Annotated in this window: 210 protein-coding genes, 6 tRNA genes, 2 pseudogenes and 1 riboswitch; of the genes and pseudogenes, 144 read left to right on the top strand and 74 right to left on the bottom strand. The window is 42.0% G+C overall.

What is annotated here, in order from left to right; translation table 11 throughout:
• The 12 genes from I2F62_RS02350 to cysK all read left to right on the top strand — a co-directional run.
• Positions 1 to 416 (top strand): EF-Tu/IF-2/RF-3 family GTPase (locus I2F62_RS02350; RefSeq protein ID WP_324625416.1); only part of this gene is annotated, 416 nt, incomplete at its 5' end.
• A gap of 226 nt (positions 417 to 642) precedes the next feature.
• Complete coding sequence (secE, locus tag I2F62_RS02345; RefSeq protein WP_324625415.1) at positions 643 to 1,083, top strand: preprotein translocase subunit SecE; 441 nt, start codon at positions 643 to 645, stop codon at positions 1,081 to 1,083.
• 6 nt (positions 1,084 to 1,089) lie between these two features.
• A complete protein-coding gene (gene nusG / locus I2F62_RS02340; RefSeq protein ID WP_324625414.1) occupies positions 1,090 to 1,623 on the top strand; it encodes a transcription termination/antitermination protein NusG in 534 nt (177 codons plus the stop codon).
• A 112-nt stretch (positions 1,624 to 1,735) separates the two neighbouring features.
• The gene (gene rplK / locus I2F62_RS02335) at positions 1,736 to 2,164 is read left to right on the top strand and encodes a 50S ribosomal protein L11 (RefSeq protein ID WP_004637639.1); all 429 of its coding nucleotides are present in this window, start codon (positions 1,736 to 1,738) and stop codon (positions 2,162 to 2,164) included.
• Between the two features lie 3 nt (positions 2,165 to 2,167).
• The gene (rplA, locus tag I2F62_RS02330; protein WP_324625413.1) at positions 2,168 to 2,863 is read left to right on the top strand and encodes a 50S ribosomal protein L1; all 696 of its coding nucleotides are present in this window, start codon (positions 2,168 to 2,170) and stop codon (positions 2,861 to 2,863) included.
• Between the two features lie 260 nt (positions 2,864 to 3,123).
• Positions 3,124 to 3,630, top strand: a complete 507-nt coding sequence (gene rplJ / locus I2F62_RS02325; protein ID WP_324625412.1) for a 50S ribosomal protein L10 — start codon at positions 3,124 to 3,126, stop codon at positions 3,628 to 3,630.
• A gap of 48 nt (positions 3,631 to 3,678) precedes the next feature.
• A complete protein-coding gene (gene rplL / locus I2F62_RS02320) occupies positions 3,679 to 4,047 on the top strand; it encodes a 50S ribosomal protein L7/L12 (protein ID WP_324625411.1) in 369 nt (122 codons plus the stop codon).
• A 309-nt stretch (positions 4,048 to 4,356) separates the two neighbouring features.
• Positions 4,357 to 8,442 (top strand): DNA-directed RNA polymerase subunit beta, encoded by a 4,086-nt coding sequence (rpoB, locus tag I2F62_RS02315; RefSeq protein ID WP_324625410.1) that lies wholly within the window; start codon positions 4,357 to 4,359, stop codon positions 8,440 to 8,442.
• A 127-nt stretch (positions 8,443 to 8,569) separates the two neighbouring features.
• Positions 8,570 to 12,763 (top strand): DNA-directed RNA polymerase subunit beta', encoded by a 4,194-nt coding sequence (gene rpoC / locus I2F62_RS02310; protein ID WP_324625409.1) that lies wholly within the window; start codon positions 8,570 to 8,572, stop codon positions 12,761 to 12,763.
• A 231-nt stretch (positions 12,764 to 12,994) separates the two neighbouring features.
• Positions 12,995 to 13,339 (top strand): hypothetical protein, encoded by a 345-nt coding sequence (locus I2F62_RS02305; protein WP_324625408.1) that lies wholly within the window; start codon positions 12,995 to 12,997, stop codon positions 13,337 to 13,339.
• Positions 13,340 to 13,392: 53 nt separating this feature from the next.
• Positions 13,393 to 13,638 (top strand): DUF6500 family protein, encoded by a 246-nt coding sequence (locus I2F62_RS02300; RefSeq protein ID WP_324625407.1) that lies wholly within the window; start codon positions 13,393 to 13,395, stop codon positions 13,636 to 13,638.
• Positions 13,639 to 13,794: 156 nt separating this feature from the next.
• A complete protein-coding gene (cysK, locus tag I2F62_RS02295) occupies positions 13,795 to 14,796 on the top strand; it encodes a cysteine synthase A (protein WP_324625406.1) in 1,002 nt (333 codons plus the stop codon).
• Between the two features lie 62 nt (positions 14,797 to 14,858).
• Here cysK and I2F62_RS02290 read toward each other — a convergent pair whose 3' ends face one another.
• A complete protein-coding gene (locus I2F62_RS02290; RefSeq protein WP_324625405.1) occupies positions 14,859 to 15,743 on the bottom strand; it encodes a DMT family transporter in 885 nt (294 codons plus the stop codon).
• 112 nt (positions 15,744 to 15,855) lie between these two features.
• On the opposite strand from I2F62_RS02290, the gene I2F62_RS02285 reads away from it, so the two are divergent.
• Positions 15,856 to 17,259 (top strand): PLP-dependent aminotransferase family protein, encoded by a 1,404-nt coding sequence (locus I2F62_RS02285; protein WP_324625404.1) that lies wholly within the window; start codon positions 15,856 to 15,858, stop codon positions 17,257 to 17,259.
• Here the strand turns inward: I2F62_RS02285 and I2F62_RS02280 are convergent.
• Both I2F62_RS02280 and I2F62_RS02275 read right to left on the bottom strand, forming a co-directional pair.
• Positions 17,256 to 17,774, bottom strand: a complete 519-nt coding sequence (locus I2F62_RS02280; RefSeq protein ID WP_324625403.1) for a GNAT family N-acetyltransferase — start codon at positions 17,772 to 17,774, stop codon at positions 17,256 to 17,258. The two genes, I2F62_RS02285 and I2F62_RS02280, sit on opposite strands and share 4 nt — an antisense overlap.
• Before the next feature lie 112 nt (positions 17,775 to 17,886).
• Positions 17,887 to 19,245, bottom strand: coding sequence for an amino acid permease (locus I2F62_RS02275; protein WP_324625402.1), 1,359 nt, complete (start codon positions 19,243 to 19,245; stop codon positions 17,887 to 17,889).
• A gap of 229 nt (positions 19,246 to 19,474) precedes the next feature.
• Between I2F62_RS02275 and I2F62_RS02270 the strand changes: the two genes are divergently transcribed.
• The 3 genes from I2F62_RS02270 (at position 19,475) to I2F62_RS02260 (ending at position 21,434) form a co-directional block, all read left to right on the top strand.
• Positions 19,475 to 19,828 (top strand): YMGG-like glycine zipper-containing protein, encoded by a 354-nt coding sequence (locus tag I2F62_RS02270; protein WP_324625401.1) that lies wholly within the window; start codon positions 19,475 to 19,477, stop codon positions 19,826 to 19,828.
• A 237-nt stretch (positions 19,829 to 20,065) separates the two neighbouring features.
• Entirely contained in the window at positions 20,066 to 21,157 is a 1,092-nt protein-coding gene (locus I2F62_RS02265; protein ID WP_324625400.1) for a DNA/RNA non-specific endonuclease, read from the top strand.
• A 31-nt stretch (positions 21,158 to 21,188) separates the two neighbouring features.
• Positions 21,189 to 21,434, top strand: coding sequence for a hypothetical protein (locus I2F62_RS02260; RefSeq protein WP_324625399.1), 246 nt, complete (start codon positions 21,189 to 21,191; stop codon positions 21,432 to 21,434).
• Between the two features lie 46 nt (positions 21,435 to 21,480).
• Here I2F62_RS02260 and znuB read toward each other — a convergent pair whose 3' ends face one another.
• Genes znuB through I2F62_RS02245 form a run of 3 tightly spaced genes read right to left on the bottom strand, consistent with a single transcriptional unit; the run spans position 21,481 to position 23,537 of the window.
• On the bottom strand, positions 21,481 to 22,275 hold the full coding sequence (znuB, locus tag I2F62_RS02255; protein ID WP_324625398.1) for a zinc ABC transporter permease subunit ZnuB: 795 nt from the start codon (positions 22,273 to 22,275) through the stop codon (positions 21,481 to 21,483).
• Between the two features lie 3 nt (positions 22,276 to 22,278).
• Positions 22,279 to 23,067: a zinc ABC transporter ATP-binding protein ZnuC gene (znuC, locus tag I2F62_RS02250; protein WP_324625397.1), complete on the bottom strand. Its 789-nt coding sequence runs from the start codon at positions 23,065 to 23,067 to the stop codon at positions 22,279 to 22,281.
• Entirely contained in the window at positions 23,043 to 23,537 is a 495-nt protein-coding gene (locus I2F62_RS02245; protein ID WP_324625396.1) for a transcriptional repressor, read from the bottom strand. The genes znuC and I2F62_RS02245 overlap by 25 nt, the downstream gene beginning before the upstream one ends.
• A 117-nt stretch (positions 23,538 to 23,654) precedes the next feature.
• Between I2F62_RS02245 and I2F62_RS02240 the strand changes: the two genes are divergently transcribed.
• The 18 genes from I2F62_RS02240 to adhP all read left to right on the top strand — a co-directional run bounded on the left by I2F62_RS02240 (position 23,655) and on the right by adhP (position 40,112).
• A complete protein-coding gene (locus I2F62_RS02240) occupies positions 23,655 to 24,506 on the top strand; it encodes a metal ABC transporter solute-binding protein, Zn/Mn family (protein ID WP_324625395.1) in 852 nt (283 codons plus the stop codon).
• Positions 24,507 to 24,677: 171 nt separating this feature from the next.
• Positions 24,678 to 25,076 (top strand): ATP synthase subunit I, encoded by a 399-nt coding sequence (locus tag I2F62_RS02235; RefSeq protein ID WP_324625394.1) that lies wholly within the window; start codon positions 24,678 to 24,680, stop codon positions 25,074 to 25,076.
• A 103-nt stretch (positions 25,077 to 25,179) separates the two neighbouring features.
• Entirely contained in the window at positions 25,180 to 26,052 is an 873-nt protein-coding gene (gene atpB / locus I2F62_RS02230; protein WP_324625393.1) for a F0F1 ATP synthase subunit A, read from the top strand.
• A gap of 81 nt (positions 26,053 to 26,133) precedes the next feature.
• Positions 26,134 to 26,379, top strand: a complete 246-nt coding sequence (gene atpE / locus I2F62_RS02225; protein WP_004750052.1) for a F0F1 ATP synthase subunit C — start codon at positions 26,134 to 26,136, stop codon at positions 26,377 to 26,379.
• A gap of 38 nt (positions 26,380 to 26,417) precedes the next feature.
• A complete protein-coding gene (locus I2F62_RS02220; protein ID WP_324625392.1) occupies positions 26,418 to 26,888 on the top strand; it encodes a F0F1 ATP synthase subunit B in 471 nt (156 codons plus the stop codon).
• Between the two features lie 11 nt (positions 26,889 to 26,899).
• A complete protein-coding gene (locus tag I2F62_RS02215; protein ID WP_324625391.1) occupies positions 26,900 to 27,436 on the top strand; it encodes a F0F1 ATP synthase subunit delta in 537 nt (178 codons plus the stop codon).
• 46 nt (positions 27,437 to 27,482) lie between these two features.
• Positions 27,483 to 29,027: a F0F1 ATP synthase subunit alpha gene (gene atpA / locus I2F62_RS02210; RefSeq protein WP_324625390.1), complete on the top strand. Its 1,545-nt coding sequence runs from the start codon at positions 27,483 to 27,485 to the stop codon at positions 29,025 to 29,027.
• A gap of 88 nt (positions 29,028 to 29,115) precedes the next feature.
• Positions 29,116 to 29,985: a F0F1 ATP synthase subunit gamma gene (gene atpG, locus I2F62_RS02205; protein WP_324625389.1), complete on the top strand. Its 870-nt coding sequence runs from the start codon at positions 29,116 to 29,118 to the stop codon at positions 29,983 to 29,985.
• A gap of 26 nt (positions 29,986 to 30,011) precedes the next feature.
• Positions 30,012 to 31,406 (top strand): F0F1 ATP synthase subunit beta, encoded by a 1,395-nt coding sequence (gene atpD / locus I2F62_RS02200; RefSeq protein ID WP_324625388.1) that lies wholly within the window; start codon positions 30,012 to 30,014, stop codon positions 31,404 to 31,406.
• Between the two features lie 26 nt (positions 31,407 to 31,432).
• Positions 31,433 to 31,852: a F0F1 ATP synthase subunit epsilon gene (locus tag I2F62_RS02195; protein WP_324625387.1), complete on the top strand. Its 420-nt coding sequence runs from the start codon at positions 31,433 to 31,435 to the stop codon at positions 31,850 to 31,852.
• A 149-nt stretch (positions 31,853 to 32,001) separates the two neighbouring features.
• A complete protein-coding gene (locus tag I2F62_RS02190; protein WP_324625386.1) occupies positions 32,002 to 33,009 on the top strand; it encodes a 3-oxoacyl-[acyl-carrier-protein] synthase III C-terminal domain-containing protein in 1,008 nt (335 codons plus the stop codon).
• Positions 33,006 to 34,022 (top strand): NAD(P)-dependent oxidoreductase, encoded by a 1,017-nt coding sequence (locus tag I2F62_RS02185; protein ID WP_324625385.1) that lies wholly within the window; start codon positions 33,006 to 33,008, stop codon positions 34,020 to 34,022. Before I2F62_RS02190 ends, I2F62_RS02185 begins: the two co-directional genes overlap by 4 nt.
• Entirely contained in the window at positions 34,015 to 34,821 is an 807-nt protein-coding gene (locus I2F62_RS02180) for an MBL fold metallo-hydrolase (RefSeq protein WP_324625384.1), read from the top strand. The genes I2F62_RS02185 and I2F62_RS02180 overlap by 8 nt, the downstream gene beginning before the upstream one ends.
• Positions 34,818 to 36,110, top strand: coding sequence for a F390 synthetase-related protein (locus I2F62_RS02175; protein WP_324625383.1), 1,293 nt, complete (start codon positions 34,818 to 34,820; stop codon positions 36,108 to 36,110). The genes I2F62_RS02180 and I2F62_RS02175 overlap by 4 nt, the downstream gene beginning before the upstream one ends.
• Positions 36,103 to 36,729, top strand: coding sequence for a phosphatase PAP2 family protein (locus I2F62_RS02170; protein ID WP_324625382.1), 627 nt, complete (start codon positions 36,103 to 36,105; stop codon positions 36,727 to 36,729). Before I2F62_RS02175 ends, I2F62_RS02170 begins: the two co-directional genes overlap by 8 nt.
• A 2-nt stretch (positions 36,730 to 36,731) precedes the next feature.
• Positions 36,732 to 37,850 carry a sterol desaturase family protein gene (locus I2F62_RS02165; RefSeq protein WP_324625381.1) on the top strand — a complete coding sequence of 373 codons (1,119 nt, stop codon included), beginning with the start codon at positions 36,732 to 36,734 and terminating at the stop codon, positions 37,848 to 37,850.
• Positions 37,837 to 38,943 (top strand): acyl-CoA desaturase, encoded by a 1,107-nt coding sequence (locus I2F62_RS02160; RefSeq protein WP_324625380.1) that lies wholly within the window; start codon positions 37,837 to 37,839, stop codon positions 38,941 to 38,943. Before I2F62_RS02165 ends, I2F62_RS02160 begins: the two co-directional genes overlap by 14 nt.
• Before the next feature lie 137 nt (positions 38,944 to 39,080).
• Positions 39,081 to 40,112 (top strand): alcohol dehydrogenase AdhP, encoded by a 1,032-nt coding sequence (gene adhP / locus I2F62_RS02155; RefSeq protein WP_324625379.1) that lies wholly within the window; start codon positions 39,081 to 39,083, stop codon positions 40,110 to 40,112.
• A gap of 90 nt (positions 40,113 to 40,202) precedes the next feature.
• On the opposite strand, the gene I2F62_RS02150 is transcribed toward adhP, so the two are convergent.
• Together I2F62_RS02150 and I2F62_RS02145 are read right to left on the bottom strand one after the other, a co-directional pair.
• Entirely contained in the window at positions 40,203 to 40,748 is a 546-nt protein-coding gene (locus I2F62_RS02150; RefSeq protein WP_324625378.1) for a glutathione peroxidase, read from the bottom strand.
• Positions 40,749 to 40,835: 87 nt separating this feature from the next.
• A complete protein-coding gene (locus I2F62_RS02145; RefSeq protein ID WP_324625377.1) occupies positions 40,836 to 41,609 on the bottom strand; it encodes an AraC family transcriptional regulator in 774 nt (257 codons plus the stop codon).
• A 241-nt stretch (positions 41,610 to 41,850) separates the two neighbouring features.
• Here I2F62_RS02145 and I2F62_RS02140 point away from each other — a divergent pair, with 241 nt between their 5' ends.
• From I2F62_RS02140 to I2F62_RS02125, 4 genes are all read left to right on the top strand, one after another.
• Positions 41,851 to 42,768 carry a DMT family transporter gene (locus I2F62_RS02140; protein WP_324625376.1) on the top strand — a complete coding sequence of 306 codons (918 nt, stop codon included), beginning with the start codon at positions 41,851 to 41,853 and terminating at the stop codon, positions 42,766 to 42,768.
• Between the two features lie 35 nt (positions 42,769 to 42,803).
• Positions 42,804 to 43,388 (top strand): YqiA/YcfP family alpha/beta fold hydrolase, encoded by a 585-nt coding sequence (locus tag I2F62_RS02135; RefSeq protein ID WP_324625375.1) that lies wholly within the window; start codon positions 42,804 to 42,806, stop codon positions 43,386 to 43,388.
• A gap of 19 nt (positions 43,389 to 43,407) precedes the next feature.
• Complete coding sequence (gene parE, locus I2F62_RS02130; RefSeq protein ID WP_324625374.1) at positions 43,408 to 45,288, top strand: DNA topoisomerase IV subunit B; 1,881 nt, start codon at positions 43,408 to 43,410, stop codon at positions 45,286 to 45,288.
• Positions 45,289 to 45,422: 134 nt separating this feature from the next.
• Positions 45,423 to 46,763 carry a GGDEF domain-containing protein gene (locus I2F62_RS02125; protein ID WP_324625373.1) on the top strand — a complete coding sequence of 447 codons (1,341 nt, stop codon included), beginning with the start codon at positions 45,423 to 45,425 and terminating at the stop codon, positions 46,761 to 46,763.
• Between the two features lie 18 nt (positions 46,764 to 46,781).
• Here the strand turns inward: I2F62_RS02125 and I2F62_RS02120 are convergent, their stop codons facing one another.
• From I2F62_RS02120 to alc, 3 genes are all read right to left on the bottom strand, one after another.
• Entirely contained in the window at positions 46,782 to 47,516 is a 735-nt protein-coding gene (locus I2F62_RS02120) for a hypothetical protein (protein ID WP_324625372.1), read from the bottom strand.
• Positions 47,517 to 47,634: 118 nt separating this feature from the next.
• The gene (locus I2F62_RS02115) at positions 47,635 to 48,138 is read right to left on the bottom strand and encodes an ureidoglycolate lyase (RefSeq protein WP_324625371.1); all 504 of its coding nucleotides are present in this window, start codon (positions 48,136 to 48,138) and stop codon (positions 47,635 to 47,637) included.
• Positions 48,139 to 48,159: 21 nt separating this feature from the next.
• Positions 48,160 to 49,167, bottom strand: coding sequence for an allantoicase (gene alc / locus I2F62_RS02110; protein ID WP_324625370.1), 1,008 nt, complete (start codon positions 49,165 to 49,167; stop codon positions 48,160 to 48,162).
• Positions 49,168 to 49,340: 173 nt separating this feature from the next.
• On the opposite strand from alc, the gene hpxO reads away from it, so the two are divergent.
• Positions 49,341 to 50,498 carry an FAD-dependent urate hydroxylase HpxO gene (gene hpxO / locus I2F62_RS02105; RefSeq protein ID WP_324625369.1) on the top strand — a complete coding sequence of 386 codons (1,158 nt, stop codon included), beginning with the start codon at positions 49,341 to 49,343 and terminating at the stop codon, positions 50,496 to 50,498.
• Positions 50,499 to 50,551: 53 nt separating this feature from the next.
• On the opposite strand, the gene I2F62_RS02100 is transcribed toward hpxO, so the two are convergent.
• The 4 genes from I2F62_RS02100 to puuE form a co-directional block, all read right to left on the bottom strand.
• The gene (locus I2F62_RS02100; RefSeq protein WP_324625368.1) at positions 50,552 to 51,439 is read right to left on the bottom strand and encodes an outer envelope protein; all 888 of its coding nucleotides are present in this window, start codon (positions 51,437 to 51,439) and stop codon (positions 50,552 to 50,554) included.
• 358 nt (positions 51,440 to 51,797) lie between these two features.
• Positions 51,798 to 52,118, bottom strand: a complete 321-nt coding sequence (uraH, locus tag I2F62_RS02095; RefSeq protein ID WP_324625367.1) for a hydroxyisourate hydrolase — start codon at positions 52,116 to 52,118, stop codon at positions 51,798 to 51,800.
• Positions 52,115 to 52,618, bottom strand: coding sequence for a 2-oxo-4-hydroxy-4-carboxy-5-ureidoimidazoline decarboxylase (gene uraD, locus I2F62_RS02090; RefSeq protein WP_324625366.1), 504 nt, complete (start codon positions 52,616 to 52,618; stop codon positions 52,115 to 52,117). Before uraD ends, uraH begins: the two co-directional genes overlap by 4 nt.
• A 45-nt stretch (positions 52,619 to 52,663) precedes the next feature.
• Entirely contained in the window at positions 52,664 to 53,632 is a 969-nt protein-coding gene (gene puuE / locus I2F62_RS02085) for an allantoinase PuuE (protein ID WP_324625365.1), read from the bottom strand.
• A gap of 248 nt (positions 53,633 to 53,880) precedes the next feature.
• On the opposite strand from puuE, the gene I2F62_RS02080 reads away from it, so the two are divergent.
• The 5 genes from I2F62_RS02080 to I2F62_RS02060 all read left to right on the top strand — a co-directional run bounded on the left by I2F62_RS02080 (position 53,881) and on the right by I2F62_RS02060 (position 58,354).
• Positions 53,881 to 54,231, top strand: coding sequence for an HPF/RaiA family ribosome-associated protein (locus I2F62_RS02080; RefSeq protein ID WP_324625364.1), 351 nt, complete (start codon positions 53,881 to 53,883; stop codon positions 54,229 to 54,231).
• Between the two features lie 126 nt (positions 54,232 to 54,357).
• A complete protein-coding gene (locus tag I2F62_RS02075; RefSeq protein ID WP_324625363.1) occupies positions 54,358 to 54,903 on the top strand; it encodes an ankyrin repeat domain-containing protein in 546 nt (181 codons plus the stop codon).
• 23 nt (positions 54,904 to 54,926) lie between these two features.
• The gene (locus I2F62_RS02070) at positions 54,927 to 55,694 is read left to right on the top strand and encodes a transporter (RefSeq protein ID WP_324625362.1); all 768 of its coding nucleotides are present in this window, start codon (positions 54,927 to 54,929) and stop codon (positions 55,692 to 55,694) included.
• Positions 55,695 to 55,706: 12 nt separating this feature from the next.
• A complete protein-coding gene (dsbD, locus tag I2F62_RS02065; protein ID WP_324625361.1) occupies positions 55,707 to 57,548 on the top strand; it encodes a protein-disulfide reductase DsbD in 1,842 nt (613 codons plus the stop codon).
• A gap of 374 nt (positions 57,549 to 57,922) precedes the next feature.
• Positions 57,923 to 58,354 carry a DUF2147 domain-containing protein gene (locus I2F62_RS02060; protein WP_324625360.1) on the top strand — a complete coding sequence of 144 codons (432 nt, stop codon included), beginning with the start codon at positions 57,923 to 57,925 and terminating at the stop codon, positions 58,352 to 58,354.
• A 48-nt stretch (positions 58,355 to 58,402) separates the two neighbouring features.
• Here I2F62_RS02060 and I2F62_RS02055 read toward each other — a convergent pair whose 3' ends face one another.
• Together I2F62_RS02055 and I2F62_RS02050 are read right to left on the bottom strand one after the other, a co-directional pair.
• Positions 58,403 to 58,756 carry an arsenate reductase gene (locus I2F62_RS02055; RefSeq protein WP_324625359.1) on the bottom strand — a complete coding sequence of 118 codons (354 nt, stop codon included), beginning with the start codon at positions 58,754 to 58,756 and terminating at the stop codon, positions 58,403 to 58,405.
• Positions 58,757 to 59,163: 407 nt separating this feature from the next.
• Positions 59,164 to 59,985 carry an exodeoxyribonuclease III gene (locus tag I2F62_RS02050; RefSeq protein WP_324625358.1) on the bottom strand — a complete coding sequence of 274 codons (822 nt, stop codon included), beginning with the start codon at positions 59,983 to 59,985 and terminating at the stop codon, positions 59,164 to 59,166.
• A 39-nt stretch (positions 59,986 to 60,024) separates the two neighbouring features.
• Here I2F62_RS02050 and pyrE point away from each other — a divergent pair, with 39 nt between their 5' ends.
• Entirely contained in the window at positions 60,025 to 60,675 is a 651-nt protein-coding gene (gene pyrE, locus I2F62_RS02045; RefSeq protein WP_324625357.1) for an orotate phosphoribosyltransferase, read from the top strand.
• Between the two features lie 34 nt (positions 60,676 to 60,709).
• Here the strand turns inward: pyrE and I2F62_RS02040 are convergent, their stop codons facing one another.
• A complete protein-coding gene (locus I2F62_RS02040) occupies positions 60,710 to 60,922 on the bottom strand; it encodes a DUF1737 domain-containing protein (RefSeq protein ID WP_324625356.1) in 213 nt (70 codons plus the stop codon).
• Positions 60,923 to 61,070: 148 nt separating this feature from the next.
• On the opposite strand from I2F62_RS02040, the gene I2F62_RS02035 reads away from it, so the two are divergent.
• The 9 genes from I2F62_RS02035 to lpxC all read left to right on the top strand — a co-directional run bounded on the left by I2F62_RS02035 (position 61,071) and on the right by lpxC (position 71,272).
• The gene (locus tag I2F62_RS02035) at positions 61,071 to 61,886 is read left to right on the top strand and encodes a shikimate 5-dehydrogenase (protein WP_324625355.1); all 816 of its coding nucleotides are present in this window, start codon (positions 61,071 to 61,073) and stop codon (positions 61,884 to 61,886) included.
• Positions 61,887 to 61,950: 64 nt separating this feature from the next.
• Positions 61,951 to 62,889, top strand: a complete 939-nt coding sequence (gene gshB / locus I2F62_RS02030; RefSeq protein ID WP_324625354.1) for a glutathione synthase — start codon at positions 61,951 to 61,953, stop codon at positions 62,887 to 62,889.
• Positions 62,890 to 63,182: 293 nt separating this feature from the next.
• Positions 63,183 to 64,280, top strand: coding sequence for an undecaprenyldiphospho-muramoylpentapeptide beta-N-acetylglucosaminyltransferase (gene murG / locus I2F62_RS02025; protein WP_324625353.1), 1,098 nt, complete (start codon positions 63,183 to 63,185; stop codon positions 64,278 to 64,280).
• A 13-nt stretch (positions 64,281 to 64,293) separates the two neighbouring features.
• Complete coding sequence (gene murC / locus I2F62_RS02020) at positions 64,294 to 65,742, top strand: UDP-N-acetylmuramate--L-alanine ligase (RefSeq protein ID WP_324625352.1); 1,449 nt, start codon at positions 64,294 to 64,296, stop codon at positions 65,740 to 65,742.
• A gap of 54 nt (positions 65,743 to 65,796) precedes the next feature.
• Complete coding sequence (locus tag I2F62_RS02015) at positions 65,797 to 66,726, top strand: D-alanine--D-alanine ligase (protein ID WP_324625351.1); 930 nt, start codon at positions 65,797 to 65,799, stop codon at positions 66,724 to 66,726.
• Positions 66,727 to 66,729: 3 nt separating this feature from the next.
• A complete protein-coding gene (locus tag I2F62_RS02010; RefSeq protein WP_324625350.1) occupies positions 66,730 to 67,578 on the top strand; it encodes a cell division protein FtsQ/DivIB in 849 nt (282 codons plus the stop codon).
• Between the two features lie 65 nt (positions 67,579 to 67,643).
• On the top strand, positions 67,644 to 68,906 hold the full coding sequence (ftsA, locus tag I2F62_RS02005; RefSeq protein ID WP_324625349.1) for a cell division protein FtsA: 1,263 nt from the start codon (positions 67,644 to 67,646) through the stop codon (positions 68,904 to 68,906).
• 153 nt (positions 68,907 to 69,059) lie between these two features.
• A complete protein-coding gene (gene ftsZ / locus I2F62_RS02000; protein ID WP_324625348.1) occupies positions 69,060 to 70,247 on the top strand; it encodes a cell division protein FtsZ in 1,188 nt (395 codons plus the stop codon).
• A gap of 122 nt (positions 70,248 to 70,369) precedes the next feature.
• Complete coding sequence (gene lpxC, locus I2F62_RS01995) at positions 70,370 to 71,272, top strand: UDP-3-O-acyl-N-acetylglucosamine deacetylase (protein ID WP_324625347.1); 903 nt, start codon at positions 70,370 to 70,372, stop codon at positions 71,270 to 71,272.
• A gap of 96 nt (positions 71,273 to 71,368) precedes the next feature.
• Here lpxC and I2F62_RS01990 read toward each other — a convergent pair whose 3' ends face one another.
• Positions 71,369 to 71,809 carry a DUF721 domain-containing protein gene (locus tag I2F62_RS01990; RefSeq protein ID WP_324625346.1) on the bottom strand — a complete coding sequence of 147 codons (441 nt, stop codon included), beginning with the start codon at positions 71,807 to 71,809 and terminating at the stop codon, positions 71,369 to 71,371.
• A gap of 103 nt (positions 71,810 to 71,912) precedes the next feature.
• On the opposite strand from I2F62_RS01990, the gene I2F62_RS01985 reads away from it, so the two are divergent.
• From I2F62_RS01985 to recJ, 9 genes are all read left to right on the top strand, one after another.
• A complete protein-coding gene (locus I2F62_RS01985; RefSeq protein WP_324625345.1) occupies positions 71,913 to 72,578 on the top strand; it encodes a M23 family metallopeptidase in 666 nt (221 codons plus the stop codon).
• 227 nt (positions 72,579 to 72,805) lie between these two features.
• Entirely contained in the window at positions 72,806 to 75,523 is a 2,718-nt protein-coding gene (aceE, locus tag I2F62_RS01980; RefSeq protein ID WP_324625344.1) for a pyruvate dehydrogenase (acetyl-transferring), homodimeric type, read from the top strand.
• 2 nt (positions 75,524 to 75,525) lie between these two features.
• The gene (locus tag I2F62_RS01975) at positions 75,526 to 77,490 is read left to right on the top strand and encodes a 2-oxo acid dehydrogenase subunit E2 (RefSeq protein ID WP_324625343.1); all 1,965 of its coding nucleotides are present in this window, start codon (positions 75,526 to 75,528) and stop codon (positions 77,488 to 77,490) included.
• Between the two features lie 91 nt (positions 77,491 to 77,581).
• Positions 77,582 to 77,726: riboswitch (yybP-ykoY riboswitch) on the top strand.
• Positions 77,727 to 77,799: 73 nt separating this feature from the next.
• Positions 77,800 to 78,372, top strand: coding sequence for a TMEM165/GDT1 family protein (locus I2F62_RS01970; protein WP_324625342.1), 573 nt, complete (start codon positions 77,800 to 77,802; stop codon positions 78,370 to 78,372).
• Positions 78,373 to 78,539: 167 nt separating this feature from the next.
• Positions 78,540 to 79,334: an MBL fold metallo-hydrolase gene (locus I2F62_RS01965; protein WP_324625341.1), complete on the top strand. Its 795-nt coding sequence runs from the start codon at positions 78,540 to 78,542 to the stop codon at positions 79,332 to 79,334.
• A gap of 136 nt (positions 79,335 to 79,470) precedes the next feature.
• Positions 79,471 to 80,937 carry an IMP dehydrogenase gene (gene guaB, locus I2F62_RS01960; RefSeq protein WP_324625340.1) on the top strand — a complete coding sequence of 489 codons (1,467 nt, stop codon included), beginning with the start codon at positions 79,471 to 79,473 and terminating at the stop codon, positions 80,935 to 80,937.
• A 136-nt stretch (positions 80,938 to 81,073) separates the two neighbouring features.
• Positions 81,074 to 82,402: a phosphoglucosamine mutase gene (gene glmM / locus I2F62_RS01955; protein WP_324625339.1), complete on the top strand. Its 1,329-nt coding sequence runs from the start codon at positions 81,074 to 81,076 to the stop codon at positions 82,400 to 82,402.
• An 11-nt stretch (positions 82,403 to 82,413) separates the two neighbouring features.
• Positions 82,414 to 83,073 carry a pyridoxamine 5'-phosphate oxidase gene (gene pdxH / locus I2F62_RS01950; RefSeq protein WP_324625338.1) on the top strand — a complete coding sequence of 220 codons (660 nt, stop codon included), beginning with the start codon at positions 82,414 to 82,416 and terminating at the stop codon, positions 83,071 to 83,073.
• Complete coding sequence (gene recJ, locus I2F62_RS01945; RefSeq protein ID WP_324625337.1) at positions 83,074 to 84,777, top strand: single-stranded-DNA-specific exonuclease RecJ; 1,704 nt, start codon at positions 83,074 to 83,076, stop codon at positions 84,775 to 84,777. It begins immediately after the preceding gene.
• A 58-nt stretch (positions 84,778 to 84,835) separates the two neighbouring features.
• Here recJ and I2F62_RS01940 read toward each other — a convergent pair whose 3' ends face one another.
• Positions 84,836 to 85,606, bottom strand: coding sequence for a putative porin (locus tag I2F62_RS01940; protein WP_324625336.1), 771 nt, complete (start codon positions 85,604 to 85,606; stop codon positions 84,836 to 84,838).
• Between the two features lie 361 nt (positions 85,607 to 85,967).
• Here I2F62_RS01940 and prfB point away from each other — a divergent pair.
• The 3 genes from prfB to I2F62_RS01925 all read left to right on the top strand — a co-directional run bounded on the left by prfB (position 85,968) and on the right by I2F62_RS01925 (position 89,123).
• Positions 85,968 to 87,063, top strand: a protein-coding gene (prfB, locus tag I2F62_RS01935; protein ID WP_324625335.1) for a peptide chain release factor 2 whose coding sequence is annotated in 2 segments (ribosomal slippage) — positions 85,968 to 86,039 and positions 86,041 to 87,063 — 1,095 coding nt in all. Because the reading frame shifts where the segments join, the coding sequence is not laid out codon by codon here.
• A gap of 72 nt (positions 87,064 to 87,135) precedes the next feature.
• Positions 87,136 to 88,419: a 3-deoxy-D-manno-octulosonic acid transferase gene (locus tag I2F62_RS01930; protein WP_324625334.1), complete on the top strand. Its 1,284-nt coding sequence runs from the start codon at positions 87,136 to 87,138 to the stop codon at positions 88,417 to 88,419.
• The gene (locus I2F62_RS01925; protein ID WP_324625333.1) at positions 88,416 to 89,123 is read left to right on the top strand and encodes a 16S rRNA (uracil(1498)-N(3))-methyltransferase; all 708 of its coding nucleotides are present in this window, start codon (positions 88,416 to 88,418) and stop codon (positions 89,121 to 89,123) included. Before I2F62_RS01930 ends, I2F62_RS01925 begins: the two co-directional genes overlap by 4 nt.
• Here the strand turns inward: I2F62_RS01925 and I2F62_RS01920 are convergent.
• Together I2F62_RS01920 and I2F62_RS01915 are read right to left on the bottom strand one after the other, a co-directional pair.
• Positions 89,103 to 90,041, bottom strand: coding sequence for a mechanosensitive ion channel family protein (locus tag I2F62_RS01920; protein ID WP_420713700.1), 939 nt, complete (start codon positions 90,039 to 90,041; stop codon positions 89,103 to 89,105). The genes I2F62_RS01925 and I2F62_RS01920 overlap by 21 nt on opposite strands.
• Positions 90,042 to 90,165: 124 nt before the next feature.
• Positions 90,166 to 90,750, bottom strand: a complete 585-nt coding sequence (locus I2F62_RS01915; RefSeq protein ID WP_324625331.1) for a DUF805 domain-containing protein — start codon at positions 90,748 to 90,750, stop codon at positions 90,166 to 90,168.
• A gap of 418 nt (positions 90,751 to 91,168) precedes the next feature.
• On the opposite strand from I2F62_RS01915, the gene I2F62_RS01910 reads away from it, so the two are divergent.
• Positions 91,169 to 91,819, top strand: coding sequence for a response regulator transcription factor (locus I2F62_RS01910; protein ID WP_324625330.1), 651 nt, complete (start codon positions 91,169 to 91,171; stop codon positions 91,817 to 91,819).
• A 44-nt stretch (positions 91,820 to 91,863) separates the two neighbouring features.
• Here I2F62_RS01910 and I2F62_RS01905 read toward each other — a convergent pair whose 3' ends face one another.
• Positions 91,864 to 95,346, bottom strand: coding sequence for a PAS domain-containing hybrid sensor histidine kinase/response regulator (locus I2F62_RS01905; RefSeq protein ID WP_324625329.1), 3,483 nt, complete (start codon positions 95,344 to 95,346; stop codon positions 91,864 to 91,866).
• A gap of 183 nt (positions 95,347 to 95,529) precedes the next feature.
• On the opposite strand from I2F62_RS01905, the gene I2F62_RS01900 reads away from it, so the two are divergent.
• From I2F62_RS01900 to I2F62_RS01885, 4 genes are all read left to right on the top strand, one after another.
• Positions 95,530 to 95,862, top strand: coding sequence for a DUF485 domain-containing protein (locus tag I2F62_RS01900; RefSeq protein WP_324625328.1), 333 nt, complete (start codon positions 95,530 to 95,532; stop codon positions 95,860 to 95,862).
• Between the two features lies 1 nt (position 95,863).
• Positions 95,864 to 97,579, top strand: coding sequence for a cation acetate symporter (locus I2F62_RS01895; protein ID WP_324625327.1), 1,716 nt, complete (start codon positions 95,864 to 95,866; stop codon positions 97,577 to 97,579).
• A gap of 149 nt (positions 97,580 to 97,728) precedes the next feature.
• A complete protein-coding gene (guaA, locus tag I2F62_RS01890) occupies positions 97,729 to 99,297 on the top strand; it encodes a glutamine-hydrolyzing GMP synthase (protein WP_324625326.1) in 1,569 nt (522 codons plus the stop codon).
• Positions 99,298 to 99,612: 315 nt separating this feature from the next.
• Positions 99,613 to 100,236: a DUF2238 domain-containing protein gene (locus I2F62_RS01885; protein WP_324625325.1), complete on the top strand. Its 624-nt coding sequence runs from the start codon at positions 99,613 to 99,615 to the stop codon at positions 100,234 to 100,236.
• A 52-nt stretch (positions 100,237 to 100,288) separates the two neighbouring features.
• On the opposite strand, the gene I2F62_RS01880 is transcribed toward I2F62_RS01885, so the two are convergent.
• The 9 genes from I2F62_RS01880 to I2F62_RS01840 all read right to left on the bottom strand — a co-directional run bounded on the left by I2F62_RS01880 (position 100,289) and on the right by I2F62_RS01840 (position 109,882).
• Positions 100,289 to 100,720, bottom strand: coding sequence for a hypothetical protein (locus tag I2F62_RS01880; protein ID WP_324625324.1), 432 nt, complete (start codon positions 100,718 to 100,720; stop codon positions 100,289 to 100,291).
• Positions 100,721 to 101,093: 373 nt separating this feature from the next.
• Positions 101,094 to 101,489: a hypothetical protein gene (locus I2F62_RS01875; protein ID WP_324625323.1), complete on the bottom strand. Its 396-nt coding sequence runs from the start codon at positions 101,487 to 101,489 to the stop codon at positions 101,094 to 101,096.
• Positions 101,490 to 101,718: 229 nt separating this feature from the next.
• Positions 101,719 to 103,788 (bottom strand): glycine--tRNA ligase subunit beta, encoded by a 2,070-nt coding sequence (gene glyS / locus I2F62_RS01870; protein WP_324625322.1) that lies wholly within the window; start codon positions 103,786 to 103,788, stop codon positions 101,719 to 101,721.
• Positions 103,788 to 104,762: a glycine--tRNA ligase subunit alpha gene (gene glyQ / locus I2F62_RS01865; protein ID WP_324625321.1), complete on the bottom strand. Its 975-nt coding sequence runs from the start codon at positions 104,760 to 104,762 to the stop codon at positions 103,788 to 103,790. The genes glyS and glyQ overlap by 1 nt, the downstream gene beginning before the upstream one ends.
• A gap of 69 nt (positions 104,763 to 104,831) precedes the next feature.
• Complete coding sequence (locus tag I2F62_RS01860; RefSeq protein ID WP_324625320.1) at positions 104,832 to 105,311, bottom strand: hypothetical protein; 480 nt, start codon at positions 105,309 to 105,311, stop codon at positions 104,832 to 104,834.
• A gap of 327 nt (positions 105,312 to 105,638) precedes the next feature.
• Entirely contained in the window at positions 105,639 to 105,905 is a 267-nt protein-coding gene (locus tag I2F62_RS01855; RefSeq protein ID WP_324625319.1) for a PspC domain-containing protein, read from the bottom strand.
• 166 nt (positions 105,906 to 106,071) lie between these two features.
• Positions 106,072 to 106,147: transfer RNA gene (locus I2F62_RS01850), tRNA-Lys, on the bottom strand.
• An 84-nt stretch (positions 106,148 to 106,231) separates the two neighbouring features.
• Positions 106,232 to 106,307: transfer RNA gene (locus tag I2F62_RS01845), tRNA-Lys, on the bottom strand.
• Positions 106,308 to 106,528: 221 nt separating this feature from the next.
• The gene (locus I2F62_RS01840; protein ID WP_324625421.1) at positions 106,529 to 109,882 is read right to left on the bottom strand and encodes an Rne/Rng family ribonuclease; all 3,354 of its coding nucleotides are present in this window, start codon (positions 109,880 to 109,882) and stop codon (positions 106,529 to 106,531) included.
• Positions 109,883 to 110,588: 706 nt separating this feature from the next.
• Between I2F62_RS01840 and I2F62_RS01835 the strand changes: the two genes are divergently transcribed.
• Both I2F62_RS01835 and I2F62_RS01830 read left to right on the top strand, forming a co-directional pair.
• Positions 110,589 to 111,512, top strand: a complete 924-nt coding sequence (locus I2F62_RS01835; RefSeq protein ID WP_324625318.1) for an RluA family pseudouridine synthase — start codon at positions 110,589 to 110,591, stop codon at positions 111,510 to 111,512.
• Complete coding sequence (locus I2F62_RS01830) at positions 111,512 to 112,165, top strand: HAD-IA family hydrolase (RefSeq protein ID WP_324625317.1); 654 nt, start codon at positions 111,512 to 111,514, stop codon at positions 112,163 to 112,165. The genes I2F62_RS01835 and I2F62_RS01830 overlap by 1 nt, the downstream gene beginning before the upstream one ends.
• Positions 112,166 to 112,179: 14 nt before the next feature.
• Here the strand turns inward: I2F62_RS01830 and I2F62_RS01825 are convergent, their stop codons facing one another.
• A complete protein-coding gene (locus I2F62_RS01825) occupies positions 112,180 to 113,097 on the bottom strand; it encodes a LysR substrate-binding domain-containing protein (protein WP_324625316.1) in 918 nt (305 codons plus the stop codon).
• A gap of 267 nt (positions 113,098 to 113,364) precedes the next feature.
• Between I2F62_RS01825 and I2F62_RS01820 the strand changes: the two genes are divergently transcribed.
• Positions 113,365 to 114,420, top strand: a complete 1,056-nt coding sequence (locus tag I2F62_RS01820; protein WP_324625315.1) for an MBL fold metallo-hydrolase — start codon at positions 113,365 to 113,367, stop codon at positions 114,418 to 114,420.
• A gap of 52 nt (positions 114,421 to 114,472) precedes the next feature.
• On the opposite strand, the gene I2F62_RS01815 is transcribed toward I2F62_RS01820, so the two are convergent.
• On the bottom strand, positions 114,473 to 115,993 hold the full coding sequence (locus tag I2F62_RS01815; RefSeq protein WP_324625314.1) for a catalase: 1,521 nt from the start codon (positions 115,991 to 115,993) through the stop codon (positions 114,473 to 114,475).
• A gap of 361 nt (positions 115,994 to 116,354) precedes the next feature.
• Here I2F62_RS01815 and I2F62_RS01810 point away from each other — a divergent pair, with 361 nt between their 5' ends.
• A complete protein-coding gene (locus I2F62_RS01810) occupies positions 116,355 to 116,543 on the top strand; it encodes a DUF7230 family protein (protein WP_324625313.1) in 189 nt (62 codons plus the stop codon).
• Between the two features lie 13 nt (positions 116,544 to 116,556).
• Here I2F62_RS01810 and ptsP read toward each other — a convergent pair whose 3' ends face one another.
• Together ptsP and I2F62_RS01800 are read right to left on the bottom strand one after the other, a co-directional pair.
• A complete protein-coding gene (gene ptsP / locus I2F62_RS01805) occupies positions 116,557 to 118,851 on the bottom strand; it encodes a phosphoenolpyruvate--protein phosphotransferase (RefSeq protein WP_324625312.1) in 2,295 nt (764 codons plus the stop codon).
• A gap of 102 nt (positions 118,852 to 118,953) precedes the next feature.
• Positions 118,954 to 119,427 (bottom strand): RNA pyrophosphohydrolase, encoded by a 474-nt coding sequence (locus I2F62_RS01800; RefSeq protein ID WP_324625311.1) that lies wholly within the window; start codon positions 119,425 to 119,427, stop codon positions 118,954 to 118,956.
• A 185-nt stretch (positions 119,428 to 119,612) separates the two neighbouring features.
• Between I2F62_RS01800 and I2F62_RS01795 the strand changes: the two genes are divergently transcribed.
• Positions 119,613 to 120,263, top strand: coding sequence for an HAD family hydrolase (locus I2F62_RS01795; protein ID WP_324625310.1), 651 nt, complete (start codon positions 119,613 to 119,615; stop codon positions 120,261 to 120,263).
• A 17-nt stretch (positions 120,264 to 120,280) separates the two neighbouring features.
• Here the strand turns inward: I2F62_RS01795 and I2F62_RS01790 are convergent, their stop codons facing one another.
• A complete protein-coding gene (locus I2F62_RS01790; RefSeq protein WP_324625309.1) occupies positions 120,281 to 121,147 on the bottom strand; it encodes a LysR family transcriptional regulator in 867 nt (288 codons plus the stop codon).
• A 90-nt stretch (positions 121,148 to 121,237) separates the two neighbouring features.
• Entirely contained in the window at positions 121,238 to 121,480 is a 243-nt protein-coding gene (locus I2F62_RS01785; RefSeq protein WP_324625308.1) for a DUF2061 domain-containing protein, read from the bottom strand.
• Positions 121,481 to 121,787: 307 nt separating this feature from the next.
• Here I2F62_RS01785 and leuC point away from each other — a divergent pair, with 307 nt between their 5' ends.
• The 5 genes from leuC (at position 121,788) to leuB (ending at position 126,357) form a co-directional block, all read left to right on the top strand.
• A complete protein-coding gene (gene leuC / locus I2F62_RS01780; protein WP_324625307.1) occupies positions 121,788 to 123,221 on the top strand; it encodes a 3-isopropylmalate dehydratase large subunit in 1,434 nt (477 codons plus the stop codon).
• The gene (locus I2F62_RS01775; RefSeq protein WP_324625306.1) at positions 123,221 to 123,874 is read left to right on the top strand and encodes a glutathione S-transferase family protein; all 654 of its coding nucleotides are present in this window, start codon (positions 123,221 to 123,223) and stop codon (positions 123,872 to 123,874) included. The genes leuC and I2F62_RS01775 overlap by 1 nt, the downstream gene beginning before the upstream one ends.
• Positions 123,875 to 123,892: 18 nt before the next feature.
• Complete coding sequence (gene leuD, locus I2F62_RS01770) at positions 123,893 to 124,537, top strand: 3-isopropylmalate dehydratase small subunit (protein ID WP_324625305.1); 645 nt, start codon at positions 123,893 to 123,895, stop codon at positions 124,535 to 124,537.
• 112 nt (positions 124,538 to 124,649) lie between these two features.
• Positions 124,650 to 125,231, top strand: a complete 582-nt coding sequence (locus I2F62_RS01765; protein ID WP_324625304.1) for a hypothetical protein — start codon at positions 124,650 to 124,652, stop codon at positions 125,229 to 125,231.
• Between the two features lie 46 nt (positions 125,232 to 125,277).
• Positions 125,278 to 126,357 (top strand): 3-isopropylmalate dehydrogenase, encoded by a 1,080-nt coding sequence (gene leuB / locus I2F62_RS01760; RefSeq protein ID WP_324625303.1) that lies wholly within the window; start codon positions 125,278 to 125,280, stop codon positions 126,355 to 126,357.
• 71 nt (positions 126,358 to 126,428) lie between these two features.
• On the opposite strand, the gene I2F62_RS01755 is transcribed toward leuB, so the two are convergent.
• Positions 126,429 to 126,875, bottom strand: a complete 447-nt coding sequence (locus I2F62_RS01755) for a hypothetical protein (RefSeq protein ID WP_324625302.1) — start codon at positions 126,873 to 126,875, stop codon at positions 126,429 to 126,431.
• Between the two features lie 148 nt (positions 126,876 to 127,023).
• Positions 127,024 to 127,464 (bottom strand): Ivy family c-type lysozyme inhibitor, encoded by a 441-nt coding sequence (locus tag I2F62_RS01750; protein WP_324625301.1) that lies wholly within the window; start codon positions 127,462 to 127,464, stop codon positions 127,024 to 127,026.
• A gap of 249 nt (positions 127,465 to 127,713) precedes the next feature.
• Here I2F62_RS01750 and I2F62_RS01745 point away from each other — a divergent pair, with 249 nt between their 5' ends.
• On the top strand, positions 127,714 to 128,157 hold the full coding sequence (locus I2F62_RS01745) for a DUF4352 domain-containing protein (RefSeq protein WP_324625300.1): 444 nt from the start codon (positions 127,714 to 127,716) through the stop codon (positions 128,155 to 128,157).
• A gap of 229 nt (positions 128,158 to 128,386) precedes the next feature.
• Complete coding sequence (locus tag I2F62_RS01740; protein WP_324625299.1) at positions 128,387 to 128,764, top strand: lysozyme inhibitor LprI family protein; 378 nt, start codon at positions 128,387 to 128,389, stop codon at positions 128,762 to 128,764.
• A 54-nt stretch (positions 128,765 to 128,818) separates the two neighbouring features.
• Here the strand turns inward: I2F62_RS01740 and infA are convergent, their stop codons facing one another.
• Complete coding sequence (gene infA / locus I2F62_RS01735; RefSeq protein ID WP_004920223.1) at positions 128,819 to 129,040, bottom strand: translation initiation factor IF-1; 222 nt, start codon at positions 129,038 to 129,040, stop codon at positions 128,819 to 128,821.
• Positions 129,041 to 129,267: 227 nt separating this feature from the next.
• On the opposite strand from infA, the gene I2F62_RS01730 reads away from it, so the two are divergent.
• Positions 129,268 to 130,278, top strand: a complete 1,011-nt coding sequence (locus I2F62_RS01730; RefSeq protein ID WP_324625298.1) for an AraC family transcriptional regulator — start codon at positions 129,268 to 129,270, stop codon at positions 130,276 to 130,278.
• Positions 130,279 to 130,281: 3 nt separating this feature from the next.
• Here the strand turns inward: I2F62_RS01730 and truA are convergent, their stop codons facing one another.
• The 11 genes from truA to lpxL all read right to left on the bottom strand — a co-directional run bounded on the left by truA (position 130,282) and on the right by lpxL (position 142,233).
• Positions 130,282 to 131,085 (bottom strand): tRNA pseudouridine(38-40) synthase TruA, encoded by an 804-nt coding sequence (gene truA / locus I2F62_RS01725; RefSeq protein WP_324625297.1) that lies wholly within the window; start codon positions 131,083 to 131,085, stop codon positions 130,282 to 130,284.
• Positions 131,086 to 131,094: 9 nt separating this feature from the next.
• Positions 131,095 to 132,063, bottom strand: coding sequence for an asparaginase (locus I2F62_RS01720; RefSeq protein WP_324625296.1), 969 nt, complete (start codon positions 132,061 to 132,063; stop codon positions 131,095 to 131,097).
• A gap of 50 nt (positions 132,064 to 132,113) precedes the next feature.
• Positions 132,114 to 133,646, bottom strand: coding sequence for a hypothetical protein (locus I2F62_RS01715; protein WP_324625295.1), 1,533 nt, complete (start codon positions 133,644 to 133,646; stop codon positions 132,114 to 132,116).
• Between the two features lie 47 nt (positions 133,647 to 133,693).
• Positions 133,694 to 134,884, bottom strand: coding sequence for a hypothetical protein (locus tag I2F62_RS01710; RefSeq protein ID WP_324625294.1), 1,191 nt, complete (start codon positions 134,882 to 134,884; stop codon positions 133,694 to 133,696).
• A 182-nt stretch (positions 134,885 to 135,066) separates the two neighbouring features.
• Positions 135,067 to 136,185, bottom strand: coding sequence for an aspartate-semialdehyde dehydrogenase (gene asd, locus I2F62_RS01705; protein WP_324625293.1), 1,119 nt, complete (start codon positions 136,183 to 136,185; stop codon positions 135,067 to 135,069).
• A gap of 188 nt (positions 136,186 to 136,373) precedes the next feature.
• Positions 136,374 to 136,865, bottom strand: a complete 492-nt coding sequence (locus tag I2F62_RS01700; protein WP_324625292.1) for a flavin reductase — start codon at positions 136,863 to 136,865, stop codon at positions 136,374 to 136,376.
• A 102-nt stretch (positions 136,866 to 136,967) separates the two neighbouring features.
• A complete protein-coding gene (locus I2F62_RS01695; RefSeq protein ID WP_324625291.1) occupies positions 136,968 to 137,999 on the bottom strand; it encodes a methionine synthase in 1,032 nt (343 codons plus the stop codon).
• 28 nt (positions 138,000 to 138,027) lie between these two features.
• Positions 138,028 to 139,005 (bottom strand): DUF1852 domain-containing protein, encoded by a 978-nt coding sequence (locus I2F62_RS01690; RefSeq protein WP_324625290.1) that lies wholly within the window; start codon positions 139,003 to 139,005, stop codon positions 138,028 to 138,030.
• Between the two features lie 144 nt (positions 139,006 to 139,149).
• Positions 139,150 to 140,256 (bottom strand): glycosyltransferase family 4 protein, encoded by a 1,107-nt coding sequence (locus I2F62_RS01685; RefSeq protein ID WP_324625289.1) that lies wholly within the window; start codon positions 140,254 to 140,256, stop codon positions 139,150 to 139,152.
• A 94-nt stretch (positions 140,257 to 140,350) separates the two neighbouring features.
• On the bottom strand, positions 140,351 to 141,295 hold the full coding sequence (locus I2F62_RS01680; RefSeq protein ID WP_324625288.1) for a hypothetical protein: 945 nt from the start codon (positions 141,293 to 141,295) through the stop codon (positions 140,351 to 140,353).
• Between the two features lie 2 nt (positions 141,296 to 141,297).
• Complete coding sequence (lpxL, locus tag I2F62_RS01675; RefSeq protein WP_324625287.1) at positions 141,298 to 142,233, bottom strand: LpxL/LpxP family Kdo(2)-lipid IV(A) lauroyl/palmitoleoyl acyltransferase; 936 nt, start codon at positions 142,231 to 142,233, stop codon at positions 141,298 to 141,300.
• Between the two features lie 137 nt (positions 142,234 to 142,370).
• On the opposite strand from lpxL, the gene I2F62_RS01670 reads away from it, so the two are divergent.
• Positions 142,371 to 142,622, top strand: a complete 252-nt coding sequence (locus I2F62_RS01670) for a DUF1272 domain-containing protein (protein ID WP_324625286.1) — start codon at positions 142,371 to 142,373, stop codon at positions 142,620 to 142,622.
• Positions 142,623 to 142,713: 91 nt separating this feature from the next.
• Positions 142,714 to 143,103, top strand: a complete 390-nt coding sequence (locus tag I2F62_RS01665; protein WP_324625285.1) for a cytochrome b562 — start codon at positions 142,714 to 142,716, stop codon at positions 143,101 to 143,103.
• 66 nt (positions 143,104 to 143,169) lie between these two features.
• Here I2F62_RS01665 and I2F62_RS01660 read toward each other — a convergent pair whose 3' ends face one another.
• Entirely contained in the window at positions 143,170 to 145,080 is a 1,911-nt protein-coding gene (locus tag I2F62_RS01660) for an ATP-binding cassette domain-containing protein (RefSeq protein WP_324625284.1), read from the bottom strand.
• A 33-nt stretch (positions 145,081 to 145,113) separates the two neighbouring features.
• Here I2F62_RS01660 and I2F62_RS01655 point away from each other — a divergent pair, with 33 nt between their 5' ends.
• The 7 genes and pseudogenes from I2F62_RS01655 to I2F62_RS01625 all read left to right on the top strand — a co-directional run bounded on the left by I2F62_RS01655 (position 145,114) and on the right by I2F62_RS01625 (position 152,880).
• Complete coding sequence (locus I2F62_RS01655) at positions 145,114 to 145,359, top strand: SlyX family protein (protein WP_324625283.1); 246 nt, start codon at positions 145,114 to 145,116, stop codon at positions 145,357 to 145,359.
• A 14-nt stretch (positions 145,360 to 145,373) separates the two neighbouring features.
• Positions 145,374 to 146,345 (top strand): PIN domain-containing protein, encoded by a 972-nt coding sequence (locus I2F62_RS01650; protein WP_324625282.1) that lies wholly within the window; start codon positions 145,374 to 145,376, stop codon positions 146,343 to 146,345.
• Between the two features lie 87 nt (positions 146,346 to 146,432).
• Positions 146,433 to 146,882 carry an ammonium transporter gene (locus I2F62_RS01645; protein ID WP_324625281.1) on the top strand — a complete coding sequence of 150 codons (450 nt, stop codon included), beginning with the start codon at positions 146,433 to 146,435 and terminating at the stop codon, positions 146,880 to 146,882.
• A gap of 25 nt (positions 146,883 to 146,907) precedes the next feature.
• Positions 146,908 to 149,550: a type I DNA topoisomerase gene (gene topA, locus I2F62_RS01640; RefSeq protein ID WP_324625280.1), complete on the top strand. Its 2,643-nt coding sequence runs from the start codon at positions 146,908 to 146,910 to the stop codon at positions 149,548 to 149,550.
• A gap of 264 nt (positions 149,551 to 149,814) precedes the next feature.
• A pseudogene (locus I2F62_RS01635) lies at positions 149,815 to 150,456 on the top strand (NYN domain-containing protein); the annotation flags it as partial.
• A gap of 134 nt (positions 150,457 to 150,590) precedes the next feature.
• Positions 150,591 to 152,570 carry an ATP-dependent helicase gene (locus I2F62_RS01630; protein WP_324625278.1) on the top strand — a complete coding sequence of 660 codons (1,980 nt, stop codon included), beginning with the start codon at positions 150,591 to 150,593 and terminating at the stop codon, positions 152,568 to 152,570.
• A 58-nt stretch (positions 152,571 to 152,628) separates the two neighbouring features.
• On the top strand, positions 152,629 to 152,880 hold the full coding sequence (locus tag I2F62_RS01625) for an RNA-binding protein (protein WP_324625277.1): 252 nt from the start codon (positions 152,629 to 152,631) through the stop codon (positions 152,878 to 152,880).
• Between the two features lie 51 nt (positions 152,881 to 152,931).
• On the opposite strand, the gene I2F62_RS01620 is transcribed toward I2F62_RS01625, so the two are convergent.
• Complete coding sequence (locus tag I2F62_RS01620) at positions 152,932 to 153,276, bottom strand: EF-hand domain-containing protein (RefSeq protein ID WP_324625276.1); 345 nt, start codon at positions 153,274 to 153,276, stop codon at positions 152,932 to 152,934.
• Positions 153,277 to 153,360: 84 nt separating this feature from the next.
• Here I2F62_RS01620 and I2F62_RS01615 point away from each other — a divergent pair, with 84 nt between their 5' ends.
• Complete coding sequence (locus I2F62_RS01615) at positions 153,361 to 153,864, top strand: DUF6586 family protein (protein ID WP_324625275.1); 504 nt, start codon at positions 153,361 to 153,363, stop codon at positions 153,862 to 153,864.
• A gap of 100 nt (positions 153,865 to 153,964) precedes the next feature.
• Complete coding sequence (locus I2F62_RS01610; protein ID WP_324625274.1) at positions 153,965 to 154,243, top strand: hypothetical protein; 279 nt, start codon at positions 153,965 to 153,967, stop codon at positions 154,241 to 154,243.
• 52 nt (positions 154,244 to 154,295) lie between these two features.
• On the opposite strand, the gene I2F62_RS01605 is transcribed toward I2F62_RS01610, so the two are convergent.
• The 3 genes from I2F62_RS01605 to rpmB all read right to left on the bottom strand — a co-directional run bounded on the left by I2F62_RS01605 (position 154,296) and on the right by rpmB (position 156,551).
• On the bottom strand, positions 154,296 to 156,014 hold the full coding sequence (locus I2F62_RS01605) for a cation:proton antiporter (protein ID WP_324625273.1): 1,719 nt from the start codon (positions 156,012 to 156,014) through the stop codon (positions 154,296 to 154,298).
• 132 nt (positions 156,015 to 156,146) lie between these two features.
• Positions 156,147 to 156,302, bottom strand: coding sequence for a 50S ribosomal protein L33 (rpmG, locus tag I2F62_RS01600; protein WP_001205031.1), 156 nt, complete (start codon positions 156,300 to 156,302; stop codon positions 156,147 to 156,149).
• Between the two features lie 12 nt (positions 156,303 to 156,314).
• Complete coding sequence (rpmB, locus tag I2F62_RS01595) at positions 156,315 to 156,551, bottom strand: 50S ribosomal protein L28 (RefSeq protein ID WP_000048256.1); 237 nt, start codon at positions 156,549 to 156,551, stop codon at positions 156,315 to 156,317.
• A gap of 430 nt (positions 156,552 to 156,981) precedes the next feature.
• Between rpmB and I2F62_RS01590 the strand changes: the two genes are divergently transcribed.
• On the top strand, positions 156,982 to 157,665 hold the full coding sequence (locus tag I2F62_RS01590; RefSeq protein ID WP_324625272.1) for a TetR/AcrR family transcriptional regulator: 684 nt from the start codon (positions 156,982 to 156,984) through the stop codon (positions 157,663 to 157,665).
• An 88-nt stretch (positions 157,666 to 157,753) separates the two neighbouring features.
• Positions 157,754 to 158,617: a formyltetrahydrofolate deformylase gene (purU, locus tag I2F62_RS01585; RefSeq protein WP_324625271.1), complete on the top strand. Its 864-nt coding sequence runs from the start codon at positions 157,754 to 157,756 to the stop codon at positions 158,615 to 158,617.
• A 56-nt stretch (positions 158,618 to 158,673) separates the two neighbouring features.
• On the opposite strand, the gene yihA is transcribed toward purU, so the two are convergent.
• From yihA to I2F62_RS01570, 3 genes are all read right to left on the bottom strand, one after another.
• Positions 158,674 to 159,573: a ribosome biogenesis GTP-binding protein YihA/YsxC gene (gene yihA, locus I2F62_RS01580; protein WP_324625270.1), complete on the bottom strand. Its 900-nt coding sequence runs from the start codon at positions 159,571 to 159,573 to the stop codon at positions 158,674 to 158,676.
• Positions 159,574 to 159,803: 230 nt separating this feature from the next.
• A complete protein-coding gene (locus I2F62_RS01575; RefSeq protein WP_324625269.1) occupies positions 159,804 to 161,321 on the bottom strand; it encodes a helicase HerA-like domain-containing protein in 1,518 nt (505 codons plus the stop codon).
• A 19-nt stretch (positions 161,322 to 161,340) separates the two neighbouring features.
• Complete coding sequence (locus I2F62_RS01570) at positions 161,341 to 162,528, bottom strand: PLP-dependent transferase (protein WP_324625268.1); 1,188 nt, start codon at positions 162,526 to 162,528, stop codon at positions 161,341 to 161,343.
• Positions 162,529 to 162,683: 155 nt separating this feature from the next.
• Between I2F62_RS01570 and I2F62_RS01565 the strand changes: the two genes are divergently transcribed.
• The 31 genes and pseudogenes from I2F62_RS01565 to I2F62_RS01415 all read left to right on the top strand — a co-directional run bounded on the left by I2F62_RS01565 (position 162,684) and on the right by I2F62_RS01415 (position 178,112).
• Complete coding sequence (locus I2F62_RS01565) at positions 162,684 to 163,412, top strand: type 1 glutamine amidotransferase (protein WP_324625267.1); 729 nt, start codon at positions 162,684 to 162,686, stop codon at positions 163,410 to 163,412.
• 328 nt (positions 163,413 to 163,740) lie between these two features.
• Positions 163,741 to 164,052, top strand: a complete 312-nt coding sequence (gene rpsJ, locus I2F62_RS01560) for a 30S ribosomal protein S10 (protein WP_004725677.1) — start codon at positions 163,741 to 163,743, stop codon at positions 164,050 to 164,052.
• 60 nt (positions 164,053 to 164,112) lie between these two features.
• A complete protein-coding gene (gene rplC, locus I2F62_RS01555) occupies positions 164,113 to 164,751 on the top strand; it encodes a 50S ribosomal protein L3 (protein ID WP_324625266.1) in 639 nt (212 codons plus the stop codon).
• Positions 164,752 to 164,762: 11 nt separating this feature from the next.
• Positions 164,763 to 165,365: a 50S ribosomal protein L4 gene (rplD, locus tag I2F62_RS01550; protein WP_324625265.1), complete on the top strand. Its 603-nt coding sequence runs from the start codon at positions 164,763 to 164,765 to the stop codon at positions 165,363 to 165,365.
• A complete protein-coding gene (gene rplW / locus I2F62_RS01545; RefSeq protein ID WP_324625264.1) occupies positions 165,362 to 165,682 on the top strand; it encodes a 50S ribosomal protein L23 in 321 nt (106 codons plus the stop codon). Before rplD ends, rplW begins: the two co-directional genes overlap by 4 nt.
• An 11-nt stretch (positions 165,683 to 165,693) precedes the next feature.
• Entirely contained in the window at positions 165,694 to 166,518 is an 825-nt protein-coding gene (gene rplB, locus I2F62_RS01540; protein ID WP_324625263.1) for a 50S ribosomal protein L2, read from the top strand.
• Positions 166,519 to 166,530: 12 nt separating this feature from the next.
• A complete protein-coding gene (rpsS, locus tag I2F62_RS01535) occupies positions 166,531 to 166,806 on the top strand; it encodes a 30S ribosomal protein S19 (RefSeq protein WP_004673001.1) in 276 nt (91 codons plus the stop codon).
• Positions 166,807 to 166,817: 11 nt separating this feature from the next.
• Positions 166,818 to 167,147 carry a 50S ribosomal protein L22 gene (gene rplV, locus I2F62_RS01530; RefSeq protein ID WP_324625262.1) on the top strand — a complete coding sequence of 110 codons (330 nt, stop codon included), beginning with the start codon at positions 166,818 to 166,820 and terminating at the stop codon, positions 167,145 to 167,147.
• 1 nt (position 167,148) lies between these two features.
• Positions 167,149 to 167,965, top strand: a pseudogene (rpsC, locus tag I2F62_RS01525) (30S ribosomal protein S3).
• Positions 167,905 to 168,318 carry a 50S ribosomal protein L16 gene (gene rplP / locus I2F62_RS01520; protein WP_324625261.1) on the top strand — a complete coding sequence of 138 codons (414 nt, stop codon included), beginning with the start codon at positions 167,905 to 167,907 and terminating at the stop codon, positions 168,316 to 168,318. Before rpsC ends, rplP begins: the two are co-directional and overlap by 61 nt.
• Positions 168,318 to 168,515: a 50S ribosomal protein L29 gene (gene rpmC / locus I2F62_RS01515; protein ID WP_004754241.1), complete on the top strand. Its 198-nt coding sequence runs from the start codon at positions 168,318 to 168,320 to the stop codon at positions 168,513 to 168,515. The genes rplP and rpmC overlap by 1 nt, the downstream gene beginning before the upstream one ends.
• Positions 168,512 to 168,769: a 30S ribosomal protein S17 gene (gene rpsQ / locus I2F62_RS01510; RefSeq protein WP_324625260.1), complete on the top strand. Its 258-nt coding sequence runs from the start codon at positions 168,512 to 168,514 to the stop codon at positions 168,767 to 168,769. The genes rpmC and rpsQ overlap by 4 nt, the downstream gene beginning before the upstream one ends.
• A gap of 91 nt (positions 168,770 to 168,860) precedes the next feature.
• A complete protein-coding gene (rplN, locus tag I2F62_RS01505) occupies positions 168,861 to 169,229 on the top strand; it encodes a 50S ribosomal protein L14 (RefSeq protein ID WP_004924120.1) in 369 nt (122 codons plus the stop codon).
• 9 nt (positions 169,230 to 169,238) lie between these two features.
• Positions 169,239 to 169,556, top strand: a complete 318-nt coding sequence (gene rplX / locus I2F62_RS01500; RefSeq protein WP_324625259.1) for a 50S ribosomal protein L24 — start codon at positions 169,239 to 169,241, stop codon at positions 169,554 to 169,556.
• A gap of 16 nt (positions 169,557 to 169,572) precedes the next feature.
• Positions 169,573 to 170,109 (top strand): 50S ribosomal protein L5, encoded by a 537-nt coding sequence (rplE, locus tag I2F62_RS01495; protein WP_324625258.1) that lies wholly within the window; start codon positions 169,573 to 169,575, stop codon positions 170,107 to 170,109.
• A 9-nt stretch (positions 170,110 to 170,118) separates the two neighbouring features.
• Positions 170,119 to 170,424, top strand: a complete 306-nt coding sequence (gene rpsN, locus I2F62_RS01490) for a 30S ribosomal protein S14 (RefSeq protein WP_324625257.1) — start codon at positions 170,119 to 170,121, stop codon at positions 170,422 to 170,424.
• A 12-nt stretch (positions 170,425 to 170,436) separates the two neighbouring features.
• Entirely contained in the window at positions 170,437 to 170,832 is a 396-nt protein-coding gene (gene rpsH / locus I2F62_RS01485) for a 30S ribosomal protein S8 (RefSeq protein WP_324625256.1), read from the top strand.
• A 13-nt stretch (positions 170,833 to 170,845) separates the two neighbouring features.
• Complete coding sequence (gene rplF, locus I2F62_RS01480) at positions 170,846 to 171,379, top strand: 50S ribosomal protein L6 (RefSeq protein WP_324625255.1); 534 nt, start codon at positions 170,846 to 170,848, stop codon at positions 171,377 to 171,379.
• Positions 171,380 to 171,393: 14 nt separating this feature from the next.
• The gene (gene rplR / locus I2F62_RS01475) at positions 171,394 to 171,744 is read left to right on the top strand and encodes a 50S ribosomal protein L18 (protein WP_324625254.1); all 351 of its coding nucleotides are present in this window, start codon (positions 171,394 to 171,396) and stop codon (positions 171,742 to 171,744) included.
• Positions 171,745 to 171,746: 2 nt separating this feature from the next.
• A complete protein-coding gene (rpsE, locus tag I2F62_RS01470) occupies positions 171,747 to 172,244 on the top strand; it encodes a 30S ribosomal protein S5 (protein WP_004650472.1) in 498 nt (165 codons plus the stop codon).
• 6 nt (positions 172,245 to 172,250) lie between these two features.
• The gene (gene rpmD, locus I2F62_RS01465) at positions 172,251 to 172,427 is read left to right on the top strand and encodes a 50S ribosomal protein L30 (protein WP_000849088.1); all 177 of its coding nucleotides are present in this window, start codon (positions 172,251 to 172,253) and stop codon (positions 172,425 to 172,427) included.
• Positions 172,428 to 172,430: 3 nt separating this feature from the next.
• Positions 172,431 to 172,871 (top strand): 50S ribosomal protein L15, encoded by a 441-nt coding sequence (rplO, locus tag I2F62_RS01460; protein WP_324625253.1) that lies wholly within the window; start codon positions 172,431 to 172,433, stop codon positions 172,869 to 172,871.
• Between the two features lie 44 nt (positions 172,872 to 172,915).
• Positions 172,916 to 174,235, top strand: a complete 1,320-nt coding sequence (gene secY, locus I2F62_RS01455) for a preprotein translocase subunit SecY (protein WP_324625420.1) — start codon at positions 172,916 to 172,918, stop codon at positions 174,233 to 174,235.
• A gap of 20 nt (positions 174,236 to 174,255) precedes the next feature.
• Positions 174,256 to 174,372, top strand: coding sequence for a 50S ribosomal protein L36 (rpmJ, locus tag I2F62_RS01450; protein ID WP_000867907.1), 117 nt, complete (start codon positions 174,256 to 174,258; stop codon positions 174,370 to 174,372).
• Between the two features lie 109 nt (positions 174,373 to 174,481).
• Positions 174,482 to 174,838, top strand: a complete 357-nt coding sequence (rpsM, locus tag I2F62_RS01445) for a 30S ribosomal protein S13 (RefSeq protein ID WP_324625252.1) — start codon at positions 174,482 to 174,484, stop codon at positions 174,836 to 174,838.
• 20 nt (positions 174,839 to 174,858) lie between these two features.
• Positions 174,859 to 175,245: a 30S ribosomal protein S11 gene (gene rpsK, locus I2F62_RS01440; RefSeq protein ID WP_001040166.1), complete on the top strand. Its 387-nt coding sequence runs from the start codon at positions 174,859 to 174,861 to the stop codon at positions 175,243 to 175,245.
• Positions 175,246 to 175,257: 12 nt separating this feature from the next.
• Positions 175,258 to 175,881 (top strand): 30S ribosomal protein S4, encoded by a 624-nt coding sequence (rpsD, locus tag I2F62_RS01435; protein ID WP_324625251.1) that lies wholly within the window; start codon positions 175,258 to 175,260, stop codon positions 175,879 to 175,881.
• 18 nt (positions 175,882 to 175,899) lie between these two features.
• Entirely contained in the window at positions 175,900 to 176,907 is a 1,008-nt protein-coding gene (locus I2F62_RS01430; protein ID WP_324625250.1) for a DNA-directed RNA polymerase subunit alpha, read from the top strand.
• An 18-nt stretch (positions 176,908 to 176,925) separates the two neighbouring features.
• The gene (rplQ, locus tag I2F62_RS01425) at positions 176,926 to 177,303 is read left to right on the top strand and encodes a 50S ribosomal protein L17 (RefSeq protein ID WP_324625249.1); all 378 of its coding nucleotides are present in this window, start codon (positions 176,926 to 176,928) and stop codon (positions 177,301 to 177,303) included.
• Positions 177,304 to 177,442: 139 nt separating this feature from the next.
• Positions 177,443 to 177,718 carry a succinate dehydrogenase assembly factor 2 gene (locus I2F62_RS01420; RefSeq protein WP_324625248.1) on the top strand — a complete coding sequence of 92 codons (276 nt, stop codon included), beginning with the start codon at positions 177,443 to 177,445 and terminating at the stop codon, positions 177,716 to 177,718.
• Positions 177,693 to 178,112, top strand: a complete 420-nt coding sequence (locus I2F62_RS01415; RefSeq protein ID WP_324625247.1) for a hypothetical protein — start codon at positions 177,693 to 177,695, stop codon at positions 178,110 to 178,112. Before I2F62_RS01420 ends, I2F62_RS01415 begins: the two co-directional genes overlap by 26 nt.
• Before the next feature lie 8 nt (positions 178,113 to 178,120).
• Here I2F62_RS01415 and I2F62_RS01410 read toward each other — a convergent pair whose 3' ends face one another.
• From I2F62_RS01410 to rnr, 4 genes are all read right to left on the bottom strand, one after another.
• Positions 178,121 to 178,549 (bottom strand): hypothetical protein, encoded by a 429-nt coding sequence (locus I2F62_RS01410; protein ID WP_324625246.1) that lies wholly within the window; start codon positions 178,547 to 178,549, stop codon positions 178,121 to 178,123.
• 21 nt (positions 178,550 to 178,570) lie between these two features.
• On the bottom strand, positions 178,571 to 178,774 hold the full coding sequence (locus I2F62_RS01405) for a YheV family putative zinc ribbon protein (RefSeq protein WP_324625245.1): 204 nt from the start codon (positions 178,772 to 178,774) through the stop codon (positions 178,571 to 178,573).
• A gap of 47 nt (positions 178,775 to 178,821) precedes the next feature.
• Positions 178,822 to 180,849 (bottom strand): M3 family metallopeptidase, encoded by a 2,028-nt coding sequence (locus I2F62_RS01400; protein WP_324625244.1) that lies wholly within the window; start codon positions 180,847 to 180,849, stop codon positions 178,822 to 178,824.
• 159 nt (positions 180,850 to 181,008) lie between these two features.
• The gene (gene rnr, locus I2F62_RS01395) at positions 181,009 to 183,423 is read right to left on the bottom strand and encodes a ribonuclease R (RefSeq protein WP_324625243.1); all 2,415 of its coding nucleotides are present in this window, start codon (positions 183,421 to 183,423) and stop codon (positions 181,009 to 181,011) included.
• Between the two features lie 270 nt (positions 183,424 to 183,693).
• Between rnr and I2F62_RS01390 the strand changes: the two genes are divergently transcribed.
• The 6 genes from I2F62_RS01390 (at position 183,694) to I2F62_RS01365 (ending at position 185,668) form a co-directional block, all read left to right on the top strand.
• Positions 183,694 to 183,783 (top strand) — tRNA-Ser (locus I2F62_RS01390).
• 12 nt (positions 183,784 to 183,795) lie between these two features.
• A tRNA-Arg gene (locus I2F62_RS01385) sits at positions 183,796 to 183,872 on the top strand.
• Between the two features lie 50 nt (positions 183,873 to 183,922).
• Positions 183,923 to 183,999: transfer RNA gene (locus tag I2F62_RS01380), tRNA-Arg, on the top strand.
• 251 nt (positions 184,000 to 184,250) lie between these two features.
• Positions 184,251 to 184,327: transfer RNA gene (locus tag I2F62_RS01375), tRNA-Arg, on the top strand.
• Positions 184,328 to 184,498: 171 nt separating this feature from the next.
• Positions 184,499 to 184,996, top strand: a complete 498-nt coding sequence (locus tag I2F62_RS01370; protein WP_324625242.1) for a YcxB family protein — start codon at positions 184,499 to 184,501, stop codon at positions 184,994 to 184,996.
• A 27-nt stretch (positions 184,997 to 185,023) separates the two neighbouring features.
• Complete coding sequence (locus I2F62_RS01365) at positions 185,024 to 185,668, top strand: fumarylacetoacetate hydrolase family protein (RefSeq protein ID WP_324625241.1); 645 nt, start codon at positions 185,024 to 185,026, stop codon at positions 185,666 to 185,668.
• Between the two features lie 67 nt (positions 185,669 to 185,735).
• Here I2F62_RS01365 and I2F62_RS01360 read toward each other — a convergent pair whose 3' ends face one another.
• Complete coding sequence (locus I2F62_RS01360; RefSeq protein WP_324625240.1) at positions 185,736 to 187,001, bottom strand: YihY family inner membrane protein; 1,266 nt, start codon at positions 186,999 to 187,001, stop codon at positions 185,736 to 185,738.
• A 109-nt stretch (positions 187,002 to 187,110) separates the two neighbouring features.
• Here I2F62_RS01360 and wrbA point away from each other — a divergent pair, with 109 nt between their 5' ends.
• A complete protein-coding gene (gene wrbA / locus I2F62_RS01355; RefSeq protein WP_324625239.1) occupies positions 187,111 to 187,704 on the top strand; it encodes an NAD(P)H:quinone oxidoreductase in 594 nt (197 codons plus the stop codon).
• Between the two features lie 40 nt (positions 187,705 to 187,744).
• Positions 187,745 to 187,975: a hypothetical protein gene (locus I2F62_RS01350; protein WP_324625238.1), complete on the top strand. Its 231-nt coding sequence runs from the start codon at positions 187,745 to 187,747 to the stop codon at positions 187,973 to 187,975.
• A gap of 85 nt (positions 187,976 to 188,060) precedes the next feature.
• Here I2F62_RS01350 and I2F62_RS01345 read toward each other — a convergent pair whose 3' ends face one another.
• The 3 genes from I2F62_RS01345 to I2F62_RS01335 form a co-directional block, all read right to left on the bottom strand.
• Entirely contained in the window at positions 188,061 to 188,639 is a 579-nt protein-coding gene (locus I2F62_RS01345) for a xanthine phosphoribosyltransferase (protein ID WP_324625237.1), read from the bottom strand.
• Positions 188,640 to 188,736: 97 nt separating this feature from the next.
• Complete coding sequence (locus tag I2F62_RS01340; RefSeq protein WP_420713699.1) at positions 188,737 to 189,432, bottom strand: DUF3108 domain-containing protein; 696 nt, start codon at positions 189,430 to 189,432, stop codon at positions 188,737 to 188,739.
• Positions 189,433 to 189,529: 97 nt separating this feature from the next.
• On the bottom strand, positions 189,530 to 190,198 hold the full coding sequence (locus I2F62_RS01335) for a hypothetical protein (protein ID WP_324625235.1): 669 nt from the start codon (positions 190,196 to 190,198) through the stop codon (positions 189,530 to 189,532).
• 257 nt (positions 190,199 to 190,455) lie between these two features.
• On the opposite strand from I2F62_RS01335, the gene I2F62_RS01330 reads away from it, so the two are divergent.
• Complete coding sequence (locus tag I2F62_RS01330) at positions 190,456 to 191,274, top strand: TonB family protein (protein ID WP_324625419.1); 819 nt, start codon at positions 190,456 to 190,458, stop codon at positions 191,272 to 191,274.
• Between the two features lie 70 nt (positions 191,275 to 191,344).
• On the opposite strand, the gene I2F62_RS01325 is transcribed toward I2F62_RS01330, so the two are convergent.
• The 4 genes from I2F62_RS01325 to miaB are packed head-to-tail and all read right to left on the bottom strand — an operon-like array spanning position 191,345 to position 194,725.
• The gene (locus tag I2F62_RS01325; protein WP_324625234.1) at positions 191,345 to 191,647 is read right to left on the bottom strand and encodes an antibiotic biosynthesis monooxygenase; all 303 of its coding nucleotides are present in this window, start codon (positions 191,645 to 191,647) and stop codon (positions 191,345 to 191,347) included.
• A gap of 16 nt (positions 191,648 to 191,663) precedes the next feature.
• Positions 191,664 to 192,143 (bottom strand): rRNA maturation RNase YbeY, encoded by a 480-nt coding sequence (gene ybeY, locus I2F62_RS01320; protein WP_324625233.1) that lies wholly within the window; start codon positions 192,141 to 192,143, stop codon positions 191,664 to 191,666.
• A 17-nt stretch (positions 192,144 to 192,160) separates the two neighbouring features.
• A complete protein-coding gene (locus tag I2F62_RS01315) occupies positions 192,161 to 193,234 on the bottom strand; it encodes a PhoH family protein (protein ID WP_324625232.1) in 1,074 nt (357 codons plus the stop codon).
• 39 nt (positions 193,235 to 193,273) lie between these two features.
• Positions 193,274 to 194,725 (bottom strand): tRNA (N6-isopentenyl adenosine(37)-C2)-methylthiotransferase MiaB, encoded by a 1,452-nt coding sequence (miaB, locus tag I2F62_RS01310; protein WP_324625231.1) that lies wholly within the window; start codon positions 194,723 to 194,725, stop codon positions 193,274 to 193,276.
• 283 nt (positions 194,726 to 195,008) lie between these two features.
• Between miaB and I2F62_RS01305 the strand changes: the two genes are divergently transcribed.
• The 4 genes from I2F62_RS01305 (at position 195,009) to I2F62_RS01290 (ending at position 199,225) form a co-directional block, all read left to right on the top strand.
• Complete coding sequence (locus I2F62_RS01305; protein ID WP_324625418.1) at positions 195,009 to 196,925, top strand: lytic transglycosylase domain-containing protein; 1,917 nt, start codon at positions 195,009 to 195,011, stop codon at positions 196,923 to 196,925.
• A 37-nt stretch (positions 196,926 to 196,962) separates the two neighbouring features.
• Positions 196,963 to 197,622, top strand: a complete 660-nt coding sequence (locus I2F62_RS01300) for a ribonuclease I (RefSeq protein WP_420713694.1) — start codon at positions 196,963 to 196,965, stop codon at positions 197,620 to 197,622.
• 209 nt (positions 197,623 to 197,831) lie between these two features.
• Entirely contained in the window at positions 197,832 to 198,818 is a 987-nt protein-coding gene (locus I2F62_RS01295; protein WP_324625230.1) for a malate dehydrogenase, read from the top strand.
• Between the two features lie 176 nt (positions 198,819 to 198,994).
• Positions 198,995 to 199,225, top strand: a complete 231-nt coding sequence (locus I2F62_RS01290) for a DUF2789 domain-containing protein (protein WP_324625229.1) — start codon at positions 198,995 to 198,997, stop codon at positions 199,223 to 199,225.
• 39 nt (positions 199,226 to 199,264) lie between these two features.
• Here the strand turns inward: I2F62_RS01290 and I2F62_RS01285 are convergent, their stop codons facing one another.
• Both I2F62_RS01285 and I2F62_RS01280 read right to left on the bottom strand, forming a co-directional pair.
• Positions 199,265 to 199,792 (bottom strand): hypothetical protein, encoded by a 528-nt coding sequence (locus tag I2F62_RS01285; RefSeq protein WP_324625228.1) that lies wholly within the window; start codon positions 199,790 to 199,792, stop codon positions 199,265 to 199,267.
• 82 nt (positions 199,793 to 199,874) lie between these two features.
• Positions 199,875 to 200,480 (bottom strand): 2OG-Fe(II) oxygenase, encoded by a 606-nt coding sequence (locus tag I2F62_RS01280; RefSeq protein ID WP_324625227.1) that lies wholly within the window; start codon positions 200,478 to 200,480, stop codon positions 199,875 to 199,877.
• 126 nt (positions 200,481 to 200,606) lie between these two features.
• Between I2F62_RS01280 and I2F62_RS01275 the strand changes: the two genes are divergently transcribed.
• Genes I2F62_RS01275 through I2F62_RS01265 form a run of 3 tightly spaced genes read left to right on the top strand, consistent with a single transcriptional unit; the run spans position 200,607 to position 203,397 of the window.
• Entirely contained in the window at positions 200,607 to 201,464 is an 858-nt protein-coding gene (locus I2F62_RS01275; RefSeq protein ID WP_324625226.1) for a 23S rRNA (adenine(2030)-N(6))-methyltransferase RlmJ, read from the top strand.
• Between the two features lie 34 nt (positions 201,465 to 201,498).
• Positions 201,499 to 202,314, top strand: coding sequence for a CDP-diacylglycerol--serine O-phosphatidyltransferase (pssA, locus tag I2F62_RS01270; protein ID WP_324625225.1), 816 nt, complete (start codon positions 201,499 to 201,501; stop codon positions 202,312 to 202,314).
• Between the two features lie 21 nt (positions 202,315 to 202,335).
• Entirely contained in the window at positions 202,336 to 203,397 is a 1,062-nt protein-coding gene (locus I2F62_RS01265; RefSeq protein ID WP_324625224.1) for a hypothetical protein, read from the top strand.
• Positions 203,398 to 203,616 lie beyond the last annotated feature (219 nt).

Raw genomic sequence — 203,616 nt, 5'->3', positions numbered from 1 at the left:
CTGGCGTTGAAATGTTCCGTAAATTGCTTGACGAAGGTCGTGCAGGCGAGAACTGTGGTGTTCTTCTTCGTGGTACTAAGCGTGAAGACGTACAACGTGGTCAAGTACTTGCTAAACCAGGTACAATCAAGCCGCACACTAAATTCGACGCAGAAGTATACGTACTTTCTAAAGACGAAGGTGGTCGTCATACTCCGTTTCTTAACGGTTACCGTCCACAATTCTATTTCCGTACAACTGACGTAACTGGTGCAATCCAGTTGAAAGAAGGCGTTGAAATGGTAATGCCAGGTGACAACGTTGAAATGTCAGTAGAACTCATTCACCCAATCGCAATGGACCCAGGTCTACGTTTTGCGATCCGTGAAGGTGGTCGTACTGTAGGTGCTGGTGTTGTTGCGAAAGTAACTGCATAATTCTGGTACTAAATTGTGTAAACCGAGAACTTAGGTTCTCGGTTTGTTTTATGTTGTGGTCAGTACTTTAACTGTAGGGTTTTGATCTTTTATTTCTAAAAAGTTAGAAATTCTCTTTTTTTACTTCATTTTTCAAAAATTGAAACTTGATGCTGGCTAAATTGTCTTATAAGATGCTGGCTAAATTGTCTTATAATAAGTCGCAAATTCTACGACGAGTAAACCCATGTCGAATGATCAATCGCGTGACGCATTGAATAATGCGCCAATTCCGCAAAGAAATACCACCTCTGAAGTTGTCCGTTCTGGTTCTCTGCTAGATGTGGTTCTTTGGATTATTGCTCTTATTTTGCTAATTTCGGCAACGTTGGTAAATCAGTACTTACCTGCTTATTGGGCGCCAGCCAATGGTGTTTGGGTGCGGGTCGGGGTAATTTCTGCTTGTATCATTGTCGCTTTAGGTTTATTATACGCCACCCACCAAGGCAAAGGATTTATTCGTTTGCTGAAGGATGCGCGCGTAGAATTACGTCGAGTAACTTGGCCAACCAAGCAAGAAACGGTAACAACTTCTTGGCAAGTGGTGCTAGTTGTGTTTATCGCTTCTATTGTGTTGTGGTGTTGTGACTACGCTTTGGGCTGGTTAGTGAAGTTGTTTATCGGGTAAGAAGCTATGAAACGTTGGTATATTATTCACGCCTATTCGGGTTATGAAAAGCAAGTGATGCGTTCACTGAATGATCGAATCCAGCGTAGTGCTGTTGCCGATAGCTTTGGCGAAGTCCTTGTTCCGACTGAAGAAGTCGTAGAAATGAAGGATGGTAAAAAGCGTAAATCAGAACGTAAATTCTTTCCAGGCTATGTGTTAGTCGAAATGGATATGAATGAAGATACTTGGCACATTGTTAAAGAATGTCCAAAAGTTCTTGGTTTTATTGGCGGTACACCTGAAAAACCTGCGCCAATTACGCAAAAAGAAGCAGATGCGATTCTTGCTCGTGTGCGTAATACTGGTGAAGCACCTCGTCCTAAGACGATGTTTGAACCAGGTGAAGAATTATTGGTTATTGACGGTCCATTCACAGACTTTAAAGGTGTGGTGGAAGAAGTTCAATACGAGAAGTCACGTTTAACGTTGACAATTAACGTATTTAATCGTCCAACGCAGGTTGAACTCGAATTTCGCCAAGTCGAAAAAACGATTTAATCTGTTTTGGATGAAAAACGCCCGATTTATCGGGCATTGTTATTACAGTGTATTTTGCACTGTGAATGAAAATTGGGGAGCCTAACGGCGTTTGTACCCAGAGGTAATTGAAATGGCTAAGAAGATTGACGGCTATATCAAGCTGCAAGTTCCAGCTGGTAAAGCGAATCCATCTCCACCAATTGGTCCTGCTTTAGGTCAACGTGGTGTAAACATCATGGCATTCTGTAAAGAATTCAATGCTGCTACACAAAAACTTGAAGTTGGTTTGCCAATTCCTGTCGTGATCACTGTGTACAACGATAAGTCGTTCACTTTCATCATGAAAACTCCACCTGCATCTATTCTTCTTAAGAAAGCTGCTGGTATTCAAAAGGGCTCATCTGTACCAAACAAAACTAAAGTTGGTAAGTTGACTCGTGCTCAATTAGAAGAAATTGCGACTACTAAAGAGCCAGATTTAACTGGTGCTGATTTAGACGCACGTGTTCGTACCATCGCTGGTTCTGCACGTTCTATGGGCTTGGAAGTGGAGCTATAAGACATGGCAAAGTTAACTAAACGTCAAAAAGCCATTGCTGCTGCTGTAGAAGCGCACAAAGTTTATACTTTGGAAGAAGCAGTACAAGTTTTAACTAGCCTTCCTGCTGCTAAATTCAAAGAATCTTTGGATGTTGCGGTAAACCTAGGTGTTGATCCACGTAAATCGGACCAAGTGGTTCGTGGTGCGACAACTTTACCTGCAGGTACTGGTAAAACTGTACGTGTTGCTGTATTCGCTCAAGGCGCTGCTGCTGAAGCTGCTAAAGCTGAAGGCGCAGACATCGTTGGTTTTGACGATCTTGCTGAAAGCATCCAAGCGGGTAACTTAGACTTTGACGTTGTAATTGCTGCTCCAGATGCAATGCGCGTTGTAGGTAAGTTAGGTACGATTCTTGGTCCACGTGGTTTAATGCCAAACCCTAAAGTGGGTACAGTAACTCCAGACGTAGCTGGTGCTGTACGTAACGCGAAAGCGGGTCAAGCACGTTACCGTGTAGACAAAGCGGGTATCATCCACGCTGCAATTGGTCAAGTCGGCTTTACTGCTGAAGCGATCCGTTCAAACCTTGAGACTTTAGTTGCTGACTTGAAACGTTTAAAGCCTGCAACGTCTAAAGGTGTTTATATCAAAAAAATCACGCTTAGCTCAACTATGGGTCCTGGCTTGACTGTTGATGTAAACAACGTATCTAACTAATCTTTTAGTTAAACGAATTTTTAAAGGTCTGCAAATCTCTTTTTGCTAAAAGTAAAAAGTGTTTGCAGGCGGACTTTGAATTGGTAAATGTAAATTTGCCAGCGTCAAAGACCTCAGGTGATGAATGCTTGCGTTTATCTTAATGTTACCTGAGTAGACGCGGTGGTGTGATTTGTTCCTCCTCCGCGTGTAAGTCGAAAGGCTTACGAATTGGGAGTGTGCCTGTTTAGGTACATAAATCACCGTTAGGAGGTTTTACAATGGCTCTTCTTATCGAAGGCAAAAAACAGATTGTTGCTGAAGTAAGCGAAGTTGCTTCTAAAGCATTTTCTGTTGTTGTGGCTAACTATCAAGGTTCAAGCGTTGAGCAATTAACACAATTACGTGTTGAAGCTCGTAAGCTTGGTGTAACTACGCGTATCGTACGTAACACTTTGGCTAAGCGCTCATTAGAAGGTACTCAGTTTGATATCTTAAATGACAACCTTGTTGGCCCAACCATTCTCGGTTTCTCAACTTCTGAAGACGACATGGGTGCAGCTGCACGCTTGTTTGAAGAATTTGCAAAAACTAACAAAGCATTTGAATTAAAAGCTGCTGCATTTGACGGCAAAGTTTATCAAGGTGCTGAAATTAGCGTTATTGCGAATCTTCCAAACCAAGAAAAAGCGCTTACTATGCTTGCCTCTGTTCTTCAAGCTCCTGTTTCGAAATTGGGTCGCCTTATTACAGCGCTCAAAGAGAAAAACGAGTCAGAAGCTGCATAAGCTCACACATACACACACATCATTCAATACCCATTTGGAGTTACTCTCATGGCTTTAACTAACGAAGAAATCTTAAACGCAGTTGCTGAAAAAACTGTTCTTGAACTTGTTGAATTAATTTCTGCTTTCGAAGAAAAATTCAATGTATCTGCTGCTGCTGTAGCTGTAGCTGCTGCTCCTGGCGCTGCTGCTGCTGCTGAAGAACAATCTGAATTCAACGTTGAGTTGACTTCTTTCGGTGCTAACAAAGTAGCTGTTATTAAAGCAGTTCGTGAAGCAACTGGCCTTGGTCTTAAAGAAGCGAAAGATCTTGTAGAAGGCGCTCCTGCTGTTCTTAAAGAAGCTGTTTCTAAAGAAGAAGGCGAAGAACTTAAGAAGAAACTTGAAGAAGCTGGTGCTACAGTTACTCTTAAGTAATTTCTTTGCGGAGTTGATTTTTGCAAATTGACTCCGAAAAATGGCTGATGGCTCTTGGGTCATCAGCCTTTTTGCGTTACAATAGTCGGCTCGATTTTTATTCAAATTGAGTAAAAATGATGCTTTTAAGTAAAATAACGTAAGTATTCAAACGCTTAGCAATGTTTTTGTGCCTAAAAAAGACATTGCTAAGCGTTTTTACCACTCTCATTTGCAGATTTGTAAGTAGTGGTGGCCATATCGGCCTGCTAATTTCATCTAAACCCGAACTGCAGGCGGGTTTAGTTTTGTACTTTCCGAGGACTCCAGATGGCATACTCATATACCGAAAAAAAACGGATCCGTAAGAATTTTGGTAATTTGCCCAAAGTGATGGACGTTCCGTACTTACTGTCGATTCAAGTCGATTCGTACCGGACGTTTTTACAAGATGGTAAAATTCCCAAAAATCGTGAGGATCTCGGTCTCCAAGCCGCATTTCGTTCAGTTTTTCCAATCGAAAGTTATTCTGGAAATGCTGCCTTAGAATTTGTTGAGTATAGCCTTGGTAAACCTGAGTTTGATGTACGTGAATGTATTCTTCGCGGCTCAACTTATGCGGCACCAATGCGCGTTAAGATTCGTTTGATCATTAAAGATCGTGAAACGAAATCGATTAAAGATGTTCGTGAACAAGAAGTCTACATGGGCGAAATCCCATTAATGACAGATAACGGTACTTTTGTTATCAATGGTACTGAGCGTGTCATCGTATCTCAATTACACCGTTCACCTGGTGTGTTCTTTGATAGTGACAAAGGCAAAACCCACGCCAATAAAACCTTATATTCTGCGCGTATTATTCCTTACCGTGGTTCATGGTTAGACTTCGAATTCGATGCCAAAGATTTGGTCTATGTCCGTATTGACCGTCGTCGTAAATTATTAGCGACTGTTATTTTACGTGCTTTAAATTACACAGATTCACAAATTCTAGACATGTTCTATGAAAAAGTACCCGTGTATTTAGACATGGGTAGCTATCAAATTGAATTGGTTCCAGATCGTCTGCGCGGTGAAATGGCACAATTTGATATTACCGACAACAGCGGTAAAGTGATTGTAGAACAAGGTAAACGTATTAACGCGCGTCACGTGCGTCAAATGGAAGCTGCTGGCTTAACTAAGCTTTCAGTTCCAGATGAATACTTGTACGAGCGCATTGTTGCTGAAGACATCATTTTACGTAATGGTGATGTGATTGCAGCAAACACCTTGCTTAGCCATGAAGTGATGGTGAAGCTTGTTGAAGGTGGTGTTAAACAATTTAATATGCTGTTCACTAACGACATCGACCGTGGTTCATTTGTTGCAGACAGCTTACGTGCTGACTTAACCCGTGACCGTGACGAAGCTTTGGTTGAAATTTACAAAGTAATGCGTCCAGGCGAGCCACCAACGAAAGAAGCTGCTGAGAACTTGTTCAACAACTTGTTCTTCTCTTCAGAACGTTATGACTTGTCACCTGTAGGTCGTATGAAGTTCAACCGTCGTTTGGGTCGTCCTTACGAAGTCGGTACAGATCAAAAATCACGTGAAGTTGAAGGTATCTTGTCAAATGACGATATCATCGATGTATTGCGTACTTTGATTGAAATCCGTAACGGTAAAGGCGAAGTCGACGATATCGACCACTTGGGTAACCGTCGTGTACGTTCTGTTGGTGAAATGACAGAAAACCAATTCCGTGTTGGTTTAGTACGTGTTGAACGTGCCGTGAAAGAGCGTTTGGGTCAAGCTGAAACAGACAACCTTTCTCCACAAGATTTAATTAATGCCAAACCTGTTGCAGCGGCAATCAAAGAATTCTTTGGTTCAAGCCAATTGTCACAGTTCATGGACCAAAACAACCCATTGTCTGAAATTACACACAAACGTCGTGTATCAGCACTTGGGCCAGGTGGTTTAACGCGTGAACGTGCAGGCTTTGAGGTACGTGACGTACACCATACACACTATGGTCGTGTTTGTCCGATTGAAACCCCTGAAGGTCCAAACATTGGTTTGATCAACTCGCTTTCTGTATACGCTAAAGCGAACGATTTTGGTTTCTTAGAAACACCATATCGTAAAGTGGTTGATGGCCGTGTAACTGAAGAAACAGAATACTTATCTGCAATTGAAGAAGTGGGCACTGTGATTGCACAAGCCGACTCAGCAGTAGATGCCGATGACAACTTGATTGATGAAATGGTTACCGTTCGTCACCAAGGTGAAACTATTCGTATGCCGCCTGAAAAAGTCACGCATATGGACGTTTCTGCACAGCAGGTTGTATCTGTTGCAGCATCACTGATTCCATTCCTTGAACACGATGACGCCAACCGTGCATTGATGGGTTCAAACATGCAACGTCAGGCTGTGCCGACTTTACTTGCGGACAAACCGCTTGTAGGTACAGGTATGGAAGCAAACGTTGCGCGTGACTCTGGTGTATGTGTGATTGCAGGCCGTGGTGGTGTGATTGAATTTGTAGATGCATCACGTGTGGTTATTCGTGTGAATGAAGATGAAATGATCGCGGGTGAAGCGGGCGTTGATATCTATAACTTGATCAAATACACACGTTCAAACCAAAACACTTGTATCAACCAAAAAGTTCTTGTGAACTTGGGTGATAAAGTTGGTCGTGGTGATGTGTTGGCTGATGGTCCATCTACCGATGGCGGTGAGTTGGCATTGGGTCAAAACATGCGTGTTGCGTTCATGACATGGAACGGCTTCAACTACGAAGACTCGATCTTACTTTCTGAACGTGTCCTTCAAGAAGACCGTTTAACCTCAATTCACATTCAAGAATTGTCGTGTGTTGCGCGTGATACCAAGTTAGGTGCAGAAGAAATTACTGCCGATATTCCTAACGTAGGTGAAGCTGCATTATCTAAGCTTGACGAATCAGGTATCGTGTATATCGGTGCTGAAGTGACTGCGGGCGATATCCTTGTTGGTAAAGTTACGCCTAAAGGTGAAACGCAATTAACCCCTGAAGAAAAATTGCTTCGCGCAATCTTCGGTGAAAAAGCGGCTGACGTAAAAGATTCATCTTTACGTGTTCCGTCTGGCACTAAAGGTACAGTCATTGACGTTCAAGTGTTTACACGTGACGGCTTAGAAAAAGACGAACGTGCGCAAGCAATTGAAAAAGCTCAGTTAGATGCGTACCGCAAAGACTTAAAAGAAGAATATAAAATCTTCGAAGAAGCTGCGCGTGAACGTGTGATCCGTTTGTTGAATGGCCAAGAATCAAATGGTGGCGGTACAACGAAACGCGGCGACAAACTGACTGATGCGGTATTGTCTGGTCTAGAATTGGTTGATTTGTTAGACATCCAACCAACTGACGAAGCAATTGCTGAGCGTTTATCTCAAATTCAAGTGTTCTTAAAAGAAAAGGGCATTGAAATTGATGAGAAATTTGCTGAGAAAAAACGCAAACTTTCTACGGGTGATGAATTAACCACTGGCGTATTGAAAGTTGTTAAGGTTTACTTGGCTGTTAAACGTCGCATCCAACCGGGTGATAAAATGGCGGGTCGTCACGGGAACAAGGGTGTTGTATCAAACATTCTGCCTGTAGAAGACATGCCACACGATGCAAGCGGTGTTCCGGTTGATATCGTATTGAACCCGCTAGGCGTACCATCGCGTATGAACGTGGGTCAGATTCTTGAGACGCATTTAGGTTTAGCGGCAAAAGGTCTGGGCGAGCAAATCGACAAGATGATGCAGCAGCAACGCACTATGGCGGAGCTACGCAGCTTCTTAGACAAGATTTACAACAAAGTGGGTGGCGAGCAAGAAGAGCTTGATACCTTAACTGATGCTGAAATCTTGAAGCTTTCTGGTAACTTACGTAAAGGTGTTCCTTTAGCAACTCCGGTATTTGACGGTGCTGAAGAAGGTCAAATTAAAGAGTTACTTGATCTTGCTGGTTATTCTAAGACCGGTCAAATGGACTTATACGACGGACGTACAGGCGAGAAATTCGACCGTCCGGTAACTGTAGGTTACATGTATATGCTCAAATTGAACCACTTAGTTGACGACAAGATGCATGCGCGTTCGACAGGTTCTTACTCGTTAGTGACGCAACAGCCGTTGGGTGGTAAAGCACAATTCGGTGGTCAGCGTTTCGGTGAGATGGAAGTCTGGGCACTTGAAGCTTATGGTGCTGCGTATACCTTGCAAGAAATGTTAACTGTGAAATCGGATGACGTTGAAGGCCGTACCCGTATCTATAAGAACATTGTAGATGGTAACCATTATATGGAACCAGGTATGCCTGAATCGTTCAACGTATTGACCAAAGAGATCCGTTCTTTAGGTATCAACATTGAACTGAAAAATGGTGACTAAGTAACCATTAACGCCCTCACCACTGCTGGTTTATACTTTAAGCGGTTGTGAGGGAATTTTCAGTTAAAAAACAATATTTGTGACCCAGTCGTAGCACTGAAATTGCTTCGGCACACGGAGAAAAAAATTGAAAGACTTGCTCGATATCATGCGCAAAAAGACGGACTCAGAAGGTCATGCTCCTGTAGAGTTTGATCGCATCCGTATTGGTCTTGCGTCACCAGAAATGATTAAGTCATGGTCTCATGGTGAAGTTAAAAAGCCTGAAACTATTAACTATCGTACGTTCAAACCAGAACGTGATGGTTTATTCTGTGCCAAAATCTTTGGACCAGTCAAAGATTACGAATGCTTGTGTGGTAAATACAAGCGTATGAAATACAAAGGCGTCATTTGTGAAAAATGTGGCGTTGAAGTAACCACGGCTAAAGTTCGTCGTGACCGCATGGGTCATATTGAACTTGCGTCACCTGTTGCACACATTTGGTTCTTAAAATCATTACCAAGCCGTATCGGTTTGTTATTGGATATGACTTTACGTGATATCGAACGCGTATTGTATTTTGAATCATACGTTGTAACTGACCCAGGTATGACACCGTTTGAGAAGTATCAACTTCTTAACGATGAAGAATACTTCAATGCACTTGAAGAACACGGTGATGAATTCACTGCGAAAATGGGTGCAGAAGCGGTTCAAGACTTGTTAAAAGATATCGATCTTGAAAACGAAATTTCTCGCTTACGTGAAGAAATTCCACAGACATCTTCTGAAACTAAATTGAAGAAAATGTCGAAACGCTTGAAATTAATGGAAGCGTTTAAAGAATCGAACAACAAGCCAGAATGGATGGTGATGAATGTACTTCCTGTACTTCCACCAGATTTACGTCCGTTGGTACCACTTGAAGGTGGTCGTTTTGCAACGTCTGACTTGAACGATCTTTACCGTCGTGTGATCAACCGTAACAACCGTTTAAAACGTCTTTTAGACTTGGCTGCACCAGACATTATCGTACGTAACGAAAAACGTATGTTACAAGAGTCTGTAGATGCCTTGTTAGACAACGGTCGTCGTGGTCGCGCAATTACTGGTTCGAACAAACGTCCGCTTAAATCTTTGGCAGATATGATCAAAGGTAAGCAAGGTCGTTTCCGTCAAAACTTATTGGGTAAACGTGTTGACTATTCTGGCCGTTCTGTAATTACCGTTGGTCCATCTTTACGTTTGCACCAATGTGGTTTACCGAAAAAAATGGCACTTGAATTGTTCAAGCCGTTTATTTTTGCAAAATTACAAGCCTCTGGCCAAGCAACCACCATTAAAGCTGCGAAGAAAATGGTTGAGCGCGAAACGCCAGAAGTTTGGGACGTTTTAGCATCGGTGATTCGTCAGCATCCTGTGATGTTGAACCGTGCGCCAACCCTTCACCGTTTGGGTCTGCAAGCGTTTGAACCGATTCTTATTGAAGGTAAGGCAATCCGTCTTCACCCGCTCGTTTGTGCTGCGTTTAACGCCGACTTCGACGGTGACCAAATGGCGGTACACGTACCATTAACACTCGAAGCTCAGCTTGAAGCACGTGCGTTAATGATGTCGACCAACAACATCTTGTCACCTGCCAATGGTGAGCCAATCATCGTTCCTTCTCAGGACGTTGTATTGGGTCTTTACTACATCACGCGTGATGCGGTAAATGCCAAAGGTGAAGGCATGGTGTTTGCAGATACACACGAAGTGAACCGTGCGCTCGCAACCGGTCAGGTGAACATTCACGCGCGCGTAAAAGCACGTGTACACCAAACTGTGATTGATGAAGATGGTCGTCGTGAAAAGCAAACCATTATTGTGGATACCACACCGGGTCGTTGCTTACTTTGGGAAATCGTTCCTGAAGGCTTAAGCTTCGAGATGATTAACCTTGAGATGACCAAAAAGAACATCTCGAAATTAATCAACACCTGCTACCGTAAATTAGGTCTGAAAGACACTGTTATCTTCGCTGACCAATTGATGTACCTCGGCTTCCGCCAAGCAACACGTTCAGGTGTTTCTGTTGGTATGGAAGACATGGTTATTCCACCGCAAAAACAAGCGATTATTGACAAAGCAGAAGCAGAAGTCCGTGAAATCGAACAACAGTTCGAACAAGGTTTCGTAACTGCCGGCGAACGCTATAACAAAGTGGTCGATATTTGGGCACGTACCAACGACCAAGTTGCCAAAGCGATGATGGATAACTTGTCTTTCACCAATGTTAAAAACAAACAAGGTGAAGACGAGAAGCAAAAATCGTTCAACAGTATCTACATGATGTCTGACTCGGGTGCCCGTGGTAGTGCGGCACAGATTCGTCAGCTTGCAGGTATGCGTGGCTTGATGGCAAAACCAGATGGCTCGATTATTGAAACACCGATTAAAGCTAACTTCCGTGAAGGCTTAACGGTACTTCAGTACTTTATTTCAACGCACGGTGCGCGTAAAGGTTTGGCCGATACAGCACTTAAAACTGCGAACTCGGGTTACTTGACGCGTCGTTTGGTTGACGTTGCACAAGACTTAGTCATCACAGAGCCAGATTGTGGTACTGCTGGTGGTCTGGTGATGACACCATTCATTCAAGGTGGTGACGTGATCGAGCCATTACGTGACCGCGTATTGGGTCGTGTAACGGCAGAAGACGTGCGCCGCGCATCTGACGATGAAGTGGTATTACCACGCGGTACGTTAATTGACGAGAAAATCGCAGCGCAGCTTGAAGAAGCGGGTGTCGATGAAGTTAAAGTACGTTCTGTCATTGCGTGTGAATCTACATTTGGCGTATGTGCGAAATGTTACGGTCGTGACCTTGCACGTGGTCACTTGGTGAATCCAGGTGAATCTGTAGGTGTAATGGCTGCACAGTCAATTGGTGAACCGGGTACACAGTTAACCATGCGTACGTTCCACGTGGGTGGTGCTGCAAGCCGAACTTCTGCTGCAAACAGCGTTCAAGTGCGTAACAAAGGTACTGTACGTTTCCACAACGTGAAAACTGTACAACACGCTAAAGGTCACTTGGTATCTGTTTCACGTTCAGGTGAAATTGGTATTGCCGATGACTTAGGTCGTGAGCGCGAGCGTTATAAACTGCCTTACGGTGCGTCAATCTTACTTAAAGATGGCGAAGCTGTAGAAGCGGGCGGTATTGTGGCGACTTGGGATCCGCATACACATCCACTTGTGACCGAAGTTGCAGGTAAAGCACGTTTCAGCCAGATTGTTGATGGCGCGACTGCAACCTCGAAAACTGACGATGCAACCGGTATGACGACTGTTGAAATCTTGCCTGTAACAGCACGTCCTGTTTCTGGTAAAGATATGCGTCCTGCAATTGTGTTAGACACAGCAGACGGCACAGAACAGTTCTACTTCTTGCCACAAAACACCATTGTGACTGTCCGTGATGGCGAAACCATTGGTGTGGGTGACGTCATTGGTCGTGTACCACAAGAAACTTCACGTACTCGTGACATTACCGGTGGTCTACCGCGTGTAGCTGACTTATTCGAAGCACGTAAGCCGAAAGAACATGCCATCCTTGCTGAAATTTCAGGTGTGGTTAGCTTCGGTAAAGAGACCAAAGGTAAGAACCGTTTAGTGATTACACCAGACGATGGTTCTGAGATCTACGAAGAATTGATTCCAAAATGGCGTCAAATCAACGTGTTCGAAGGTGAGCATGTGAACCGTGGTGAAACCATTTCTGATGGTCCACAAAACCCACATGACATCTTACGTTTGAAAGGTGAAGTTGCGTTAACTAACTACATCGTAAATGAAGTACAAGACGTTTACCGCTTACAAGGCGTAAAAATCAACGACAAGCACATTGAAGTGATCGTACGTCAAATGTTGCGTAAAGTTGATATTACCGATGGCGGTGATACAAGCTTCATTAAAGGCGAACAAGTCGATTACATCCGTGTTGTGGGTGAAAACCAAGCAGTTGCTGCGCAAAACAAATTCCCTGCGAAATTTGAGCGTCAATTGATGGGTATTACCAAAGCATCGCTTTCAACTGACTCGTTCATCTCTGCTGCATCGTTCCAAGAAACAACGCGTGTGTTAACTGAAGCGGCTGTAACAGGTAAAGAAGATGATTTACGTGGCTTGAAAGAGAACGTGGTTGTAGGTCGTTTGATTCCTGCGGGTACTGGTTTGGCGTATCATTTAGAGCGTCGTCGCCAAGAAGCAGAAGCGGCTGAATTTGAACTACATAACGACTTTAGTGATGTAGATCAAGCATTTAGCCAAGCATTAAACGAAGAACAGTTCTAAGTTTAACTGTTTGAATAAAAAAGACGCCTGAGGGCGTCTTTTTTTGGTTGGATTGGTTTTGATTATCGTTTTTGTGGTGATGGTATTTGACTCGTTACGAATCATATATGTTAAATGTGGCTGACATGATAATTTTTGTAAGGTGTATGATGTTAATCTTAGGAAAATTAAATTCTAATTCCTTTATAGGCTCTTAACCCAATGTTCAAATGTATTATTCCGATCCTTTTAATGATTAGTCCAATTAGCTATGCTGGCTATAATATCTATATAACAAAAAAAGAATTTTACCTGAATGATGGTAAATGTATTACTAAGGAAGAATGGAATACATATTTAAAATCTGATCCAACAATAAAAGTAGATATTCAAAATTCAGAAGATGACTTTCTTGTATCTCTTGGTGGGCAGGAGTTTTCTTTATGGTATGACTATAATGCTTGTGACTTACTCACCAAAAATCCTACACCTGAAGCGATTAAAAAAATGATTGATATCTCAAAAAAATTAAAAGCTACTGTACAAGGTGAAGAATCAGAAATTTATTTAACGCCTAATGACATTATTAAACGATAAATTTTGATCAGTTTAAAAACATGATATTTATATAAAATTTAGCGAGACATACTGTGCGGCCAGAACTAAGAGAAAGGTTTATTCATGGATGCAATGAAAAAATTGATAAAAAAGGCGCTAATGTCGGCTTATCTTTTTATGCTTTTTTTAAAAATAAGAATGATGATCCAGAGCTTCTTATGGAAGCGGCGACTTGGTGGATTATGACGCAGAAATTGGATCATTTTGAAAAAGCGATTAAAGTTAAAGCGTTAATTCTGGCTGAGTCAGAATCGTCATTGAGAATCATCGATGTTTAAGCTTTAAAAATTATTTTAGGTTCAATGGGGTTTAGCACAGAACTGAAAATACTTATCATCAATATTCATAACAAACGACCATTTTTATTTGAGATTGTGAATTAAAAAGGTTTATGATTTTATCCATATTAAACGAATTAAATTTAAGGATAACTCATGACCACCGATGCACAATTTCCAACCCCTGACAATTTAGGCATTGCGGTATATGCCAATAATGCTGAAGCGATTGGTAACACACCGTTAGTTCGAATTAATCGAATTATTCAAGGCGGTGCAACAGTTTTGGCAAAAATTGAAAGCCGAAATCCTGCATTTTCAGTGAAATGCCGTGTGGGTGCCGCGTTAATTAGCGACGCGGAAAAACGTGGTACGTTAAAAGCAGGCATGCATATTGTCGAGCCAACCAGTGGCAATACAGGCATTGCTTTGGCATTTGTGGCTGCGGCAAAGGGTTATCCAATTACCTTAACCATGCCTGCCAGTATGAGTTTAGAACGCCGAAAAGTGCTAAAAGCATTGGGTGCAAATTTGGTTTTAACTGAACCTGCAAAAGGCATGAAAGGCGCGGTAGACGAAGCGGTACGCTTGGCCACCGAGCAACCTGAACTGTATTTTTTACCACAGCAGTTTGAAAATCCAGCCAATCCACAAATTCATCAAGACACCACAGGCCCTGAAATTTGGCAAGCTACCGGTGGTAATGTCGATATTTTAGTGGCAGGGGTCGGCACTGGCGGAACCATTACCGGAATTTCGCGCTATTTTGAACAAACTAAAAACAAGCCGTTATATTCAGTGGCGGTAGAACCTGCCGAATCGCCAATTATTACCCAAACCAAACACGGTGAAGCCATTACGCCTGCACCGCATAAAATTCAAGGTATTGGTGCAAACTTTATTCCTAAAAACCTCGATTTAACCTTGGTTGATGAAGTGATTCCGGTCACAAGTGAGGATGCTGTGGCATGGGCGCGAAAAGCTGCAACCCAAGAAGGAATTTTGGTGGGGATTTCATGTGGTGCTGCATTGGCCGCCGCTGCAGAATTGGCTGAACGTCCTGAAAATGCAGGAAAAACCATTGTGGTGATCTTACCCGATGGTGGTGAACGCTATTTATCTTCAGTGTTATTTGATGGTCTGTTTGACGACGTTTAATGGCAATATGTTGTGATGATGAGGATATGTCAACTTTTCATATCCTCTTTTTTTTATGGGGTTTATTTGGATAAAACCGGTGCATTAATGGCTTTGCGGGCATAGGACACACATAAAATAACCAAACTTGCAGAAATAATCATACTTAAGCTAATCTGTTCATGCAATAAAACGGCACACAACACTAAGCCTAAAAACGGTTGAATCAGTTGTAATTGCCCTACACCAATAACGCCACCAGTGGCCAAACCGTGATACCAAAATACAAAGCCAATGAGCATACTAAATAGCGAAACGTATAAGAAACCCAATAAGGCTGAAACTGAAATATGACTGAGGTTCTGGGGAAAATAAGAATAGCTCAGCACCAAAGTGAGCGGTAATGCCAACACCAACGCCCAGCAAATCACTTGCCAGCCACCCAATTCACGCGATAATTTTCCACCGGCTGCATAGCCTAATCCACACAGTAAAATGGCAGCCAGCATCCATAATTGCCCTGCAAGTGTATGTGACGGACCGCTTTGTGTGAACGCGAAAATCATAACAATCGTGCTGCCGAGCATGGCAAAAATCCAAAATTGCAAAGGTGGGCGTTGTTCGCCATGTAGCAGGGCAAAAAAAGCTGTGGCTAAAGGTAAAATTGCCACAAAGACCACCGAGTAAGATGCGGTGATGGTTTGTAAAGCAATCGATGTACACAAGGGAAAGCCGATCACCACGCCTAAAGTCACCATAAATAACGCTTTAAATTGGCTAAAATTCGGTTTGGGTTGTTTGAGTAAACTGAGCGCGATCAGGGCAATTGTTCCGGCAATCGCGGCGCGTCCAAACGCTAAGAATTCAGGTGAAAATCCCATAATTGCTAAGCGGGTTGCGGGCAGTGAACCTGAAAAGATCATCACGCCAATGAAACCACTAATCCATCCATTGAGTTTGTATTGCATTGTTGTTCTCCAGCCAGTTATGCTGTCTTTTATAAGATGAATCGTGTTGCCTGACGAGATACACTACAATACAATTTGAAGTTACTGTACTGGTTCAATTTATTCTATTGTTATGGAAAATAAAGCGAAAAAAAGCAAAATTGAGCAGCTCATGCTTTGGGTTGAACAGCAAATTGAACAACGCATTTGGATTTCGGGTTCGAGATTACCTTCGGTGCGAAGCCTTGCACAGCAACAGCACGTTTCGGTTTCAACGGTGGTTGAGGCCTACGCGCGTTTAGTTGCACAAGATGTTTTAGAGGCTCGGCAGGGCGCAGGTTTTTTTGTCAAGTCTGCATTGCAGCCGTATTTATTGAGTCCATATCAGCCACAGTTCGATCGCACAGTCGATCCTTTGTGGATTTCAAGACAATCGCTCGATGCATCGGACGATGTATTAAAACCTGGTTGTGGCTGGCTACCCAGTGCATGGATGCCTGAAGAATTAGTCAGAAAAGCCATCCGCACAGTCAGTCGTGGCGATGCCAATGCGTTATTAAATTACGCAACTGCGCTGGGTTTACCAGAATTACGGCAAATGATTGCTCGGCGTTTAGATAGTGTTGGCGTGATTGCACATCCCGATCAAGTGTTATTGGTTGAAAGTGGAACGCATGCGATAGATTTGATTTGTCGGCTGTATTTAAAATCAGGCGATACCGTTTTAATCGATGATCCTTGCTATTTTAATTTTCAAGCCTTATTGAATGTGCATGGCGTGAAAACCGTTGCGGTGCCATTTACCCCAACAGGGCCAGATTTACAGGCATTTGAACAGGCATTGCAGCATCAACCGCGTTTATATATCACCAATTCCGGACTGCATAATCCAACTGGAGCGAGTTTATCACTACAAACTGCGTATCAAATTTTGAAATGGGCCGAACAGTGTCAATTTTTAATTATTGAAGATGAAATTTTTGCCGATTTAGAATATTCCCCGGCACCACGCTATGCTGCATTGGGCGGTTTTGCACAGATTTTGCAAATTGGTAGTTTTTCAAAAACCATTTCTGCTGCCATTCGTTGTGGCTATATTGTGGCAGACCCTGCATGGATAGAACCTTTGCTTGACTTAAAAGTGGCCACCACTTTAAACCATGACCATTTTAATGCCGCGGTAATTTATCAAGTTTTACAAGGCAGTCAGTACAATAAATACTTAGAGTGGCTGAAGAAAAGTTTGGCTCAAGCCATGACGTATAGCGTACAACAACTGGCGTTGTTAGACATTCATCCATGGATGGTTCCTAAAGCCGGAATGCTAATTTGGTGTAAGCTGCCGCAAGGGGTGAATTCCGAACAGCTGTTACAATACTGTTTAGCGCATGGCGTCATTCTAGCGCCGGGGCATGCTTTTAGTCGCTCTGAACATGCCGAGCAGTTTTTACGTTTTAATGTTGCACAATCGTTAAATGCCAAAGTGTTTCAGGTATTGGCAGATGGTCTGGCCTTAAGCTCGAATCAATCGCTTTAAAGTAAAAGTTGATAAAATTCTGCATCTAACCAGCGGTTAAATTTTCTGGCAATTTGTGGCATAGAGCCGACATGTTGAAAACCTAATTTTTGATGTAAAACAATACTGGCAGTGTTTTTTGCATCAATCACCCCAATCAGAGCATGAAAATTTTGCTGGCGAGCAGCTTGGATGAGTTGAGTCAATAACCGTTTGCCTAAACCTAAACCTTGGTGCTGCGCTTGAATATAAATTGAATGCTCAACTGTGGAGTGAGAAAGCGGCTGCGGGCGAAAATGTCCAAAGCTTGCAAAACCGGCTAGCTCACCATTTGGTGCAACCACACCCATTACAGGGAAATTGAGCTGTTGTTTACTTTGAAACCAAGCTTCAACCATGGCAAGTTGCCGTGGTTCTGACTCATACAGCGCCGTGCTATGTAAAATCTCGTGGTTCCAAATCGCTAAAATTTCTTCAGCATGTTGCTCAAACTTACAATCCACCCATTGGTAAGATTCTGGAAGGGATAAAGACATTGCGGCTTACTCTCGTCATGCTTATGTAGATTGTAGCGAGCTTAAATGCCTGCGCCAATAAAAAAGCCTTGTTGTTGAACAAGGCTTTAGTTTAAATTTCTTATTTGAATGCCTATTTTGGGCGCACCCAAACATAATAGGCAATGGCTAATAACCCTAACCAAATTGCACCAACGTATAGTGCTGGGCGTGAATCGGGGAAATAACCAATCATGGCAATAATGAACAGCATAAATGCTGTGGCTAAAATTGGCGCAATTGGCCATGCAATAACGGGGAAATCCAGCTTTTTAATTTCTTCACGGCTCAATTTTTTGCGCATGCCCATTTGCGATAATAAAATCATCAGCCACACATACACGGTTGCAAAGGTTGCAATTGAGGCAATAATTTCAAAGACATTATCTGGAATCAGATAGTTCAGCACCACACCAATCAGCAGTACCAACGTCATGACCACCACAGGCATAAGTGGTGCGCCATTTTTAGATGTTTTACAAAACACTTTTGGTGCATGTCCTTTCAGTGCCATGCCATACATCATTCGACCTGCGCCAAACACATCACTGTTAATGGCTGAAATGGCCGCGGTAATGACCACAACATTTAAAATGGTTGCTGCCGATTTAATGCCAAGCCCTTCAAAAATTTGTACAAATGGACTGCCCGACGTACCAATTTGGTTCCATGGGAAAATTGCCATTAATACAAAAATAGTCAGCACGTAAAACAAAATAATTCGAATTGGAACGGCATTAATGGCACGCGGAATGGCTTGTTTAGGGTTTTCAGTTTCGCCTGCGGTCACGCCAATAATTTCTATGCCACCAAAGGCAAACACCACCACCGAGAAACAGGCAATGAATCCGCTAATGCCATTTGGCATAAAACCGCCATGTTGCCACAGGTTAGCAAGCCCCGGGCTAAAGTCAGAATTTGGCATGTGTAAGCCATACAGCATAATGCCGAAACCACCTAAAATCATGGCAACAATAGCGGTAACTTTCACAATTGAGAGCCAAAACTCAACTTCACCATAGACTTTTACATGAATGAGGTTAATGGCACCTAAAAATAAAATCACCGAGAGAATCCAAATCCAGCGTGGAGTATCTGGAAACCAAAAGCCCATATAAATGCCAAATGCAGTGACATCGGCCAGCGCCACAATGACCATTTCAAAGACGTAAGTCCAACCAGTGGTAAAACCTGCCAAAGGACTAATATATTCAGATGCATAACGGCTAAAGGAGTCCGAAACCGGATTATGCACCGCCATTTCGCCCAGCGCGCGCATCACCACATAGATTGCAACACCTGCAAGCATATAGGCGAGTAAGACCGAAGGTCCTGCTTGTTTAATGGCAGACGCAGAGCCTAAAAATAACCCTGTACCAATGGCCGAGCCGAGTGCAAGGAAACGGATATGGCGCGTACTCAGCCCACGCTTTAAAGTAGATGTCTCTGACATTATTGACTCCAATTCATGGGCGCATATTGTATAGAAGCTCGGGCACGAGTTCACACAAAATTTAATCATTCTTCGGTTTAAGCCCTTAAATTGTGCGATTGCGCGTGAAAAACAGGCAATTGATGCAACAACTGTGCTGCTTTTTGGCACACAAGATAACAAAATCTATATGTTTAGATCAAAAACTAGCCATAAAATAAAGAGTGAAAAGCATAGAAAGGAAATCACAATGAAAAAAATCGTTCTTGTTGCGGTCATGTCTGCCAGTTGCAGTTTCTTGTTTACGGGTTGTGAGAACATGTCGCCCCAAAATCAGCGTATTGGTACTGCGGCCTTAGGTGGTGCAGTAGGTGGTGGTGTTGGCAATCATGTGGGCGGTAGATTAGGCGCGGGTGTCGGTGCTGCGGCAGGTGCAGGTGTTGCAAGCAATGCTAAAAATAGCAGTTCAAAGACCACAACCAGTAGCGCAATTGGTGCAGGCATTGGTGCGGTAATTGGTAAGTCGGTGTTGGGTGGCGATAGCGGTGCTGCCATTGGTGGTGCGATTGGTGGTGGTGCAGGTGCGGCCATTCAGGAAAAATAATGTAGCGTATTCATTAAGCCAGTAGTATGTTCTATTGGCTTAATGCTTGAGGCTGATCTTAATTAAAAAGTGATCCAATGAATGTTGCATCTTCCTGCTTATTCAGATAAATCACTCCTTCCGTATAAGGATTAGGCATCTGTTTTTATAAAAATATACTTTCTAAAACGGGCTTGTTAAGCTCCGATATGGTGCATCAACGGTGATGTATGCATGATAAAGGACGCGAAACGTAACATGTCTGTGAAAAAACAACGCCTAGTTTCTCTTCGAAATACCGTATTAGGTGTGTTCGTATTGGGTGCAACATCGCCTGTATTTGCCAAATTACCTAGTTTATCTGCTGTATTTGAGCACAATAGTTCTCGATGTCTTGGGCAGTTTTATCAAGAGACTCCGCCGTTTCTCACCAAAGACAGTTTAACTAAAAAGAGTTATCCGCTGTGTTTTAATGGCTTTAATGTGATGTATTCGGGTGTTTCAAAAACACCGTTATGGAGTGCAGAGCATTTAACGCCAGAGCGCTTTAGCCAACGTATTAAGCGTGAAGACAGTTTCCACGAAGAAACCCAAATTCCTGCCGAATATCGTGCCCGTTTAGCCGATTACCGTGCGTCAGGTTACGACCGTGGACACATGTCACCGAATGCCGATATGTCGGATACGGCATCGCAATCGGACAGTTTTTCTTTAGCCAATATGGTGCCGCAAGCCCCAAAAAATAATCAGGAAGTGTGGCGTAAGCTTGAAGAAGCCACGCGCACCATGGTGAAAAAGAATAAACAAGACGTGTATGTGGTGACAGGGCCAATTTTTTCCGGACAGCGCTTAAAAACCATTGGTAACGGTGTGCTTGTACCGAGTGCGGTATTTAAGGCGGTGTATTATCCCAAAACTGGGGTTATTGGTGCCTATTATGCGCCGAATAACAATTCACAACAGGTGTATGTGGTGAGCGTTTGTGAAATTGAAGATTTAACCGGAATTAATGTTTTTCCGAGCTTAAACGAACAAACCAAACGTAAAACTTACCATTTGCCGTTGGTAATGACCGACGTAAAAGCCAATGCCAAAGTGGCTTACCTGAATTGGGATGCGAAAAGTCAATGTGCGGTGGATGTGGCCGATGAATCCTTGCAAGCCTTACAAAAGCAGTTTCAACCCCACTCGGCCGATAGTGCAGCGTCAGCCACGGGCAAAGAATCCGCGTCGACTTCACAAATTGAAACCAAGATCAATGAAATATCAGGCAATTGGCTACATAACCTCATAAAGCAATTGATTGAGGCGATATTAGAGTTTATTTTAAAATTATTGAAAGGCGCTTAATAACAATTTAAATCAGAGCAAGGAAAATAAGATGTTTAAACCGTTTGAAGATGATCAATCCTCATCTGCCATTTATGACCTCACATTAGAAAACCAACTCGACTGTGTCAATCTGTACGGCAATTTGCAAATTAGTAAGGATCAGAAGGGATTAGAAACCGCAAAAGCTTTGCAAGCATGGGTCAATGCAGTGGTTGATGCCTTAGAGCAAGATAAAAATTTGCCTGAAAAAGTGGCGCTGAAGCAAGAAAAAGAAGTAGAAAATCCATTTTTATAACCACAAAAGCAGGCGGTTGGTTGCAACAGGCCTGCTTTTAATGGGTTTAACTTCTGAGTTTTTGCACAAAGAATATACTTGCAAACAGCATCGACATGGTTAAGACGATGCTTAAACCACTGGCAATATTGAGTAATGCGCTTGACCATAAGCCAATCGCTAAACCAATTTGCCCTAAAACAAACGCATAAATAACCATTTGTTTTGGCGAGTGCGCCAGCAAACGCGCACTGAGTGCAGGAATAACCAATAACGCGCCCATCAGCAGTGAGCCGACTGCACGTAAAGCCAGTACGGTAAATAAAGCCAACAAAAGCATAAAGATTAGGCGCTGTAATTGAGCATTCACGCCTTCACTGCTGGCCATGTCAGGTTCAATGGCAATACGAATTTGTGCCGACCAAGAACACCAAAGCAGTCCAACAGAAATAAAAATAATGATGGCAAATACAGGTAATTCACTCCAACTAATGGTCAGTAAATCACCGAATAAATAACTCATCAGTTCCGGGCGTAATGCAGGCAAATGCTGAATCAGTAATAAGCCTGAGCAAAGTAAGGTTGCAGAGCATAAGGCCAATAGCGCATCGTTCGGTAAGCGACGGTCATGTAATACCCATAACAAGCAGACCAAAAGCAGAGCTAAAAAACCCACGCCTAGCCACATGGGTAAATGTAGTAATGCCGCGACTGCAACGCCAAGCAACGTCCCGTGCGACATGGTATCGGCAAAAAAAGACATTCTACGCCATAACATTAAACAGCCTAAAGGCGCAGTTAATATAATCAAGCAAGCGCCCATCACCCATGCGGGGAGTAATAGTTCTAACCATTCCATCATGGGTTATGCATCCGGTTCGGGGTGTATGTGAGGATGGGGGATATGTTCACAAGGCTCGACATGGTCGCCATGGCCACAGTGATTATGATGATGTTGATACAGCACCCGCTGTTGACCAAAAATGGCTTGATATTCGGGATGCTGCTGAATATTTTCAGGTAAGCCACTACAGCAAATATGCTTATTCAGACACACCACGCGTTGTGTGCCTTGCATCACCCATTGTAAGTCGTGCGAAACCATCACAATGGCACAGCCGTAGCGTTCTGGAAGGCTGCGTACATATTCATAAAGCTCGGCTTCAGACTGAATATCTAAGCCTTGCATCGGTTCATCTAACACTAAAATTTGTGGTTTACGCAGTAGGGCACGCGCCAGTAAAACCCGTTGTCTTTCGCCACCAGAAAGCTGCTGAACTTTAGATTGTTGTAATTTTAAAATGCCGGTTTCTTGCAAAATTTGTTGTTTGTAGGCGGCATCGGTGTGTTCAAGCGCCAATAAATCTTGCACACGTAATGGCAGACTGTGCGAAGGGTTAAACTTTTGTGGCACGTAGGCAAATTTTAAATCGGGGCTTTTAATAATTTTCCCAGAATTGGGTTTTAATATGCCCAAAAGGACTTTAATGAGGGTAGATTTTCCTGCGCCATTGGGGCCAATAATGGTCACAATTTCATTCGGTAGCAGTTCGAAGTCAACCTGCTTTAAAATTTCACGTGCATCAATGCGAACATTGATTTGTTGCAGCGCAATCAGCGGTGCTGGAGTTAGTGGGGTTGGCACTGCTGACAAATTCCTGAAATTTCAATCATGGTTTGATGAATACTAAACTGATCAGATGAAGAAAGCTGATGTAGTTGGGCCAACAGTCCTTCAGCAGACGCCTCTTTTACCGCTTTACATTCGGTACAAATTAAAAATGCTGCCTGATGCCCTTCACGCGGATGGCAACATGGAATAAAAGCATTAATCGAGCTTAAACGATGAATAAAGCCTTTTTCGAGTAAAAAGTCGAGGCTGCGGTAAACCGTTGGCGGTGCAGCAGGTTTGTCTGAGGTATTTTTAATTTGCGCTAAAATGTCGTAAGCACCGATTGGCCCAACGGCATTTAAAATTAAGGTTAAGACTTCTTTACGCAAAGGGGTTAAGCGCGCACCAGTTGCTGTGCACAACGCTTCAGCCTCTAAAATACGGGCATTTACATCGCCATGATCATGCACTTCATGAAGCGCATTGACATGAGAATGTGAACATGAACTCATGATTTATACCTACTGCATATCGGAAAAAGTCAATTTAGTGAATTAAAATAACACTATTTCGACTGTTATAGTGTAACATTGTCTGCTTGGTATTGATAGAGATAAGCAGGAATGGGTATGTGGGCACGTTTTTGGGTGGTTTTAAGCTTATTGTTGTGTTCAGGTTCATTGTGGGCACAGCAACCACAAGGTTTTGTGGTCTCGATTCATCCTCTTTTTTTAATTGCCAAAGAAATTACAAAAGGCATTGAAGAGCCTATTTTATTGCTGCCCAACCAGTCCGGTCACGATGTGCAATTAACACCCGCCAATCGTAAAGCGGTTCAAGATGCCGAATTGGTAATGTGGTTAGGTAAAGCCCACGAAGCTCCGTTAGATAAACTGCTCAGTCAAAACCCCAAAGCCATTTCTTTATTGAATATGAATATTTTGGCGACCTTGCCGTTACGTGATGTGCGTGGCAATGCCATTGCAAACAGCGTAGATACCCATGTTTGGTTAGATCCAAACAATGCCATTCGCATCGGTTTTTTCATAGCAGCACTGCGTTCAAAGCAGCATCCTGAGAATAAAGCACAATATTGGGCCAATGCACAAAACTTTGCTAAACAGATGCTACAAAACACGCAAAAATTTGGACGTAACAAAAAAGCGATGGAGTATTGGTCGTATCATGATGCGTATCAATACATTGAACGCCCATTGAACTTAAAAATTGCTGGTGCCTTAAGTGAAGATCCACATTTAGCACCTACACTTGCACAAATTAAATACTTAAATGACACCCGTCCGTATCCAAGCATGTGTTTGTTGGCAGAAGGGCAGGCGGCCAGCAGTCAATATAAAAAATTGCAGCCTTTTCGGTTTGCAACGGTGGATGAAAGCTTGAGTAGTGAAACCAATTTTATTACTGCATGGGACGATTTAGCGCGTACAATCCAAAATTGTACGTTAAACATACAAAAATAAGCAGAGCAATAAAAGCTTAACATTAAATTAAAAAGCCATGATTTTTTGTGAAAATCATGGTACTTCAGTCGGGAAATGATTGCATGTTTAGGGGGCTGACCCTATAATGCCTCCGATTAAAAACGATCATCAACTAAACTTGTCAAGCATTGTTGCTGTGAGTAGAGAATAATGAGCTTTAAAAGTCGTTTGATTGACCGACGATTGGCGAAAGCTTTGGTCTTCTTACAAGCATTTATGATTCCTGTTTCCGCCTTGATCGCATGGGCTGTGAAAGATCTCACTGCTGCCAAAAGCGCTGCACTTGGTGCGCTGCTGTGTTGGCTTGCAAGCAGTTATTTTTCTTGGCAATCCTTCCGGGTTGCTGGCGCGCGCGCATCGAAACAAGTGCTGGCGAACATGTATCGTGGCATGATGGGAAAATTTGCAATTTTGATCGTTGGACTTGTTTTGATTTTAAGCAATGTCAAACCGTTATCTCCGGTCGCATTGTTTTGTGGTTTTATTCTCGTTCAAACCATGACGTGGGTTGCGCCTTTTTGGGTGTCACGTCTACAAAAACGAGTGTAGACACATCAAAAGTTGAAAATTTTTTTGAGTGAGACGAGATATCAGGCAGCATGCGATATTCGTCCTGCTCTTTTTAGTAATTGACATTGACCAGGTGTGATTTATGGCTGTTGAACATGCCCTTACTTCGACCGAGTATATCAAGCATCACTTGACCAACCTGACCTATGGCAAAATGCCAGACGGTACTTGGAAATTGGCTGAGAATGCGAAAGAAGCTCACGAAATGGGTTTTTCTGCAATTCACTTGGATTCAATGGGTTGGTCAATAGCTCTTGGTCTCATTTTTTGTTTGACTTTTTGGTGTGTTGCTAAAGCTGCAAATGCTGGCGTACCAACCAAATTTCAAGCAGCAATTGAAATGATTATCGAGTTTGTTGACTCAAGTGTTCGCGATACATTTCATGGCAAATCTCGTTTAATTGCCCCACTTTCATTAACGATTTTCATGTGGATTTTCCTCATGAACTTAATGGATTTGATCCCTGTTGACTTTATCCCGTATTTAGCTCAACACATCGGTGCAAGCGTATTTGGTATGGATCCTCACCACGTATACTTCAAAATTGTTCCATCTACAGATCCAAACATCACACTCGGGATGTCTTTATCTGTGTTTGTTTTAATTTTGTTCTACAGCATCCGCGAAAAGGGTGTTGGTGGTTTTGTAGGCGAATTGGCATTAAACCCATTTAACCCAAGTAACCCCGTTGCAAAAGCGTTGCTTATTCCAGTCAACCTTATTTTGGAATTAGTAACTTTCCTTGCACGTCCAATTTCATTGGCACTCCGTTTATTCGGTAACATGTATGCAGGTGAGTTAATCTTCATCTTAATCGCGTTATTACCGTTTTGGATCCAATGGGCGTTGTCTGTGCCTTGGGCGATCTTCCACATTCTAGTTATTACGTTACAAGCCTTCATTTTTATGATGCTGACTATCGTATACTTGAGCATGGCAAGCGAAAAACATTAATGGTAACGCCTAACTATCATAAGATGGTTAGGTATAAAATTTTATTTAATTGGTATAAACCTAACCTCTGAGGAATTTTTCATGTCTATCGTTCCAGGTTTAGTTGCAATTGCTGCTGCTATTTTAATCGCTTTCGGTGCTTTGGGTACTGCGATTGGTTTTGGTCTTTTAGGTGGTCGCTTTTTAGAAGCTGTTGCTCGTCAACCAGAACTTGCTCCACAACTTCAAACACGTATGTTCTTAATTGCAGGTCTTCTTGATGCTGTACCTATGATCGGTGTTGGTATTGGCTTGTTCTTCATCTTCGCTAATCCGTTTGTAGGTTAATCAGCTTAATTCCTAAATTAAACTATTGAGGAATAGCAATGAATATCAACCTCACATTGATTGGCCAAGCGATTGCGTTTGCGATTTTTGTCGCATTCTGTATGAAGTTTGTATGGCCACCACTAATCAATGCGATTAGTGAGCGTCAGCGTAAAATCGCTGATGGCTTAAATGCTGCTGAAAAAGCGAAAGCTGACCTTGCTGATGCGCAAGCACAAGTTAAGCAAGAGTTAAATGCAGCAAAAGCACAAGCAGCTCAATTGATCGAACAAGCGAACCGTCGTGCAGCGCAGTTGATTGAAGAAGCGCGTACTCAAGCATCTGCTGAAGGTGAGCGTATTCGTCAACAAGCGAAAGAAGCGGTTGATCAAGAAATCAACAATGCTCGCGAAGAATTACGTCAACACGTGGCTGCTTTGGCAGTAGATGGCGCAGAGAAAATTCTGAACCAAACTGTTGATGCTGAAGCTCACAATGCCATGCTGACTCAGCTGGCAGCTAAACTTTAAGAGAGGCGAATATGGCTGAACTCTTGACGTTGGCACGCCCGTACGCAAAAGCAGCATTTGCTTATGCAACTGAGCAAAATGCAGCTGACACTTGGTCAACTGCGTTACAACTGCTTAGTGCTGCGGTGCAAGATGAAGCATTCTCCGCTTATTTGAGTCGCCCTGAACTTACTCCTTCAGAGCAAGTTGAACTTTTTGCTAAAATTTTAGGCGAAAATCAAACGCAAGCCGTGTCAAACTTTTTGACGATGTTGGCTGAAAATAGTCGTTTGACTTTGTTGCCTGAAATTGCAGTGGAATTTGAACAGCTTAAATCACAGAATAACAACACGGTTGATGTCGTAATTGAATCGGCATTTCCATTAACTTCTGTTCAAGAACAGTTACTTGCACATGCGTTAGAAAAACGATTCAACGCTGCAGTGAATGTTTCTGTTGAAGTGAATGCTGCGCTTATCGCAGGGGTGGTTATTCGTGCAGGCGATCAAGTAATCGATGATTCTGCGCTGAACAAGCTTGAAAAAATGCGGACTCGTCTTCTTGCATAATGCATTAAAAGAAGACTGAACTTTAAAAAGATTGAGGAATAGCGCAATGCAACAACTGAATCCATCCGAGATCAGTGCGCTCATTAAACAGCGTATCGGCGATCTGGACACCAGCGCGACCGCTAAAAACGAAGGTACCATCGTCATGGTATCTGACGGTATCGTGCGCATTCACGGTCTTGCTGATGCAATGTACGGTGAAATGATCGAATTTGACGGCGGCTTATTTGGTATGGCACTGAACCTAGAACAGGATTCAGTGGGTGCCGTTGTTTTAGGTAACTACCTAAGCCTACAAGAAGGCCAAAAAGCGCGTTGCACAGGTCGTGTATTAGAAGTTCCGGTTGGTCCAGAACTTCTTGGCCGTGTCGTAGACGCTTTGGGTAACCCAATTGATGGTAAAGGCCCAATTGATGCAAAATTAACTGATGCTGTTGAAAAAGTAGCACCAGGTGTAATTTGGCGTCAGTCGGTCGACGAACCTGTTCAAACTGGTTATAAATCAGTTGATACCATGATCCCTGTCGGTCGTGGTCAGCGTGAGTTGATCATTGGTGACCGTCAAACTGGTAAAACAGCAATGGCGATCGATGCGATCATCGCTCAGAAAAACTCAGGCATTAAATGTGTCTACGTTGCAATTGGTCAAAAACAATCGACCATCGCAAACGTTGTACGTAAGCTTGAAGAAACTGGTGCTATGGCGTATACCACTGTTGTCGCAGCTGCGGCGGCTGATCCTGCTGCAATGCAGTATTTAGCTCCGTACGCTGGTTGTACAATGGGTGAATACTTCCGTGACCGCGGTGAAGATGCATTAATTATTTATGATGATTTGTCTAAGCAAGCCGTTGCTTACCGTCAAATTTCATTGCTTCTTCGTCGTCCACCAGGTCGTGAAGCGTACCCAGGTGACGTATTCTATCTTCACTCACGTTTGCTTGAGCGTGCTTCGCGCGTTTCTGCTGACTACGTTGAGAAATTCACGAACGGTGAAGTTAAAGGTCAAACTGGTTCTTTAACTGCATTACCGATCATTGAAACTCAAGCGGGTGACGTATCTGCATTCGTACCAACCAACGTAATTTCGATTACAGACGGACAGATTTTCCTTGAAACCTCATTGTTCAACGCGGGTATTCGTCCTGCTGTGAACGCGGGTATCTCGGTATCGCGTGTTGGTGGTTCGGCTCAGACTAAAATCATCAAAAAATTGTCAGGTGGTATCCGTACTGCGTTGGCTCAATACCGTGAATTGGCAGCGTTTGCTCAGTTTGCTTCTGACCTTGACGAAGCAACACGTAAGCAACTTGAACATGGTCAACGTGTAACTGAATTAATGAAGCAAAAACAATATGCTCCATATTCAATTGCAGACCAAGCTGTTTCAATTTATGCATCTAACGAAGGCTACATGGCTGACGTTGAAGTGAAGAAAATCGTAGACTTTGATGCTGCGTTAATTGCTTACTTCCGTTCAGAACATGCTGCGTTAATGCAAAAAATCGATGAAACTGGTAACTACGACAAAGACATCGAAGCTGCATTCAAAGCAGGTATTGAAAGCTTTAAAGCGACTCAAACTTACTAAGATTCAACGATGTTGAATCTAGTTATGGTTTGGTTCACGGATCAACCTTCGGAAGCTCGAAAGGGCTTTCGAATACTAGGTTAAGCGTATGGCAAATTTAAAAGAAATTCGCGCCAAAGTCGCTAGTATCAAGAGCACGCAAAAGATTACTCGCGCGATGCAAATGGTAGCAGCGTCTAAGATGCGTCGTGCGCAAGAGCGCATGGCTCTAGGCCGTCCGTATGCCGAAAATATGCACCGTGTAATTGCTCATTTGGTACAAGCGAATCCTGAATATAAACACCGTTATATGGTTGAACGCCCTGTCAAACGCGTTGGCTATATTATTGTGTCTTCAGATCGTGGCCTTGCTGGTGGTTTGAACATTAACTTGTTCAAGAAAGTGGTGAAACACGTTCAACAGCAACAAGAGCAGTCAATTGAAGTTCAATTTGCTTTGATTGGTCAAAAAGCGGTTTCGTTTTTTAAAAACTACGGCGGTAAAGTGCTGGGTGCAACCACCAATTTGGGTGACGCGCCAAGCCTTGAACAGTTAACTGGTTCTGTACAGGTGATGTTAGATGCGTTTGATAAAGGCGAATTAGATCGTATTTATCTCGTATCGAACGGCTTTGTCAATGCCATGACTCAAAACCAAAAAATCGAACAATTGGTTCCATTAGCTGCGGCTGATGACGCAGACGATCTTAACCGCCAATACGGTTGGGATTACTTGTATGAACCAGAAGCTGAAGAGCTTTTAAATGGTTTATTGGTTCGTTATATCGAGTCTATGGTATATCAAGGTGTGATTGAAAACATCGCTTGTGAACAATCTGCACGTATGGTGGCAATGAAAGCTGCAACCGACAACGCAGGTGACTTGATCAAGAGCCTACAACTTATTTATAACAAGCTGCGTCAAGCCGCGATTACTCAGGAAATTTCTGAGATCGTTGGTGGTGCCGCTGCCGTTTAACATTATTTTGAATTGAGGAGACAGCAATGAGTAGCGGTCGTATCATTCAGATCATCGGCGCGGTTATCGACGTCGAGTTTGAACGTAACAGCGTTCCTAAGATCTATGACGCTCTCCACGTTGATGGCACTGAAACTACTTTAGAAGTTCAGCAACAACTTGGTGATGGCGTAGTTCGTACTATTGCGATGGGTTCAACCGAAGGCCTTAAACGTGGTCTTAACGTAACTAGCACGAATGCACCAATCTCTGTACCAGTAGGTACAGCGACTTTGGGTCGTATCATGGACGTTTTGGGTCGCCCAATTGATGAAGCGGGTCCAGTTGCAACTGAAGCGCGTTTGCCGATTCACCGTCAAGCACCTTCTTATGCTGAACAAGCTGCGTCTACTGACCTTTTAGAAACTGGTATTAAAGTCATTGACTTACTTTGCCCGTTTGCAAAAGGTGGTAAAGTTGGTTTATTCGGTGGTGCCGGTGTTGGTAAAACCGTAAACATGATGGAATTGATCAACAACATCGCGAAAGCTCACTCAGGTTTATCTGTGTTTGCTGGTGTTGGTGAGCGTACTCGTGAAGGTAATGACTTCTATCACGAAATGAAAGATTCTAACGTTCTAGACAAAGTAGCAATGGTCTACGGTCAGATGAACGAGCCACCAGGTAACCGTTTACGCGTTGCGTTAACTGGTTTGACCATGGCTGAATATTTCCGTGACGAGAAAGACGAAAACGGTAAAGGCCGTGACGTATTGTTGTTCGTTGACAACATTTACCGTTACACATTGGCGGGTACTGAAGTATCTGCATTGTTAGGTCGTATGCCATCTGCAGTAGGTTATCAGCCTACACTTGCAGAGGAAATGGGTGTTCTTCAAGAGCGTATTACGTCAACTAAATCTGGTTCGATCACTTCGATCCAAGCGGTTTACGTACCTGCCGATGACTTAACAGATCCATCGCCTGCAACCACGTTTGCTCACTTAGATGCAACTGTTGTATTGAGCCGTGATATCGCATCGAGTGGTATTTATCCAGCGATCGATCCACTTGACTCAACTTCACGTCAGTTAGATCCATTAGTGGTTGGTGCTGAGCATTACGAAATTGCGCGTTCAGTTCAAAACGTTCTTCAACGTTATAAAGAATTGAAAGACATTATCGCAATTTTGGGTATGGACGAACTTGCAGAAGAAGATAAGTTGACTGTTTACCGTGCGCGTAAAATCCAACGTTTCTTCTCTCAACCGTTCCACGTAGCTGAAGTGTTTACAGGTGCGCCTGGTAAACTTGTACCGCTTAAAGAAACAATTCGTGGCTTTAAAGGTCTTTTAGCTGGTGAATTCGACCACATTCCAGAACAAGCGTTCTATATGGTTGGTGGTATTGACGAAGTTATTGCTAAAGCTGAGAAACTTTAATTAGTTACCTAATTTAGGAGATTCTCATGTCTACAATGCAATGTGATGTTGTCAGTGTAAAAGAGTCTTTGTACTCTGGCGCTGTAACAATGCTAATCGCAAAAGGTGCAGGTGGTGAACTGGGTATTATGCCGGGTCATGCGCCACTTGTAACTTTACTCAAGCCGGGCGCAATTCGCGTTCTGCTTGCAGACGGTACAGAAGAGTTAATCTATGTATCTGGTGGTGTTCTAGAAGTTCAACCGCATGTTGTGACCGTTCTTGCAGATACTGCAGTTCGTGCTGACAACTTAGATGAAGCTGCAATTATTGAAGCACGTAAAAATGCTGAAAACTTGCTTGCGAATCAAAAAAGCGATTTGGATGCTGCTGCTGCTTTGGCTGCACTTGCAGAAACTGCTGCTCAGTTGGAAACCATCCGCAAAATCAAGAACCGCGCACAATAAGTGTAGGTTTAAGATTGAAAAAGCCACTCGAAAGAGTGGCTTTTTTTATGTGCATTATTTGGGTTTATTGCACAAAGACGTGCGATAGTATATATATTGGCCGTATATCGTCGAAATGATAGATTTTGAGGTTCTGATTGAATACAGACATGGATAGATTAAAAGATTTCAGCCCTTTCATTCCAATGAAAATTATTGCAACGGGAAGTGCATTACCAAAAAATAAACTCACCGCTACTGAATTAGATCAAAAATTAAATAAGCCAGAGGGTTATTCTTTTCAGCGTTCAGGCATCGAATATCGTTATCATGCCGATTTGCACTTAAGCCAAGCCGATCTTGCGGTTCAAGCCCTGAATGATGCCTTAACCCGAAATAATATTTCACCGGAATCGATTGATTTACTCATTTGTGCATCTGCCATTCCCATTCAAGCTTTGCCTTATAGCGCAGCACATATTATTCATGCTAGCTCATTACCGAAACATACCGCAGGCATGGACATTAATGTTAGTTGCGTCAGTTTCTTAACCGCTTTACATACCGCTGCGTGTTTGGTCAATATGAACAGTTATCGGCGCGTGGCGATTGTATCTGCCGAATTGGCATCACGCGGTTTAGACTGGAATGACGAAGAATCTTCGATGATTTTTGGCGATGGTGCAGCTTGTGCCATTATTGAAAAGGGCAATGGCAAAAGCGGGATTTTGTCTTATGCGCTCGAAACCCATCCTGAAGGACTTGAGTTATGCCAAATTCGCGCAGGCGGAACGCGGCGTAATTTAAGATCAGGCATGAACGACAGCGACTTCTTATTTCAGATGCAAAGCAAACCATTATTTAAATTAGCAGCTTCGTTAATAGAGCCTTTTTTTGCCAAACTAATGACCTCGGCAGGGCTAAGCTTAGCGCAAATTAAAACCGTGATTCCGCATCAAGCCAGTCATTTGTCGTTAGAACATATGCGCAGACGATTGATGATTCCTGAAGAAGCCTTTATTAATATTTATCGTTATCGTGGCAATCAAATAGCGGCTTCAATTCCTTCTGCGTTGCATGAAGTGGTCATTAGTCAGCAATTGAAGCCTGAGCAACCTTGTATGTTGATTGGTACTGCCGCAGGTTTAACCTTTGCCGGCATGGTTATTTTGCCATGAAATTTTTAGTGACTGGCGCAACCAGTGGTTTAGGCCGCAATGCCGTAGAATGGTTACTCAGCCAAGGCTATGTTGTGCATGTAACTGGTCGGAATGAAACGATTGGTCAGCAACTTGTTGCTTTAGGTGCTACCTTTACCGCTTTAGATTTAACCGTTGCGTCAGACGATGATTATCAAAAATTATTAACCGATTGCGATATCGTTTGGCATTGTGCGGCATTATCTTCTCCGTGGGGGGGTTTTCAACAATTTCATCACATCAACACAGTGGTCACCACAAAACTTGCCTTTTGGGCGGCACAGTTGGGTACAAAACGTTTTATTCATGTTTCTACACCATCGATTTATTTTGACTTTCAGCATCATCACGACATTCCAGAAAGCTTTTTGGCGCAGCCTTTTGCCAATGACTATGCCAAAACCAAATATGCCGCAGAATGTGCTATTCAAAAGTTAGTTCCAAACTTTCCTGCCACTACGTTTATTATTTTGCGTCCCAGAGGGATTTTTGGCCCACACGATAACGTGATTATTCCACGCATTTTGGCGCAAATTCGCAGTAAAAAAGGCAAATTACATTTGCCGCGTGGCGGGCAAGCCGTATGTGATTTGACCTTTGTTTTAAATGTGGTGCATGCGTTATTTTTGGCATCGACCCAAAACAATTTAGCGTCAGGCGAAAGTTTTAATATTACCAATCAACAACCGATACAATTGGCAAGCATCTTAAACCGACTGCTAAAACAGCAATTAAAACTGAGTTATCAAATTCAATCTGTGCCATATTTAGTTTTAGATCGTATCGCAGCAATGCAAGAATTGATTGCAAAATTTACCCACAAAGAACCGCAATTGACGCGTTATAGCATCGGTGCTTTGCATTTTGATATGACGCTCAGCCAAGACGCTGCTATTCATCGCTTAGGATATCGGCCCATCTATCATTTAGATGAAGCGATTCAAATCACTGCGGCATGGTTTCAACAACAGGATGCATTCTTCAATGGCTAAATTAACCACCTTTGAAGTCGGTTATTGTACCCATCCGTTGTGTATGGTGCAGCAAGGCGCGGGGCTGGGTGTGTGTAAATTTCCAGCTCAAGCATGGTTAATTGAAGTTCATGATATGAAATGGCTATGGGATACCGGCTATGCCGAGCATTTCCATGCAGCCACGCGGTCGGGATTGTTTCAGTTGTATCGAAAAATGACGCCGGTAACTTTTAATGCTTACGAGTCTATGCAGCAGCAATTAAGCCTAATCGGCATTGAAAGTGATGCAATCAATCATGTGATTATTTCGCACTTTCATGCCGACCATATTGCAGGGCTAGCAGATTTCCCCAACAGCCAGTTTATTTGTTCAAAGCAAGCTTGGAGTAAAACCAAGAAATTACGTGGAATCAAAGCATTAAAGCGTGCTTTTATTCCGACGTTAATTCCAAATAATTTTGAGCAGCGTGTAGAGTTTATCGAAAGCTTTGAATGTTGCACTTTGCCTGAAGCTTTATTGCCGTTTACACACGGCTATGTGCTGCCTAATAGCGAGCAACAGGTTTTCTTGGTTGATTTGCCCGGGCATGCGGCAGGGCATATCGGCGCATTTGTGCAAACCGAACAAGGCTGGGTGTTGTTGGCAAGTGATGCGGCATGGACCAAAGAAAATTACCAAAACCTTAAAAAACCATCGCACCTTGCGTATGTAATTATGGATGATGCCAAAGCCTATAATGAAACTTTAAATAAATTGCATCAATTGTCTAAAAATGGCCAAGTGAAGATTTATTTAAGCCACGAGGGCAGCCAATGAAACGCTTAAAAACCCTTTGGTATTATTGGACCAGCACCAAACGAAAATTTAAAAGCCGTGACGCGTTAGAGCAGTTTCAACAGCAACAGTTTTCCACATTTAAAACTCAAGTTTTACGCCAAAGTCCTTATTTTCGTCAATTTCTGCATTTACCGCTGGCCGAATGGCCACATATGGATAAGCCATTAATGATGCAGCATTTTGATGCAATGAATACGGCGGGACTTAAAAAAGACCGCTTATTTCGCTGTGCTTTAGACAGCGAACGCTCAAAAGATTTTAGCCCTAAGGTGGGAAAGTATAGTGTCGGATTGTCATCGGGTACATCGGGACAACGCGGATTATTTGTGGTCAGCCCTGAAGAACAACAATTGTGGGCGGGCAGTATTTTGGCAAAGTTACTTCCAAACGGACTGTTTGCCAAAGAGCGCATAGCACTATTTTTACGTGCCGATAATCATCTTTATCAAAGTGTGAATAGTTATTGGCTGAGCTTAAATTTTTTTGGTTTATTTGAAAATTTCCAACAACAATTGGCCAAACTGAGTGCCTATCAGCCCACTATCATTGTGGCACCCGCGCAAGTGCTAACGGCAATGGCTAAAGAAAAATTAGCCGGAAGATTAAATATTTCACCTAAAAAAGTCATTTCAGCAGCTGAAGTTTTAGATGCGCAAGACCGTGCAATATTAGCGCAAGCGTTTGATCAGATTGGTGAGGTTTATCAAGCTACAGAAGGTTTTTTGGCAGCAACGTGTGCGCATGGAACTTTGCACTTAAATGAAGAAAGTTTGATTGTTGAAGCCGAATGGCTGGATGAGCATCGGTTTATCCCCATCATTACCGATTTTAGTCGCAAAACTCAGCCGATTGTCCGTTATCGTTTAGACGATATTTTGCTTCGAGATCCGACCCCTTGTTTGTGTGGCAGTCACAGTATGGCGATTGCTGCAATTGAAGGCCGTCAGGATGATCAAATTCTGCTTAAAGATGCATCGGGCAAAGAAATGACAATTTTTGCAGATTATTGCAGTCGAATTATTGCCCAAACCTTGCCTTTAGACAGCGATTATAGGCTGATTCAAAAAGAACAAAATGTATTTGAACTGATTGCCTGTTGTGAGCAAGTGGCGTTAATGGCGTGTACCGAAAACTTAAGCCAATATTTTAAAACCCAAGGTGCGAATATTGAAAATTTAAGTTGGCAAACCACAAGCGTCTCAGACATTCCAAACGACTTTACCCTAAAAAGACGCAGAATTATTCGACAACGGTGGACCTGTGAATAAGCTGAGTTATCGCCTAATTCATCTGTTGATTGGATGGGGCACGGTTGGGCTCATTTATCAGTTTAATTCGCTGTTACAGGCCAAAGCCACGCTATTGCATCCGTCTAAAATAGATCAACTGATTCCATTTACGCCCTATGCCATTTGGCCGTATTTGTCTTTTTTTATCATTATTCCAGTGTCTTTTTTATCTGCACCATTGCATCGGGTGCGTTGGATGACCGTCTGTTTTATGCTAACCAGTCTGATAGCAGGCAGCATCTATTTGTTTTTTCCAACCAGTATGCTCAGCGCTGCACCGATTGGAAGCTCAATTCACGCGCAATTGCTGGGTGCGCTGATGTCTGTCGATACCGAAAATAATTGCTTACCTTCCTTACATGTAGCATTAACCTTAATTGTTGTTCTTGGATATATTAATCAGAAACAAAAACTTAAATCGATATTAATGGCGTTGTGGGGCAGTGTGATTTGCCTTTCTGTACTTTTTTTAAAAAGACATTTATTCTTAGATTTAGTTTCAGGCGCATGTCTAGCCATTGTGGTTGGGGCCGGTGTTTACTATGGCTTAAAGCGCATGAACAATGCAGCGACATTGAATCGCCACGGAGGGAGATGAGTATGCAGCTTGCAGCCCCATTGATGATTTTGCTCGTTCTGATTCTTTTAGAAGCGTATATTTTACAGCGCGTTAAAAAACAACAGGTAAATTGGCAAGATATCATTTTTAACCTGAACTCTGGGCATATTGTGCTGTGGCTGTTTCGTGGCCTCGAAATCATCTGCTTTAACTTCGTTTACACCCACTTTAGTTTGGATTTATTTCAAAACCTGCCTGTTGTCATCACATGGATTTTTGCGATTTTTGCATGGGATTTGGGCTTTTATTGGCTGCACCGATTACATCATAAAATACCGTTATTTTGGGCGGTACATGTGGTTCATCACCAAGGCGAACACTTTAATTTATCCTTGGCGATGCGTAATTCGTGGTATTCATCGCTGACTTCCATTCCGTTTTTTATGTTTATGGCCATTTTAGGTGTGCCGACCTATATGTTTGTGGTGGTGTCGATGTTGCATTATTCGGTGCAATTTTTTAACCATAATGCCGTTACGCCAAAACTGGGCTTTTTAGAAAAAATCTTGGTGACGCCTGCACATCATCGTATTCATCATGTCAAAGATAAGTTTTATTCGAACCATAATTTTGGGGGCACCTTCATTTTTTGGGATAAACTTTTTGGTAGTTTTCAAGCGGCATTGCCCCAAAAGCCATTTTGTTATGGTTCCTATGGTATAGCCTCAAGCAATCCTTTTCTTGCCAACAATATTCCATTTTTTCAATTGTTTAAGCTTCCATTTCGCACACCAAAATTGAATGAAAAATATCGCCTATCTGATTTACATTTTAGTACAGGTGGCTTTTTATTATTCACATTAACCATTTGTTATATCTATACTTATGGTTATGGCTATAACAATGTCAGCCTGCAGCAATATGTGTTTTTTAGTTATTTGCTGCTTGGAACCATTGCCTTGGGCGCAATTGCAGAAGGGCGCATTTGGGGTATCTACAGTTGGTTTCTTTTAACGTGTTCAGCGGTATTTATTTTTCTTGGCATGTGGTCGTGGTCGCAGTGGTATTGGCAGCTCTTTTTGTGTTTAGCTGCAGCACATGGGCTGATGACGTTGACCAAATGGCTGATATTATCGAAGAAAATTCATGAAATCGTCTAACACCTTAGCGCCTTTACGCTACTTAACTGAACAAGATGCCGCGTTTCATAAGGCGTTAATGCAACAGGCACGATGTTATTTAGAAGGCAAAAAAGACCATCGATATGCCAATCAACGCATATTTATTAAAAATGCACTCGTACTGACGTTGTGTGTGCTGTGCTATGTGTTGAGTTTAAATCAGCACAGTATTTGGTTATTTGCCCTTTTTTACTTTGGCTTTATGTGTGCAGCAATGTTTTTAAATATTAATGTGTTACACGATGCAAGCCATAATGCCTTTTTTAAATCACGCCGATTAAACTGGTTGGCGTGTCGGTTGGTGACTTTGCCGCTGGGCATTGATGCCGATTATTGGCGTGTGCGTCATGTCGATTATCACCACCTTTACCCAAACATTGAACACTACGATTTAGACTCAGAAGAAAATGGCGTCATTCGGCAAATGCCTTTTCAAAAATGGTATCCGCATATGCGCTATCAGTATTATTACTGGCCTGTGGTGGCCGCGTTATCGCTACCTTATATTGCATGGATTTTTGACTGGTCGGATCGTTTAGATAAAACCCCACTGGCAGAAAGAAAAATTTTAGTCAATTTAAAAGGTTGGCTGATCTTTTTATCGAGCAAAGTTTTACATTTTGTGGTGGTTTTAATTATTCCAATGCTTTTTTTAACGCAAAACATTTCATTGGGCGCTATTTTTGCGGTTTATTTTGTCTCACAAATGGTCGCATCCTTAGGCGTGGTGTTCTTATTGCTCGGTACACATTGGGCGGAAACTGAATTTTACCAAGCACCAGTCGATGGCAAAATGCCACAGGGCTGGTATGCACATAACTTTGCCACTGCCTGTGATTGGCAGCCGTCTATTTCAGCCATGAATGGCTTATTTGGTGGTCTCAATTTGCATTTGACCCATCATCTTTTCCCGAACTGGAATCATCGGCATTATGCGGACTTGGCCAAAATTGTGGCAAGGCTTGCCGAAGAACACGGCTATCACTATCGCTGTATTGGTTATAAAGAACTGTTAAAAGAGCAAAAGACGTTCCTGACGCGAATGGGGCAACAACCTAAAATTCTTGATTGATAGCCTTCTTAGATTGCTATGTCATTGAAATTTATATACCTACCAAATTCCAACCTGCTGTGCCGTATGTTAGTTAAACAGAAGGACGCTTAGGAAAAGCGATCCCTCATGATACAAAACAACAAGGAGCATAGAAGATGGGAAGTACAATGAAAGCGGCTGTGGTCACCGCATTTAATCAGCCTTTAGAAATTAAACAAGTTGAAATTCCCAAAGTCACCCCGGGAAAAGTGTTGGTTAAAATGTTGGCGACCGGCGTTTGCCATACCGACTTACATGCCATGCATGGCGATTGGCCAATTAAACCAACGGTTCCATTCATTCCAGGCCATGAAGGTGTGGGCGAGGTCGTTGAAATTGGTGCAGGCATTACCCATTTAAAAGTCGGCGATAAAGTCGGTGTGCCATGGCTATATTCAGCATGTGGTCATTGCGACCATTGCTATGCCGGCTGGGAAACCTTATGTAAAGAACAACAAAACTCTGGCTATTCGGTGAATGGCAGTTTTGCTGAATATTGCCTTGCCGATGGTGAATATGTCGGTGTGATTCCTGAAGGTGTTGACCTACTTGAAATTGCACCTATTTTATGCGCCGGCGTAACTGTGTACAAAGGTCTGAAAATGACCGAAGCCAAAACTGGCGATTGGGTTGCAATTTCGGGCATTGGTGGTTTAGGGCATGTTGCGATTCAATATGCGAAAACCATGGGCTTTAATGTTGTCGCAATTGATGTAGACGATTCAAAAACCGATTTGGCATTAAAACTAGGTGCAGATGTTGCCATTAATGCGCTGAAAAGCAATGTGAAAGAAGAAGTCTTAAACGCCACTGGCGATGGTTGCCATGGGGTATTGGTCACAGCGGTATCCCCAAAAGCCTTTGAACAAGCGGTGTCGATTGTGCGCCGTGGCGGCACCATGGTGTTAAATGGTTTGCCACCAGGTAAATTTGACTTGTCAATTTTTGATATGGTGCTCGATGGCATTACCGTTCGTGGTTCAATTGTGGGAACGCGGTTAGATTTAAAAGAAGCCTTAGATATTGCAGCACGAGGTAAAGTGACTGCACATATTAGTGTTGAACCACTTGAAAATATTAATGATATTTTTGAGCGTATGGAACACGGTAAAATTGATGGGCGTATCGTTATTGATTTACGTCTTTAGTGAATATGTAAAAAAGAGGGTGATTTCACCCTCTTTTTTTATTCGCAAAAAAAATGACGAATATCCATTGGTATTGTTAATTTGTTCAAATTATTTGGCTAATTCAGCTTCTATGGCCGCTAAAATTTCAGGATGATCTGCCGTCATGTCTGGCGCAAAACGCGCAACCACTTCACCTTGTTTATTCACCAAAAATTTCTCAAAATTCCATAATACTTCAGGTGGTTCATTTGGGGTTAAACCGTAATCGACCAAGTCTTTCCACCATGGCCCTTCACCAATACGGGTAGGTTGTGCGGTAATTAACGCTTGATACAACGGATGCTTATCTTCACCTGCCACCGAAATCTTAGCAAACAGTGGGAAGCTGACATTGTAGGTCAATGAACAAAATTGTTGGATTTCATCATTGCTGCCTGGCTCTTGTGCCAAAAAGTTATTGGCAGGGAAGCCCAAAATTTCTAAACCTTGTGCTTTTTTTACCTGATACAGTTTTTCTAAACCTTCATATTGTGGCGTTAAGCCACATTTAGAAGCGACATTCACAATAAGAAGCACTTTGCCTTGATATTGGTCTAAGTCTACTGTTTGACCAGAAATGCTATCGACCGGAATGTGGTAAACCGAGTTACTCATGCTGATGCCTAAAAAAATAAAAAGATGATTTTAGTTGTAGAAAGATTTAGCCAAAAATACAAGCGAATTTTGTAAAAGTTAAAAAAATCAGGCAGATTGGCGCAGTTTTTGTGGCGTTTGCCCCGTATAGCGTTTAAAAAACTCAATAAAGCTAGAACTGTGCTGATATCCGAGTTGATAGGCAATCCGTTTAATAGAATGGCCGTGTTGTAATTGCGCCAGTGCTTCAATTATTTTGGCACGATTGCGCCATTCAGAAATCGGCAGTTGTAATTCTTGTTGGCTTAAACGCAGTACTTGACGTTCACTCAAGCTAAAGTCCGATAAAATTTGTGAAATGGAATGCTTGAATCTGTCCGCTCGGCCCAATTGCTGCAAAATCAGTTGTAATTCTGGATGTGTGGTTTGCGGCAAATAATGATCGTAACTTGCCGCAGTTTTTAACTGGTCGAACACTACGTGAAGCAGGTGCGCATAAGCGCTTTGGTTTTGTGTCCGCTGTAGCAGTGCTTCTTTAATCAAATGTTGAAAAAACACAGAAATATTCAATGTTCTGGGCTGAGCATGCAATTGTTGACTTAATTCGGGATGCAGTCGAATACAAATAAAATGTGTATCGTGTTGGTCGACGGCAATGCCGCTATGTTCGGTGCGCGGCGGCAGCCAAAGCCCATAGTTGGGCGGCGCATAAAACTGTTTTTCGCCGACTTGCAATTGCAGCATGCCATCTAGGCTAAAGTTAAAATCTCCCCATAAGCAGGCATGTGCGGCAATAGATTCATCGTGCTGAAAGACGAATTCATAAATTTCTATGCGCTCTGCAATTGAATGCACGGTGTTAGGAAGATCGGTGTGCGGCATATTTGCATCCATGGTGTGCCAAAGAACATTGTATAAAATTTTTGGGTAGAATGAATTGAGTATAAGCGGCAAAGCCAGCCAAGATAAACTGCTGACACCGAACACCAAAGTGTGGGATATTGTGAAATTACAACAACAGTGGCGTAAGCGCCATATAAATGTCTGAAAATCGATATTTAAATTAAATAAGACATTTTGCACAATATCATTTATATATTTTCAAAGAGTTTGAGAGTTTCGCATGCCGCAATTTACTAGACCGAAAGGATGGGCAATTCTATTGCCGTTATTGGCTGTTTTTATCTGGTCGTTGAATATTGCGGTAACACGCTACGTGTCCGATTATATTGCGCCTGTTAGCATTAGTTTTTATCGTTGGTTGGTGGCTTTTTTAGTTTTAACGCCTTTTATGCTGCCACGGGTGTGGGTGCAACGTGCACAAATTTATCCGCATTTAAAGCAGCTTGCAGTGCTTTCTGCCTTTGGGATGGTGCTTTATCAGGGCTTGGCTTATACTGCCGCGCATCATACCAGCGCAACCAATATGGGCATTATTAACGCCTTTATTCCGGTCTTTACGATTTTTGTTTCAATGCTGATTTTAAAAGATATTCCCAATAAATTTGCCATTGTGGGCAGTCTTTTGTCGTTAATCGGTTTGTTGTATGTGATGGGGCAAGGCAATGGCTTGGCGGCCTTGCAACAATTAGGACAACACTGGGGCGACCTGATGATGCTGGTTGCGGTATTTTTCTATGCGTTTTATGGTGTATTTTTAAAAAAATGGCAGTTGAGTTTACCGCTTTTAATTAGCGTTTATATTCAAATTGGCTTCGCGCTGATTTATCATTTACCCTTTATTGCCTATACCGGTTTAGATGCATGGAATGCCCAAAATGTCTGGAGCATTTTATATGCAGGCTTTTTCCCATCTTTAATTGCCCCTTTATTGTGGATGATGGCGGTACAACAACTTGGGCCGAATCGAACCAGTATTTTTATGAACTTAATGCCGATTTTTACCGCCATTATTGCTGCATTTTGGTTGGGCGAGAAATGGACGGTTTATCACAGTGTCGGTGGATGTATTATTTTAATTGGGGTGTTGTTGGCCCAGAAAAAAACGCCCGTTAAAGCAGTGGCAATGACGCAATCTTAATTGTGTGTGAACTGGCAGTATGAAGGATATTGAATATGAATATTGTCTATTTACATGGTTTTCAAAGCAATTCAGCTTCGATTAAAGGTCGGCAACTACAGCGTTATTGTCAGGAGCACCATGCTGATTACCACGTGCATCTGCCGGATTTAAATGCGCCGCCTTTAGAGGTGATGCAAAAAATTGACGACTATATGCAACAGCACTCAGAAGTGGTGTTGGTGGGTAGCAGTTTAGGTGGCTTTTATGCCACTTGTGCAGCCTTAAAACATGGTTGTCGCGCGGTGTTAATCAATCCAGTGGTTGAACCGTGGACGGTGTTTGCAGAGCGCTTTGCCGAGGTCGATTTACCCTATCAAGTCCATGAAAATTGGTGCTTAGACGCACAACATTTGCTCGATCTAAAACAATTACATCACCCAACTGCACATTGCTTAGACAAATTTTTAGTGTTATTACAACAAGGCGATGAAGTTTTGGATTATCGTGATGCACAGCGCTATTATAGTCAGGGACATCCGTGTGCTTTGGTCATCACCGAAACACACGGACAGCATGCAATGACCAACTTTGCTGAAAAAATTCCGATGTTGCTGACCTTTTTGTCACAACACGTTTAACCTAAGGAACATAGATCACGTGTCACAATATACGGCCCAATCGCTCGAAGTATTATCTGGTTTAGACCCTGTTCGTCGTCGTCCGGGAATGTACACCGACACTTCACGTCCGAACCATCTTGCACAAGAAGTTATCGATAACGCCGTGGATGAAGCATTGGCAGGGCATGCCAATAAAATTTGTGTCACGGTACATAGCGACGGTTCATTGTCGGTGCAAGACAATGGGCGTGGTATGCCTGTAGATATTCATCCTGAATATGGTCAAAGCGGGATTGAAATTATTTTAACCAAATTACATGCCGGCGGAAAATTCAGTACCGACAACTACCAATTTTCTGGCGGTTTGCATGGGGTGGGTATTTCGGTGGTGAATGCGCTTTCTACCCGTGTAGAGGTGGAAGTTCAACGCCAGGGCAATGTCTATAAAATGGCTTTTGAACATGGCGATGCCGTGTCTGCGCTAGAAGTTATTGAGGGCAAAGTTGCCAAACGCGCCACAGGCACCTTGGTTCATTTTTGGCCCGATGCCAAATATTTTGATAGTCCTAAATTTGCTTTAAAAGCACTCAAACATAATTTAAAAGCCAAAGCTGTTTTAGCTGCGGGTTTGCATATCAGTTATGTCGATGAAATTAATAAAGAAAAAATAGATTGGCAATTTGAAAACGGGCTGGTCGACTACTTAATGGATGAGTTGGAAGATCGAGAAATTCTGCCGAGTCCGGCTTTTGTTAGTACTGGAGAAGCTGAACGTGCCAGTTGTGAATTTGCCATTTGTTGGAATGTGGAAGCGGGCGAGCAAATCCAAGAAAGCTATGTTAACTTAATTCCAACAGCGCAAGGTGGAACGCATGTGAACGGACTCCGTTCTGGTATCACAGAAGCCTTACGTGAGTTTTGTGAACTGCGTAACTTGTTGCCGCGTAATTTAAAGCTCTCGGCTGAAGATGTTTGGGATGGCGTAAATTATATTTTGTCACTGAAATTTCAAGAGCCACAATTTTCAGGTCAAACCAAAGAACGTCTTTCTAGCCGTGAAGCATCAAGTATCGTGCTGAATATCGCTAAAGACGCTTTTACTTTGTGGCTCAATCAAAATACGGAAACCGCACTACTTTTGGCTGAAATGGCAATTAACAAAGCAGGGCGACGTTTAAAAGCGGCTAAAAAAGTAGAGCGTAAAAAAATTGTTTCGGGCCCGGCTTTGCCCGGGAAACTGGCCGATTGTGTCGGTTTAACGCGCGAAGAGTCAGAATTATTTATTGTCGAAGGGGACTCTGCCGGCGGCAGTGCCAAACAAGCCCGAGATAAAAACTTTCAAGCGATTATGCCGATTCGTGGGAAAATTTTGAATACATGGGAAGTCTCTTCCGATGAAGTACTGGCTTCAGAAGAAGTACATAACATTGCAATCGCGATTGGGGTCGATCCCGGAAGTGATGATTTATCTGAACTGCGTTATGGCAAAATTTGTATTTTAGCCGATGCCGACTCGGACGGTTTGCATATTGCAACGTTGCTATGTGCTTTATTTGTGAAGCATTTTCCAAATTTGGTCGAAGCCGGTCATTTATTTGTGGCAATGCCGCCACTGTTTCGAATTGATGCGGGCAAGGAAGTGCATTACGCCTTGGATGATGCCGAGCTAGAAGGTATTTTGGCGAAGCTTAAAACCAAAAATCCACAAATTACCCGCTTTAAAGGCTTAGGCGAAATGAATGCAAGCCAATTAAGAGAAACCACCATGGACCCAGATACACGGCGCCTTGTGCAATTGGACCTCGATGATATGCATTTAACCGCAGGTTTACTCGATAAACTGTTGGCAAAAAAACGCTCGGCAGATCGTAAGCACTGGTTAGAGCAAAAAGGCAATTTGGCAGATTTAGCCATCTAATTTTATGGACCACAACAACATAAAAAGGGTGCTATTTTCATAGCACCTTTTGTATGATGTAGAAGACGATTCTTTTTCGTATAGCTAAAAAAAATGACACAAAAAAAGCGCAGTTATCCCAATAAGGATAAAACATGAGAAAGATCATATTACTTTGGTTGAGTCTGTTTATCTTAGCCGCGCTGACGCTTGCCATTACTGCCCAGTTTATGATTAGTCCGATTTGGGTCGTGAATGTGGTTGCCGCGTATTATTGCATTCGCTATCGTAAACAATTACATAATTTTTTTATTATGGGGCTATTTAGTGCCTCTGCAATTTTTGTCGCGTCTTTGCTGTTTGACCATTATCAAGAATTGCCACAAAAATTACTGCTTTCGCTTCTTTCTGGCTTACAAGTCAGTCTATTTGTGTGGGTTTATTATCTGCTGATTCAACGATTAGATCATCACTATTTTAAGTATCGTCAAACCATTTTGCTGACCGTGCCAAATCTTGTCAGTAGCTTTATTGCGGCGTGGTTATTTGTTTTAATCCCCAAACAAGGTGAAAGCTACTTAGAATTTCTGGATTATTTTTTAGAGCAAGCATCAACGGGTTTAGCGGTGATTTGTTTGTTGGTCGGTCATCGAGAAATGAAACGACTGGAATTTCGAGACTATCTTGTGCTGACACTTGCGCTAGTGGTTCAATATTTTATTTCAATTTCACATATTTTTTATAACTGTTTTATTATTCCGATTGTTCTGCTGTATTTCGCCATTCGTTATTCGGTGATTCGTTTCTCGTATATTGTTGGTTTAGTAAGCTTAATTTGTGCCACCTCTGTGTCTATTCCGCTTGCGGGCCAATTTTGGCAGGCAGATGAAATCCATTTTTTATCGCGCTTAAGTGTTTATCGAACCGGTATTGCGATGAGTATTATTTTATATGTGCTCATGTGCGAAATTCGGAATTTGAACAAACGCTTGTATTTGTATGTGGCTCGTATTTCATTTCAGGATGAATTAACTGGATTAAAAAATCGGCGTTTTATGCGCGAAAAAATCCTTCAGCCCAATCATCTGCAACAAGGTTTATTATTACTGATTGATATTGATGATTTTAAAAAAATTAATGATCAATATGGGCATCAGATTGGCGATATTATTTTAAATAAATTCGCGCGGTTACTCGAACAAATCATGCCAGAGCATGCGCAAGTTTTTCGTTGGGGTGGTGAAGAATTTTTGGTCATGGTCGATTCTGTGTCAAATTCAGAACAAGCGAATGCCTTGTGCCAGCACTTAATTGAACATACCAAAAATGTAATTTTTAATTGCGATGGCATCTATATTCAAAGTTCACTTAGTGCAGGTGTGGTGCAATTTGAACAGTATTCGGAGGATAATTATCATCAGATTATTGATCGTGCCGATCAATTATTGTACCAAGCCAAAGCACAAGGTAAACAATGCTATGTACTGGCATGGTAATAGGCCGCGTGGCCGATCTTAATTTTCAACTTGATAATAGTTTCCGCTGGCATTGACATTGTGTCCAAAGCTACAGCCAGAGGTGCTTGCATTTTGCGTCACTTCAATTTTTCGACCGTATTGATCTTGACTGAATTTTAGGTCAATTTTGCAATCGTCATGAGCATAATGCGCTTGTTTTGCCCCATGCGGCATGCTGGTGGTAAACGAGCCCATATTCGGGCCATTAATCAAACCCAAAATACCAAAGTAATAACCATCGAAGCTGATTTTATAGTGTTGGGTTGTTTTTGAAATGTTTATAGTATTCCATTGTCCAAACCCAGCAGGGGTGACATAACGACCTTCGAGTTGCTTATTGGTTTTGGGTAAGTGTAGCTGCTTTAAATTATATTGACTGATTTTTGAGTTTGGCGTGAGTAAAAACCACGCTCTGGCCCATAACGGTTTGCCTAATTTGGCATAACTCAAACCGACGTTATTGTTGGCAATCGCGACATCGCGATCACTCAAATGTGCCATATGACTTTGATCTGCATTGAATTGACAAAAGGCGGTCCATGCCGCTTGATATTCAAAATGCGGAATGGCTTTGTGGTATTGTTTTTGCGCGTAGTATTGTTGTCCACGTTGCGCATGATTTGTCACTTTAGCGCAGCCTTGTTGCAATTCTTGTGTAGCACTGAATTCGGCAAAAGCCAGTGGTGAGATGAATAGACTGCTGCTTAAAAGAGCCAAAATAGAATATTTCATTGTTGTGATTGAACCATCGCTGTGGTGGTTTTTATTATAAAATGCATGCTGCATATAAAAAACAACTGCTCTGTAAATGGCTACAAAGCAGTTGCTGAATTTTTATCATCCGTCTGGTTTAGGGTTCAATCCTCACCGATTCAGGAAACGGATAAACATCACAATTTGCCCCTGAACCCAAACGGTCGATTACCGCAAAATCGCTTGGCGACTCAAGGGTCAGCAAGGGATGATGCCATGTTCCCGCCCGATAATTCACCCCTTGCGCCCCATTACTCATAAAAGCATGTACCTGATGCAGATCGGGCTGCTGTTCGTTGGCGCTTAGGGCAACCACAATCAGAAATTTTTGCCCCTGCATCGGAATGAAAGCTTGAGAACCTTTTGGATGTCGTTCTAGCATAGAAATGTCTAACGGCAGCTGTGTAGTTTTAATATTGCGAAAAATACTAATTCCAACCTGTGCTTCACCTTGAGCCTCGGTTTCAACCAAGGCGTGGTAGCGCTCGGTGTGGGCATCATTAATATGAAAAAAAGCATTGCCTTCGCAGCCAATCACCTCACCAAAAGGTGCAAAGGCTTCGGCGGTTAAAGGCTGGATTTTCACAATAATGGTCGACATAACGAGATCCTTCAAGGCTGATTACAGGGCTTTACCCCACAGACGTACCCGACTAATACCACCATCTGGAATCATATTAATGCGAATATGGCTAATTTTTTTATGACTGAGAATTTCATTCACAAAGCTATGAATATTGTCCATTTGCATGTCTTGCGCATTTAACAAAAATGGCCAGAACATACTTTGTGGAATGAGCTGTGCATCGGTTGCATCTTCAATATAAATGGCTTGAATAGACACTTGTGCGGGGAAATTCCCTTTAAAATGTGCAGTATCAATCTCAAGTTTTTCAATTTTTCCTGCTTGTCCCAAAGCCAAAATACACCAGTCAAATCCCGGTGCACGGCGGCGTTTGGTTTCCCATCCATCACCCATGTTAACCCCACGACCGGGATTAATTAAGTTTTGTGGATGTCCGTAATGCGCATCACTAAAAGCAATTACACGGCCACCATTTTTAAGCGCCACCAAATCGAGTGTTTGGTCATTTTGTTGTTGTGCAATAGACACTTGACCATAAACGCGAAAACGCGCCACGCCACCATCTGGAAAAATATTCAGACGAACATGGCTAAAGACTTGTTCAGAGATCGCGCTATTAAAAATATGGTGCTGACTTGAACCAAGTACATGGTTGTCTAACAGGGTTTGCCAATCGGCATTTTCCAGCTTGCCATCGGGGGCGTAGCAGGCTTCAATGGCAGCAGATGCGGGGTAATTACCAGTAAAAAAGGTGGTATCGACATCAAAGCTATGAATTTTACCTGCCACACCAAGTTTGATAATGCACCAGTCATAACCTGCATGGCGTTTGCGGCGAGTTTCCCAACCGTCCATCCATTTGCCATGATCGTCAAATTCACCTTCAATAAAAATAGGTGCTTCAAATTGCAGCATCCGTTTGGCTTCGGCAAAAAATTGATCTGAACATTCAATAATTTCAGCGCCAATACGCGCATCAGCTAAATTGGTTAAAGTACTTAAATGTGATGGGAGTTCAAACGGTGGAGCAAGTAATGTAGCCATGGTCAATCCTATTTTTCTTACAATTTCTTTCAATGAAAAGCCTATCATGTATAGCATGATTTATGCCAAAAAAGGTGCATAATGCGGTGTAGCCGATCATCGTAATTGTGCAAAAATGGCATGTTTTTGGCATGGATATGGATAAATATTTTACAAAAAGAGAGGGTCTTGAGATGGAAATAGTCATTATTGGTGCAGGAATGGGTGGACTGACGACTGGCATTGCACTAAAAAAGTTCGGACACAAAGTTTCCATCTATGAGCAAACCACTGAAATTCGACCTGTCGGTGCTGCAATTTCATTGTGGTCAAATGGGGTGAAATGTCTTAATTATCTTGGTTTGTCGGCGCAAATTGCACGTTTAGGTGGGCACATGGATGCCATGGCCTACATTGATGGTTTAACCGGTGAAACCATGACTCAATTTGGTTTACAGCCATTAATTCAAGAAGTTGGACAGCGACCGTATCCGGTTTCTCGTTCTGAATTACAAAATATGCTGATGGATGAATTTGGCCATCAAGATATCCATTTGGGAAAAAAAATGGTGTCTTTACAAGAACAAGATGGCATCGTTCAAGTCGAATTTGCCGATGGCACACAGATTGAAACTGAGCTACTTATTGGTGCAGATGGAACGCACTCTATTAGCCGTGCCTATGTTTTAGGTGAGCAAGTGCAGCGCCGTTATGCTGGTTATGTGAATTGGAATGGTTTGGTCGAAATTAGTGATGCCTTAGCACCTGCCGACCAATGGACAACCTATGTTGGTGAAGGCAAGCGGGCATCGTTAATGCCTGTGGCGGGAAATAGATTTTATTTCTTTTTAGACGTGCCGTTAGAAGTGGGTCTTGAAAATGATAAAAGCAGCTATAAAACGCAGTTAAAACAATATTTCTCAGGCTGGTGCCCACAAGTACAAAACCTGATTGATCAACTCGATCCTGCCACGACCAATCGTGTTGAAATTCATGATATTGAACCTTTTTTACAGTTCTATAAAGGACGTGTGGTGTTGGTCGGGGATGCTGCACACAGCACCACACCGGACATTGGCCAAGGCGGTTGCCAAGCCATGGAAGATGCACTGTATTTGGCGCGTGCCTTACAAATTAATACCTTGGGTGTGGAAGATGCTTTGCAGCGTTATCAAGACAAACGCAATGAACGAACCAAAGAAATGGTTTTACGTGCGCGTAAACGCTGCGATGTTACCCATATGAAAGATGAAGCAGTCACAACCGCTTGGTATGACGACCTTCGTAAAGAAGAAGGCCCACATATTATGAAGGGGATTATTAGTAATATTGTTGGTAACGTTTTGGACTAATGTTTGAAACGCCTGAAGCTGTGTAAAGGGTTACACAGCTTCAGTTGTTATGCTTAGAAATGGAAATCTACACGAACCATTGGTGTGTTTGCAGTAGCGCCTTTATTTCCTTCGGTTGGGTTACCAAATTTGTTGTGCCAATATTGGTACTCTGCACCTACACGTAGGGTTTTATCATTTTTACCCCAAATCATCGGGCTTAAGTCGTACATCAACATGGCATCAATGTTGGTTTCAGGTGATGTTTTGCCACCATATTCATTTTTACCCTTTGAATCAATCCAAAGTGCAAAACCTTCAAATGAAAGTGGGGTGCTGGCAATAGGAATACCCCATGATAATTGTACTGCTGCATGTGGGTCGTAGTTGTAACGGCTATCTAAACCTTTGGGTTTATTGCTTTCAAAGAAGGCCAAAGCGCTTAAGCTTAAGAAACCCGGCACATTAAAGTTAATGGTAGGTCCAACCACCCACATGCGTTTTTTAGAGCCGTAAGAGTCATTTTTGGTATTGGCATCAAAACCTGCGGTGAGTGCATAGCCACGAATACCCGGTGAAGATAAATCGGTTTTAAATACTTTACCGATATCGATATTATTTCGATACACCACATACACTTCTTTGGTGCCTTTTTCATTGGCTTTATTGGTTATGCCGCCATAAACTTCATCGTCAGATTGTAAAAAATCAACGTTTAAGAAGTTGGTGCCGTAGCTATAACCACTGCTGTGGGTAAATGAATAGATTTTTTTGTTAATATCCATTTTCGAACCATCGGCATTATTTTTATATGGTTCTGAGAAATCACTACCGTAACGTAATCCCAATGCGTTATCGCTCCACGTTAAAGCAGAGGCAGACTGAGTAAGCATCAACGCAGATAAACCTAAGCAGCTGAGTGCAACTTTTTTGTATTGAAATAAATGACTCTTTAAAGACATAGCGCATTGCTCCTAAAAAATGAATGACACACAGGTCGAATGCATCACATCAAATACAATGTTGGAATAAAGTGTTATTTGATGCATATCTGTATACTTTGTGTATCTTTAATTGCAAGCAAAAACTACGCCAGTTGTTTAATTTAGGAACGATTAGCATCGCCAATCCGTTAAAAAGAGTTGTTATGCTTTTCAAAATAAGGTGATTTTAACTGTTTAAAATGAATATGTATTTGTTTTTATTCAAATAATTTTAAATTGCTGCAAGCGTTGCAATGTATACTTTTTTATTAAGGATGATTAGGTCATAAAAAAGGTCTGTATTTGTCGTTACAGACCTACATTTAAGTAACGCCGATTAACTTCCGCGATACGTTGAATATGCATAAGGACTAATTAATAACGGAATATGATAGTGCTCGTTGGCATTGGCGATAAAAAAGCAAATACACACTTTTGGAAAAAAAGTTGAAACATTTTGTGCTGCAAAATAAGGCGCAACGGCAAATTCAAGTTGATATTCACCAGCAACGAGCGTTTCTAAGCCAAAATCTTTCAGTCGTCCGTCCTGATCTGTCACGCCTTGTCCAATCAATTGATGCGCTGCATCATACAATTGAATTGTTACGCCACTGGCCGGTTTACCTAAATTGGTATCTAAAATATGGGTGCTAATCATGCTTGAATTTCCTGATCTAAACGTAACATGGCAATTTGTGCGAGTTGTTGTTTAACAATGACTTTTTCGGTTTCAATATCGTTACTTAACCGTTGGTGAAGCTGTTCTAAAATATCTTCACTGCTCAAACCTGCGGCTTTAATTAAGAAAATAAAGCCAAATTTGGCTTCATAATCTAAATTGCCTTGTTGTAAGGCATTTAAACTGACCGCGTCTTGTGCAATTCCGGCTTGTTCTCGCTCCGACAAGGCTTGTTCTTGTGCCGACAAAACCTGTTTGGCTTTTTTTTCGCCAATTCGTGGATGCGTGTCCAAAGAGGTTTTTACTTCTGCCCAAGACCACGTAGTGGTTTGTTGCTGTGCACGTTGAATTAAGGTGTGTTTACTTTCGTAGGGACGATGTTCCGCCAAGTGAAGCACCCAAGAAGGAATATTGACACAATGTTTAAGTACAGTTTTGGCATCATCCAGAGGAAGAAGGTTAAATTCAGTAACTTGCATGTTTGACTTCCTTATACATGATTTAAAATATTCATTAAACGCATTTTATGGTGTCGGCAAATGATGCTGATACCAGTGCGCTGCAATATCATTGCGCCGACAAATCCAAACCTTCTCATGCGATTGAATGTAGTCTAAAAAGCGCTGCAATGCGCGAAAGCGACCCGGTTTACCCAAAATACGGCAGTGCATGCCAATCGAGAGCATTTTAGGTGCAGTTTCACCTTCGGCATACAACACATCAAAAGCATCTTTAAGATATTGATAAAATTGCTCGCCATGATTAAATCCGCCCGGTGAACTAAATTTCATATCATTCGATTCAAGCGTGTAGGGAATAATTAAATGTGGGCGAGTTTGTCCGGCGTTATTGGTTAAACTGGTCCAAAAAGGCAAATCGTCACCATAATTGTCGCAGTCGTATTTAATTTGTGGAAACTCCGCCAACAGTTGACGGGTATTCGGGCTGTCACGACCGGTATACCAACCAATCGGTGTTTGTCCAAATAAGCTTTCGAGCACAGATAAGGCTTGATCCATATATTGCCGTTCGGTTGCAATATCCATATCTTGATAGTGAATCCAACGTTGTCCGTGTGAAACAATATCGTAATTGGCCGTTTTAATCGCTTCAACAATGTAAGGATTACGAATTAATGCCATTCCCACGCCAAAAATGGTCATGGGTAAGTTACGCTTTTGAAATTCCTGATGAATCCGCCAGAAGCCTGCGCGTGATCCATATTCATACATCGAATCCATCGACATATGCTTGGCAGGGAAACTGGCCGCACCAATAATGTCAGAAAGGAACTGTTCAGAACCGACATCGCCATGTTCAATGTGATTTTCGCCACCTTCTTCATAATTCAATACGAACTGCACCGCAATTCGAGCTTGATTCGGCCATTTCGCATGCGGTGGCTGTCCGTGATAGCCAATTAAATCACGCGAATAGGGCGCAGATTGAATCGCATCAATCAACGATTGACCACGCAAATAAGAACTTGTCACAGTTGGTTTCCTTTTGATCGTTTTTTGCAAATTGTACTTGCATATTTTTGAGTATAGCCTGATATTGAAAATATAAGGACAAGAAAACATATGCAAGAATGGTGACAAATCTTTTATTGATGTTGTCTAAAATAACGACAGAAAATAAAAGTGTGCAACATGTCCCAGCCTATGTTTAACGGTGCTATACCAGGATGGTTGTGTATTTTTGCATCATGCAAATAGATGAAAAAAGTAGAGGATGATTTATGAACATTGAAATCCGTACAGATAAAAATATTCAAAATAGTGAGCGTTTAATTAGTTACATCAGCACTGAACTAAGCAACGAATTTCAACGTCTGAGTGAAAAAATCACCCACATTTCGGTGCATCTAAGTGATGAGAACGGCGCTAAAAAAGCAGATGATGATTTACGTTGTTTAATTGAAGCACGTCCTGCGGGATTAAAAACCGTTGTGGTGAGTCATCGTGCTGGAAATATCGATGCTGCGGTTCATGGCGCAATCGATCGTTTGAAACGCGGTTTAGAGCATGTGTTTGAGAAAAAAGACCATGCGCGTGGTAAACCACTCGAATTTGTTGAAGATGAGGCTTAAGCCTTGTGATTTTTTTAAAAAAGCTCCAGATGGAGCTTTTTTTGTTTATCCAAGATAAAATATTGTTAAACTGCTTTATATGCAGCATGACTGCGCCCTATTCTAATTGATTATTGAGAACCAGCTATGCTAACAACACAACAACTAGAGCTTATTCAAGCCATTGAGCAATTAGACCTTGCCAGCGTCAAAGCCTTATTGGCCGAAGGTCTTGATCCTAATTTTTTAGAGCCTGAAAAAGGTCCACCCATTTCAATTATTTGCGATGTTTTGTTTCAGTGGTGGCAGCCAATTTACGATGGCTATGAAGCAGGTCAGCCCATTCCTGAAGCTGAAAAACAACAAAGCTTGCTGGTGTATTTAGATATTATCGACGCATTAATTGCAGCCAATGCCAATGTGCATTTGTGGGACAGTGAAGAGTTTTTCGGTCCACTTTGGGATGCAGCGAGCGCCGCTTGCGTGCCTGCGGTACAACGATTACTTGCGCAAAATGTTAATCCCAATACATTGGATGATGAAGGCATGACCGTTTTGTCGTCAATCAGTCAATTGATGTATGAATGCGATTTTGATGAAATCGACTGGGATGAAACGTGGCCTGAAGAGAAGCAAACGTTGCAGTTGCTGCGTGAACATGGTGCTAAAATGACCAAAGAACTCGATCTTTAACACGACATTGGATTGGATAATCTATGAAAATATGGCAAACCACTGCATTCGGACTAGCACTTGCGTATAGCATGCCAAGTTTTGCAACAGAATTTTCTTTTGATCGTCCAGGCACTGGTTTTGGAACAGGCATTACACCTGTTGGCCATGTGGCTTGGGAACAAAGCTTACCAACGGTAAGTTACAATAAAGCATCTACCGACAATGGTTTTGAAAAAACCACTACAATTCAAGGTGATATGCTGTTTCGTACCGGCTTAGCTAAAGATTTAGAATTGCAAGTGGGTTGGGATGGCCCAGCATGGACACAAATTAAAAATCCAACCCAAAAAGTGGAAGATCACGGCTTAGGTGATGTTTCGGTTGCGGTAAAAAAAGCAGTAGATTTACAAGATGACCAAATGAGCATGGCGCTCTTGGCAAAAGCCACGTTTGCAACGGGCAATCAGAATTTCACCGCCGATCATAATATTTACACTGTGGGTTCAACTGTTGATTATCAACAAAATGATCTCATCTCAACCAGTATTAGCATGTTCTATGAAGTGCAACATGGCGATTGGTCGGTAACGGCTGTGCCAACCATCAACTATAAACTTTCGGATAAATGGTCTGGATATTCTGAATTTGTTTATCGCAAAAAAGAAAGCCAATCCGATCAAACCTCTTTGGCAACTGGTCTTATCTATGCATTGAATGCACGGACACAACTTGATGCGAGTGTTGGCGTGGGCTTGGCCGGCGATACGCCAGATTATTTTGGTGGTTTGGGTGTTGCGTTCTTATTTTAATTTTAGGTCTTCATGTTAAATCCAACCGTTTCAAAGCAAGCAATATTGTGGCGTGTGCTGCAATATTGCTTTTATTTCTTCTGTGGCGTGTGCAGTGTTGTGGCACATGCGCAAAATAATACCTTCTTAACCGCCGATCAGGCATTTGTATTTTCTGCCGAGTCTCAAACCACACAGCAAGCTGAATTGTCGTGGAAGATTCAACCGCATTTTTATTTGTATCAGCAGAAAATTACCGTCACGCCACAAGGGCAGGCTGCACTGCGCATTAAATATCCGGCAGCGGTGACGCAGCATGATGATAATTTTGGCAAAACCTCGGTTTATTTCGATCAGGTCAACATTAAGATTCCGACTCGTCCGAATCAAAGTTATTTGGTGACATGGCAAGGCTGCGAACAAGGACGGATTTGTTATCCACCGCAAAGCACCACGCTTCGCACCGATGCCAGTGGTTTGGTGTCTTCACAAGATCAAGCCATTGCGGCCAAGCCAAGCTTATTAAGCTTGTCTGAGCAGAATCAAGCTCAATCCACGGCTGCCGATGCAACATCGCCCGAAGCGGCCTCAAACTCGAAAACACCTAAAAATACAGAGGGCTTGGCTGCTCAAGACCAAACTTGGCAGTTGCGACTCAATCAGCACTCATTTGCTTATAGCTTATTGCTGTTTTTAGGTTTGGGCTGTTTATTGGCATTTACACCATGTTCACTGCCGATGCTGCCGATTATCAGTAGTTTGCTGATTCGCGAACATCGTGGCGTTAAAGCATGGCTGATTGCATTGGTATTTGTCTGTAGCATGGCTTTGGTGTATGCGGCATTGGGCATGATGGCGGCATCGATTGGTTTAGGTTTTCAGCGCTGGTTACAGCAGCCCATCATTTTGGCGGCGTTTAGTGGGCTATTTACTCTTTTTGCGTTGAATTTATTTGGTGTTTTTGAACTCAAAATGCCACATCAAATCACCCATCATTTGGGGCGTTGGCAAAATAAGCAACAAGGTGGCTCATTGCTGGGTGCCATGTTAATGGGCATGATTTCCGCCTTATTGGTTGGACCATGTATGACTGCACCTTTGGCCGGTGCATTATTGTTTATTGCCCAAACACAGCAACAATGGCAAGGTGCGATTTTACTGTTTGTGCTTGGTTTTGGGATGGGCGTTCCTTTATTGCTAATCAGTTTGATTGGTACCCGCGTATTACCTAAAGCTGGCCAGTGGATGCATTATATTAAAGTGTTGTTTGCTTTTATTATGCTGGCTTTGGCGATTTATTTCGTACGTGCTTTATTACCGTCAATGCTGTTTCATGGCTTGCAAGCGTTGTTGTTAGGTGCTTTCACCTTATATTTAATTTACGCGATATTTAAGCACCCGCGCGGTTTAAAAATATTGTATGCCGCATTATTGGTTGGTGTGGTGCCATTACTGTCTTATCAGCAATATCAAAGCTTAAATCAGCAAACTTCTGCTTTGAAAAACAGCAGCTTAATTTGGCATCGTGCTACTACAGCCGCTGCATTTAAACAACTTTTGGCGCAGGCTCCGAAAAATCAAGCCATTGTGGTTGATGTTTATGCAGATTGGTGTACCGCCTGCCAACCGATTGAACATCGCATTTTGACACAGCCGCAAGTGCAACAAGCATTACAGCCATTTTACTTAATTAAACTGGATTTAAGCGACTACGATGCTTCGCATCAAGCCCTGTTAAAAGAATGGGATATTTTAGGCCCACCGACCTATTTGTTTTTAAATCCGCAGCATCAAGAAGAGCGCCAATTGCGTTTAACTGGCGCATTTGAACAGCAAGCCTTAATTCAGCAGGCCAAATTATTGTTGCAGCGTTAATTCAATTTTTTGCAAGGATAAATCCCAAAATAAAAAAGGCATGATGCGAAGTCATTATGCCTTTTTTAATGCATGAACGTTTACACTGCCTACACGTTGTATTAACAGTGTAAATATGTGCTGAAGTCGTAAAATGAACGCAATCGCCATTGTACTTCTGCGTTAACTATTTAAAAATAATCACGATTATAATGACATTGATCGACTCAGGCTTCGATATTGTGTTTTGGATGAGAGCGAAATTTTAAATTTAAGCTTGAAAATCGTTGCTAAATATCACTAGCTTACACTAGACGGTCACACAGCAAAATTGCAAATTTAGTTGGTCTTTTGAATACTACAGATTCAAGGATAAATTAAATTAGGGAAAATAGATGAAAAAGTTATTGTTAAGTTTAGGATTATTCGGTGCCGTTGTTTGTGCGCATGCTGCCGACCCATTGAATGGGACAGTGTGGAAAACTATTGATGATGAAACCAAGCAGCCTAAAGCTTTGGTGCAATTTACCGAACAAAAGAATGGCACTTTAACAGCGTCTATTCAGCAAGTCTTTACCCCCGGTGAAGAAAATTTGTGCACCAAGTGCGAAGGACCATATAAGAACAAACCACTCAAAGGAGTGACCATTATTCGTGGTTTAAAAAATACCGGTGGTACGCAGTATGACGGCGGTACTATTTTAGACCCTAAAAACGGCAAAACCTATAGCTTAAAAGGTGAGTTGGCAGGGAATCAGTTGAAACTGCGAGGTTATATTGGTATTGCGGCTTTAGGTCGTAACCAAACGTGGATTCGCGCCAAGTAAATAAAAGATTGATAAAAAGCCCAGTCATTGTACTGGGCTTTTTTATGGTTAACTTTGTTTTAATGCAAGATAGGTCGCTTCATCGAAACCGGCAATATAGCCGGTTGCTGTGGCTAAAATTGGGCGTTTGATGAGGCTGCTATGTGCCATTAAGGTTTCAATTAATTGTTCTTGATTGGCTAAAGCATAACTTTGTTCAGCCTCAGTTAATTTGCGCCATGTGGTGCCTTTTTTATTCAAGACGGTGTCTGCGCCTAAAGCCTCAAGCCAAGTCTTGAGCGTGTCAGCATCAATGCCTTGTTTTTTATAATCGTGGAATTCATAAGCCAGCCCATTGGCAGTTAATGCATCAAAGGCTTTTTTCATAGAATTACAGTTTTTAATGCCGTAAATTTTGAACATGGTAAATATCGTGAAGAAGAATAGATAAACTTAGCCTAACCAAAAATAATCAAAAGCTCTAGTCTGTATGTATGGATCATTTTTATTTTGAGTACCAGAGCAGTTAACGATTTTACAAAATTGGCTTAGCTCAGACTCTAAAAACAATACATCTAAAAAAGAGAAAACCCGCATTTAATCATCCTGATCATGCGGGTCTCACATATAACGTCCAATGTCACATCCTTGAAATAAACACTCGAAAGCATTTATTTAATTTCATCCTACGGCGTCCTATCCCTTTGTCATCCTGACATGTCCTTGTGCCGTGCGGCTATAATGCAATAATTCATTTTTAGAAAAAAGCTACATAAACGACAATAGATGTAAGCTATTTCTGCTATTTAAGAGAACAAGTGTTCTGCTTTTTAGCCAATTTTATAGTCAATAATAACGGGGGCATGGTCGCTAAACCATTCATCTTTATAGACCCAAGCATTGACTGTACGTGTTTTCCAGTCTGGTGAACAGGCTTGATAGTCAATCCGCCATCCGACATTTTTGGCACGTGCTTGTCCGCGATTCGACCACCATGAATAGAGCTCGGCTTCCTTTCTCACTTCACGGAAGGTATCCACGTAGCCCAGTTCATCATAAATGTGATCGAGCCACGCACGTTCATGCGGTAAAACACCCGATGACTTTTGATTACCCGACCAATTTTTAATATCAATGCGTTTATGCACAATATTGTAGTCGCCACAAACGATGATCGATTTATTTTCATCACGCCATTGTTTTAAAATTTTGGCGTATTCTGCTAAAAATACATCTTTACGGGCTTGGGCTTCATCGCCTGACGAACCCGAAGGTAAATATAACGAGCAAATATAGGCGGATTGATCCAGCCCTAAATCAAATTCTGCCGCAATGAAACGGCCTTGCGAATCGGCCAGTTCAAAACCTAAACCATCTTGTACCGATTTAAACGGCAAGCGGCTATAAATGGCGGTACCTGCATAACCTGCACGTTCGGCTGGGAATAAATGCGTATACCAACCTTCGGGCTTAAATTTATCGGTCCACTGCGCATGGGTAATTCGACTTTCTTGCATACAAATCACGTCAGCTTCAGATTGTTCCATCCACTCTAGTAACCCTTTGGTGACCGATGCACGTAAACCATTTACGTTAATTGATACCACGCGTAGAATTTTTACATCACTTGGATAGTGATCCTTTGCTATCATAGTTACGTTTGACCTCAATTTGATGAATTTGGAGCACCTATGACAACGCCGTCGTCTTTTAACCCGCAAGCTTTTATCGAACTCGCGTTATCACGCGGTGTGCTGAAATTTGGTGAGTTTACCTTAAAATCAGGCCGTGTCAGCCCGTATTTTTTTAATGCTGGGTTGTTAAATGATGGTGAAGCCTTGTCTTTGTTGGCCAATGGCTATGCAGATAAATTAACCCAATGCCAAAATGTAGACGTGATTTTTGGGCCAGCTTATAAAGGTATTCCGTTTGTTGCCGCCACCGCAGTTGCTTTATCGCAAGTGCATGGTCAAAGTGTGCCATGGGGATTTAACCGTAAAGAAGCCAAAGACCATGGTGAAGGTGGTATGTTGGTAGGTGCATCGGTTGCAGGTAAAAAAGTCTGGATTATTGATGATGTAATTACCGCAGGTACGGCCATTCGTGAAGTAGTGACGATTTTAAAAAATGCGGGTGCAAGCATTGCAGGGGTTTTGGTCGCGCTAGATCGTCAAGAGCGAGGTCAAGGTGAACTGTCTGCCATTCAAGAAGTACAAAAAGAATTAGAAATTCCTGTGCATGCTTTAATTAGCATGAAAGACCTGATGAATTATTTAGAGTCTAAGGGCGAGACTCAAGCCTTGGCAAAAATGGAAGATTATCGCGTCAAATACGGCATCTAACATGTTAAAACATCCTATCTTCGGATAGGTTTTTTTATGCGTGTTGTTTGAGTGTTTGCACCATATCTGTGTTGGGTTGATGTTTATCTTTGACTTCTTTCACAATCGCTTGACCAACAATCATCTGTGTGCCATTAAAACTCATGGTGGGTGAACCGTATAGTTCCCAGCCACGGTTGAGTGCTTGGCTGACACGTGCACAAAATTGCGCATCGTCTGGGCCAGTTAAATAGCGGTACAGTTTCATGTGGCAATATCATTCAAACAGATGTTTTTAATGTAGCGCAAAAGCATCTGTTTGACTATTGTGAGATCGTGGCGATTTAAAGTCGATTTATGCCTATAATAATGCCGTTTTAAACAGCGATAACCATATAAAAAAGTAGGAACCTTCAATGCGACTAAATAAAGATACGACACTATGCATGTCATTAGCAGCCAAACCTAGTAATTTTGGTACACGCTTTCATAACTATCTTTATGACGCATTAAATTTAAATTATGTCTACAAAGCCTTTGCGCCAACCGATTTAGCTCAAGCGATTGCTGGTGTGCGTGGTTTGCCAGTGCGTGGTTGCGCCATCTCTATGCCGTATAAAGAAGATGTGATGGCGTTGGTAGATGAAATGGATGCATCAGCAACGGCCATTCAGTCGGTTAATACCATTGTGAATACCAATGGAGTGCTCAAAGCCTACAATACCGATTACATTGCCATTGTAAAAATTATTGAAAAATATAACATTTCACCCGATACCAAATTTGCCTTAAAGGGCAGTGGGGGTATGGCCAAAGCTGTGGCATTTGCTTTAAAAAACAAAGGCTTTAAAAACGGGATTATTGTGGCAAAAAATGAAAATGCAGGCCAAGCATTAGCCCAAAGCAGTGGTTATGTATGGCAAAAAGAACTGCAAGATGACACTGTTGAATTGCTGATTAACGCAACGCCCGTGGGCATGGCAGGAACCGCATTTGAACAAGATTTGGCTTTTTCAGCGCAAGACATTCATGCGGCAAAAATCATTTTTGATGTAGTCGCATTGCCTGAAAATACTCCGATGATTCAATTGGCAAATCTGCAAGGCAAAGTCACCATTCAAGGTTCAGAAGTTTTTGCCTTACAAGCCTTAGAACAATTTTCGTTATATACCGGCGTTTATCCAGATCAAGCGGTTTTTCAGGCAGCGGCAGAATTTTCGCGTGCTGGCTAAATTTGCTGAATTCACGGCTTAATCTTCGCTATACTTTGATCATTCAAAAATGAGAGCAAAAATCATGCGCGTACTTGTCGTCATGGACCCAATTGAAAATGTAAATTTAAAAAAGGATTCCACCATGGCCATGCTGTGGGCAGCAAGTCGTCGTGGGCATGAATTGGGCTATGCATTACAGCAAGATTTATACATTGACCAAGGTAGAGCCTTTGGTTTAATTTCGCCGCTTAAAGTCTTTGAAGATTACAGCCATTATTACGAGTTAGGCGACAAGCAAAAACAGTCACTTGCCGACTATGATGTAGTTTTAATGCGTAAAGACCCACCGTTCGATATGAATTTCGTGTATACCACGTATGTATTGGAACAAGCCGAACGTGAAGGTGCTTGGATTATAAACAAACCACAGTCTTTGCGTGACTGTAATGAAAAACTATTTGCGACCCAATTTCCAGAGTTACAAGTGCCAACTTTGGTGACGTCGCAGCAAAGTTTGATTCGCGAATTTGTGCAAACCCATGCCGATGTAATTGTAAAACCGTTGGATGGCATGGGTGGAACAGGTATTTTTCGCATTACGCAAGGTGGCTTAAATATTGGCTCGACCCTAGAAATGCTGACCGAAATGGGCACTCGCCCAATTATGGCGCAGCGCTACATTCCTGAAATTATCGATGGGGATAAACGCATTTTAATGGTCAATGGCGAACCGATTCCCTATTGTTTGGCGCGTATTCCGCAAAATGGCGAAGTGCGTGGCAACTTGGCTGCTGGCGGTTTGGGTGAAGCGCGTCCACTGACTGAAAATGATCAAAAAATTGCCGCAAAAGTCGGGCCATTCTTGCGTGAAAAAGGCTTAATTTTTGTCGGTTTGGATGTAATCGGTGATTATGTGACTGAAATTAATGTGACAAGTCCAACCTGTATTCGTGAAATTGATAGCCAATTTGGAACCTCAATTGCCGATACGTTATTTGACGTGTTGGAGCAGGGGCGCTAGTTTAATTGGCGTTAAAATAAGCGCATTAAGAATGCGCTTATGCTATGAATACCATGAAGCGCACGATTGAAGACCGCTTGGTCAAAAATAGACATCTGATGTTGTGGTTATTCAGTCTAAATAAGCTACAGAAGATCATTTGTTTGTCGTTGATTATTATCAAAATTATTGCTGAAATTAATTTAATCAATCAATATTTGTTGAAAAGACGTGAAAAGCATTCACGCCTGTGTGACTTTATGATTAAAATAACCTTAGAAATGTACGAAACATAACGCATTGAAGTATAGATAGTGACAAATTCTCAAGCAGCAAACACAAAACATATTTTACTGATGGCAGCAGGCACAGGTGGACATGTCTTTCCTGCGTTAGCCGTTGCACGATTATTACAACAACAAGGGCACCGTGTGTCATGGTTAGCCACGCCAAATGGTATGGAAAATCGTCTGCTGAAAGATCAAAATATCCCAATGTATCACATTGATATTCAGGGTGTGCGTGGTAATGGTGCTGTGCGTAAATTACTTGCACCGTTTAAAATTTTAAAAGCCACTCTAAGCGCAATGGCGTATATGAAAAAAGAAAAGGTCGATGTGGTGGCAGGTTTTGGGGGGTATGTTGCAGGTCCCGGTGGCTTGGCTGCGCGTGCATTGGGTATTCCGGTGCTGATTCATGAACAAAATGCGGTGGCTGGCTTTACCAACTTACAATTGGCACGTATTGCCAAAAAAATCTGTCAGGCGTTCCCAAATACATTCCCTGCCAGTGACAAAGTGGTCACCACAGGAAATCCTGTTCGCCAAGAAATTAGTGAGATTTTAAGTCCTGCATGGCGTTATGAGCAGCGTGAAATCGCGCAAGCGCCATTACAAATTTTAATTGTCGGTGGTTCTTTAGGTGCGCAGGCATTAAATCAAAATTTACCTGCGGCATTAAAAGCCTTAAATGTGCCGCTTAATATTGTGCATCAATGTGGGCAGCAACAGTTAAGCCAAACACAAGATGCCTATGCAGATGCACCAAGTACCCTGCAAGCTGAAGTGGTGCCATTTATTGAAAATATGGCAGCGGCTTATAGTAATGCCGATTTAATTATTTGCCGAGCAGGCGCATTAACGGTGACTGAAGTTGCAACTGCGGGCGTGGCTGCGGTCTTTATTCCGTTGCCTTCAGCTGTAGATGATCATCAAACAGCCAATGCAGGCTTTTTAGCAAAAGTGGGTGCTGCCAAAATTTGCCCACAAAAAACTATGACGGCTGAGTCTTTACATGCGCTATTCATGCCATTAATGAATCGTCAGCTTTTGTCCGAAATGGCCGTAAAAGCGCGTCAGCATGCCCAAACACAAGCCGCACAAGATGTGGTTCATTTAATTCAAGCATTATAAGTTAGAGTATTGTATGTCACCAACAACCCCTGCCGACCAAGCAAAGAAACTGATTAAAATTCCTGAAATGCGCCGTATTAAACACATCTATTTTGTGGGAATTGGCGGTGCGGGTATGTGTGGTATTGCAGAAGTGCTTAAAAATCAGGGCTACAAGGTTTCCGGTTCAGATATTAAAGCCTCGAAAACAACCCTGCATTTAGAAGAAAAAGGCATTAAGGTTTATATCGGACATAGCGCAGATAACTTAAAAGAAGTTGATGTGTTGGTGGTTTCAACCGCTATTGATCCAGAAAATCCAGAAGTCAAATTTGCTTTAGAGCAGCGCATTCCCGTGGTACGCCGTGCTGAAATGCTCGGTGAATTAATGCGCTATCGTCATGGTATTGCCGTGGCAGGAACGCATGGTAAAACCACAACCACCAGTTTACTGACCACTATGTTGGCCGAAGAAAACCTAGATCCAACCTATGTGATTGGTGGTTTGTTGAATCGTACTGGTGTAAATGCCGCATTGGGTGCGAGCCGCTATATTGTGGCGGAAGCCGATGAGTCGGATGCATCATTTTTATATTTACAACCCATGGCGGCAATTATTACCAATGTTGATGCCGACCACATGGACACCTACGAAGGCAGTTTTGATAAATTAAAAGATACTTTTGTTGATTTTATTCATAACTTGCCATTCTATGGTTTGGCTGTGGTGTGTGGCGATGATGCCAATGTGCGTGAAATTATGCCGCGATTTGGTCGTCCAACATTAACTTACGGTTTTAATGAAGATAACGATATCCGTGCGATTGATGTCGATCAAGATGGTATGCGTTCGCATTTTACCGTGCTGCGTAAAGGCAAAGAACCTTTATCGTTAACCATCAATCAGCCGGGCTTACATAATATCTTGAATGCTTTGGCTGCTATTGGTATTGCAACAGATGAAGGTGTTTCTGATGCTGCCATTGCGCGTGCTTTAGAAGGTTTTAGCGGTGTGGGTCGTCGTTTCCAAGTACAGGGTGAGTTTGCACTAGGCGAAGGTAACATTAAATTAGTCGATGATTACGGGCATCATCCAAAAGAAGTGGAAGCCACTATTAAAGCGGCGCGTCAAAGCCATCCCGATCGTCGTTTGGTGATGTTGTTCCAACCACATCGTTATAGTCGCACGCGCGACTGTTTTGACGACTTTATTGAAGTGTTATCTCAGGTTGATCAACTGTTATTACTTGAAGTATATGCCGCTGGTGAAAAACCAATTGTTGGCGCAGATAGTCGTTCGTTGGCACGTAGTTTGCGTTTGCGTGGTCAGGTTGAACCAATTTTGATTGATCCTGTTGAAGGTAATCTTGAAAATGTGATGCAACAAGTGTTACAACCGAATGACCTCTTATTGACGCAAGGCGCAGGCAATGTGGGTGCAATTTCAGTTGAATTGGCGCAAAAACAGCTATTCTTGAAATAATGGTTTAAGTTGTCATGCTTCAAAAGTTATTAGCTTAATTTAAGGATAAAAAACGTGTCAGATGCAGCAAAATTCGGCAAAGTCGCAGTGTTGTTTGGTGGGAAATCTGCGGAACGGGAAGTTTCGTTAGAAAGTGGTCAAGCGGTGCTTGATGCTTTATTGCGCTCAGGGGTTGATGCACATGGGTTCGATCCTCAGCAACAGCCTGTGACCGAACTGGTTGGATTCGACCGTGCTTTTATCGTGTTGCATGGGCGAGGCGGTGAAGATGGTCAGATTCAGGGCGTTTTAGAATGGCTGAATATTCCTTATACCGGTACTGGTGTTCAAGGCTCTGCAATTGGTATGGACAAAGTCAAAACCAAGCAAATTTGGCAAGGTTCTGAATTACCCACTGCGCCCTATCGTATTGTCAGTGCTGAAACAGACCTGAATGCCGTGATTGCAGAATTGGGCTTGCCTTTAATTATTAAGCCAGTGCACGAAGGTTCAAGCGTTGGCATGAGCAAGGTTGAAAAAGCTGAAGATTTTGCCGCAGCCTTAGCCAAAGCCACCCAACACGATGCGGTAGTTATGGCTGAAAAATGGATTACGGGACGAGAATTTACTATCTCCATGTTAAATAATCAGCCTTTACCGGTCATTCGCTTGCAACCGCCTGCCGATGTGGCATTTTATGATTATGAAGCCAAATATCAACGCAATGACGTTGAATATGGCATTCCATGTGGTTTAAGTGAAGATGACGAAAAACAATTACAGCAATTGACCTTGCGTGCATTCCAAGCAGTGGGTGCAAGCGGTTGGGGGCGAATTGATGCGATGCAAGATCAACAAGGTAAATTCTGGTTGCTTGAAGTCAATACCGTGCCAGGCATGACCAGTCATTCATTGGTTCCTAAGGCGGCTAAAGCGGTAGGTTATGACTTTGACGCACTGTGTCTGGCTATTCTTGAACAAACATTAACGGATACGGCTCGCTAATTTATGGCGCAACTACCTGCTTCAATGCGTCGCAAACGTGCGGCTGTCACCTCAATTCATGAAAAGCCACCGACCCGTTCAGAAAAGCTGCTGAACCTCGGTGGATGGTTGCTTTTGATTGTTGCAACCTTGGTCTTTATTGCCGGCATTTTGGGTTTATACAAAGTGATTACCGATGCGCGTGTGGCCGATCTTGAAGTGGTCGGTACAGATTCGCCAATACAGACCCAACAAGTCATGGCTCAAGTGAAGCCTGTGATGCAAAATAACTACTTCACCTCAGACCTAGAGCAAATCCGAGATCGCGCCTTGCAGGTGTCTTGGGTTGAACGTGTGGTGGTTTCGCGGGCGTGGCCAAATGCCATTCGCGTGCGGGTGATTCCGCGCCATGGCATTGCACGTTGGGGAACCGGACGTTTGCTTAGCGACAGCGGCGAAGTATTTAGTGAAGCTGTCATTCAGCCACATACCGATTTACCGTTGATGCATGGACCAATTAGTCAAGCACAATTGATGATGCGTCGATATAATGAAATTAACCAATTGTTCCAACCGTTTAATTTGCATTTAACCGAATTGTATTTAACTGAGCGAATGACATGGTTCATGCAATTCGATTCAGGTTTACGAATTATAGTGGATCAAGACCAAACCATGAGTAAACTACAACGATTAAGCCAATTGGCCGGCAGCGATTTAAAACCGGTGTGGTCGCAAATTGTTACGGTCGACTTACGTTATCGAAATGGATTGGCAATTCAGTGGAAAGGTGCTGCACCTGTGTCACATGGTCAATTTGTATTAACAAACAATGAGCCTGCGGTTACTGGGAAAACTCCTGCAACCCCATAAGCATGGCTAAAAAATAAACCGGCGCTAAGCCATAACTTAACTTAATGATGAAATGGTAGTGGATAATGAGTGAAGCGGCTCCCTCGGTTGTAGCAATAGACATTGGGACGCATAAAGTTTCTGTCTTAATTGCTAAAGTGCATGCGTCTGATAATATTCAGGTTGTGGGTATGGCAACCGCCCGAAATCGGGGAATGAGTAAAGGTAAAATCGTTAACCTAGACAAAGTCATTTCTGCAATTAAAAATGCGGTGTCAGAAGCAGAAAATATGGCGGAATGTCGCGTGCATTCGGCATGGGTGTCTATTCCTAGTACCGACCTGAAAAGCTTTTATGCCGTTGGTCGAACCCCAATTGCCAATGCGGAGCAAGTCATTAGCACCAGTGAAGTGGTGCGCGCTTTAGAATTAGCCAAGGCGAGCCATATTTCACCCGACCATTATTTAATCAGTGCTGTTCCGTTAGGATTTGAGCTCGACAATAATCAGCAATGGGTTACCAATCCGATTAATATGGCGGCTCAAAGCATGACCGGACATTATCAGTTGATGATGTTACCGATTAGCACCATGCAAAATCTAGATCGGGCGATGAAAGGCGCGAACATTGGTGTCGAGCGCATGGTGGTTTCTAACCTTGCCACTGCTGAAGCCAGTTTATTGCAAGATGAAAAAGATTATGGCGTTTGCTTGGTTGATATTGGCGCGGGCACAACCAATATTGCGGTGTATTTAGATGGCCGTTTAGCACTGACCAAAACCTATGCCATTGGTGGCGAGCATGTAACACGCGATATTGCTGCGGTTTTACAAACCACCACCGATGAAGCAGAACGAATTAAAATTTTGCATGGTTGTGTCGATTTAGACGTAGTCAAGCCTGACCATATGATTAATGTGCAGGGGATTGAAGGCCCACAAACCATTAGTCGCATTGAATTAAGCGAAATTATTATTGCGCGCTACGAAGAAATCTTTAGAAGCATTTTTACAGATTTAGAGCAAACAGGCGCGATTGATGGTTTATATCATGGCGTGGTTTTAACCGGTGATGTTTGCCAAATTGAAGGCATGATTAGCTTTGCACGCCGTATGTTGGGTGTGTCGGCGCATCTGGGCAATTCACCTTTACAAGTCACCGCAGAAGATACACAGTTGGCTGCATTGCGCCGCGCTCAATATGCAACTGCGGCCGGTTTGCTCATGTATAGCCAAGCCGAAACACCAGACGCAATTGATGCAACCGATGTGAGTCATGATACTAATTTTGTGTCACGTTTAAAAAATGGTTGGGATTTATTAAATAACAAACTGAAGTCAATTTTCTAGTTTGTTTAAATAGTGAATAATGTTGGAATGTTGTAAGCAAAAAGCACTATACTTGACAAATAGAGCAGATGCACAGCATGCTAAAATAAATAGACGTTGTAGGCAGTAACGGGCTCAAATGGCTGCCAATAAGCATTAGGAACACGACAGGTCATGGCCTCATTTGAATTTTTAGACGAAGAACAAACCGATGGTAACGGCCAAGCCCGTTTCACAGTATTTGGTGTTGGTGGTGGCGGTGGTAATGCTGTTCAACACATGGTTCAATCCGATATTAAAGGTGTAAAATTTGTTTGTGCAAATACAGACAGACAAGCACTCGATCGTATGAACGCACCTTTTAAAATCCAACTTGGCGAGCAAAGTACCCGTGGTTTAGGTGCAGGTGCAAACCCAGAGGTTGGGCAAATTGCTGCAGAAGAAAGCCGTGAACAAATTCGTCAGCACTTAGAAGGTGCAGACATGGTGTTTGTTACTGCCGGTATGGGGGGGGGTACAGGTACGGGCGCAGCCCCTGTTGTTGCAGAAGTTGCCAAAGAAATGGGGCTTCTTACGGTAGGTGTAGTGACCACGCCATTTAGTTTTGAAGGTCGTCGCCGTCAAAAATCTGCAGAAAAAGGCATTGAAGCACTCGAACAATTTGTAGACTCGCTGATTATTATTCCAAATGAGCGTTTACTTAATGTTTATGGCGATATTTCTATGCAAGACGCTTATAAAAAAGCCGATGATGTCTTGCTGAATGCTGTTCGTAGTATTTTTGACTTGGTTGTGCGCCCAGGACACATCAATCTCGACTTTGCCGATTTAAAAACCGCCATGAGCACACGTGGTTATGCCATGATGGGCGAAGGGAAAAGTTCAGGTCCAGAGCGTGCAGAAGAAGCGGCGCGTTTAGCCATTCGTAGCCCATTACTCGATAACGTAAACATCATTAATGCCAAAGGTGTGTTGATTAACATTACTGGTGGCAACGATGTAACCTTACGCGAAACCCAAATTATTACTGACGTTGTGAATCAAATTGTAGATTTAGACGAAGGTGAAGTGTTCTTTGGTACTGTTTTCGACCCAGATGCACGTGATGAAATTCGTGTGACCGTTATTGCAACAGGCTTAACCCGCAATGCCAATGCACAAGATGCACGACGCAAAGCAGCGGCCAGTCATCAGCAAGCAGCGGTTGCCAATTCGCATGCTACACAAACGGTTGCCGATGACGACATTCCAGCAATTCAGCGTCAAAATCAACCAGATACCGTGGCAGCCGCTGCGGCAAGTACAGGTCGACCAAGCCCAATGAGTATTCAGGATTACTTGAAAAAACAACAAAGTAAGTAACTATTGAAAAAAACAATTGGCTTTATAGAGAAAGGCAGGTGTAATTAACCTGCCTTTTTCTTTTTTATCAATGATTAAATGTGATAATCTTGAGCGGTTTGTAAAGGTAGAAGACAGTCCAGATGTTGAAGCAACGTACATTAAAGCGTGTTGTTAAAGCCAGCGGTATTGGCTTGCACAGCGGGCAAAAAGTCATGATTAATTTTGTGCCCCATACGGTTGATTCAGGGATTGTTTTTCGTCGTATCGATATGCAGCCACCTGTCGACCTTCCTGCAGATGCTATGCTGATTCAAGAAGCCTTTATGTGTTCAAATCTTGTGCAAGATGAGATTAAAGTGGGCACCATTGAGCATGTGATGAGTGCCATTGCAGCGTTAGGGATTGATAACCTGATTGTTGAAGTTTCAGCATCTGAAGTGCCTATTATGGATGGTAGTGCAGGTCCATTTATTTATCTATTAATGCAAGGCGGCTTGGTTGAACAAGACGCACCGAAAAAATTCATAAAAATTCTCAAACCAGTTGAAGCGACCATTGCTGATAAACGCGCAGCCTTTACCCCACACGATGGATTTCAGTTGAACTTTACCATCGATTTTGACCATCCAGCCTTTGCCAAAGAATACCAGTCTGCCACCATTGATTTTTCAACCGAAATTTTTGTCTATGAAGTGAGCGATGCACGAACGTTTGGTTTTATGAAAGACCTTGATTTTCTCAAAGCCAATAATTTGGCGTTAGGCGCCAGTCTTGAAAATGCGATTGGGGTGGATGATACCGGTGTGGTGAATGAAGAAGGCTTACGTTATGACGATGAGTTTGTGCGACATAAAATTTTAGATGCTGTGGGTGACTTATATCTACTGGGGCATCAAATTATTGCCAAATTCGATGCCTACAAGTCAGGGCATGCGTTGAACAATCAATTGCTACATTCTGTCAAAAATGATCCAACGAGCTATGAAATTGTAACATTTGATGACATGAATCAATGCCCAATTTCTTATGTGAGTGTGAGCTAAACTACTTAATTTTAACAAAACTTTAATCAAATGGTCACGAAAACACTATTTTAAGTTGATGGTTTATCCTGAAATTATTGGCTAAATAGAACATTGTTACTTAGTAACGCTTGCCAAACGACGCATAGCTTGGCTAAGCTTAGGATCGTTTATAAACTCAGCGGCTCCTTGTAACATTTGTTGTGTTTCAATTGGTAATGCTTTAGGTTCCTGTTTTATTGAAACTTCAGGCTGTTTTTCAACACGAAGACTGACTCGAATTTTTTGTAATTCATTGAATTCTGGTAATAATTTAAGCTGAGCAACATAGTGCTGTTGTAGGTATCCAAGTTGACTAATCATGGCTTGATTTGTACCTGTAACAATTAAAAGCCCATGTTGATAATATGCCACCTGCCAGTTTTCGGGCTGAGGTAGAACATTTTGAATGCGTTGGGTGAGTTTTTGCCAATAGCCAACTTGGTGAACAAGTTGATTGAATTGACCTGTTCGCGCCTGTTTCTGCTTCGATTGAAAAATGTTGGTGGGTTCAGACATAACGTATTCCTATCTTGCTTATTTCATCTTAGAGCTGAATATCAAGTGACACAAGTATCAGCGCTGGATTTGTTGATTTTGCCGTATTTTTGAGAGGTTTTTTATGCGACGTATTTTATTTGCGTTATCTTTGTTAGTTGCTACACCCGTGGTTTTTGCAGATTTAATTGAAACACAGCCTGCATCTTCACCCGATCAATTAGAAAAGTTAAGTCGAACACTTTCAACTGGTTCATACAATACTGCTGAAGAAAGTAATTCATCTGCAACGCAACTTAACGTGAAATTACGTCAAAACAGCTCAAAAAGTGTCAGCTTCGATAACAGCTCAGTTAAAAAATATATGGCATCGTCAAGCTCTACCGGTTCAAGTAACTGGATGAAAGCCAATCCTTTGCCAGACATGGTACGTGTTTCTTCAGAATTTGGTATGCGTAGCCTATTAGGCACAACGCGCCCACATGAAGGCATCGATTTATCTGCACCGACAGGCACCTCTATTTATGCCGCTGGCGCAGGTGTAGTGACACGCGCAGGCTGGGTAAATGGTTACGGTCAATTTGTTGAAGTGAATCATGGTAATGGGTTTATTACTCGTTATGGGCATGCGTCTCGTGTGTTAGTTGGCGTTGGTGATCATGTCACTGCAGGCGAAGAAATTGCAAAAGTGGGTTGTACTGGCCGTTGCACAGGCCCGCATTTACATTTTGAAGTGGTGAAAGATGGTACGCGTAAGAATCCAAGTACCTATCTCGCCATGTTGCCTTAATTCTTATTTTTTGAGTCTTACGGGTCGTTCCTAAAAAACCTCATTCATGAATGATCCGTCTAAAATCGCCTTATTGGGCGATTTTTTATTTATTGCGCTTAAAAAATAAGCATCATTTTTTTTGGAAATGTAAATATGTAGTTATATTTAAAAGTAGCCATAACGTCTTGATCGCAAAATATGGTAAAACTATTAGGTTGTTCATAATGATTAAGGAAAGGTGGAACATGGCGTATTATGGTGATTCTGACGCACAAGAAACCCTAGAATGGGAAGATGCTTTTGATTCAGTTTTACAGCATATGGGAACGGAACGTGCGGCATTCTTATTAGAAAAACTTTATCAACGCGCTATTGCAAAACATGTGCCTATTCAGCGTCTAAATACGCCATATCTCAATACGATTTCGATACAAGAAGAACCAGCAATGCCTGGTGATCAGGATATGGAGCGCCGTATTCGTGCTCTGATTCGTTGGAATGCATTGGCGATGGTGCTTCGCGCGAATAAAACTGGGGATGATTTAGGGGGGCACTTAGCAAGTTTCGCATCAAGTGCGACCTTGTACGATGTGGGCTTTAACCACTTTTTCCGCGGCGCAAATGACCATTTTGGGGGGGATATGCTTTATATCCAAGGTCATTGTGCGCCAGGGATTTATGCACGTTCATTTTTAGAAGGCCGTTTAACTGAAGGGCAGTTGAGCAATTTCCGTCGCGAAGTGGGCGGTAACGGTTTGCCAAGTTATCCGCATCCTTACTTAATGCCTGACTATTGGCAGTTCCCAACGGTATCGATGGGTCTTGGTCCAATTATGTCGATTTACCAAGCACACATCCAAAAGTATTTGATGAACCGCGGTTTAATCAAAGAAGAAGACCGTAAAGTCTGGGCATTCTTAGGCGATGGTGAAATGGATGAGCCAGAAAGCTTAGGTGCTATTTCACTGGCGGGTCGTGAAAAATTAGACAACCTGGTGTGGGTGGTCAACTGTAACTTACAGCGTCTAGATGGTCCGGTACGTGGTAACGGTAAAATTATTCAAGAGCTTGAGTCAATTTTCCGTGGCGCAGGCTGGCGTGTCATTAAAGTGGTTTGGGGACGTCATTGGGATCCATTATTGGCTCAAGACACTTCAGGTGCGTTAAAAGCGCGTATGGAAGAAGCGGTCGATGGTGATTACCAACGCTACCAAGTTAAGGGTGGTGGTTATACTCGTGAGCACTTCTTTGGTCAGTATCCTGAATCTGAAGAATTGGTGAAAGGTTTAAGCGATGAAGACATCGAAGCCTTGAATCGTGGTGGTCACGACCCATACAAAGTTTATGCTGCCTACGCTGCTGCAACCCAAAGTAATGGTCAACCAACTGTTATTTTAGCCAAAACGGTAAAAGGTTATGGCTTGTCTGATGAAATTGAAGCGGTAAATAAAACTCATCAAATCAAGAAGATGCATGTTGAATCGTTAAAATATTTCCGTAATCGTTTTAACTTGCCATTTACCGATGAGCAATTAGAAGAATTACCGTTTTATCGTCCAAGCGAAAACTCGCCAGAAATGAAATATTTGAAAGGTCGTCGCGAGTCGTTAGGTGGCTATTTACCTGCCCGTCGTAAAGACAGCGTAGCGCTTGAAATTCCTGAACTTTCAGTATTTGATGCGGTATTAAAAGGCAGTGGCGGTAAAGAGCAATCGACCACCATGGTATCGGTGCGTTTAATTTCTGCGTTGTTAAAAGAAAAAGCCATTAAAGACCGCGTAGTGCCAATCGTTCCAGATGAAGCACGTACCTTTGGTCTAGAAGGCATGTTCCGTCAGTTGGGTATTTATGCCGCACACGGTCAAAAATATACCCCTGAAGACCAAGAACAGCTGATGAACTATCGTGAAGCCAAAGATGGTCACATGCTACAAGAAGGGATTAACGAAGCCGGTGCGATGAGCGCATGGGCAGCGTTGGCAACCAGTTATTCAACCAATAACTTGCCAATGATTCCAATGTACATGTACTACTCAATGTTTGGTTTCCAACGTATTGGTGATATTGCATGGGCTGCAGGCGATGCACAAGCACAAGGTTTCTTGTTTGGTGCAACTGCAGGACGTACCACACTGAACGGTGAAGGCTTACAGCACCAAGACGGTCACTCACACATTTTAGCGGGCACCATTCCAAACTGCGTATCGTATGATCCATGTTTTGGTTATGAACTTGCGGTGATTATGCATGACGGCTTAAAACGCATGTATGTGAACCAAGAGCGCGTATTCTATTACTTAACTGTAATGAACGAAAACTACGAACAACCGGCCATGCCACAAGGTGTTGAAGAAGGCATCAAACGTGGTATGTATTTGTTCGAAGAAGACGAAAAAGCAACGGTTCAGTTGATGGGTTCAGGCGTAATTTTACGTGAAGTCATCAAAGCGGCGAAAATCTTACGTGAAGAATACCAAATCCATTCAAATGTATGGTCAGTGACCAGCTTTAACGAGTTGGCACGTGATGGTATGGCGTGTGAAGAATATAACCGCTTGCATCCATTGGCAGAAGAAACTAAAGAAGCGTGGGTTTCACAATTGCTTCGTGGTACAGACGGTATTGTGGTTTCGGCAACGGATCATATGCGTGCTTATAGCGAGCAAGTGCGTGCCTATTTGCCAGACAATCGCCCATTTGTGGCTTTGGGTACAGACGGTTTTGGTCGTTCAGATACGCGCGCCAACCTACGTAGCTACTTTGGTGTAGATGCTGCACACATTGTTGTTGCAACATTGAAGAAATTAGCGGATGAAGGCGAAGTGGATGCACGTTTAGTTAAAGATGCGATTTCAACCTTCGAAATTGATACCGATCGTCCAGTGGCTTGGGCACCGCAAACACATCCTGAAGTTCAAGCTGTTGCGGCATACCAAGAAGCACAATCAGGTGAGGAGAAGTAATCATGCAAATCACAACTCCTGACATTGGTGTTGATAAAGCGACCGTTGCTGAAATTTTAGTGAAAGTGGGCGATACCATTGCTGAAAATGACAGCCTTGTATTGCTTGAGTCGGACAAAGCCTCTGTTGAAGTGCCAAGCACTTCTGCAGGGGTGGTGAAAGCCATTTTGGTTAAAGAAGGCGACAGCGTTGCAGAAGGGACTGTGCTGATTGAGCTTGAATCTCAAGCTGCTGCGGAGCCTGAAAAAGTTGCACCTGCGGCAACGCCAACACCTGCTGCACAAGAGGAAAAAGAAGCAGCGCCAGTTGCGGCTCCTGCTGCGCCAAGCACATCGCAAGTGGTTGAGGTTCAAGTACCTGACATTGGTGTTGAAAAAGCCTTGGTGGCTGAGCTTTTGGTCAGCGTTGGCGACGTGATTGCTGAAAATGACAGTTTAGTCTTGTTAGAATCAGATAAAGCTTCTGTTGAAGTACCAAGCACGGTTGCAGGGACAATTGAGTCGATTGCAGTGAGCGCAGGCGATAGCGTGAAAGAAGGCGTGCTGCTCATGACGGTGAAAACCACAGCATCTGCTGCGGCTGCACCTCAAGCACAAGCTGCTGAAACTAAAGTTGAGAGCAAAGCTGAGCCAGTGGCTGCACCTGTTGCCAGTGCACCAGCACAACCAGCAGGCGATGTTGAAATCAGCATTCCAGACTTGGGTGTAGATAAAGCCACAGTTGCCGAAGTGTTAATTCAAGTGGGTGATACGGTTGACGTTGACCAAAGCATTGTTGTGGTTGAATCAGACAAAGCAACCGTTGAAGTCCCAAGTACGGTGGCTGGTGTGGTCAAAGCCATTCACTTACAAGCAGGTCAGCAAGTATCACAAGGTTTGGCACTCGCAACCATTGAAGTGAAAGGTCAAGCACCAGTTGCATCAGCACCTGCTGCGCCTCAAGCGGCCAAGGCAGAACCTGCCGCAAAAGCGCCTGTTGCAGAAAAAACAGCCGCTCCTGTTTCTGCGGCTGCACATCCAGCAGAGAAATTAAGCAAAGAGCAGCAAGCTGCCAATGCTAAAGTGTATGCTGGCCCTGCGGTACGTAAATTGGCGCGTGAACTCGGTGTGGTATTGGCTCAGGTGAGCACTTCTGGTGAGCACCATGGCCGTATCATGAAAGAAGATGTATTTGCTTATGTGAAACAGCGCTTAACTGCACCTGTTGAATCACCAAAAGCTGCTGCAGCAGCGGTTGCTTCAGGCTTGCCAAAATTGCCAGACTTCAGCGCCTTTGGTGGTGTAGAAGAAAAAGCCTTAACACGTTTACAGCAAGTGTCGATTCCACAATTGTCGTTGAATAACTTTATTCCACAAGTAACCCAATTTGACTTGGCGGATATTACCGAGCTTGAAGCATGGCGTAATGAGCTTAAAGGCAACTTTAAGAAAGACGGCATCAGCCTGACCATTATGGCATTCATCATCAAAGCGGTTGCGCATTTGTTGAAAGAAGAGCGTGAATTCGCAGGCCATTTAGCAGATGATGGTAAATCGGTGCTTTTACGCAATGAAATTCATATGGGCATTGCGGTTGCAACCCCAGATGGTTTAACGGTTCCTGTACTGCGTAATCCTGACCAAAAAACCATTAAGCAAATTGCGGTGGAATTGGGTGTGTTGGGTCAAAAAGCACGTGATAAGAAATTGTCTCCGAAAGATTTGCAAGGCGCAAACTTCACTATTTCAAGCTTAGGCGCGATTGGTGGAACGGCATTTACCCCATTGGTAAACTGGCCACAAGTGGCAATTTTAGGTATTTCACCAGCGACTATGCAGCCAGTTTGGAATGGTAAAGATTTTGATCCACGCTTAATGTTGCCGTTGTCATTGTCTTACGATCATCGGGTGATTAATGGTGCAGATGCGGCACGTTTTACCAATAAATTAACCAAATTGTTGCAAGACATTCGTAGCTTATTGTTGTAATACATCTTTTTTGAATTGAATTAAAAACCTCGCTTCGGCGGGGTTTTTTTATGCAAAATGAATTGAAAACTTTGCTGAATCTTATATAATTCATGTTACTTCATTGGGGAGTAGCCGCTATTTACTCTGGTAAATAGATGATGATCAACATACTTGTTCCACCGAACATGGTCATCATAGCAAAGAACCAAGTGTGCTTAATTTTAAAGCAATCTTTTGTTGGCAAGACCTTTGATTTATCGCTCTGCAGATTTTGGCTAGCAGGAGAGATAAGTCATGGGCAAATTTTGCTAGCCAGAGAAAACACATATGATGGTCTTTCTTTTTTCTCTTGTAACTGTTCTGGTTTCAGAGATTGGCGATAAAACCCAGCTTCTTGCATTGTTACTTGCCGCACGTTTTCGTAAACCCATTCCTATTTTAATTGCTATTTTGGCTGCCACCACGCTGAATCATGGTGTTTCTGCGGTGCTTGGACAATGGTTGACGACTGTTGTGAATCCAACCGTGATGATTTGGATTTTGGCGCTGGGCTTTATTGCTATGGCAATTTGGATGCTCATTCCAGATTCTATTGATGAAGAAGATGATGCAATTGCCAAATGGCAGCGTTTTGGTGTGTTTGGTGCAACTTTCATTTTATTCTTCTTGGCGGAAATTGGCGATAAAACCCAAATTGCAACAGTGGCATTAGCGGCACGGTTTGACAGCGTATTTTGGGTGATGCTAGGCACCACAGCCGGTATGATGTTAGCCGATGGCCCAGCGGTATTTATTGGCAATAAACTGGCAGATAAACTTCCAATTGCCTTAATCCATAAAGTGGGTGCTTTTATTTTTCTTGCCGTAGGTGTTGCAACCTTGGCGCAACATTATTGGTAACAGCCAATCAATCATTTATTAAGATAATTTAAGCACTGAAAAAGAGATCACCTATTGTGGTCTCTTTTTGATTTTAAAGAAAAAAAGCGCAAACTGATTGTATCTTGCACTAATCCCATATATTTTATAAGGAATAATAAATATTTCTTTTTTTGGGGTTGGGGAAGATGTTCGAACGCACCACATCGCAAGTGCTATACGATAATGGCACACATAAATGTATTCGTTTTAGTAGTTTGGTGGTGGGCGAGGGGATTCAAGCCAATCAATTTTTAATTATCGACCATGAGCGAGCAGCCATATTAGATCCGGGCGGTGACTTAACCTATGTGCCGTTAACCATGGAACTGAATAAATATACCAAACTGAAAAATTTAGATTATGTGATGGCATCGCATCAAGATCCCGACATTATTACTTCTATGCCGCGTTGGTTGGTCTATACCGATGCCAAAATTGTCGCCTCCAAATTATGGGCGCGTTTTTTACCGCATTTAAGTTCGTCTTTTATGAGTGAGCGTATGAAAGGCAACTGGGAAGATCGTTTAATTGAACTGTCTGACCAAGGGCAGCGTTTGCGTTTGGGCTTAAATGATGTGTTGGCAATTCCTGCCCATTTTTTACATTCGGTTGGAAGCTTCCAATTTTATGATCCGGTTGCGAAAATTTTGTTTTCAGGCGATATGGGCGCATCGATTGTTGAACATGCCGATGCCGCAATTGTTGATTTTAATGCGCATATTCCCAAAATGAAGGGCTTCCATCAGCGTTATATGTGTAGCAATAAAATTATTCGTTTGTGGGTGAATATGGTGCGCGAGCTCGATATTGAAATGATTGTCCCGCAACATGGCGCAGCATTTATCGGTAAAACACAGGTCAATCAATTTTTAGATTGGATTGAACAGTTAGCTTGTGGAATCGATTTAATGAATGAAAATATCTTTAGCATTCCGCGTTAAACATGGTTAAAAAAGTCGAACATGAAAACCTATAAAAACAAAAAAATTGCTTTTTACAGATTTTCATTTCGAGGAACATGCAATTTTATCAAAAATTTGTTTATAATAGCCCACGGAATTTACCAATGAGCTTGTTATGTTGACCATCGTTCAAGAAGCGTTAACCTTCGATGATGTCTTATTAGTCCCTGCCTATTCTACTGTTCTGCCAAAAGATGTTTCTCTTCGCTCGCGCCTAACGCGCGGCATCCAGTTAAATATTCCGCTTGTTTCTGCTGCAATGGATACGGTGACTGAGTCACGTATGGCAATTGCGATGGCGCAAAACGGCGGTATCGGTATCTTGCATAAAAATATGGACATTGCTGCACAAGCAGCAGAAGTTCGCCGAGTGAAAAAATTTGAAGCAGGTATGGTCAAAGACCCAATTACGGTCACGCCAAATACCACTGTACGTGAGTTAATTGCGATTACGCAAGCCAACAACATCAGCGGTGTACCTGTCGTTCAAGATGGTAAAGTGGTCGGTATTGTTACAGGTCGTGACACCCGCTTTGAAACCAACCTTGAGCAGCCTGTTAGTAACATTATGACGCCGCAAGAACGTCTGGTTACAGTAAAAGAAGGCGAATCAAAAGAAAATATTCAAGCATTGTTGCAAAAGCATCGCATTGAAAAAGTTTTGGTTGTTGATGACAACAACGTGCTTAAAGGCTTAATTACGGTGACAGATTTCCGTAAAGCCGAGTCGTTCCCAAATAGCTGTAAAGACGATTTAGGTCGTTTACGTGTTGGTGCTGCGGTTGGTACTGGTGCAGAAACGCCTGCGCGTGTTGAAGCGTTGGTTGAAGCAGGTGCAGACGTAATTGTGGTTGATACTGCACATGGCCACTCTGCAGGTGTAATTGAACGCGTACGTTGGGTGAAGCAAAACTTCCCACAAGTACAAGTGATTGGCGGTAATATTGCCACAGGTGATGCTGCATTGGCATTGCTTGACGCTGGCGCAGATGCTGTAAAAGTCGGTATTGGCCCAGGTTCAATTTGTACCACCCGTATTGTTGCAGGGATTGGCGTTCCGCAAATTTCAGCGATTGATAACGTTGCCAATGCACTTAAAGAGCAAATTCCATTAATTGCCGATGGCGGTATTCGCTTCTCGGGCGATTTAGCGAAAGCATTAGCGGCTGGTGCAAGCACCATTATGGTTGGTTCTTTAATGGCAGGTACTGAAGAAGCACCGGGTGAAGTTGAATTCTTCCAAGGTCGTTACTACAAGTCGTACCGTGGTATGGGCTCTTTGGGTGCGATGGCGGGTTCATCAGGTTCTGCTGACCGTTATTTCCAAGATGCCAAAGCAGGTGCAGAGAAATTAGTACCAGAAGGTATTGAAGGTCGCGTACCTTACAAAGGCCCAATGAGCGCAATTGTACACCAAATGATGGGCGGTTTACGTTCATCGATGGGTTACACAGGTTCTGCAACCGTTGAAGATTTACGTCAAAATGCAAAATTTGTGAAAATCACATCGGCAGGCATGAAAGAATCGCATGTGCATGATGTAACCATTACCAAAGAAGCACCGAACTATCGTGTTGGTTAATTGCGTTTTTTCGTAAAAATTCAGTTTAAAAAAGCCGTCATTTCATGACGGCTTTTTTGTTTTGGTGTAAAGTATTTCAAATTGTGAATAATAAAAGGTTTGCGCAAATACAAACCTTAACGCTAGTGAGAAACGCATGAGTTATTTTGGTACAGATGGTATCCGTGGGAAATTTGGAGCGCTTCCAATTACACCAGAATTTGCATTAAAGTTAGGTTTTGCAGCAGGAAAAGTACTTAAAAAACAAAATCCTGAACACAAACCTGTGGTGGTTTTAGGTAAAGATACCCGTCTGTCAGGCTATATTTTAGAAGCTGCCTTGCAAGCCGGCTTAAATGCAGCAGGTGTATATGTGCATTTACTTGGACCACTGCCAACGCCCGCCATCGCCCATTTAACCCGTGCTTTACATGCCAATGCAGGTATTGTCATTTCGGCATCGCATAATCCATATTTCGATAACGGCATTAAATTTTTCTCAGATGAAGGTAAAAAACTGCCGGACGAATTGCAAGAAGCGATTAATCAGGAGCTTGAAAAAGAGATTCTCATTGATGATCCTGCGCAATTGGGTAAAAGTGTGCGCGTGAAAGATGCCAATGGTCGTTACATCGAATTTTGTAAATCAACATTCCCATATCACTGTAATTTGCGCCGTTTAAGAATTGTGGTCGATTGTGCCAATGGCGCAGCCTACAACGTTGGCCCTGCGGTATTCCGTGAATTGGGTGCGCGTGTAACCACCATTTATAACGAACCGAATGGCTTAAATATTAATGAAAATTGTGGTTCAACTCACCCTGAACAATTGCAAAAAGCCGTGCTTGAGCACAATGCAGACGTCGGGATTGCCTTTGATGGTGATGCTGACCGTGTGGTGATGGTTGATAAAAATGGTCAATTAATCGATGGCGACCATATTTTGTATATCTTGGCGACACAAGTCAAACAAAAGCCCGCAGGTATTGTGGGTACCGTGATGAGCAATATGGCACTTGAACTGGCTTTAGAAAAAGCCCAAGTACCATTTGTACGCGCAAAAGTTGGCGATCGTTATGTGTTACAAGCCTTAGAAGACAACAACTGGGCCATTGGTGGCGAACCTTCAGGGCATATTTTAACTCTAGATAAAAGCACGACAGGCGATGCGATTATTGCTGCATTGCAAGTGTTAACCGTTATGGTTGAGCAAGACAAAGCCCTGCACGAATTGGTTGCAGGTTTTGAATTATTCCCACAAGTTTTGGTGAACGTACGTTTAGACAAAATGATCGACCCATTTGCCGTGCCTGCGTTGGTGGAATTATTTGATCAAGCTGAAGCGCAACTAAAAGGGCGAGGTCGTTTACTGATTCGTAAATCGGGGACTGAACCTGTCATTCGTGTGATGGTTGAAGGCGACCAACAGCAAGAAGTGACCGATTTAGCCAACAGTTTAGCCGATGCCATTCGTCAACATGCGTAGGGACAACCTCGATGGAAGATTTGATTAAAGACTTAAGCGAATTACGCTTAAGTTATGAAAAAGGTGAATTGCTTGAAAGCCAAGTCAGCCTAAATCCACATCAGCAGTTTTTACAATGGTTTAACCATGCACTTGAAGCCCAAGTGCATGAACCGTATGCTATGTCGGTTGCAACCTGTAATGCACAAGGTCGCCCACATGTTCGCACGTTGTTGCTGCGCGGTGCAACCGAAAATGGTTATGACTTTTATACCAATTACGACAGCCAAAAAGGGCAAGATTTAGCACAGAATCCTTATGTCGAATTGTTATTTTATTGGCATGATCTAGAGCGTCAAATTCGCATTGGTGGTAAAGTCCAGCAAATTGCCGAGTCTGAATCGACAGCGTATTACCACAAGCGCCCACACGACAGCCAAATTGCAGCGCATATTAGTACACCACAAAGTGGCGTGATTGAAAGCCGTGAACACTTGGTGAAACGTTTTAGCCAATTACAAACGCAAGTGGGCACTACAGGCAGTCTTGAAAAACCAAGTTTTTGGGGCGGCTATCGCGTTGTGCCTGATCACTATGAGTTTTGGCAAGGTCGTCCGAATCGTTTACACGATCGTTTGCAATATCAGCAGCAAGCCGACGGACAATGGTTATTACAGCGTTTAATGCCTTAAATGAAAAATATCCAAATACAAACTCGCCCATTACTGACACGCCCTGAAAATTTTCAGGGCATGTTGCCTTTTATGGCCGATATTTTTGCGCGTCGAGGCGTTGAGTCAGTACAAGATTTAACGCTGAAATTGCAGCATTTGTTGCCACCTAATTTAAAAGGTTTAGAGCAAGCCGTTGAGCTGATCAATCAAAGCATCGATCAGCAGCATAAGATAGTGATTGTCGGTGATTACGATGCCGATGGTGCAACCAGTACCGCACTGATGATTTTAGCTCTGCGAGATATGGGTGCAGATGTAGATTATATCGTCCCCGATCGTTTTAAATATGGTTATGGTTTAACCCCCGCTATTGCCGATTTAGTGCAACAGACTTTTCAGCCACATTTACTCATTACCGTAGATAACGGTATTTCAAGCCATGCAGGGGTGGCGCAGGCGCAGCAATATGGCATGCAGGTGATTGTCACCGATCATCATCTCACCACCAAAGCGGCACCGAATGCCGAAGCGATTGTGAATCCGAATCAATTGGGTTGCGACTTTGAAAGTAAAGCTTTGGCGGGGGTTGGGGTCGCTTTTTATATGTTGGCACGCTTGTCATCCTTGCGCCGTCAGCAAGGCAAAAGCAGCAGTCAACTGACGCAATATTTAGACCTTGTTGCGCTCGGTACTTATGCCGATGTGGCGGCACTGGATTATAACAACCGTATTTTGGTCGATGCTGGCTTAAAACGCATTCAGCAACAACAGGCACGTAAAGGCATTTTGGCGTTGCTTGAAGTGGCTGGACGAGAGGCATCTGGCTTAAAAGCGCAAGATCTAGGTTTTGTCCTTGGGCCGCGTTTAAATGCAGCGGGGCGCATGGAAAGCATGCAAATTGGCATTGAATGCTTGCTTGCTGAAGATTACAGCACTGCGCATCAAATTGCCCAGCAACTACATACATTAAATTTGGAACGGCGCCAAGTTGAAGCTGAAATGAAACAAGAGGCGTTGCAAGCTTTGGCGCAGCTTGAACTTGATCAGCAATCTATGCCCGAAGCATTGGTGTTGTTTGAACCACATTGGCATCAAGGTGTGATTGGTATTGTTGCGGGGCGGTTAAAAGAGCAATTTCATCGGCCAAGTATTGTGTTTGCACCCGATGAAGATGGCATTCATATCAAAGGTTCAGCCCGTTCAATTGATGGAATTCATATTCGAGATGCAATTGAATATGTTGCACAGCAATCGCCACATTTAGTCCGTTATTTTGGTGGGCATGCAGCAGCAGCAGGTCTAACCATCGAAAAACAACATTTTGAAGAATTTAAGCAGCAGTTTATTCGCTATATTCAGCAGATGGACCGTGATTTGTTTCAAATGACCTTATGGACCGATGGTGAATTACCCGCAGAGGCTTTTCAATTAACAACGGTCGATTTAATTGAGCAAGCAGGGCCGTGGGGGCAAAAATTTCCTGCACCGGTGTTTGAGGGATGGTTTGACATTCAAGAGCATCGTTGGCTAAAAGAAAAACATTTAAAGTTGAATTTGGTGTTAGACAATGGGCAACGAGTAGAAGCCTTGGCTTTTAATGCACAAGAGCAATTTGAGTTTAATGCAAGCTGTGAAAAAGTGCGTTTGGTATATGAATTAGAGCGGAATACTTTTAACGGGGCGAGTCGATTACAATTGCGTGTGCTGCATTTAACGCAATAAATTTAAAGCAATAAAAACACGCCCTTGGGCGTGTTTTTCGCATTAAAACCAATTTACATTAGAAGCGGTAGTTTGCACCAATGCTATAGGTGTTGTAGTTGTCACCAAAACCAATACGACCATCAACACTTACGTTGTTGTTGAAGTATTTGTCTGCACGAATACCCCATTCTTTTTGGTCAATTGACTTGTCTTTATAATAGTCTGCACCAAAACTTAAGGTTTTATCAATAAAGTAGTCGCCGCCAACAGAGTATTGTTTGTTATTGTCGTTACCAAACACACCGCGAGCTTCTAAGTTAATGTCATGCTGACCAACTTGAGTGACGTATTTAGCACGTAAAGTAGGATCTACACCATCTCCACCATTTTTGGTGTCATAGCCTTGAGCACCTACAGCAACCAATAAACCCGGTGCAGGTAAATAACCCACTTCAGCGCTGTAAAGCGTTGTTTTTACTTTTGGATTATGGTCATATTGATATTCGTTACGACCGACATCTGCACCGACATAAAAGTCAGAATTTGGGATGTAATAACCTACACCACCGCTATATTGAGTAAGAGTTGTGCCATCATTGTCGGCATATTTCACGTTGGCATGAACGTCACTTGCACGATCTAAAAATGCCGCTTCTTTGAGTGGCGAATTACGGGTTTGCACCGGATTAAAATAATAAGTGCCATTTAGTCCGTATTGACTTGCGCCACTGCCGTGATCTGGATCGATATAGTTGTAAGAGCCACCGACTTCAGCTTGGTAAGCATTCGCTACACCTGTAAGACCTAAACCTGTGAAAAGTACAGTTGCAATAAGTGTTTTTTTCATGGACTTTCCCTCCGAAAGCATTCATTTTTTGTTACAACTTTTAGTCTAGAGCAAAAAAAACATGGGTCAATATTGGCTACGTAACCAAATTGTAGTTATGTAATATCGTGTAATTTTCATACATTATAATATTGATATTTATATGATTAATTAAATGTTGTGTTTTATTAATTCTGTGAATAAAGAATGAAGAACATCAAAAATAGACTGTTTTTGTGGCTCATCTAGAAATTTTTTGTTGCATTGTTGGGTGTGAAATTGGGTTTTTTACCAATATGTCTTCGCTCTCATCAGGGCATATCTCCGCTTTTCACTCTATGTTAAAATAGTCAAAATTTTATTTTGCAGAGAGATAATTCACGTGGAAATTAATCCTTATCTAAACCAATTAAAAGATTTGACTGATCGTAGCCAAACACTACGGGGGTATCTTTGACTACGATCTGAAAAAAGAACGTTTAGAAGAAGTATTACGTGAATTAGAAGATCCTGCAATTTGGAGCGACCAAAGTCGTGCCCAAGCCATGGCGAAAGAAAAAGGCGAGTTAGAAAATACCATTGGCGTGTTAGAGCGCTTGGCCGAACAATTAGAAGATGCTAAAGCCATGCTCGATTTAGCGGTAGAAGCCGATGATGAAAGCTTGCTTGAAGATGTGCAAGGCGAATTAAATGCAGCGGAAGAAGATTTAGCTAAACTTGAGTTCCGTCGGATGTTTAGTAATCCGATGGATCCAAACCCATGTTATGTGGAAATTCAAGCCGGTTCGGGCGGGACAGAAGCACAAGACTGGGCGTCAATGTTATTGCGCATGTATTTACGTTGGATTGAACGTCATGGCTTTAAAGCTGAGTTGATGGAAGAGTCGGACGGTGATGTGGCAGGGATTAAATCGGCCACGATTCGTGTAGAAGGTGAATATGCTTATGGTTGGTTGCGTACCGAATCTGGCGTACACCGTTTAGTGCGTAAATCGCCATTTGACAGTGGTAACCGCCGTCATACTTCATTTAGCGCAGTGTTTGTATCCCCTGAAATTGATGACAATATCGAAATTGAAATTAATCCTTCAGATGTCCGTACTGATACTTATCGTGCATCGGGTGCGGGTGGTCAGCATATTAACAAAACTGACTCTGCGGTACGTTTAACCCATGCGCCAACAGGGATTGTGGTGGCGTGTCAAAACCAACGTTCGCAACATGCGAACCGTGACCATGCATGGAAACAGTTACGTGCAAAATTGTATGAATTGGAAATGAGTAAGCGTAATGAAGCGGCTCAAGCCTTAGAGGATTCTAAATCGGACATCGGCTGGGGCAGTCAAATTCGCTCGTATGTATTGGATGATTCACGTATTAAAGACTTACGTACCAGTGTTGAAAGCTCAAACACAGGCGCGGTACTTGATGGCGATTTAGATAAATTTATTGAAGCAAGCTTGAAGAAAGGGCTTTAATTTTTTCATCAGCAAAACGCCAATCTATTTTAATATAGATTGGCGGTTTGTTATTGGATGTGAGGTTTTGTATTGGTAACCCCATTTTGGTATAACGTGGCATTGGCGGTTTTAAAACCGTTATACCGCTTACGGATAAAAAAGCTTGCTGTCAATTTAGAACAGTATCAACAAGAATGTTTAGAACGCTTTGGTCCATTTCAATCTCCTAAAAATACACATGCCATTTGGTTCCATGCTGTGTCGGTGGGAGAAACCAATGCAGCACAACCCCTCATTCAACATTACTTAAATCAAAATATTCCTGTTTTAGTGACCAACACCACTAAAACAGGGCAAGCGCATGTGAAATCATTGTTTTTAAAAGCGCCGTATTTGGACTTGTTTCAGGCGGTCTATTTGCCTGTCGACCAAAAACCATTATTAAAACAATTTTTTGCGTTGTATCAACCGCGAGTTTTAGCCTTGGTTGAAACGGAAATATGGCCGAATTTAATTGCCGAAGCGAATGCAGAAGGTATTCCGTGTTTGCTGTTAAATGCACGATTGTCGGAAAAATCGGCCAAGGGCTATGCCAAAGTTCCAAGTTTAACTCGTCCTATGTTGCAGCAATTGACGTGGATGTTGGCGCAAGATATTCCAACGCAGCAGCGTTACCACAGCTTAGGTTTAAATCTTGAAAAAAGTCAGGTGGTGGGCAATATTAAATTTGATATTCAAGCCCCAACGCATTTTGTTGAACAGGCAAAAATTTTAAAAACACAATGGGCTTTAGTTCATCGTCAGATCATCACCATTGCCAGCACGCATGCACCCGAAGAACAGCAATTATTAGCCCAACTAAAAACCGAATTACAAGCCAATCCCAATTTATTGTGTATTGTGGTGCCACGACATCCCGAGCGTTTTCAGTCGGTTTTTGAAACCTGTACTGCTTTGGGATTAACCACACAGCGCAGGAGTTTAGGCGAAGACATTTTGCCGCAAACCCAAGTTTATTTGGCCGATACCATGGGCGAACTTTGGTTATGGTATGCACTGAGCCAAGCCTGTTTTGTGGGAGGGTCTTTAAATGAACCAGGTGGCGGACACAATATTTTAGAGCCACTGGCGTTAAATGTACCGACCGTAATTGGCCCGCGCTACTTTAATTTCCAAAGTATTGTCGATGAATTTGTGCAGCAACAGGCGCTATTGGTGGGGCAAACTGCCGAAGCGGTGGCGGAGTTACTGTTAAAATGTTTGCATGATGCCGCCTTTGCACAGCAACAAACCCAAGCCGCTGCGCAAGTGTTACTTAAGAATCAAGGTTCTTTACAGCAACATATTGCACTGATTGATCGGTACTTAGCATGAATATTGTCCTATTAAATGTAGAAGAAACTCAAAATCATGAATGGTCAATTACATCGCCGCGGCAGCTACAACATTTGCATCAACACCTGAACCTTCAAGTAGGTGATACCTTAAAAGTGGGCATTCGCCAAGGTGTACGTTATTTAACTGAAGTGATGCAGGTGAGTACGACACAGATTACAGTGCGCCCCATTCAGTCAGAAAGCGTTCCTGAAAAATTGCCGATTCGTTTGGTGGTGGCTTTACCGCGCCCGAAAGTGCTGCGCCGTTTAGTCATGGACAGCGTGACTTTAGGCGTGAGCAGCTTACATTTAATTCATAGTTATCGGGTTGATAAAAGCTATTGGCAAAGTCCATTTTTGCAGCAATTAAATAGCTATATTGACTTAGGTTTGGAACAAGCGGGCGATTGTATTGCGCCCGAAGTGAGCTTGCATCAACGTTTTAAACCATTTGTGGAAGATATTTTGCCGCAGTGGATTTCGCCTGAGCGGCCTGCTTTCGTGGCGCATCCTTATGCAGAACAAAAAATGCCACAGGCAATTCAACAGCCCTGTACCTTAATTATTGGCCCAGAAGGTGGATTTATTCCTTATGAGGTCGATTTAATGCAAAAAAATGGCTGCCAAGCACGCAGTCTGGGCAGCCGAATTTTACGTACAGAAACGGCAATTTCTTATATTTTAGGTCGCTTGAGCGTCTAAAGCGGGATGTTGCACTTTAATTTCTTGTACTGGATACGGGATATTAATTTGATTTTCATCAAACGATTGAATCACTTGTTCTTGAAGTTCACTGGTCGATGCGGCAATGGTGGTTTCAGTGGTATCAATCCACCAACGAACACGCAAATTCACCGATGAATCGGCCAAGCGGTCAACATTTACCGAAAAAGACGGTTGGCTTAGCACAGTACGGTTCTGATCGAGTAAATTTAAAATCAGTGTTTTGGCTTTTTGCACGTCATCGTCATAGCCAATGCCCACAATAAATTCACAGCGGCGACGTTGGTAGGCAGTGTTTACCGTAATGGCACTGGTATAAACCGTAGCGTTGGGAATCACAATACGGCGGCCATCGTACGAGCGTAAAAAGGTGGCGCGAATTTGAATGTCTTCAACCGTCCCTTCCATGCTATTACAAATAATATCATCGCCAATACGGAACGGTTCGCCAAGCAAAATTAAAATGCCCGAAAGTAAATTTTGGAAAATATCTTTAAACGCAAAACCAATGGCAACCGAACCAATCCCTAAGGCACTCATTAATTGCCCCGGCGTAAAGCCCGGAATCGCAATGACCAATGCAATTAAGAAACCGAAAAATAAAATGGCGGATGAGCCGACCCGATTAAGTACTAAAACCAAGTTTTGGCGGGTATAGGATCTGTTTTCTAAGGTTTTACGCACAAAAAATTTAAATAATTTTGTCAGTAACCAAAACAGGATGAAAACGATAATCGCGATACAAATATACGGAAAACGTTCCCAAAAACTATCTACGATTTTATCGATGGCACGGTAAGCATCTTGATATTTTGCGGTATGGGTAATCACCGATTCTGTGGTTTTTTTACTTGCTTCTTGAATTAATTGTGATGTGTCGTGTGCGACATGCTGAATCGTTGAAGCCGGATTTTCTGCCACAATAAAAATTCCCAAAATCAAAGTGGGCTATTTTGCCCTAAAGCCGAGTAGAGTTTAAGAGTAAAAATATAAAATTCATTTAAAATAGCCGGTATTTTTGTTAAAAGTAGCTGCTGGTTTTTTGCATCAGTGCTTTCGGCGCATCGAGTTCGCCCGACCCAACAAAATAAGAAATGGTGCTGCTAATTGAAACCAGACTGAGTAAACCCAAAACAATCATAAACCATGCGAAGACGGTTTCCCATTTGGCTGTTGCACGCGGCGCGCCATAATGATTAAAGCGTTCTGATCCGCGGGCGACCAATAAATAAAAGCCAAAAAAGAAATTTAAAATAGGCACAAAAAACAGTAAATACAACCATCCATTGTGATTCAAATCGTGCAGGCGGCGTACGGTAAATACCCAATTTAAATAAATAAAAAACAAGACAATAAACAAGCTTATACCGCCAAAGAACAGATCGGGTTGGTCGAGTTGCTGTGAGTTGACGTTTAAGGTGTCTATATTGAGGATGCCCATAAAAACCGACAAGGCCAAAAATGCGCCCATAAAAAGAAATTGTCCAAATCCAACCCATGCAATGTAGCTCATGCGGCTAAAGCGACCCCGTGCAGACAAGGCATAATCTTTGTGGCTGGGTTTGGAGGTTTTATTAAAAAAGGCTTCAGATTTTTTTGTTGTCATGGATAAAATCCATTTGAATCAAAAATAAAGATGAATTTAACCATAGCATGATTTTATGAGGGTAGGAGAAAAAATGTACGCCTTATCTTCGTTTTAACTGAGTAATATGATTGATCTTTAATCGTCAATATACGGTTTTATTCTGAACAATTTATTTTTTTATGGATTGAAAATGGCATTTTTAACGCTGAATTTCAGCGAATTTGCAGAGAATTGGTAAAAATAACGCTTTTATCTTCAGTCAAAAGCTTGCACACTATTCTTAGAGATCAACACTTTGCTATGATGATCGAAGGGTAAAGCGTACACAAGCATTGCCATCTGCCCAAAGGGTAGGTTTTTTGTAGTTGTACATTTATAAAGAATTATCGTAGCGTAGAGACTACTGTTCGACTGCGCTCAATTATAGCTATCGCTTATGAATATATTAATCGTTGATGACCATCCGTTGTTTCGTCATGCCTTAATTCAGGCTGTGCGCTATAGTCTGCCTCAGGCTCAAATTCATGAAACGGCAGCGGTGAATGAATTTTATGAACGCCTTGAAACAGGAACTGAGCCAGATTTGGTGTTGTTGGACTTAAATCTGCCGGGCGCATCAGGTTTTTCTGCATTGGTGCATGTACGCGCGCAATATCCAAGCATTCCGATTATTGTGGTGTCTGCACATGAAGAAGTGAGCATTATTCAACGTGCCATTGCCCACGGTGCGATGGGATATATTCCAAAATCTGCACACCCAAGCCATATTGGTGAAGCGATTAAACAGGTTTTAGAAGGCGATTTATGGTTACCTCCAAATCTGCCAACCAATATTAGCTTTGACCCGCGTGCAGCCGATGAGACTGCACTGGCAGAACGGATTCAATCTTTAACCCCACAGCAATTTAGAGTATTGATGATGGTGGCTGAAGGTTTGTTGAATAAACAAATTGCTTATGAGCTTGATGTTTCAGAAGCCACCATTAAAGCGCATGTGACGGCCATTTTTAGAAAGTTGGGCGTGCAAAATCGCACGCAGGCGGTCTTGGCAATTAGCGCGTTAAATATTGATGAAAAGAAAATTTAATCATGACATAAAAAACCTCAGCCAAGACTGAGGTTTTTTTATCTTTAAATTTTTAATCCCGACAGCCACGCGCGCATGGACGCCGGTTTCAGCGGTTTTCTTAATAACATAATATTTAACTCTTTAAGTTTTTGCGGTAACTCTGGGTCGGAATCTGCTGTAATTAAGGCCACAGGAATCTGATCTGAACGATATTGCTGAATAAAGTCCAAACCGCGTTGCTCTTGGTTTAAATGTTGGTCAATCATCCAAATTTGAATATTTTCTTGCTCTAACAGAACTTTTGCTTCGGCAGGTTCTCGTGCTTTAAAGACAGTATGTCCCCATTTTTTAAGTAAAGTTTCCATGCCATCTAAAATCGTTTCATCGTTGTCTAAGCATAAAATATGGTAGCTTTTGTGTTGTAGGGGCTGAATTGGGGTTAAGCTGGCCGAAATTTTAGGTGCATCGACAATCGGCACTTCAATCATAAAACATGAACCACGGCCAATTTCTGAATCCACATGCACGGGGTAATCTAATAAACTGGTCATGCGGTGCACAATGGCTAAACCAAGCCCCAAACCTTGCTCGCCCCATGGCGAGGTATGTCCGCAGCGTTCAAATTCTTGGAACAATTTAACCCGTTGTTCTTCGGCAATGCCAGGACCGGTATCCCATACGCCAATACGGATATGTTTCGGTTTTGAAGCATGCCGCAACACGCCAACCACAATTCGTCCTTTGGCGGTATAACGTAAGGCGTTACTGACAAAATTTTGGATGATGCGGCGAATCCATTGTGGATCGGTATCAATCCAAAAAGTTGCATCATGCACATGCAGTTGAATCTGACGTTGTGCCGCAATCGATTTAAATTGAAGTTTTAAATCGCTGAGTAAATCATGTAATGGATAGGCTTGGCGCTTTGGTTGAATGCTGCCGCCTTCTAAGCGCGCAATATCTAACAAGGCCGATAACATACTTTCAGCGCCATGCAATGCACGGTCGAGCTGTTGTAAGGTTTGGCGATCTTCATCGGATTGAATGCTTTGTTCCAGTGCGGTGCTAAATAAACGCGCGGCATGCATGGGCTGTAACAGGTCGTGACTGGCCGCGGCAATAAAACGGCTTTTCGACATATTGGCGGTATCGGCTTGTTCGCGAGCAAGTTGTTGTTCGGTCAGGGCATTGGCCAATTGGTGTGTTCGATCGCTGACGCGGGCTTCAAGTACCGCTTCGTTTTCGCGGAATGCGGTAATATCGGCAAAGGTTGTTACAAAGCCACCACCTTCAATCGGATTTCCGCGCATTTGAATGACTCGGCCATCCTTACGAATCCGTTCAAATTCATGCGCACTGCCGACTTTCATCCAATGCAGGCGTTTACGTACATGTTCTTCAATTGAACCAGGGCCGCATTCACCGCGTTCGGCATTGTAACGAATCAGATCGGAAATTGGGCAGCCGACATAAACCAAATCTTTTGGATAATCAAACAGTTTTAAATATTGATTGTTCCATGCAACCAAGCACATATTGGCATCGACCACACTGACGCCTTGGGTCATATGGTCAATCATGGTCATCAGTAAATTTTGGTTAAAGCGTTGCCACTGCGAGGCTTGGTCTAAAATATTCGCCACCTGTGCAACGGCTAAACCATTATTGGCCAGTGCGGTGGTGAGTAAAGTCCGTGCCGAGGCGGCGCCAATGGTGCTTGCTAAATATTGTTCGGTGAATCGCCACCACATGCCATTGGCTACGCTATTTGGATTTAAAATTAAATGGTTTTGTTCGCAAAAAACTTTAAACGCATGTGTGGTTGGGGTTTCACCTGTAATGCGTTTCGCCAGCGCCATTAAATCTTCCACTTTTAAACGTGGGCTGTCTGGATGAAAATAACCCAGTTCATGATTGGAATTTGGCGAAGGTAGCGGCTTGGTTTCGTAATAAAAAAAACTTTCGGCTTGAATTTGTTCGGCCACACTTGGGCGATAAATTTTCGACACCCAAATATATAAAATGATATTTAAGCCTAAAGACCACAACACGCCATGCGAAAGCGGGGCCAGCGATTCAAAGCCAAACAGTGCTTCGGGTCTTAAAATGGAAAATCCAAATAAACCATCGTGTAAAATATGTTGGCGAAGTCCTGCATATTCACTAGGTAAACTGCGTAATAACGTCGGGAACAGTAGGGTATATGCCCACATAAAAAAGCCAACCAATAGGCCAGAATAAACCCCTTGTTGACTGCCACCGCGCCAATATAAGCCACCAATTAATGCCGGTGAAAACTGTGCCACTGCACTAAATGCCAATAAGCCAAAGACAGAGAGTTGATTAATGTCGTTAAAATAGTGAAAAAATAAAAAACCCATAAACATGACCGCTAAAATACTGATACGGCGGGTGAGTTTGAGCAAAGAAGGTAAACGACGATCGTGGCGGGAAATTAAATTAAAGCGCCAAATGGCCGGCATAATTAAGTCGTTGCTGAGCATAATTGATAACGCAACTGACGATACCAAAAGCATGCCTGTCGAGGCAGAAAAACCGCCTAAAAAGGCCAAAATGGTTAGCCATTCATGCCCATAACTCATCGGCAGGGTAAGAACAGCAACATCTGGAATGGTGAGCAAATCGGGGCTGGCATGTAATGCCCAACTGGCAATCGGTAAAATGGTTAGCGTGGTTAAAATTAGATACACTGAGAACCAGCGCCGTGCCCCTCGAATATGCTTTTCTTCACGCAGTTCCACCACGGCCACATGAAATTGTCGTGGTAAACAAATAATGGCAAGTCCGGCCAGTAGCGTTTGCACCCAAAACGTTTCTGGTACGCCAAATTGTTGTATATTATGAAATTGTTGTTGAATATCTTGGCTGATTTGATGCAAATTTTGCGGATGGTTGCTCATAAAAAAGATTGCAACACACAACAGCGCAAATAATTTAACAAAGGATTCAATCGCCACAGCCAACATTAAACCGCCATGTTGTTCGGTATTGGCCATTTGCCGCGTCCCAAACACCATAGAGAGCATTGCCAACACGCCTGTGAGTACCAAAACTGCGTTGGTGGTTAAGTGAATAGCGCTGTCTTTAGGAATAATCACTGACGTACTTAGCGCAACCGCACGAAGTTGTAAGGCTAAATAAGGAATGATCGCAATCACCGCCAGTACCGTCACTAACGATGCCAAAGCGCCACTTTTACCATAACGCGCTGCAATAAAATCGGCGATGGATGAAATGGAATGATGCTGACGAATGCGGCCAATACGTCGCCAAATATCGTAACCAAACCAAATGAACAGCAATGGGCCCAAATAAATCGGTAAAAAGATAATACCTTGTCGAACCGCTGCGCCCGTTGCGCCATAAAATGTCCAAGAAGAACAATAGACCCCGAGCGTTAGACTAAAGAGTAGCATTCGTCCACGCGTGCCAAGACGGCTTGCATATTTCTCGCCAAAAAATGCACACCCAAATAAGGTTATAATATATAGGGTTAAAACCCCAAGAATCAGCCAGTTATTCATAATCTCAGCATATCTATTTGTCCTGATTATCATACTCTATTCAGGGACAAGAAGAGAATTGCTCAAAATTGTAGCGACCAAAGTCTAACTGACTAAATTATTAAAAAATTGCTACCTTTAGGATGTAAAAAAATAAATTAAAACATCTGTGACCATGGTTGGTCATTCTTCTGGAGTAAAATTATGGATGACGTACAAGTAGATCGTATTCTACAAAATCCAAAATTTAAATTAATGGTAAGTAAAAAAAGTACATTAAGTTGGACGCTTACCCTCATCATGTTGTTTGCCTATGTTGGTTTCATGCTATTGGTTGGCTACAACAAAGAATTTTTAATGACGACGATCAGTGATAGTGTGGTCACCGTGGGTATTCCACTGGGCTTGAGTATTATTGTGTTGTCATTTGTGTTGTGTGGAGTGTATTCGTATTTTGCAAACCATAAGCTGGATCCATTGACTCATGAGGCAATGAAAGAAGTAGAAGCGATTGCGAATGAAAAAGGACCTCACTAATATGAAATGGACATCATTAAAAGCACCAGCACTGATCGCTGCCAGTGCATTGTTTTCAAGTGTTGCAATGGCGGGTCCTGATTTGGGCGAAGCACAGCAACAAGCCACCAATTGGCATGCCATTATTATGTTTGTGATTTTTGTGGCATTTACTTTGGTGATTACCAAATGGGCGGCAAAACAAACTCAAAGTACCAAAGACTTTTACACCGCTGGCGGTGGTATTAGTGGCTTTCAAAATGGTTTAGCCATTGCGGGTGACTTTATGTCGGCTGCATCATTTCTGGGCATTTCAGCCATGGTGTTTAGCTCGGGCTTCGACGGCTTACTGTATTCGCTGGGTTTTATGGTCGGTTGGCCGATCGTTTTATTCTTGGTTGCGGAACGCTTGCGTAATTTGGGTAAATATAATTTATCTGACGTGGTGTCATTCCGTTTAGAAGAAAAACCAGTACGTACGCTTGCAGCAGTTAGCTCTTTGGTTGTCGTTGCATTCTATCTGATTGCTCAGATGGTCGGTGCAGGTCAGCTCATCAAATTATTATTCGGTTTGAACTACAATATCGCAGTTATTATTGTGGGCTTACTGATGATGGCATATGTCATTTTTGGTGGCATGTTGGCAACCACTTGGGTACAAATTATTAAGGCAGTGATGCTGTTGAGTGGTGCAAGTTTTATGGCCTTTATGGTGATGAAAGGTGTAGGCTTTAGTTTCACTCATATGTTTGAACAATCGATTGATGTCTTTGCCAAAGTCCATGACATTGGTTGGTCAGATGCAGCAAAAATCATGGGGCCAGGTAAATTAACCGCAAATCCAATTGATGCATTGTCTTTAGGCTTAGCGCTAATGTTTGGTACTGCAGGTCTTCCACACATTTTAATGCGTTTCTTTACGGTTAAAGATGCCAAAGAAGCACGTAAATCTGTTGTTGTTGCAACAGGCTTTATTGGTTACTTCTACTTATTAACCTTTATTATTGGTTTTGGTGCGATTCTTTATGTGTCGAACAATCCACAGTTCCTCGATGTTGCAAAAATGGCAGTCACTGGAAAGCTTGAGCTTGTCGGTGGTAACAACATGGCGGCAGTACATCTAAGTGATGCACTGGGTGGCGACTTGTTCATGGGCTTTATCTCAGCCGTTGCGTTCGCCACAATTTTGGCGGTGGTTGCAGGTTTAACACTATCTGGCGCATCAGCAATTTCACATGACTTATATGCCAACGTATTCAAAAAAGGTCAAACAACGCCTGAATCTGAATTACGTATGTCTAAAATCGCGACTTTGGGTCTTGCAATCTTTGCCATGATTTTAGGGATTTTGTTCGAAAAACAAAACGTTGCCTTTATGGTTGGATTGGCATTCTCTGTGGCAGCATGTGCGAACTTCCCAGTATTGGTTCTTTCAATGTTCTGGAAAGGCTTAACCACACGTGGCGCTGTGGTTGGTGGTGTTGTGGGTCTATCGCTTGCGGTGATTTTGATTGTTCTATCTAAAGCGGTTTGGGTGGATACACTTAAAATCTCAGATACGCCAATCAATCCATTTAATGGTCCAGCAATTTTTGCAATGCCATTATCTTTCCTATGCTGTTGGTTCTTCTCAGTGACAGATAAATCTGCGCGTGCCGAGTCCGAGCGTAAAGCATTTAATGCACAATATGTTCGTTCGATGACAGGGATCGGAAGCTCTGGTGCATCTGACCATTAATAAAATAATGCAGCAAATAAAAAAGCCCCAAATGGGGCTTTTTTATATTGAAAAGACGGTATAAAGAATAGTCAAACGAGGTCATATGATTTATACAGAAAAAATGATAAAATAACGCGCCTATCTTCTTTAGCTTTTAGTTGTTTCTCATGACTACCAATACTCAAATTACTGAAGACCGTATCCTTATTCTGGATTTTGGTTCGCAATACAGCCAACTGATTGCACGTCGTGTGCGTGAAGCAGGCGTATATTCTGAAATGTATGCATTTGACATGTCTTCCGAGGCCATTCGTGCATTTAATCCAAAAGGAATTATCCTTTCAGGCGGCCCTGAAAGTGTACATGAGGAAGGTAGTCCACGCGCGCCCCAAATCGTTTTTGAATTGGGTGTTCCTGTATTGGGCATTTGTTATGGTTTACAAACCATGTCACAGCAGCTTGGTGGGAAAGTAGAAGCAGGCACTGTACATGAATTTGGCTATGCCGAAGTAAACATTCAAGTGCGTGACCAATTAATTGGTAACCTTGAAGATAGTAAAGACCAATTAAAAGTATGGATGAGTCATGGTGATAAAGTCACCACCATTCCAGAAGGTTTCCAAATTACCGCCAGCACACCAAGTTGCCCAGTTGCGATGGTGTCGGACGAAGCTCGCCGTTTCTATGGTATTCAATTCCACCCAGAAGTTACCCACACTGCCAAAGGTGCGGAGTTACTTTCAAACTTTGTTCACCAAATTTGTGGATGTGGTGGTCTTTGGACTCCAGAACACATCATCGACTTACGTGTAGAACAGCTTCGTGCCCAAATTGGCGATGAAAAAGTTTTATTGGGTTTATCAGGTGGTGTCGATTCATCTGTTGTGGCGGCATTGTTGCATAAAGCCATTGGCGACCAATTGACTTGCGTATTTGTCGATAACGGCTTACTTCGTTTAAACGAAGGCGAACAAGTCATGCAAATGTTTGCTGAAAACATGGGTATTCGCGTGATTCGTGCCGATGCAGAAGAGCGTTTCTTAACTGCGCTTGCGGGTGAAGTTGATCCAGAGAAAAAACGTAAAATCATTGGCCGTGAATTCATCGAAGTATTTGCAGAAGAAGCACGTAAATTAGATGGTGTGAAATTCTTAGCACAAGGCACCATTTATCCAGACGTAATTGAATCTGCTGCGAGCAAACAAGGCAAAGCCCATGTGATTAAATCGCACCACAACGTGGGTGGTTTACCAGAAGATTTAGCCTTTGATTTGGTTGAACCTTTACGTGACTTATTTAAAGATGAAGTGCGTAAACTCGGTACAACACTTGGCTTGCCACACAGCATGATTTACCGTCATCCATTCCCAGGTCCAGGTTTGGGCGTGCGTATTTTGGGTGAAGTGAAAAAAGAATACGCCGATATTCTACGCCTTGCCGATGATATTTTCATGCAAGAACTTCGTGCCAGCGGTTGGTATGACAAAACTGCACAAGCCTTTGCTGTATTCCAACCTGTAAAATCTGTGGGTGTGGTGGGTGATGGTCGCCGTTATGCATGGGTGATTGCACTTCGTGCGGTTGAAACGGTTGACTTTATGACCGCGCGTTTTGCACATTTGCCATACGATTTAGTGGATAAAATCTCAACCCGTATTATGAATGAAATTAAAGACGTTTCTCGTGTGGTGTATGACGTGTCATCAAAACCACCTGCAACAATTGAATGGGAATAAGCCCTTTAATCATGCTTTAATTTAAAAAATAGTCCTCAAGGAGGGCTATTTTTTTGCCAATATAAAAGCGAGTTGGTACAGTAATAAAAGAATAGACTGCGTAAAAATTGATAAGATTAAATGCTTTATTTTTAGATGATTTTTATGCCTAAAATAAATCTTAAGTTTCTTCACTTTACTCAACCGAAGTAATGATGAAAAATGATTTTTTATATTTATGATGCAGTTGAGTATGATTTTATTTGGTTTTGCCATTGACGCTTTTGAATAATTTAAACAAATTGATTTAACTTAAATTTTGCAGAGGAGAGTGAGATGAATAAAAATAAATGGATCACTATATTTATACTATTGTTATTAATCGGTATTGCATCCATTAATCCACTCGAGATGCAGTCTTATTTGCTGCATCAGCTTGGTACGGTTGTCATGTTGATCGGCTTATTTTATGTGAATGCTAAAACCAAAATTAGTACGCTTGCTTTTAATCTGTATTGTGGGTTCTTAGCTGTACATATTGTCGCCGCACACTATTTGTATTCTTATGTGCCGTATCAACTTTGGACTGAGACTTTATTTAAGGTCAATATTGATGAAGTTTTTGGTTGGCAACGCAATATGTTTGATCGCTTAGTGCATTTTTCTTATGGTTTCTTACTTTTTCCATTTTTTTATCAGGTCTTTGAAGCTTGGTTAAAGCCACTAGAGCACTATAAAAAAACGATTTTGGTGTGCATGATGTGGGTGATGGCAAGCAGTATGTTATATGAATTGCTGGAATGGTGGATTGCAATTGGTATGTCTGCCGAAGAAGCCGAGAAATATAATGGACAACAAGGTGATATGTGGGATGCGCATAAGGATATGTTGTTAGCCGTTATTGGTAGTATTGTGGCTTGGCTGGTTTTTCCTCAGAAGATGCTAAAAGCGAAAGGGTAACAATGCATAAATTTAGCTAAAGTCTGCCGAAAATTGGCATTAAAAAAGAAGATTAACGTGCAAGACATTGTGCCAATTGTGTTGGGAAAAAACCACGAACGCGTTGAAAATCCTTTTGGGTCGCTGCTAGATGAATATCTAATCTTTGGCTCGATTTTGGGTATTCTGAGAATTTTCCTTGATTGAGTGAGAGCATAGTTAAACCGCCATCGGTATAGCCTGTTATTTTTTCAGTTGCAGTATATAGCGTGAATTGATCAAAACTCCATGTGAGAATAGCTTTTCCTGTTTCACCATACTGTATAATTTTGATTGTACAGATATTATTCTCTCTAGTGAGTTTGGCACTACTGCCTTCAGGTGCGTCATAGCCTACAGGGTTATCAAATGATGCTAATTGATTTGAATTGTTTTGAGCAGCAACAACCTGTGTGTTCTGTAATGCTGTAAAAATAAAAATGATGATAGAAATATAGGATTTCATTTTTAATCTGCTTAAATGCATTGTTTAGAATTAATTATCTATAATTTAATCGATTCAAGAAGCTGAAGAAATCATGAAAAATGATTTTTTAAATTTATGGTTGGGCTGATGGTGAATTTATGTGTTTTTAGATACTGACCACTTTGGATGATTTGAATGCGCTGCTGTGAAGAGTAGGGTAAATTTTGTTTATCATTTTACAGATTGGGTTGGAAAAAGAGATCAAATTGGATTAAAAAAAGCCGATATGTTTCTAAGTCGGCTTTTTTCTTGGGTTTATGGGTTATTTAAAATTTATAAGATATTGATTTTATTTAATTAGTTTGGATTTATTTCGCATAGCGACCATTATGTTAAATTGATAAAATACTTTCTACTTAGAGCGAAATACTTTAGCTCTTTTTTTATAAATAAAAACACCAAATTCTAGAAGTAGGAAATAAGCTAAGTTCCTTAAGAAAATTGTTAGAAAGCTAGCTTGACTCCAAATACAATCTGTTATCAAAAAGCATAGGATTAAAAAGATATGTAGAAATAACGCCTTTGATTTTTTTTCTGCTTGATAGGCACTTAAGGTATTGTAATATCCTATTAATATTAATCCTAACATCCCGATAACGGTAGCTATACCTATTTGTATATATTCATTAAAATTTAGGTTTTGATCTAAAATAAAATTAACAACTCCAGCTAAAAGACAAAGAAATATAAAAGATATAACAGTGTTCTTTATATAAAATTCAGGGATAAAATATTTGGTGATTTGCATTTCATGTATCTAATTAAGAATTATTTACAATAATATATCAGAAGATTGAAAATTTAAGAATTTCTAAAATCAACATAATACGCATTATGCGAAACGCACGGGTTAGAACCCATTTAAATAACTTGTATTCTGGTAAATTTAGAAAAAAATAGGAAATAAATTCTTGCCATGAGTTCAAAAAAAACCCACTATTTTGATAGTGGGTTTTTTAAATTAGTGGTTTAAATACTTAACCCTGCAACACGCTCACATCAGCAACGGCAATAAACAACCCACGCAACTGCGCCAATAAACGTAAACGATTGGCTTTCAATTCTGCATCATCCGCCATAACCATAACACCTTCAAAGAAGGCATCAATTGGCGCACGTAATGCGGCAAGTTTAGACAGCGCAGCCGTATAATCTTTGGCTGCTAATAACGGTTCTACCACAGGAGTCACTGCAGACAATTCAGCAAATAATGCTTTTTCAGCATCTTCAACCAAATTCGCTTCAACCACAGCACCTTCTGGCAATGTTTCTTTTGCCAAGATATTGGCAACACGCTTGTTGGCTGCTGCCAAGGCTGCTGCTTCTGGTAATGTGCGGAAGTGATTGACTGCATTCACACGTTTGTCAAAATCAAGTGGCGATTTGGGTGCAAGTGCTTGCACCGCTTGTAACACATCCACTGCAACGCCTTGATCTTCATACTTGGCGCGGTAACGACCTTCCAAGAATGCCACAGCATCGGCGCGGGTTTTGTCGTGATCTTTGACGATGTCACCATAACCTTGAAGTGCAAGATTCACCACGTCTTCAATGGTCACATCGAGTTCATTTTCAATGATTAAACGTAAAATACCAATGGCAGAACGGCGCAGTGCAAACGGGTCTTTTGAACCTGTAGGTGCTTGTCCAATTCCAAAAATACCGACTAAGGTATCTAAACGGTCAGCAAGGGCAAGCGTTGTACCGGTTTTGGTTTTTGGTAAAACATCACCAGCAAATTTAGGTAAGTATTGTTCACCTAAGGCGTCGCTGACTTCAGCATTTTCACCTTCAAGACGCGCATAGTAAGTACCTGCAATGCCTTGAAGTTCTGGGAATTCACCGACCAATTCAGAAGTTAAATCGCATTTTGCCAGTAAGGCAGCTTTTTCAGCATCGGCAGGGTTTGCACCAGTGATTGAAGACAACGCAATCGCAAGTTTGGCAATACGCTGTGATTTATCCCAAAGTGTACCCAATTGTGCTTGGAAAACCATATTGGCAAGCTTGTCTTTACGAGAAGCCAGTGGTTGTTTCTGATCTTGCAAGAAGAAGAATTCAGCATCCGACAAACGTGGACGCACCACTTTTTCGTTGCCTTCAATAATCTGTGCCGGATCTTTCGATTCAATATTCGATACGGTAATAAAATACGGCTGTAATTTATTCTCGCTATTGATCAAGCAGAAATACTTTTGATTGTCTTGCATGGTGGTAATCAATGCTTCTTGAGGAACCGCCAAATAGCGTTCTTCAAAGCTCGCACGTAGCGCAACCGGCCATTCCACCAATGCCGTCACTTCATCACGTAAGTCGCTTGGCACAATCGCAATGGCATTGACTTCATCTGCCAAGGTTTTCACTTGTTGATCGATGATGGCTTGACGTTCTTCAAAATTCGCCACCACTTTGGCATTGCGTAACGCATCTAAATACTGGTCAGGATGGTTAATTTGAATCGCTTCAGGGGCATGGAAACGGTGACCATAGCTCAAGTTCGATGCTTGATGATCTTGAATCGTTGCATTCACCACTTGATCATCTTTCAGCAACAGCACCCATTTTACAGGACGTACAAATTCGGTACGGCTGGCTGCAGAACGCATACGTTTGGCAATCGGTAAATTGTCTAAAGCTGTTTGTAAAATCTGTGGCAATAAAGCATCAAGGCTTTGACCTTGTACATCTTTTAAGTAGCAAACTTTTTCAACTTTACCGGCTTGAAAGGTCGATACTTGATCAGATGTAATGCCTTGACCACGCATAAAGCCTTCAAGCGCTTTGGTTGGTTTGCCTTCGGCATCGTAAGCAGCTTGCACAGCAGGGCCATCAAAACGTTTTTGTGTGTCGGCTTGTGCGCCATCTACATTTACAATTTTAAGGGCTAAACGGCGTGGTGCAGCATAGGCTTCGATGGAGGCAAAGTTTAAACCAGCATCTTTTAAACCTTTTACTGTTTCTGCGTGTAACGCATCACGCAACGTTTTTAAGCTTTTAGGCGGAAGTTCTTCACAGCCCAATTCAAATAATACGGTATGTTGGGTCATTAGTTTTTCTCCGCTTTTGCATCGCTTTCAACTTGTGCTTTGAGCTGTGCCAAAACTTCATCACGTAACGCAGGTTCAGCCATTGGGAAACCGAGTTCCGCACGCGCTTGTACATAGCTTTGTGCAATCGCACGCGCAAGGGTACGCACCCGTAAAATATAACGCTGACGTTCTGTGACTGAAATTGCACCACGTGCATCCAACAAGTTAAAACTATGTGAAGCTTTCACGACTTGCTCATACGCAGGAAGTGGTAATTTCGCTTCAATTAAGCGGCTTGCTTCAGCTTCATAAAAGTCGAACAATTCAAATAATTTTTCGACATTGGCATATTCAAAGTTATAAGTTGATTGTTCCACTTCGTTTTGATGGAACACATCGCCATAGGTCACGGTACCGAATTGACCTTTAGTCCAAACCAAATCATAGACCGAATCGACCCCTTGCAAATACATCGCAAGACGTTCTAAACCGTAGGTGATTTCACCGGTGACAGGGTAGCACTCAACACCACCGACTTGTTGGAAGTAGGTAAACTGAGTTACTTCCATACCATTTAACCAGACTTCCCAACCTAAGCCCCATGCGCCCAGTGTTGGTGATTCCCAGTTGTCTTCTACAAAACGAATATCGTGGGTTAAGGTATCAATACCAATCGCTTTTAACGAGTCCAAATACAACTGTTGGATGTTGTCTGGGTTTGGTTTGAGTACCACTTGGAACTGATAATAGTGCTGTAAACGGTTTGGGTTTTCACCATAACGACCATCTTTAGGACGGCGTGAGGGTTGCACATAGGCGGCATTCCATGTTTCAGGGCCAAGTGCGCGCAGGAAAGTTGCAGTGTGGAATGTACCTGCACCCATTTCCATATCGTAAGGTTGTAAAATAACACAACCTTGCTCAGCCCAGTAGTTTTGTAAGGCAAGAATTAAGCCTTGAAAAGTATCAATATGAGAGATGGCGCGACTCATGGTGCATCCATAATTTATGCGAAAAAATTGCTCATAAGTATAAGGATTTTGGCGAGGTGTGGCAAAGGCTTAATCAGGCAAAATAGGGGTTTTATGAATTTGCCGCTTGCCCATGAATTTAAGCAATCCCCAATAACAAAAACCAGTGAATAGCGGTAATGAATAATATTCATTGTGAATGATCAGATTTTTAAAATCCATCCAACTATAAGAGTAGATAAACGTGAGTTGAATGATCATCATAACGATAAAACCCATCACGAGTGAAGTAAGTAAAATAACCCATAAATTCAGATAATTATTTTGTTGTAATTTTACTGAAATTGGATAAGCAAGTGGAATTACGAGTAGGCAATAAGCTCCCCAAACGATCAGCATCAAAAATACAATACTGGGGATTTGCGCCCAAGTGACACTATGTTTACTTTGATTTAAACCAACAAAAAGAGTAAATAAAATTAATAGTAATGGAATGGGTGCTAGAAAAAGGCTTTTTAAAATATCTTTTTTAGCGTATGGAGTCGTGATTTTTTTATTCTGAATCATCATGATACGGTCGCAAAGGCTTTGGAAAAAAATTGTTCAGCAAGCATGCAAAAATGCTGGGGATTACATCGGTTCGCCCAGGTATGAGTTTTGTCCAAGGTCTGCATATCAAGATCAAGTGCTACAATTACATGACTATGTGAATTAAATCAGAATAAAGCATTTATCCATTAAACAGACTGAGAATGACTAAAATTTAAAAGCTTAAAATAAAGATAAGACTGATGTAAGTAAAGCACAAGCTTTTAAGATCAATCATCAAGCTACGATTGTTTATTAGATAAATGACAACCGTAGCGAAGTAAAAGACTGTATTCCATCATCTAGAGATTAGCGTCTGATACGATCTTTTGGATGGACTGTTCGAATTGGTTGATCATAGCCTTGCTGATATTGGATTTGTTCAGTTTTTTTGGGGATCAATAGCCACAAGACGAGATAAACTAAAATACCTGGGAAGGCTGCGCTGACACAGGACACAACCACAAAAATAATGCGAAGTAGGGTGACGTTCCAACCAAAACGTTCAGCAATACCGCCCATTACACCGGCGATCATGTTGTGTCGGTTAGAACGATATAAACCAGCTTGAGCCATGTAACGTCTCCAAAACAGGAAGTGAATTTCAGTATTTTATAGAATTTAATTTGGGGGAAATTAAATAGATTTAAAGTGATTCACGCCAATTAAATGTTAAATGATGTAATGCTTATAGAAATTTTAGTTATAAAAAAACCCTCTTCAAAAGAGGGTTTTTAATATATGGTGGGTCGTCCGCGATTCGAACGCGGGACCAACGGATTAAAAGTCCGCTGCTCTACCAGCTGAGCTAACGACCCTGAATCAGGAAGGGTAAAACCGTGTTTTACTTTATTTAAGATTATTAGGTAATCTTAATTTCCTTAGCAGGTCAAAACAATAAATGGTGGGTCGTCCGCGATTCGAACGCGGGACCAACGGATTAAAAGTCCGCTGCTCTACCAGCTGAGCTAACGACCCATATCGTCTTGATGGTGCGTATTGTAGCAAGATCTTCAGTAATGACAAGTAAAAAATTAAAAACTATGTATTAACTGTATATAAAAACTGCAAAAACTGGTTTTTGGTGCATAAATTGCTCGGAATTGAACGCTGGTGATTGCTTGGTGGCTCCAAAATTCGATATGAATAAAAAACCGCTTTAGCTTCTAGCTAAAGCGGTTTTGGTAAAACAGGCTAAATTATTCAGCCGGCGTTACCGCCTTTTTAGGTGGGCGGCCACGTGGGCGACGTGGACGAGCAGGTTTATCTGCTGCATCTTTGTCTTTTTCGGTTTTTGCATCAGCATCTAACGTTTCATCAGCAATGGCGTCATCACTTGTTACTGCTGTGTTTTCGCTCTGCTCTGCAACAGCTTCAGTTGTTGCCTCAATATTGAGGTCAGCTTGCACTGCTGCTGGGGTTGCATCTGCATTTACCACGTCAGAGTTTGCTTCAGTGACAACCGCAGTGTCTGCAACCGCTACATTCTCGGATTCGCTATGTGTCGCTTCATCTTTTAAATGTTGTGCTTTGGCTTGTTCGTGCGCTTGTTCAGCGGCAAGTTTAGCCAAACGGCGGCGTTCACGTGGGTCATTTGCAACACGCACTTGTGGTTCTTGTGGCGGTGTTAATGCCAATACAGGTGCAGGTTCAGACTCTTGCGTGACTTTGGTGGGTACAACCGCATCGCGCGTTACTGGTGCTTTTTCTGCTTCTGAAGCATGTTTTGCTGTTTGCGCAATTTCAGACGCATATTGCGTGGTGAATTTTGCCAAAGCACGATTGAAGGTTGGAATTAATCCAAATTGTTCAATTAAAACCGAACAATCTTCTCCATAAACATGACGAATCAAACTGCCAACAGTATATGACGCCAAGCTTGGAATTTGACTTGGACGGACTTGTACCGGTGCCACAGCCTGTTGAGCTGCGTGTTTTTGACGACGACGTGAACGTGGATCGTTTGCGGCACGTTTTGGCGCAGATTTTTCCTGAACAGTTTCAGGTGCACTCACCTCAACGGCTACTTCAGTTGCAGCTACAGGGGTAGCTTCAGCTTCAACAGTAGGCGTTGCAAGCACTTCAGTTTTAGCAGTTGTGCGTTCCGTACGATGTTTCCCTGCACGCGTTGGCGTAATAGCCACGATTTCACGTGTGGCTTGGTCTGCATTTACAATTAATGCCGTTGCCATTTCGCTATGGTTCGGTGCATCCACCAATTCCACTTTTACCGCGGGTGTGGTTGTGGTTTTCTCTACAACTGGCGCTTCTACAGCAGCCTGTGGCGCAGGAGTTGGTGCTTCTGTCGGTTGTTGAAGAACACTTGCATCACGCTGGCGATTTGGACGTTGCGGACGTTGTTGATTACGATCGCGACGTTGCACGGGCGCAGCAGATTCTTGCTGAGCAGAATGGTGCTGTGTTTGCTCTGCATGCTGTGGTTCTTGCTGACGCTTTTGTTGGCGTTTCAGCTCACGCATTTCATGGCGTGACAACTGCACCACTTCTTCGTGTACCTGATGGTTTTGTTCAGGTTGCTGTTGCGAATCACGATTTTCTTTGTGGTGTTGCTTGTTGCTACGCTTTTTATTTTGACGATGGTTTTTATCGTCACGTTCTTCACGCTTTTCTTGCTTCACTGCCACTGAAGATGGCGACAAGTAAGCATTATTGTTGTTGTGTTGCGCTGGTGCAGCTTCAACCATCTGTGGTTGGGTTGCCGGAATAGCAGCAGGTACTTGACCAAACTGACCACGACTAACTGCACCATTGTTCACCATTTGTTCAATTGCGGCAGCAGCATTGTTTGCGCTACGTGATTGGTCAATGGTGTGTGCTTGTTTTTGAACAAATAAGTTCTCAAGCCATGCACATGGGCTGTTTGAAGCTACTGGTTTTGCCGCTGGCGCAGGCGCTGCTGTGGTTTGTGTTGCAACCACTTTTTCGGCAACAGGCGCAGCTTTTTTCTGACGATTCACAGGAATCGCTGGGGTTTCTTGATCTTCAAGATGCCATTCAGAAGATTCATAACCCAATTCTTTTTCGCTTGAACGTGTTGCTTCAGTACGTTCATAACTACTTGGCGCGAAGCCTTCAGGGTTATATTGAATTTCGTAATGTGGTGTTTCTAAATGAGGATGTGGCAACACTGTCACACGCACATTCGAAGTTTGCTCAAGATAAACTAAGCTGTGGCGTTTTTCGTTCAGTAAGAAGGCTGCAATTTCAACAGGTACTTCAATTTGCACTTCACCATGACGCTCACGTAAAGCAATTTCTTCAACTTTACGCATAATCGATAAAGACAACGAACGCACATCACGAACCATGCCTGTGCCATGACAACGTGGGCAAACATAGCCAGTTGCTTCTTCTAAAGAAGGGCGTAAGCGTTGGCGACTCATTTCCATTAAGCCAAAACGCGACAACTGACCAAATTGAATCCGCGCACGGTCACTTTGAGTTGCTTCACGTAGTTTGGCTTCAACCATTCGCTGATTGCGTTCTTTGGTCATATCGATGAAGTCGATCACCACCAAACCACCGATATCGCGTAAACGAAGTTGGCGAGCAATTTCTTCAGCTGCTTCAAGGTTGGTATTTAATGCAGTTTCTTCAACATCGTGACCACGAGTCGATTTGGCCGAGTTAATATCAATTGAAACTAAAGCTTCAGTTTGGTCAATCACAATTGAACCACCCGAAGGCAATTTCACTTCACGTTCATAAGCCGTCTGGATTTGGCTTTCAATCCCAAAATGTGCAAACAATGGTTCATTTAAGGTGTAGGTTTTGAGCTTGTCGAGTTGATTTGGCATAACCGCTTTAACAAAGTTATAGGCTTCATTAAAGGCTTGTTCGCTATCAATTAAAATTTCAGCGACATCGTCACGTAAATAATCACGAATGGCGCGGGTAACTACACCAGCTTCTTGATGCACTAACATTGGCGATGGGCCAGTGCTTGCGCTGTTTTGGATTTGTGCCCAAAGGTCAAGCAAATGTTGTAAGTCAAGTTGTAGCTCTTCTTGGCTACGTCCAATGCCTGCGGTACGAACAATCACGCTCATGCCACGCGGAATATTTAACGACGCCAACATTTCTTTGAGTTCTTCACGCACTGAACCCGAAATTTGACGACTAATCCCGCCACCTTTAGGGTTGTTTGGCATAAGCACCAAATAACGACCAGCCAGTGAAATATACGTTGAAAGGGCAGCACCTTTATTGCCACGCTCTTCTTTTTCAACTTGCACAAGAAGTTCTGTGCCTTCGCTGATTAAGTCGCGAATATTGGTGGTTTCGCGTGTGTCGGCATTAAAATAGCTACGTGCAATTTCACGCATCGATAAAAAGCCTTGACGCTGTGCGCCATATTCAACAAAAACGGCTTCTAAAGAGGGTTCAACGCGGGTGACATGACCTTTATAAATATTTGATTTTTTTTGTTCGCGGGTACGGTTCTCAAGGTCAAAGTCGTAAAGGCGTTGACCTGTGATAAGTGCAACACGAACTTCTTCAGCATGTGTTGCATTAATCAGCATACGTTTCATGGGTGTAATACCTAATCGTTGAAGCACAACGACAAGTCCATTATTGCGCTGCAAATCTCAAGTAAGACAAAACAATGCTATATGCATCTTTGCATATATTATTTAGGTTCCAACGTAAACGTTGGTTTTTGGATACTTGATTCAATTTACAACAGCGCTTTAAATCCTTACCAGACAAACGTCACCTGAGGGGCTACGGCGAGAACAGTGTATTGGGGATGTGTTTTGTGCAGCAGTTTTTAACAGCGTTCGAAACGGAATGTTCATCATCTCGAGTTCTGAGCGCTACAGCTCCAATACATCTTGTGCTTCTGCCTGAAAATGTCGTCAGGAAAGACTTGTTCGATGTGTTTCAGTTTACATTTAATAAGCCAGCCTAAACTGGCAACATCTTTTTGGGGTAAGCTGTTTTGCAGCTAAAAGTACAAATTTACGCAACAGCTTACAAATTTGCCGATATAATAAGCCTTCGGCGTCGGCATATTCTTTTGGGACCTTTCCGAGCTTAGTGTGAAGAATCATCATTTGTACCATTCATGATTTTGAATTGGCTGATAATTTGCGCACTCACGGCGGTATCCGTGCGCTGACTATATCAAACCTTGTGGCATCTGCCTATGGGCTAAATAGAAGATTATTGTGAAAAAATAGGGTTAAATGGTTAAATTTCGCCCAAATCATTCAAATTTAAGGTTGAACAAGTTGTATGAATAGCAACCAACAGTGGCAAAATGTGACATGGTTCGATGTCGATGAGCATCAAGCAGAGCAACGAATCGACAATTTTTTATTTAGTCGTTTAAAAGGCGTACCGAAAAGCCGTATTTATCGTCTGATTCGTGAAGGGCAAGTGCGGGTCAATAAAAAAAGAATTAAAGCAGAAACGCGCTTAAATATTGGCGATCAAATTCGTGTTGCTCCAATTCGTTACGAGCAAAAAGATGACAGCGCTGTGCCCGTGAGTGACACAGTGGCAAAAAGTCTGTTAAGCCGTGTGGTGTATGAAGATGAAGGGTTATTGGTGATTAATAAGCCCTCTGGCATTGCCGTGCATGGCGGTAGCGGCGTGGCGTATGGCTTAATTGAAGCTTTGCGTGCGGCAACGGGGAAAAAATATTTAGAACTGATTCATCGCATTGACCGTGATACGTCAGGTTTGGTGATGATTAGTAAAAAACGCAGTACGCTTAAACATCTGCAAGATTTGCTGCGTGAACATAAAATTCGTAAAACCTATGCGGCCATTGTTAAAGGCCAAGTCAGTTTAGACAAACAATTGATTGATGCACCGTTACATCGTTATGAATTGTCGAATGGTGAACGTCGCGTACGTGTCTCCAAAGAAGGCAAGCCTAGCCAAACCGAATGGAAAGTGGTGAAACGCTTTAAAACGGCCACTTTGGTGCATGCTTCGCCTTTGTCTGGGCGCACGCATCAAATTCGTGTGCATGGGTTGAGTATTGGTCATCCTTTAATTGGCGATGACAAATATGGACATACCACGGTTTATCATGGCCCTGAAGCGCGTCGTTTGTGTTTACATGCCATGCGTTTAGAGATACCTGATTATCCAACCATTGAAGCGGCATTGCCTGAAGATATGCAACAGTTGATTGCTGAGTTGAGTTAATGAATCACACACAAACACAATTGTTGATTTTTGATTGGGATGGCACTTTATTTAATTCGGTTGGGCAAATTGTGAAAAGTCTACTTTTTGCAGCAGAACAAGCGCAGCAGCCATTAACTGAAGATGCGGCCAAAAGCATTATTGGTTTAGGGTTGCCAGAAGTAATGCAAACTTTATTTCCACAAGTGCCCGAATTGCATTCTGTTATTTTAGATGCGTACGCCAGCCATTATGTGGAAAATTCGCAGCACGACCAATGGTTTGAAGGCGTGGCCGATATGCTACACGATTTAAAACAGCAAGGTTTTAAATTGGCAGTGGCTACCGGAAAAAGTCGCCGTGGTTTAGACCGCGTTTTGGCCAAAACTGGCAGTCAGAATTTATTTGATATTACTCGTGCTGCAAGTGAAACCAAATCGAAGCCACATCCCTTAATGTTGCAGGAAATTTTAGCGCACACGCAGGTATCTGTGCACAATGCAATGATGATTGGTGATACCAGCTACGACTTAGAAATGGCGCAGAACATTGCCATGCCACGAATAGGCGTCAGCTATGGCGTGCATTCAATTGCCACCTTACAGCAATATCAGCCGCAAATGATTGCCGATAATGTTGAGGGCTTGCATCGCTATTTAAGCCAAGCGCTTTAAATCGAAAAAATGGGCTAAAACAGCCCATTTTTTTGGTTATTTAGTTTTAAATTAAGTTGCTGCGCCACCACAGACAAAAACTTTTCAACCGCAATATTGTTGTTTTGCTGACGATAACTCACATATAAATGCAACGTTGGCAAATCACAATTGAGCTGACGTACGCTCATTTGATCAAGCTCGATAAACGGATCAAGATATTGCGGAAGAATGGTGTAACCTGCGCCATTTTTAATGTCGCTAATGGCTTCCACTAAGTTGTCATATTTTTTATTGATTTTGGGATGCAGATTATTGCGCTCTAAAAATTGCAAAATGGTTTGATTCAGGACTGCATGCGCCGGAATATTCACCATAATTAAGGTTTGTTGTTGCAGCTCTTCTAGCGGAATGCGTTGTAAATTCGCCAGCGGATGATGTTTCGGGAGAATCACTTCAAGCGAATCTTGCAAGACCACTTGGCTAATCAATTCATCATCATTTAAGTTTTCACGCGAAAAAATGACATCGAAATCACCGCGTTTTAACGCGCGACTTTGGTCTTGATCGTGCAGTTGCTCAAGCTCCACATGAATGTCGGGCGTTTGAATGCGCAGTTTCGGCATCACTTTAGGAAAAACATAAACTTCGGTGGTGGCAATAAAGCCAATCTTCAAATTTTGTTGTTTTCTAAAATGCACTTGGCGCGCCAACTGCACGGCTTTTTCTGCTTGCATTAAGGTTAAGCGCGCGTGTTCTAAAAAAACAGCACCTTCTTCGGTCAGTTCAACTTTACGTTTGGTTCGGTTGAGTAATCTTACCCCAATTTCTTCTTCTAAGTCTTTGATTTGTTGACTAAGTGAAGGTTGGGCGGTGTATAGTTTGAGTGCTGCACGACTAAAGTTAAGTTCTTCAGCAACAGTTATAAAATATCGAAGATGGCGCAGTTCCATTCAACCAATCCAACAAAAACGTAATATTCATAGAGTGCTCAGTATAATCTAAACTTTATATGCACGGCGTGCAAAAACATAGATAAACTTGTAAAGACACACAATTAAAAAAAATTACGTAATCTAAGATGCTTTTCTTATGGTTTTTCGTCATATTGGCACAACGATATTATGTTTAAATCACAACATGCATGCGTTATGGTCAAAGTAGATGGCATTATTTTGGCTTTAAAAATCTTAAGATTCCACTGAAGATATTATTGGTATATGGATCAGAACAAAACCACATTACATTATGAGCTGCCAACAAAAAATTGTTGGATGCATGTTCTTCATCAACCCAAAGGCAGTTTTGTATTTTCCCCACAATTTAGTGATGGAAAGTTTCATAATGCAGCATCAAATAAACCACAAGGTTTCACATGGAACCTATTTAAGTGGATGATGGCTCGTAAAAGTTCGACTTGGCAAGTCGACCGCCAGCAAGAATTTGAACGATTTCAAAATTTTGCCCACGAAATTCCGCAAAATCGCCCGAACGCAGATTTAAACGATTGGCGCGTGTGGTTTGTCGGACATGCCACCACACTCATTCAAATTGGCCCATATAATTTTTTAACCGACCCCGTTTGGGCCGAGTATGCAGGGCCAAAGCAGGGCGTTGGACCTAGACGTGCTTGCCCCGCAGGCATTGCCTTAGAGCAGTTACCACATATTCATGCGGTCTTGCTCAGCCATAACCATTACGACCATATGGATATTACCACGTTAACTTGGCTACACAAAAAATTTGCGATGCCGATTTATACCGGGTTAGGCAATAAAACCTACTTGCCGAAAACATGGAACGTGGTGGAATTAGATTGGTGGCAAGCCGCACATTTGCATGGCTTTGAAATTGTTTATACGCCAGCGCAACATGGTTCTGGACGCGGTTTAAGAGATCAAAATATGGCGCTTTGGGGAAGTTTTTGCTTGAAGCTAGGGTCGCAATATGGTTTTTTTGCGGGTGATACGGCCTATGCCAATCATTTTAAAGAAATTCATGCGCGATTCGGTGCACCACGCTTTGCACTGTTACCGATTGGTGCTTATGAACCTAGAAATTTAATGCAATATGTGCATATGAATCCACAAGAGGCATTTAAAGCCCATATGGATTTACATGCACAGCGCTCGATTGCCATTCATTATCGGACCTTTCAATTAACCGATGAAAGTCGCGATGCACCTGAGCAGGCCTTAGAAGACAGCATGAAAAATTCATCGAAATTAATGAATCCATTTTATTGTATTCATGAAGGGCGCCGTTTAAGCGTTTAAAGCTGATGTAAAAAAAGCCACAATATTGTGGCTTCTTTAGTTTAAAGCGAGATTAGAGCAAACTTGGTAAACCCAATGCAGGGTCTTTGGCTCGTGCGGCTTGAGCATCTGCTACGCTCATGCCTAGTGCTTGAGCGACACCTTCACCATAAGCCGGATCACACGCATAACAGTTGCGAATATGGCGATATTTAATGAAATCAAGAGCATCGCCCATGGCGGCGGCAGTATTGTTAAATAATGCTTCTTGTTGTGCGCTTGTCATAAGCTGGAATAAAGCCCGCGGTTGGCTAAAATAGTCGGCATCATCTTCACGATAATCCCAAAAGTCGGCATCGCCAGTAATTTTAAGTGGCGGTTCACGATACTCCGGTTGTTCTTGCCATTGATGAAAGCTGTTGGGCTCGTAATGTGGCAAAGCACCATAGTTACCATCTAAACGTCCTTGACCATCGCGGCGGTTACTATGCACAGGGCAACGCGGTGCATTAACTGGAATTTGCGTGTGATTCACGCCTACACGGTAGCGTGCCGCATCGGCATAATTGACCAAACGTGCTTGCAGCATGCGGTCTGGTGAGTAACTAATCCCAGGTACTAGATTGCTTGGTGCGAAGGTGGCTTGTTCGACATCTTGAAAGTAGTTCTCTGGATTACGATTCAGCTCAAACTCACCCACATCAATTAATGGATAATCTGCATGTGGCCAGACTTTGGTTAAATCAAAGGGATGATATGGCACTTTTTCAGCATCTGTTTCAGGCATAATTTGAACCTGTAACGTCCATTTTGGATAGTCTTTACGTTCAATGGCATCAAACAAATCGGTTTGTGAGCTTTCACGATCTTTGGCCACAATCGCCTCTGCTTCTGCATCGGTTAGGTTTTTAATGCCTTGTTGGGTGCGGAAGTGGAATTTGACCCAGAAACGTTCGTTGTTGGCATTGATAAAGCTATAGGTGTGGCTACCAAAACCATGCATATGACGATAACCATCGGGTATACCACGGTCAGACATAACAATGGTGACTTGGTGTAAGGCTTCAGGTAAGAGCGTCCAAAAATCCCAGTTGTTGGTGGCGCTGCGTGTATTGGTTTTAGGGTCGCGTTTCACCGCTTTGTTTAAATCTGGAAATTTGCGCGGGTCACGCAAGAAAAAAACAGGGGTGTTATTCCCGACTAAATCCCAGTTGCCTTCTTCGGTGTAAAATTTTAAGGCAAAACCACGAATATCTCGTTCTGCATCCGCCGCACCACGTTCGCCTGCAACGGTTGAGAATCGTGCAAAAAGTTCAGTCTTTTTGCCAATTTCACTAAAAATTTTAGCGCGGGTAAAGGCTGTAATATCATGTGTTACGGTAAATGTGCCAAAAGCACCAGAGCCTTTGGCATGCATACGGCGTTCTGGAATGACTTCGCGTACAAAATTGGCAAGTTTTTCATTCAGCCATAGGTCTTGTGCGAGGAGTGGACCACGTGCACCTGCCGTCATACTGTTCTGGTTGTCCACGACGGGTGCACCAGCATCAGTTGTTAGGTGGGTGAAGGGACACTTTTTCGGTTCTTGTGTCATTTTTGTCTCCATTGTTTTTTGTCTTATGGATATGCGTAAACGATGGAAATTTACGTTATCTATAAGACACTAATCGCAATTTAATACACAAGATAGTACTCATTTGTAAAAACTGAAAAGGCTGCTATTGACCAATTTTTGAGGTTTAAAAGTACTGCGATGTGACCAAATTACACGCTGAATATCATACAAATTGAATCGTCGAATAAAGCTTAGGAAAGAATATTAAATATGTAAAATAGATTAATTTTCTTATTTTAATTTGTTTTTGCGATTATTGGGCTTGAAAGTTTTGATAAACAGCGTACAATTTATGCACCGCTAGATCATTTGGGTCAATTATTTTTTATAGGTAAATTACATGGCCAAAACCAAGCAAAGCAAAGAATTGGTGCTACATAATTTTGTAGCTAAACATATGCATGAATTCCAACGCAGTCATGTGTTTGAAGATCGGAAAAAAGCCGATAAACGCGGCAAAATGAAGCACAAAAAAGAGCGATATTCTTTAGAAGATCGCTCTTTTTTTATGGCACTGGTGTGCGCCTAAGTTGTTACAGTCGTTAAGCGGTTACAATACGATTGCTTTTAACCATATCGCCTAAACCGTGCGTTTTAAAATAATATTCGAGCCAGCTTTTTACCAGTAATGGATTATTTAAGTGCAGTACATGGTCTAGCAGTTCGAGCGCATCGCTCATTGGGGTTAAGCAAATTGCTTTACGCACACGTAAAATATTGCTTGAACTCATCGATAAGGTATTGAATCCCATCGCCATCAGTAAAACAGCAGACAGCGGATCACCAGCCATTTCACCACAAATACTGACCGGTCGTTCGTTACGGTGGCAGTCGTAAACTAGCTTTTGTAATGAGCGCAGTACCGATGGATGAAAATGTGAATAAACACTGGAAACCCGTGGGTTATTTCGGTCAACCGCCAGTAAATATTGAATTAAATCGTTGGAACCGACCGAGAAAAAATCGACCAAAGGCGCAAATTCATCAATTTGCAGCAGCACGCTCGGAACTTCAACCATAATCCCAATTTTGGGTTTATTAATTTTGACTTGTTCTTCTTCCTGTACGGCAACCCAATCGCGTTCCAGCAAATATAAAACTTCTTCAACTTCGCTGACGCTTGTGACCATTGGCAACAAAATATGCAAGTTATTTAAGCCAATGCTGGCTTTTAGCATGGCGCGAATTTGCGAAGAAAAAATTTCGGGATGGTCAAGAGTAAACCGTAAACCACGCCACCCCAGCGCAGAATTTTCTTCTTCAATACTAAAATATGGCAAGTCTTTGTCTGCACCAATATCTAAGGTACGCATGGTGACAGGCTTATTGGCAAAGTGACTCAGTTGTTGGCGGTAAATGGCGCGTTGTTCTTCTTCACCCGGAAAGCGGTCACGCAACATAAAAGGAATTTCACTGCGATACAGCCCAACACCTTTTGCGCCACGCTGTACGCCACGCACCACGTCAATCATTAGCCCAGTATTCACAAACAATTTGACGATAATACCATCGGGGGTAATGGCATCTTTGGTTTCGTATTGTTTTAAATCTTTGGCGATTTGCTCTTCTTCTTTTTGAATTTCTTTATAGCGCTGACGCAATCGGCGTGGTGGATGAATAAATACCCGACCTTGGTAGGCATCGACAATCATCTCGACATCGTCAAGGCTGGTAATCGGTAATTCAGTTACGCCAACCACGGTTGGAATGCCCAGCGCACGCGCTACAATCACCATGTGTGAATTGGCAGCGCCTTCGGTGGTCACAATGGCTGCAATTTTATCGACAGGCAGTTCAACCAAGGCGGCGGTGCTAATTTCTTCACCAATTAAAATACTCTCTGAACTGAGTTCTCGGTGTCCCGAGTCGGCTTCTTGTAAAGACGCTAAAATTCGGCGACCGAGGTCTTTTAAATCTGACACCCGCTCACGTAAATAATCATCTTCCATTTGGGCAAATAAGGCGATGTGTTTGTCGAGTACACGGCGAACCGCACCTTGCGCCCAATGACCTTCACGAATAATTTCTTTAATTTCCGCAGGTAACGCATTTTCATCGAGCATGCGTAAAAAGACGCTAAACAGTGCGCGTTCTTCCGACATCAATGCATCTTGCATTTTGTCATCGAGCGATTGAATTTCTTCGCGAACGTTTGAAATGGCATGATCGAGCAGTTCAAGCTCTTCGCTGATATCTTCTGCATCGCGGTCGGGAACGGCGGCTAAATCTGCCGGAGGATACAGCACCACGGCACGACCCAGCGCGATGCCACCTGAACCGGCCACACCTTGATAGGTTTTGTAGTTAGACAAGCTGTTCGGCTTACGAAAAACTTCGATATTGCCCACCGCATGCGCGTGAGCAATGACACCTGACAACTGTGCGCACAAAGTCACTAAAAACGATTCGGCAGCCTCACTGAAATCTTGCGGTTCTTGATTTTGAACCACCAACACGCCCATCACTTTGCGTCTGTACATCACAGGCACGCCAAGAAATGAGTTGTAGACTTCTTCACCAGTTTCGGGGAAATAGGCATAACGTTCGTGTTGCGCTGCGTTGTCTAAGTTGACAATTTCTTCGCGTTGGCCGACCAAACCGACCAGACCTTCGCCTAAATGTAAAGAAACCGTGCCGACTGCTTCAGCATTTAAGCCTTTGGTGGCCATTAAAATATAGCGTTGATTACGTTCGTCGAGTAAATAAATCGAACATACATCGACATCCATCGCCTCAGAAACCTGATTGACCATGATGTCTAAAGACTCATGCAAACTCGCAGACGCATTGATTTCTTGTACAATCCGTCTGAGGGTGTCTAACTGCATGTTCGACATAAATGCATACTCCCAAGCATTTTATTTACATTTTTGAACTTCACTTATAGCAGTACCCGCTACGAAAATCATTCACTAAAACTGTCTTTTTGCAGAAAGTTTCTACGCGGGTAAATAAGGGCACAATTCACGCATGGCTCTGCGATAAACATCTCTTTTAAAATTAACCACTTGACCCAGTGGATACCAATAGCTTACCCATTGCCATTGGTCAAACTCGGGCGGATCAGATAAATCCAGTCGAATGTGCTGCGGTGACGCCATTAACTGGAGTAAAAACCATTTTTGCTTTTGGCCAATACATACCGGCTCACTTCCAGAGCGGATGTATCGGTTTGGCAAACGATAACGCAACCAACCTGTGGTTTGCGCAACAATTTGGACATGTTCAGGCGATAGACCGATCTCTTCTTTGAGTTCTCGGAACAGCGCCTGTTCTGGTGTTTCACCGTATTGGATGCCTCCTTGCGGAAACTGCCAAGCATTGTGACCAATGCGTTTTGCCCATAAAACCTGTCCATTATCGTTTGCCAAAATGATCCCGACATTGGGTCGGAAACCTTCAGAATCGATCATTTGGCTACCTAAAATTGTTGATCTTTGTGTCTTTGATTTTGGGGACTTATAAATTTTGTTCGTCCAACACAAAAAAAGAGCGAAGAATATTGTTAAAAATTGCTATGATCTTAACGAATTTCTTGCCATTAGCGGGAACAGATTTACATTTTTTTTCTTTATTTTCAGTTTGAACGAGAATTTTCATGAAATTGGCTTTATTTGATCTAGATCACACCCTGTTAAATACCGATTCAGACCATTCTTGGGGTGAATTTTTAGTCAATGAAGGTTTGGTCGATGCTGTGCGTCATCGCCAAATGAACGATCAGTTTTATGAAGATTACAAAGCCGGACAATTGAACCCAATTGCATATAACGAATTTGTATTTGAATTTCTGACCCAAAATTCAATCGAGCGCTTGAAGGCGTTGCACGATGTATTTATGCAAAAGGTGATTCGCCCACAAATGCGCCCTGAAGGATTTAAGGCGATACAACATCATAAAGCGTTGGGGCATCAATTGGTGGGGATTACCGCAACTAGCGATTTTATCACCGTACCCATTTTTAAAGCTTTTGGTATTGATGATGTGATTGCCACCAATGCTGAAATGAAAGATGGCATCTACACAGGAAAAGTGGCGGGCGTGCCGTGTTATCAAAATGGAAAATTGTTGCGTTTAAATGAATGGTTGGCAGGGCGCGAGGTTAGTGAATCTTGGGCGTATTCCGACTCCATTAACGATCGCTTTTTATTGGAATATGCGGATCATGCCATTGCGGTCAACCCCGATGAGCGCTTAGCCGACTTAGCCCAACAACAAGGCTGGGCAATTCAAGATTGGTCAATTTAAACGATTTTTCACTGCCCTCAAGCCGATGGCATCATTAAATCAATTAATGCCTGCATGGCACGCGATTGTGTTCGTGCAGGATGCCACACCATACCCAGTTCACGTTCAAGTTGTAAGTCTAAATCTAAAATACTTAAATCTTGATTGACCAAGGTTTTAGGCAATACCGACCAGCCCAATCCAATCGATACCAACATCCGAATCGATTCTAAAGGATTATTGCTCATGCTGACTTTGGGTTTTAAACCCTGTTTTTCAAATTCGGCCAAGGTAATTTGACTGGTATAAGTTTTTGCTGAAGGCAATAAACTCGGATACTGCATTAAATCCCCCAATTCTAGTTGTGGTTTTTGCGCTAAGGGATGAAAGGGCGCAACCACAAAAACCAAAGGATCATTCCAAATTTTTTGGTATTCCAAGCGCTCATCGCCAATAGGTGGGAGTGTTAAGAATGCAAATTCTAAGTCGCCAGCCAACACTTGTTCATGCGCTTGTTCTGAGTCGACAAAATGCACATCTAAGGTAACTTTAGGATATTCTTGTACATATTGCTTTAAATATTGCGGTAAGTAGTGCAAGCCTAAATGGTGACTGGTGCCAATTTTTAATCGTCCCTGTACCTTTTCTTGTTGATGGCTGAGCGTGTGATGCATATCGCTCAACTCGTTCATCCACGTTTTAATTTTTGGCAATAGCATGTGCGCGGTGTGCGTGGGTTGGATGCCTCGACCTGCCGCTTCAAATAAAGTCGCCCCAAAATATTCTTCTAGGCTGTGAATACGCTTGGTCACAGCGGGCTGAGTAATAAACAGTTGATCTGCTGCCAAAGAAATAGAACCGGTTTCCATTACTTTTATAAATGCTTCGAACGCAGCAAGATTCATATTTAAAATCCTAAATTAACCAAGAATATCAGTGAAGATTAGAGCCTTCAGCAAGCTGTATTGTAGTCGCCAAAAGAAATAAGCTGCAAATTATTCGTGTTTAATTAAACTGGCGTTATGTTTTTTATCCTTTGCCATCCAAATTTTTTCGTGAATAAAAAATGCGAATGCTTGTACTGTGGGTTCGAGTAAACTTAACGTGACTGCCATCCAAAAATTGCCTGTCACAAAGTAGGCGACCAGCATGGCCACGCTAATATGCATAAAATAATAGCTTAAAGTTTTTTTGAAAATTCGTTGATTGCGCTGTATAAAATGTCGCATATGAACCATCGCGCGATCCTGAGATGAAATTAAATAAAATGATAACCATTATCATTTAATCTGTAAAAATGTTTTTATCGATGAGGATGATTTGCTTGTTGTATAAATGATGGATTGCTCAACAATTGAATCGCATTTGCCGCGGCATCGCGTGTTAAAATAATGCCAATAGGCATAGGAATGAATACTATTAAGTATTCCTATAAGTTTTTTAATTCATAAAAATGATAAATTAGTTTTATATTTTAAGCGCGTTATAATCTTTTTAACGAATTCAATACCCAGTCCAATGGCAAGCACGACGGAGAGCGACGACATGGCAGGCAAAACCCAAAATGCAAAAACGTTGTATGACAAATTGTGGGATGATCACTTAGTAAAACAACGCGATGACGGCTCAAGCTTAATTTATATCGACCGTCATTTATTACATGAAGTGACCAGTCCTCAAGCATTTGAAGGATTGCAACTTGCCAATCGTCAACCTTGGCGTTTAAGTGCCAATATTGCAACGCCAGATCACAACGTTCCAACTTCAAAAAAAGAACGTGAACAAGGGATTTCAGGCATTGAAGATGACACATCCCGTATTCAAGTCCAAACCTTAGATGACAACTGCAAAACATTTAACGTGATGCAGTTCGATATTAATGACGTCCGCCAAGGGATTGCGCATGTGGTTGGCCCAGAACAAGGTTTAACTTTGCCGGGCATGACCGTGGTTTGTGGCGATTCACACACTGCAACTCATGGTGCGTTTGGTTGCTTGGCGCATGGCATTGGTACCTCTGAAGTTGAGCATGTATTGGCAACCCAATGCTTAGTGCAAAAGAAAATGAAAAACATGTTGGTACGTGTGGATGGCACATTGGGCAAAGGCGTTACTTCTAAAGATGTGGTGTTAGCCATTATTGGAAAAATCGGCACAGCCGGCGGCACAGGACATGCCATTGAATTTGGCGGTCAAGTCTTCCGAGATATGTCGATTGAAGGCCGTATGACAGTATGTAATATGGCGATTGAAGCGGGTGCACGTGTCGGCTTGGTGGCTGTAGATGATAAAACCATTGAGTATGTTAATGGTCGTCCGTATGCGCCAACCGGTGCAGATTGGGATGCCGCAGTTGAATATTGGAATACTTTGCATTCAGATGAAGATGCGCATTTCGATACCGTGGTTGTATTAAATGGCGCAGAGATTGAACCGCAAGTGTCTTGGGGAACTTCACCTGAAATGGTGATTCCGGTATCGCAAGCCGTACCAACTTTAGAACAAGCCAAAGATGAAGTACAGCGCAATGACTGGACCCGTGCTTATCAATACATGGGTTTAAATGCTGGACAAGCCTTGGCAGAGATTCAAATTGATCGTGTGTTTATTGGTTCATGTACCAATTCGCGCATTGAAGATATTCGTGCTGCAGCCGAAGTGATTAAAGGGCGTAAAGTTGCGACCACGGTTAAGCAAGCCATGATTGTTCCGGGTTCAGGCTTAGTAAAACAACAAGCGGAAGCGGAAGGCTTAGATCAAATTTTTGTTGCGGCAGGGTTTGAGTGGCGTGAGCCGGGTTGTTCAATGTGTTTAGCAATGAACGCTGACAAGTTACAGCCGGGTGAGCATTGTGCTTCAACCTCAAACCGTAACTTTGAAGGTCGTCAGGGTAATGGTGGGCGCACGCATTTGGTCAGCCCAGCCATGGCAGCAGCTGCGGCAATTGCCGGTCATTTTGTTGATGTGAGACATTTCTAATGACAGCAACATTGTATTTAGGGACGAAAAACTATTCTTCATGGTCTTTACGTCCGTGGCTTGCAGCTAAAAAAGCACAGATTGCATTTCAAGAAGTCGTAATTGATTTTGATCAGCCCAATACAAAGCAGCATATTTTAGCTGTATCTCCATCGGGTAAAGTTCCAGTATGGGTTCATGATGATTTGAAAATTTGGGATTCATTGGCAATTTGTGAGTATTTGGCCGAGTTAGCACCGCAGCTTTGGCCTGAAGATCAAGCGACACGTGCGATTGCACGCTCAGTTGTTGCTGAAATGCACAGTGGTTTTGTTGCTATGCGCAATGAAATGGGCATGAATGTACGTGCGAAACAACGCACCATTGCCTTAAGTGATGCAGCTCAACAAGATTTAGCACGTATTGAGCAAATTTGGACTGAATTACGTGGTCAATATCAAGCCAACGGTGAATGGTTGTTCGGGAAATTTAGTATTGCCGATGCGATGTTTGCACCCGTTGTGATTCGTTTACGTGCCTATGCCGTGAATATTTCGCCCATCATGCAGTCCTATGTCAATACATTTTATCATGATCCAGATTTTCAACAATGGATTAAAGATGCTGAACAAGATACGTTAGTTGTGCCGCGTTTAGAGTGCGGTCAGGCTTAAGCACAAAAGGTTTTTATTATGAAAAAATATACAGTTGAACAAGGCATTGTGGCACCTTTAGACCGTGCCAATGTCGACACCGATTTAATTATTCCAAAACAGTTTTTAAAGTCGATTAAACGTACTGGCTTTGGTGATAATTTATTTGATGAATTACGTTATTTAGATGAAGGTTATTTAGGGCAAGACATTAGCAAACGTCCTAAAAATCCAGATTTTGTATTGAACCAACCGCGTTATCAAGGTTCGAGCATTTTATTGGCTCGCAGTAACTTTGGTTGTGGTTCAAGTCGTGAACATGCGCCTTGGGCATTGAATGAATACGGTTTTCGTACGGTGATTGCACCAAGTTATGCCGATATTTTCTTTAATAACTCATTTAAAAACGGCATGTTGCCTGTAATTTTAACTGAAGCTGAAGTCGATCAGTTATTCAAAGAATGCGTGGCAACGGAAGGTTATCAATTGACTGTGGATTTAGCTGCACAAGAAGTGCGTACCCCCACAGGCAGTGTTTTTAAATTTGAAGTTGATCCATTTCGTAAACATTGCTTGTTAAATGGTTTAGATGATATTGGTTTAACCTTGCAAGATGCTGATTTAATTCGTGAATATGAAGCAAAAACACAGTTGAGTCGTCCGTGGGTGTTTAAGTCACTTTAAGCCATTGTACGAATATGCGATTGCACATAGCGTGATCGCTTAACAATTGCTAACATGCTAGATTATTCATGATGAATTTAATCTGCAATGGGGCATAAGTTTGACTGTTCATATGCGAAATAAAATCGGTCGAAATGTTGTGTTGGCCATGTGCGCGGGCTTATTAAGCGCATGCCAACACACACACCAAGCAGTAGATACGATTGCGATTAAATATATTGCGCCGCCACAACAGCAGGCCAGTGTAAAAATTTATTGTAGCGGCACTGACGATTGTGAGTTTGAGCGCTTTGATCAAATCCCCATTGTTGATGAGGTTACGCATTTAGTCAGCCATGAAGCCATTAAAAAAGGCTATGTGCGCTTAAATGGCAAAACCACAGGTTATGCCAATGCACTGTATTTGACTGTGCCCGATCAGCAACATGAAGTGGTGATTCGTTTTTATCCAATCACCAAAGCGCGCGCAGAAGAAATTAGTGTCATTCATAATTTCAGAGCGAATCATAGCTATACATTCAAAATGTATCGCAACCGAACCAAAACCAGTTCGGGCAGCTTATTAAATGTGTCTGCGCCAGATCCTTTGTGCGTGGTGTTGCTTGAAAATGAACGTCCAGTACGCCATTTTTGTAAACCTTATAATGTATTAACTGGACTCGGTGAATTTGTAGAAGTCCACAACGCGTTGTAGTTTCGCTGTATAGGTCTGACGATCTAGAATTATCATGGAAAAAAATATGTCAAAGCAAATCTTAATTTTGGCGGGTGATGGAATTGGCCCAGAAATTATTGCAGCCGCAGAAACCGTCTTGGCTGCGGTGAATCAACAGTATCAGCTTGAACTCACATGGGAACATGGTTTATTGGGCGGTGCGGCAATTGATGCACATGGTGCGCCTTATCCTGAAGTGACTTCAAAGCAAGCCAAGCAAGCCGATGCTATTTTATTGGGCGCAGTGGGCGGGCCAAAATGGGATACGATTGAACGTTCAATTCGCCCTGAACGTGGTTTATTAAAAATTCGCAGTGAGTTGAATTTGTTTGCGAACTTGCGCCCAGCAATTTTATACCCACAATTGGCAGATGCGTCTAGTTTAAAACCAGAAGTGGTTGCAGGCTTAGATATTTTAATTGTACGTGAACTGACTGGTGGGATTTACTTTGGCCAACCGCGCGGTATTCGTGAATTGGAAAATGGCGAAAAACAAGGCTTTAACACCGACGTTTATAGCGAATCTGAAATTAAACGCATTGCTAAAGTTGCGTTTGAACTTGCAGGTTTACGTGGTGGAAAAGTTTGTTCTGTCGATAAAGCCAATGTGCTTGAAGTGACTGAACTTTGGAAGCAAACCGTAACTGATTTAAAAGCTGCTGAATATCCAGATATTCAATTGTCACATATGTATGTAGACAACGCTGCAATGCAATTGGTTCGTGCGCCAAAACAGTTTGACGTAATTGTCACAGGCAATTTATTTGGCGATATCTTGTCGGATGAGGCTGCCATGTTGACTGGTTCAATTGGTATGTTGCCATCTGCTTCGCTAGATGAAAATGGCAAAGGCATGTACGAGCCGTGTCATGGTTCAGCACCTGACATTGCAGGTCAAAATGTGGCAAATCCATTGGCGACCATTTTATCGGTGGCGATGATGCTGCGTTATACCTTCCGTGAAGAAGCGGCGGCCAAAGCCATTGAAGATGCAGTGGGTCGTGTCTTAGATCAAGGTTTACGTACCGCAGATATTATGTCGAATGGTATGACCAAAGTGGGCACAGCAGAAATGGGCGCTGCTGTGGTTGCAGCCTTAGCTTAACCTATTGTCCAAACCCTGAATAAAAAAACGTGGCTGAGTCCACGTTTTTTTTATTGCTGTCAGTGAGGTGCTTATGGGCAAAGTTGTGTTTGAAACTTCGTGGTGTTTTTTCCTCGCACACAGCGCCAAGAATCTTCTTTATTGATTTCTTTCCACGCGCCATGCTGAAGTTCGAAATGGTAGGTTGAGCGTTCAGCTGCAACGGAATCATCTCCTGTAAATTCTTGATCAACAAACACGGTTGCTTGGGTTATAGGGGATTCTGACCGATTAAATTCTTGTCGAATCTTAAAGGTAGGAATATCTTCAAAATTTTTGATTTTTCTTAATACTTGATGGATTGGGTAATCTACAGCATCAGTGGGACTGGATGTAGGGGCTGCATTTTCTGTGGATAGTGGAGCATCTTTTACCGCATGATCTGCGCTTTGGTGAGTTTGCGTTGAAACACATCCCATTAAGGCGATTGACGTGGATACGGTGAATAAAGCCGTTGTTATGAGTTTTTTAGTCAACATATAATAAGTGCTCATTAAATTTTTTTAATATCATATCGTTATTCTAAGAACAGATAGGTCATTGACGTGTGTCGCACAATTTAGATGTGCGACATGTTCAAAGCCTTACCTGTTCTGTTGATACTCTTGTTTGAATCAGACGCTAGAATCAAAAATTAAATTTTTGTGGATAATTGTCCAAAGCTCCAGTTAAAGCCGAGAGTAAAATGGTTTTTTCTTCAATCGAGATATCGGGTTGGTTACTCATCCACTTCAACTGTTGTGTTGAATTTTTCTCGTTAAAACGTGAGTAAACAGAAGTCATTGCTTTGCTTTGTGGCGCGTAAATGGTTGCAATTTGTTCACTGCTACAATCGTGTGGTTTGCATGAGCCAAAGACCAAATAATTTTTTCCTGCAATTTTTACAGTTTTTGTTGCTGATGTTGTGCCATCGGTTTTTGTCCAAGCGGGTAGGTTTTTATGGTTCGAAATTTTCTTGAATTGTGCTTGTGCAACTTTGTCTGAATTAAGCGTCTTTAAGGCTTCGGCTTGTGCAACTGTTGTCATTAAAGCAGAAGCCACTAACGTGAAGAGTATTGTTTTTTTCATAAAAAAATCCTGAATCTAAAGTGTTACTATAAATTTTTTCACAAAATATAGAGATCAAATCGCGTTAAGTTATGTATGTTTTCTATTAAAAATCTTCATATTTTGGCAGGCTTGTATTTAATATTTCATGCTTAAACAGTGTTTTATAGAAAAACTAGATATTTAAATTTAAGATACTCTTTCAATAATTAACAATAAAAATGAATAAATAGCGTAATACTCAAATACATATTTACTCAGAGTAGCATTATGAAAAAATTAGTATTAGTTTCATCTTTAATCAGTGTTCTGCTTCTTGTTGGATGCGGTACCAAAAATAAAGTCGAAGATGCCACAGAAAAAACAGAGCATACACAAGCAACTGAAAAAACGGCACAGATAAAAACGGCAGAAGCACTGAGTGTCACCAACAATATTCGCAAAGGCGCTGTGAAGATTACCGCATTGAATACCAGTCTAAGTCAGAAGGAAAAATATTATTATCAAGTGACGGTTGAAAATACCGGCACATCACCAATCAATATTCAATCTGAACAAATTAAACTGGTGGATTCATTTGGGAAAGAACATGCTGTGGGTTTAGTGGATAGAGAGTTAATCTCGCCAATTTTTCCACAGAAATCCGTAACGGGTCTTGTTGCGTTTGACAGTGTGAAGGTGGGTACGCCTAAATTTATAAAGTTTGATGATTAAGCTGAGTCAATGCTGGACAGTGAAAATACATGTCTATGAGCATCGATAATCGCCTTGAAATGAACAGATATCATTATTCAGACGATGTGCTAGATGGCTGTTGAGTCATGAGCTGAGCTTAAGTAATTGCCCAATAAGAAAGGGAATAAAGAACGTGGTTGAGGCTACGTTTTTTTAATTGAAGTATGCTATAAAGAATCGTCAAAACAATGAAAAAGAGGGAATGTTGATGCTAAAAAAAGCAGTATTGTTATGTAGCGGTTTGGTTTTATCGGGCGTCGCGTTTGCCGATAATTGTGATACTACACGCAATAGCTATGATGCAGTGCACTGTGCCAATAAAGTCTATGTGAATGCTGATAATGAATTAAATCAAAATTATCAATTGTTACGCAGTAAACTTAATGCGCAACAAAAAACCATTCTAAAACGTTCGCAAGTGGCTTGGATTAAAGAACGAGATAAAAGTTGTTCTGGTGATTCAAACGTAGGGACTGTGATTTATACCAATTGCCAGTTGGAACAAACCCGAGAACGTAATTCTTGGATTCGTGAGCGATTACGTGAATGTAAAACCATCGGATGCAAAACATCAGCACTAAATTGATGTATTAATAGCCATTAAAAAAGCCACATTTTGTGGCTTTTTTGCTTCTAATACTTAACGTGCACGGTAAGTAATACGACCTTTGCTTAAGTCGTAAGGGGTCATTTCAACCTTAACGTTATCGCCCGTTAAAATACGGATATAGTGTTTACGCATTTTTCCTGAAATATGCGCAATCACTTCGTGTCCATTTTCTAAACGTACACGAAACATAGTATTAGGAAGCGTTTCGGTGACAACGCCTTCGAACTCGATAAGTTCCTCTTTATTGGCCATAGCCTACCTAAATGAATAAAAATGAGAAGGTGCAAATTATATACAAAAGCCTGAAAAAAACAAGTCAGCAACTGGGTTTGTCGATCTCTAAACGTCATAAAGTAAACGCTCAGTTTAAATTTTTATCATAAAAATTACCGAATGCACGTTGTCAGTTTGGTCAATCATGGTTAATCTAAAAATCGACTTATAATTGAAAATTAAGAATATAGAAGGATGAATGATTTGTGGGTCAGCTAACCGATGCTTCAGTTGTTTTACGTTTGGGCTATCAAGCGATGCGCCGTGCGGGATTATCGCCTGAAAAAATTCTGACCAAAGCCGGTGTGGCCATTAATCAATTAGAGAATAATCAAAGAACCCCTTTAAGTGCTCAATATGCCTTTTGGGTGGCAGCAGAAGAGGTCAGCCAAGACCCAGACATCGGTTTGCATTTAGGTGAAAATTTACCGTTGTATCGCGGACAAGTGATTGAGCATTTATTTTTAAGCAGTGAAAATTTTGGCGCGGGCTTAAAGCGAGCGCTCGCTTATCAACGCTTAATTAGTGATGCTTTTCATGCCAAATTGGTGGTTGAAGATGGGCGCTGTTATTTAAGTAATGGTGTGCAATTGCAGCCCAATCCTGTGGTTAATCGACATTTTTCTGAGTGTGCGATTTCTGGAATTTTACGTTTTTTTAAATTTTTAACTGAAGGCGCATTTCAGCCCATTTTTATTGATTTCGATTTTAGTGAAGGTGCATCGCCCGATGAATACTTTCGGGTCTATGAATGTCCGGTCAGTTTAGGGCAAAAAGAAACCCGATTATATTTCGATTCCGATATTTTGAATCAGCCTTTATGGCAGGCCGATCCCGACTTATTACAACTGCATGAGCAACTGGCACTAGAAAAACTACAAGAATTAGAGCGATACGATTTAATTGGCGATGTGCGCCGCGCCATTGGTGCAACCTTAGAGCAGGGTGAAACCACGCTTGAAACCGTTGCAGCGCAGCTTAATTTAACCCCAAGACGCTTACGTTCTCAACTGAGTGAAACGCAAACCAGTTTTCAGCATATTTTGTCGGACTACCGTTGCCGCTTGGCAAAAAAATTGTTATCTAATACCCACGAAAGCATTGAGCGAGTGGTGTATTTGACCGGATTTGCCGAGCCAAGTACCTTCTATCGGGCGTTCAAGCGTTGGACCAATGAAACGCCCGTAGAATATCGAAAACGTAAGCAATCGCGTTAATCACTAGATTGGCCAGTTGAGCCATTCTGGGCCCAGTGTGGTTTGAGGCAGCTTGTTTTGTAACGCTTCTGGATAATACGCCTGAATAAAATACAAACCATCGGCTGGTGCCGTGATGCCCGCAGCTTTACGATCTTGTGCGGCAAAAATCTGGTCAATGTGGTCTACTTCATATTGTCCTTGGCCGATTTCCAATAAACAGCCCACAATATTGCGCACCATATGATGCAAGAAACCATCGGCTTGAATATCTAAAATTAAAAAGGCGCCATGTTGGGTGAGGCGACAATGTTTAACATGACGCACCGGCTGATTGGACTGGCACGCAGCAGCACGGAAACTTTCAAAGTTATGCGTGCCTTCAAACTTTTGTGCCGCTTGAGTCATCTTGGCAATATCCAGTGGATAATAGGCATGGGTGACTTGTTTATATAACAACGCAGGGCGCATTGGTGCATGATAAATCACATAACGGTAGCGCCGTGCAATGGCTTTAAAACGCGCATGAAAATCGGCCTCGACCGGTTGAATCCATTTTATGGCAATATCTTTGGGCAGTTGGCTATTGGCGCCCATCAGCCAACCGCGTTCAGGGCGAATGGCATGGGTGTCAAAATGTGCCACCATATTGGTTGCATGTACGCCAGCATCGGTCCGACCAGCACCATGTACAATAATCGGTTCATCTGCAATTTTACTGAGCACGGTTTCAAGCGTTTCTTGGATGCTACGAACCCCTGCTTGTTGGGTTTGCCAGCCTTTAAAACGGGTACCACAAAACTCAATTCCGATCGCATATCGTTGCATAAAGAATCCTTAAACTGCCGAATCGTGCCAATGACTGAACCATTGTTCAGCATGGTCATATTTTAAATAAAGTTGCAGTGCCTTCGCATACAGGTCGGCATGACCTAGCGTGTCGGTAATCACAATTTGCGCATCATTCACCCACGAGCTGACCGCATAACGTTGATCAATTCCACCAAACGACACTTGTGTGCTTAATACAGGAAGGCAGTTTTTTGCCAGTAATTGTTTAATTAAAGCCACAATTTCAGGATTGGTAACTAAATTACCCGTGCCAAACCCTTGCAAGACTAAAAAATGCGGTGGCTGTTGTAATAAATGTTCTAAATTCTGTTGTAGCAAATTGAGTGCAATCGGTTGCATCATCAGGCTAACAATATTAAATGTTTTGGCTTTTTCAATTTGCAGCGTATCAATTGGTGTTGCCGTTGCATGGTTTTGAATAGTTTCGGTAGAAGCAATGCCTTGAAAAGCATTGAGATGGGTTGTGTGGGCTTTTAATGCACTGCGACCATGCAATAATTGCTGATGAAAGGCCAAATAAACGCCTGCAGGCACTTGGCTGACTTGCTTAAGGGCAAAATCTAAATTGTTTTTGGCATCGGTTTCAGTCCGGACAGCGGTCGCTTCAACATTAAGTAGCGGAAATTGACTGCCGGTTAAAATCAGCTTACAGCTTTCACCCAAAAAACGCGCCAACACTGCACTGGCATAGCTTAGCGTGTCTGTGCCGTGAATAACGACAAAATGCTCAAATTTAGGCTGTAATTGTTGAATAAATTGTACCAATGCCAACCAATCTGCTGCGGTATAGGCACTACTGTCTTTAATGACAGGCGCTGCAAAACATTGTGTTTGGATATCTGCCGGCAAAGAAGCCTGTAAGCGTGGCAAAAAGGTTTGATCGGGCATCGGGCTTAATGGTTCGCCCACGCAGCCAAACGTCCCGCCCATATAAATTAAAGCAATCGTTTTCATAGATAAAAAAAGCAGCCACAACTGGACTGCTTATGGTAGAACGAAGTGTATTAAGAAGCTATTTGATTTAGTAATTTTTTTGCTTGCTCGGTTTGTGTGGCATCGAATGTAGTTTGAGCCGCACTTAATAATTCAGATGCGGCAGCATTCGCACCGAGTTTGATATATTGCTCAGCTAACAGAAGATCAAGCTCAGTTTCCTGCATCTGCGCTAACTCTGGGAATTGCTGCAAAATAGGATCATCATGCTCAATTGGCTGTTGTTGAACTAAGTCAATAATTGGCTCAGGTGTAACCGCTACCTGTTTCGCATCGAAGGTGAAATCTAAGATATTACTATTTGCAACTTCAGATTCAACCTTAACTTCTTCAACGGGTGTTGTGGTCGGGCTAAAATCAAAACTAAAGCTTTGCGTATTTTCAGCCGTTGTAATTTCAGTTTTATCTATTTCAACGCTTGTTGCCGGAACTGCTTCAAAATCGAATTTGAAATCTAGCGCAGGTGATTCGCTTGGGCTTTCTAAAGCGGTTATTTGCGTTTCTGTTGTTGCAGGTTCTAGCTTGAGTGCAGAAAAAGAGTGGTCCAACAGTGTACTGGTTTGCAGCTGTTCAGTTTTGGTTTCTGTGCTGACGTGCTCAAGTTGAATGGATTGATCAAAATCTAAGTTTAAATCAAGATTGTTACCAATGTCTGCTTTGGGTGTGGTTGATGACGCGCCTTTGCTTTCAATACTTGTTGGTTCAAGGCTGAAGCTAAACTCTAAGGGTTTGACATCCGTTTCAACGCTTGGTACAGCTTCGATAACAGGGGACTGTTGATTAAAACTTGATAAATCTAAATCGAATTCAAGCGCTGTCGAGGCTTGCGTTGAGGTTGTCGCGTTGTCAACTTCATCGGAACGTACAGAATTTAACTCAGCGTGTGTTGAAAGGGAATCTTCTTCAACGACATGCGCTGAATCTATGCTGCTAACTGAACTAGCTGAGAGCTGATCAAAACTATTTTCTGTCGCAATTGATGCTGATTCATTTTGCGCGGTACTTTTCTCAAACGGAGCTTGAGTGTTGGGTAACTCCATTGGCGTATATTGAATAGCATCGCGCTTATCTTTTTCTTTTTGTAATGCATTTTCAATATATTGAACGATATCCAATAACTGTAATGCGCGTAGATGTGAGCGTAATTGATCTAGCGCAAAGGTATCTTGCTGTTCAATATGTATATCTGCTAAAAAGAGATACAGATCATGTTGTTTTGGATTCTGATTCAGTTCCTGATTAATTAACGCTTCAGCAGTGCCAAAATTTTTCTGCGCAATCAATCCTTCAATACGCGTTTTAAATTCAGGATTGATTGCAATCGGCTGAATCGGTGTTTCTTCAACCGTATTGTCTTGCGTATCTTGCGTTTCAGATACTGTGGTCGCAAGCGGCGCAGTTTTTCCTTTTACGCGTTTTGCTTTGTTTTTCCCCGGTAAAGTTTGTGTTTTTTTTGCTGTACTATTTTGTTGATTAGACTCACGTTTTTTCAACACGATAGCGACAACAAGTAAAAGCACAAACGGAATAATGTATATCAACATTTTGTTATCCTTACAGCGAGAACAAGCGGTTTAAGCATCGTATCTCTTTAATGATGTTGTTGCTTGTTTGCTGCTTGTCGTTGTTTTAGCTGTTGCTGTAACTGCGCCAAGCGTGCATTTAATAAATCGAGTTTATGGTTTTTTTGCTGTAAAGCAAAGTCCAGTTGAGTGACTTGTTTTTGAATTGCGAGCGTATTTTGTCGAACCAGCATCAGTTGTTCTTTATTGGTATTATTTTTTAAATTCTGGCCATTTTTTGGGTTTGCATGATTGGTCACATTATCTTGATTGTCTGTGATAATACTCATCTGGTCGTTGTCTAAACGATATCTCGTAGCCGCCAAATTTTGACGTGGTGCAGATTTAGCTGAACGCACCGCTGAGCTCATATTTAAGTTTAAAGTCGCGCCTTGTTTCAGGCGATTGATATTGCCTCTTACAAAAGCTTGTTCATTTTGGGCTTTTAATTGTTTCAGCACCATGTGAATCGGTTGATGCGTATTGGCAGCAATTTGTGCCGCAATATTCCATAACGTATCTTGAGATTTGACTGTGTAGTGCCGCACTGTATTTTTGTTCGGAACGGGCGCACTGTTCTTTTTCGCTGCTTGCTTTTGTGGTTTTGGCTTGACCGCAGATGGCGTAGCACGCGGTGAACTTTTAGCCGCTGTGCTGTTGGGCTTAGATAGTGTTGTTGTCTGGGGCTGATTTTTTGACGCAGGCGCCGAAGGAGGTTCTGTTGCCTTAACCGTTTGTTGGGCTGCTGTATTATTAGTTGCAGGCAATAATGCTGTTTGATTGCTTGGCGTTGCTGAAGTATACGCTGTGCTGGTTGGTAAATTAAGTTGAATATCTTTTTCGGTGACCACTTGTGGCAGTAATGCTTTTTCGGCGCTATTGGTCGCTAGATTGGGTGTGCTAGTTGAATTAGACAAGGAATCTTTGATTTGTTTAATATAGGTGCCATCACCATCTTGCACTTTAACCGCAAGACTAATTTGCTTGCTGTTGATTGGGCGATTTGACGTCACTACAATTACGCCATTGCTAGGACCAGTTTGACGCACAAAAAAATTCAAATTGTTCTCAGAGGCATTTAACTCATCTAAATGATCTAGATCATCATTCGATGCAAAGCTTGCTTGAACAGGCTGACTACCTGTTGCATTGGTGTAGGGGATTTCTGCATAGAGCAGCTGACCTTGAGTGGATTGAATATTTACACGATCAAAACTCAAAGCATATCCTAGCTGAGAAACTAAGCTGCATAAAATAAGAGAAGAGAGTTTATTATATTTGACCATTGTATCTACTAGAAATGCTCTGCTGACGGCGTATTATAATGTAGTTATATGTAAATGAATTGTAAAATTTGAAAAATTAAAAGCCGATCTTTTTAGATCGGCTTTTCACTACACGTTTATGCGTTTTTGTATTCAATCAGAATGCGTAACATACGACGTAAAGGCTCTGCAGCACCCCAAAGTAACTGATCACCTACAGTGAAAGCACCGAGGTATTCTTTACCCATATTCAGTTTACGTAAACGACCAACCGGTACAGTTAGTGTTCCTGTAACTGCTACTGGCGTTAAATCGGTCATCGACGCTTCACGGGTATTTGGCACCACTTTTGCCCATTGGCTTGATGCGGCAATCATGCTTTCAATTTCGTCTAAAGGCACATCTTTTTTCAGCTTAAGCGTAATGGCTTGTGAGTGACAGCGCATGGCACCAATGCGCACGCAATGTCCATCAATAGGAACAATTTGTTGATTGCCTAAAATTTTATTGGTTTCAACTTGGCCTTTCCATTCTTCTTTCGATTGACCGCTTTCGAGCTGTTTGTCGATATATGGAATTAAAGAACCCGCCAATGGCACACCAAAGTTGGCTGAAGGGAAGCTTTCACCACGTTGTAATTCAGCAATTTGACGGTCGATATCCAAAATAGCAGATTTTGGATCGTCCAATAAGGTTTTGGTATTGTTATACAAATAACCCATACCAGTAATCAATTCACGCATATTTTGCGCGCCTGCACCTGAAGCCGCTTGATAGGTCATTGAGGTTGCCCATTCCACCAAATTATTTTGGAACAGTGAACCTAAGCCCATGAGCATTAATGATACGGTACAGTTACCACCAACAAAGGTTTTAGTCCCGTTGACTAAACCTTCTTTAATGACGTTTAAGTTCACAGGGTCAAGCACAATAATCGCTTCATCGTCCATACGTAAGGTCGATGCGGCATCAATCCAGTAACCATTCCAGTTTTCAGCTTTTAGCTTTGGAAAAACTTCGGAGGTGTAGTCACCGCCTTGGCAGGTAATAATGACATCCATTTGCTTCAGACTGTTAATGTCTGTTGCATCCATAAGTGCTGGGGCAGTTTTTCCACCAAATGCAGGCGCTTCACCACCTGCGTTACTGGTAGAGAAATAGAATGGCTCAAAGTGAGCAAAATCATTCTCTTCAACCATACGTTGCATGAGGACGGAACCGACCATCCCACGCCAACCGACCAGACCTACTTTCATGTCATTGTGCCTCGGTGTTGTGATAAAAAATAAAAGGGTTTTGAGTGTATCAAAAGTAGACTGAACTGCAAGCGCTACATAAGTCAAACCACTAAATAATTGAGTGAAATATCTTGTTTGGCATACATGAGAAAGTGATAAAGTTGGCTTGGTTCAATCTAGAAAATAAAAATAATGAACTTGGCCGATTAAGCAAATTCTGGCTGACCGACTTGATGATAGGCTCGATTAAAATAAACCAGACCTTGATCGTTTTGGCTGTGTTGAATTGCGACAATCCGACAAATAAAAATAGAGTGCGTACCCACCGTTTGTACTTGCTCAATTTGACAATCAAAACTGACCAACGCATCGTCTAGAATGGGTGCACCAGTTTTTAATGTCGTCCACGTCCCATGTTCAAACCGTTCTTCTGATTCAAGTTTCGATGAAAATATTTTTGAAATATGCGCTTGCTGTGCATTTAACACATTCACGCTTAAAATTTTATTTTCTATGAAGTGGATATGCGAACGTGCAGATTGATTCATACAGACCAATAAGGTGGGTGGAGTGTCCGTGACACTGCATACAGAGGAGGCGGTGAATCCATGATGACCAGATTCATTGGTCGTTGTAATCACATTGACTGCACCTGTGAGCAAAGACATTGCATTTCTAAAGTCTGTTACATCAACCATTGCGGTGTCCTACTTAAATCTACACATATTACTTTTGTTGGCATCATCAAGTTGGGCTTGTTTGTTCAAGCCCAACTAAATTTTGTCATTTCATTGAAGGAATTATTTTCCTAATAGTTCGTTACGAACAATGGCTGCACCTGCGCTGAGCGCATTTAATTTGCCTCGTGCAACGTCACGGCCTAAAGGCGCCATACCGCAGTTTGTTGAAGGATAAAGTTTATCTGCATCTACAAATTGCAGTGCTTTACGTAGCGTATTGGCAACTTCTTCAGGCGTTTCAATGTTGTTGGTGGCAACATCAATTGCCCCAACCATGACTTTTTTACCACGGATCAGTTCAATTAAATCCATTGGAACGCGTGAGTTTTGGCATTCAAGCGATACGATATCAATATTTGATTGTTGTAGCTTAGGGAATGCTTCTTCGTATTGGCGCCATTCTGAACCGAGGGTTTTTTTCCAATCGGTGTTGGCTTTAATGCCATAACCATAGCAAATATGTACCGCAGTTTCGCACTTAAGTCCTTCAATGGCACGTTCTAAAGTGGCCACGCCCCAATCATTCACTTCGTCAAAGAAAACGTTAAATGCAGGTTCATCAAACTGAATGATGTCTACACCGGCGGCTTCTAATTCACGTGCTTCTTGGTTCAAAATTTTAGCAAATTCCCACGCTAATTTTTCACGGCTTTTATAGTGTGCATCGTATAGCGTGTCGATCATGGTCATTGGGCCAGGCAATGCCCATTTAATCGGTTGATCGGTGAGTGAACGTAAAAATTTAGCATCTTCAACAAATACCGGTTTTTGACGCGATACTGCACCAACTACAGTCGGCACGCTGGCATCGTAACGATCACGAATTCGAACGGTTTCTCGTTGTTCAAAATCAACGCCATTTAAATGCTCAATGAACGTCGTCACAAAATGTTGGCGGGTTTGTTCGCCATCGCTAACAATATCGATGCCGGCTTGTTGTTGTTCGTGCAAAGACAAACGCAGCGCATCTTTTTTACCATCAATCAATTCTTGATCTTGTAATTTCCAAGGCGACCAAAGTTTTTCTGGTTCTGCAAGCCAAGATGGTTTTGGTAGGCTGCCAGCAGTTGATGTAGGTAACAAAAGTTTCATGTTGGTTTTCTCGTTTCTGTTGAATCAATTAAAAAGTGTAATTGGCAGCCCACTGCTCAAGAATGTCTTTATACGGTTTAATAAACTGTTCTTCAGTAAATTTACCTTGTTTAATCGCCAATTGACTACGCTCTTCTCGATCATAAACAATACGAGTCAATGAATAATCTTGGTAGTTCAAGCTTGGTTGATAGATTTCACCAGCCACTGAATTTGCATTGTAAATTTCAGGACGATAAATCTTTTGGAAGCTTTCCATGGTGCTAATCGTACCAATCAATTCCAAATCGGTGTAATCGCTGAGCAAATCGCCATTAAAATAAAAGGCTAATGGCGCAACGCTATTTGCAGGCATGAAATAGCGAACTTGTAAGCCCATTTTTGCAAAGTATTCATCGGTTAATGAATAGGCATCTTGCTTGTATTCAACCCCTAATACTGGATGGATATTGGTTGTACGGTGATACGTTTTGGTGGTTGAAACACTTAAACAAATGACCGGTTGTTTGTTGAAGTTGTTTGTATAAATATCTGATCTTAAAAACGATTGGAAAATTTTTCCATGCAGCGTACCGTAATTTTCAGGGGTGCTGAACTTGGCTTGACCTTTGTTATGCTCTAATAACAACACGCTAAAGTCATAATCACGCACATAAGATGAAAAATTATTGCCAACAATGCCATCAAAACGTTGTTCGGTTTTGTGATCGACAATTGTGGTTTTTAAAATTTCGATGGTTGGAAAAGTGTTTCCGTTACCTTCTACGTCAATATCAACCGAAATAATGTCAAGCTCAACCGAATAACGGTCACCTTTTGGATTATCCCAACGAGCTAAGGCATTAAAACGATTGTCAATCATCTTTAATGTATTGCGTAGGTTTTCTTGACGACTTTCTCCGCGAGCTAAGTTCGCAAAGTTAGTGGTAATACGCGTACTATCTGCAGGATGATAGTTTTCATCGAAGCGAATGCTTTTAATCGAAAATGTAAATGCCTTGCTCATGGCGATTTGCTACCTTATTTATCTATGCTGTAATTTATACCTGAAATTTTAGATGAATAAAAATGATTTTATTTCACACTAAACTGAGTGAAATTCATGGTTAAAGTGGGGGTTAAAATCCTTACCTTCAATTTCTGCTTAGATTTAACGGGTTTTGCACACCGAAGCATAAAGCGCCAAAGTATTTTTGCACATATCATCTAAACTAAACTCCTTCACTTCGGCCACCTGTTGCGGCTGTTCGATGTGTCGTTGAAGCACATCTAAAAGGTGTGGCAGTTGGTCAACCTCAATTAAACCTTGCGGATATAACGCAGTTAAAATTTCGGCCACACCACCGCGGTTCCAACCAATAACCGGTGTGCCAACCGATAACGCTTCAAGCGCGGTTCTGCCAAACGTTTCTGCCTGATTCGACAAGGAAAGCACCACATCGCTAAAAGCCAGCCATTCACGAATGTCTGAACGATGTCCGACAAAAGTTATGTATTCACTCAGTTGATGTTGCTGAATGTGCTGTTCAAGTTCATCTAAGTAAGCTTGTTTTTTGGCATCTGCACCACCCACCACCACTGCGTGCACATGCGGATAGTGCTGTTTTATATGCTGCATGATTTCAATTAACGTTTCGTGTCCTTTTAGCCGTGTAATACGACCTGGCAGACACAAAATAAACTTATTTTCCAGCTCAGGATAATCTAAAAAAACTTGATTAAACCACTGCGCCGGTGGTTGATAACCGTGCGGAAAGGCTTGTGGATCGATGCCGCGATAAATTTTAACAATTGAGTCGAGCGGGCAGTTTGGATAATTCTTTTCGATATATTCGACCACGCTAGACGACACTGCAATTACTTTTTCAGCTTGCGTCATAATCGCGCTATAACGATTGACCGAATAAAAACCATGGACGGTGCTGATTAAATGCGGACGTAAATGCGCAGGAATGCCTTTTAACGCAAAATGCGTCAACCACGCTGGCACACGTGAACGGACATGTAAAATATCTGGCTGTTCGGCCAAAATGGCTTTACGTAAAGCTCCAACCTGCAACAAACTGAGCAAAGATTTTTTATGAATCGGCAGTTGAATATGCTGTGTTCCTTCGGCTTCTAATTCAGCCACCAAACGCCCACCGTTAGACACAACGAGCGATTGGTGTCCTGCTGCAACGAGAGCGCGCGCAATTTCAAGCGTGCCACGTTCAACACCACCACTATTTAATTCAGGAAGTAATTGCATTACTTTCATGCGTGCTTTTTAACCTATGTTTTGCTAAAAACGACCAAATATGTGCTGAAGATCAGCATGGTGGTTTTAAAAGGAGTTATTGGTAAAATATCGCTTAATCTGCATAACAACAAGGAATTTCCTTCCACTGTCCATTTTGCATTTCAAATAAACCTTGCTCTAAATGTAATTGCTTCTTTTGAGGATAGCGGGTTATATTCCCCAATATATTGTTAAGAAAGTCGTACTTTTCAAATTGTTCGGTGTCAGCGTTGTAAGTAAAAGCTAAATAGCGTTGTTCTCCATTGCCGACCTGTTTGCTTATATCCAGTAATATATCGAAATAGCCATCATAATTTAAGTCGAGATATTCAACCGCATATGCTTGCGCTTCAAAGCCTGTTAAATGTTGTGTGGTCTGATTTTTAGGGTTTATGATGGCCACTTGTGTAATTTTCTTATTGTGCCATTCAGGGTCTTCAAAGCCGTAATATTTTAATTTAAATACAGGCTGTGTTTTGCTTGTGGCAATCGCCGGTTTGAACAGTATTTGACGTTCAGTTTCATCGGGATAATGAATAATGCTGGCGCTGAAAGTATTTTGCTCTCGATTCAGTATGCCTGTAATTTTATATTCTGGCGGGGCTTCTAAGCCTTTTTCAGCATCAAACGACTTCAATTGAATATTTAAGCCTTTTTGAAAACCTTCCAACGAAACACCACCGCGACGATCTAAATAAAATAATGTGCCGCTCGGGTTCCAAACCCCAGTTCGCAAGGTTAAGAACAATGAACCATCTTCAGAAATCCAATCGCGCCATACCCAAGTGGATAAATTTGGCGTAATTTCAATTATTGGTGCTGCAGTAGTGGTTGTTGTTTTTTGAGTAGGTGTTGTGGTTTTAATGGCTGGTGGTGCTACTTTAATTTGATGATTTGCCGTATTTAGGTGCGTAAAGTGCTCTTTTTTTTGCACAAAAAAGTACTTATAGATGAATGCGCCACCGGACACAAGGATGACAAATAGGCAGATCCAGAAAAACCGTTTCGAATTTTTCATTTTTAATAGATGCTCTGATACCCCTCAGGGCGGGTTTTAAATCGGCGATGGAACCACATATATTGAGTCGGGGCAATGCGCAGTTGTTGTTCAATAATCGCATTGACGCGGGTTGCATCGGCAACTTCATCTTCAGATGGAAAATTGTCTAGCGCCGGTTCAATTAAGACACGATAACGTGGATTGGCTTCATCGCCATAACGATAAAAATATAACGGCACAGCCACTGCTTTTGAAATTTTAAGTAAGCGGCGATGCGCGGTGACTGTTGCCGCAGGAACACCAAAAAACGGCGCCATGACGCCTTGTTTTAAGCCAAAATCTTGATCGGGGCTATACCAAATCGCATCGCCATCTTTGAGTTTACGAATTAAGCCACGCATATCGTCATGGTCAATTTGATGTTTATAAATGGTGGCGCGACCACGGTAAATTAGCAAATCGAGCAGTGGATTGTTTTGTGGGCGATAAACCACATCAGGTTCGAAATACTGCGCGCACAAGTAACCGCCTGCATCTAGTAAGGTGCTGTGCGTCCCCAACAACAATACACCTTTGCCTTCGGCTTGCGCTTGGGTGATGTGTTCAAGTCCTTCAATGCTGACTCGGCCTTGAAACCATTGGGGACAATACCACGCGTTGAGTGTTTCAAATGCACCCAGCATCATTTCGATAAACACTTGTTCTGCATTCACTTCAAGTTCTTGCTGTGACCATTCGGGAAAACACACTTCTAAATTACGCAGTGTGGTTTTACGGCGAGATTTCAGAAATTTCCACGCTAGCTTGCCAAGCACACGCGCCACACGGCGTTGAATCGCCCAAGGTAAAATGGCAAGACACATCAAAAAGACAATACTGATCCACACTGTCCAATATTTTGGCAGTAAAAAAGACCATTCAAATTTTCCGGGAAGATAATCTTGCTGTGTACTCATTGGGGGTAATTAAATCAATTTTTTGAGCAGTTTAACATGAACTGCGCAGACTGTTGCGATCGACTACAATTCTGGCGTGTCGCGCTTGTGATTCGTTGTATGATGTGAATAAAACTATGTTACGGACAATAATCATCATGCTTGCCTTACGCCCAAACTGTGAATGCTGTAATTGTGATTTAGCGCCCAATGCGGCGAATGCGTTGATTTGTTCATTTGAATGTACGTTCTGCCAAAATTGTGCTGAACAACAATTAAATTTTACTTGTCCCAATTGTGAGGGCGAGTTAGTTAAACGACCCATTCGTCCGGCCAATAAGTTGCAACAATATCCTGCCTCAACCGAACGTGTCTTTAACCTAAACTTAGCTCAGAATGATCTAGATTGATTTTTTATTTTATAAAAATAGATTTAAAGCTTAGCTTAAGTTTTGATCTGCATAATTCAAAAAAGAACAATCGAAAATAGGGAATCTCTCGATGAAATTTAAATGGACCTTGGCCAGCGCATTCGTGGCTTTATTTTGGATGAATAGCAGTTTTGCAGCAGGTTTGGGTCAAGATATGTGGCATTTATATAAAAATTATAGTGCATTTAAAAAAGCCAAAGAAGCACCTGTTGCACTCACGGCTTTAACTGAAATGCAGCAAGCGGCCACTGATGCGAAAACCAATGTACCTATGAAACTGATTGGACAGCCCGACAATAGCCCGCAAATGCAAGAGTATCAGCAAACATTTGACCATTTACTGGGTGAAATTAATCAAGCGACGGATTTGGTTAAAGCGGGCAATTTAGCCCAAGCACAGGCGCAAGTGGTGCCAAACATCGACAAAATTCGTGACGAAGGGCATAAGAAATTTCGCTAATTCTGCAAGAAATAAAAAACCACGCGCTTGCGTGGTTTTTTAATGATGATGGCAATAAATCGGGGTTTAGTTACCTTTGCTCATATTCTCAAGCACATCCCAACGCTCAAGTTTTTCTAGCAACAACTCTTCAATTTCAGCTAAACGCTGGCTGGCTTTTGTTGCTGCATCGGCATCTTTCACAAACCAAGAACCATCGGCCAATTGCTCTGAAAGTTTGGTTTGCTCTGCTTCTAATTGTTCAATTTCGGCAGGCAATTGCTCAAGTTCACGCTGATCTTTAAAGCTCAGTTTGACTTTTTTCGGTGCTGCTTGCGCCGCTAGCTTTTGTGCTTCCGCTTTGGCTTGGGCTTTTTTCACATCAGACTTTTGGTCAACGACTTTGTCGTCAGGGCGTTGCATTAAGTAATCTTGATAACCGCCGATGTATTCTGCAATACCGCCTTTGCCATCGAACACCCAAGTTGATGTTACTACGTTGTCCATAAAGGCACGGTCATGGCTGATCAGTAACAACGTGCCACCATAGCCGCCCAACATTTCTTCAAGCAACTCTAAAGTCACCATATCTAAGTCGTTGGTTGGTTCGTCCATCACAATTAAGTTGGATGGTTTAAGTAAAAGTTTGGCGAGTAAAATACGATTACGCTCACCACCCGACAATGCTTTGACTGGTGTACGCGCACGTTCAGGCGAGAATAAAAAGTCTTGTAAGTAGCTATAGATATGGCGACGACCACCGTTGACATCGACAAAGTCTGAACCTTCAGAAACGTTATCTTTGACTGATTTTTCTAAGTCGAGTGCGTTACGCAATTGGTCAAAATAAGCGACTTCTAATTGTGTACCTGTTTTGACTGAGCCTTGATGAGCAATTTCACCCAAAATAGCTTTAATTAAAGTGGTTTTACCGACACCGTTGTCGCCCACCAAACCAATACGATCGCCACGCATGACCACAGCAGAGAAATTGTTGATCAGCTTTTTATCATCGTAGCTGACGCTAACATTCTCAATTTCAAAGACCAACTTGCCCGAACGCTGCGCTTCTTGGGTTGACATGTTGACTTTGCCTTGCTGCGAACGGCGCGCTTTTGATTCTTCACGTAACGCTTTTAAGGCACGCACACGACCTTCGTTACGGGTACGGCGGGCTTTAATGCCTTGGCGAATCCACACTTCTTCTTCAGCTAAGCGTTTATCAAACAACGCATTTTGCTTTTCTTCGGCTTCCATTTGCATGGCTTTGAGTTCGAGGTAACGTGAATAGTTGCCTTCATAACTGCGTAATGTGCCACGGTCAAGTTCGACAATACGCGTTGCAATGCTATCGACAAATGAACGGTCATGCGAAATAAACAATAAAGTTAGATTGTTTTGATCAAGCAAGAATTTTTCTAACCATTCAATGCTTTCGACATCTAAATGGTTGGTTGGTTCGTCAAGCAAAAGCACATCGGGTTGCGTTAATAAAGCACGTGCTAAAAGTACACGGCGTTTACGACCACCCGATAAATCGGCCAAGTCGGCTTCAGGGTCTAAGCCCATTTTGCTTAAAATAGAGTTGACTTTGGTTTCTAAAGCCCAGCCATCCAATTGGTCAAGCTTATGCTGTAAATTGCCCATGCGGTCACAGGCATCCATATCGCCCAGTACACACGCATCGCTAGCTTCATGGTAGGCTTTGAGAACCGCTGCAGCTTCACCTGCGCCATCGGCAACAATATCAGCGACTTTGCCTGAATCCATCGGCACATCTTGAGCCAGCATGGAAACCGTTAAACCATTTTGAATAGAAACTTCGCCGCGATCGGGCAATAGACTTCCCTCAATCAGCTTAAGTAAAGTAGACTTACCTTCACCATTACGACCGATTAAACACACTCGTTCGCCACGATCTAGTGCAAAGCCCGCGCCGTCGAGCAGGGCGGGTCCACCAAACGCCAGTTGGACATCCCTTAAAGTAATATAGGCCATAATGTTTTCCAAAGTCCCAAATGAGAGAGTTAAATGACTAAACCAACAGATAACGATGATTATGCGTCATTTTCCGCACCCATTGAAGATTTGCAAGTCCGAATTGCGTTTTTAGATGATTTAGTTGAGCAATTGAACGAACAACTGGTCGTACAAGGGCAAGAAATTGATGCTTTGAAAAAGCAAATGCAATTTTTATATCAACGGGTGGAAGCGGCTGATTTATCGGAAGGAATTGCACCATTTGATCCTTTAACCAATCGTCCACCGCATTATTAGAATAGAGGAATGTTGTGCAAAAAATATTATTACTTGATATTGAGAATCAACCTAAAAAAATTCGTGAATTAAATCATTTATTAAAACAATATGATCAAGTGATTTTAGTGTATGCCAATGATAATTTGCATATTGCTTTAGATGATTTAATTACCTTGAGCCATGCAATACAGGAAAAACGTTTATTGGTGATTAAAATGCCAAAAGCAGGGGCAAATTCGGCTGATTTTGGGTTAACTTTTATTGCAGGTCGATTGTCTGCACAACTTGAGCATGGCAGTTCTATTGATGTGATGTCAAATGACGCTGCATTGTCCTATGCTGTTGACTTATTGGGGCAAATGGGGATTTGTTCACAACAACTTAAACAGTTAGTTGAACCTATAAAAGCACTGAATGTCACTGCTACAGAAACAAAACAGGTTCAGGTCGCTTTACCGATTGTAGCGCAACCTAAATCTGATGCATTATTGATGAAAATCATTCAATTTTTATTAAAAAATCAGCCAAAAAAATTAAAGTCTTTACTGAAATCTATCATGTCTTGGGGAAATTTAGATTCAAAACAAGCTGAAGAGATGATTGAACAGTTACAAAAGCATAAGTTACTTTTTTGCAAAAGCAATAAGCTTGAATATCAACTCAAAGCAATGAAAAAATTTGTCGTACAGTCAACTAAAGCTGTCCTACAACAATCTGAGCTTAGCTTTTCAAAAGATGACATTCAAACTAAACCGCATTTAATGCGAGTGAAACAGTATAGTGATTATTTAGTGAAAATTGAGAAGCATCGCCCATCAAGCTTAGAGGCCTTAAGAAACTCAATTAAAGCAGTGCTTAAGTTTGAAAATGATGCGCAAACAGAGCATATGCTCAATTTATTAAAAAAACATAAAATTGTGCAAATTAAAGAAGAAAAATTAATTTTTCTGAGTGAAAATATTCAGAAATGGGCAGAGATTGGATTAGTAGAGATTGCTGCTTAGCGATATAAAAATGATTAATTTCATCCAATAACTTGCCTTTTTAGCATTGCCTGTGCAAATCTATAAAAAGAAAGTAAAGGTGAAGTTATGGAACATACGGGACTTTGGGTTGCCCTAATTATTATTGTGTTTGTACTTGGTTCGGTGTTAGGCCTACGAGTTAATCCACGAGAAAAAGCCTTGGGCATAATGCGCGACAAAGCCAGAAAAATGGGATTACATCCGCGTTTAATTGTCGCACCCGAATGGACACATATTCCAAAAGCCACCGAAACACGTGCCAGTATGGTTGCCTATTATAGTGTATTACTTCCCGAGGCGAAATTAGCGCTAATGCGTGCGCGAATTCAAGACAATCGTTTCGAATTGGTGCATGGGGATGATAAATTTAAAGATTATCCCATTGCATTAAAGGGGATTTATGCTATTGATATGCAGGCAAACTGTGTGGGTGTGTATTGGGATGAACATGCAGATCTTCATGCCACCCAACTTGAAGAGATGAAAACTTATCTTAGCTCTTTAGCACAGCTTTAAAATTTAATTAGGAAATCTATACCCTATGGCGAATGCTCCTCGGTCTAGCGCAAAAACGACTACAGAAAAAGCACCAAGTGCCGCGAAAAAACGTGCACTTGTGATTGTGGAGTCGCCTGCTAAAGCGAAAACCATTAATAAATATTTGGGCAATGAATACATTGTAAAATCATCTGTGGGTCATGTTCGTGATTTACCAACAGGTGGTTCTGCCAAGTCTAGTGAAAAAAAACCAACAACGCGCGCCAAGTTAACTGCCGAAGAAAAAGAGCTGAAAGCACAAAATGCGCTCATTAACCGCATGGGCGTTGACCCTGAGCATGGTTGGAAAGCCCATTATGAGGTGCTACCGGGCAAAGAACATGTGGTTGCTGAACTGAAAAAACTTGCATCACAAGTGGACGAAGTTTATCTGGCAACGGATTTGGACCGTGAAGGAGAAGCGATTGCGTGGCATTTACGTGAAGTGATTGGTGGTGATGATAGTCGTTATCAACGTGTGGTGTTTAACGAAATTACCAAAAATGCCATTCAGGAAGCCTTTAAGCGTCCAACTCGTTTAGACATCGATCGTGTCAATGCGCAGCAAGCACGCCGTTTCTTGGACCGTGTGGTGGGTTTCATGATCTCGCCATTACTATGGGAAAAAATTGCGCGTGGTTTGTCGGCAGGTCGAGTACAGTCGGTTGCGGTGAAGTTAGTTTGTGAGCGTGAACGTGAAATTCGAGCATTTATTCCTGAAGAATATTGGCAGATTTTTGCAGATACCCAAGCACAAAAAGATCAAATTCGCTTAGAGGCGGTTAAGCAAGCAGGGAAAACGCTAAAACTGACCAATAAAGCTGAAACTGATGCGGTTTTAGATGTTTTAAAGGCTGCAGAATATAAAGTTGCACAGCGTGAAGATAAACCGACCAAGGTCAATCCAAGTGCGCCCTATATCACTTCGACTTTGCAACAAGCAGCAAGTACGCGTTTAGGTTTTTCTGTGAAGAAAACCATGATGCTAGCGCAACGTTTGTACGAGGCTGGTTTTATTACCTATATGCGTACCGACTCGACTTTTTTAAGTGATGATGCGGTGAATATGGTACGTAGCCATATCGAGCAAAATTTTGGTGAAAAATACGTTCCTGCTAAACCAAATCGTTATGGCAATAAAGCAGGCGCACAAGAGGCGCATGAAGCGATTCGTCCATCCAATGTCGCTTTAACAGGGGATCAATTGGCGGGTGCTGAGCGTGATGCACAGCGTTTGTATGACCTGATTTGGCGTCAGTTTGTGGCTTGTCAAATGACACCGGCACAATATTTATCATCGACGTTAACGGTGAACGCTAATAACGTTGAGCTACGTGCCAAAGGGCGTACCTTGGTGTTTGATGGCTTTACCCGAGTGCGTGGTGCGAATAAATCGGATGATGATATTTTGCTGCCTGCGGTGAAAGTTGGCGAAGTATTGAAACTGGAAAAATTAGACCCAAGTCAGCATTTTACTAAACCACCTGCACGTTTTACCGAAGCCTCGTTAGTGAAAGAGCTTGAAAAACGGGGCATTGGGCGTCCATCGACCTATGCTGCGATTATTTCTACAATTCAAGACCGTGGTTATGTCAAGCTTGAAAATCGTCGCCTATTTGCCGAAAAAATGGGTGAAATTGTTACCGATCGTTTAGATGAAAGCTTTAACAACCTCATGAATTATGCCTTTACCGCAGATTTAGAAGGTCAGTTAGACAAAGTTGCCACCGGTGAGCGTAATTGGAAAGAACTGCTGGACAGTTTTTATGGCGATTTTAAAAACCGTTTAAATACCGCAGCCAGTGTTGAGGGCATGCGCCGTAATCAACCCGTTGAAGTGCCTGATGTGGCGTGTCAGCAATGTAGCCGTCCCATGCAGATTCGTACTGGAACTACAGGCGTATTTTTGGGATGTTCAGGCTATAACTTACCGCCAAAAGAGCGCTGTAAAGGCACGCTTAATTTAACACCTGTTGAATCTTTAGCTGCTTTCTCTGATGATGAAGCCGCTGAAACTGCAGACTTAATGTCTAAACACCGCTGTGCAAAATGTGGTACAGCCATGGACAGTTATGTGATTGATGGTGGTCGTAAATTGCATGTCTGTGGTAATAACCCAGACTGCGATGGTTACGAAGTCGAAGAAGGAGAATTTAAGATTAAGGGCTATGATGGTCCAACCATTCCATGTGACAAATGTGATGGTGAAATGCAGTTGAAAACAGGGCGTTTTGGGCCGTATTTTGCCTGCGGCAGTTGTGATAACACCCGTAAAGTTCTCAAAAGTGGACAGCCTGCACCACCACGGGTTGACCCAATTAAAATGGAACATGTGCGTTCGACCAAACACGATGATTATTTTGTACTGCGTGATGGTGCTGCAGGTTTGTTCTTGGCTGCGAGTAAGTTTCCGAAAATTCGTGAAACACGGGCACCTAAACTTTCAGAATTGCGTAGTGTGGCCGATCAACTGGATGAAAAATATCAGTTTTTATTGCAAGCTCCTGATCAAGATCCAGAAGGGAATCCAACCCTTGTGAAGTTTAGTCGTAAAAATCAGGCGCAATATGTCGGTTCTGAAACGCCTGAAGGTAAGCAGACTAAATGGAGTTTAGTCTATCAAGATGGAAAATGGGTTGAAGCTTAAACGCTAAAATCGCCAGATGAAAAGCGATACAATTGAGGTTGTATCGCTTTTTTATTGCGTTGACTTGAATGAAATTCTCAATCGTATTTGCCATAGTTGGTAAAAGTCCATTTGAACTGTACATAGAAAGCTTTGCTATGGGTAAGATCGTGGATATTAAATTGAATATAATTGATTGAAATAGTGCTCAAATTTTATTAAAGAATGCGCTATATTTTTGATGTAGAATGGAAAATATTCTTTTAAAAATCGTGCATATAAAACATGGAAATAAAAACAAAGAAACTTGCTGTACTCATTGATGCAGATAATTCATCGCTTCATTCAATTCAGTTTGTTTTAGAGGAAATTGCGAAATATGGCATTGCCAGTGTAAAGCGTGTTTATGGCGATTGGAGTAATGAATCTTTAAAGAATTGGCGGGATATTTTACTTCCCTATGCAATTACGCCTGTGCAGCAATTTGCCTATACCAAAGGTAAAGATGCAACCGATATGATTTTAATTATTGATGCGATGGATTTGCTGTATAGCAATGCTTTAGATGGTTTCTGTATTGTTTCGAGCGATAGTGATTTCACCCCATTAGCTTTAAAGATTCGAGAAAAGGGGTTATCAGTATATGGCTTTGGTAAAAGCAATACGCCCATGTCTTTCGTTGGAGCTTGTGATAAGTTTATGGATGTGAAGAACTTAACTATAGGAGATGTTGTTGATATAAAAAACACTATTGATAAACAAATTTTACAAGGGCAGATTAACATAGATAAAGACACTCTTACATTGATTTTAAAAACAATTCGAGATAAATCTGATGAAAAGGGGTGGGCAAACTTACTCACAGTAAATCAGTATATCAATGTGGTAAGACCAGATTTTGACTCGCGTGTCTATGGACGGCTGCGTTAATTGTGGATAACTTTCAAGTTATCCACGCCCAATTTTTGGGCTTTAAATTAAAGTGATTTAAATTAACTTTTCAGCAAGATCAAAGTCAGTTTGTTAAACTGTGCTTATATTTGATCGAATCATGAAATTGAATGAGCCTAAACACCTTAATTGATGAGCTTAATCCGCAGCAAAAACAAGCAGCAACCACAACGGCAAAAAATTGTCTCATTTTGGCTGGGGCAGGGTGCGGCAAAACCAAAACCATTGTGGCGCGTGCTGCTTATTTAATTGATCAAGGTATACCTGCACAGCAGATTCAAATTTTAACCTTTACCCGCCGTGCCGCCAGTGAAATTGTGACACGGGTCGAGCAGCATTTGGGTGTCATGGCAAAAGGTTTACGTGCTTCGACTTTTCATACCTTTTGCATGTATTTGTTAAAACGCAATCCACAAGCGTTTGGTTTAACTCAATTTAGTATTATTGATCGAGATGATCAGTTACTCATGTTTCGCTTGTTGCGTGGAAAAGGTCGTGAAAGTAATTTGCCCAAAGCAGCACAGCTCTGTGATATTTATTCTTTCGCGCGCAACACCCAAGTTAAATTGTCCGATGCGATTATTCAGGTACTCCCCGAAGTTTTGCCGTTTAAGGCTGAAATTAGTGAAGTCATGCGTCAATATGAACAGCGCAAGCAAGAACGTAATTATTTAGATTATGATGATATTTTGTCGATTGTTGCTGTGAATTTGCAGCAATCGCCTGAATTGGTCGATTGGGTGGCGCGCTTATGTTCGGTCATGTTGGTTGATGAAATGCAAGACACCAATCCGTTGCAATGGTCGCTGCTAGAACCGTTACTTGGCCGAGTTGAATTATTTTGTGTTGGTGATGATGCGCAGTCAATTTATGGTTTTCGCGGCGCAGATTTTGAAAATGTGCATCATTTTAAAGAACGTGTTCCCAATGCCGAAGTGCTGACTTTACAAGAAAATTATCGTTCTACCCAAGAAATTCTAGATTTATCTAACTGGTTATTACGAGTGAGTCCAATTGACTATAACAAGCAGCTTACGGCTTATCGTGGAACTGGGATCAAACCGAGCCTTAATATTTTCCCAAATGAGTTTGAAGAAGCCAATTGGATTGCACAAGATTTACAACAACGCCATCAACAAGATACGCCGTGGAACAAGCACATGGTCTTGGTACGTTCATCTTATGCCGCACGGCATATTGAAGGTGCTTTTATTAAATCCAATATTCCGTATCGTTTTATCGGGGGCACAAAACTGCTTGAGTCGGCACATGTCAAAGATTTGCTCAGTTTGCTACGAATTTCATCCAATCCTCAAGATGATTTGGCGTGGATGCGGTTTTTAACTTTATGGGATGGTGTGGGCGATGTCGGTGCAAGTCGTTTATCCGCCGAGCTGATGCTTTTAGAGAGCGTGGATGCCCGTTGTGAGCGTTTAGAACAACATGGTAAAGTGACACCGAAAGCCATTTTAATTTTAAAACAACTGGCCGTACTGCAAAATGAAGTGCAAGCCTGTATTACTTTGGCGATAGATGCATTAACCGAGCAACTGTCGCAAAATTATAAAAATCAAGATTGGTCACGCCGTGTCAAAGATTTTGAGTTGGTTAAACAATTGGCAGAAAAACATGTCGGTTTGGGTGAGTTTTTAGAGGAATATGTCTTAGAGCCGATTTCGATTTCTGAAGTTGAGCGTGCCAAAGACCAAGATGTCGTCACCTTAATTACAGTGCATTCAGCCAAAGGTGCAGAGCAACAGGTGTGTTATGTGCCGCATGTGACAGTGAATCAATATCCACATGCACGGGCGCAGGGCGACTTTGATGCGGTTGAAGAAGAGCGCCGTGTGTTGTATGTGGCATTTACACGGGCACAAAACGAGTTAATTTTAACCAAGCAAGATTTAAATAGCTGGGCATACGACCAAACTGATGAGCAAGGGCGTAAAATCAGCAGCTATTTTTTAAATGATTTACCGACAGCGCTGGTGGATGTTAGGGTACATAAACGTGTGCCGATGGCATCAGGGACAAATTTTCAACACAACAAGCCCGCAACACGCATTACATTTGGTTTAGATTTTGATTAAACAGACCTGACGGACTCAACCGTTGGGATATATCTTATTTGTTATAAAGGGTTTTTAGATGAAAATTTTAGTTCGCAATCTTGAGCGTAACGTCACCGAAGATGAGTTAAACACATTATTTAAAACATATGGAAAAATTGAATCTTGTGTGATTGTAACCGATGCAGCAACGGGTAAATCCAAAGGTTTTGGCTTTGTTGAAATGCCGAACCCACGTGAGGCTATCAAAGCCATTAAAGCATTGAATACGATGAAGCTAAAAGGCACAGGCATTCGTGTAAAAGCTGCAGATGAACCAAAGAAGGCGTAATCGATTTTAAATCGTGTTTATCTGTTCATAAACCCTATTTTTTGCATGCAATTAAATTCCCCATTTTGACCCCCAACCCAAACAAGGATTCGAGAAATAGCGATAAATTTTGCCGAGTTCTTGTGGGTCAATAACACCATTATGGTCATGATCGAGCGCTAGAAAAACTTGCATGCGTTTAGGGTCATTTGCGGATGCTGGATTCTGCCAAGAAACAGGTTGATCTTTTAATTCAATCAGTTGCTGCCATTCTTTCTGATCAATCATTTGATCATGATTCAAATCGTAATTGGCGTAGAGCATTTCCAAATCGATGCTCGCAGGTTCACAGCTATACGCAACTGAAATTGCCATACCGCAGGCCAAGCTGAGTATGGCTTGTTGAATATTCAGCATAAACAAGTCCTAAAATAGATTGCTTTTAAGATTAAAGCATTTAATCTTAAGTAATCCAAGCCAAAGGATTTTTAAGGAAAACTTATGTCCCGCGTTGCGCGTTATCATGCCGATCGAACCAATCAAAAACTCTATTTTGCACGTTTAGCTTGTCAGCAGGCTGAACAAGTTGATGCGGTGCAGCAAGTGCAAGCCTATCGTGAAACGGCGGTTTTTCATCTCCATGGTGCAATTTTGGCGTTTTTACAAGAATTGGTGCGTTATTATCGCCTAAGCGATACACAGCCAACGTTAAAATCTATTGAAGATAAAATGGCAGAAAAAGGGCAAGTATCGCCTGAAGTTGCGGTGATGCAGCAATTGGCACGCGATGGTTTTATTGCCGAACTAAAACATGCCTACAGAATGTGCCAGTATGCGCCTGAGCCCACTGCGCCTACGCCTGAAGATGAAACGTCGTCTAACTTGATTATTAAAGTGACGCAAGGACCGCAATCGTGGTTGCCCGATGTGAAAATTTTACGTGAATGGCACAAAGATTTAAGCCAACTCATCGATGGTTTTCGTAATGAAATGGTCGAGTTTTGATACAAAAAGCTGAAAAATGGCTTGAATTTTTGCAATTGGATACCGATATACGATAATCTGAATTGAGCGCATATCGTGCTTTTCAGTCTGTGGAGGTTTTATGTCTATACAACAGTTAAAAGCGTTATTTGGCAGCCAAGAAGCAACGCTCGAACTTGTGCAGCTTGAAAATGGTGATGTGGCATTGCGTAGTGCGGCATCGGAAAAAGCACCTTTGCTGACTATTCAGTTTAATGAAGAAGTGCGCCATTTATTAGGTGAACATACGGCAATGGTTGCACAGCAAATGGTGCAAGCGGCATTGTTGGGGTTGCTTGAAAAACAAGCCAATGAATGGCATGCCGAAGTGGTCGATGAGCAACCACAATATTTAAGTTAATTAAACCATCATGCAACTTACGTCCTGTATGTTGCATGAAAATGACTCTGCTTTAGTGCGTGGTTTTTTGATGCGCTTGTTCAATATGAGTTAAAATATGCGTACTCATATTTTTCGCCATTTCCTCTTTGGCATAAAACACCTCTCCAATATCTTCATCGCGAATGGCATCGGCCTCTTGTTTGCTCTCTGCACAGACCAAAACTTGAATATGTGGATTCAGCTGCGTGGCAATATCGACAATTCGGTGAATATCTAAAATATCCATAGGCGATAAAATCAGCATGCGTGCATGCATAATATGCGCTTGAATGAGCACACTCGGTTCCGTTGCCACACCGCTTACCGCAGCAATATTTTTTTCACGCAATTTTTCAACAATTTCGCGGTTTTCTTCAGCAATTACTACTTTAATATTTTGTGCCATCAGTGATGTGGTGATTCTACGTCCGACTTCACCATAACCAACCATAACTACTTGGTCGCGCAAGTAGTTTTGATCGACTTCATCGGGCAACATCGCCAATGGATCGCCACTACGTTCGAGTAAACGTGCCAAATGCGAACGTTCACGAATCCAACGTTGTATCGGTTCAATTGCTGAAAAGATAAATGAATTGAGGGTAATTGAAAATAAAGCGCCTGCCAAAATCAGGTTTTGTGCTTCAAGGGTGAGTAATCCTAAAGAAATACCCAATGCGGCTAAAATAAATGAAAACTCGCCAATTTGGGCCAAACTTGCACCTACGGTCAGCGCGGTATTAATCGGGTAACGGAAGAACAATACCAGTGCAATTGCGGCGATTGTTTTACCCAGCATAATAATGCCAACCACCGCCAAAATATGCCAAGGTTGTTCAATTAAAATGTGTGGGTCAAACAACATCCCCACTGATACGAAAAATAAAATCGAAAAAACTTCGCGTAAGGGCAGGGTTTCTTCTTCAGCGCGGTGGCTAAAGTCAGATTCTTTGACCACCATACCAGCAAAAAAGGCCCCGAGTGCCATAGAAACTCCAAAAATTGCGTATGATCCATAGGCAATCGACACCGCACAAGCCACCACGGTTAAGGTGAAGAGTTCACGTGAACCTAAACGCGCCACAAATTGCATAATTAACGGCACAAGACGTTTGCCAATAATCAGCATGAAGGCAATAAAACCGCCCACTTTAAGTAAGGTTAATCCCAAAGTCAGCCAAATGTTTTGGCCTACGGCTGCGCCATGTTCAGGTGCTTTACCGCCTAATAACACCGCAGTTGCAGGTAAAATGACTAAGCCTAAGACCATCACCAAGTCTTCAACCAACAGCCAGCCCACAGCAATTTTACCGTTGACTGAGTCGAGTAAGCCGCGATCACCTAAGGCTTTGAGTAAAACAACGGTACTGGCACAAGACAAACTTAAACCAAAAACAAGCGCTGAACCAAATGGCCATCCCCATAGCATTGCAACGCCCAAACCTAATACGGTGGCTGCTGTAATTTGTAAAATGGCGCCAGGTACGGCAATTCTACGAACTTGTAATAAGTCCGATAAAGAAAAATGCATGCCAACGCCAAACATTAAAAACATTACCCCAAGTTCGGCCAATTGATTTGCCAATTGTATGTCTGCAACCACGCCCGGCGTATTTGGGCTAATAATAATCCCTGCAATTAAATAGCCCACCAACGGTGGCAGGCGCAGGCGAGCCGCGATATAACCAAAGAATAAGGCAATTCCAAAGCCAACAGCTAAAAGGACAATCAGGTCAACATTATGTGGCACGGGCACATTCCTTAAATGGATATTTGGGTCAGTGTCAGGAAAAGTTATTTTAATCTGTGATCTTAACAATAAGCATAAAAAAAAGGCAAAAAAAACGACCCCAAAAGGAGTCGTTTTTTCCAAAAGCCAAAATTATTTGATTTTAGCTTCTTTGAAAATCACGTGTTGACGGATTTTTGGATCAAATTTTTTGATTTCCATTTTTTCCGGCATAGTACGTTTGTTCTTAGTGGTAGTGTAGAAATAACCAGTACCAGCTGAAGAAACTAAGCGAATCTTGTCACGCATTGCAAGGTCTCCTTAGATCTTTTGGCCTTGAGCACGAAGATCAGCAACAACCTTTTCAATGCCCAATTTGTCGATAATACGCATACCTTTAGTGGTTAAACGAAGACGTACAAAACGCTTTTCGCTTTCTAACCAAAAACGGTGATGATGCAGGTTCGGCTCGAACCGGCGTTTAGTTTTGTTGTTTGCGTGTGAGACGTTGTTACCAACGACTGGACGCTTGCCGGTAACTTGGCAAACCTTAGACATGGTGGAACTCCATTGATTTAGCCAACAGCAAACCTGTGGCCAGTCATAATACAAACAGATTGAATTTATTCAAGGGGCGTTTTATACCAAAAATCCGATTAAAAGACAAGCGAATTTACATAAAATGCCACTGTAAATTGTGTGATAGCTCATGCCTTGATCATTTTAGCAGAGTGCTTTTACTAAAGCTTTAATCGTTGTTTGGCTTTTGTGCATTCGCGTTCTATTTTAGCCGATCTCTTGTGATTGTGGTCGATTAAATATCATGCATTCGCTGTCTGGCATTGGTCTTGTTTTAGTGATGTTTCTAAAATCGGATGCTGTGAAGCATTCAACGAAGATAATCAATAAATTATCTTTACCGCATGCAATAAATGTTCTAAAATTAATTAGAGTTTTTACTCTATTTTTGGTTTTTTAAGGGAAGTCGATGTCGCAAATAAAAGCAGGAAAAACCAAACAGCGAATTTTAGATGTCAGTCTGCAGTTATTTAATGAAAAAAGTGAACGTGCGATTACCACGAATCATATTGCTGCTGAATTAAATATGAGTCCGGGGAACTTATATTATCATTTTGCCAATAAGCAAGACATTATTAAAGCCATTACCGAGCAATATCAAAATGAAACTTTAAAAATGTTGGCTCTACCCGAAGGTCGGCCGGTCAATGCAAACGATAAAATTCATTATTTTCATGTGATGAGTAGCCAATTGTGGCGCTATCGTTTTATCCACCGCGATATTTTTCATTTGGTAGAAAACGATCAAAGCTTTAAATTGCTTTATGCTAATTTTTCGCAGCAAGTCATGCAACAAGTGCAAAAAATTTATCAAGCCTTTGTGGCAGTGGGTTTAATGAAGCTTAATGCCAACGAAATTGAAGCATTGATTTTAAATATTTGGATTGTGCTGACCAACTGGACCAATTTTTTATTTATGTCTGGGCGCTTGCAAGATCAAAATGATTTAGACGAAAAATGGCGCATTCAGGCGCTACGACAACTGATCTTTTTAGAAGGCCCTTATGTGCTTGGGGAAAGTCGGATTGCGTATGAAAAATTATTGTCCAATATCGAACATATGGAACTGTTTGCAACCGAACCGAAAAGTTAAATTCGCACTGTTAAAAATAAGTGTGCTTTGCTTGAAAAAACGGTAGACTATTGGGCTAATTTTTTAATGACGAGTGTTATTGAACAACATGAACATGACCACTGCCAATACTGCACGTTTACTCATTACTTGTGAAGACAAGCCGGGTATTGTGCAAGCTGTATCGAGTTTTTTGTATCATCAAGGTGCCAACATTACCGCGCTTGATCAATATGCTACAGAAGCTCAGGGCGGGCGCTATTTCATGCGTGTTGAATTTGAACTTGAGCATTTACAATCGCGTAAAGATACTTTAATTCAAACCTTTGAACAGAATGTTGCGCATCGTTATGACATGCAATGGCGTTTGGCTTTTGTGGGCGATGTGAAAAAAGTCGGTATTTTGGTTTCTAAAGTCGATCATGCTTTGCTAGAACTATTATGGCGTCATGCACGTGGTGGTTTGGCATGTGAAATTACCCATGTGATTTCTAACCATGAAGATTTACGTGAGTCGGTTGAAAACTTCGGTATTCCATTTACGGTCATTAAAGTCAGCAAAGACAATAAAGCAGAAGCTTACGCGCAAATTCATGAATTAATGAAAGACAATGATTTATTGGTACTTGCACGTTATATGCAAATTTTGAGTGAAGAGTTTGTAGCAAATTGGCCAATGAAAATTATCAACATTCATCACTCATTCTTACCTGCATTTGTGGGCGCTAATCCGTACAAACAAGCCTATGAAAAAGGTGTAAAATTGATTGGTGCAACGGCGCATTATGTGACTGCCGAGCTCGATCAAGGTCCAATCATTGAGCAAGATGTAGAGCGTGTCAGCCACGATTACAGTGTAGAGCAATTACGTGAATTGGGTGAAGATGTCGAGCGTAATGTATTGGCGCGTGCCGTGAAATGGCATTTAGAAGACCGTGTTATTGTGGATGGCAATAAAACTGTTGTGTTCTAAGTTTTAATTCAATCTGTATTTAAAAAGGCATGTTTTAAAACATGCCTTTTTTGTCTTTAATGATTTTCGTTGTTTGATGAATCTTCATCATCTAATTCACTGGCTTCGGGAATATCATCTAAATTTATGCCTTCTAGTGAATCATCCGCTTCACTAATAATTGGAATGGCGTCTAGATCGACGCCAGCAAGTAAATTATTTCCCATAGCATCGTTTTGTAGAGGGATGACTTGGTTGTTGTCATCTAAAGTGTAATGTAGTCGTCCTGCCATCACCGATGCCAGTTCTTCCAAACCTTGTTTATTTAACGATGAAAACAGTTGCATCGAAAATTGTAATTTCATTTTCTTTAATGCTTGCTTCACATCAATTAATACTTGGTTGGCCGGGCCGCGGTTCAATTTGTCGGCTTTGGTGAGTAATACGTGCACAAAAAGATTACGTGAATGCGCCCATTCAAGCATCATTAAATCGAAGTGTTGTAAGGGATGGCGAATATCCATCAATAACACCAAGCCTTGTAAACTTTTACGGTGAATTAAATAATTCTCTAACTCTTTTTGCCAAACAATTTTCATGGCTTCGGGAACGGCAGCATAACCATAACCAGGTAAATCGACCAAGCGTTGGTCGGGATTACCCAAGCTAAAGAAGTTAATCATTTGCGTACGGCCCGGTTTTTTAGATGCCCGTGCCAATTGCTTTTGGTTGGTTAATGCATTGATGGCACTGGATTTGCCTGCATTTGACCGCCCTGCAAAGGCAATTTCATAGCCAGTATCTTCTACACATAACGAGAGTTTTGGCGCACTCATTAAAAATTCAGCCCGACGTAACCAGTTTAGGCTTTGCACCGCATAGTCGGTTAACGCAGGATTCACTTTTCTTTCGTAGCTAATCTTGGTTTTAGGGGCTAATTTGGCTTTGGTGTCTTTTGACTTTGCATAGCGATGCATAGAGCTTAACTTTTTAATCGAGAAATACAAAAAACATTATAAAGGAAGTCGCTGCATCAAGCGAATCGGATATTTTTTGATTTTTTCAAAGATGGAGGCGCCATGAGATAAAAAGCGGTCGCTCTAAAATAGGGTGATTATCATTTAAAGATTTTATACGCCAAGATGATCGGCGTATAAAATGTAAGGCTCTAGACTAGCAGAATTTCATTTATATTTACCATCATTTATTAACGCTTCCCAAATAATGAACCTAACAAACCCCGAACCAGTTTTTGACCTGTTGGGCCACCGAGTGTACGTGCCGCACTTTTGGCAAAAGTACCAATTACATCTTGAGTGAGTTTTTCTCGCTCGCGCTGGGCTTTTTCTTGGGCTTTTTGCTGCTCGCGCGCTAAACGCTCTTGTTCTTTGCCTTGTTGTTCCAATTCCACTTGCATTTGCTGTTGTTGCGCACTTTCGTTGACTTTGCGTTGCAATATTTCGTAGGCACTGTCGCGATCGACTGCATTTTCGTAGATACCCGCGACAATACTTTGGCTTATTAGGGTTTTGCGTTCTTCAGGGCTGAGTGGGCTAAAAGAGGATTGCGGCGGCATGACCCAACCACGCGCGACCACTTGCGGCGTGCCTTGCTCGTCTAGGCAGCTAATTAATGCTTCGCCTACGCCAAGCTGTGTGATGACATCACTCACCTGAAGATTAGGATTGGCACGAAAGGTATCTGCTGCTGTTTTAACGGCTTTTTGATCTTTTGGCGTGAATGCACGTAACGCATGTTGAATGCGATTGCCTAATTGGCCTAAAACTTTTTCAGGAATGTCTAACGGGCTTTGGCTAATAAAATAAATGCCAACCCCTTTGGATCGAATAAGGCGGATGACTTGCTGAATTTTTTCTTGTAATGCGTCGCTTGAGTTGTCAAACAGTAAATGTGCTTCATCGAAGAAAAACACCAGTTTGGGTTTGTCTAAGTCGCCAACTTCAGGCAGTTTTTCAAATAATTCCGATAACATCCACAGCAAAAACGTTGCATAGAGCTTGGGGGTATTCATGAGTTGATCTGCTGCAAGCAGGTTGATATATCCTTTGCCTGCGCTGTCAGTTTGAATAAAATCGAGAATGTTTAAGCTGGGTTCTCCAAAGAATTTTTCTGCGCCTTGGTCGCCCAGTGCTAAAAGATTACGTTGAATTGCGCCTAGGCTTGCTGGCGAAAGGTTGCCATATTCGGCTTTAAAGTCGGCAGCATTTTCTGTCACGTAGGAGAGCATGGCTTTTAAGTCTTTGAAATCAATTAAAAGCAAACCTTGATCGTCTGCTATACGAAACACCGCAGAGAGCACACCTTCTTGAGTTTCATTTAAGTTCAGCATCTGTGCCAGTAGAAGCGGACCAATTTCTGAAATAGTGGCGCGAATAGGGTGGCCTTGCTGACCAAACACATCCCAAAAAATGACAGGAAATGCCTGAAAATCAACATGGTCTAGACCTAGTGTATGTAGGCGCGCCTCAAATTTTTCCGATGTGCTGCCAGCTTTGACAATACTAGATACGTCACCTTTAGCATCCGCTAAAAAAACCGGTACACCGATATTAGAGAACTGTTCCGCCAATACTTTTAGGGTAACTGTTTTTCCAGTACCGGTTGCACCTGCAATTAAACCATGTCGATTGGCAAATTGTGAATACAATACAATGTCTTCTTCAATGTTGGCTGTATTTTTGGCAATTGTAATTGTTGTTCCCATTTTTTGTCCTTTATATAACTTATTCGAGTGATTGTAATGCCTGTTGAATGTCGTGTATCAGATCGTCTGTGCTTTCAAGGCCAATGCACAAGCGGACTAAATAACCTTCGCTTAGGTGTGGTGTGGGCAGTTGGCGCATATTTTTAATATCGTAAAGCATCACTAGGCTGATTGGGCCTCCCCAGCTAAAGCCTAGTTTAAACAACTTGAGCTGATCGCAAAAGCGACAGATTTCTGAAAAGCTATACTTTTTGTTAAAAATCACGCTGACGAGACCAGCACTGTGTTTGCTAGTGCAAATCTCTTGCCAATAAGCGTGACCTGCGCTTTCTGGGTCGCTCGGATGTAATACTTGGGCGAAATGTGGCTGTTGTTTTAACCATGCTAAAATCTGTATGGCAGAGCGAGATTGCTGCTCGTAGCGTAATTGCATGTGAGGTAAACTGCGCAGGATTTGTGCGGCATCATCACCTGAAATGGAAATACCCTGTAATGCATGCATTCTTAATAATTTTAGATGCAGCGCGTGATCTTGCGTAACTACACTGCCCATTAAAATATCACCGCCGCCGCTTGGGTATTTGGTCAGCGCGTGTACCGAAACATCAACAGCAAGATGCTGCTCGGAAAAATCAAATGTATTAAACGCGAGTCCCGCGCCCCAAGTGTTATCTAGCGCCGTTAAAACTTGATGTTGCTGCGCTTTTTTGACTAGGCCAATCAAATCAGGAAATTCAAGTGTGACTGAACCTGCGGCTTCCATCCAAAGTAGCTTGGCTTTTGGGGAAGGCTGAAAGCTATGAAGATCAGTCGGATTATAAATTCGAACCTCAATGGCAAATGCGCTGTGTAAATAATTTAAATACTCTATATTCGGGCCATAAAGATTATCGGGGATCCAGACTTCGTCATGGCTGGTTAAAAAGGTGGCATTGACCAATTGAATGGCAGATAAACCACTGGGTGCGAGTAAGCAAAATTTACCATGTTCAAGCTGTGCGATACGGTCTGCGAGCGTATAGGTGGTCGGTGTGCCGTGTGTGCCATAGCTATAATCGTAGGGATCGCTCCATTTTCGCTCATAAAGCTGTTGTGTATTTTTAAAAAAGATACTCGATGCGCGATAAAGAGGAGGTTGTGTGGTCTCTATATATTGTGGCGCTAATCTTGGTGCGTGAATGCGCGCGGTTTGTGGTGATTTTTTCATTGAAAAGCACTCGAATAGGATAGTTTGAAATGATAAATAAACTGTAAACGGTAATCGATTATAAAAAAATGTTAAAGCTTTGTTATATGTAACAGAGTTGGCTTCATTCTTGCTAATTCATAACCTATATGCTGGCGAGAATAGGATAAAAATATATGCAGCCCCATTTACGTGTTCATTATTTTCAGCACATTGCAGGTGAGGGATTTGGGAGTTGTTATGAGTTTTTGAAACAACATCATGCAAAAATTACAGCAACAGAATTTTTTGCACTTCCTGCTGAAACTGCCTTAGAAATTGAAGCCTTACCTCAGATTGAGGATGTGGATTTATTGATTATTATGGGTGGCGCGATGAGTGTCAACGATGAAGCAAATTACCCATGGCTTAAAATAGAAAAACGCTGGTTGCGCCGTTACTTGGCGGCAGGCAAACCTGTGATTGGTTTATGTTTGGGTGGTCAACTTATTGCCAATGCATTGGGTGCAGCGGTAAGTCGGAACCGGCAAGAAGAGTTGGGTTGGTCAACGGTGTATCGCATTCCGAATGTTCCGGTAACTTGTTTTGAATTACCCGAGCAGTTTGATGTGTTGCAGTGGCATCGTGAAACATTTGATATTCCTAAAGGTGCGGTGCATTTGGCAGAAAACAACGTATGTCGGAATCAATTGTATCAAATTGGTCACAATGTTTTAGGCTTTCAATTTCATCCTGAGATTACGCCAGAAGTGCTTCAACTATTTATTGAGAACGATGAAGCACTGGCTTTATTTGATGGAGAGCATGTACATGCCATAGAGGACTTAAAGAAATCTGCATTGCAGCGCTTTATGCAAGGCAACGATATTTTAAACCGCGCTATACAATATGTGCTTAAGGCTTAAATGCTGTTTTAGGGTTGATCTTAAACTTTTATTTTTACTATCGCTGTTCATGTTTAGTTGGATTGGATCTTTTGTTGATTGGAGTCATGTTAATTGGTAATAAGGATACAAAAGACGAAAAGATATTTGCATAATCATTAAACAATGTTTATAATAAACGACCTCTCAATAAGAGAGTAATTACTTCTGAAAAATGTAAGTAATTAATCGTGACAGTCGTGGCATCGATCATGACCTTAGTGATTTTCACTACCCTTGACACTTGCTATTAAAAGAGTGAGATGCGTCATGGGTGATTCTTTATATATTTGGCTTGGAGTTAACTGGTATGTCTAACCAGAGAATTCGTATCCGTTTGAAGTCTTTTGATCATCGTTTAATTGATCAATCTTCTCAAGAAATCGTAGAAACCGCAAAACGTACTGGCGCACAAGTGTGTGGTCCAATCCCGATGCCAACTCGCATCGAACGTTTTAACGTTTTAACATCACCACACGTAAATAAAGATGCTCGTGACCAATACGAGATCCGTACTTACAAACGTTTGATCGATATCGTTCAACCTACAGATAAAACTGTTGATGCATTGATGAAATTAGATCTTGCAGCTGGTGTTGATGTTCAGATCGCATTGGGTTAAGGCTTTCGGTTAATTAACGCACTCACGTTAATTCGGCCGCTTTTTTAGAGGTTTATGCACATGGCTATTGGTTTAGTCGGTCGCAAGTGCGGTATGACACGTATCTTTACAGATGCTGGTGTTTCTGTACCTGTAACAGTGATTGAGGTTGATCCAAACCGCATCACTCAAATCAAAACGCTTGAAACTGATGGTTATCAAGCGATTCAAATCACTACTGGTGAACGTCGCGAATCTCGCGTGACTAACGCTCAGAAAGGTCACTTCGCGAAAGCGGGTGTTGCTGCTGGTCGTTTAGTACAAGAATTCCGTGCTACAGAAGCTGATCTTGAAGGTCGTGAAGTTGGTGGTACGCTTACCGTTGAATTGTTTACAGTAGGTCAAGTTGTTGACGTAACTGGTCAATCTAAAGGTAAAGGTTTCCAAGGTGGTGTTAAGCGTTGGAACTTCCGTACGCAAGATGCAACTCACGGTAACTCTGTATCTCACCGTGTTCTAGGTTCTACTGGTCAAAACCAGACTCCTGGTCGCGTGTTCAAAGGCAAAAAAATGGCTGGCCATTTAGGTGCTGAACGCGTAACTGTACAGGGTCTTGAAATCGTTTCTATCGACACTGAACGTTCGGTTCTTGTTGTTAAAGGTGCGATTCCTGGTGCAACAGGTGGCGACGTTATCGTTCGTCCTACTATCAAGGCTTGAGGGGAAATAGCATGAATTTAAATACTGTTTCTGGCTCTGCTGTTGAATTGTCTGAAGTTGCTTTCGGTCGTGAATTCAACGAAGCACTTGTACATCAAGTAGTTACAGCTTACTTAGCTGGCGGTCGTCAAGGTTCTAAAGCACAAAAATCACGTGGTGAAGTATCTGGCGGTGGTAAAAAGCCATTCCGTCAAAAAGGTACTGGCCGTGCGCGTGCTGGTTCTATTCGTAGCCCAATCTGGGTTGGCGGCGGTAAAACTTTTGCTGCTCGTCCACAAGACTGGTCTCAAAAAGTAAACCGTAAAATGTACCGTGGTGCAATGCAATGTATCTTAGCTGAACTTGTTCGCCAAGATCGTCTTGTATTGGTTGAAGAGTTTGCTGTTGCAGCTCCTAAAACTAAAGAATTGCTTGCTAAGCTTAACGGCTTAAATGCTGCTCGTGCATTGATCGTAACTGATGCTGTAGATGAGAACTTATATCTTGCAGCGCGTAACATTCCACATGTAGATGTGGTTGATGCTACTGCAATCGATCCAGTTAGCTTGATCGCGTTCGATAAAGTTGTTATGTCTGTAGCTGCTGCTAAGAAAATTGAGGTAGAACTCGGATGAACAACGAACGTATCTATCAAGTCCTACGTGGACCAGTATTCTCAGAAAAAGCACAAGTTTTAGGCGAAACTGCAAACGTTCAAGTGTTTAAAGTTGACATCAATGCAACTAAACTTGAAATCAAAAAAGCAGTTGAGCAGCTTTTTGGTGTAGATGTGTTAAAAGTAAACACAACTATTACAAAAGGTAAATCTAAGCGCTTTGGTAAAACATTAGGACGTCGTTCTGATGTTAAAAAAGCATACGTCACCCTGAAAGCTGGCCAAGATGTTGAAATGGCTGACTTGGGCGATACCGCTGAAAGCGCAGCGGAATAAGGACGAAGTTAATGCCTATTCAAAAATGTAAGCCAACGTCTCCAGGACGTCGCTTTGTTGAAAAAGTGGTTCATAGCCACCTTCACAAAGGTAAGCCTTTTGCAGCGTTGGTAGAAGCTAAAAAACGTACTGGTGGCCGTAATAATAACGGTCATATTACGACTCGTCACGTTGGTGGCGGTCACAAGCAGAACTACCGTATTGTTGACTTCAAACGCAACAAAGATGGCATTCCTGCTGTAGTTGAGCGTATCGAATACGATCCTAACCGTACTGCACACATCGCATTGTTGAAGTATGCTGACGGTGAACGTCGTTATATCATCGCACCTAAAGGCTTGCGTGCTGGCGATAAAGTACAATCTGGTAACGATGCTCCAATTCGTCCAGGTAACTGCTTGCCACTTCGCAACATGCCAATCGGTTCTACACTTCACAACCTTGAACTTAAAATCGGTAAAGGCGCGCAATTGGCTCGTTCTGCTGGTACTTCAGTTCAATTATTGGGTCGTGATGGTTCTTACGCGATTGTTCGTCTACGTTCAGGCGAAATGCGTAAAATCCATGTTGAATGCCGTGCTGTAATTGGTGAAGTTTCTAACCAAGAAAACAACCTTCGTTCATTGGGTAAAGCTGGTGCAGCGCGCTGGCGTGGTGTTCGTCCTACCGTTCGTGGTATGGCGATGAACCCAGTCGACCATCCACACGGTGGTGGTGAAGGGCGTAGCAAAGGTATTCAACCTGTAAGCCCATGGGGTCAAAAAGCGAAAGGGTACAAGACTCGTACCAATAAGCGTACGACTAAGATGATTATCCGCGATCGTCGCGTCAAGTAAGGAATCTAAATAATGCCTCGTTCATTAAAAAAAGGTCCGTTCGTCGACGCGCATTTGTTCGCTAAAGTTGAAGCTGCTATTGCTGCTAACAACCGTAAGCCGATCAAAACGTGGTCTCGTCGCTCGATGATCCTTCCAGATTTTGTTGGTTTAACAATTTCTGTTCACAATGGTCGTAACCATGTTCCAGTAATTATTTCTGAGCATATGGTTGGTCATAAACTCGGTGAATTCGCGCCAACTCGTACCTATCGTGGTCACGGTGTTGACAAGAAATCTAAACGTTAATAGGTGTCCTGATGGAAGTAACTGCTAAATTACGCGGTGCCGCTATCTCGGCACAAAAGGTACGTTTGGTTGCAGATCTTATCCGTGGCAAATCTGTTGCTCACGCGCTTAATATCTTGAACTTCAGCAATAAAAAAGCTGCGGCGATTGTTAAAAAAGCTTTAGAATCTGCGATTGCAAACGCTGAACATAACAACAGTTTAGATGTAGACGATCTTAAAGTTTCTACGATTTACGTTGATGAAGGTGTAAGCCTTAAACGTATTATGCCACGTGCTAAAGGCCGTGCAGATCGTATTACTAAGCGTACTTGTCACATCACCGTTAAGGTAGGGGTTTGATATGGGTCAGAAGGTTCATCCAATCGGTATCCGCCTAGGTGTTGTGAAACGTCATAACGCTAACTGGTATGCGAATCCGAAACAATACGCTGAATATTTGCTTAAAGATCTTCAAGTTCGTGAGTTTTTAACTAAAAAACTTAAAAACGCGATGATCAGCAATATTCTTATCGAACGTCCTACAGGCGCTGCTAAAGTAACCATTAGCACTGCTCGTCCTGGTATCGTTATCGGTAAAAAAGGCGAAGACATTGAGAAATTACAGCGCGAACTTACCACTATTATGGGTGTTCCTGCGCAAGTAAGCATCAACGAAATCGATCGTCCAGATTTAGACGCGCGTTTAGTTGCTGAAGCAATCGCTTCTCAATTAGAAAAGCGTGTAATGTTCCGTCGTGCTATGAAGCGTGCGGTTCAAAACACGATGCGTGCTGGCGCGAAAGGTATCAAAGTTGAAGTTTCAGGTCGTCTTGGTGGTGCAGAGATTGCGCGTACTGAGTGGTATCGTGAAGGTCGTGTACCTTTGCATACACTTCGTGCAGACATCGACTACGCGACTATGCGTGCAGAAACTACTTACGGTACGATTGGTGTTAAAGTTTGGATTTTCCGTGGTGAGATCTTGGGTGGCATGAAACAAGTCATGAACCCTGCTCCTGCTGAAGAACGTCCAGCTAAACGCGGTCGTGGTCGTGGTGAAGGTCAAGAGCGTCGTGGTCGTCGTTCAGACCGTGCTGCTGACAAGGGAGAATAATCCATGTTGCAACCTAAACGTACCAAATTCCGTAAAGTGCAAAAAGGCCGTAACACTGGTCTAGCACATCGTGGTAGTACAGTATCATTTGGTACAATCGCAATTAAAGCGACTGAACGTGGTCGTATGACTGCGCGTCAGATCGAAGCTGCGCGTCGTACCATTAGCCGTCGTATTAAACGTGGTGGTAAGATCTTTATCCGCGTATTCCCAGACAAACCAATTACTGAAAAACCATTAGAAGTTCGTATGGGTAAAGGTAAGGGTTCAGTGGAATACTGGGTTTGTCAAATCCAACCAGGTAAGATCCTGTACGAAATTGAAGGTGTTAGCGATGAGTTAGCGACAGAGGCATTCAAGCTTGCTGCTGCTAAACTTCCGTTTAAAACCACTATCGTGACTCGGACGGTAATGTAATGAAAACTAAAGATCTACGTGAAAAGTCGGTAGAAGAGTTGAAAGCTTTGCTTGATGAGCAACAGCTTAACCAATTCCGTCTTCGTATGGCAAAAGCAACTGGTCAATTGGGCAAATCGCACGAAGTGCAAGTTGCTCGTAAGGCAATTGCTCGTATCAAGACACTCCTAACCGAAAAACAGGGGAACGGGCAATGAGTGAAAAAACAGTCCGCACGTTAACCGGCAAAGTCGTAAGCGACAAAATGGACAAGTCTATTGTTGTGCTTATTGAACGCCGCGTTCAACACCCGTTGTATGGCAAATCAATCCGCCGTTCAACAAAATTACACGCTCATGATGAGAACAATACCGCTAAAGCTGGCGATATCGTAACCATCAAAGAAAGCCGCCCAATTTCTAAAACTAAAGCTTGGACTTTAGTGGAAGTAGTTGAAGCTGCTGCTGAGTAATTAGACGTATCTGTTGCATCATCGGTCAATTTCGGGTATTCTTTGTGCCTTTGAAATTGCGACCGGTGATGCTCGGTTTTGGAGTAGGGCAATGATTCAAACCGAAAGTATGCTAGACGTAGCAGACAATAGTGGTGCTCGCCGCGTACAATGTATCAAAGTACTAGGTGGTTCACATCGTCGTTATGCTTCTGTTGGCGACATTATTAAAGTTACTGTAAAAGAAGCAATTCCACGTGGCCGTGTTAAAAAGGGTGACGTGATGAATGCAGTTGTAGTACGTACAAAGTTTGGTATTCGTCGTCCAGACGGTTCTGTAATCCGTTTTGATGACAATGCTGCTGTATTGTTAAACAACAACAAAGCACCGATTGCAACTCGTATTTTTGGACCAGTGACTCGTGAACTTCGTACTGAACAGTTTATGAAGATTATTTCATTGGCTCCTGAAGTTCTATAAGAGGCAATCATGGCTAAGATTAAAAAAGGCGATACGGTTATCGTGATCGCAGGTAAAGAAAAAGGCAAACAAGGTGTTGTTTTGTCTGTTTCTGAAGACCGTGTTAAGGTTGAAGGCCTTAACTTAGTGAAGAAGCACCAGAAAGCAAACCGTGCAACGGGTGCTGAAGGCGCTATCGTTACTCAAGAAGCTTCGCTTCATATCTCAAACGTGGCAGTTTTTAATGCTACAACCCAAAAGGCTGACCGTGTTGGTTACCAAGTGATTGAAGGCGTGAAAACTCGCGTTTACAAATCAAATGGTGAATCAGTGGCGGTAGCGAAGTAATAGGTTGAAAAAGGCAATGGCCAGACTTAAAACACGTTACAACGACGAACTTAAGGCTCAATTAAAAGAAGTATTGGGCGTTGAGAATGTGATGGATATTCCTCGCATCACAAAAATCACGATCAACATGGGTGTTGGCGCAGCTGCTGCCGACAAAAAACTCCTTGATGGTGCTCTAGCTGATATGCAAGCAATTGCTGGTCAAAAACCAGTTCTTACGCTTGCTCGTAAATCAATCGCTGGTTTCAAAATCCGTGATGGTTGGCCGATCGGTTGTAAAGTTACTTTACGCGGCGAACGTATGTACGAATTCTTAGACCGTTTGATCTCAATCGCGATCCCTCGTATCCGTGACTTCCGTGGTTTCTCTCCGAAATCATTTGACGGTCGTGGTAACTACTCAGTGGGTCTAAAGGAACAAATCATGTTCCCTGAAATCGATTTTGATAAGATTGATCGTATTCGTGGTATGGATATTACCATCACTACGACTGCTCGCACCGATGACGAAGGCCGTGCGCTTATGCGTGCATTCGGCTTCCCGTTCAAATAAGAGGTCGATATGGCTAAGAAAAGTATGATTAATCGCGAATTGAAACGCGAAGCTACTGTTGCTAAATTTGCTGCAAAACGCGCTGAATTAAAAGCTGTTATTGCAAATGTAAATGCTAGCGACGAAGAGCGTTTCGATGCGATGATGAAGTTACAAGCGTTACCACGTAATGCATCTCCTGTACGTCTACGTAACCGTTGTGGTTTAACTGGTCGTCCGCATGGTTTCTTCCGTAAGTTCGGCTTAAGCCGTAACAAATTACGTGATACCGTAATGCAAGGTGATGTACCTGGCGTTGTTAAGGCAAGCTGGTAAGGAGCACTATAAATGAGTATGCAAGATACCGTTGCCGACATGTTAACTCGTGTTCGTAACGCACAAATGGCAAAAAAACAAACTGTTTCTATGCCAAACTCTAAGCTCAAAGTTGCTATTGCAAACGTATTAGAGCAAGAAGGTTATATCTCTGGTGTTGAAGTTTCTCAAGAAGAAGCTAAAGCAACTTTGACTTTAACTTTAAAATATTTCGAAGGCAAACCAGTTATCGAAACTGTGAAACGTGTAAGCCGTCCAGGTCTACGCCAATATCGCGGTAAAGATAAACTACCAAGCGTTAAGCAAGGTTTAGGTATTGCAATTGTTTCTACAAGCAAAGGCATCATGACTGATCGCGCTGCACGTGCTGCAGGCGTTGGTGGTGAAGTTATTGCTTTTGTTTCTTAATAGGTGATTCCTCATGTCTCGTGTGGCTAAAGCCCCAGTAACTGTACCCGCTGGTGTTACAGTTACTCAGAACGGCCGGCAGGTCGAAGTGAAAGGCAGCAAAGGTACTTTGTCTTTCAACCTGCATGCGCTGGTCGAGCTAAAACAGGAAGAAGGTAAACTTCAACTTGCTCCGGTTCAAGAGTCTAAAGACGCTTGGATGCAGGCAGGTACTGCTCGCGCTGTATTAAATAACCTTGTAAAAGGTGTAAACGAAGGCTTTGAACGTAAGTTACAACTTATCGGTGTTGGTTATAAAGCTGCGGTTAAAGGAAATGTGGTTAATTTAAACCTCGGTTTCTCGCATCCAATCGACTACACATTGCCTGAAGGTGTAACTGCTGAAACTCCAACTGCAACTGAAATTGTTTTGAAATCTGCAAACAAACAGATGTTGGGTCAAGTAGCTGCAAATATCCGTTCTTACCGTGCTCCTGAACCATATAAAGGTAAAGGTGTTCGTTATTCGGATGAAGTTGTTCTTCGTAAAGAAGCTAAGAAGAAATAAGGCGCGAGGTTCTTATGAACGAAAAGAAACAATCCCGTTTGCGTCGTGCGAAAAGCACACGCTTGCACATCCGTGCATTGGGTGCGACTCGTTTGTGTGTAAACCGCACGCCGCGTCACATCTATGCACAAGTTATCTCAGCAGATGGTGGCAAAGTATTAGCGCAAGCTTCTACTTTAGATGCCTCTTTACGTGCTGGCTCAACAGGTAACGTAGATGCAGCTACTAAAGTAGGTGCTTTAATCGCAGAACGCGCGAAAGCTGCAGGTGTAACGAAAGTTGCATTTGACCGTTCTGGTTTTAAATATCATGGTCGTATCAAAGCCTTGGCTGATGCTGCTCGTGAAAACGGCTTGGAGTTCTAATCATGGCTAAAGTTGAACAAAACGAAGGTCTTGTTGAAAAGCTGGTTGCCGTTGATCGTGTAGCCAAAGTTGTTAAGGGTGGTCGTATCTTCTCTTTCACAGCATTAACTGTTGTGGGTGATGGTAATGGTCGCGTAGGTTTTGGTCGTGGTAAAGCACGTGAAGTTCCAGCTGCTATTTCTAAAGCACTTGAAGCTGCTCGTCGCAACATGATCACTGTAGATTTGGCTGGTACAACTCTACAGCACCCTGTGAATGCTCGTCATGGCGCAAGCCGTGTGTACATGCAACCTGCTTCTGAAGGTACTGGCGTAATCGCTGGTGGCGCAATGCGTGCCGTTTTAGAAGCTGCAGGTGTACATAACGTACTTGCTAAATGTTATGGTTCTACAAATGCTGCTAACGTAGTAAACGCAACTTTTAAAGGTTTGCGTGATATGACTTCTCCTGAGAAAGTCGCTGCGAAACGTGGTCTTTCAGTAGCACAAATTCAAGGGTAATCAATCATGAAAACGATTAAAGTTACCCAGACTAAATCTTCTTCGCATCGTTTGAAAAATCACAAACTTTGCCTTCAAGGTTTAGGTCTGCGTCGCATCGGTCATACTGTAGAAGTGCAAGATACTCCTTCTAACCGTGGTATGATCAATAAAGTCTACTATATGGTTAGTGTAGAGGAATAAGCCATGACTCTGCGTTTAAATGAACTTGCGCCTGCAGAAGGTGCTAAACGTGAACATCGTCGTCTAGGCCGTGGTATCGGTTCGGGCGTTGGTAAGACTGGTGGCCGTGGTGTTAAAGGTCAAAATTCACGTAAAAGTGGCGGTACTCGTCCAGGTTTTGAAGGTGGTCAAACAGCGATTTATCGTCGTTTACCTAAATTCGGCTTCACTAGCCAAATCGCTTTGAAAACTGCTGAAGTACGTTTGTCTGAGTTGGCTAAAGTGGAAGGCGATATTATTAGCCTAGAAACTTTAAAAGCTGCAAACGTTGTACGTCGCGACCAAACTCGCGCACGCGTTGTGCTTTCTGGTGAAATTACTCGTGCATTCACTGTTCAAGGTGTTGCATTGACTAAAGGCGCTAAAGCTGCAATTGAAGCTGCTGGCGGTAAAGTCGAGGAGTAATACGAGTGTCTATGTCTCCTAGTTCTTCAGGTCATGTGAACATGATGAAAGGCCAACCATTTCATGTGAAATATCGTGAAATTATTCGTCGAATGATGTTTCTCATCGGCGCATTGTTGGTCTTTCGACTAGGATCGCATATTCCAGTACCAGGCATTAATAATGCTGCGCTTGAGCAATTGTTTAATGCAAACCAAGGTACAATCCTTGGTTTGTTTAACATGTTTTCAGGTGGTGCATTACAACGAATGTCAATTCTTGCCTTGGGGATTATGCCGTATATTTCTGCATCAATTATTGTGCAGTTGATGTCAACGGTAATTTCATCACTCGAAGCTTTGAAAAAAGAGGGTGAGCAAGGAAAGCGTAAAATTAATCAATATACCCGTCAGGGCACATTAATCTTGGCTCTTGTTCAAGCAACAGGTATGTGTGCAGGTTTAATTGGTCAAGGGATTACCCTCACCAATGGCTTAGCATTCTATATTCCTGCGGTGAGCTCATTGGTTGCAGGTACAATGTTCTTGATGTGGCTTGGTGAGCAAATTACCGAACGTGGTATTGGTAATGGTATCTCGATGATTATTTTTGCAGGGATTGTGGCAAATTTACCAAATATGGTGTTGCAATCAATTTCAGCAGTTGAAAATAGTCAAACAAGCGTTATTGGTTTAGCTGTTCTAGCGTTAATTTCATTAAGCGTATTGGCTGCGATTGTCTTTATTGAAAAGGCACAGCGTCGTATTGCAGTGAACTATGCGCAAAAACAGCAAGGTCGTCGTATCTTTACGGCTCAGCAAACCCATTTGCCATTGAAAATTAATATGGCAGGGGTGATCCCGGCAATTTTTGCCAGTTCTTTACTGCTGTTTCCAGCAAGTTTAGGACAGTGGGTCGGTGGTGCTGACAAAGATGCAGGCTTTTTGAAGCGTTCATTACAAGAATTGGCACTGGTATTGTCGCCTGGGCACACTTTGTATTTGGTGCTTTTCGGTGCGTTAATTATATTTTTCTGTTATTTTTATACCGCGCTTGTATTTAGCCCGAAAGAAGTAGCTGAGAATTTAAAACGCAGCGGAGCGTATGTGCCTGGTATTCGTCCAGGTGAGCAAACGGCTCGTTATTTAGATCATATTCTCAATCGTTTGACGTTTATTGGGGCAATTTATATTACCGTGATCTGCTTAATGCCAATGATCTTACAAAGTTCATTTAATATGACGGTAAACGTTGGTGGTACATCATTGTTAATTGTTGTTGTTGTAGTGATGGATTTTATGGCCCAATTACAGGCACATCTAACCTCACACCAATATGACAATCAAACGCTCATGAGAAAAACGACCGCTCATCCGAAGGGATAAGCGTACTTAGAGGTTTCATCATGAAAGTACAAGCTTCTGTAAAGAAAATTTGTGGTAGCTGTAAAGTTATCCGTCGTAATGGGGTGATTCGCGTAATTTGCAGCGCTGAACCTCGTCATAAGCAGCGTCAAGGTTAATTATTTAACCTAGACCTGTTGATTTCAGTAGGCAAATTAGGTTACTATCCGCCCCTCAAGATTTTTGTGGGGCGGTTGATTATCTCTGCTGCCTTTTTGGAGAAAGTGAATGGCTCGTATTGCCGGTGTAAACATTCCGGATAACAAGCATGCTGTTATCTCCCTTACGTATATTTTTGGTGTTGGTCGCCACACTGCTAAGAGCATCTTAGCTGCTGTTGGTATCGCCACTACTACTAAAGTACGTGAGTTGGACGATGCACAGCTTGATGCGATTCGTGCAGAAGTTGCTAAGGTTCCGACCGAAGGTGACTTACGCCGCGAAATTTCCATGAACATTAAACGTTTAATGGATTTAGGCTGCTACCGTGGTCTTCGTCATCGTCGTAGCTTGCCTGTCCGCGGTCAACGCACCAAAACTAACGCACGTACCCGTAAAGGTCCGCGCAAACCGATTAAAAAGTAAGATTTTCTGGAAGCTAAAAGATGGCTAAAGATACTCGCACACGCAAGAAGGTCACTCGTACCGTCTCTGAAGGTGTTGCACACATTCACGCGTCTTTTAATAACACCATTGTAACGATTACCGATCGTCAAGGTAATGCATTGGCTTGGGCCACCTCAGGTGGACAAGGCTTCCGTGGTTCACGTAAATCAACTCCGTTTGCTGCTCAGGTAGCTGCTGAAGTTGCTGGTAAAGCAGCTTTGGATTACGGTTTGAAAAACCTAGACGTCCTTGTAAAAGGTCCTGGTCCAGGTCGTGAGTCTGCGGTTCGTGCATTAGGCGCAGTGGGTTATAAGATCAACAGCATTACCGATGTGACACCAATTCCTCACAACGGTTGCCGTCCACCTAAAAAACGTCGCGTGTAAGGAGAAACATTCATGGCTCGTTATATTGGTCCAAAATGCAAACTCTCTCGCCGCGAAGGGACAGACCTGCAATTAAAATCTGGCGTTAAACCGTTTGACGTCAAAACTAAAAAGCATGCTAAAGCGCCTGGTCAACATGGCCAAGCTCGCGGTAAGCAATCTGAGTATTCACTACAATTACGTGAAAAACAAAAAGTACGTCGTATGTACGGTGTGTTAGAGCGTCAATTTAGTAACTACTATAAAGAAGCAGCTCGTGTTAAAGGCGCAACAGGTGAAAACTTGTTGAAATTGCTTGAAAGCCGTCTTGATAACGTTGTTTATCGTATGGGTTTCGGTTCTACACGTGCAGAAGCTCGTCAGCTAGTTTCTCACCGTTCTATTACTTTAAATGGTCGTCGTGTTAACATTGCGTCTATTCAAGTAAAAGCTGGTGATGTAATTGCTGTACATGAAGGTGCTAAAACACAATTACGTATTAAAAACGCAATTGAATTAGCAACTCAACGTGGCATTCCTTCTTGGATGGAAATTGACCATTCTAAGTTTGAAGGTACGTTTAAAGCTGCACCAGATCGTTCAGATCTACCTGCTGAAATCAACGAAAGCTTAATCGTAGAGTTGTATTCTAAATAATCCTTGAGGTAGCAATAAATGACGCGTACTGCAAACGAGTTTCTAACTCCGCAAGCGATCAAGGTCGAAGCGGTGAGCGGGACCTCGGCAAAAGTGATTCTTGAACCTTTAGAGCGTGGTTTTGGCCATACTCTTGGTAATGCTTTACGTCGCATTCTATTGTCTTCTTTACCTGGCGCTGCTGTGGTTGAAGTAGAGATAGAAGGCGTCGAGCACGAGTACAGTACTTTAGAAGGCTTGCAGCAGGACATCGTCGAGCTCTTGCTGAACCTAAAAGGATTGTCGATTAAGCTGTTCGATCAAAACGAAGCTTACCTTACATTGGAAAAACAAGGTCCGGGCGATGTAACTGCTGCTGACCTTCGTTTACCGCATAATGTAGAATTGGTAAACCCTGAACATTTGATTGGTACTTTAAGTACTTCAGGCTCATTAAAAATGCGCTTGAAAGTTTCTCAAGGCCGTGGTTATGAAACATCTGACTCGCGTTTCCCTGAAGGTGAAACACGTCCTGTAGGTCGCCTACAGTTAGATGCTTCTTATAGCCCGATCAAACGTGTGTCTTACACTGTAGAAAATGCACGTGTAGAACAACGTACTGACCTTGATAAGCTGGTCATTGATCTTGAAACTAACGGAACGGTTGATCCAGAAGAAGCAATCCGCAAAGCGGCAACAATCTTGCAACAACAAATTGCAATTTTTGTTGATCTTCAGAAAGATCAAGCGCCTGTAGCTCAAGAGCCACGTGAAGAAGTTGATCCAATTTTGCTTCGTCCAGTAGATGATCTCGAGCTTACTGTTCGTTCTGCTAACTGTTTGAAAGCAGAAAATATTTACTACATTGGTGATCTTGTTCAACGTACTGAAGTTGAGTTGTTAAAAACTCCTAACTTAGGTAAAAAATCGTTGACTGAGATTAAAGATGTTTTAGCTTCGAAAGGCTTGCAACTCGGCATGCGTTTAGAAAACTGGCCACCAGCTAGTTTACGCATGGACGATCGTTTCGCCTATCGTAGCCGTTAATTAAGTAGGACTATCACCATGCGTCATCGTAATAGTGGTGTGAAATTAGGCCGTACAAGCAGCCACCGTAAGGCGTTGTTTCAAAACTTAACTAATGCTTTAGTAGAGCACGAGTTAATTAAAACAACGGTTCCTAAGGCGAAAGAACTTCGTCGTGTTGCTGAGCCTTTAATCACTTTAGCTAAAAACGATACTGTAGCAAACCGTCGCTTAGCGTTTGCTCGTACTCGTTCAGCTGCAACTGTTGGTAAATTATTTACCGTTCTTGGCCCTCGTTACAAAGAACGTAACGGCGGTTATCTACGTGTTCTTAAAGCGGGCTTCCGTGCAGGTGATGCTGCACCGATGGCTTACGTTGAGCTAGTAGATCGTGAAGTTAACGCTTCTGCAGAATAATTAACAGTTATTCGAAAAAGGTCGGTTTTTTAACCGGCCTTTTTTTTATGGGAATTTTTTGTACTTGAACAATATTCGTGGTTTTTTGAATGAATCTTGCTAAACTAATCAAATGATTTTAAAAGGATAGGGCGGTATCATGCACGAAACTGAACAATTAACCCTAGAAGAACGCAAAGTTATTTACCGCGCACGTCGTGGCTTAAAAGAAATCGATGTTTATTTCGATCCTTATGTGAAAAAAAATTATTTACACGCCGATCAACATGAAAAAATGCTCTTTGCCGAATTGGTGGAGCAAGAAGATCCTGATCTATTAGATTGGTTCATGGATGTCGGTGAACCGCCACGCGAAGAACTCAAACAACTGATTCAAAAGCTGAAAGACAATGTCTATCAGTCAGCAGCCATTTAAATTAAAACCAAGCAAAATTGCTTGGTTTTTTCAACTGAGTTTCGCGTCCGGCTTAATCTATGCTGTGTTTCAGACTCTAAATATGTGTGCAGGGTTTATCTTTGCTGCGTTGCTCATTTTTTCATTATGGCTATCTTTTTATTTATATCCTAAATACACTTATTTTTGCTATTTGGGCGATCAAGTCTGGACATTAAAGTTACATAACAAACAAAAGCTTCACCAAGCACAGTTGCTGCAGGTGATTGGTCATCGCTTATATATTGTGTTGTATTGGGATAAAACATCTGGACTCAAACCGTGTGTGATTTGGTTTGATCAATTGCCGACAGCAGACTGGAAACGGCTGAAAGTGTTGGCACAATTGCATCGGCCCACACTTCGCTTAGATTAATATTATGCTTAAGGTTTAGATGCAATTTGTTGTTCAAGCAATTTGATTTGTTCTTGTTTAAGTTGAATTAACTTGTCTGCATCTTGTTGTTGCGCTTTAAGAATGCTTTCTTGGGCTTGCAACTGTTTTTGAATGTCGTTGAGTTTATCTATTTCTTCTTGTGCCAATGCTGGATTCTGCGGAATGGCCTGCGTTGTTAAATCCTGATTAACCAATGCATGGGATGTTTGTGCAACCGATGCTTCTTGGGTTGGTGCTGCAGTTTGCACTTCACTTGCTGTATGTGTGTTTGGTTGTGCTGAATTAATTTTATTTGGTGCTGATGCAGGTTCTTTCACAACGAGATATTGCCATGCAAAAAGACCCGCACACAGAATGGCGAGCGTAGTAATGACGATCCAAAGTAATAAACTACTGTGTTTGCGATTTTCTTGCATATAAAGCCAATTCTACTTAAATTAACGTGGACGGAATTGGATGACACCAATTTCATCGGGGGCTGTGCTTTGGGTGGCTGCAAGGTCAGCCTTAGTTGGTCGATTTTCATTATAACCGCACTCAACACATTCAATCCATTCATGCTCATGTTCGCTAAGCATGACCACGCGATCTAGCGCATCGCATTTTGGGCATTTGGCACCTGCGATAAAACGTCTTTTCATGTGGTCTGCTCCGATAATGAGATAAAGCCGCGTTAGTTTAAGGCTTTTTAAGCATTCGTCCAACCTTGATGACGCAATAAAGCATCAATTTTTGGTTCACGACCACGGAATTGCACAAAAGCATCCAATGCAGGATTTTTTCCACCGACGGCTAAAACAGCTTTTCGAAACTCTGCACCGGTTTGAGTGTTAAAAATCCCTTCTTGCTCAAAACGGTCGAAGGCATCACTGGCTAAAACTTCCGCCCATTTATATGAGTAGTAACCCGCAGCATAACCACCTGCAAAAATGTGACTAAAGCTATGTTGGAAACGATTGCTTGCTGTGGCTGGCATTACCGCATATTTGCTACGAATGGCGTCTAAGGTGTTTTGAATGCCTTTTGCATTTAGTGCTGGTGTTTGGCTGTGAATTTCTAAATCGAATAATGCAAATTCGACTTGGCGCAGCGTTTGCATGCCCGATTGGAAGAACCGTGCAGCCAATAGGGCATTGAGTAAATCTTGTGGTAACGCACTTTGGTTTTCGATGTGTGAGCTGAGTAAATCGAGGCTTTCTTTATCCCACGTCCAAAATTCCATAAATTGGCTCGGCAATTCAACCGCATCCCATGCCACGCCATGTGTGCCCGCCACAGAAATATTATCGACTTCGGTAAGCAAGTGATGTAAACCGTGACCAAATTCATGGAATAAGGTGAGTACTTCATCGTGCGTGAGCAGTGCCGCTTGTTTAGCCACAGGTGGGGTGAAATTACAGACTAAATAGCAAATCGGAAGTTGCAATCCATTTTCGGTTTGCATGCGTGAACGGAAGCCGCTCATCCATGCACCACCACGTTTACCTGTGCGGGCATATAAATCGAGATAAAAGCCGCCTAATACCTTACCTTGTTCGACAATTTCAAAATAACGGACATCCTCTTGCCACACCGGTGCTTGACGTTCAATGATGTCAATACCGTATAAGCGCTGTGCAATTTGAAATAAGCCGTCTACAATTTTGGGTGCAGGGAAGTACGCTTTCAGCGTTTCTTCAGATAAATTAAATTGTTGCTGTTTCAATTTTTCTGAATAGTAGCTGCTGTCCCACGGTTTTAAATCATCAACACCATCGGCTTGCGCAATCGCTTTAAGTTCAGCAAGTTCTTGCTTTGCAGGTGTGCGCGCATGTTCAGCTAAATCGACCAAAAATTGATGTACCGTTGCTACATCGGGTGCCATTTTGCTTGCCAATGAATATTCAGCAAAATTGGCAAAGCCAAGCAAGGTTGCCATTTCTTGACGTAAGCTTAGAATTTCTTCCATCAACGGCGTATTGTCGTATTCTGAATGGGCGGATTGATCTGAAGCGCGGGTGGTATAGGCGGTATAAATTTCTTCACGTAGTGGGCGATGTGTTGCATAGGTCATAATCGCCAAATATGAAGGAAAATCTAGCGTTGCAACAGGTTGATCTAATTCACGTTGTTGACCATATTGCTTGAGCAGTTCTATGCTGCTTTGTGGCAAGCCTGCAAGTTCTTCATCGCTTAAGGGTTTAAAATAGGCTTGTGTGGCATCTAATACATGATTCGAAAATTCAGACGACAGTTGCGATAAACGCGCTGAAATTTCAGCATAACGTTTTTTCGCGGCACCTTCTAAAGCCACACCCGACAATTTAAAGTCACGTAAAGCCAGAGAAATTGCACTTTGCTGTGCCTCACTTAGGCTTGAAAATTCAGCACTGTCGTGAACGTGTTGGTAGGTTTGATACAACGCAGTGTGTTGCCCCAATTGGGTGTAATACTCGCTTAATGCCGGCAATAACGATTGATAAAGCTCGCGTGTTTGTGGATTACTCATCACTGAATTTAGATGCGATAAAATTCCCCATGCTTCACTCATATTGTTTTCGAGCGTATCCATTTGGGTCAGAATAAGTAGTTGTTGCTGAAAGTCGCTAGGGGCTTGGGTGAGTGTGGCTAAAAATTCTTGACCTTGAGCTATGCTGGTTTCAATGTCTTGTTTGAGTTGTTCAAGTTCAATGTGGTCAAATTGCGGAACAGGAAGTGTTGCAGCGCTTAAAGTCATCGTATTGCCATTAATTTTAAAACTTAAAATTAATGTGCGTCTTATACGACAATAAATCAAGTCTAAAATATCATTGTTATTGATTTTAAAAGAAAAAGATTGTGTTATATTTTTTAGCATAAAAAAAGAGAGCCGAAGCTCTCTGGTTTGGATAAAAGATTAATCACCCTTTGCTTTCGCATTAGATTTTTTCTTTTTCACTTTGGTTTTTTTCTTAGGCTTGTCGGCTTTGTCACTTGCTTTTGCTGAAGCCTTTTTATTGGGCTTTTTCGCATAAGAGCTCGATTTGCCTTTGCGCTTGTCTTTTTTCGGTGCTGCTTTTTCATCAACTGGTTGAGCCGTCTGCGCTGCAATCACTTCTTCAACAGCTTGTGCCTTATTGACACGCGGTGCACGACTGCGCACCGGACGACCTGCATGCGTGACTTGGCTCAGCAATTCAAAATCGATTTTACGTTCAGCTAAATTCACGCCCGCAACTTTAATTTTCAGTTCATCACCTAAACCAAAAATTTGCCCACGGTTTTGACCAACTAAGGTTTGGCTTGCAATGTCGTAAACAAAATAGTCATCGCCCAATTGGCTAATATGAATCATGCCATCAATATAAAAATCTTTGAGCGTCACAAACAAACCAAACTCTGCAACGGCACTAATTTGGCCAATAAATTCTTCGCCTAAATGCTGTTGCATGTAGTGGCATTTTAACCACGAGGTCACGCTACGTGATGCTTCATCGGCACGGCGTTCGGTTTTAGAGAACTGCTCACCTGCGTCATCGAGTGCTGCACCCGACAACGGCGATTTTTTCTGTTCTAAATGCGCTTTGATGGCACGATGCAACAATAAGTCAGGATAACGACGAATTGGCGAGGTGAAGTGCGTATACGCTTCATAAGCCAAACCATAGTGACCGGCATTTTTGGCACCATAATAGGCTTGCATCATCGAGCGTAATAAAACGGCATGGATGGTTGGCGCATCGACACGGTCTTTGGTGGCATCAATGACTTTTTGATAATCGGCTTGGGTCGGTTGATCAGGGAAGGGGAGTCCCAATAACTTGACAAAATCTTTAACTTTTTGAATACGTGAAAACTCTGGTGCTTCATGCACACGGTACAACATTGGAATATCATTTTTCAGTGCATATTCTGCCGCTGCCACGTTGGCAAGTAACATACATTCTTCAATCAGTTTGTGTGCGTCATTGCGTGTACGCGGTAAAATTTCTTGAATGCCGCCTAACTCGTCAAATGTCATGTAGGTTTCGACAGTTTCAAATTCCATCGCATGGCGTTTGGCGCGTAGATCTTTTAAGACTTGATACAATTGGAACAAGGTGTTAATCGACTTACGAATATCACGATCTTCAGGAATCGCTTGCGAATTACCTTCCAAATAGTCGCCAACTTGGGTGTAGGTTAAGCGGGCTTTGGAATGCATGACTGAAGGATAAAACTCAAATCCTGTAACACGTCCTGCACGAGAGAGCGTTAAATCGCAGACCATACATAAACGGTCAACATGCGGATTTAACGAACATAGTCCGTTTGATAGCGCTTCAGGCAGCATTGGCAATACAAAATGCGGAAAATAAACCGAAGTGCCACGTTCTTGTGCTTCATTATCTAGCGGTTTTTCTAAACGTACATAATGGCTGACATCTGCAATTGCAACCACAACACGGTAACCACCACCGGGACGTTTTTCGGCATACACTGCATCGTCAAAATCACGTGCATCTTCACCATCGATGGTGACTAATGGTAAATCACGCAGGTCGATGCGCCCTTTACGGTCTTTAGCTGACGGTTCTTTAAAGCTTTCCGCTTCTTTAACAACCTCATCTGGAAACTCATACGGCAAACCAAATTCTAAAATGGTCTGTGGGATGATGATTTCGGTGTCGGCTTTGTCTGCCATCGACTGTACAATATGCCCTGTGGCAAATTCTTCACGCGTTGGATAAGTGTCGATGCTGATGCGGAACATTTCGCCTACATTGGCTTTGGCATGTGCAATCAGTTCTTTTTCAAGCGTAATCGGTTGGTGCTGATTGGGCGTGGCAGGTTGAATAAAGTATTCACCTTCATGTTCAGCCACTTGACCAATCAATTGTTTCACACGGTGCTGTACCACTTCGGTAATTACGCCCCATTGTTTACCTTTGCGGTCTACAGAGGTTTGGCGCACTTTCACGCGGTCGCCATTAAAGACTAAGCGTAACTCACGTTCAGGCAGCAAAACGTCATTTTGCCCATCAATATGCGCTGAACCAAAGCCTTTATTATTAATATAAACCGTTGCATCAAAAGTCGGTTGGTCGGCAATGAGCTTAAATTTGAAATTATCTTTACCCAATTGTCCATCGCGCACCATTGCGCTTAAACGATGGCTTAGGGCATCAATACTTTTTTGATCTTGTAAATTAAAATGGTCAACCAATTCGGCATGCGATTGTGGTTGTTGTAGTTGTTCAAGTGTACTGGTAATGAGTGTACGGCTTGGAATCGGGTTGTCATAACGTTCAGCTTCAGCATTCGCTTCAGGATCGACCCAGTTTTTCATCATATCGATTGGCTTCTTATCAGCAGATAGAGTTAAGCATAAGTCATGCAGACAAAGACTGCACGAGAATCATTGCAAGATTGTGTATGATTTTCAGTCTATATAGACATCAAGAGAGAATTCAAGTCTCTATTTTAGCAATAGTTCAGCACAAAATAGCGCTAAAATATTCAAAAATGCTTAAAAAATAGGTAAATGAATCTAAAATCATAAAAAAAAGCCATTCATGACTTGATGAGTTTTCGCGAAGCTTGTATTATGGCGTCCTGTTACGGTGAGATGGGTGAGTGGCTGAAACCACATCCCTGCTAAGGATGCGTACGGGTAACTGTACCGAGGGTTCGAATCCCTCTCTCACCGCCATTTTACTTATGCGCGCTCATAGCTCAGCTGGATAGAGCACTTGGCTACGAACTAAGGGGTCGGGAGTTCGAATCTCTCTGAGCGCACCAAGTAAGTAAATATGTTGCAAAGGTAACACGCTGCAAAGCACACAAGTAATGCGCTCATAGCTCAGCTGGATAGAGCACTTGGCTACGAACTAAGGGGTCGGGAGTTCGAATCTCTCTGAGCGCACCAACTTGAAGAATTAACCGCTTAATTGCGGTTTTTTTGTGCCTAAAATTTAGAAAACATAATAAATCGAGCATATTCACTGTATTTGTTTTTTTGAATGCTTGATGCTGATATCGTGGTTTATATCTAAAGATTACGGTAATTAAAAAAACAAAATAGCTGTATTGTGCCTAATAACTAAGCGGTTAAGTCTTAAATGATAAAAATTACTAGCCAAAGTATGAAAACTGCGTATAATGCGCTCCATCAAGTACGCGCTCATAGCTCAGCTGGATAGAGCACTTGGCTACGAACTAAGGGGTCGGGAGTTCGAATCTCTCTGAGCGCACCACTTGAAGAATTAACCGCTTAATTGCGGTTTTTTTGTGCCTAAAATTTGTCAACCGATCAATGTGATTGGTAGATGATTAGACTCTACCCATCAAATAAAAATTGGATGCCTTTTAAAAATTAAGCAGTTTATGCTCTAATACAGCTTAATTAAATCTTGTTGTTGTCTGTTATGATTGATCAGAAACCGGCTTTATCTGTACGTTATTTACTAAATTTAGAAGAATCTCAAGATGGTTTTGCACTGGCCACCTTTGGTAAAAAACAATTCACACGTTTTTTAACCCCAGTGATTAGTTTATTGGTGGTTGTGTATGGCTTTTATATTGGGGCAACCGGTGTAGGGCGTTACTATATTGGTTTAGGTTTATTTTTCTTGGCGTTGCAGGGATTAATGCGTTATTGGTTGTTGCCAACCTTATTTAAACGTCAATTTGTAAAATATCAATTGGGTAAAAGCGAACAAGGATTTGATCTTTTCCAGTCACATTTTGACTTATGGACGAATGGTCGCCAACAGCGTTATCCTTATGCCGAAGTGCAAAATTGTGCTGAAGGTAAACTGACTTATCTACTTGAATTTAAGACCCGTAATGTGGTGATTGTACCAAAACGAGTTTTTGCGAATTTAGACCAACAGCAGTTATTTGCCCGCAGTTTTAAAAAATAGTTGATTGATAACAACAAGGGAATAAACATGAATACTCGACCATCGAAAATTGTATGTGTAGGGCGTAGCTATGCAGACCATGCCAAAGAATTAGGTAATGCTGTACCTGACCGTCCGGTCTTATTTATTAAACCACCTAGCACATTAATTGGCTTAGATGATGGTATTTCGTGGAACAAAGCTCTTGGAAGTTGTCATTATGAATGCGAGTTATGTTTAAGAATTGATGCTCCGCTAAGCCATGAAACCGATCCACAAAAAGCATTACAAGCCATTGGTGCGGTAACTTTAGGTTTAGATTTAACTTTGCGTGATTTACAAACTGAACTTAAAAACAAAGGTCAACCGTGGGAGCGCGCTAAAGCATTTGATCGCTCGTGTATGCTTGCCGATTGGGTCGATCCATCAGAAATTGAAGATTGGCAACAGGCCAAATACAGCTTTGAAGTGAATGGTGAAATACGTCAGCAAGGCGATACGGCATTTTTGTTGTTTAGCATTGCAGAATTACTGTGCGATATGAGCCAAGCATTTAGCTTAGAAGCGGGCGATGTGGTGATGACAGGAACCCCCGCAGGCGTAGGCGCGTTACATAGCGGCGATGAGCTGACTTTAACCTTGAAGGGGAAAAGCCAAGATTTCATTTGGATCACCTTTGTAAAAGCCGACTAAATTCGCGTGTTGAAATAAAAAAAACCGATGTGAAAATACATCGGTTTTTTTATTTGATTCATTGAAATTATTTTTGCATGAGCTGTTGTTTATCTTCAAAAATATCGGCCAGTGGGATAGAAAGATGTGTTTTAAGGTAATTATCGGCATCTAAAATATGCGGTGCAAGATAATCCATCCATAAATCATTTTCATGAATGTCTTGAATATCACGCGCTAAAGGCAAGCTAAATGGCACTGCATTATAGAATTGCCAAAAATCGATTTCGTTTAAATTTCGAATTAACACATATTCATCATCTTGCTGGGTGTGTTTAATCAAATGTTGTTGTTCAAGAATTTCAACATATGCTGGCCAGCGTCCAATTTCACCGCGACCTAAAATTTTCAGCACTTCTTTTTCATTCACCGTTTCACCACTTTTTTGTTTGTTGTAAAACAGTTCTAACACATCTAAAAGCATCACCACAGGATGTCTTTTTTGCGGATTTTCTGCACTAAATGAGGTGATGGTAAAGCTCAGTTCAACCCCAAGCAAAATAATGTTCCAAGATAAATAAATCCACAATAAAAAGATTGGAACCGCGGCAAAAGCACCATAAATCAGTTCATAACTGGTGAAATTTGCCATCACATAACCAAAAAAGGTTTTGAGTAATTCAAACAATGTGCCACTGAATAAGGCGGCAATCGCGGCAGATTTGATGGGAATCGTCCGATTGGGAATGGTCCAATATAAAATGAAAAAACCCAGAATAATCAGCACAAAAGACAGAACACCTAACATCAGCGATCCATCTAATTCGTAGCCGACAAAGTTATTGCTGAGAATGTTCATGGAGGCAACGGTTGATGAAATGACAAAGGCGCTGCCTAATAAAATCGGCCCGAGCGATAAAATAGTCCAATAACGCATAAAACCAATAATGCCACTGCGCTGCCGTTTGACCCGCCAAATATGATTAAACACGGTTTCAATACTGGTCAGCATCAGCACGGAGGTTACGAACAGAAATAGAATACCAATGACGGTAAGGTTGCTCGATTTATCGGTAAAGGCACTCAAGGCTTTGTCGAAGGCGATACTACTTTTAGGCAAAAAATTACTGTAAATCAGATTTTGTAATTGTTGTCGGGCAGGTTCTAAAGCTTTAATGGATGAGATGATTACCAAAAAAACCGTAAGCATGGGAACCACTGCAAATAATGTGGTGTACGTTAAAGATGCGGCTTTTTCTCGACATTGGTCATTTTCATAACGGCTGACGAGAAACAAAATAAATTGAAACCATGTTTTATTATAAAAAGGTAATTTTTTGAGTAAATCGTGCATAACCCATCCTAATTTTTAATTGCCTTTGGTTGGATATTCTTGTGTTTTAGAACAAAAAACCGTGAAAAATACCGTATAGTGAGTCTATTTAGTCAAGAACTTAAAGATAATGCAATCGTATATTCTAATTTTGTATTATAGCAAACTTGGTGCCACACGAGAGATGGCTTATTTAATTGCCGATGGCGTGGAAGCAGCAGGCGTTGCCACTAAAATTCGCACCGTACCAGAAATTTCAACGGTGGTGGAAATTGCCGCACCGAGTATCCCAAATGAAGGGGATATTTATTGTAGTTTAGATGATTTGGCCCATTGTTCGGGTTTAGCGGTGGGGTCACCCACACGCTTTGGCAATATGGCCAGTCCGCTCAAATATTTTTGGGATCAGACCACACCGTTGTGGTTAAGTGGTGCATTACAAAATAAACCTGCCTGTGTTTTTACTTCATCTGGTTCTATGCATGGTGGGCAGGAAAGTACATTGTTAAGCATGCTGCCGCCGTTATTTCATCACGGGATGATGATTTTAGGCTTAACCAATGCTCATCCAGCGCTTTCAAATACCCAGTCGGGTGGCACGCCGTATGGGGCTTCGCATGTTAGCGGCACACGGCATGAAAAAATGTTATCCAGTGATGAAAAATTACTTTGTTTTGAACAAGGTAAGCGCTTAGGTGAGCTTGCGAAAAAATTAATCGTTTAAATAGTTAGCCAGATGATGCTTTCTGAAAGGTTGGGGCGCTATGTCTACAATGCTGTGGTGCTTACTTTATCTGTTCACAAGCCTTATTTATAAATGGATTTTGTCGTGGGGCGGGGCGAAGTATATTCAAGGTTGGAAAAGTAGTTTCTTCTTGAATATGGAATCTGGTGATTGGAATGAAGAGCAAATTAAAGCGATGGTTTTATTGATTTGGATAGGAAGCACTATTTTATTTGTAGTGGGCTTAATTTATCCTGAATTGCGCTTCTAAAGACTATATTCTGTGCGATAACGCGGACATAAAAAAAGATGATTCATGATGAATCATCTTTTTTAATTTTCATCAGCAAGAACGTTTATTCGGCCGCTACAAAAGTCACTTTACCATCGTTTAACGATTCAAGACGCGCTAACGATTCTACGCGGTAGCCCTGATCGAGCAATAATTGACGACCTGTTTGGAATGATTTTTCAATCACAATACCAATGCCAACCACTTCAGCATTGGCTTGACCGACTAAATTGGCTAAGCCGAGTGCAGCTTGTCCGTTAGCAAGGAAGTCATCAATCACTAAAACCTTGTCATTCTCTTTCAAGTATTTGTTTGAAATGGTAATGGTGCTTTCAATTTGTTTAGTAAATGAATATACCTTGGCTTGGTACAAATCATTTTTAAGGGTCAGTGAAGTATTTTTACGTGCAAAAATAACGGGCACACCAAGAATTAAACCCGCCATAACTGCTGGTGCAATGCCTGAGGCTTCAATCGTAATAATTTTAGTAATGCCACAGTCTTTGAAACGCTGTGCAAATTCTTGACCAATTTGCTGCATTAACACGGGATCAATTTGATGATTAAGAAAAGAATCGACCTTTAAAACATGGTCAGATAGAACAATACCTTCGTTTAAGATTTTCTGTTCTAAAGCTTGCACAGGAGAATACCTCAAATATAATGGATGCTTTTTAAGCAAAGACGTATTTTAAAAAGCATCTTAAAAAATGCAAGCTAAAAATGACCCCAATAGTCGATTATTTGCTCGCTTTATAGTTTGTCAGCAATAAACCGTAAGAATTACTGCCATCATTGTGGGTTACTTTCACTGGCGCATAATCAAGTTTAGGTGCTAACCAGAAAATGGTATTTTTGTTTGGATCGCCATGTTCAAGTCGTACTTTGATGGTGGCAAAATTTCCATAAGGGGTGGTAATGTTTTCTGACCCTGCATTAATAAATTTACGACTGTCTAGCCCTTTGGCATCGGCAATCAAATAATTGTTTTTCAGCCCAGAAGATTGTAGGTCTTCTCTGACTTGAATTTCAGCATTTAATTCGTCTAGCGCATTGGGTTGCCACTCGAAAACATTTTTTTCTGCTGCCTTTGTGGCTTCTATTTGTTTCTGATCTGGCATAAACGTAATGCTTAATAAATTATTTTGGAAAAGAAGTCTACTAGTACGTGAAAATGAAATAGATTGAATCTGATGGTTTTGTAAAATGAAGCTGCTACTTTCGCTTGCAGCAGCCAAAGCCCCAGCATTTACATGAAAAGTATACTTCCAAGCGTGATCTGGTTGTTTTTCTAAACTTCTAACTGCCGTACCTAAATTTTTTTCGTTATATATAAATTGATAGCTCGCATGAAATGGCATTAATGCATAAGCGAAATTTGGAGTAGATAAAACAAGAGCCATAGAGAAAATACATAGAAAATAATTTGTTCTCATCGCTTGAAAACTTTTCATTTATAACCTTTCATTTAAGCAAAATAATGCAATCGATGCAGATATTTTGTAATATTTTGCTTAAATGTTATAGGGTAAATTATGATGTTTTTTTAGATTCTAACGTTACATCTATAGTTTCTTCCTTTATATCTTCTTCAGAAACCATCGATCGCATTAAAACAGCTTCTAAATTCAGATTACCGAACACAATCAGCTTATTCTCTTGTACTTCGGCTTGATTCACTTGCACTTTACTTAACATGGCGACAATAGATTCAGTGCCTAGCCAGCGGCTGAGGTCAAGAAAAAGCAAATCATCTTTTACAGTGACAATATTAAAATGCGATAAAATTTTGCCGAGCGGATCTTGTTTTAATATTTTTTGATAGAAAAATAATGCTGCATGCACTGCCCAATTTTTAATAGCGCCTTGAATTTTTGATTCCACAATTTGTGTTTGGCTGATTTGCTCAAAGACCAAAAGTTGCGATTGTTTATTCAGTTGCATTTGCAGCAATTTTAGATCGACATACACCTCTGCATAAATTCCTTGAATTTGAATAGTGGCATAAAGCCGCATCCAGTCATCGTGCAGGTCTGCGTGTAAATCTTTAAGCAGTCCGACATTGTCAGTCACATAACGTTGTAAAGTGCTATTCAAAAATGCTTCAGTGACTGTAAACTCACGCTCTTCCTCAATAAAGCCGCTGGTTTTTTCATAAATTTGACGAATATATTGAGAAAAATGAGTAATCAGGGTTTGCATAGATGAATTCCAAAGAAAAGAGTTTCTTATAGGGTTGCAATCTTATTCAATAACAGAAAAAATGAGCACCTATTTTTATGATGGGTGCATCATAAAATCGATTTAAAATTATAAACGATCAGCACCATGATGATATGTCGATTCAAGCATATCTTAAATACAAATTATGTATATTTTAGCATTGCAAGGGATGATGGGGAGTATAACGGTTGATACGCGGCAAATTGAATGCTTTTTGGTGGCAAGATCGACTTTTTATGTTGGCGGTAATGCTTGCATTAATCACGCATGTCATTTTTTTATCGATACAGTTTGTGATGCCCCATCAAAACGATGCAGCACAGCAAGAAATTGCGGTAACGGTACGTCCAGCATCGGTGCCAATAGAACATGCCGATTTTGTTGCACAAAATGATCAGCAGGGATCGGGGCAGTTTAGGCAAAAACATCGCATGTCTAGCCAACTCGCACCTGCACCTGAAACACAAACAGCCAGCGATCAGCAATTAGAGCAGCTACAGAGTTTGCAGCAGCAACGTGAACTAAAGTTCCAAGAAAAAGTGTTAATGACCGTGTTAAGTTGGCAAAAGCAATCGGAAGATCAGCAGCATAAAAAAGAGATTCAGGATTTACAAAGTCAATATCAAGCCAAGGCAGCAATGATTGCAAGCCTTGAAGCACAATATATGCAGCGCGAACATGAATTTAGCCATCAGCAAAAAATTAAAACGGTTGATGGCATTCAAGCCAAACGCGATGCGTCTGCGGCGTATTTAAATAAATTTCGTGAAAAGGTCGAGCTGTATGGAAATCGTTATTATCCAGAAGCAGCGAAGCAGCAAAAATTGTCTGGAAATGTGCGTTTAATGGTAATTTTAAATACAGAAGGTGGCATTCGAGCGATTCATCTTTTACAAACATCGGGTTCGACGATTTTAGATGAAGCCGCCAAAGCATCGGTGCGTCGCGGCGCACCTTTTGGTCGTTTTGACGCTTCAATGAATGATATTTCAGAACTGCGAATTATTCGAACTTGGCGTTTCGATCCAGCCGAAGCTGAGTTTGAAGTGAAATAAAACGGCGGTTAAGCAGGATTTGTACTTGATGTGGCTATAATCCTCAGCGCATGGCTAACGAGTCTGTAAACTATTTTTGCGTTGATGTGCCTGCATATTGACGCAGGATTTCACAGACTTCTACGCTGTAATTTGTATACCAACGCTCACGTCCTGTATTTTGCGCCATTAAATGTTCAGGGTCTTGCTGCCAAGCGTGAATGCTGGCTAAATCTGGCCAATAGGACAGGGCAACTTCTTGATCATTTTCTTGAAAAGATTCAAATTTAAGACAGCCGTATTGCGAAAATGCTTTTTGTCGCATCAATTGCGCCGTTTCAAAGTAGTTGCTGTCTAGTTGTGCCACCGTGGCTTTAAAAATCACAACAAACATGGGGTGGCACTCTAAATTATTGAACTTGATACGGGTTACTTAACCCCAATTTGGCGAGAATTTCAATTTCTAAGGCTTCCATTTCTTCAGCATCTTGTTCACTAATTTCATGGTCATAACCCAGCAAATGTAGTGTGCCGTGAACCAGCATGTGGATAAAATGATCGGAGGCGACTTTTTGCTGTTGCTTGGCTTCATCGAGCACGACAGGAATACAAATGACTAAATCCCCAAGTGGGAAAGCATCAAGCAAGGGCAGAACTTCTTCTGGAATTTCGCTAGGAAAAGACAACACATTGGTCGACTTATCTTTTTGGCGATACTGTAAATTCAGTTCGTGGCTTTGGGCGTGATCTACACAGGCAATACCTATTTCACAGTCTTGCTGCATGTTGATATGACGTAATGTGGTTTCAATGGTTTTTTTAATCGAACTACGTTTTAGCACCAATTCTGGTGCTAAAACGTCTTGTTGTAGGGAAAGATTAAGTTTCAAAAAAAATCCTTAATGACTTAATGTTGAGCATCTGCTGCAAGATCGTGTTCTTGTACCAAAGCGTCTTGGCGTGCTTTACGCTCGGCGCGTTCTTCGGCACTTAACCGTTGTTGTTCATTGTCCCAGCCTTCGTAGGCTTCAACAATTTTTTGCACCAACTGATGCCGTACCACATCGCGCGAGTGGAAGCGGGTAATGTGAATTTCAGCAATCGATTCCAGTACGCGTAACGCATGTGCTAAACCCGATTGCTGACCTCGCGGTAAATCGACTTGGGTAATATCGCCGGTAATGACGGCGCGGGAACCAAAACCTAAACGGGTTAAGAACATTTTCATTTGTTCAGGGGTGGTGTTTTGTGCTTCGTCTAAAATGACAAAGGAATGGTTTAAGGTGCGCCCACGCATATACGCTAAAGGAGCAACTTCAATGACTTGACGTTCAATCAACTTTGCAACTTTTTCAAAGCCGAGCATTTCATAAAGTGCATCATAGAGTGGACGTAAGTAAGGATCGATTTTTTGACTTAAATCTCCCGGTAAGAAACCCAGTTTTTCTCCTGCTTCAACCGCAGGGCGAACCAAAAGAATGCGCTGGATTTCATTACGTTCAAGCATATCGACGGCGGCTGCTACAGCTAAATAGGTTTTACCTGTGCCGGCAGGGCCAATCCCAAAAGAAATATCACTTTGCAAAATACGTTGTACATAGCGTTTTTGGTTTGCACCACGCGGGTTAATTCGCCCTTTGGGGGTTTGTAACCAGACGCAGTCTAAACCCGTGTGCTCCTGACCTGTATCATCCATGAGGTCACGCTCGGTTTGGCTTCCTTGAATCATTACATGCAGTTGATCTGCTGTAACTTGAGAGGACAGTTCAGCTTCTTCGTGTAAACGCTGTAATAAGCTTTCTGCTCTCTCAACCGTTTCGATGTCCCCATCGATGTAAAAAAAATCACCACGATGGCTAATTTGGACATCTAAACGTTGTTCAATTAACTTCAAATGGCTGTTATAAGCACCGAGCATGCTTTTTAAACGCGCCATTGAAATTCCTGGAAAAGACACTGTACGTCGGATTGCTGTAGTCAAAGACAATTCCTTTTAGTGTTATGGTGTTGTCCCTCTACATTACGCCACGTCAGGCTCAAGATTCAAGAGTTCGCCGTACACTAAATTCAAAGTTTTAATTTCTGTGACTTCAATTTCGGCAAAACGTCCCACCCACGCTGCATCTCCGATAAATGTAACCAGACGTGTATTGTCCGCAGTTCCGACCAAAAGATTCGGATCTTTTTGCGATACATTTTCAATTAACACGCGTTGTACGGTACCTAACATGGCATCGGTTTTGGCGATACTTGAATCTTTAATGACTTTTTGTACTTTCGCAAGGCGCTCTTTTTTTACTTCTTCCGGTGTTGTATCTTCCAGTTCTGACGCTGGTGTGCCCGGACGTTTTGAATAGATAAAGCTATACGAATGATCGAAATCTAAATCTTGGATAAATTGATAGGTTTCTGCAAAATTTTGATCGGTTTCGCCGGGGAAACCAATAATGAAATCGCTTGATAAATGCAAATCTGGGCGAATTTTGCGTAATTTAGCAATTTTTTCGATATAGACATCGATGGTGTGGTTACGCTTCATGGCTTGCAATACATCGTTCGAGCCACTTTGCACTGGTAAATGTAAATGCGACACCATTTGCGGTAAGTCACGGTAGCATTCAATGAGTTCTTCAGAAAACTCGAGTGGATGCGAGGTGGTATAACGAATGCGGCCAATTTCTGGAATTTCTGCAACTAAGCGAATCAATTCGGCAAACGTGCAAACTCCGCCTTCAAAGGTTTCACCGCGGTAACCATTGACGTTTTGCCCAAGCAAGTTCACTTCGCGAACGCCTTTTTCTGCCAAGGTTGCAATTTCTGCAAGTACGTCGTCTAAGGGACGAGAAACTTCTTCACCACGGGTATATGGCACCACACAGAATGAACAATATTTTGAACAGCCTTCCATAATCGACACAAAGGCCTTATAACCTTCAACGCGCGGTTCAGGCAAATAATCAAATTTTTCGATGTCAGGAAATGAAATATCGACCAATTTAATTTTGTCTTGTTTCGGCTTGGTCATTTGCGCTTCATGTTGATCTAACATTTGCGGTAAGCGGTGTAACGTTTGAGGACCAAATACCATATCGACATAAGGCGCACGTTTTTGAATGGTATCGCCTTCTTGAGAGGCCACGCAGCCGCCCACACCAATCACTAACTCTGGATTTTTTTCTTTCAGTTTGCGCCAGCGCCCCAGTTCACTAAAGACTTTTTCTTGGGCTTTTTCACGAATTGAGCAGGTATTCATTAATAGAATATCGGCATCGTTCGGATCTTGAGTTAACACATAACCGTGTGAGTCGCCTAATAAATCTGCCATACGATGACTGTCATATTCATTCATTTGACACCCTTGCGTTTCAATGTACAGTTTTTTCACTGAAACGTCAGAGGTGTGCAAAGGCTGGGAAACAGTGTTTTCTGAAGCAGCTTTGGCACCTTGTGGAACGAAAGTTTGAACCGTCATGTAGGCTCCTAAAATTAAGGGCTAAGTGTTAAAAACTTGGCTAACACTTTGGCATAAAGAAATGGAGCGATATTTTAGCATTTTTTCGGCAGCAACTTGTAGCTATTTCATAACACTGTTTTATTTAAGGCTTGGGTTAAGTGTTACATAACATAACAGCTCAGAGATTCGAGAAACATTACACTCTACAGATAAAAATGGGCAGATATTTTAAAAGTTTTAAATGCTAAAGCAGGGTTGTATGCACAATTTACGGGTCATTTCTAAATCTAAAATCCAACAAATGGTTGTTTTGGTTTTAACCGCAAGTTGTTTTGGCTTAACACATGCCGCAGAACAGCAGTTTAATGATGCGTTGCGTGCCGCCAATTCAAATAATACCGCCTTGCTTGACCAATATAGCCAGTCCATGCAGCAAGATGCGCTGGGTTATTATCCTGAATATTGGAAGCTGAATGTCAATTTAAGCAATCAGCCGTCAGGAAGCATTGTGCAGTTTGCACAGCGTTATCCGCAGTCGGCCATGGCAGAAAAATTAGCTGCCGATTATGTCGAAGAAAAAGTCAAACAAGCCGATTTTGCCAATGCACAGCCTGTCGTTCCCTATGTGACCAATCCTGATCAAGCAGAAAACTGTGCGGTGGCGCAAGTGCGCGCCAAGACCGGAGATCCTCTGGTTTTTGCTGAATATAAAGATTTATGGTTAAACACCAGTACCCAGCCCGATTCGTGTACAGGCTTAGCACGAATGATGCTGAGCAGCCCGTTAATGACTGCACAGGATAAACAACAACGCTTGTGGAGTGCGTTACGCGCTGGGCAAATCGGCACATCCTTGGCTACAGCCCAAGCATTGGGGATGAATCTGACTATCGCACAGTTAAACCAGATTCAAGCTAATCCATTGGCCTATCTTTGGTCGGCACCTAAAAATAATGATGTCGATTATGCGTATTTAATTTTTGCACTGGGGCGATTAACCGATAATGACTTAAACTCAGGCTTAAGCGCCGTTAACCGCGCTGCTGAAGGCACGCCGGACGCGGTACAAAAATATTTGTATCGCACAGTGGCTTATATTGGCGGCACCAGTGTTTTAAAAAATAATTTTAATCGGATTATTTTAAATTATTTCGATGCCAGCTACGGCATTGCGTTTAGTCCAGAAGAAGCTGAAATTTATGCGCGACAAGCCATTCGTTTTGGAGCTTGGGAAAGTGTGATTCGTGCGATTGCCAGTATGGGCGTGACTCAACAACAAGAAGACCGTTGGCAGTATTGGTTGGCTCGCGCCTACGAGCAACGAGCAGACAGTAGCTCGAAGCAAACCGCACAGCAAATTTACCAAAAATTGGCCATGAGTGGCGATGGGTATCACAACTTATTGGCACAACAGCGTTTAGGGCAAGCCTATGCAAAAGTTGAACAAACTCAAGCGAGCAGTGCAGATATGCAACGTCTGGATCAAAATATTCACTTTAGACGTGCCTTTGCCTTACGCAATATTCAAGCGCCAGACAGCTACACCAATCGAGAGTGGAATTGGGCGGTGCGCCAAGCTTATTTAAAAGAAGATGATGGTTTGTTGTTGGCTGCTGCCCAGCGTGCGGCCGATATGGGGTGGTATGACCGTGCAATTTATGCCGCAGACCGCACGGTAAAACGCCGTAATGATGCGCTACGTTATTTAACGCCACATAAAGATAATGTGTTAAGTCATAGTCAAAACGTCAACCTTGACCCTGCGTGGGCGTATGGACTTATGCGCCAAGAAAGCCGCTTTATTACCCATGCACGCTCGAATGTTGGGGCAGGTGGGTTGATGCAAATTATGCCAAACACTGCAAAATTAGTCGCAAAACAAATGGGAGAATCGTATAATCCCGCTGCACTGAGCGATATGAATACCAATATCCGTTATGGTACATATTATTTATCCATGATTCAGAACCAGTTGAGTGGTAATGCTGTGCTTGCAACGGCCGGTTATAATGCTGGGCCGAATCGGGCAAAAAGATGGCAGCCCGATGCACAATTATTACCTGCCGACCAATATGTTGAGAGCATTCCACTTTCAGAAACTCGCGATTATGTCAAAAATGTAATGACCAATGCGACGCATTATGCAGTCGTACTTGGACAGGGATATCAAAATATTGGGAAATGGATGAAAGCAATTCCGACACGTGCAGATCAATAACTAAGCAGAAAAGAAACATTTGATTTGTGAGATGCGAATGGACTTAGTGTGTACACAAAAGCTGATTTTTACGCTGACCGTATTTTTTATGGTGAGCGTTTTTGGTTTTGCTGCATCTTCAGTTCATGCAGAAGCGCCACCCAATCGCGGCTATGTTCTGCAGGTTCAAATGACACCTGCGGTCTGCGCCTTAGATGGAACACGAAAAAAACAAAGAAAGTGTTTAGAAGGCTATTCTTTAACGGTAGATGGTTTAGTGCCTGAAATGATTCGCACGGGCTGTGAAACCAATACTTCGGCTACACTTGCACCCCTTCAAGCCAAAGTCGTGGCACGTATTATCCCCGATGAAATAGCCCGAATACAATTGTGGCGGAGTGTGGGCGGCTGTATGCCGATGAATGCGACGCAATATTTTCGCACCATTACCAACTATGCCCAAGAACTGAAAATTCCAGTCGTATTGACCGATCCCAATTCACATTCGGTGGCTAAAGCTGGATTAATCAAACAGTTTGTACAGCTTAATTCGCGTTTGCCTGCCGATGGCATCGTTTTGTTTTGCCAAAATAGCAAGGATATTACTTTACTCACCCATTTGAATGTTTGCTATAAAAGTGATGGGCAATATAAGTCATGTTCAAGCAAAATTGTCTCGACTTGCCCCAGCCATTTTACCATTCGCGGAATTTATTAAGCCCTGTGCCCACAGATCAAGCTTAATCGTTTTTTTAGTCAAAAAAATGTATAAATACCGAAACTCTCTATCAGACTTTTGTTGAACAACACGTTATTTTTCATGCAGCTTGAGTTGGATTGGAGTACAATCTTTGGCGTTTAATGATTATTAGATTAAATGGACGAACTGTTTAATCATCTTAACGATCCTCAATTGGAGATAATTACATGAAGCAACCCGTTCGTGTTGCCGTTACTGGCGCTGCAGGTCAAATTGGTTATAGCTTACTATTCCGTATTGCAAGCGGTGAGATGTTAGGAAAAGATCAACCAGTTATTTTGCAATTGCTTGAAATTCCAGTTGAGAAAGCTCAACAAGCGCTTAAAGGCGTAATGATGGAACTTGACGACTGTGCTTTCCCATTATTGGCGGGTATGGTTGGTACAGACGATCCTAAAGTCGCTTTTAAAGATGCAGACTATGCATTACTTGTTGGTTCACGCCCACGTGGTCCGGGCATGGAACGCGCTGACTTATTAAAAGTAAATGGCGAAATTTTCATTGGTCAAGGTCAAGCACTCAACGAAGTTGCAAGCCGTGACGTTAAAGTATTGGTTGTAGGTAACCCTGCCAATACCAATGCTTATATCGCAATGAATTCTGCACCAGATTTACCTGCGAAAAACTTTACTGCAATGTTACGTCTTGACCATAACCGTGCTTTAACGCAAGTTGCGCAAAAAGCGGGTGTTGCTGTTGCAGATATCGAAAACTTAACTGTTTGGGGTAACCATTCTCCAACCATGTATGCAGATTACCGTTTTGCAACGGCAAATGGCGTAAGTTTAAAAGACAAAATTAACGATGCAGCATGGAACAAAGACGTATTCCTTCCAACTGTGGGTAAACGTGGTGCGGCAATTATTGAAGCGCGTGGTTTATCTTCTGCTGCGTCTGCGGCAAATGCTGCAATTGACCATATGCGTGATTGGGCATTAGGCACCAATGGCAAATGGGTAACGATGGGTATTCCATCTGACGGTTCTTACGGTATTCCTGAAGGGGTGATGTTCGGTTTCCCTGTAACCACAGAAAATGGCGAATACAAAATCGTTCAAGGTTTAGAAATTGATGAGTTCAGCCGTGAACGTATCAACTTCACTTTAAATGAACTTGAAGAAGAACGTGCTGCAATTGCAGACATGTTAAAATAATCTCGCCGTTTTGGTTCGATTTAAAAAAACACCTCGTTTGAGGTGTTTTTTTATGCCTTCATTTCCACAAATAACAAGCACGAAGATAAATAAGAAAACGAAATAGCAACATCTCCAATGCTTTGGCTTGTAGTAAGATGTTGAATATAAAATAACCAAAAGTAAGGAGTGCGATTATGTTTGAAGTCAAACCAACATTAGAACTTCTCTTCGAACAATTGGGTTTAGATTCAGACCAACATTCAATTGAAGTATTTATTCAGCAGCACCAGCTGCCCGCCGAAACGTTGTTACATTGCGCGGACTTTTGGACAGAAGGCCAAAGGCAATTTTTAAAAAGTCATTTAGAAAAAGATGACGACTGGGCAATTGTGATTGATACACTCAATGAATTACTGCATTCATAATCCAGTCACATCGTATTTACATTCAGACAGTGATTCCAATCAATGCAATTGTGCTTTGACTAAATCTTTAAACCAGCTTTCTTGGCGTAACCCTGCAAAGCCTGAATGTTCAATTAATAACTGAACATCAACGTATTCTGTTTTGGCGTATTTTTTTAACCAATGTTTGGTTAAAGCGACTTCGTTTTTTACCGATGACGCATACGCCAAAAAGAAATAAACATTGGCATCCTGTAAATGTGCCAAAGGTTTTAAAATTTGTTGGGTAATAATCGCAAATTTATGTTCTTGAGTTAATTCAAAATACATCATGTAAGCTTTGCCCAATTGCAAAGAGAGTTGGATGTAATCGCGCATGGGCATTTCTTCAAACTCAATGCGCGCCGACTCCAAAATGGCAATCGCCTCATGTAAAAAATACACACGTTCTTGACGATTTTTGCTTAAGGTAACCAATTGCAAACGTAAATCACCACGTTCTAACGCCAATTCAGGTGAATTTTCCGTTAAATAAAGCTGATCGGTTGCACCTAAGCGTTCAATAATTTGTGTATGTGTGTTTAACATGATCGTATCCTCAAAACATGTATGTCGATATGAGGTCATCACACCGAGATTAAAAGGCAAAAAGCGCAATGCTGCGTTGCAATTACCAATTCAGTGCTTCAGAACTACTGCGTAGCCATGCGGTAATCGACAAGCGCTGTTGTTTTGCTGCCAACACTTCATGCAATAAATCACTTTGAAATAACGCCAAGCGATTTGGACGAGGCTCAATAATATGCCAATTGCCGTGTTTATCTTGTAGGCGCAATTGTCCACCCCAACCTGCCTGCCATTGTTCATGCAAATAAAACACGCTAGATAATACCCGATGGTTTTTTTGTTGTGGATTATCGCGATGCAGCGCATAAAATTCGCCGGCGTTATAGCATGCAAAATGCGCCTCAACTTCTTTTATGCCAAAGAAAAAAGTTCGGTTCAATTGCTGGCCTAAATCAAGTAAGCGCTGACGATGCTGCTCTGCTGTGGGTAAGTCTTGATTTATCCACAAGATATGATCGCTACGAATACTTGAAACCACGCCATTTTGAACCGCTGCTTGTTTAAATTGATCTAATTGAGCTAGACATTCATTGCGCACGGCTTGAAAAAAATCGGCAGCATAGACGTCATCGAGCAAGCAAAAACCATCTTGATCTAAGGCATCGATGATAAAATTTAAGTCCCATTCAGGACGGGCAAAAGTAGACATATCGGCTCGATTAATCGCAAAAATTCAGCAAAGTTGTTGCTATTTTAAAGCAACATCGTGCGAGACAACATCAAGAATTGGCATTTCATGTTAAGATGCAGGCTAATTTAAGGAATTTTAGATCACATGAACTACCGTCATCATTTTCATGCAGGTAACTTTGCAGATGTTATGAAGCATGTTTTGCTCCTGCAACTTTTGACCCGTCTCAATGCAAAAGATAAAGTCTATCGTTACATCGATACGCATGGTGGTGCAGGAAAATATGATCTTTCTCAAGCAGCTGCGCAAAAATCGGGTGAGTATCTGTCGGGTATTCATCGTTTAATCAATTTGCCTGCTTCAGAGAAAAAAAATGCCCCTGAAGCGATTAAACAGTATTTAAAAATTGTTGAAGACATGCGTGCTGTTTCAGGGAAAGGTGCTTATCCAGGTTCGCCTTGGTTTGCTTTAGAAGGCATGCGTGAAGCGGATAAAGCCACTATTTTTGAAATGCAGCCTGAAGTATTTCAGCAACTTTATATGAATATTCGTGACCGTCGTGCAGGTTTACATGAGCGCGATGCTTATGAAGGTTTGCTCGGGGTGATTCCACCAAAAGAAAAACGTGGCTTGGTGATGATTGATCCACCTTACGAAATTGAGCGTAAGGATTTCCCACAGTTAGTCGAGCTTTTGGTGAATGCCTATCTAAAATGGCCAACAGGTATTTTTGCCGTCTGGTACCCAATTAAAGACCGCGTGATGGTCGATCGTTTTTACAAAAAAATGGCAAAAACCGGTATCCGCCGTCAATTGGTCTGTGAAATTTGCGTTTGGCCAGACGATACTCCTGTTGGATTAAATGGTTGTGGTTTGTTGGTGATTAATCCACCTTGGAAATTTGCAGAAGATGCGAAGCAAGCATTATCTTGGTTGCTTCCACATTTAAAAATGCAGGAAAATGGCGGTTCTATTGCAGTAAAGTGGACTGTTGGCGAATAATCATTACTGAATAAAAGAATCTGAGGAGTCAAATATGACCCATATCCCCAAGCATGACGGAGATGGTTTAGACGACGCTTATGATGGTATTACGTTTGAAGTGGTTGAAGAAGAACATACCCATGAAGGGCAGCGTGTGAAACGCCGTGGTATTTATTTGTGGCCAAACCTGATTACAACGGCAGCCTTATTGTCAGGATTTTACTCCATTATTTCGAGTATGGATGGGCAATATCTGCATGCAATTTATGCCATTTTTGTAGCCGCTTTGTTGGATGGTTTGGATGGGCGTGTCGCGCGTGCCATTGGTGCACAAAGTGCTTTTGGCGAACAATTTGACTCATTATCAGACTTAATTGCATTTGGTTTGGCACCTGCAATTTTAATGTATAGTTGGAGTGTGCATGGACTTGGCCGCATTGGCTTAGCGTGTTGTTTTGTGTATACCGCTTGCGCAGCCTTCCGGTTAGCGCGCTTTAACGTGCAAATTGGCGTGGTTGATAAACGCTACTTTATTGGTATTGCAAGTCCATTGGCTGCCATTTTAGTCATTTGTGTGGTTTGGGTGAGCCGAGATTACAACTACATTTTTCCAAAAACAGACCATGCGGTTGAGATTTTTTATGCTGCGTTTATGGTGGTGGTTGGCTTACTCATGATTTCGAACATGAAATACTATTCGTTTAAGCAAATGGATCGTAAACGTGTACCATTTGTTTTTATGCTGCCGGTTGTACTTATTTTGGCTGCAATCACTTACAACATTCCTGTGGGTATTTTAACCATTTCGGTGTTGTATGTTTTATCTGGATTTGTTACTACATTTCTAGCGAGAAAAAATACCGACTAAAAGGAACAATTGGAGGTTGCAATGGTATGGAACGTGCTTCGCAAACCTAAATTGCAACTTTCAAAGGGCATTCAATTAACTTGGGTGCCCAATCCACACTATTCTATCTTGCACTGGAATTTCATCCTGCTCAATTTGCCAGAGCCTTTTCACTTCCTAAATGTGCAAATTCTGATTGGAACACCGAATATTCCAATTTTTAAAACCAATCATGTCAAAACCACCACATCCGACAGCTTTAAAATTTTAATTGCGACCAGTGCGCAACATTCAGATGGCTTGCAGAACTTATCGATACAAGATGATTGCGAACTCAAAGAGCGCCTCTTGATCTGTTTGAACCATGTTTTGTTGGAGCAAACTGGCACGCAATTAATTTTTGACAGTCTTCAGCGAGAGATTACGCTAGAGTTTAGCTTTCAGTTGTCATCTGCAATGCATAAAATGCATACTTTTAATGCAGGTTTATACCAAAAATGGCAAATTTGGGGTGAGTTAGAAGGCGAGCTAAACTACAAGCAAAATAAATATGCTTTGTCTGCCCCTGCGGTGTTGTATTACAGCAAAATGATGGATTTTCCATTTGTGCATTGCTATTTTTACTTCTTTAGCATGATTGAACACGATTCAAAAACTTATACCTTTATTCAAATTCGCAATCAGTTTAATCAAATTATGCAAAGTAAGCTGATGGTGAGCACGGCTGGAAAAACAGAAGAATTCACCCAGAACGTGGTTTTAACAGTTTTACGGGTTTATCCAAAAATAAAAAGCAAAAATGGTGCTGAGATGTATTTACCACGTGAATTCGTTTGGCGCTATGCAGATAAAACACAGCAAATTAATGTCTATGCACATGCACGAGGTGACTTTAAAGCAGGAGTTGGCAACGAATTTGTGGGAAGTTTTCAATATACGTGCATTATAAATAACCAAGAACAGCAAGGAAAATCGGGTTTTTGCATTTATGCCGATTGCCGAGCACTAAAGTGGCAAGAGAAAAACGAAAGCAAAAGATTAAAAAGTCTGCAAAATGCCCCTGAATTTGTATGTTCAAAGGCGAAAATAATAAAAAAACCTTAAAATAGATTAAAAAAAATACACTCAAACAGAAACAATGAAAAAAAGTGTTGTGTTGGGATGGGAATGCTGTAGAATGCACATCCATCGGCGGTGATGAGAAATAAAACTTGTTGATAAACAGTTAGTTAGCACGAAGTGTTGGTTTTTGGGTTTATCGAATAAGTTAAAAAATATTTCAAATTACTAGTTGACTTTCTTTTGAAAGAGAGTAGAATGGCC

The sequence above is a fragment of the Acinetobacter sp. MD2(2019) genome (assembly GCF_035615615.1).
In the GTDB taxonomy this organism is placed as follows: Bacteria; Pseudomonadota; Gammaproteobacteria; order Pseudomonadales; family Moraxellaceae; genus Acinetobacter.
Note: the sequence above shows the minus strand (reverse complement) of the source record. Positions and strands in the feature narration are given on the sequence as shown.

Bases quoted from the DNA above. Each gene is read 5' to 3' on its own strand.
- I2F62_RS02120 (WP_324625372.1), bottom strand. From the start codon at position 47,516: ATGAAATATTCTATTTTGGCTCTTTTAAGCAGCAGTCTATTCATCTCA.
- glyQ (WP_324625321.1), bottom strand. From the start codon at position 104,762: ATGAGTCGCGCCATCTCTCATATTGATACTTTTCAAGGCTTAATTCTT.
- I2F62_RS02240 (WP_324625395.1), top strand. From the start codon at position 23,655: ATGTGGGCACGTTTTTGGGTGGTTTTAAGCTTATTGTTGTGTTCAGGT.
- rpsJ (WP_004725677.1), top strand. From the start codon at position 163,741: ATGTCTAACCAGAGAATTCGTATCCGTTTGAAGTCTTTTGATCATCGT.
- I2F62_RS01810 (WP_324625313.1), top strand. From the start codon at position 116,355: ATGGCCAAAACCAAGCAAAGCAAAGAATTGGTGCTACATAATTTTGTA.
- rpsN (WP_324625257.1), top strand. From the start codon at position 170,119: ATGGCTAAGAAAAGTATGATTAATCGCGAATTGAAACGCGAAGCTACT.
- I2F62_RS01280 (WP_324625227.1), bottom strand. From the start codon at position 200,480: ATGTCTACTTTTGCCCGTCCTGAATGGGACTTAAATTTTATCATCGAT.
- I2F62_RS01990 (WP_324625346.1), bottom strand. From the start codon at position 71,809: ATGTCTGAACCCACCAACATTTTTCAATCGAAGCAGAAACAGGCGCGA.
- I2F62_RS01335 (WP_324625235.1), bottom strand. From the start codon at position 190,198: ATGCAAACCCTGATTACTCATTTTTCTCAATATATTCGTCAAATTTAT.
- I2F62_RS01885 (WP_324625325.1), top strand. From the start codon at position 99,613: ATGAATAAAAATAAATGGATCACTATATTTATACTATTGTTATTAATC.
- I2F62_RS01645 (WP_324625281.1), top strand. From the start codon at position 146,433: ATGGAACATACGGGACTTTGGGTTGCCCTAATTATTATTGTGTTTGTA.
- I2F62_RS01655 (WP_324625283.1), top strand. From the start codon at position 145,114: ATGACTAAACCAACAGATAACGATGATTATGCGTCATTTTCCGCACCC.
- uraH (WP_324625367.1), bottom strand. From the start codon at position 52,118: ATGATTAGCACCCATATTTTAGATACCAATTTAGGTAAACCGGCCAGT.
- leuB (WP_324625303.1), top strand. From the start codon at position 125,278: ATGTCAAAGCAAATCTTAATTTTGGCGGGTGATGGAATTGGCCCAGAA.
- gshB (WP_324625354.1), top strand. From the start codon at position 61,951: ATGCGCGTACTTGTCGTCATGGACCCAATTGAAAATGTAAATTTAAAA.
- I2F62_RS02135 (WP_324625375.1), top strand. From the start codon at position 42,804: ATGAATATTGTCTATTTACATGGTTTTCAAAGCAATTCAGCTTCGATT.
- murC (WP_324625352.1), top strand. From the start codon at position 64,294: ATGTCACCAACAACCCCTGCCGACCAAGCAAAGAAACTGATTAAAATT.
- I2F62_RS01365 (WP_324625241.1), top strand. From the start codon at position 185,024: ATGAATACTCGACCATCGAAAATTGTATGTGTAGGGCGTAGCTATGCA.
- I2F62_RS01325 (WP_324625234.1), bottom strand. From the start codon at position 191,647: ATGTTTGTTGTGATTTTTAAAGCCACGGTGGCACAACTAGACAGCAAC.
- znuB (WP_324625398.1), bottom strand. From the start codon at position 22,275: ATGATGGAATGGTTAGAACTATTACTCCCCGCATGGGTGATGGGCGCT.
- I2F62_RS01620 (WP_324625276.1), bottom strand. From the start codon at position 153,276: ATGCTGAATATTCAACAAGCCATACTCAGCTTGGCCTGCGGTATGGCA.
- I2F62_RS02160 (WP_324625380.1), top strand. From the start codon at position 37,837: ATGAAATCGTCTAACACCTTAGCGCCTTTACGCTACTTAACTGAACAA.
- I2F62_RS01900 (WP_324625328.1), top strand. From the start codon at position 95,530: ATGGATGACGTACAAGTAGATCGTATTCTACAAAATCCAAAATTTAAA.
- asd (WP_324625293.1), bottom strand. From the start codon at position 136,185: ATGAAAGTAGGTCTGGTCGGTTGGCGTGGGATGGTCGGTTCCGTCCTC.
- ftsA (WP_324625349.1), top strand. From the start codon at position 67,644: ATGAGTGAAGCGGCTCCCTCGGTTGTAGCAATAGACATTGGGACGCAT.
- I2F62_RS01895 (WP_324625327.1), top strand. From the start codon at position 95,864: ATGAAATGGACATCATTAAAAGCACCAGCACTGATCGCTGCCAGTGCA.
- I2F62_RS01370 (WP_324625242.1), top strand. From the start codon at position 184,499: ATGATTGATCAGAAACCGGCTTTATCTGTACGTTATTTACTAAATTTA.
- I2F62_RS01350 (WP_324625238.1), top strand. From the start codon at position 187,745: ATGTCTACAATGCTGTGGTGCTTACTTTATCTGTTCACAAGCCTTATT.
- dsbD (WP_324625361.1), top strand. From the start codon at position 55,707: ATGTTAAATCCAACCGTTTCAAAGCAAGCAATATTGTGGCGTGTGCTG.
- I2F62_RS01830 (WP_324625317.1), top strand. From the start codon at position 111,512: ATGAATCACACACAAACACAATTGTTGATTTTTGATTGGGATGGCACT.
- lpxC (WP_324625347.1), top strand. From the start codon at position 70,370: ATGTTGAAGCAACGTACATTAAAGCGTGTTGTTAAAGCCAGCGGTATT.
- adhP (WP_324625379.1), top strand. From the start codon at position 39,081: ATGGGAAGTACAATGAAAGCGGCTGTGGTCACCGCATTTAATCAGCCT.
- I2F62_RS01800 (WP_324625311.1), bottom strand. From the start codon at position 119,427: ATGATCGATTCTGAAGGTTTCCGACCCAATGTCGGGATCATTTTGGCA.
- I2F62_RS01820 (WP_324625315.1), top strand. From the start codon at position 113,365: ATGGATCAGAACAAAACCACATTACATTATGAGCTGCCAACAAAAAAT.
- I2F62_RS01795 (WP_324625310.1), top strand. From the start codon at position 119,613: ATGAAATTGGCTTTATTTGATCTAGATCACACCCTGTTAAATACCGAT.
- rplV (WP_324625262.1), top strand. From the start codon at position 166,818: ATGGAAGTAACTGCTAAATTACGCGGTGCCGCTATCTCGGCACAAAAG.
- I2F62_RS02150 (WP_324625378.1), bottom strand. From the start codon at position 40,748: ATGAGTAACTCGGTTTACCACATTCCGGTCGATAGCATTTCTGGTCAA.
- I2F62_RS02260 (WP_324625399.1), top strand. From the start codon at position 21,189: ATGTTTAAACCGTTTGAAGATGATCAATCCTCATCTGCCATTTATGAC.
- rplB (WP_324625263.1), top strand. From the start codon at position 165,694: ATGCCTATTCAAAAATGTAAGCCAACGTCTCCAGGACGTCGCTTTGTT.
- aceE (WP_324625344.1), top strand. From the start codon at position 72,806: ATGGCGTATTATGGTGATTCTGACGCACAAGAAACCCTAGAATGGGAA.
- I2F62_RS01740 (WP_324625299.1), top strand. From the start codon at position 128,387: ATGCTAAAAAAAGCAGTATTGTTATGTAGCGGTTTGGTTTTATCGGGC.
- I2F62_RS01720 (WP_324625296.1), bottom strand. From the start codon at position 132,063: ATGAAAACGATTGCTTTAATTTATATGGGCGGGACGTTTGGCTGCGTG.
- cysK (WP_324625406.1), top strand. From the start codon at position 13,795: ATGACCACCGATGCACAATTTCCAACCCCTGACAATTTAGGCATTGCG.
- I2F62_RS01750 (WP_324625301.1), bottom strand. From the start codon at position 127,464: ATGAAAAAAACAATACTCTTCACGTTAGTGGCTTCTGCTTTAATGACA.
- glyS (WP_324625322.1), bottom strand. From the start codon at position 103,788: ATGACCCAACATACCGTATTATTTGAATTGGGCTGTGAAGAACTTCCG.
- pssA (WP_324625225.1), top strand. From the start codon at position 201,499: ATGACCCATATCCCCAAGCATGACGGAGATGGTTTAGACGACGCTTAT.
- rpsD (WP_324625251.1), top strand. From the start codon at position 175,258: ATGGCTCGTTATATTGGTCCAAAATGCAAACTCTCTCGCCGCGAAGGG.
- atpD (WP_324625388.1), top strand. From the start codon at position 30,012: ATGAGTAGCGGTCGTATCATTCAGATCATCGGCGCGGTTATCGACGTC.
- rpsS (WP_004673001.1), top strand. From the start codon at position 166,531: ATGCCTCGTTCATTAAAAAAAGGTCCGTTCGTCGACGCGCATTTGTTC.
- glmM (WP_324625339.1), top strand. From the start codon at position 81,074: ATGAGTTATTTTGGTACAGATGGTATCCGTGGGAAATTTGGAGCGCTT.
- I2F62_RS01840 (WP_324625421.1), bottom strand. From the start codon at position 109,882: ATGAAACGTATGCTGATTAATGCAACACATGCTGAAGAAGTTCGTGTT.
- I2F62_RS01415 (WP_324625247.1), top strand. From the start codon at position 177,693: ATGTCTATCAGTCAGCAGCCATTTAAATTAAAACCAAGCAAAATTGCT.
- I2F62_RS02165 (WP_324625381.1), top strand. From the start codon at position 36,732: ATGCAGCTTGCAGCCCCATTGATGATTTTGCTCGTTCTGATTCTTTTA.
- rpsK (WP_001040166.1), top strand. From the start codon at position 174,859: ATGGCTAAAGATACTCGCACACGCAAGAAGGTCACTCGTACCGTCTCT.
- I2F62_RS01970 (WP_324625342.1), top strand. From the start codon at position 77,800: ATGATGGTCTTTCTTTTTTCTCTTGTAACTGTTCTGGTTTCAGAGATT.
- I2F62_RS02215 (WP_324625391.1), top strand. From the start codon at position 26,900: ATGGCTGAACTCTTGACGTTGGCACGCCCGTACGCAAAAGCAGCATTT.
- I2F62_RS02290 (WP_324625405.1), bottom strand. From the start codon at position 15,743: ATGCAATACAAACTCAATGGATGGATTAGTGGTTTCATTGGCGTGATG.
- I2F62_RS01295 (WP_324625230.1), top strand. From the start codon at position 197,832: ATGAAGCAACCCGTTCGTGTTGCCGTTACTGGCGCTGCAGGTCAAATT.
- I2F62_RS01410 (WP_324625246.1), bottom strand. From the start codon at position 178,549: ATGCAAGAAAATCGCAAACACAGTAGTTTATTACTTTGGATCGTCATT.
- rplX (WP_324625259.1), top strand. From the start codon at position 169,239: ATGGCTAAGATTAAAAAAGGCGATACGGTTATCGTGATCGCAGGTAAA.
- I2F62_RS01905 (WP_324625329.1), bottom strand. From the start codon at position 95,346: ATGAATAACTGGCTGATTCTTGGGGTTTTAACCCTATATATTATAACC.
- I2F62_RS01610 (WP_324625274.1), top strand. From the start codon at position 153,965: ATGTCTATACAACAGTTAAAAGCGTTATTTGGCAGCCAAGAAGCAACG.
- rpsM (WP_324625252.1), top strand. From the start codon at position 174,482: ATGGCTCGTATTGCCGGTGTAAACATTCCGGATAACAAGCATGCTGTT.
- I2F62_RS01420 (WP_324625248.1), top strand. From the start codon at position 177,443: ATGCACGAAACTGAACAATTAACCCTAGAAGAACGCAAAGTTATTTAC.
- I2F62_RS01765 (WP_324625304.1), top strand. From the start codon at position 124,650: ATGCGAAATAAAATCGGTCGAAATGTTGTGTTGGCCATGTGCGCGGGC.
- rplN (WP_004924120.1), top strand. From the start codon at position 168,861: ATGATTCAAACCGAAAGTATGCTAGACGTAGCAGACAATAGTGGTGCT.
- rplJ (WP_324625412.1), top strand. From the start codon at position 3,124: ATGGCTCTTCTTATCGAAGGCAAAAAACAGATTGTTGCTGAAGTAAGC.
- I2F62_RS02275 (WP_324625402.1), bottom strand. From the start codon at position 19,245: ATGTCAGAGACATCTACTTTAAAGCGTGGGCTGAGTACGCGCCATATC.
- I2F62_RS01745 (WP_324625300.1), top strand. From the start codon at position 127,714: ATGAAAAAATTAGTATTAGTTTCATCTTTAATCAGTGTTCTGCTTCTT.
- hpxO (WP_324625369.1), top strand. From the start codon at position 49,341: ATGGAAATAGTCATTATTGGTGCAGGAATGGGTGGACTGACGACTGGC.
- I2F62_RS01575 (WP_324625269.1), bottom strand. From the start codon at position 161,321: ATGGGAACAACAATTACAATTGCCAAAAATACAGCCAACATTGAAGAA.
- rplO (WP_324625253.1), top strand. From the start codon at position 172,431: ATGACTCTGCGTTTAAATGAACTTGCGCCTGCAGAAGGTGCTAAACGT.
- I2F62_RS01615 (WP_324625275.1), top strand. From the start codon at position 153,361: ATGTCCCGCGTTGCGCGTTATCATGCCGATCGAACCAATCAAAAACTC.
- I2F62_RS02265 (WP_324625400.1), top strand. From the start codon at position 20,066: ATGTCTGTGAAAAAACAACGCCTAGTTTCTCTTCGAAATACCGTATTA.
- I2F62_RS01685 (WP_324625289.1), bottom strand. From the start codon at position 140,256: ATGAAAGTAATGCAATTACTTCCTGAATTAAATAGTGGTGGTGTTGAA.
- I2F62_RS01360 (WP_324625240.1), bottom strand. From the start codon at position 187,001: ATGCACGATTTACTCAAAAAATTACCTTTTTATAATAAAACATGGTTT.
- rplK (WP_004637639.1), top strand. From the start codon at position 1,736: ATGGCTAAGAAGATTGACGGCTATATCAAGCTGCAAGTTCCAGCTGGT.
- I2F62_RS02285 (WP_324625404.1), top strand. From the start codon at position 15,856: ATGGAAAATAAAGCGAAAAAAAGCAAAATTGAGCAGCTCATGCTTTGG.
- I2F62_RS01690 (WP_324625290.1), bottom strand. From the start codon at position 139,005: ATGAGCAAGGCATTTACATTTTCGATTAAAAGCATTCGCTTCGATGAA.
- lpxL (WP_324625287.1), bottom strand. From the start codon at position 142,233: ATGAGTACACAGCAAGATTATCTTCCCGGAAAATTTGAATGGTCTTTT.
- I2F62_RS01265 (WP_324625224.1), top strand. From the start codon at position 202,336: ATGGTATGGAACGTGCTTCGCAAACCTAAATTGCAACTTTCAAAGGGC.
- rpmG (WP_001205031.1), bottom strand. From the start codon at position 156,302: ATGCGTGACAAGATTCGCTTAGTTTCTTCAGCTGGTACTGGTTATTTC.
- recJ (WP_324625337.1), top strand. From the start codon at position 83,074: ATGAAAAATATCCAAATACAAACTCGCCCATTACTGACACGCCCTGAA.
- I2F62_RS01880 (WP_324625324.1), bottom strand. From the start codon at position 100,720: ATGAAATCCTATATTTCTATCATCATTTTTATTTTTACAGCATTACAG.
- I2F62_RS02010 (WP_324625350.1), top strand. From the start codon at position 66,730: ATGGCGCAACTACCTGCTTCAATGCGTCGCAAACGTGCGGCTGTCACC.
- I2F62_RS01985 (WP_324625345.1), top strand. From the start codon at position 71,913: ATGCGACGTATTTTATTTGCGTTATCTTTGTTAGTTGCTACACCCGTG.
- I2F62_RS02075 (WP_324625363.1), top strand. From the start codon at position 54,358: ATGCTAACAACACAACAACTAGAGCTTATTCAAGCCATTGAGCAATTA.
- I2F62_RS01910 (WP_324625330.1), top strand. From the start codon at position 91,169: ATGAATATATTAATCGTTGATGACCATCCGTTGTTTCGTCATGCCTTA.
- I2F62_RS02060 (WP_324625360.1), top strand. From the start codon at position 57,923: ATGAAAAAGTTATTGTTAAGTTTAGGATTATTCGGTGCCGTTGTTTGT.
- I2F62_RS02145 (WP_324625377.1), bottom strand. From the start codon at position 41,609: ATGCCGCACACCGATCTTCCTAACACCGTGCATTCAATTGCAGAGCGC.
- rplE (WP_324625258.1), top strand. From the start codon at position 169,573: ATGGCCAGACTTAAAACACGTTACAACGACGAACTTAAGGCTCAATTA.
- rpsH (WP_324625256.1), top strand. From the start codon at position 170,437: ATGAGTATGCAAGATACCGTTGCCGACATGTTAACTCGTGTTCGTAAC.
- I2F62_RS02190 (WP_324625386.1), top strand. From the start codon at position 32,002: ATGGATAGATTAAAAGATTTCAGCCCTTTCATTCCAATGAAAATTATT.
- nusG (WP_324625414.1), top strand. From the start codon at position 1,090: ATGAAACGTTGGTATATTATTCACGCCTATTCGGGTTATGAAAAGCAA.
- I2F62_RS01275 (WP_324625226.1), top strand. From the start codon at position 200,607: ATGAACTACCGTCATCATTTTCATGCAGGTAACTTTGCAGATGTTATG.
- rplC (WP_324625266.1), top strand. From the start codon at position 164,113: ATGGCTATTGGTTTAGTCGGTCGCAAGTGCGGTATGACACGTATCTTT.
- I2F62_RS01565 (WP_324625267.1), top strand. From the start codon at position 162,684: ATGCAGCCCCATTTACGTGTTCATTATTTTCAGCACATTGCAGGTGAG.
- wrbA (WP_324625239.1), top strand. From the start codon at position 187,111: ATGCAATCGTATATTCTAATTTTGTATTATAGCAAACTTGGTGCCACA.
- secY (WP_324625420.1), top strand. From the start codon at position 172,916: ATGAAAGGCCAACCATTTCATGTGAAATATCGTGAAATTATTCGTCGA.
- I2F62_RS02125 (WP_324625373.1), top strand. From the start codon at position 45,423: ATGAGAAAGATCATATTACTTTGGTTGAGTCTGTTTATCTTAGCCGCG.
- I2F62_RS01305 (WP_324625418.1), top strand. From the start codon at position 195,009: ATGGTTGTTTTGGTTTTAACCGCAAGTTGTTTTGGCTTAACACATGCC.
- I2F62_RS01940 (WP_324625336.1), bottom strand. From the start codon at position 85,606: ATGAAAAAAACACTTATTGCAACTGTACTTTTCACAGGTTTAGGTCTT.
- rpmB (WP_000048256.1), bottom strand. From the start codon at position 156,551: ATGTCTAAGGTTTGCCAAGTTACCGGCAAGCGTCCAGTCGTTGGTAAC.
- I2F62_RS01775 (WP_324625306.1), top strand. From the start codon at position 123,221: ATGACAGCAACATTGTATTTAGGGACGAAAAACTATTCTTCATGGTCT.
- I2F62_RS01285 (WP_324625228.1), bottom strand. From the start codon at position 199,792: ATGTTAAACACACATACACAAATTATTGAACGCTTAGGTGCAACCGAT.
- I2F62_RS01340 (WP_420713699.1), bottom strand. From the start codon at position 189,432: ATGAGAACAAATTATTTTCTATGTATTTTCTCTATGGCTCTTGTTTTA.
- rnr (WP_324625243.1), bottom strand. From the start codon at position 183,423: ATGATGAAAAACTGGGTCGATCCTGAAGCGAATGCTGAAGCTGAACGT.
- ptsP (WP_324625312.1), bottom strand. From the start codon at position 118,851: ATGTCGAACATGCAGTTAGACACCCTCAGACGGATTGTACAAGAAATC.
- I2F62_RS01400 (WP_324625244.1), bottom strand. From the start codon at position 180,849: ATGACTTTAAGCGCTGCAACACTTCCTGTTCCGCAATTTGACCACATT.
- I2F62_RS01715 (WP_324625295.1), bottom strand. From the start codon at position 133,646: ATGTTGATATACATTATTCCGTTTGTGCTTTTACTTGTTGTCGCTATC.
- I2F62_RS01860 (WP_324625320.1), bottom strand. From the start codon at position 105,311: ATGATGATTCAGAATAAAAAAATCACGACTCCATACGCTAAAAAAGAT.
- pdxH (WP_324625338.1), top strand. From the start codon at position 82,414: ATGGAAGATTTGATTAAAGACTTAAGCGAATTACGCTTAAGTTATGAA.
- I2F62_RS01785 (WP_324625308.1), bottom strand. From the start codon at position 121,480: ATGGTTCATATGCGACATTTTATACAGCGCAATCAACGAATTTTCAAA.
- rpmC (WP_004754241.1), top strand. From the start codon at position 168,318: ATGAAAACTAAAGATCTACGTGAAAAGTCGGTAGAAGAGTTGAAAGCT.
- guaA (WP_324625326.1), top strand. From the start codon at position 97,729: ATGACTACCAATACTCAAATTACTGAAGACCGTATCCTTATTCTGGAT.
- rpsE (WP_004650472.1), top strand. From the start codon at position 171,747: ATGGCTAAAGTTGAACAAAACGAAGGTCTTGTTGAAAAGCTGGTTGCC.
- I2F62_RS02140 (WP_324625376.1), top strand. From the start codon at position 41,851: ATGCCGCAATTTACTAGACCGAAAGGATGGGCAATTCTATTGCCGTTA.
- atpE (WP_004750052.1), top strand. From the start codon at position 26,134: ATGTCTATCGTTCCAGGTTTAGTTGCAATTGCTGCTGCTATTTTAATC.
- alc (WP_324625370.1), bottom strand. From the start codon at position 49,167: ATGGCTACATTACTTGCTCCACCGTTTGAACTCCCATCACATTTAAGT.
- I2F62_RS01700 (WP_324625292.1), bottom strand. From the start codon at position 136,865: ATGGTTGATGTAACAGACTTTAGAAATGCAATGTCTTTGCTCACAGGT.
- I2F62_RS01670 (WP_324625286.1), top strand. From the start codon at position 142,371: ATGCTTGCCTTACGCCCAAACTGTGAATGCTGTAATTGTGATTTAGCG.
- I2F62_RS02070 (WP_324625362.1), top strand. From the start codon at position 54,927: ATGAAAATATGGCAAACCACTGCATTCGGACTAGCACTTGCGTATAGC.
- I2F62_RS01815 (WP_324625314.1), bottom strand. From the start codon at position 115,993: ATGACACAAGAACCGAAAAAGTGTCCCTTCACCCACCTAACAACTGAT.
- I2F62_RS02185 (WP_324625385.1), top strand. From the start codon at position 33,006: ATGAAATTTTTAGTGACTGGCGCAACCAGTGGTTTAGGCCGCAATGCC.
- I2F62_RS02035 (WP_324625355.1), top strand. From the start codon at position 61,071: ATGCGACTAAATAAAGATACGACACTATGCATGTCATTAGCAGCCAAA.
- infA (WP_004920223.1), bottom strand. From the start codon at position 129,040: ATGGCCAATAAAGAGGAACTTATCGAGTTCGAAGGCGTTGTCACCGAA.
- I2F62_RS01630 (WP_324625278.1), top strand. From the start codon at position 150,591: ATGAGCCTAAACACCTTAATTGATGAGCTTAATCCGCAGCAAAAACAA.
- miaB (WP_324625231.1), bottom strand. From the start codon at position 194,725: ATGACGGTTCAAACTTTCGTTCCACAAGGTGCCAAAGCTGCTTCAGAA.
- I2F62_RS01330 (WP_324625419.1), top strand. From the start codon at position 190,456: ATGTTGGCGGTAATGCTTGCATTAATCACGCATGTCATTTTTTTATCG.
- rplA (WP_324625413.1), top strand. From the start codon at position 2,168: ATGGCAAAGTTAACTAAACGTCAAAAAGCCATTGCTGCTGCTGTAGAA.
- I2F62_RS02115 (WP_324625371.1), bottom strand. From the start codon at position 48,138: ATGTCGACCATTATTGTGAAAATCCAGCCTTTAACCGCCGAAGCCTTT.
- pyrE (WP_324625357.1), top strand. From the start codon at position 60,025: ATGACAACGCCGTCGTCTTTTAACCCGCAAGCTTTTATCGAACTCGCG.
- I2F62_RS02055 (WP_324625359.1), bottom strand. From the start codon at position 58,756: ATGTTCAAAATTTACGGCATTAAAAACTGTAATTCTATGAAAAAAGCC.
- I2F62_RS01695 (WP_324625291.1), bottom strand. From the start codon at position 137,999: ATGAAACTTTTGTTACCTACATCAACTGCTGGCAGCCTACCAAAACCA.
- I2F62_RS01925 (WP_324625333.1), top strand. From the start codon at position 88,416: ATGAATATTGTCCTATTAAATGTAGAAGAAACTCAAAATCATGAATGG.
- leuD (WP_324625305.1), top strand. From the start codon at position 123,893: ATGAAAAAATATACAGTTGAACAAGGCATTGTGGCACCTTTAGACCGT.
- I2F62_RS01290 (WP_324625229.1), top strand. From the start codon at position 198,995: ATGTTTGAAGTCAAACCAACATTAGAACTTCTCTTCGAACAATTGGGT.
- rplR (WP_324625254.1), top strand. From the start codon at position 171,394: ATGAACGAAAAGAAACAATCCCGTTTGCGTCGTGCGAAAAGCACACGC.
- atpG (WP_324625389.1), top strand. From the start codon at position 29,116: ATGGCAAATTTAAAAGAAATTCGCGCCAAAGTCGCTAGTATCAAGAGC.
- I2F62_RS01660 (WP_324625284.1), bottom strand. From the start codon at position 145,080: ATGGCCTATATTACTTTAAGGGATGTCCAACTGGCGTTTGGTGGACCC.
- rpmJ (WP_000867907.1), top strand. From the start codon at position 174,256: ATGAAAGTACAAGCTTCTGTAAAGAAAATTTGTGGTAGCTGTAAAGTT.
- secE (WP_324625415.1), top strand. From the start codon at position 643: ATGTCGAATGATCAATCGCGTGACGCATTGAATAATGCGCCAATTCCG.
- rplW (WP_324625264.1), top strand. From the start codon at position 165,362: ATGAACAACGAACGTATCTATCAAGTCCTACGTGGACCAGTATTCTCA.
- rplL (WP_324625411.1), top strand. From the start codon at position 3,679: ATGGCTTTAACTAACGAAGAAATCTTAAACGCAGTTGCTGAAAAAACT.
- I2F62_RS02080 (WP_324625364.1), top strand. From the start codon at position 53,881: ATGAACATTGAAATCCGTACAGATAAAAATATTCAAAATAGTGAGCGT.
- rpsQ (WP_324625260.1), top strand. From the start codon at position 168,512: ATGAGTGAAAAAACAGTCCGCACGTTAACCGGCAAAGTCGTAAGCGAC.
- rpoB (WP_324625410.1), top strand. From the start codon at position 4,357: ATGGCATACTCATATACCGAAAAAAAACGGATCCGTAAGAATTTTGGT.
- I2F62_RS01300 (WP_420713694.1), top strand. From the start codon at position 196,963: ATGGACTTAGTGTGTACACAAAAGCTGATTTTTACGCTGACCGTATTT.
- I2F62_RS01855 (WP_324625319.1), bottom strand. From the start codon at position 105,905: ATGGCTCAAGCTGGTTTATATCGTTCTAACCGACACAACATGATCGCC.
- truA (WP_324625297.1), bottom strand. From the start codon at position 131,085: ATGCAACGATATGCGATCGGAATTGAGTTTTGTGGTACCCGTTTTAAA.
- ftsZ (WP_324625348.1), top strand. From the start codon at position 69,060: ATGGCCTCATTTGAATTTTTAGACGAAGAACAAACCGATGGTAACGGC.
- rpmD (WP_000849088.1), top strand. From the start codon at position 172,251: ATGAAAACGATTAAAGTTACCCAGACTAAATCTTCTTCGCATCGTTTG.
- leuC (WP_324625307.1), top strand. From the start codon at position 121,788: ATGGCAGGCAAAACCCAAAATGCAAAAACGTTGTATGACAAATTGTGG.
- I2F62_RS01665 (WP_324625285.1), top strand. From the start codon at position 142,714: ATGAAATTTAAATGGACCTTGGCCAGCGCATTCGTGGCTTTATTTTGG.
- I2F62_RS02235 (WP_324625394.1), top strand. From the start codon at position 24,678: ATGAGCTTTAAAAGTCGTTTGATTGACCGACGATTGGCGAAAGCTTTG.
- I2F62_RS01965 (WP_324625341.1), top strand. From the start codon at position 78,540: ATGTTCGAACGCACCACATCGCAAGTGCTATACGATAATGGCACACAT.
- rplD (WP_324625265.1), top strand. From the start codon at position 164,763: ATGAATTTAAATACTGTTTCTGGCTCTGCTGTTGAATTGTCTGAAGTT.
- I2F62_RS01975 (WP_324625343.1), top strand. From the start codon at position 75,526: ATGCAAATCACAACTCCTGACATTGGTGTTGATAAAGCGACCGTTGCT.
- atpA (WP_324625390.1), top strand. From the start codon at position 27,483: ATGCAACAACTGAATCCATCCGAGATCAGTGCGCTCATTAAACAGCGT.
- I2F62_RS01790 (WP_324625309.1), bottom strand. From the start codon at position 121,147: ATGAATCTTGCTGCGTTCGAAGCATTTATAAAAGTAATGGAAACCGGT.
- I2F62_RS01835 (WP_324625318.1), top strand. From the start codon at position 110,589: ATGAATAGCAACCAACAGTGGCAAAATGTGACATGGTTCGATGTCGAT.
- uraD (WP_324625366.1), bottom strand. From the start codon at position 52,618: ATGCAAGTTACTGAATTTAACCTTCTTCCTCTGGATGATGCCAAAACT.
- I2F62_RS01405 (WP_324625245.1), bottom strand. From the start codon at position 178,774: ATGAAAAGACGTTTTATCGCAGGTGCCAAATGCCCAAAATGCGATGCG.
- I2F62_RS02040 (WP_324625356.1), bottom strand. From the start codon at position 60,922: ATGAAACTGTACCGCTATTTAACTGGCCCAGACGATGCGCAATTTTGT.
- I2F62_RS02305 (WP_324625408.1), top strand. From the start codon at position 12,995: ATGATTAGTCCAATTAGCTATGCTGGCTATAATATCTATATAACAAAA.
- I2F62_RS01570 (WP_324625268.1), bottom strand. From the start codon at position 162,528: ATGAAAAAATCACCACAAACCGCGCGCATTCACGCACCAAGATTAGCG.
- I2F62_RS01590 (WP_324625272.1), top strand. From the start codon at position 156,982: ATGTCGCAAATAAAAGCAGGAAAAACCAAACAGCGAATTTTAGATGTC.
- I2F62_RS01875 (WP_324625323.1), bottom strand. From the start codon at position 101,489: ATGCAAATCACCAAATATTTTATCCCTGAATTTTATATAAAGAACACT.
- I2F62_RS01430 (WP_324625250.1), top strand. From the start codon at position 175,900: ATGACGCGTACTGCAAACGAGTTTCTAACTCCGCAAGCGATCAAGGTC.
- I2F62_RS02220 (WP_324625392.1), top strand. From the start codon at position 26,418: ATGAATATCAACCTCACATTGATTGGCCAAGCGATTGCGTTTGCGATT.
- guaB (WP_324625340.1), top strand. From the start codon at position 79,471: ATGTTGACCATCGTTCAAGAAGCGTTAACCTTCGATGATGTCTTATTA.
- rplF (WP_324625255.1), top strand. From the start codon at position 170,846: ATGTCTCGTGTGGCTAAAGCCCCAGTAACTGTACCCGCTGGTGTTACA.
- I2F62_RS01755 (WP_324625302.1), bottom strand. From the start codon at position 126,875: ATGTTGACTAAAAAACTCATAACAACGGCTTTATTCACCGTATCCACG.
- I2F62_RS02180 (WP_324625384.1), top strand. From the start codon at position 34,015: ATGGCTAAATTAACCACCTTTGAAGTCGGTTATTGTACCCATCCGTTG.
- I2F62_RS01825 (WP_324625316.1), bottom strand. From the start codon at position 113,097: ATGGAACTGCGCCATCTTCGATATTTTATAACTGTTGCTGAAGAACTT.
- yihA (WP_324625270.1), bottom strand. From the start codon at position 159,573: ATGCATCGCTATGCAAAGTCAAAAGACACCAAAGCCAAATTAGCCCCT.
- I2F62_RS02280 (WP_324625403.1), bottom strand. From the start codon at position 17,774: ATGTCTTTATCCCTTCCAGAATCTTACCAATGGGTGGATTGTAAGTTT.
- I2F62_RS01625 (WP_324625277.1), top strand. From the start codon at position 152,629: ATGAAAATTTTAGTTCGCAATCTTGAGCGTAACGTCACCGAAGATGAG.
- I2F62_RS02050 (WP_324625358.1), bottom strand. From the start codon at position 59,985: ATGATAGCAAAGGATCACTATCCAAGTGATGTAAAAATTCTACGCGTG.
- I2F62_RS02195 (WP_324625387.1), top strand. From the start codon at position 31,433: ATGTCTACAATGCAATGTGATGTTGTCAGTGTAAAAGAGTCTTTGTAC.
- I2F62_RS01680 (WP_324625288.1), bottom strand. From the start codon at position 141,295: ATGAAAAATTCGAAACGGTTTTTCTGGATCTGCCTATTTGTCATCCTT.
- rplP (WP_324625261.1), top strand. From the start codon at position 167,905: ATGTTGCAACCTAAACGTACCAAATTCCGTAAAGTGCAAAAAGGCCGT.
- I2F62_RS02100 (WP_324625368.1), bottom strand. From the start codon at position 51,439: ATGTCTTTAAAGAGTCATTTATTTCAATACAAAAAAGTTGCACTCAGC.
- atpB (WP_324625393.1), top strand. From the start codon at position 25,180: ATGGCTGTTGAACATGCCCTTACTTCGACCGAGTATATCAAGCATCAC.
- I2F62_RS02245 (WP_324625396.1), bottom strand. From the start codon at position 23,537: ATGAGTTCATGTTCACATTCTCATGTCAATGCGCTTCATGAAGTGCAT.
- I2F62_RS01915 (WP_324625331.1), bottom strand. From the start codon at position 90,750: ATGACAACAAAAAAATCTGAAGCCTTTTTTAATAAAACCTCCAAACCC.
- I2F62_RS02270 (WP_324625401.1), top strand. From the start codon at position 19,475: ATGAAAAAAATCGTTCTTGTTGCGGTCATGTCTGCCAGTTGCAGTTTC.
- topA (WP_324625280.1), top strand. From the start codon at position 146,908: ATGGCGAATGCTCCTCGGTCTAGCGCAAAAACGACTACAGAAAAAGCA.
- I2F62_RS02175 (WP_324625383.1), top strand. From the start codon at position 34,818: ATGAAACGCTTAAAAACCCTTTGGTATTATTGGACCAGCACCAAACGA.
- rplQ (WP_324625249.1), top strand. From the start codon at position 176,926: ATGCGTCATCGTAATAGTGGTGTGAAATTAGGCCGTACAAGCAGCCAC.
- purU (WP_324625271.1), top strand. From the start codon at position 157,754: ATGAACATGACCACTGCCAATACTGCACGTTTACTCATTACTTGTGAA.